At 70.0% G+C, this 227,295-nt stretch carries 209 protein-coding genes, 2 tRNA genes and 1 pseudogene (1 of these 212 only partly in view); 81 read left to right on the forward strand and 131 right to left on the reverse strand.

What is annotated here, in order from left to right; translation table 11 throughout:
• Positions 1-238: pseudogene (locus AB0B45_RS00005) on the forward strand (hypothetical protein); the annotation flags it as partial.
• Positions 239-564: 326 nt separating this feature from the next.
• Positions 565-960, forward strand: coding sequence for a hypothetical protein (locus AB0B45_RS00010; RefSeq protein WP_358123126.1), 396 nt, complete (start codon positions 565-567; stop codon positions 958-960).
• A 294-nt stretch (positions 961-1,254) separates the two neighbouring features.
• On the opposite strand, the gene AB0B45_RS00015 is transcribed toward AB0B45_RS00010, so the two are convergent.
• The 5 genes from AB0B45_RS00015 to AB0B45_RS00035 all read right to left on the reverse strand — a co-directional run bounded on the left by AB0B45_RS00015 (position 1,255) and on the right by AB0B45_RS00035 (position 6,606).
• On the reverse strand, positions 1,255-2,055 hold the full coding sequence (locus AB0B45_RS00015) for a chitosanase (RefSeq protein ID WP_358123128.1): 801 nt from the start codon (positions 2,053-2,055) through the stop codon (positions 1,255-1,257).
• A 236-nt stretch (positions 2,056-2,291) separates the two neighbouring features.
• A complete protein-coding gene (locus AB0B45_RS00020; RefSeq protein WP_358123130.1) occupies positions 2,292-3,521 on the reverse strand; it encodes an alpha-L-fucosidase in 1,230 nt (409 codons plus the stop codon).
• Between the two features lie 6 nt (positions 3,522-3,527).
• Positions 3,528-4,394 carry a carbohydrate ABC transporter permease gene (locus AB0B45_RS00025; protein WP_358123132.1) on the reverse strand — a complete coding sequence of 289 codons (867 nt, stop codon included), beginning with the start codon at positions 4,392-4,394 and terminating at the stop codon, positions 3,528-3,530.
• Positions 4,391-5,323, reverse strand: a complete 933-nt coding sequence (locus tag AB0B45_RS00030; RefSeq protein ID WP_358123134.1) for a sugar ABC transporter permease — start codon at positions 5,321-5,323, stop codon at positions 4,391-4,393. Before AB0B45_RS00030 ends, AB0B45_RS00025 begins: the two co-directional genes overlap by 4 nt.
• A complete protein-coding gene (locus tag AB0B45_RS00035; protein WP_358123136.1) occupies positions 5,320-6,606 on the reverse strand; it encodes an extracellular solute-binding protein in 1,287 nt (428 codons plus the stop codon). Before AB0B45_RS00035 ends, AB0B45_RS00030 begins: the two co-directional genes overlap by 4 nt.
• 209 nt (positions 6,607-6,815) lie before the next feature.
• Between AB0B45_RS00035 and AB0B45_RS00040 the strand changes: the two genes are divergently transcribed.
• The 4 genes from AB0B45_RS00040 (at position 6,816) to AB0B45_RS00055 (ending at position 10,831) form a co-directional block, all read left to right on the forward strand.
• Positions 6,816-7,808 (forward strand): hydroxyacid dehydrogenase, encoded by a 993-nt coding sequence (locus AB0B45_RS00040; protein ID WP_358123138.1) that lies wholly within the window; start codon positions 6,816-6,818, stop codon positions 7,806-7,808.
• Between the two features lie 4 nt (positions 7,809-7,812).
• Entirely contained in the window at positions 7,813-8,625 is an 813-nt protein-coding gene (locus tag AB0B45_RS00045; RefSeq protein WP_358123140.1) for an AraC family transcriptional regulator, read from the forward strand.
• A gap of 67 nt (positions 8,626-8,692) precedes the next feature.
• Entirely contained in the window at positions 8,693-10,093 is a 1,401-nt protein-coding gene (locus tag AB0B45_RS00050) for a polysaccharide lyase 6 family protein (RefSeq protein ID WP_358123142.1), read from the forward strand.
• Between the two features lie 246 nt (positions 10,094-10,339).
• A complete protein-coding gene (locus AB0B45_RS00055) occupies positions 10,340-10,831 on the forward strand; it encodes a protein kinase (RefSeq protein ID WP_358123144.1) in 492 nt (163 codons plus the stop codon).
• 186 nt (positions 10,832-11,017) lie between these two features.
• On the opposite strand, the gene AB0B45_RS00060 is transcribed toward AB0B45_RS00055, so the two are convergent.
• Entirely contained in the window at positions 11,018-11,770 is a 753-nt protein-coding gene (locus tag AB0B45_RS00060; RefSeq protein ID WP_358123146.1) for an ANTAR domain-containing protein, read from the reverse strand.
• 697 nt (positions 11,771-12,467) lie between these two features.
• On the opposite strand from AB0B45_RS00060, the gene AB0B45_RS00065 reads away from it, so the two are divergent.
• Positions 12,468-12,743, forward strand: a complete 276-nt coding sequence (locus tag AB0B45_RS00065) for a hypothetical protein (RefSeq protein ID WP_358123148.1) — start codon at positions 12,468-12,470, stop codon at positions 12,741-12,743.
• A 177-nt stretch (positions 12,744-12,920) separates the two neighbouring features.
• Here AB0B45_RS00065 and AB0B45_RS00070 read toward each other — a convergent pair whose 3' ends face one another.
• The gene (locus tag AB0B45_RS00070) at positions 12,921-13,151 is read right to left on the reverse strand and encodes a sigma factor (protein WP_358123150.1); all 231 of its coding nucleotides are present in this window, start codon (positions 13,149-13,151) and stop codon (positions 12,921-12,923) included.
• A gap of 340 nt (positions 13,152-13,491) precedes the next feature.
• Between AB0B45_RS00070 and AB0B45_RS00075 the strand changes: the two genes are divergently transcribed.
• On the forward strand, positions 13,492-14,376 hold the full coding sequence (locus tag AB0B45_RS00075; protein WP_358123152.1) for a glycosyltransferase: 885 nt from the start codon (positions 13,492-13,494) through the stop codon (positions 14,374-14,376).
• Positions 14,377-14,578: 202 nt separating this feature from the next.
• On the forward strand, positions 14,579-15,328 hold the full coding sequence (locus tag AB0B45_RS00080) for a carbonic anhydrase (RefSeq protein ID WP_358123154.1): 750 nt from the start codon (positions 14,579-14,581) through the stop codon (positions 15,326-15,328).
• Between the two features lie 279 nt (positions 15,329-15,607).
• Here AB0B45_RS00080 and AB0B45_RS00085 read toward each other — a convergent pair whose 3' ends face one another.
• Positions 15,608-16,375, reverse strand: a complete 768-nt coding sequence (locus tag AB0B45_RS00085) for a hypothetical protein (protein ID WP_358123156.1) — start codon at positions 16,373-16,375, stop codon at positions 15,608-15,610.
• Between the two features lie 138 nt (positions 16,376-16,513).
• Here AB0B45_RS00085 and AB0B45_RS00090 point away from each other — a divergent pair, with 138 nt between their 5' ends.
• Genes AB0B45_RS00090 through AB0B45_RS00100 form a run of 3 tightly spaced genes read left to right on the forward strand, consistent with a single transcriptional unit; the run spans position 16,514 to position 17,806 of the window.
• Positions 16,514-16,789, forward strand: coding sequence for a hypothetical protein (locus AB0B45_RS00090; RefSeq protein WP_358123158.1), 276 nt, complete (start codon positions 16,514-16,516; stop codon positions 16,787-16,789).
• 19 nt (positions 16,790-16,808) lie between these two features.
• Positions 16,809-17,330 (forward strand): sigma-70 family RNA polymerase sigma factor, encoded by a 522-nt coding sequence (locus tag AB0B45_RS00095; protein WP_358123160.1) that lies wholly within the window; start codon positions 16,809-16,811, stop codon positions 17,328-17,330.
• Positions 17,327-17,806, forward strand: a complete 480-nt coding sequence (locus AB0B45_RS00100; RefSeq protein WP_358123162.1) for a hypothetical protein — start codon at positions 17,327-17,329, stop codon at positions 17,804-17,806. Before AB0B45_RS00095 ends, AB0B45_RS00100 begins: the two co-directional genes overlap by 4 nt.
• Before the next feature lie 24 nt (positions 17,807-17,830).
• Here AB0B45_RS00100 and AB0B45_RS00105 read toward each other — a convergent pair whose 3' ends face one another.
• The gene (locus AB0B45_RS00105; RefSeq protein ID WP_358123164.1) at positions 17,831-18,799 is read right to left on the reverse strand and encodes a WYL domain-containing protein; all 969 of its coding nucleotides are present in this window, start codon (positions 18,797-18,799) and stop codon (positions 17,831-17,833) included.
• 44 nt (positions 18,800-18,843) lie between these two features.
• Here AB0B45_RS00105 and AB0B45_RS00110 point away from each other — a divergent pair, with 44 nt between their 5' ends.
• Together AB0B45_RS00110 and AB0B45_RS00115 are read left to right on the forward strand one after the other, a co-directional pair.
• Complete coding sequence (locus AB0B45_RS00110) at positions 18,844-19,317, forward strand: hypothetical protein (protein ID WP_358123166.1); 474 nt, start codon at positions 18,844-18,846, stop codon at positions 19,315-19,317.
• A gap of 93 nt (positions 19,318-19,410) precedes the next feature.
• Entirely contained in the window at positions 19,411-20,088 is a 678-nt protein-coding gene (locus tag AB0B45_RS00115; protein ID WP_358123168.1) for a TetR family transcriptional regulator, read from the forward strand.
• A gap of 72 nt (positions 20,089-20,160) precedes the next feature.
• On the opposite strand, the gene AB0B45_RS00120 is transcribed toward AB0B45_RS00115, so the two are convergent.
• Entirely contained in the window at positions 20,161-20,727 is a 567-nt protein-coding gene (locus AB0B45_RS00120) for a helix-turn-helix domain-containing protein (RefSeq protein WP_358123170.1), read from the reverse strand.
• Positions 20,728-20,791: 64 nt separating this feature from the next.
• Between AB0B45_RS00120 and AB0B45_RS00125 the strand changes: the two genes are divergently transcribed.
• The 3 genes from AB0B45_RS00125 to AB0B45_RS00135 all read left to right on the forward strand — a co-directional run bounded on the left by AB0B45_RS00125 (position 20,792) and on the right by AB0B45_RS00135 (position 23,665).
• Positions 20,792-21,991, forward strand: coding sequence for an MFS transporter (locus AB0B45_RS00125; protein WP_358123172.1), 1,200 nt, complete (start codon positions 20,792-20,794; stop codon positions 21,989-21,991).
• Positions 21,992-21,996: 5 nt separating this feature from the next.
• Complete coding sequence (locus AB0B45_RS00130) at positions 21,997-22,758, forward strand: hypothetical protein (protein WP_358123174.1); 762 nt, start codon at positions 21,997-21,999, stop codon at positions 22,756-22,758.
• A gap of 97 nt (positions 22,759-22,855) precedes the next feature.
• Complete coding sequence (locus AB0B45_RS00135) at positions 22,856-23,665, forward strand: serine/threonine-protein kinase (protein ID WP_358123176.1); 810 nt, start codon at positions 22,856-22,858, stop codon at positions 23,663-23,665.
• 19 nt (positions 23,666-23,684) lie between these two features.
• Here the strand turns inward: AB0B45_RS00135 and AB0B45_RS00140 are convergent, their stop codons facing one another.
• From AB0B45_RS00140 to AB0B45_RS00150, 3 genes are read right to left on the reverse strand one after another with little or no spacing between them, the layout of a single operon-like run.
• Positions 23,685-24,782 carry a DUF5685 family protein gene (locus tag AB0B45_RS00140; protein ID WP_358123178.1) on the reverse strand — a complete coding sequence of 366 codons (1,098 nt, stop codon included), beginning with the start codon at positions 24,780-24,782 and terminating at the stop codon, positions 23,685-23,687.
• A gap of 45 nt (positions 24,783-24,827) precedes the next feature.
• Positions 24,828-25,577, reverse strand: coding sequence for a lysophospholipid acyltransferase family protein (locus tag AB0B45_RS00145; protein ID WP_358123180.1), 750 nt, complete (start codon positions 25,575-25,577; stop codon positions 24,828-24,830).
• Between the two features lie 29 nt (positions 25,578-25,606).
• Positions 25,607-25,771, reverse strand: a complete 165-nt coding sequence (locus tag AB0B45_RS00150; RefSeq protein ID WP_358123182.1) for a VOC family protein — start codon at positions 25,769-25,771, stop codon at positions 25,607-25,609.
• Between the two features lie 190 nt (positions 25,772-25,961).
• Here AB0B45_RS00150 and dhaK point away from each other — a divergent pair, with 190 nt between their 5' ends.
• The 3 genes from dhaK (at position 25,962) to AB0B45_RS00165 (ending at position 28,067) form a co-directional block, all read left to right on the forward strand.
• Entirely contained in the window at positions 25,962-26,954 is a 993-nt protein-coding gene (gene dhaK / locus AB0B45_RS00155; protein ID WP_358123184.1) for a dihydroxyacetone kinase subunit DhaK, read from the forward strand.
• Complete coding sequence (dhaL, locus tag AB0B45_RS00160) at positions 26,954-27,568, forward strand: dihydroxyacetone kinase subunit DhaL (RefSeq protein WP_358123186.1); 615 nt, start codon at positions 26,954-26,956, stop codon at positions 27,566-27,568. Before dhaK ends, dhaL begins: the two co-directional genes overlap by 1 nt.
• Before the next feature lie 115 nt (positions 27,569-27,683).
• Positions 27,684-28,067: a phosphoenolpyruvate--protein phosphotransferase gene (locus AB0B45_RS00165; RefSeq protein WP_358123188.1), complete on the forward strand. Its 384-nt coding sequence runs from the start codon at positions 27,684-27,686 to the stop codon at positions 28,065-28,067.
• A 37-nt stretch (positions 28,068-28,104) separates the two neighbouring features.
• Here AB0B45_RS00165 and AB0B45_RS00170 read toward each other — a convergent pair whose 3' ends face one another.
• Positions 28,105-28,461 carry a thiamine pyrophosphate-dependent enzyme gene (locus AB0B45_RS00170; protein WP_358123190.1) on the reverse strand — a complete coding sequence of 119 codons (357 nt, stop codon included), beginning with the start codon at positions 28,459-28,461 and terminating at the stop codon, positions 28,105-28,107.
• A gap of 62 nt (positions 28,462-28,523) precedes the next feature.
• Between AB0B45_RS00170 and AB0B45_RS00175 the strand changes: the two genes are divergently transcribed.
• Positions 28,524-29,222 (forward strand): VIT1/CCC1 transporter family protein, encoded by a 699-nt coding sequence (locus tag AB0B45_RS00175; RefSeq protein ID WP_358123192.1) that lies wholly within the window; start codon positions 28,524-28,526, stop codon positions 29,220-29,222.
• A 34-nt stretch (positions 29,223-29,256) separates the two neighbouring features.
• On the forward strand, positions 29,257-30,591 hold the full coding sequence (locus AB0B45_RS00180) for a M14 family zinc carboxypeptidase (protein WP_358123194.1): 1,335 nt from the start codon (positions 29,257-29,259) through the stop codon (positions 30,589-30,591).
• Positions 30,592-30,687: 96 nt separating this feature from the next.
• On the opposite strand, the gene AB0B45_RS00185 is transcribed toward AB0B45_RS00180, so the two are convergent.
• The 3 genes from AB0B45_RS00185 to AB0B45_RS00195 are packed head-to-tail and all read right to left on the reverse strand — an operon-like array spanning position 30,688 to position 31,996.
• On the reverse strand, positions 30,688-30,942 hold the full coding sequence (locus tag AB0B45_RS00185) for a Smr/MutS family protein (protein WP_358123196.1): 255 nt from the start codon (positions 30,940-30,942) through the stop codon (positions 30,688-30,690).
• Complete coding sequence (locus AB0B45_RS00190) at positions 30,939-31,535, reverse strand: hypothetical protein (RefSeq protein WP_358123198.1); 597 nt, start codon at positions 31,533-31,535, stop codon at positions 30,939-30,941. The genes AB0B45_RS00185 and AB0B45_RS00190 overlap by 4 nt, the downstream gene beginning before the upstream one ends.
• 32 nt (positions 31,536-31,567) lie before the next feature.
• Positions 31,568-31,996: a CBS domain-containing protein gene (locus tag AB0B45_RS00195; RefSeq protein WP_358123200.1), complete on the reverse strand. Its 429-nt coding sequence runs from the start codon at positions 31,994-31,996 to the stop codon at positions 31,568-31,570.
• 146 nt (positions 31,997-32,142) lie between these two features.
• Here AB0B45_RS00195 and AB0B45_RS00200 point away from each other — a divergent pair, with 146 nt between their 5' ends.
• The 13 genes from AB0B45_RS00200 to AB0B45_RS00260 all read left to right on the forward strand — a co-directional run bounded on the left by AB0B45_RS00200 (position 32,143) and on the right by AB0B45_RS00260 (position 43,889).
• Positions 32,143-33,537, forward strand: a complete 1,395-nt coding sequence (locus tag AB0B45_RS00200) for an aminopeptidase P family protein (RefSeq protein WP_358123202.1) — start codon at positions 32,143-32,145, stop codon at positions 33,535-33,537.
• A 70-nt stretch (positions 33,538-33,607) separates the two neighbouring features.
• Positions 33,608-33,681: transfer RNA gene (locus tag AB0B45_RS00205), tRNA-Met, on the forward strand.
• A gap of 364 nt (positions 33,682-34,045) precedes the next feature.
• The gene (locus tag AB0B45_RS00210; RefSeq protein WP_358123204.1) at positions 34,046-34,837 is read left to right on the forward strand and encodes an ABC transporter permease; all 792 of its coding nucleotides are present in this window, start codon (positions 34,046-34,048) and stop codon (positions 34,835-34,837) included.
• On the forward strand, positions 34,837-35,691 hold the full coding sequence (locus AB0B45_RS00215) for an ABC transporter permease (RefSeq protein ID WP_358123206.1): 855 nt from the start codon (positions 34,837-34,839) through the stop codon (positions 35,689-35,691). Before AB0B45_RS00210 ends, AB0B45_RS00215 begins: the two co-directional genes overlap by 1 nt.
• A gap of 3 nt (positions 35,692-35,694) precedes the next feature.
• Complete coding sequence (locus AB0B45_RS00220) at positions 35,695-36,714, forward strand: MCE family protein (RefSeq protein ID WP_358123208.1); 1,020 nt, start codon at positions 35,695-35,697, stop codon at positions 36,712-36,714.
• A gap of 1 nt (position 36,715) precedes the next feature.
• A complete protein-coding gene (locus AB0B45_RS00225; RefSeq protein WP_358123210.1) occupies positions 36,716-37,774 on the forward strand; it encodes an MlaD family protein in 1,059 nt (352 codons plus the stop codon).
• The gene (locus AB0B45_RS00230) at positions 37,774-38,799 is read left to right on the forward strand and encodes an MlaD family protein (protein ID WP_358123212.1); all 1,026 of its coding nucleotides are present in this window, start codon (positions 37,774-37,776) and stop codon (positions 38,797-38,799) included. The genes AB0B45_RS00225 and AB0B45_RS00230 overlap by 1 nt, the downstream gene beginning before the upstream one ends.
• The gene (locus AB0B45_RS00235; RefSeq protein ID WP_358123214.1) at positions 38,796-39,854 is read left to right on the forward strand and encodes an MCE family protein; all 1,059 of its coding nucleotides are present in this window, start codon (positions 38,796-38,798) and stop codon (positions 39,852-39,854) included. Before AB0B45_RS00230 ends, AB0B45_RS00235 begins: the two co-directional genes overlap by 4 nt.
• Entirely contained in the window at positions 39,851-40,879 is a 1,029-nt protein-coding gene (locus AB0B45_RS00240) for an MlaD family protein (protein WP_358123216.1), read from the forward strand. Before AB0B45_RS00235 ends, AB0B45_RS00240 begins: the two co-directional genes overlap by 4 nt.
• Positions 40,876-42,261 carry an MCE family protein gene (locus tag AB0B45_RS00245; protein WP_358123218.1) on the forward strand — a complete coding sequence of 462 codons (1,386 nt, stop codon included), beginning with the start codon at positions 40,876-40,878 and terminating at the stop codon, positions 42,259-42,261. Before AB0B45_RS00240 ends, AB0B45_RS00245 begins: the two co-directional genes overlap by 4 nt.
• 3 nt (positions 42,262-42,264) lie before the next feature.
• Complete coding sequence (locus AB0B45_RS00250) at positions 42,265-43,023, forward strand: hypothetical protein (protein WP_358123220.1); 759 nt, start codon at positions 42,265-42,267, stop codon at positions 43,021-43,023.
• A 33-nt stretch (positions 43,024-43,056) separates the two neighbouring features.
• Positions 43,057-43,686 (forward strand): 4'-phosphopantetheinyl transferase superfamily protein, encoded by a 630-nt coding sequence (locus AB0B45_RS00255; RefSeq protein ID WP_358123222.1) that lies wholly within the window; start codon positions 43,057-43,059, stop codon positions 43,684-43,686.
• 23 nt (positions 43,687-43,709) lie between these two features.
• Complete coding sequence (locus AB0B45_RS00260) at positions 43,710-43,889, forward strand: hypothetical protein (protein WP_358123224.1); 180 nt, start codon at positions 43,710-43,712, stop codon at positions 43,887-43,889.
• Here AB0B45_RS00260 and AB0B45_RS00265 read toward each other — a convergent pair.
• A complete protein-coding gene (locus AB0B45_RS00265; protein ID WP_358123226.1) occupies positions 43,886-44,026 on the reverse strand; it encodes a hypothetical protein in 141 nt (46 codons plus the stop codon). The genes AB0B45_RS00260 and AB0B45_RS00265 overlap by 4 nt on opposite strands.
• Positions 44,020-44,148, reverse strand: a complete 129-nt coding sequence (locus tag AB0B45_RS00270; RefSeq protein ID WP_358123228.1) for a hypothetical protein — start codon at positions 44,146-44,148, stop codon at positions 44,020-44,022. The genes AB0B45_RS00265 and AB0B45_RS00270 overlap by 7 nt, the downstream gene beginning before the upstream one ends.
• An 82-nt stretch (positions 44,149-44,230) precedes the next feature.
• On the opposite strand from AB0B45_RS00270, the gene AB0B45_RS00275 reads away from it, so the two are divergent.
• Genes AB0B45_RS00275 through AB0B45_RS00290 form a run of 4 tightly spaced genes read left to right on the forward strand, consistent with a single transcriptional unit; the run spans position 44,231 to position 47,447 of the window.
• Positions 44,231-44,821, forward strand: coding sequence for a malonic semialdehyde reductase (locus AB0B45_RS00275; protein WP_358123230.1), 591 nt, complete (start codon positions 44,231-44,233; stop codon positions 44,819-44,821).
• Between the two features lie 16 nt (positions 44,822-44,837).
• Complete coding sequence (locus tag AB0B45_RS00280) at positions 44,838-45,296, forward strand: MarR family winged helix-turn-helix transcriptional regulator (RefSeq protein WP_358123232.1); 459 nt, start codon at positions 44,838-44,840, stop codon at positions 45,294-45,296.
• Between the two features lie 16 nt (positions 45,297-45,312).
• Positions 45,313-45,957 (forward strand): LppX_LprAFG lipoprotein, encoded by a 645-nt coding sequence (locus AB0B45_RS00285; protein ID WP_358123234.1) that lies wholly within the window; start codon positions 45,313-45,315, stop codon positions 45,955-45,957.
• Positions 45,954-47,447, forward strand: a complete 1,494-nt coding sequence (locus tag AB0B45_RS00290) for an MFS transporter (protein ID WP_358123236.1) — start codon at positions 45,954-45,956, stop codon at positions 47,445-47,447. Before AB0B45_RS00285 ends, AB0B45_RS00290 begins: the two co-directional genes overlap by 4 nt.
• Here AB0B45_RS00290 and aspS read toward each other — a convergent pair.
• Positions 47,398-48,651 carry an aspartate--tRNA(Asn) ligase gene (aspS, locus tag AB0B45_RS00295; RefSeq protein WP_358123238.1) on the reverse strand — a complete coding sequence of 418 codons (1,254 nt, stop codon included), beginning with the start codon at positions 48,649-48,651 and terminating at the stop codon, positions 47,398-47,400. The genes AB0B45_RS00290 and aspS overlap by 50 nt on opposite strands.
• Before the next feature lie 352 nt (positions 48,652-49,003).
• Here aspS and AB0B45_RS00300 point away from each other — a divergent pair, with 352 nt between their 5' ends.
• Together AB0B45_RS00300 and AB0B45_RS00305 are read left to right on the forward strand one after the other, a co-directional pair.
• The gene (locus AB0B45_RS00300; RefSeq protein ID WP_358123240.1) at positions 49,004-49,453 is read left to right on the forward strand and encodes a DUF6220 domain-containing protein; all 450 of its coding nucleotides are present in this window, start codon (positions 49,004-49,006) and stop codon (positions 49,451-49,453) included.
• Positions 49,450-51,294, forward strand: coding sequence for a multicopper oxidase family protein (locus AB0B45_RS00305; RefSeq protein ID WP_358123242.1), 1,845 nt, complete (start codon positions 49,450-49,452; stop codon positions 51,292-51,294). The genes AB0B45_RS00300 and AB0B45_RS00305 overlap by 4 nt, the downstream gene beginning before the upstream one ends.
• Before the next feature lie 55 nt (positions 51,295-51,349).
• On the opposite strand, the gene der is transcribed toward AB0B45_RS00305, so the two are convergent.
• The 14 genes from der to AB0B45_RS00375 form a co-directional block, all read right to left on the reverse strand.
• Positions 51,350-52,768: a ribosome biogenesis GTPase Der gene (gene der, locus AB0B45_RS00310; RefSeq protein ID WP_358123244.1), complete on the reverse strand. Its 1,419-nt coding sequence runs from the start codon at positions 52,766-52,768 to the stop codon at positions 51,350-51,352.
• Between the two features lie 32 nt (positions 52,769-52,800).
• Positions 52,801-53,505 (reverse strand): (d)CMP kinase, encoded by a 705-nt coding sequence (cmk, locus tag AB0B45_RS00315; protein ID WP_358124664.1) that lies wholly within the window; start codon positions 53,503-53,505, stop codon positions 52,801-52,803.
• Between the two features lie 113 nt (positions 53,506-53,618).
• Positions 53,619-54,998 carry a carotenoid oxygenase family protein gene (locus tag AB0B45_RS00320; protein WP_358123246.1) on the reverse strand — a complete coding sequence of 460 codons (1,380 nt, stop codon included), beginning with the start codon at positions 54,996-54,998 and terminating at the stop codon, positions 53,619-53,621.
• Entirely contained in the window at positions 54,995-55,624 is a 630-nt protein-coding gene (locus AB0B45_RS00325; RefSeq protein ID WP_358123248.1) for a TetR/AcrR family transcriptional regulator, read from the reverse strand. The genes AB0B45_RS00320 and AB0B45_RS00325 overlap by 4 nt, the downstream gene beginning before the upstream one ends.
• 245 nt (positions 55,625-55,869) lie before the next feature.
• Positions 55,870-57,012: an FAD-dependent oxidoreductase gene (locus AB0B45_RS00330; RefSeq protein ID WP_358123250.1), complete on the reverse strand. Its 1,143-nt coding sequence runs from the start codon at positions 57,010-57,012 to the stop codon at positions 55,870-55,872.
• A 43-nt stretch (positions 57,013-57,055) separates the two neighbouring features.
• Positions 57,056-58,132 (reverse strand): prephenate dehydrogenase, encoded by a 1,077-nt coding sequence (locus AB0B45_RS00335; RefSeq protein WP_358123252.1) that lies wholly within the window; start codon positions 58,130-58,132, stop codon positions 57,056-57,058.
• Positions 58,129-58,488: a chorismate mutase gene (gene aroH, locus AB0B45_RS00340; RefSeq protein WP_358123254.1), complete on the reverse strand. Its 360-nt coding sequence runs from the start codon at positions 58,486-58,488 to the stop codon at positions 58,129-58,131. Before aroH ends, AB0B45_RS00335 begins: the two co-directional genes overlap by 4 nt.
• Before the next feature lie 65 nt (positions 58,489-58,553).
• The gene (locus AB0B45_RS00345) at positions 58,554-60,425 is read right to left on the reverse strand and encodes a pseudouridine synthase (protein WP_358123256.1); all 1,872 of its coding nucleotides are present in this window, start codon (positions 60,423-60,425) and stop codon (positions 58,554-58,556) included.
• Positions 60,422-60,955 carry an SMC-Scp complex subunit ScpB gene (gene scpB / locus AB0B45_RS00350; protein WP_358124666.1) on the reverse strand — a complete coding sequence of 178 codons (534 nt, stop codon included), beginning with the start codon at positions 60,953-60,955 and terminating at the stop codon, positions 60,422-60,424. Before scpB ends, AB0B45_RS00345 begins: the two co-directional genes overlap by 4 nt.
• Positions 60,956-61,526: 571 nt before the next feature.
• The gene (locus AB0B45_RS00355; protein ID WP_358124668.1) at positions 61,527-62,309 is read right to left on the reverse strand and encodes a segregation/condensation protein A; all 783 of its coding nucleotides are present in this window, start codon (positions 62,307-62,309) and stop codon (positions 61,527-61,529) included.
• 104 nt (positions 62,310-62,413) lie between these two features.
• Positions 62,414-63,355, reverse strand: coding sequence for a ParA family protein (locus tag AB0B45_RS00360; protein WP_358123258.1), 942 nt, complete (start codon positions 63,353-63,355; stop codon positions 62,414-62,416).
• A 113-nt stretch (positions 63,356-63,468) separates the two neighbouring features.
• Positions 63,469-64,374 carry a site-specific tyrosine recombinase XerD gene (locus AB0B45_RS00365; RefSeq protein ID WP_358123260.1) on the reverse strand — a complete coding sequence of 302 codons (906 nt, stop codon included), beginning with the start codon at positions 64,372-64,374 and terminating at the stop codon, positions 63,469-63,471.
• Between the two features lie 14 nt (positions 64,375-64,388).
• Entirely contained in the window at positions 64,389-65,009 is a 621-nt protein-coding gene (locus tag AB0B45_RS00370) for an NUDIX hydrolase (protein ID WP_358123262.1), read from the reverse strand.
• On the reverse strand, positions 65,006-66,670 hold the full coding sequence (locus AB0B45_RS00375; RefSeq protein ID WP_358124671.1) for a CTP synthase: 1,665 nt from the start codon (positions 66,668-66,670) through the stop codon (positions 65,006-65,008). Before AB0B45_RS00375 ends, AB0B45_RS00370 begins: the two co-directional genes overlap by 4 nt.
• A gap of 109 nt (positions 66,671-66,779) precedes the next feature.
• Here AB0B45_RS00375 and AB0B45_RS00380 point away from each other — a divergent pair, with 109 nt between their 5' ends.
• The 5 genes from AB0B45_RS00380 to AB0B45_RS00400 all read left to right on the forward strand — a co-directional run bounded on the left by AB0B45_RS00380 (position 66,780) and on the right by AB0B45_RS00400 (position 70,776).
• The gene (locus AB0B45_RS00380; protein ID WP_358123264.1) at positions 66,780-67,433 is read left to right on the forward strand and encodes an acyltransferase; all 654 of its coding nucleotides are present in this window, start codon (positions 66,780-66,782) and stop codon (positions 67,431-67,433) included.
• Positions 67,434-67,523: 90 nt separating this feature from the next.
• Positions 67,524-68,609, forward strand: coding sequence for a nitronate monooxygenase family protein (locus AB0B45_RS00385; RefSeq protein WP_358123266.1), 1,086 nt, complete (start codon positions 67,524-67,526; stop codon positions 68,607-68,609).
• A 164-nt stretch (positions 68,610-68,773) separates the two neighbouring features.
• A complete protein-coding gene (locus AB0B45_RS00390) occupies positions 68,774-69,349 on the forward strand; it encodes a DUF4126 domain-containing protein (protein WP_358123268.1) in 576 nt (191 codons plus the stop codon).
• Between the two features lie 224 nt (positions 69,350-69,573).
• Entirely contained in the window at positions 69,574-70,134 is a 561-nt protein-coding gene (locus AB0B45_RS00395; RefSeq protein WP_358123270.1) for a hypothetical protein, read from the forward strand.
• 57 nt (positions 70,135-70,191) lie between these two features.
• A complete protein-coding gene (locus tag AB0B45_RS00400) occupies positions 70,192-70,776 on the forward strand; it encodes a Uma2 family endonuclease (protein WP_358123272.1) in 585 nt (194 codons plus the stop codon).
• On the opposite strand, the gene AB0B45_RS00405 is transcribed toward AB0B45_RS00400, so the two are convergent.
• Positions 70,766-71,323 carry a hypothetical protein gene (locus AB0B45_RS00405; protein WP_358123274.1) on the reverse strand — a complete coding sequence of 186 codons (558 nt, stop codon included), beginning with the start codon at positions 71,321-71,323 and terminating at the stop codon, positions 70,766-70,768. The genes AB0B45_RS00400 and AB0B45_RS00405 overlap by 11 nt on opposite strands.
• 200 nt (positions 71,324-71,523) lie before the next feature.
• Between AB0B45_RS00405 and AB0B45_RS00410 the strand changes: the two genes are divergently transcribed.
• A complete protein-coding gene (locus AB0B45_RS00410; protein ID WP_358123276.1) occupies positions 71,524-72,369 on the forward strand; it encodes an RIO1 family regulatory kinase/ATPase in 846 nt (281 codons plus the stop codon).
• Positions 72,370-72,413: 44 nt separating this feature from the next.
• Here AB0B45_RS00410 and AB0B45_RS00415 read toward each other — a convergent pair whose 3' ends face one another.
• The 9 genes from AB0B45_RS00415 to AB0B45_RS00455 form a co-directional block, all read right to left on the reverse strand.
• Positions 72,414-73,961, reverse strand: a complete 1,548-nt coding sequence (locus AB0B45_RS00415; RefSeq protein WP_358123278.1) for a glycogen debranching protein — start codon at positions 73,959-73,961, stop codon at positions 72,414-72,416.
• Entirely contained in the window at positions 73,961-74,782 is an 822-nt protein-coding gene (locus AB0B45_RS00420; protein WP_358123280.1) for a carbohydrate ABC transporter permease, read from the reverse strand. The genes AB0B45_RS00415 and AB0B45_RS00420 overlap by 1 nt, the downstream gene beginning before the upstream one ends.
• 10 nt (positions 74,783-74,792) lie before the next feature.
• Positions 74,793-75,719: a sugar ABC transporter permease gene (locus tag AB0B45_RS00425; protein ID WP_358123282.1), complete on the reverse strand. Its 927-nt coding sequence runs from the start codon at positions 75,717-75,719 to the stop codon at positions 74,793-74,795.
• A gap of 2 nt (positions 75,720-75,721) precedes the next feature.
• Positions 75,722-77,008, reverse strand: a complete 1,287-nt coding sequence (locus tag AB0B45_RS00430) for a sugar ABC transporter substrate-binding protein (RefSeq protein WP_358123284.1) — start codon at positions 77,006-77,008, stop codon at positions 75,722-75,724.
• A gap of 89 nt (positions 77,009-77,097) precedes the next feature.
• A complete protein-coding gene (locus AB0B45_RS00435) occupies positions 77,098-77,865 on the reverse strand; it encodes an SDR family NAD(P)-dependent oxidoreductase (RefSeq protein WP_358123286.1) in 768 nt (255 codons plus the stop codon).
• The gene (locus tag AB0B45_RS00440; protein WP_358123288.1) at positions 77,862-79,127 is read right to left on the reverse strand and encodes an NAD(+)/NADH kinase; all 1,266 of its coding nucleotides are present in this window, start codon (positions 79,125-79,127) and stop codon (positions 77,862-77,864) included. Before AB0B45_RS00440 ends, AB0B45_RS00435 begins: the two co-directional genes overlap by 4 nt.
• Positions 79,124-80,665, reverse strand: coding sequence for an aminomethyl-transferring glycine dehydrogenase subunit GcvPB (gcvPB, locus tag AB0B45_RS00445; protein ID WP_358123290.1), 1,542 nt, complete (start codon positions 80,663-80,665; stop codon positions 79,124-79,126). Before gcvPB ends, AB0B45_RS00440 begins: the two co-directional genes overlap by 4 nt.
• The gene (gene gcvPA / locus AB0B45_RS00450) at positions 80,662-81,987 is read right to left on the reverse strand and encodes an aminomethyl-transferring glycine dehydrogenase subunit GcvPA (RefSeq protein ID WP_358123292.1); all 1,326 of its coding nucleotides are present in this window, start codon (positions 81,985-81,987) and stop codon (positions 80,662-80,664) included. Before gcvPA ends, gcvPB begins: the two co-directional genes overlap by 4 nt.
• Entirely contained in the window at positions 81,984-83,951 is a 1,968-nt protein-coding gene (locus tag AB0B45_RS00455; protein WP_358123294.1) for a beta-galactosidase, read from the reverse strand. Before AB0B45_RS00455 ends, gcvPA begins: the two co-directional genes overlap by 4 nt.
• Before the next feature lie 107 nt (positions 83,952-84,058).
• On the opposite strand from AB0B45_RS00455, the gene AB0B45_RS00460 reads away from it, so the two are divergent.
• The gene (locus AB0B45_RS00460) at positions 84,059-84,706 is read left to right on the forward strand and encodes a GntR family transcriptional regulator (RefSeq protein ID WP_358123296.1); all 648 of its coding nucleotides are present in this window, start codon (positions 84,059-84,061) and stop codon (positions 84,704-84,706) included.
• A gap of 70 nt (positions 84,707-84,776) precedes the next feature.
• Here AB0B45_RS00460 and uvrB read toward each other — a convergent pair whose 3' ends face one another.
• Positions 84,777-86,885: an excinuclease ABC subunit UvrB gene (gene uvrB / locus AB0B45_RS00465; protein WP_358123298.1), complete on the reverse strand. Its 2,109-nt coding sequence runs from the start codon at positions 86,883-86,885 to the stop codon at positions 84,777-84,779.
• 223 nt (positions 86,886-87,108) lie between these two features.
• On the opposite strand from uvrB, the gene AB0B45_RS00470 reads away from it, so the two are divergent.
• Genes AB0B45_RS00470 through AB0B45_RS00480 form a run of 3 tightly spaced genes read left to right on the forward strand, consistent with a single transcriptional unit; the run spans position 87,109 to position 90,781 of the window.
• A complete protein-coding gene (locus AB0B45_RS00470; protein WP_358123300.1) occupies positions 87,109-88,761 on the forward strand; it encodes an SPFH domain-containing protein in 1,653 nt (550 codons plus the stop codon).
• Positions 88,758-89,987 (forward strand): SPFH domain-containing protein, encoded by a 1,230-nt coding sequence (locus AB0B45_RS00475; protein ID WP_358123301.1) that lies wholly within the window; start codon positions 88,758-88,760, stop codon positions 89,985-89,987. The genes AB0B45_RS00470 and AB0B45_RS00475 overlap by 4 nt, the downstream gene beginning before the upstream one ends.
• A gap of 20 nt (positions 89,988-90,007) precedes the next feature.
• On the forward strand, positions 90,008-90,781 hold the full coding sequence (locus tag AB0B45_RS00480; RefSeq protein ID WP_358123302.1) for a sporulation protein: 774 nt from the start codon (positions 90,008-90,010) through the stop codon (positions 90,779-90,781).
• A 91-nt stretch (positions 90,782-90,872) separates the two neighbouring features.
• On the opposite strand, the gene AB0B45_RS00485 is transcribed toward AB0B45_RS00480, so the two are convergent.
• Positions 90,873-91,775: a PIG-L family deacetylase gene (locus AB0B45_RS00485; RefSeq protein WP_358123303.1), complete on the reverse strand. Its 903-nt coding sequence runs from the start codon at positions 91,773-91,775 to the stop codon at positions 90,873-90,875.
• A gap of 167 nt (positions 91,776-91,942) precedes the next feature.
• Between AB0B45_RS00485 and AB0B45_RS00490 the strand changes: the two genes are divergently transcribed.
• From AB0B45_RS00490 to AB0B45_RS00500, 3 genes are read left to right on the forward strand one after another with little or no spacing between them, the layout of a single operon-like run.
• A complete protein-coding gene (locus AB0B45_RS00490; protein ID WP_358123305.1) occupies positions 91,943-92,974 on the forward strand; it encodes a hypothetical protein in 1,032 nt (343 codons plus the stop codon).
• Positions 92,971-93,591, forward strand: a complete 621-nt coding sequence (locus AB0B45_RS00495) for a hypothetical protein (RefSeq protein ID WP_358123307.1) — start codon at positions 92,971-92,973, stop codon at positions 93,589-93,591. The genes AB0B45_RS00490 and AB0B45_RS00495 overlap by 4 nt, the downstream gene beginning before the upstream one ends.
• A 10-nt stretch (positions 93,592-93,601) precedes the next feature.
• Complete coding sequence (locus tag AB0B45_RS00500) at positions 93,602-94,402, forward strand: inositol monophosphatase family protein (protein WP_358123309.1); 801 nt, start codon at positions 93,602-93,604, stop codon at positions 94,400-94,402.
• 40 nt (positions 94,403-94,442) lie between these two features.
• Here the strand turns inward: AB0B45_RS00500 and AB0B45_RS00505 are convergent, their stop codons facing one another.
• The gene (locus AB0B45_RS00505; RefSeq protein ID WP_358123311.1) at positions 94,443-95,579 is read right to left on the reverse strand and encodes an SLC13 family permease; all 1,137 of its coding nucleotides are present in this window, start codon (positions 95,577-95,579) and stop codon (positions 94,443-94,445) included.
• 94 nt (positions 95,580-95,673) lie between these two features.
• Here AB0B45_RS00505 and AB0B45_RS00510 point away from each other — a divergent pair, with 94 nt between their 5' ends.
• Positions 95,674-101,229, forward strand: a complete 5,556-nt coding sequence (locus AB0B45_RS00510) for a TIR domain-containing protein (RefSeq protein ID WP_358123313.1) — start codon at positions 95,674-95,676, stop codon at positions 101,227-101,229.
• 273 nt (positions 101,230-101,502) lie between these two features.
• On the opposite strand, the gene coaE is transcribed toward AB0B45_RS00510, so the two are convergent.
• The 3 genes from coaE to AB0B45_RS00525 all read right to left on the reverse strand — a co-directional run bounded on the left by coaE (position 101,503) and on the right by AB0B45_RS00525 (position 103,126).
• A complete protein-coding gene (coaE, locus tag AB0B45_RS00515; RefSeq protein WP_358123315.1) occupies positions 101,503-102,090 on the reverse strand; it encodes a dephospho-CoA kinase in 588 nt (195 codons plus the stop codon).
• A gap of 34 nt (positions 102,091-102,124) precedes the next feature.
• Positions 102,125-102,571, reverse strand: a complete 447-nt coding sequence (locus AB0B45_RS00520) for a GNAT family N-acetyltransferase (RefSeq protein WP_358123317.1) — start codon at positions 102,569-102,571, stop codon at positions 102,125-102,127.
• A gap of 165 nt (positions 102,572-102,736) precedes the next feature.
• Entirely contained in the window at positions 102,737-103,126 is a 390-nt protein-coding gene (locus AB0B45_RS00525; RefSeq protein ID WP_358123319.1) for a PPOX class F420-dependent oxidoreductase, read from the reverse strand.
• A gap of 346 nt (positions 103,127-103,472) precedes the next feature.
• On the opposite strand from AB0B45_RS00525, the gene AB0B45_RS00530 reads away from it, so the two are divergent.
• Positions 103,473-104,657 carry an acyltransferase gene (locus tag AB0B45_RS00530; protein WP_358123321.1) on the forward strand — a complete coding sequence of 395 codons (1,185 nt, stop codon included), beginning with the start codon at positions 103,473-103,475 and terminating at the stop codon, positions 104,655-104,657.
• A gap of 520 nt (positions 104,658-105,177) precedes the next feature.
• Here the strand turns inward: AB0B45_RS00530 and rpsA are convergent.
• The 3 genes from rpsA to polA all read right to left on the reverse strand — a co-directional run bounded on the left by rpsA (position 105,178) and on the right by polA (position 110,914).
• Complete coding sequence (gene rpsA / locus AB0B45_RS00535; RefSeq protein WP_358123323.1) at positions 105,178-106,659, reverse strand: 30S ribosomal protein S1; 1,482 nt, start codon at positions 106,657-106,659, stop codon at positions 105,178-105,180.
• Positions 106,660-106,883: 224 nt separating this feature from the next.
• A complete protein-coding gene (locus AB0B45_RS00540; protein WP_358123324.1) occupies positions 106,884-107,948 on the reverse strand; it encodes a polysaccharide deacetylase family protein in 1,065 nt (354 codons plus the stop codon).
• 275 nt (positions 107,949-108,223) lie between these two features.
• Positions 108,224-110,914 (reverse strand): DNA polymerase I, encoded by a 2,691-nt coding sequence (gene polA, locus AB0B45_RS00545; RefSeq protein ID WP_358123326.1) that lies wholly within the window; start codon positions 110,912-110,914, stop codon positions 108,224-108,226.
• A 119-nt stretch (positions 110,915-111,033) separates the two neighbouring features.
• On the opposite strand from polA, the gene AB0B45_RS00550 reads away from it, so the two are divergent.
• Complete coding sequence (locus AB0B45_RS00550; RefSeq protein WP_358124674.1) at positions 111,034-111,378, forward strand: hotdog fold thioesterase; 345 nt, start codon at positions 111,034-111,036, stop codon at positions 111,376-111,378.
• 154 nt (positions 111,379-111,532) lie between these two features.
• Here the strand turns inward: AB0B45_RS00550 and AB0B45_RS00555 are convergent, their stop codons facing one another.
• Genes AB0B45_RS00555 through AB0B45_RS00565 form a run of 3 tightly spaced genes read right to left on the reverse strand, consistent with a single transcriptional unit; the run spans position 111,533 to position 114,105 of the window.
• Positions 111,533-112,285, reverse strand: a complete 753-nt coding sequence (locus tag AB0B45_RS00555; protein ID WP_358124676.1) for an amino acid ABC transporter ATP-binding protein — start codon at positions 112,283-112,285, stop codon at positions 111,533-111,535.
• Between the two features lie 11 nt (positions 112,286-112,296).
• On the reverse strand, positions 112,297-113,175 hold the full coding sequence (locus AB0B45_RS00560; RefSeq protein WP_358123328.1) for an amino acid ABC transporter permease: 879 nt from the start codon (positions 113,173-113,175) through the stop codon (positions 112,297-112,299).
• Between the two features lie 3 nt (positions 113,176-113,178).
• The gene (locus AB0B45_RS00565; protein ID WP_358123331.1) at positions 113,179-114,105 is read right to left on the reverse strand and encodes an ABC transporter substrate-binding protein; all 927 of its coding nucleotides are present in this window, start codon (positions 114,103-114,105) and stop codon (positions 113,179-113,181) included.
• A gap of 198 nt (positions 114,106-114,303) precedes the next feature.
• On the opposite strand from AB0B45_RS00565, the gene AB0B45_RS00570 reads away from it, so the two are divergent.
• On the forward strand, positions 114,304-114,837 hold the full coding sequence (locus AB0B45_RS00570; RefSeq protein WP_358123333.1) for a DUF4352 domain-containing protein: 534 nt from the start codon (positions 114,304-114,306) through the stop codon (positions 114,835-114,837).
• A gap of 50 nt (positions 114,838-114,887) precedes the next feature.
• Here AB0B45_RS00570 and AB0B45_RS00575 read toward each other — a convergent pair whose 3' ends face one another.
• From AB0B45_RS00575 to AB0B45_RS00600, 6 genes are all read right to left on the reverse strand, one after another.
• Positions 114,888-115,622, reverse strand: a complete 735-nt coding sequence (locus tag AB0B45_RS00575) for an ABC transporter ATP-binding protein (protein WP_358123335.1) — start codon at positions 115,620-115,622, stop codon at positions 114,888-114,890.
• Positions 115,612-116,352, reverse strand: coding sequence for an ABC transporter ATP-binding protein (locus AB0B45_RS00580; protein ID WP_358124680.1), 741 nt, complete (start codon positions 116,350-116,352; stop codon positions 115,612-115,614). Before AB0B45_RS00580 ends, AB0B45_RS00575 begins: the two co-directional genes overlap by 11 nt.
• Before the next feature lie 41 nt (positions 116,353-116,393).
• Positions 116,394-117,545 (reverse strand): branched-chain amino acid ABC transporter permease, encoded by a 1,152-nt coding sequence (locus tag AB0B45_RS00585; protein ID WP_358123337.1) that lies wholly within the window; start codon positions 117,543-117,545, stop codon positions 116,394-116,396.
• Positions 117,542-118,510 carry a branched-chain amino acid ABC transporter permease gene (locus AB0B45_RS00590; protein WP_358123339.1) on the reverse strand — a complete coding sequence of 323 codons (969 nt, stop codon included), beginning with the start codon at positions 118,508-118,510 and terminating at the stop codon, positions 117,542-117,544. Before AB0B45_RS00590 ends, AB0B45_RS00585 begins: the two co-directional genes overlap by 4 nt.
• Before the next feature lie 138 nt (positions 118,511-118,648).
• A complete protein-coding gene (locus tag AB0B45_RS00595) occupies positions 118,649-119,809 on the reverse strand; it encodes a branched-chain amino acid ABC transporter substrate-binding protein (RefSeq protein ID WP_358124683.1) in 1,161 nt (386 codons plus the stop codon).
• A gap of 360 nt (positions 119,810-120,169) precedes the next feature.
• On the reverse strand, positions 120,170-120,754 hold the full coding sequence (locus AB0B45_RS00600) for a response regulator (RefSeq protein WP_358123341.1): 585 nt from the start codon (positions 120,752-120,754) through the stop codon (positions 120,170-120,172).
• Between the two features lie 106 nt (positions 120,755-120,860).
• Between AB0B45_RS00600 and AB0B45_RS00605 the strand changes: the two genes are divergently transcribed.
• The 4 genes from AB0B45_RS00605 (at position 120,861) to dapD (ending at position 123,898) form a co-directional block, all read left to right on the forward strand.
• A tRNA-Leu gene (locus AB0B45_RS00605) sits at positions 120,861-120,936 on the forward strand.
• Between the two features lie 300 nt (positions 120,937-121,236).
• On the forward strand, positions 121,237-122,094 hold the full coding sequence (locus AB0B45_RS00610) for an aminoglycoside phosphotransferase family protein (RefSeq protein WP_358123343.1): 858 nt from the start codon (positions 121,237-121,239) through the stop codon (positions 122,092-122,094).
• A 397-nt stretch (positions 122,095-122,491) separates the two neighbouring features.
• Positions 122,492-122,911 carry a pyridoxamine 5'-phosphate oxidase family protein gene (locus tag AB0B45_RS00615; RefSeq protein WP_358123345.1) on the forward strand — a complete coding sequence of 140 codons (420 nt, stop codon included), beginning with the start codon at positions 122,492-122,494 and terminating at the stop codon, positions 122,909-122,911.
• 21 nt (positions 122,912-122,932) lie between these two features.
• On the forward strand, positions 122,933-123,898 hold the full coding sequence (gene dapD, locus AB0B45_RS00620; protein WP_358123347.1) for a 2,3,4,5-tetrahydropyridine-2,6-dicarboxylate N-succinyltransferase: 966 nt from the start codon (positions 122,933-122,935) through the stop codon (positions 123,896-123,898).
• A 202-nt stretch (positions 123,899-124,100) separates the two neighbouring features.
• Here the strand turns inward: dapD and pyk are convergent, their stop codons facing one another.
• From pyk to gltB, 7 genes are all read right to left on the reverse strand, one after another.
• On the reverse strand, positions 124,101-125,531 hold the full coding sequence (gene pyk / locus AB0B45_RS00625; RefSeq protein WP_358123349.1) for a pyruvate kinase: 1,431 nt from the start codon (positions 125,529-125,531) through the stop codon (positions 124,101-124,103).
• Positions 125,532-125,566: 35 nt separating this feature from the next.
• A complete protein-coding gene (locus tag AB0B45_RS00630; protein WP_358123351.1) occupies positions 125,567-125,959 on the reverse strand; it encodes a DUF2784 domain-containing protein in 393 nt (130 codons plus the stop codon).
• Between the two features lie 184 nt (positions 125,960-126,143).
• A complete protein-coding gene (locus tag AB0B45_RS00635) occupies positions 126,144-127,877 on the reverse strand; it encodes a S8 family serine peptidase (RefSeq protein ID WP_358123353.1) in 1,734 nt (577 codons plus the stop codon).
• 180 nt (positions 127,878-128,057) lie between these two features.
• Complete coding sequence (locus tag AB0B45_RS00640) at positions 128,058-129,515, reverse strand: MDR family MFS transporter (protein WP_358123355.1); 1,458 nt, start codon at positions 129,513-129,515, stop codon at positions 128,058-128,060.
• A gap of 100 nt (positions 129,516-129,615) precedes the next feature.
• Positions 129,616-130,200: a TetR/AcrR family transcriptional regulator gene (locus tag AB0B45_RS00645; protein WP_358123357.1), complete on the reverse strand. Its 585-nt coding sequence runs from the start codon at positions 130,198-130,200 to the stop codon at positions 129,616-129,618.
• 185 nt (positions 130,201-130,385) lie between these two features.
• Positions 130,386-131,837 (reverse strand): glutamate synthase subunit beta, encoded by a 1,452-nt coding sequence (locus AB0B45_RS00650; RefSeq protein WP_358123359.1) that lies wholly within the window; start codon positions 131,835-131,837, stop codon positions 130,386-130,388.
• Positions 131,838-131,848: 11 nt separating this feature from the next.
• Positions 131,849-136,357, reverse strand: a complete 4,509-nt coding sequence (gltB, locus tag AB0B45_RS00655; protein ID WP_358123361.1) for a glutamate synthase large subunit — start codon at positions 136,355-136,357, stop codon at positions 131,849-131,851.
• Between the two features lie 274 nt (positions 136,358-136,631).
• Here gltB and AB0B45_RS00660 point away from each other — a divergent pair, with 274 nt between their 5' ends.
• Positions 136,632-138,170 (forward strand): bis-aminopropyl spermidine synthase family protein, encoded by a 1,539-nt coding sequence (locus AB0B45_RS00660; protein ID WP_358123363.1) that lies wholly within the window; start codon positions 136,632-136,634, stop codon positions 138,168-138,170.
• A gap of 49 nt (positions 138,171-138,219) precedes the next feature.
• Here AB0B45_RS00660 and AB0B45_RS00665 read toward each other — a convergent pair whose 3' ends face one another.
• The 7 genes from AB0B45_RS00665 to AB0B45_RS00695 all read right to left on the reverse strand — a co-directional run bounded on the left by AB0B45_RS00665 (position 138,220) and on the right by AB0B45_RS00695 (position 143,600).
• Positions 138,220-138,831: a hypothetical protein gene (locus AB0B45_RS00665; RefSeq protein WP_358123365.1), complete on the reverse strand. Its 612-nt coding sequence runs from the start codon at positions 138,829-138,831 to the stop codon at positions 138,220-138,222.
• An 11-nt stretch (positions 138,832-138,842) separates the two neighbouring features.
• Positions 138,843-139,631, reverse strand: a complete 789-nt coding sequence (locus tag AB0B45_RS00670) for a hypothetical protein (RefSeq protein ID WP_358123367.1) — start codon at positions 139,629-139,631, stop codon at positions 138,843-138,845.
• A complete protein-coding gene (locus tag AB0B45_RS00675) occupies positions 139,628-140,335 on the reverse strand; it encodes a VIT1/CCC1 transporter family protein (RefSeq protein WP_358123369.1) in 708 nt (235 codons plus the stop codon). The genes AB0B45_RS00670 and AB0B45_RS00675 overlap by 4 nt, the downstream gene beginning before the upstream one ends.
• A complete protein-coding gene (lgt, locus tag AB0B45_RS00680) occupies positions 140,335-141,327 on the reverse strand; it encodes a prolipoprotein diacylglyceryl transferase (protein WP_358123371.1) in 993 nt (330 codons plus the stop codon). Before lgt ends, AB0B45_RS00675 begins: the two co-directional genes overlap by 1 nt.
• A gap of 26 nt (positions 141,328-141,353) precedes the next feature.
• A complete protein-coding gene (locus AB0B45_RS00685) occupies positions 141,354-142,118 on the reverse strand; it encodes a thioredoxin domain-containing protein (RefSeq protein WP_358123373.1) in 765 nt (254 codons plus the stop codon).
• The gene (locus AB0B45_RS00690) at positions 142,111-142,602 is read right to left on the reverse strand and encodes a MauE/DoxX family redox-associated membrane protein (protein ID WP_358123375.1); all 492 of its coding nucleotides are present in this window, start codon (positions 142,600-142,602) and stop codon (positions 142,111-142,113) included. The genes AB0B45_RS00685 and AB0B45_RS00690 overlap by 8 nt, the downstream gene beginning before the upstream one ends.
• Before the next feature lie 122 nt (positions 142,603-142,724).
• Positions 142,725-143,600, reverse strand: a complete 876-nt coding sequence (locus AB0B45_RS00695; protein ID WP_358123377.1) for an AraC family transcriptional regulator — start codon at positions 143,598-143,600, stop codon at positions 142,725-142,727.
• Between the two features lie 85 nt (positions 143,601-143,685).
• On the opposite strand from AB0B45_RS00695, the gene AB0B45_RS00700 reads away from it, so the two are divergent.
• The gene (locus AB0B45_RS00700; RefSeq protein ID WP_358123379.1) at positions 143,686-145,416 is read left to right on the forward strand and encodes a beta-galactosidase family protein; all 1,731 of its coding nucleotides are present in this window, start codon (positions 143,686-143,688) and stop codon (positions 145,414-145,416) included.
• Between the two features lie 82 nt (positions 145,417-145,498).
• Here the strand turns inward: AB0B45_RS00700 and AB0B45_RS00705 are convergent, their stop codons facing one another.
• From AB0B45_RS00705 to AB0B45_RS00775, 15 genes are all read right to left on the reverse strand, one after another.
• Positions 145,499-149,254 (reverse strand): endo-alpha-N-acetylgalactosaminidase family protein, encoded by a 3,756-nt coding sequence (locus tag AB0B45_RS00705; RefSeq protein ID WP_358123381.1) that lies wholly within the window; start codon positions 149,252-149,254, stop codon positions 145,499-145,501.
• A gap of 35 nt (positions 149,255-149,289) precedes the next feature.
• Positions 149,290-150,126, reverse strand: a complete 837-nt coding sequence (locus tag AB0B45_RS00710) for a carbohydrate ABC transporter permease (protein WP_358123383.1) — start codon at positions 150,124-150,126, stop codon at positions 149,290-149,292.
• On the reverse strand, positions 150,123-151,064 hold the full coding sequence (locus AB0B45_RS00715; protein WP_358123385.1) for a sugar ABC transporter permease: 942 nt from the start codon (positions 151,062-151,064) through the stop codon (positions 150,123-150,125). Before AB0B45_RS00715 ends, AB0B45_RS00710 begins: the two co-directional genes overlap by 4 nt.
• Before the next feature lie 366 nt (positions 151,065-151,430).
• A complete protein-coding gene (locus AB0B45_RS00720) occupies positions 151,431-152,768 on the reverse strand; it encodes a sugar ABC transporter substrate-binding protein (protein WP_358123387.1) in 1,338 nt (445 codons plus the stop codon).
• Positions 152,769-153,081: 313 nt separating this feature from the next.
• Complete coding sequence (gene trpA / locus AB0B45_RS00725) at positions 153,082-153,879, reverse strand: tryptophan synthase subunit alpha (protein ID WP_358123389.1); 798 nt, start codon at positions 153,877-153,879, stop codon at positions 153,082-153,084.
• Between the two features lies 1 nt (position 153,880).
• The gene (trpB, locus tag AB0B45_RS00730) at positions 153,881-155,110 is read right to left on the reverse strand and encodes a tryptophan synthase subunit beta (RefSeq protein ID WP_358123391.1); all 1,230 of its coding nucleotides are present in this window, start codon (positions 155,108-155,110) and stop codon (positions 153,881-153,883) included.
• A 1-nt stretch (position 155,111) separates the two neighbouring features.
• A complete protein-coding gene (gene trpC / locus AB0B45_RS00735; protein WP_358123393.1) occupies positions 155,112-155,951 on the reverse strand; it encodes an indole-3-glycerol phosphate synthase TrpC in 840 nt (279 codons plus the stop codon).
• Between the two features lie 123 nt (positions 155,952-156,074).
• A complete protein-coding gene (locus AB0B45_RS00740; RefSeq protein ID WP_358123395.1) occupies positions 156,075-156,488 on the reverse strand; it encodes a DUF2752 domain-containing protein in 414 nt (137 codons plus the stop codon).
• A gap of 14 nt (positions 156,489-156,502) precedes the next feature.
• On the reverse strand, positions 156,503-157,018 hold the full coding sequence (locus tag AB0B45_RS00745) for a DUF4190 domain-containing protein (protein WP_358123397.1): 516 nt from the start codon (positions 157,016-157,018) through the stop codon (positions 156,503-156,505).
• 103 nt (positions 157,019-157,121) lie between these two features.
• Entirely contained in the window at positions 157,122-157,322 is a 201-nt protein-coding gene (locus AB0B45_RS00750) for an HGxxPAAW family protein (RefSeq protein ID WP_358123399.1), read from the reverse strand.
• Positions 157,322-157,876, reverse strand: coding sequence for a Trp biosynthesis-associated membrane protein (locus AB0B45_RS00755; RefSeq protein WP_358123401.1), 555 nt, complete (start codon positions 157,874-157,876; stop codon positions 157,322-157,324). The genes AB0B45_RS00750 and AB0B45_RS00755 overlap by 1 nt, the downstream gene beginning before the upstream one ends.
• The gene (gene hisI / locus AB0B45_RS00760) at positions 157,873-158,214 is read right to left on the reverse strand and encodes a phosphoribosyl-AMP cyclohydrolase (protein ID WP_358123403.1); all 342 of its coding nucleotides are present in this window, start codon (positions 158,212-158,214) and stop codon (positions 157,873-157,875) included. Before hisI ends, AB0B45_RS00755 begins: the two co-directional genes overlap by 4 nt.
• An 8-nt stretch (positions 158,215-158,222) precedes the next feature.
• Positions 158,223-158,561 carry an STAS domain-containing protein gene (locus tag AB0B45_RS00765; protein WP_358124685.1) on the reverse strand — a complete coding sequence of 113 codons (339 nt, stop codon included), beginning with the start codon at positions 158,559-158,561 and terminating at the stop codon, positions 158,223-158,225.
• A 228-nt stretch (positions 158,562-158,789) separates the two neighbouring features.
• Positions 158,790-160,565 carry an ABC transporter ATP-binding protein gene (locus tag AB0B45_RS00770; RefSeq protein WP_358123405.1) on the reverse strand — a complete coding sequence of 592 codons (1,776 nt, stop codon included), beginning with the start codon at positions 160,563-160,565 and terminating at the stop codon, positions 158,790-158,792.
• Positions 160,562-162,370, reverse strand: a complete 1,809-nt coding sequence (locus AB0B45_RS00775) for an ABC transporter ATP-binding protein (RefSeq protein WP_358124688.1) — start codon at positions 162,368-162,370, stop codon at positions 160,562-160,564. The genes AB0B45_RS00770 and AB0B45_RS00775 overlap by 4 nt, the downstream gene beginning before the upstream one ends.
• A 119-nt stretch (positions 162,371-162,489) precedes the next feature.
• Here AB0B45_RS00775 and AB0B45_RS00780 point away from each other — a divergent pair, with 119 nt between their 5' ends.
• The 3 genes from AB0B45_RS00780 to AB0B45_RS00790 all read left to right on the forward strand — a co-directional run bounded on the left by AB0B45_RS00780 (position 162,490) and on the right by AB0B45_RS00790 (position 164,987).
• A complete protein-coding gene (locus tag AB0B45_RS00780; RefSeq protein ID WP_358123407.1) occupies positions 162,490-163,119 on the forward strand; it encodes a TIGR03085 family metal-binding protein in 630 nt (209 codons plus the stop codon).
• Positions 163,120-163,419: 300 nt separating this feature from the next.
• Positions 163,420-163,581, forward strand: coding sequence for a hypothetical protein (locus AB0B45_RS00785; RefSeq protein ID WP_358123409.1), 162 nt, complete (start codon positions 163,420-163,422; stop codon positions 163,579-163,581).
• Between the two features lie 77 nt (positions 163,582-163,658).
• A complete protein-coding gene (locus AB0B45_RS00790; protein WP_358123411.1) occupies positions 163,659-164,987 on the forward strand; it encodes a glutamine synthetase family protein in 1,329 nt (442 codons plus the stop codon).
• Between the two features lie 28 nt (positions 164,988-165,015).
• On the opposite strand, the gene hisF is transcribed toward AB0B45_RS00790, so the two are convergent.
• The 9 genes from hisF to hisD are packed head-to-tail and all read right to left on the reverse strand — an operon-like array spanning position 165,016 to position 171,106.
• Positions 165,016-165,777 carry an imidazole glycerol phosphate synthase subunit HisF gene (hisF, locus tag AB0B45_RS00795; RefSeq protein WP_358123413.1) on the reverse strand — a complete coding sequence of 254 codons (762 nt, stop codon included), beginning with the start codon at positions 165,775-165,777 and terminating at the stop codon, positions 165,016-165,018.
• Entirely contained in the window at positions 165,774-166,178 is a 405-nt protein-coding gene (locus AB0B45_RS00800) for a Rid family hydrolase (RefSeq protein WP_358124691.1), read from the reverse strand. The genes hisF and AB0B45_RS00800 overlap by 4 nt, the downstream gene beginning before the upstream one ends.
• A 21-nt stretch (positions 166,179-166,199) precedes the next feature.
• On the reverse strand, positions 166,200-166,922 hold the full coding sequence (priA, locus tag AB0B45_RS00805) for a bifunctional 1-(5-phosphoribosyl)-5-((5-phosphoribosylamino)methylideneamino)imidazole-4-carboxamide isomerase/phosphoribosylanthranilate isomerase PriA (RefSeq protein WP_358123416.1): 723 nt from the start codon (positions 166,920-166,922) through the stop codon (positions 166,200-166,202).
• Positions 166,923-166,927: 5 nt separating this feature from the next.
• Positions 166,928-167,257 (reverse strand): hypothetical protein, encoded by a 330-nt coding sequence (locus AB0B45_RS00810; RefSeq protein WP_358123418.1) that lies wholly within the window; start codon positions 167,255-167,257, stop codon positions 166,928-166,930.
• A 37-nt stretch (positions 167,258-167,294) separates the two neighbouring features.
• Positions 167,295-167,927, reverse strand: coding sequence for an imidazole glycerol phosphate synthase subunit HisH (gene hisH / locus AB0B45_RS00815; RefSeq protein ID WP_358123420.1), 633 nt, complete (start codon positions 167,925-167,927; stop codon positions 167,295-167,297).
• On the reverse strand, positions 167,924-168,079 hold the full coding sequence (locus AB0B45_RS00820) for a hypothetical protein (protein WP_358123422.1): 156 nt from the start codon (positions 168,077-168,079) through the stop codon (positions 167,924-167,926). Before AB0B45_RS00820 ends, hisH begins: the two co-directional genes overlap by 4 nt.
• Positions 168,076-168,687, reverse strand: coding sequence for an imidazoleglycerol-phosphate dehydratase HisB (hisB, locus tag AB0B45_RS00825; RefSeq protein WP_358123424.1), 612 nt, complete (start codon positions 168,685-168,687; stop codon positions 168,076-168,078). Before hisB ends, AB0B45_RS00820 begins: the two co-directional genes overlap by 4 nt.
• Positions 168,688-168,731: 44 nt before the next feature.
• Positions 168,732-169,802: a histidinol-phosphate transaminase gene (locus AB0B45_RS00830; RefSeq protein ID WP_358123426.1), complete on the reverse strand. Its 1,071-nt coding sequence runs from the start codon at positions 169,800-169,802 to the stop codon at positions 168,732-168,734.
• Positions 169,799-171,106, reverse strand: coding sequence for a histidinol dehydrogenase (hisD, locus tag AB0B45_RS00835; protein WP_358123428.1), 1,308 nt, complete (start codon positions 171,104-171,106; stop codon positions 169,799-169,801). Before hisD ends, AB0B45_RS00830 begins: the two co-directional genes overlap by 4 nt.
• Before the next feature lie 120 nt (positions 171,107-171,226).
• On the opposite strand from hisD, the gene ybaK reads away from it, so the two are divergent.
• Entirely contained in the window at positions 171,227-171,724 is a 498-nt protein-coding gene (ybaK, locus tag AB0B45_RS00840; protein WP_358123430.1) for a Cys-tRNA(Pro) deacylase, read from the forward strand.
• A 64-nt stretch (positions 171,725-171,788) separates the two neighbouring features.
• Positions 171,789-173,159 (forward strand): amidase, encoded by a 1,371-nt coding sequence (locus AB0B45_RS00845; protein ID WP_358123432.1) that lies wholly within the window; start codon positions 171,789-171,791, stop codon positions 173,157-173,159.
• Here AB0B45_RS00845 and AB0B45_RS00850 read toward each other — a convergent pair.
• A complete protein-coding gene (locus tag AB0B45_RS00850) occupies positions 173,154-173,672 on the reverse strand; it encodes a hypothetical protein (RefSeq protein ID WP_358123434.1) in 519 nt (172 codons plus the stop codon). The genes AB0B45_RS00845 and AB0B45_RS00850 overlap by 6 nt on opposite strands.
• Before the next feature lie 66 nt (positions 173,673-173,738).
• On the opposite strand from AB0B45_RS00850, the gene murA reads away from it, so the two are divergent.
• Positions 173,739-175,049 carry a UDP-N-acetylglucosamine 1-carboxyvinyltransferase gene (gene murA / locus AB0B45_RS00855; RefSeq protein ID WP_358123436.1) on the forward strand — a complete coding sequence of 437 codons (1,311 nt, stop codon included), beginning with the start codon at positions 173,739-173,741 and terminating at the stop codon, positions 175,047-175,049.
• A 101-nt stretch (positions 175,050-175,150) separates the two neighbouring features.
• The gene (locus AB0B45_RS00860) at positions 175,151-177,340 is read left to right on the forward strand and encodes a transglycosylase domain-containing protein (protein ID WP_358123438.1); all 2,190 of its coding nucleotides are present in this window, start codon (positions 175,151-175,153) and stop codon (positions 177,338-177,340) included.
• 60 nt (positions 177,341-177,400) lie between these two features.
• Here AB0B45_RS00860 and dnaE read toward each other — a convergent pair whose 3' ends face one another.
• Positions 177,401-180,928: a DNA polymerase III subunit alpha gene (gene dnaE / locus AB0B45_RS00865; protein WP_358123440.1), complete on the reverse strand. Its 3,528-nt coding sequence runs from the start codon at positions 180,926-180,928 to the stop codon at positions 177,401-177,403.
• Between the two features lie 184 nt (positions 180,929-181,112).
• On the opposite strand from dnaE, the gene AB0B45_RS00870 reads away from it, so the two are divergent.
• Positions 181,113-182,480 carry an amino acid permease gene (locus AB0B45_RS00870; RefSeq protein WP_358123442.1) on the forward strand — a complete coding sequence of 456 codons (1,368 nt, stop codon included), beginning with the start codon at positions 181,113-181,115 and terminating at the stop codon, positions 182,478-182,480.
• Here AB0B45_RS00870 and AB0B45_RS00875 read toward each other — a convergent pair.
• Entirely contained in the window at positions 182,443-183,267 is an 825-nt protein-coding gene (locus tag AB0B45_RS00875; RefSeq protein ID WP_358123444.1) for a chorismate mutase, read from the reverse strand. The genes AB0B45_RS00870 and AB0B45_RS00875 overlap by 38 nt on opposite strands.
• A 242-nt stretch (positions 183,268-183,509) precedes the next feature.
• Here AB0B45_RS00875 and AB0B45_RS00880 point away from each other — a divergent pair, with 242 nt between their 5' ends.
• From AB0B45_RS00880 to AB0B45_RS00890, 3 genes are read left to right on the forward strand one after another with little or no spacing between them, the layout of a single operon-like run.
• On the forward strand, positions 183,510-185,378 hold the full coding sequence (locus AB0B45_RS00880) for a serine/threonine-protein kinase (protein WP_358123446.1): 1,869 nt from the start codon (positions 183,510-183,512) through the stop codon (positions 185,376-185,378).
• 9 nt (positions 185,379-185,387) lie between these two features.
• Positions 185,388-186,935 (forward strand): protein kinase, encoded by a 1,548-nt coding sequence (locus AB0B45_RS00885; RefSeq protein ID WP_358123448.1) that lies wholly within the window; start codon positions 185,388-185,390, stop codon positions 186,933-186,935.
• Positions 186,936-186,965: 30 nt separating this feature from the next.
• Positions 186,966-188,384, forward strand: coding sequence for a serine/threonine-protein kinase (locus AB0B45_RS00890; RefSeq protein ID WP_358123450.1), 1,419 nt, complete (start codon positions 186,966-186,968; stop codon positions 188,382-188,384).
• A 21-nt stretch (positions 188,385-188,405) separates the two neighbouring features.
• Here AB0B45_RS00890 and AB0B45_RS00895 read toward each other — a convergent pair whose 3' ends face one another.
• Genes AB0B45_RS00895 through AB0B45_RS00905 form a run of 3 tightly spaced genes read right to left on the reverse strand, consistent with a single transcriptional unit; the run spans position 188,406 to position 190,289 of the window.
• Positions 188,406-189,335, reverse strand: a complete 930-nt coding sequence (locus tag AB0B45_RS00895) for an RluA family pseudouridine synthase (RefSeq protein ID WP_358123452.1) — start codon at positions 189,333-189,335, stop codon at positions 188,406-188,408.
• Positions 189,328-189,915, reverse strand: a complete 588-nt coding sequence (locus AB0B45_RS00900) for a signal peptidase II (protein ID WP_358124694.1) — start codon at positions 189,913-189,915, stop codon at positions 189,328-189,330. The genes AB0B45_RS00895 and AB0B45_RS00900 overlap by 8 nt, the downstream gene beginning before the upstream one ends.
• The gene (locus tag AB0B45_RS00905; protein WP_358124697.1) at positions 189,888-190,289 is read right to left on the reverse strand and encodes a TraR/DksA C4-type zinc finger protein; all 402 of its coding nucleotides are present in this window, start codon (positions 190,287-190,289) and stop codon (positions 189,888-189,890) included. Before AB0B45_RS00905 ends, AB0B45_RS00900 begins: the two co-directional genes overlap by 28 nt.
• A 416-nt stretch (positions 190,290-190,705) precedes the next feature.
• Between AB0B45_RS00905 and ileS the strand changes: the two genes are divergently transcribed.
• Complete coding sequence (ileS, locus tag AB0B45_RS00910; RefSeq protein ID WP_358123454.1) at positions 190,706-193,852, forward strand: isoleucine--tRNA ligase; 3,147 nt, start codon at positions 190,706-190,708, stop codon at positions 193,850-193,852.
• Between the two features lie 155 nt (positions 193,853-194,007).
• Here ileS and AB0B45_RS00915 read toward each other — a convergent pair whose 3' ends face one another.
• From AB0B45_RS00915 to mraZ, 18 genes are all read right to left on the reverse strand, one after another.
• Entirely contained in the window at positions 194,008-195,861 is a 1,854-nt protein-coding gene (locus tag AB0B45_RS00915; protein WP_358123456.1) for a hypothetical protein, read from the reverse strand.
• Between the two features lie 58 nt (positions 195,862-195,919).
• On the reverse strand, positions 195,920-196,792 hold the full coding sequence (locus AB0B45_RS00920; RefSeq protein ID WP_358123458.1) for a DivIVA domain-containing protein: 873 nt from the start codon (positions 196,790-196,792) through the stop codon (positions 195,920-195,922).
• A gap of 55 nt (positions 196,793-196,847) precedes the next feature.
• A complete protein-coding gene (locus AB0B45_RS00925; RefSeq protein WP_183659086.1) occupies positions 196,848-197,132 on the reverse strand; it encodes a YggT family protein in 285 nt (94 codons plus the stop codon).
• Between the two features lie 80 nt (positions 197,133-197,212).
• Positions 197,213-197,716 (reverse strand): cell division protein SepF, encoded by a 504-nt coding sequence (sepF, locus tag AB0B45_RS00930; RefSeq protein ID WP_358123460.1) that lies wholly within the window; start codon positions 197,714-197,716, stop codon positions 197,213-197,215.
• Between the two features lie 157 nt (positions 197,717-197,873).
• The gene (locus AB0B45_RS00935; protein ID WP_358123462.1) at positions 197,874-198,575 is read right to left on the reverse strand and encodes a YggS family pyridoxal phosphate-dependent enzyme; all 702 of its coding nucleotides are present in this window, start codon (positions 198,573-198,575) and stop codon (positions 197,874-197,876) included.
• 160 nt (positions 198,576-198,735) lie between these two features.
• Positions 198,736-200,124 (reverse strand): cell division protein FtsZ, encoded by a 1,389-nt coding sequence (ftsZ, locus tag AB0B45_RS00940; protein ID WP_358123464.1) that lies wholly within the window; start codon positions 200,122-200,124, stop codon positions 198,736-198,738.
• Positions 200,125-200,318: 194 nt separating this feature from the next.
• The gene (locus AB0B45_RS00945) at positions 200,319-200,981 is read right to left on the reverse strand and encodes an FtsQ-type POTRA domain-containing protein (protein WP_358123466.1); all 663 of its coding nucleotides are present in this window, start codon (positions 200,979-200,981) and stop codon (positions 200,319-200,321) included.
• Positions 200,978-202,384, reverse strand: a complete 1,407-nt coding sequence (gene murC / locus AB0B45_RS00950) for a UDP-N-acetylmuramate--L-alanine ligase (protein ID WP_358123468.1) — start codon at positions 202,382-202,384, stop codon at positions 200,978-200,980. The genes AB0B45_RS00945 and murC overlap by 4 nt, the downstream gene beginning before the upstream one ends.
• Positions 202,381-203,466, reverse strand: a complete 1,086-nt coding sequence (murG, locus tag AB0B45_RS00955; protein WP_358123470.1) for an undecaprenyldiphospho-muramoylpentapeptide beta-N-acetylglucosaminyltransferase — start codon at positions 203,464-203,466, stop codon at positions 202,381-202,383. The genes murC and murG overlap by 4 nt, the downstream gene beginning before the upstream one ends.
• Positions 203,467-203,501: 35 nt before the next feature.
• Positions 203,502-204,818: a putative lipid II flippase FtsW gene (gene ftsW, locus AB0B45_RS00960; protein WP_358123472.1), complete on the reverse strand. Its 1,317-nt coding sequence runs from the start codon at positions 204,816-204,818 to the stop codon at positions 203,502-203,504.
• Entirely contained in the window at positions 204,815-206,173 is a 1,359-nt protein-coding gene (murD, locus tag AB0B45_RS00965; RefSeq protein WP_358123474.1) for a UDP-N-acetylmuramoyl-L-alanine--D-glutamate ligase, read from the reverse strand. The genes ftsW and murD overlap by 4 nt, the downstream gene beginning before the upstream one ends.
• Positions 206,173-207,228 carry a phospho-N-acetylmuramoyl-pentapeptide-transferase gene (mraY, locus tag AB0B45_RS00970; RefSeq protein WP_358123476.1) on the reverse strand — a complete coding sequence of 352 codons (1,056 nt, stop codon included), beginning with the start codon at positions 207,226-207,228 and terminating at the stop codon, positions 206,173-206,175. Before mraY ends, murD begins: the two co-directional genes overlap by 1 nt.
• A complete protein-coding gene (murF, locus tag AB0B45_RS00975) occupies positions 207,225-208,637 on the reverse strand; it encodes a UDP-N-acetylmuramoyl-tripeptide--D-alanyl-D-alanine ligase (protein WP_358123479.1) in 1,413 nt (470 codons plus the stop codon). Before murF ends, mraY begins: the two co-directional genes overlap by 4 nt.
• Complete coding sequence (locus tag AB0B45_RS00980) at positions 208,634-210,169, reverse strand: UDP-N-acetylmuramoyl-L-alanyl-D-glutamate--2,6-diaminopimelate ligase (RefSeq protein ID WP_358123481.1); 1,536 nt, start codon at positions 210,167-210,169, stop codon at positions 208,634-208,636. The genes murF and AB0B45_RS00980 overlap by 4 nt, the downstream gene beginning before the upstream one ends.
• A 40-nt stretch (positions 210,170-210,209) precedes the next feature.
• Positions 210,210-212,441, reverse strand: coding sequence for a penicillin-binding transpeptidase domain-containing protein (locus AB0B45_RS00985; RefSeq protein WP_358123483.1), 2,232 nt, complete (start codon positions 212,439-212,441; stop codon positions 210,210-210,212).
• A complete protein-coding gene (locus AB0B45_RS00990) occupies positions 212,438-212,935 on the reverse strand; it encodes a hypothetical protein (protein WP_358123485.1) in 498 nt (165 codons plus the stop codon). The genes AB0B45_RS00985 and AB0B45_RS00990 overlap by 4 nt, the downstream gene beginning before the upstream one ends.
• A complete protein-coding gene (rsmH, locus tag AB0B45_RS00995; RefSeq protein WP_358123487.1) occupies positions 212,922-213,899 on the reverse strand; it encodes a 16S rRNA (cytosine(1402)-N(4))-methyltransferase RsmH in 978 nt (325 codons plus the stop codon). The genes AB0B45_RS00990 and rsmH overlap by 14 nt, the downstream gene beginning before the upstream one ends.
• Before the next feature lie 230 nt (positions 213,900-214,129).
• Positions 214,130-214,561, reverse strand: coding sequence for a division/cell wall cluster transcriptional repressor MraZ (mraZ, locus tag AB0B45_RS01000; protein WP_358123489.1), 432 nt, complete (start codon positions 214,559-214,561; stop codon positions 214,130-214,132).
• 463 nt (positions 214,562-215,024) lie between these two features.
• On the opposite strand from mraZ, the gene AB0B45_RS01005 reads away from it, so the two are divergent.
• The 3 genes from AB0B45_RS01005 to AB0B45_RS01015 are packed head-to-tail and all read left to right on the forward strand — an operon-like array spanning position 215,025 to position 219,651.
• On the forward strand, positions 215,025-216,002 hold the full coding sequence (locus tag AB0B45_RS01005; protein ID WP_358123491.1) for a MoxR family ATPase: 978 nt from the start codon (positions 215,025-215,027) through the stop codon (positions 216,000-216,002).
• Positions 216,002-217,252 (forward strand): DUF58 domain-containing protein, encoded by a 1,251-nt coding sequence (locus AB0B45_RS01010; RefSeq protein WP_358124700.1) that lies wholly within the window; start codon positions 216,002-216,004, stop codon positions 217,250-217,252. The genes AB0B45_RS01005 and AB0B45_RS01010 overlap by 1 nt, the downstream gene beginning before the upstream one ends.
• Entirely contained in the window at positions 217,249-219,651 is a 2,403-nt protein-coding gene (locus AB0B45_RS01015) for a transglutaminaseTgpA domain-containing protein (RefSeq protein ID WP_358123493.1), read from the forward strand. Before AB0B45_RS01010 ends, AB0B45_RS01015 begins: the two co-directional genes overlap by 4 nt.
• Before the next feature lie 55 nt (positions 219,652-219,706).
• Here AB0B45_RS01015 and AB0B45_RS01020 read toward each other — a convergent pair whose 3' ends face one another.
• The 3 genes from AB0B45_RS01020 to AB0B45_RS01030 form a co-directional block, all read right to left on the reverse strand.
• Positions 219,707-220,105 (reverse strand): DUF3040 domain-containing protein, encoded by a 399-nt coding sequence (locus AB0B45_RS01020; protein ID WP_358123495.1) that lies wholly within the window; start codon positions 220,103-220,105, stop codon positions 219,707-219,709.
• Positions 220,106-220,310: 205 nt separating this feature from the next.
• A complete protein-coding gene (gene dinB / locus AB0B45_RS01025; RefSeq protein WP_358123497.1) occupies positions 220,311-221,552 on the reverse strand; it encodes a DNA polymerase IV in 1,242 nt (413 codons plus the stop codon).
• 62 nt (positions 221,553-221,614) lie between these two features.
• Positions 221,615-222,370 (reverse strand): methyltransferase, encoded by a 756-nt coding sequence (locus tag AB0B45_RS01030; RefSeq protein WP_358123499.1) that lies wholly within the window; start codon positions 222,368-222,370, stop codon positions 221,615-221,617.
• 178 nt (positions 222,371-222,548) lie between these two features.
• Here AB0B45_RS01030 and AB0B45_RS01035 point away from each other — a divergent pair, with 178 nt between their 5' ends.
• Positions 222,549-223,460: a cation diffusion facilitator family transporter gene (locus tag AB0B45_RS01035; protein ID WP_358123501.1), complete on the forward strand. Its 912-nt coding sequence runs from the start codon at positions 222,549-222,551 to the stop codon at positions 223,458-223,460.
• On the opposite strand, the gene AB0B45_RS01040 is transcribed toward AB0B45_RS01035, so the two are convergent.
• The 4 genes from AB0B45_RS01040 to AB0B45_RS01055 all read right to left on the reverse strand — a co-directional run bounded on the left by AB0B45_RS01040 (position 223,457) and on the right by AB0B45_RS01055 (position 225,906).
• Positions 223,457-223,795, reverse strand: coding sequence for an MmcQ/YjbR family DNA-binding protein (locus AB0B45_RS01040; RefSeq protein ID WP_358123503.1), 339 nt, complete (start codon positions 223,793-223,795; stop codon positions 223,457-223,459). The genes AB0B45_RS01035 and AB0B45_RS01040 overlap by 4 nt on opposite strands.
• An 83-nt stretch (positions 223,796-223,878) precedes the next feature.
• On the reverse strand, positions 223,879-224,289 hold the full coding sequence (gene nusB / locus AB0B45_RS01045) for a transcription antitermination factor NusB (protein ID WP_358123505.1): 411 nt from the start codon (positions 224,287-224,289) through the stop codon (positions 223,879-223,881).
• Positions 224,290-224,850, reverse strand: coding sequence for an elongation factor P (gene efp, locus AB0B45_RS01050; protein WP_183659040.1), 561 nt, complete (start codon positions 224,848-224,850; stop codon positions 224,290-224,292).
• A 24-nt stretch (positions 224,851-224,874) separates the two neighbouring features.
• On the reverse strand, positions 224,875-225,906 hold the full coding sequence (locus tag AB0B45_RS01055) for an aminopeptidase P family protein (RefSeq protein WP_358123507.1): 1,032 nt from the start codon (positions 225,904-225,906) through the stop codon (positions 224,875-224,877).
• 84 nt (positions 225,907-225,990) lie between these two features.
• On the opposite strand from AB0B45_RS01055, the gene AB0B45_RS01060 reads away from it, so the two are divergent.
• On the forward strand, positions 225,991-227,295 hold the 5' portion of the coding sequence (locus tag AB0B45_RS01060) for a glycoside hydrolase family 9 protein (RefSeq protein ID WP_358123509.1). Its footprint extends 468 nt past the window's final position; 1,305 of the gene's 1,773 nt are visible here — the first part of the coding sequence; the start codon lies at positions 225,991-225,993; the stop codon falls past the right edge of the window.

A 227,295-nucleotide genomic window follows, 5' to 3' on the forward strand; every position in this document is an offset into this window, starting at 1 on the left:
CGTGTGGAACGGCGGTAATGGCACGTGGGTCGTCGCCTGGGATTGCTATCACCAGTTCAACAACCTCAACCAGCTCTGGTACGTCGGACCGAACGACAACCCGACAGGCGCCATCTGGACAGAAGGAGGCCGAGTGCTCGATCCGATGTGGCAGAACATCGGCAGCAACGGCACCCCGATGCAGCTGTGGGACAACTACAACAACACCAGCCAGCAGTGGCGGCTGGACTACTACTAGGACGGACAAACTGCCGTGCAACCTGGCGAAAACGTCCTGCATGACGTCCTCGGCCTGCCCCTGCCCCTGCATCTGTAGTTCGGCGCCGCAGCCGCCGCAGGTCAGCAACCCCGCGAGCTCTCCCGGTCACCGACGAGCAGCACCGCAGGCGTACCAGGGCGAGCCAGTGCTCGCGGTACAGGCCGGCGAGCACCGCCTCGGCGTCGGGCGGCGCGGCAAGGCGCGGGAGGGTCTCACCGTTCATGTCAGGTGAACGCGCGCCGCCGCCGATCTGCTGCATCGGGAGTCTCTATCGCCGAGCCGGGGCAGTGGCTTACGTTCTCGAGATGGCCTACGACATCCTCGAGCTGATCGCGAACCCCGCGCTCGCCCTGACGCCGACCACGACGGTCCACTCCGGTGTCGTCCGGGTGGGCCACAACGCCCGCATCCAGGTGTGGCGATCGAACGAACCGGCCACGGAGTTCGGCTTCTATCCGCCCGACGTGCCGCCGCTGGCCGAGGGTGTGCCGGCGCCGCTGATCTGGGCAGAGGCCCAGGTGATGTGGTTCGTGCCCGGTACGCAGTCGTCCGGGCACTTCCCGATCGGCGTGGAGCGGATCTCCGCCACCTACACGCCCGATCCTCGTGGCGGTCCGGCGCGCTGGCTCCTGGTCAGCGGCGCGGCCCACGCGTCGGCCGGCCTCCGGCTGGCCTACCGGATCACAGTCCAGGGGCAATGAGCGGCCGGGGAGCGCGTCAATGCTCGGTGACCCCATTTATACGACGGCGAGATATTCCGCGACTCGATTATCAGCACGACATATAGGGGAGACATTCCCGCTGACCTGGCGCCGAGAATACGACCACACCCCACCGGAAGCCAGTCCGTCATTGTCCCCGGACCGGATGTCAGTCCCCACCCCCAGCCCCGGGGCTCTGCCGCGAGTCCCAGGGCGTCCGGCTTTCCGGCTCACATCGTCACATCCAGCCCCCTCGAGCGCGGCCAGCACCGCGTCGGCGATCGCCTTCCGTGACTACTTCTTGATCGTGTAGCTGTCGCCGTAGACCTTCCAGGTCAGCGGCGGGTCCAGGTCGAGGTTGCCGTTGCGGAGGAAGACCCGCTGCTCGGTGTCCACCCGGCTGGTGTCCTCGTGCGCCTCCTCGGCCTTCATCGCCTTCTTGCGGGCGTCGAGGAAGGCGTTGAGGTAGGCGACCTCGTCTCCGCCCTGCGCCGGAGGCTTGGCCTTGCGCAGCGCCGACTTCCTGATCCCGCCGAAGCTCAGGCTGTCGTCGCCGGGCCCGTGCATCACGATGGCGTCGTAGTAGATGAACTGCCCCAGCGCCCGAAGTCCGTCCTGCTTGGCCTGCTGGACGGCGGGGTTGAAGTAGACACGGTCGCGCTCGTCGTTCTGCGCCTGCTGGAAGGCCGGGTCCTTGGCGGCGGTCGCCCAGTCCTTGGTGTAGTTCGGGTCGAGGCCCTTGTGCGAGTCCGTGCCGTTGACCTTGCGCAGCGCGGGCAGGTACTTGGCCAGGATGTTTCCGGGCTTGCGCTGGGTGTGGAGCTCGACCAGGTCGAGCATGTCACCGGTGCCCGAGCAGAACCCGATGATCCCGCCGGTATAGCCCCGCTCGTCCTTGATGTCCTCGATGTACTTGTACTGGGCCTTCCAGTCGAGGGAGGAGTTCTCGGCGCTGGACACCAGCTGCATGGCGATGTCCTTCTTGTGCGGGTCGGTGAGATCGACCGCGGTGCGTGCTTGCCCTGTGCCTGTCAGGGCGAGGGCGGGGGCGAGGGCCAGGAGTGAGACGAGGGTGGTGCGTAACCAGTTCCGCACAGTGCCTCCCGAGTATTCATTAGGAAAGATTCCTAACGAACCTTACGCTCAGGAGTAAACGTTTGTGGCTGAAGTTGCGAAAGTTGCGGGCACCACCCCGCTGCAGTGGCTGCTGCGAGCCCGGCGAAACGGTGCGGGGCGGCCGACGTCCGGCTGATCCGCTCCCGAGCCGAAAGGGCGGCGCGACCTGGCTGAACGTGCGCACTGAGGTGGGCGGGCCTGAGTGCCCGCCCACCTCAGGACAGGAAGAGTTCGATGACGGGCACCGGCGTGGCGGGGGGCCGCACCGGCAGTTGAAGGGTGAGGGTGCCGGGCGGCTGCCCGCCCATCCGGGTGTTGTGGGCGGTCTGGCGCGGGTCCGTCGTGACCTGCCTGATCTCCGAGGCGTCGTTGAGCAGTTGGGCGTAGCGGACCTTGCCCGCCAGGCCAGGCAGATGGACGTGGCGCAGCGGCCAGCTGAACAGATGCAGGTAGAGCCGGTCACCGTTCTGGGTGAGGCGGCAGTCGGGCGGGGCGGTGAACTCCGCCGGCCCGCACCCGCGGATCGCGCGCTCGTGCAGGTCCATCCAGGACCCGATCTCCGCCAGCACGGCCGCCGCGTGGGGGTCGATCTCCCCGCGCCCGTTGGGGCCGACGTTGAGCAGCAGGTTGCCGCCCTTGGACACCCCATCGACGAGCATCCTGATCAGCAGGTCAGCGCTCTTGTAGTCGAGGTTGTCCCGGTCGTAACCCCAGCTGCCGTTCAGTGTCTGGCACGCCTCCCAGAGCTCGGCGAGAGGCCCCGACGGCTGGTACTGCTCGGGCGTGACGAAGTCGCCGGGGATGCCCAGCCTGTCGTTCACCAGGATGCCCGGCTGCAACTCGCGCACCATCGCGAGCAGTTCCTTCGAACCCCAGTCCTCGGGGCCCTTACCGCCCCACCACTCGGCGCGCGTGGAGTAGGAGAAGTCGAAGAACAGGTAGTCGATCGTGCCGTAACGGGTGAGCAACTCCCTGACCTGGCCGTGCAGGTAGCGCCGGTATTCGGCGATGTCCCCGGCGGGGACGGACTCGCAGTCGCGCTGCGGATGGGTCCCGTCCACGGGGAAGGCGGGGTGGTGCCAGTCGATCAGCGAGTGGTAGAACCCGACCTTGAGCCCTTCGGCGCGGCAAGCCTCGGCGAAGGGCTCGACCAGGTCGCGCTTGTAGGGGGTGTTCGTCACCTTGTAGTCGGTCAGATCGCTGTCCCACAGGCAGAAGCCGTCGTGGTGCTTGGTCGTCAGCACGACGTAGCGCATGCCCGCGGCCTTGGCGGTCCTGGCCCAGGCGGCAGGGTCGTAACGGTCGGGATCGAAGTGGTCGAAGTACGGCTGGTACTGGTCGTCGGTCATCCGCTCGCGCGTCTTGACCCACTCGTGCCGGGCGGCCAGCGAGTACAGGCCCCAGTGCACGAACATGCCAAAACGATCAGTGGTGAACCAGGTCATGAAGAATCATCCCTTGAGGGCGCCGGACGACAGCCCGTGCACGAAGGAGCGCTGAAAGAACAGAAAGACGATCACCGAGGGCAGCAGCGCGAGCAACGACGCCGCCATCACCACGCCGGGCGTGACGATCGGGTCGATCCGCAGGGTCCGCAGGGCCAAAGGCAGGGTGTAGGTCGAGGAGTCGCTGGCCACCAGCATCGGCAGCAGGTACTGGTCCCAGATCATGGTGAAGCCGAAGACCCCGATGACGCCCAGGGCCGGTCTGCACATCGGCAGGATGATCTGGGCGAAGATCCGGAACTCGCCGGCCCCGTCGATGCGTGCCGCCTCCTCGAGTTCGCGCGGCACGTCCTTCATGAACTCCGTCATGACCAGGATGGAGAACGCCCAGGCGCCCAGCGGCACGATCATGCCGGCCAGGGTGCCGATGAGGTTGATGTGGAGCAGCGGCAGGTCGGACAGGATCAGCGACAGCGGGATCGCCAGGATCTCCTCCGGCAGCATGAGCGTGGCCAGGATGGCGACGAACACCAGCGTCATGAACGGGAACTTCTTGCGCGCCAGCGCGTAGGAGGCCAGCGTCGAGACCACCACCTGCAGCAGCAGTCCGAACCCCACCACGAAGAAGGAGTTCAGCAGGTATTTCAGTACGCCCTGGTCGACGGCGACCGTGAAGTTGTCCAGGGTCGGACTGGAGGGCACGACGCTCAGCTGTGTCGGGTCCGACACGTGGTTGAAGGCGCTGACCAGCAGTGCCAGCAGCGGCCCCGCGAACACCACCAGGACCAGCGCGTAGATCACCAACTTCACCAGCCGCCCTGCGGGTGTCGTGCTCTCCTTGAGGCCGAGGGCGGTCTCGCTGGCGGCGCTCATTCTCTCTCCCTTCGCCTGAGGATGGACACGACCACGGTCAGCAGCAGCGTGGCCAGGAACAGCAGGACCGCTCCTGCCGACGCGACGCCCAGCCGGTTCTGCTCCAGGCCCAGCTTGGTGATCAGGGTCATGACGACCTCTGTGGAACCGTTCGGGCCGCCGTTGGTCAGCAGGAACACCTCGGTGAAGACCCGCAGACCGCGGATCGCGGCCAGGATGAACAGGATGGAGAAGACCGACCTCAGGCCGGGCAGGGTCACGTGCATCAGCCTGCGCGCCCGCGAGGCGCCGTCGACGGTCGCGGCCTCGTACAGGTCCCTGTTCACGCCCGCCAGCCCGGCCAGAAAGATCATCATGTCGTACGGCGCGCCGCGCCAGATGCCGGTCACGATGACCGAGGCCATCGAGGTGTGGGGGTCGTTGATGAACCCGGACGGGCCGAGCCCCACCAGGCCGATGAGGGAGTTCAGCATGCCGTCGCCGGTCGGGTGGTACATGATCCGCCACAGCTCGGCGACGACCGCCATCGGCACGACGACCGGCAGGAAGGCGGCGGAGCGGATGAAGCTCAGCCGGTGGCTCTGTCCCTCCATCAGCAGCGCCAGGATCAGGCCGAGCAGCATCGAACCGGCCGTCTGGCACAGCGCCAGCAGCACGGTGTGCCAGGCGGCCTGCTGGAAGCCGTCAGAGGCGACGACCTTGGCGTAGTTGTCCCCGCCCACCCACTGGTTGCCCAGGAACGGCTGCACGTTCTGGAAGGACATCACCAGGGCGTTGCCCATCGGGACGAACTTGAAGTACAGGAACAGGATGAGCGCGGGCGCCAGGAACAACCACGGCACCCACCAGCGCCCGCCCCGCCCGGAGAACCTGGACGGGGTCGGATCAGGAGAGCCGGTGTCGACCGGCTTCAGCTGCGTGACAGTCACGACGCGGCAACGCCCTGCTCCGCCAGGATCTCGGCGAGCCTGGTGTCGAGCTTCCGCAGCTCCGCCTTCAGATCCAGGCTGCAGTCCGCGACCAGGGCGTTGACGGTCTCCGCCGTGGTCTGCCGCACCGGCGTCCAGTTGGGGATCGACGGGGCGTAGTGGCCGGAGGCCTGGTAGATCTCGGCGAAGGTCTTCCAGCGGGGATCGGGGCGCACCTGGCTGATGTCGACGGACTTGTTGACGGGCAGCTGGACGATGTAGGCGGTGTCGCCCTCCATGCCGACCTTCTGTCCGTCCGCCGAGGTCGCGAAGGCGGCGAAGGCGTCCTGAGCGGCGTTGTTCGGTGAGCCGGCCATCAGGTAGATCGCGCCGCCCTCGGCGAGCACGTCGGCGTTCTTGGCGCCCTTGGGCATGGCCACGACCTCGTACTTGTCCTTGCCGAGCGACTTGTCGTAACGGGGAAGCAGGTAGGGACCGACGACGTACATGCCGGTCTTGCCCGCTTCGAACGTCTCGTTGGTCGGCGGGGTGTCCATGGTGACGGCGCCCGGCTGGATGACCTTGTCCTTGCAGGCGAGGTCGCGGAACCACTGCATGGCCGCGGTGGACTCGGCGGTGGACATCGCCGGCTTGAACCTGCCGCCACCCGCGTCGGCGACGAAGTCCCCGCCGGCGGCCCAGAGGAAGTTGGAGAAGTACCACGACGCGTAGCCGCGCTTGGTCGAAAGCGGCGCCGCCAGCCCGTAGGTGTCGTCCTTGCCGTTGCCGTCGGGGTCCTTCTCGGTGAACGCCTTGGCCATCGCCGTGAGGTCGGCCCAGCTCTGCGGCGCCTGCAGGCCCAGCTTCTCACGCCAGTCCTTGCGGATGAGCAGGGCGGTGGCCTGGGCGGAGTACGGCACGCTGTACTGCTTGCCGTCGATGGCCTTGCCCGAAGCGAGCCCGCGCTCGGTGAGGTCCTTGGCGCTGGCGAGCTTGCCGAGGTCGATCTCCCTGAGCAGACCCTGGCTCTGCATGGTGCCCAGCTGGGTGACGTCGTTCATGACGATGTCGGGCAGGTCCTTCTGGGCGGCCCGCTGCTGCATCTTCGTCTCGAAGTCGTCGAAGATCGCCGTCACCTTGACCTTGTATCCCGTCGCCTTCTCGAACGCGGCCGCCAGCCTGACCGTGCCCTGTTCACCGGGCCCGCCGGGCGTGGTCCTGGTCCAGAGCTCGAGCGGAGCCTTGGCGTCCTGCTCGACGTTCGTTCCCGCTGCGCCTGACGAACATCCGGACAGCACCATCATGGAAGCCAGAATCCATCGCGTTCTGTGTGTGGAAACTGTTCGCATATGTGGACGACTCCCTCTTCTTGGACGGCGTTTTCCGGACGGTAACGGTGCGTGCGTTCACAGGTCAATGCTCCGATGACTAGAAGCTCACTATTGATACCGATCGATTGTGCGACAGGATGTCTGCCCATACATCCGATGAAAATGTGATCAAGGAGTGAGAGATGACCACAGCCTTGCTGGTCATGGAGGAACGCCGCCGGGCGGATGTGTACCCGGAAGAGGTGCTCCGAGGGCTGGGTGACCTGGTCCGATGGCAGCGGCCAGCGCTGACGCGGGAGCAACTGGCGGCCGAGCCCGGCGTGCTGAACGAGGTGGAACTTCTGCTCACGGGGTGGGGGGCGCCGGTCCTCGACGCCGGCCTGCTGCGCCACGCGCCACGGCTGCGCGCGGTGCTGGTGGCCGCGGGCTCCGTGCGCCCGCTGACCACGCCGGAGTTCTGGGCACGACAGATCCCGATCGTCTCCGCCGCGTCGGCCAACGCGATCCCGGTGGCGGAGTTCACGCTGGCCCAGATCCTGCTGGCGCTCAAGCAGTTCCACCGGATCTCCCGCGAGATCAAGGAGCGGGGGCGCTATCCGGACGAGTTGCAGGTCGCCGGGGCGTACGGGTCGAGGGTGGGGTTGCTCGGCCTCGGCGAGATCGGCCGCTTGGTGGCCTCCCACCTGCGCCGCTTCGACCTCGACGTGGTCGCCACCGACCCGGTGGCCGATCCCGCGGTCGCGGCGGGACTCGGTGTGCGCCTGGTTCCGCTCGCCGAACTCTTCGACAGCTGCGAGGTCGTCAGCCTCCACGCACCGCTCGTCGAGCAGACCGAGGGGCTGGTCGACGGCGAGCTCCTGGCCAGGCTCCGCTCCGGGGCGACGCTCATCAACACCGCCAGGGGCGCTGTGGTCGACGAGCCGTCCGTCATCGGAGTCCTGCGGCGGCGACCCGACCTCACCGCGGTGCTCGACGTCACCTGGCCGGAGCCGCCGCCATCGGGATCCCCGCTGTACGGCCTGCCCAACGTGGTGCTGACGCCGCATCTGGCAGGGGCGACGGGCGCCGAACGCGCCCGGATGGGCGAACTGGTTCTGGAGGAGGTCCGCCGCCTGCTCGCGGGAGCGCCGCTCCGCCACGCCGTGGACCCCGACCTGGCGAGCCTGCGGGCGTGACGGCATGGACCCGGCGCTCAGAGAGCATCTCCGGCGGCTGGACCTCGACCTGCTCATGGCAGGGCACGCCGACCCCGTCCCCTCCGACTGGGGGCGGTCGGCACGAAGTGACGGCTACAACCGCTTCTACCTCATCCTCGACGGCGTGGGGTCGATCACTTCTGACGGGGTCGAGTACCAGCCGAGGCCCGGCCAGCTCTACTTCCTCCCGGCCGGGTCCGCCCTGGGCTTCTCCAGCTCGCGGGAGCGTCCGCTGCGCAAGTACTGGGCGCACTTCACGGCCACCGTGGGGGAACACGATCTGGCCACGCTCGTCACGCTGCCCCGCGTCGTGGAGGTGGCCGAGCTGCCTGCCGTACAGGAGATGTTCGTGAGGTTGCTGGCAGCGGGCAGAGGGCCCGCGCAGGCGACCGGACCCCTGCGGCAACGCGCGATCCTCATGGAACTGACCGCCTACCTCGTGGAGCACGCCCCCCTGGGTTCGCTGCGGCCCCTGCGCGAGGGGCCGGGGCGGATTCTTGAATACATCGACGCGCATCTGGACGAAGTGCTCACCGTCGGGCGGCTGGCGGAGGTCTTTCACTACAACCCGACGTACTTCATCGCCTACTTCGCCCAGCTCTTCGGGGTCTCCCCCAACCAGTACATCCGGCAGCTGCGGGTCGAGCGGGTCAAGCAGGCGCTGATCCACTCGGAGCTGCGGATCGAGGAGATCGCCGGGACGGTCGGCTGGGAGGCCTCCTACCTTTCGCGCGTTTTCCGGCAGGTGACGTCGCTGACGCCGACTCAGTACCGGGCCTTGCACCGAGCCTCCTGAGGATCGTCCTAGGAGTGCCCGAGTTTTGGCCATGCCCAACGGAATGCGCTTTCCATACCTTGCCGGTATGAACCGATTAGCAGCTCTTGTCACCGCGGCCGTCCTGCTGCTTCCCGCCGTCCCCGCTTTCGCGGATCGGGAAGTGCTCGTCTCGAACCTGGCCGAGCTGAACCGGGCGCTCGGCGCGGCCGTTTCCGGCGACACCATCGTGATGGCCGACGGCACCTGGCAGGACGCCGTCATCGGCCTCACCGCCCCCGGCCCCCTCACCCTCAGGGCGCAGACCCCCGGCAAGGTCCTGCTCACCGGCAGGTCCTCGCTGTCGCTGAACAGCCCCCACCTGACGGTGAGCGGCCTGACCTTCACCGGCGGCCAGGCTCCCGACGGCACCCAGTCGGTGATCACGTTCAACAGCGACCACGGCAGGGTCACCGACACCGCCGTCGTCGACTTCAACCCCGCCGAGCCGCAGACCGCCTACTACTGGATCTACTTCAAGGGCGGGCACAACCGGCTCGACCACAGCCTGCTGCGGGGCAAGAACCATCAGGAGCCGGTGGTCGGCAACGACAGAGGCCTGGCGGCCAAGTACAACGCGGTAGACCACACCCGGTTCGTCGATGTCCCCAACGTCGGCCGCAACGGCATGGAAGCGCTGCGGATCTGGGGCTACGGGCAGTGGGGTGAGCTCGGTACGCAGGAGGGCGCCTACTTCACCATCGAGCACAACCTCTTCGAGCACGTCGACGGCGACGACGAGATCATCTCGCTGAAGTCCAACCACAACACCGTCCGCTTCAACACGATCAAGCAGTCGAGCGGTGGCCTCGTGCTGCGCTACGGAAACCACAACACGGTGGAGAACAACGTCATCCTGGGTGAGCGCTACCCGGCCAGCGAGGGCATCCGGGTCAGCGGGAACAACCACACCGTGCGCGGCAACTACGTGGCCGGGGTGTCCGGCTACGGGCTCAAGGTCACCAGCGGCGAGCACATGTTCGACGAGAACAACCAGCTCGACTACCTGACGCCCGGCTTCGTGCCGCAGACGAACCCGCTCGCGCCGTACGGCTATCTCTTCCACTACGGCCAGGTGACCGACAGCGAGTTCACCGGCAACGTGTTCGTCGACAACGCCAAGAGCGACATGCACCTCGGCTGGTTCTACAAGAACCACTGGCCCGCCTACCAGATGGTGCTCCTGCCCGAGCGCAACACCTTCACCGGCAACCTCGTCCACAGGCCGAAGGGCGGGGTGGCCGTCATCACCTCCCCGCAGGAGACCGCGCCGCCGCTGGAGAAGTTCACCTTCGAGCCCAACACCTTCCGGGGCAACGTCGTCCACGGCGGCACCGTCGACGTCCACGCCCCCAACAGCTCCAAGGGCATCGTCGTCCTCCCCCGCAGCCGCCAGGCCCCTCCCCCGCCGCCCCAGACCGCCGAGTCCGGCCCCACCTGGTCACGCTGAGCCGCGAATGCCGACTCGCCATCCGGCCACCCAGCGGCCAGGACAAGGAGGAGGACTGACCGCACCCCCGGACGGCACCGGAGCGGCCAGTGGCGGCAGGGCGACGATCGCCGCGTTGCCGCCGAACCGGGGCATGGACCCCTGGGCGGGAGAATGAGACGTCGGTACTCCTGTTGTCCGTACTCCTGTGTACGTGGCCGGAACCTCGGCTCGCGTTGACATCCCGTCGGAGACCCCGTCTGGGCGGTGCAGATCCTCGATGCCCTCTCTGTGACCCACCGGCACGGGGTGGTGCACCGCGACATCAAACCGGCCAACCTCTTCCTGATCAACGACGGGCGGGTGAAGGTCTGTGACTTCGGGATCTCCCGCCTCGCCGACGCCACTAAGATCACCGCTACCGGGTCGTCCGCGGGGACTCCGCTCTACATGGCGCCCGAGCAGATCGAGGGCCATACCGTCGATGAGCGCACCGACCTGTACGCCTTCGGCTGCGCGGTCGTGCTCGCCACGGGCGCGCTGCTGCTGCTGTTTCTGCGGAAGACGGCCGGACGCTGGCTGATCGCAGCAGGTGGCGCCGGGATGACTCTGCAAGCGGTGATCGCCATCGTGTCGTACAGCGATGTGATCTCGCATATCGCGCTGGGCTTCCTCACCCTGACTGTCGTCGCGGCGGCAGCCGCCATGCTCGTGGCCGTGCTCCCGTCCACCGGCCGCTGGTGCCTTCGCCGAAGCTAGACCGCCGTCCGCTGCACACGGGTCATAGTTCGCTCGCGCGCGGAAGAACAGGGGCCTCGGACTGGACCTGGGATGCCTGTCACTTGCCCCAGCGGCGTCATCCCTCGCTCGGGCTGGGGTGATGCTACGCATGTAGGACGAGGCCGCCGGGCGGACAGGAGCGCCGACCCCGCCTGCACTCGGCGTTTAAGGTTCGCTATCCACCTCGATGCTGGCCACCGCGGTCGCCAACCCAGCCAGCGCCATGCGTGGGTTGGCCTGGATCTCGGGAAAGCGCTCCAGGGCGCGAATCTCCAGCTGGGAGAGATTGCGCGTCACCAGTGCGGGCCCGTTCACCGTCGGGTGCTTGATCAGCAGGATCGATCCGACCCGCAGGCACGCCTCCGGCACATCGGCCAGGCTGGCGACCAGCGTGGAGACAGCTTCGGCCAGCTTGCCGTCCACCTCCGCCTGCCGGACGTCCAGAGTGATCAGCTCCAGGGCCCGCTCCGCCTTGACCAGGCGCTGCACGACGTCGCGGTTCTGGATCCCTCGCCCTAACGCCGCTTTGGCCCGCCGCCAGATCGAGCCGCGCTCGATCTGGGTCACTTGGGGCGGGTCGTAGCCGAGTTCCTCCGCGAGCCGGTCGAGCGCCGCGAACACGCGGGCGGCGACCTCCTCATCGTTGGTGTCCAGATACGCCTCGACCTCCAGAGTCGCCGGCACGGACCACTCACCAACGATCAGCGGCAGGCCGCCAGCTCCTTCCACCACGTCCCCGGCAAGGACGACCGCAGCCACCGCGGCCGTGTCGAACCTCAATTCGGCCGCCCGGTCCTGGATCCATCGCAGAGCCTGGGACTCCGACAGTCCAAACCGGCCCATGAGATAGCCCTGAGCACGCTGGGCTCCGGCCCCTTCTTCGGTGGCCTGCCGCTCGGCGTAGCGTGCCAGGCCCATCTCGATTGCAGGGCGCAGGTCGGCCCTGTCGAACGGCTTGACCCACCGGCCTTATCACCGCCATCCCCGCCAACCTGGACGCCCTGTGCGGGGTTCTCGGGTACCTGGAGGAGTAGCGGTTCCTGTTCGAGGTGCGCGGGCGGCGATGTGGTCGTCCGGTCATGCCAGCAATAGCGCGGCAGGTTGCGTACCGCGCTGGCGGTCAGCTTGAGCGTCTATAGGAGCGCCCACCGGTCCGACGGGATGATGGGCACGAGCGGCTCCTGCTCCCACCCGGCGACGGGCGGGTTGGCGTCGCCGCCGGTGATGGCGCATGAGTGCCCAGCCTTCGAGGTGGCGTTGTAGATGGTGACGTATTCGCCGTTCAGGAGGTGTTGGAGCGTCGGTCGGTGCCGGGCGAGTCGTGGTGGACCTTCGTGATCTGCACCGCCGGCGCCGCGTGGGCCGGCAGCGAAGGAGCGAGTACGGCCGAAGCGGGGAGGGCGGCACTGGTCAGGGGGGTCGAACCGTCGAGATCCTTGCGTGTCAGGGATGGGAACGCTCCATGAGACGGCGGGGGGGGTGGCGCCTGGCTGGCGGCGAATCAGGCTTCTGCTACTGGTCTGATCTTTGCCTCTTGGAGTGATAGGGCAGGTGTTGTCCGGGCTTGGGGTGGTCCTAGGATCGGGCGCGAAACACCGCGCCACCTGGGGGGATCATGGCCGAGCTGGACCTGCCGACTGATGTGATCGAAGCGCGGAGGGCGTACGACGCCGCTGATGCCCGGGTGCAAGAGCTCGCCGACGCGCTGCCGTCGTCGGTCGAGGTAGTCGAGGGGCGGGCGACGTGGAACGAGCAGGCGATGGCCGACCTGTTGGAGGCGCGGGCCGAGCGGCTACGCCTGCTGGGTGTGCTCCGCGACATGCCGTGGTGGGGGACTGTCCCGTCCAAGCTGGAGGCGGAGAAGCAGCTGCGGATTGCAGCACGCGCTTGAGGCGCCGGGTAAGGGCAGGCGACCGCGGCGCGGACCATTTCGGACGGTTTTTACGATTTCGGCATGTCGTCGATGCGCGGCCCCCATGGCGCGGCCAGCTCTTCCCGGAGACCCTGTTCCTCGTCGGGAGGGAAGACTTCGTGGTGAACCCGCTCCGGCGGCTCTCCGGTGAGGTGTTCACGCCTGTGCCGCCGCCAGACGCTGATGTGCAACCGTGCCATCGTGGTCCGGGCGTAGCTGTGCGGGCTGTCCTTGCGTCTCGCCCTCGGCCAGGCGCCGCAGCCGTACCAGAGCTTCCTGGACCAGGTCGGCGGCGTCATGAGGGTTTCCGGTCAGGACGTATCCGTAGCGGAGCAGCGCGTCCGCCTGCTCGGCCACGAGTTCGTCGAAGCCGGGTTCGTCATCCACTTGTCGTGCCTTCGGTCGTCATGTCCCAGACGGCCGAAGGCACGAAGGTGTTGCATCGCTCGGCGAAATGTTTTCTCGTGATCTTCGGATGCCTCGGATGGAAGGGGCGTCGTTTCGACCTTCTCCTCAGCCCGCACGCTGTATCTCGCGGCAGGCGACGAGTGGCCTCACATCCGCAAGGCGCTCCTGCACCTCCTGAACTCCTGATGATCCCGGAAGATCCCGCCGCTGCGGCGCTAGGGTGAGCCGGTCAATGCGAGAAGAACATCGCATGACAAGATCACCTCGCCACTCCCCTCAACGGGTGGCACCGCTCCGCTCCACCCGTCAGGGGGACATGATGACCAGCCCGAAGGCCACTGTCGACGTGGTGGTCCTCACCATGAACGATCGGCCGGCGGCGTTCCAGGAGGCGATGGCTTCCCTCCTCGTCCAGCAGGACGTCGAATTGCGGGTGGTCATCGTGGGCAATGGGGTCGAGCCCGACCATGTGCCCGCCGGCGTGCGCACCGCCGTCCTGCTCGTCAACGAGGGCATCCCCCAGGGACGCAACGTCGGCGCCGCCGCCCTGGCGGGGCCGGACAGCGGCGAGTTCATCTTCTTCTTCGACAACGACGCCATCCTGCCCGCCCCCGACACCCTCGCCCGGCTCGTCGACGAAGCCCGCCGCCACCCCGAAGCCGCCTACATCCAACCCCGCATCGCCGATCCCGACACCGGCCTCACCATGCGCCGCTGGGTCCCTCGCCTGCGAGCCGGAGAGGCCACCCGGCCCGGCACCGTCACTGTCATGGCCGAAGGCGTGGTCCTCATCCGCCGGGCCGACTACGAGCAGGCCGGCGGCTGGCCCGGCCACTTCTTCCTCTTTCACGAAGGCATCGACTTGAGCTGGAGGCTTTGGGACCTCGGACACACCGGCTGGTACGCGCCCGGCATCGTCATCCACCACCCCGCCACCGATCCCGCCCGGCACGCCGACTTCTACCGCCTCGTCGCCCGCAACCGCGTCTGGCTGGCCTACCGCCGCCTGCCCGCTGCCCTGATCCCGATCTACCTGGCGACCTGGGCGGTGCTCAGCATCGTCCGGATCCGGTCCCGCGACAACCTCGCCGTCTGGTTGTTCGGACTCCGGGAAGGCATCAAGGGTGGACACGGGCAGCGCCGGCCGATGTCCTGGGCCACCGTACTGCGGCTGGCCCGCGCCGGCCGCCCTCCCATCGTTTGAACGCATCCTCCGACGTCTGACGTTGATCGACCTGGGCAACGCCCCTGCTGGTCTCCGTCGAGCCCGGCCTGTTGCCCCTCGTGAAGGCGCGTCTGGGGTGACCACGTCCACTGCCTGTTCACGAAGACCCAATGTCGTGGGCGCACAGTCCTTCGGTGTTCTCATTGCCGGGGCCTTGCCCAGCGAGGGAAGAACTCAGGTCATGAGCGTTCCAGCTGACGGTCCGGGGCGGCGAACGCTGCTGGCAGGCACCGTGTCCCTTGCCGCGGCGTCCCTTGCCGGTTGCTCGTCGGCCGAGGTGGTGAACGTGGTGAACAAGGCGGCGACCGCCTCCCCCACAGGACCGCCTCCGGGCTCGCCGAAGGCTGCTTACGAGCGGCTGATGGAGGGCAACAGGCGCTGGGTGTCCGGCGCGCTCCAGCATCCTGATCGCGATCCCACTCGCCGGGAGCTGCTGGCCACCGAGCAGCAGCCGTATGGAGTGGTGTTGTCATGTATCGATTCCCGGGTCCCGCCCGAGCTCGTCTTCGACACCGGGCTGGGTGATCTGTTCGTGATGCGTACCGGTGGCCTGGCCGTGGGGCCGATCGTCACAGGATCTGTCGAGTACGGGCCGATGACCAGCGGGACCCCGCTGATCGTCGTGCTCGGGCACCAGCGGTGCGGCGCGGTCTCCGCCGCGTACAAGGCCCTGCGGGAAGGCAAGCCGCTGCCGGGCAACCTGCAGGCGATCGAGCGGGCTCTGCGCCCGGCATACGAGCAGTCCGTACGGCAGAGCGGCGGCGACCCCGTCGAGACGATGGCCAAAGCTCAGGTGAAGCTGACAGCGGATGCGCTGCGCGGCAATCGAGACCTCGCGCCGATGGTGAGCAAGGGGAACCTGGCGGTGGTCAGCGCGTACTACTCCCTCGACACGGGCCAGGTCGAAATCCTGAACGGCGCCCCCGCCTGAGCCCTCGTTCATGAGCGCCTCGTGCGAGCGCCGCCGGTGTTCGCCGCCCACCTGCGGGTCGAGCCGGCCGGCCGCGTCGCCGTTCTGGGGTCCTCGGACGAAGCCGCCGACGCTGCCCCGCCCCGCTTCGCAGGAGCCGATCGTGACCGGCCCACCCGTGTCCGCAGGTCGGACCGACCCTCACGCCAGAGGCCGTCGTGGCGGCACGACCCCCGCGTCGCCGTGACGGTCGGCGACGCGGTACGGACCGCGGACGTCCTGCCTACACCGGGTGCTCGTCTAGTTGTACTTGTACAGCCTGGTCGCCACCTGGTGGTTGTTGTCGAACACCGAGGCGCGGTACATGCTCACGGCAAGGTCACCATGGACAGCCTTGCCGCACGTGTTCATCCCCGCCAGCTGATGGATCTCGAACCGCGCCGTAGGATCGCCGTCCAGGAAGTACTCCGCCCGTGCCTGATGACGGTCAGCGCCCGTGTCGCACGCGAAGACGACCGTCTTCTTCCCACCGAAGCACAAGCTGGCGGCGCCCTTCGTCGAGGTGCAGATCTCGGATCGGGCCCGCGCACTGGCCGGGGTCAGACGAGTGTCGGGTTTGACGGGGTGTTTGGTGACGTCGCGAACCGTCTTCCATTCGCTGACCTTGACCTGACGATCGCCTCTGTATACGGCGGCCCTGAACGTGATGGTGTTGCCGATGCGGCGGTTTCCCTTGATCTCTCCCTCGCGTGCGAGGTTGTGGATGACGTACTTCGTGCCCAGGTAGCCGTTCTGGTAGTACTCGACCGCGGGATGGAGCTTGTCCTTCCTCGTGTCCTCGATCGTGATTCCCGGCAGGGCGCTCTGGTCCAGCCCCACGCATGCCCTCGCGCCTTTGACGCGGACGCACTCGGCCTTCCCAGCGCTGCCGGTGGTGGGCACCGCGGCGGGAGCGACCACGCCGATGGGGGCGCCGACCGTGGTGGTGGGCGCCTTCGCGGCAGGGCGGGTTTCGACTTCCGCCGCGGCCCCTTCGATACTGAACGCCGCGGTCACCGTCATGACCACGGCTATGATTCTGCGATCTAACGCCACTCGTTCTCTCCAAGCTCAGCAGTCACAGGTTTCAGGGTGTGACGCACTGAATGCCGCAAAGGTTCTCAATAGAGAAATCTTGGTTGTCGCCGCCGTGGCCGGGCTTCTCACGTGAACCCTCTCCAGGTCCCCGTGTTGACCGCGGTGCGGCGGGCGATCGCCACCGCGCTGACCAAGGTCCACGGTTGGAGTGACGGGTTCGCGGTGACCGTCCGCGCGGGCGGGGTCCTGCCGTCCTTCGGCGGACGGGGACAGGGCCGCGCCGCCGTGCTCGTCGCCCACCTGCCGACCATGTGGGTCCCATCCCCTTCCTGGCCGAGCGGCTTCACTGAGAATCTCGGGACGACCATGAACCAGGAGGCCCTGTTCTCCGACTGCTCTGGGTGACGGGTGACGGGAGAACGAGATGACCGACGAGCTGTTGGTGCTTCGTTGCCAGCTCGGCGAACGAGAGGCGTTCGCCGAGCTGGTGCGGGCCTGGCATGTGCCGGTGTGGACGTATGTGCGGCGCATGCTCGACGCGGAAAGGGCCGACGACGTGACCCAGGAGGTGTGGCTGGCCGTCTTCAGGGGCCTTCCCAGGCTGAAGGAGCCCGCCAGGTTCACCCCCTGGCTGTTCACGATCGCCAGGCGGGCCGTGACCGACCGGCTGAGGGAGGAGTACGGCAGGGCGGAGACGCCCTCGGATGAGGAACCGCCCGCCGAGGACGTCGTCACCGCCGTCGTGGACCGCGCCGAGCTGGTCGCGGGGTTGTCGGCGCTGCCGGTGCTGGAGCGGGAGATCCTCGTCCTGTACTACCTGGAGGACCTTTCGCTGCGTGAGTGCGCGGAGATCTGCGCGGTCCCCTCCGGCACGGTGAAGTCCAGGCTCAGCAGGGCCCGTCGGCTGTTACGTGACCACCTCGTGGAGAAGGGATTCCAGCCATGAACGAGGAGCCTCGGATGTCGGCGGACGAACTGATGGGACGGCTCTCGCCCTCGCTGTCGCCGTGGCGGCGCGTGCTCGGCGCGGTGCCTTTGGTGTCGGGACTGGTGGGGGCGGCCTTCGTGGGGCTGCTCTGGGCGACGGAGCCCGGGCCGTTGCCCGGACGTACGCAGGCGGCCTTCGCAGTCTTCCTGGCGTTCTGCCTCGCCTGGGCCTGTTACGGCGGGTGGGCGGTCACGCGGCGGGCGCCGTTGTTCGCGCTCGACAGGGTGATCGCAGGCTGGCTCGCGCTGGCCGCCTCCACGGTGATGACCGTCGTCACGGTGACGGCGGCCGTCCAGCGGGGCACGGGTCTGCTCCTGGCCGCGGGGATCGGGGCCGCCTTCGTCGCGGTGTCGGCCGTGGTGACGGTACGCGCTCATGTCAGGCGGGCGGCGCTGCTGCGCCGCAGGCGCGAGCTGACGCGCGAGGAGGAGTGAGCCACCCGTCCTCGGGAGGCTGAGCTACGACAGGTACAGCGCGGCCAAGCCGCGGGCCGTCGCGATCAGCTTGTCCCTGAGGGCGGCGGGCTCCAGCACCTCCGCCTCCGCGCCCAGCTTCAGGAACTCGGTCTGCGCGTGGGTCAGCGACTCGATCGGGACGGTGGCGGTGACCCAGCCGTCCTCGCCCTTCACGCCGTGGGCGATCGCGTCGACGACCGCCGAGCTCATCACCTCGCCTGCCCGCCCGATGCCGGCGGGCGACAGCCGTACGACGGCGTGGCCCTGGACGAGCCGGGCGCGGAAGTCCTTCAGGTGCCCGCGCCAGTGGGCGGCCAGGTCGAACCCCTCGGGCCGGTCGAAAGTCCGCTCGGTCACCTCCATGGCGAGGATCTGGTTGACGCGGTAGGTCCGCAGATCCTCGCCGCTGCGCGCGACGAGGTACCACTTCCCCGCCTTCAGTACCAGCCCGTACGGCTCCAGCGTGCGCTCCACCTCGTACGGCTCCCGCCAGCGCCGGTAGCGGACGGCGATGACGAGCTGGTTCCATACGGCGCCGGCCAGGGCGGGCAGGTGCGGCACCTGGTCGCCGTCGTGGTACCAGCCTGGCGCGTCGAGGTGGAAGTGGTCGCGCACGTGCCGCGACCCCTCGCGCAGGTCGGGAGGCAGCGCCGCCTCGATTTTGAGCTCGGCCGCCGCGGCCAGCGCGCCGAGGCCGAGATCGGAGGCCGGTCCCGGCAGTCCCGCCAGGAACAGCGCCTGCGCCTCCTTCTCCGTCAGCCCGGTCAGCCGCGTGCGGTAGCCGTCGACGAGCCGGTAGCCGCCCTCGTGGCCCGCCTCGCCGTACAGGGGGACGCCTGCGGCGTGCAGTGCCTCGACATCGCGGTAGACGGTGCGGACGCTGACGCCGAGCTCGTCGGCGAGCTGCCGCGCGGTCATCCTGCCGCGCGTCTGGAGCAGGAGGAGGACCGAGAGGAGGCGGGAGGCTCGCATCCACTGACAATAGATGTCAGTGGGCTGTCCTTATCGTCCGGGTCATGGCTTTCATCGAGAAGAACCTGCGCTCGCTGGCCCCGATCACGCTCGGCGGCAGGCCGTACAAGCGCTATCACGTCGACCGTGAGGGGCACGAGATCGAGCCCGAGGTGGAGAAGGCCGCCTACGCGTACGCTCCGCGGCTGGCTCCCGCGCCTGCCGCCGACTCGCTCGCGGGCTGGACCGTGCCGCACAGGGGCGGCGACAGCGGCGCGTACCTGCTGGTCTACACGTGGGTGTGGGACAACGTGATCGAGATCCACACCGCGGCCGCCGGCCAGCCCGTGATCGGCTGCCCTGACGAGAACCCGGCGAACTTCGTGACCCTGGAGCGGCCGTGGATCGGCTGCGTGTGGGAGTTGCCGCCGTTGGAGCACGAGCGCAGCGCCTTCGCCCGCCACATGCTGGCGCCCGACGTCCCGGACCTCGACGCCTACCTGGCCGACGTCAGGCCGGCCGGGCTCGTGGGGCTCTGACAGGCCGGGGCCCCTTGACTCGCCTCGGCGACCTGCTGGAAGGGGAGCGTCGACCGGAGTGAACCGCTCCGCGAATCGTACTACGCTGGCGCCATGACCGACAGCAGACCCCGCGGCAGGCGGCAGGCCGAGGCGGAACGCAACGACCGGGCGCTGCTCCAGGCGGCCAGGGAGGTCCTGGCCGCCGACGGCGCCCACGCCTCCGTCGCGGCGATCGCGGCCCGCGCGGGGGTCGGGATCGGCAGCCTCTACCGGCGCTACCGCACCAAGGACGAGCTGTTCCAGCGGCTGTCCGCGCTCTCCCTCGACCATTGGAACGCGGCCGCGGAGCGGGGCCTCGCCGCCGACGACCCGTGGGAGGGGCTGGCGGCCTTCATCACCGCGTGCGTCGAGTTCGGTCAGGGGTCGCTGAGCCCGATCGCCGGCGCCATCGAGGTGACGGAAAAGATGCGGGCCAAGAGCGACAGGGGCGACGAGCTGCTCGACGCGCTCGTCGCCAGGGCCCGCGAGGCGGGCGCGCTGCGGCCAGGCGTCACCGCCGTGGACGTCTCGCTGCTCGTCGAGCAGCTCGGCACCTCACCCCTGCTCGACCAGCTTCGCAGGCAGGGCCGCGACGACCTGCTCGACGAGGCCGCCGGGGCCCGCGCGCGGCTGGTCGCCATCGCCGTGGACGGGCTGCGTGCCGTACACGCCGAGCCGCCGCCCGGCCATGCGCCGACCCGCCGGCTCTACACCGAGCGGTGGCGTCGGCGTCCCGAGCCGGCCGGCTGACCCATCAAGCGGCGTCGGCGTCCCGAGCCGACCGGCTGACCAGTGGGCCGGGACGCGAGTGGCGCGACCCGGCTAGCCTTCCTCCCGGCCCGCCGGCGGGCCCAGCGGGAAGGCGTCGAAGTGGACGACGACGCGCTCACCCTCCTCCTCGCTCTCGTAGGAGTCGAGCAGCTCGCTGACCCGCCTGCCGAGCTCGGCCAGGCTTTCCCTGCTCAGCCGCAGGTTGCGCCTGGTATGCGTGGTCGCGTCGATCCACTCGCGCGAGGCGGTCCTCGACTCCTCGACCCAGCGGGCCAGTTCGCCGTGCCGCTGGCGGACCAGGCCCGCCATGAGCACCTCGGCGGCCTCGGCCGTCTCGGGATCCTTGCGGAACCTGTCGGTGTCGGTGCTGAACCCGGCCGCGCGCCACCACCGCTCCTTGCCCCTGGCCTTCTCCGGCACCTCCACGATGAGCCCGTGCCTGGCCAGCTGTCGCAGGTGGTAGCTGGTCACGCCGGTGTTCTCCTCGATGCGCTCGGCCAGCATGGTGGCGGTCGCGGCGCCGTACTCCTCGAGCAGTTCGTACAGCCGCATCCTGACCGGATGCGTGAACGCCTTGAGCGCTTGGGCGTCCAGCTCTCTGACGGTCTTGCGTTCCACAGTGTGCAGCCTTATCTTTGCAAAGAAACCTGTGCACAACTTCCTACGCATAAAAGGATAGACCGTGGGACGCTCCTTCAGATACCTGCTCGCCTCCACCACCTCGTCGAACCTGGCCGACGGTGTGCTGCTGACCGGCGCCCCGCTGCTGGCGATCACGTTGACCCGCGACCCCACCCTGGTGTCGATGGCCGGGGTCGCCACCACGCTGCCGTGGCTGCTGCTGGCGCTGCACGCCGGTGCCATCGCCGACAGGGGCGACCGCCGCAGGATCATGGTGATCACCGCCCTCGTCCGCGCCCTCGCCCTGGCCGGTACGGCCGCCGCCGTGGCCATGGACGCGCTGAGCCTGCCGCTCCTGCTGGCCATCCTGCTGGTGGCAGGGGCGTGCGAGGTCTTCAACGACACCTCCGCGCAGAGCGTGCTGCCGATGACCGTGGACAAGGAGTCGCTCGGCAGGGCCAACGGCCGCATCGTCGCGGCGCAGACGATCGGCAACAACTTCGTGGGCGCGCCCGTGGCCGGATTCCTCGTCGCACTCGCGCCGATGGCCCTGTTCGGCGCGCCCGCGCTGCTCTACGCCGCCGCGGGGCTGTTCCTGCTCGGCATGCGCGGCGGCTACCGGCCCGCCACCGTCTCCACCGCGCCCCTGCGCAGGGACATCGCCACGGGCCTGCGCTACCTGGTGCGCAACCGCACGGTCCGCGACCTGGCCGTCGCGGCGGGCGTGATGAACATGTGCAGCTCCGCCTACCTGTCGGTCTTCGTCCTGTGGGCGGTCGGCGAAGGGTCGGCGATCGGCATGAGCGCGAGCCAGTACGGCATGGTCATGACGGTCCTGGCGGTCGGCGCCATCGCGGGCTCGCTGCTCGCCGACCGGCTCGCCCGCAGGTTCGGCGAGAGCAGGACGCTGGTCACCTTCTGGACCGTCAACAGCCTCACCCTGCTGCTGCCCGTGCTCTTCCCCACCGCCCCCTCCGTCTACGTCACCGGCGTCCTGCTCGGCGCCACCAGCGCGGCGGGCAACGTCCTGGTCGTCTCCTACCGCCAGCGGATCATCCCCGAGGAGCTGCTCGGCAGGGTCAACTCCGCCTACCGGCTCATCGGGATGGGCGGCAACCCGCTCGGCGCGGCGCTCGGCGGGCTCGTCGGCGGCGTCGCGGGCCTGCCCGTCGTCTTCGTGGGCGCGGTCGCCCTCTGCCTCATGGCCATGCCCGTCGCCGCCCGAGCCCTTGCCCGCCAGGCCGAACCTGTGGCTGTCTGAGTGGTATGGCCGAGCGCACCCGCGTACTCAAGTCAGGCGAGTCGATGAATCCCGGTGACCGGATCCTGTCGCGCACGACCGCGCAGGGCTGGAGGGAGTTCAAGCTGGAGTATCAGACCGACGGCAACCTCGTCCTCTACGACCAGGGCACGCTGCCGAGCGACAAGAACGGCAAGCCGCTGTGGGCCACCGACCACTGGATTCCCGGCGGGAAGCTCACCATGGACCGCGACCGCTCACTCGGCGTCAGGAACGCGGCGGGCGCCGTGTGGCCCGAGCCCGCCTTCCGCCACCCCGCAGGCTCCTCCCTCGTCCTGCACGACGACGGCAACCTCGTGATCTACGGTCCCGACGGCAGGCCGGTATGGTCGCCGTGCACCGGCACCGAGATCAGGCAGGCCTCCTACAACAGGATCAGAAGCTTCGAGTCCATCGAGCAGGGCTTCCCCATCCGCTCCCCCAACGGCCGGCACTCGCTTGAGGTCACCGACAAGGGCGTGCTGACCCTCTTCTCCGACGGCGCGCCCCGCCGCCGCGCCAGGATGTCCTCCCCCCAGCGCGGCAGCGTCTGCCTCCTCCAGCCGGAGGGCACGCTGGTGGTCTACCGCGCGGCCCGCGACCGCAGACGCCACCTGATCTCCTTCCGATCCGGTACGGCAGGCGTGCCGGGCGCCGAACTGGTGCTGCGCGACGACGGCGAGGCGGTCCTGCTCGACCCGTCGGGGAAAGTGATCTGGGACTCGGAGTCAATGTTCTTACCGCTCTGACCTGCGCCCCTATAAACACGCATATATCTAGATCAGCCGAGGCGGCATATCCTTCGCGATCATTTGACATCATTACCCCTAGCGACGAGGGGATGACATGCGGGAGATCGGCGGGCGATACCGGCTTGGCCAGCAGGCGGGCCGTGGCGGGATGGGCGTGGTATGGCGCGCGTTCGACCAGCTTCTGCACCGTGAGGTGGCGCTGAAGGAGCTGACGTTGGTCGGCGAGGCCGAGGCGGTGCGCAGGCGCGTGCTGCGCGAGGCCAGGCTGGCGGCGCGGCTGACCCATCCGAGTATCGTCACCGTCCACGACCTCGTCGAGGAGCAGGGGCGGCTCTGGATCGTCATGGAGTACCTGGAGGGCCTGTCCCTCCACGATCTGCTCTCCCAGGTCGGCACCCTGCCGGACACGTCCGTCGCGGGCCTCGGCCGCCATCTGCTGGGTGCGCTGCGCCACGCCCACAAGTCGGGCGTGCTGCATCGCGACGTCAAACCCGCCAACGTCATGCTGACCGGCGACAGGGTCGTCCTGACCGACTTCGGCATCGCCACCGCCGAGGCCGACCTGAACTCCACCCGCTCGGGCGGCCTGCGTGGCACGCCCGCCTTCATGGCGCCCGAACGGCTCTCCGGCGGCATGGCCACCAAGCAGGGCGACATGTGGTCGTTCGGCGCGACCCTCTACAGCGCCGTCGAGGGGCGGCCGCCGTACCCGGGCAAGGACGCCGCCAGCGTGCTCGACCTGCTCCGCCAGGGCGGCTTCCCCCGGCCGCGCAGGGCGGGGATGCTGCGCCCGCTCATCGAGGGCCTGCTCCACCACGACCCCGACCGCCGTCCCTCCCCTGAACGCGCGGCGGGCATGCTCGCCGGCGTCCGCGCGCCCGGCAGCTTCCAGGAAGCCATGTGACGACCCGGCCGCGCCGGTTTCAGCAGTCGCAGGAGCAGCCGTCGCAGCAGCACCCGTCACCGCAACAGCCGCCGCAGCAGGAGCAGTCGCAGTTGCCGCAGGCTTCGCAGCCGCTGCAGTCGAGCCGCGAGCAGCAACTCTTGTGGTGTTCCTCGTCCCATTCGGGCCGGTACAGGCCGCAGGTGCAGCAGCTCAGCGTCGTGCACGCCAGCGACAGCAGCCCTCCGGGATCGGGCGGCCGCTGCGTGGTGCGTTCGGGGCTGTCCGGTTCGGCCTCGGAGAAGGCGCGGGTGACCGAGTGACCGAGCTCCTTGACGAGCAGGGCCCGCACCAGGCCGCGACGTTCCAGGTCGAGCTCGTCGACGGCGAGACTGAGGCCTAACAGGGCGTCGTCGCAGTGGCGCCTGGCGCTCGCCAGGTCCGTTCCCGTGGCGATGAGCGGGTTGTAGACGCCGCGGGCGCGGTCGCGGGACAGGTCCTCCACCGCGTCGATCAGGTGGGCCAGGCGGCCGAAGAAGCGGCCCGCCTCCTCCAGCGCCTGCGTGTTGCGGGGCTTGCCGGCCAGCACCGCCGTGTGCGCGAACGCGGCGGCCACGGCGGCCTCGGTCGGCGCCGTCAGCTCCAGCAGCGTGAGGCCAGGGACGCGCTCCAGCCTGGTCTGCTCCTCCACCGCCAGTGTGAGCGGCTCAGGATCGAAGCCGAGCGCGTCCGCCGTACGGGATCCTGCCGATGACCATCGGGCGGCGACGCGCCCGGCGGCCGCGGCGACCAGCCGCCGACGGTAGACGCCGTCACCGTCGGCGACGTGGTCGCGCACCTTGCCCGCCGCCAGGACCAGCGAGACCGACGCCGCCAGCCGTACCCCCTGGGCCTCGACGACGTCCGCGCCCTTGAACCCGCGTAGCGCGCACGCCCCCGCGCGCCTGCGCGGGGCGGCGGCGGTGGTCTGCGCCTCGGTCAGGACCGAGACCAGCAGCCCGTCGTAGTTCGTCACCAGCCTGGAGGCGTGGCCGTGCTCGTCGCGCAGGGCCAGGCACAGCCCGCACAGGTGCGCCAGCCACTGTTTGAACAGCCCACCGCACAACACATGGCGGCAAGGACGGACGATCCCAAACATTCGACCCCTTTTGGTACGGCTGGCAGACAGCCTCCCAGAAGATCGTCAGCCCTCGTCCTTGCCGCGGCGCTCGGCCTCGGCGGCGTCCATGGCCGCGGCCTCCTCGGGCGTGGGGGCGGTGCCGCCGAGATGGGCGGGCTGCCACCACACGCCGGCCGGTATCTCGGGATAGGTCCGTTGCGCCCTGTCGACCAGCTCCGACAGGTTGCCGTGCAGTCGCGTGGTCAGCTCGCCCATGTCGTCGCCGCGCTTGGGGTACATCGGCTCGCCCACCAGGATCGTGAGCGGCACGTGGCGCTGGGTGAGCTGCTTGGGCCTGCCCTTGGTCCACAGCCGCTGGCTGCCCCACAGCGCCACCGGGATCATCGGCACCTTGGTGGCCTGCGCCATGCGGATGGCGCCGTTCTTGATGTCCTTCACGGTGAAGGAGCGGCTGATCGTCGCCTCGGCGAACACGCCGACGATCTCGCCCCCCTTCAGCATACGCAGCGCGGTGGCGTAGGAGCCCGCGCCCGCGCCGCGGTCGACGGGGATGTGGTGCATGCCGCGCATGAGGGGACCCGAGATGCGGTGCTTGAAGACGTCGTCCTTCGCCATGAAGCGCACCAGCCGCTTGGACGGCAGCGCGGCCAGGCCGGCGAAGATGAAGTCGAGATAGCTGATGTGGTTGCTGACCAGCACCGCCCCGCCGGTGCGCGGAATGTGCTCGGTCCCCTCCATGTGGAAGCGGTAGTCCATGATCCGAAAGAGGGTACGCGCGGTGGCGATCACCGGCGGATACACGATCTCAGCCATGTGCAGAAGGTAACGCACTCACCGAGCGCTCAGCACAGGAGGAACGCGTCGCCCTCGGGATCGGCCATGACCACGTGGTGGCCGGCGAACACCTCCACCCGCCTGCCGCCCGCGGCTGTCAGCCGCCCGGCCGCCGCGGTGACCACGCCCGCGCCACCGGCAGCTCGCTCGGTCCGGTGTCCGCATCCGGTCATCACTCGACACCCACCGACCCTCTCGGACGTCCGACCAGGTCAGAACCATGATCTGGGGAGCGAGCCCAAGTCAGACACTCCTGGACAGACATCTGAACTCCACGTCAAGATTACGGTTAAGAGGCGCTTCGGCCCGTATCCAGGCGTAAACAGGAAAAGGGGTCAGCGTGGAACGGGCAGGAGGGTGCGCGTGAAGAAGCTCATCAACAACGCCGAGTCCGTGGTGGCCGACGCGCTGGAGGGGCTGGCCGCGGCCCACCCCGCGCTGCGGGTCGACGTGGAGGGGCGGGTCGTCTGGCGGGCGGACGCCCCCCGCGCGGGCAAGGTGGCGCTGGTCTCCGGCGGCGGCTCGGGGCACGAGCCGCTGCACGCGGGCTTCGTCGGCCACGGCATGCTCGACGCCGCGTGCCCCGGCGAGATCTTCACCTCGCCGGTGCCCGATCAGGTCATCGAGGCGACCAGGCGCGTCGACGGCGGGGCCGGCGTGCTCCACGTCATCAAGAACTACACCGGCGACGTCATGAACTTCGAGATGGCCGCCGAGCTCTGCGCGGATGAGGGCGTGACGGTGTCCAGCGTCGTCGTCGACGACGACGTGGCCGTCCAGGACTCCCTCTACACCGCGGGACGCAGGGGCACCGGCGCCACACTGTTTGTGGAGAAGATCGCGGGGGCGCTGGCGGAGAGCGGCGCCCCGCTGGCGGAGACGACCAGGGTCGCGGGGGCGGTCGTGGCACGCAGCAGATCGTTCGGCATCGCGCTCACCTCCTGCACCGTGCCCGCCGCCGGCAAGCCCACGTTCGACCTGCCCGAGACGCAGGTCGAGCTGGGCATCGGCATCCACGGCGAGCCTGGACGCTCCCGCGCCGACCTGGCCCCCGCGCGCGAACTGGCCGCCGTCGCCATGGACGCGATCCACGGCGACCTGCCGCTGGCGGGCGACCTGCTCGTCATGGTGAACGGCATGGGCGGCACCCCGCTGATCGAGCTGTACGTCGCCTTCGCCGAGATCGAGCGCTATGTCAGGGCGAAAGGCGCGCGCGTGGCCCGCTCGCTCGTCGGCAACTACGTCACGAGCCTCGACATGCAGGGCTTCTCGGTCACCGTGTGCAGGCTCGACGCCGAGCTCACGCGGCTGTGGGACGCGCCCGTGCAGACGCCCGCGCTGCGCTGGGGGCGCTGATGGACGTCGCGTTCTTCACCGCGTGGATCCAGGAGATCGTCCGCGTGCTCGCGGTCAACCGCGACGTGCTGACCAGACTCGACGCCGCCATCGGCGACGCCGACCACGGCACGAACCTCGACCGCGGCTTCACCTCGGTACGGCAGGCGATGACCGAGACCCCGCAGGAGACCCCCGGCCAGCTCCTCACCCTGGTGGGCACCACGCTGATCCGCAGGGTCGGCGGCGCGTCCGGCCCCCTGTACGGCACGCTGTTCCGCCAGCTCGGCAAGTCGTTCGGCGACGCGAGGGAGGTGTCGCTCGACGACCTGGCCGCGGCCTTCGCGGCGGGGGTCGAAGCGGTCAAGCGGCTCGGCAAGGCGGCGGAGGGCGACAAGACGATGGTCGACGCGCTGGCGCCCGCGTCCCGCGCGCTGTCGGCGGCGGCTCAGGAGCGCGTGAAGCCCGAGGACGCGCTCGAGCGGGCGGCGACGGCGGCGGCCGAGGGAGCGAAGGCGACGATTCCCCTGCAGGCCCGCAAGGGCAGGGCGAGCTATCTCGGCCCGCGCAGCATCGGCCACGAGGACCCTGGCGCCGCCTCCGCCGCCCTCCTCCTCTCCGCCCTCCGCCCTTGACCACCACCCGGGTTCGGCGGTCCGGTGGGGTCGGTGGTCCGGCGGGACGGACTTGCGGCTCGGCCGGTGCGGGAATGAGAGGCTGCGGGTGGTCTCGCGATATCCGGAGGCGGGCATGAGCGGCATGGTGGGAATCGTCCTGGTCTCGCACAGCGCCGCCCTGGCGGCCGAGGCGGCGGCGCTGGCCAGGCGGATCGCCGGGCCCGAGGCCGTGGTGGCGGGGGCGGGAGGTACCGAGGACGGCGAGCTCGGCACCAGCCTCGACCTCATCGAGCAGGCCGTGGTCGAGGTGGACGGCGGCGCGGGCGTGCTCCTCGTTCCCGACCTGGGCAGCTCCGTGCTGACCGCGAAGCTCGTGGAGGAGCCGGGCCAGGTGGTGCTGGCCGACGTGCCGTTCGTCGAGGGCGCGATCGCCGCGGCCGTGTGCGCGGCGACCGGGGCGCCCCTCTCCCAGGTGCTGGCCGCCGCCGAGGACGCCTGGATCTACCGCAAGCTCTGACCTCGCAACCGCCCCAAGCCGGCCGGCGCCCCGAACGTCAGTGTCCCCTGAACGCCTCCTCCAGCCACCACGACCCGCGCCGCCGGCTGACCTTGGCGTGGACGAGCAGCGGACGGTCTCTCGGCCCTTCCAGCCACGTGGTCACCGCGGCCAGGTCGCCCCGCTCCCTCACGGTCACCGCCGCGCAGCCGTACCCTCTGGCGATCTCCGCCAGGTCGGCGGCCGGGAAGGGGACGGTGTCGAGCGGATGCCCCGAGGGCCCGAAGTGGTGCACCTCGGCCCCGTAGGCCTCGTCGTCGTAGACCACGACCACCATCGGCAGCCCGAGCCGCACCACGGTCTCCAGCTCGATGCTCGCATCATTCCCCCCTCCCCGGTTCCTGCCCATTGACATGTGCCGAGCATGTCCAGAAGCATCTGCTACTTCGCAACAAATGTTACAAATGGGGGTATGTGGTGACTGCGGAACTGCACCGGCACCACCGCGACGTCACGGGCGGCTGGCTCAGGCCCGCGGTCTTCGGCGTAATGGACGGGCTGGTATCCAACTCCGCACTTCTGGCCGGCGTGGTCGGGGGCGGCGCCTCGACGACGGCCGTCGCGATCGCCGGGCTGGCGGGGCTGGCCGCGGGCGCGTTCTCGATGGCGACCGGCGAGTACACCTCCGTCGCCTCCCAGCGGGAGCTGACCATGGCCGAGATCGCCGTCGAGCGTATGGAGATCGCCCGCAACCCCGAGGCCGAGGAGCGGGAGCTGGCACTGGTCTTCGAGTCGCGCGGGCTGACGCCCGAACTGGCCAGGCAGGTGGCGGGACAGCTCCACCAGGACGGCGAGGTGGCGTGGCGGGTGCACGCGCGCGAGGAGCTCGGTGTCGACCCCGACGACCTGCCCTCGCCGTGGGTGGCGGCGGGATCGTCGTTCCTGGCCTTCGCGATCGGCGCGCTGATCCCGGTGCTGCCGTTCCTGTTCGGCCTGTCCTCGGTGCTGGTGGCGATCGCGCTCACCGGGCTCGCGCTGTTCGCCACCGGCGCGCTGGTCGCCCGCCTCACGACCAGGTCGCCACTGTTCGGAGGGGCGCGCCAGCTCGTCCTCGGCACGGCCGCGGCCGCCGTGACATACGGCATCGGCGCCCTCGTGGGAGCCGCGATCTCCTAGGGTGCATTTCGCCCATTTATCGGCATACTGGGGTGTGCTCGACGAACTCCACTCCGTGCCGGAATACGACCGATTCGCCACCGTGGACGAGGTTCACGAGTGCCTGACCAGACTGGCCGCCGACCACCCCGGCGTCGCCGGGCTGCGCCGCGTCGGCACCTCGCGCCTGGGCGATCCGCTGCTCTGCCTGACCGTGGGCGAAGGACCGCGCCACGCCGTCGTCGCCGCGGGACCGCACCCGAACGAGCCCATCGGCGGCCTCACCGTGACGCACCTGGCCGCGCGCCTCTGCGCCGATCGGGGCTTCCGCGAGTCGACGGGCTTCACCTGGCACCTGATCGGCTGCCTCGACCCCGACGGCACCAGGCTCAACGAGGGCTGGTTCGCGGGCCCCTTCACCAAGGCCCACTACGGCAGGCACTTCTACCGTCCCGCCGCCGACGAGCAGGTGGAGTGGACCTTCCCCTTCTCCTACAAGCGCGCCTACTTCGACAGGGTGCTGCCGGAGACGCTGGCGCTCATGCGGCTCATCGACGACACCAGGCCCGCCTTCTTCACCACCCTGCACAACGCCGAGGCCGGCGGCGCCTTCTACTACCTCACCAGGCCCCTCCCCTCGCTCCAGGCGGCGCTGAAGGAGCTGCCCGGCAGGTACGGCGTGCCCCTGCACGCGGGCGAGCCCGAGCACCCCTCGGTCCGCGAGCTGGAACAGGCCGTCTACCTGGCGCCCGCCATGGAGGACTACTACGACTACCTGGAGGGCCTGGGCCAGGACCCCACCGAGCACCTGACCGGCGCGGCCAGCGACTCCTACATCAAGAAGTACGGCACGCTCGGCCTCATCGCCGAGGTCCCCTACTGGACCGACGCCACGGCGGCCGACACCACGCCGACCGACACCCTCTATCGCGACCTGGTGCTGCGCAGGGGCGCGGACGTGCGCGACACCTTCGCCGCGCTCGACGAGATCATGGCCGCGGTCTCGGCCGACCTGGTCACCCGCTCGCCGTTCCTGTCGGCCAGCAGGTCCTTCATCCCCATGCTCGCCGGCATCGCCGCCACCGACGAGCAGCGCGCGGGCGCGCCGGAGAACGACAGGCCCGCGACGGTGGCCGAGGTGGCCTCCTGCCGCGACCTGCTCAACAGCGTCAGGCTGCGGTTCGGCGGCATGCTGCTGCGAGCGCTGGACGGCGAGCTGGCCGTGGGCAACGCCACCCCGACCATCCGCTCGCGCACCGCCGCCCTGGCCGCCACCTACGCCAAGTGGTGCGCGGAGGCCGAGGCGGCGGGCTCGGAGAAGACGATCCCGATCCACGACCTGGTGGCCATCCAGTACGGCGCGATCCTGCTGGGCGCCGCCCACGCCTGAGACGCCTCCCGGCAGGTCGTCCGGCGCGCGGGCCCTGCCTGGACGGCCTCGCGCTCACGGGTTGCGAGGCCGGTATCCGGAGTGAAGGCTGGGCTGTCACTTGTGCTTGAAGTACACGAACAGCCTTCCGTGGTTCTTGGCGTCCTTGTCGATGCGGTGGTAGAGCGCCTTGATCTCCTTCTGGTCGAGGAAGCGCAGCACCTTCTTCTTGAGCTGCCCGCTCCCCTTGCCGGGAATGATCTCCACCTCGGTGGCCCGCTTGCGGATGGCCTCGTCGATGATCCCGCGCAGCGCCCTGTCGATCTGGTCGCCCTTGTTGAAGATGTCGTGCAGGTCGAGCTTGAGTTTCACAGCCTCACCCATGGTCCACAGCCCCCGCTTTGGAAGGCCTTGTCGGTTGCCTCGATCGTGACGGTCGCCGGTCCGGTGGGCAGCCCGCTGGTGATCACGTCTCCGGGGTCGCCTCCCGTTCCCTTCAGCCGCGCCCAGTAGCACATCGGCTGGCCGGGCGCCGGGCCCTCGGTCTTGTACGTACCGGGCTGGATGTCGGTGCCGACCACCTGGAGCCCGCTGCCTTGCGGAGAGCCACCCGAGGTGGGCTGCTGGCCGGCGGTCGGGGTGGCGGCGGGCGGCTGGCTCGCCGCGGGAGGCCGGCTCACCTGCGTCGTGGAGCCGCCGTCTGCCGGAGGGGTGGCCCTGAAACCGCCGTCGGTCACCCCGGCGGAGGCGCCCGTCGAGGGGCCCGTGGGCGTCGGCGTCTCCGTCGGGCTCTCCATGGTCACGGTCATCTCCGGCGCGGAGTACGGCGCCGCCGCGGGCTCGGACGATCCGATCCCGGCGAAGAAGCCGATGAGGAAGCCCAGGATCCCGGTCAGCCCCGAGGCGAGCAGGATCAGCGTCGGGCTGTTCGACGCGCGCGGTGGCGGGGGGTGGCCGTACGTCACGGGGACAAGCGTGCCATGTCCCCCGCCTCCGGTCAGCGGTGCAGGTAGTCGACGAGTGACGCCTTCTCCGTTTCGAGCTGGTCGATGGTGCTCTTCACCACGTCTCCGATGCTCACGATCCCGACCAGACGGCCCGCGTCGATCACGGGCACGTGCCTGATCCGGTGGGTGGTCATCGTCCTGCGCAACTCGTCGACATTGGCGTCGATCTGGCAGGTGCGCACCTCGGCGGTCATGATCTGCGAGACCGGCGCATCCAGGATCGCGGGGCCCGTGTCGTTGAGCCTGCGCACGACGTCACGTTCGGACACGATCCCGGCGATCACCGAGTCGTCTTCACAGACCACGACCGCGCCGATGTTGTGCTCGGCCAGTCTGGCCAGCAGTTCTCGCACCGTGGCGTCCGGCCGTACCGTCGCCACATCCGATCCCTTGCTTCGCAAGATCGTTCCGATCAGCATGGATCACCACCTCGGCTGTAGGTATCCATGACTCTCCCCTCGGCGCACGCGGGCCAATCACGAGCCTGGTTGATTTTCCCGTAGGGTGCTGGAGGGCCGACAGCCATACCATGTGAAATACCACCTCCTAGCCCCAGGGATCCGCCATGTCCGAGAAGCTCAACACCGGCAGCCACGATCTGCCCATCACCGACGAACTGGCCGCCTTCATGGAGACGGGCTGGGCCGACACCCGCCACACCGGCCTGGAACCGCTTCCCGTCGCGCCGTGGGCGGCCAAACGGCGGGCCGCGCTCGCCGCCCGGTTCCCCGGCGAGCGGCTCGTCATCCCCTCGGGCTCGCTGAAGGTGCGCAGCAACGACAGCGACTACCGGTTCAGGACGCACAGCGCCTTCGCCTACCTGACGGGTGACGCCGAGCCCGACGACGTGCTGGTGATCGAGCCGACCGGCGAGGCGGTGCTCTACCTGCGCCCGCGCTCACCGCGGGCGGGCAGCCAGGAGTTCTACCGCGACAGGCGCTACGGCGAGTTCTGGGTCGGCCGCCGCCCCGATCTGGCGGAGGCGCAGAACCTCTACCAGGTGGAGTGCGCGCACATCGGGCAGCTGTCGCTCGACGGGCCCGCGAGGGTGCTGCGCGGGGTGGACGCCTCCGTGGACGCGAGGGTCGCGCCGGGCGAGGGCGACGCGGAGCTGGAGCGGTTCCTGTCGGAGATGCGGCTGGTCAAGGACGAGTGGGAGGTCGCCGAGCTGCAGTTCGCCGTGGACGCGACCACCCGAGGGTTCGAGGACGTGGTGCGGGCCGTACCGGCCGCCCTCGGCGAGACGCGCGGCGAGCGGTACCTGGAGGGGATCTTCGGCCTGCGCTCGCGTCTGGAGGGCAACGCGGTCGGCTACGACAGCATCGTCGCCTCGGGCGCGCACGCCAACGTGCTGCACTGGATCCGCAACGACGGCAGGCTGGACGAGCGCGACCTGCTGCTGCTGGACGCGGGCATCGAGACCGACTCGCTCTACACCGCCGACATCACCAGGACGCTGCCGCTGTCTGGTCGCTTCTCGCCGGTCCAGCGGCAGGTCTACGAGCTGGTCTACGAGGCGCAGAGCGCGGCCATCGACACGCTGCGCCCTGGCGCGCGCTTCCGCGACTTCCACCTGGCGGCGATGCGGGTCATCTGCGAGGGGCTGCACGCGTGGGGCGTCCTGAAGGACTCGCCGGACAGCCTGATGGAAAGCGGCCTCTACCGCCGCTACACGGTCTGCAGCAGCGGCCACATGCTCGGCCTCGACGTCCACGACTGCGCGAAGGCCAGGGCCGAGGCCTACCTGGACGGCGTGCTGGAGGAGGGCCAGGTCCTGACCGTCGAGCCGGGCCTCTACCTGCAGGCCGACGACCTGACGCTGCCGGAGGAGTTCCGCGGCATCGGCGTGCGCATCGAGGACGACCTGGTCGTCACCGCCGACGGCGCCAGGCTGATGTCGGCCGCGCTCCCCCGCCACCCCGACGAGGTCGAGGGCTGGATGGCCACACTGCTCGGCTGACCTCCCGCACGCCCCCTGTGACCGAGCGGGCGTGAGCACCTCGCGGAGCTGCTAGTCTTATGCATGTCGACGCGGGGTAGAGCAGCTCGGTAGCTCGTTGGGCTCATAACCCAAAGGTCGCAGGTTCAAATCCTGTCCCCGCTACTCGCGAGAAGGCCCGGCCGTTTCACACGGCCGGGCCTTCTGCTTTCCCGCGGGCCTCCCGGCACGGCCCGCATCCCCGGCGAGGCGTTGACCAGCACCACATTGCCGCGCGACCGCCGCAGCGCGGGAAGGGCCGGCCGGATCAGCTCGGCCGACGAGGCCACGTTCACGGCGAACGTCCGCTCCCGCACCGACTGATCATGATTTTCCACCCGAAGGTCACGGAGCAGTCACATTTCGTGGTGGGCTGACAACCTGTGAGCTGCGTCTCATACCTTTTCCTCAAATTCCGATGGAAGCATCGACTTACTGGACTACCCGTCAGTAAGGTGACTGATCCATAGTCGAGCCTCCCGAGGTGGTCATGGCGCTGACCGGGTACGTGGGCCGTAAGGCCGGAAGCGTGCTGGGCCAGGTGGGCGAGCTGTTCGTGATCGTCCTCGAGGGCCTGCGCCGTACCTGGGACGTCAAGACGTGGTGGTGGGAGTTCATCGCCCAGTGCTGGTTCCTGGCCAGGGTGACCAGCGTCCCCGTGCTGCTGGTCTCGCTCCCCCTCGGCGCCACCGTCGCGCTGCAGGTGGGTGAGCTGGCCTGGCAGCTGGGCGCCTCCTCCGCCACCGGCAGCGCGGTCTTCGTCGGCCTGGTGCGCGAGGTGGCGCCGATGGCCAGCGCCCTGCTCATCGCGGGCGCCGGAGGCAGCGCCATGACCTCCGACATCGGCGCCCGCCACATCCGCGACGAGCTCGCCGCGATGGAGGTCATGGCGGTCAACCCGATCCACCGCCTGGTCACGCCGCGCATGTGGGCCGCCAGCACGGTCGCGGTCTGCCTGGCCCCGCTGGTGATCGTGGCGGGCGCGGCGGGCGGCTACTTCTTCAACGTGATCGTCCAGGGCGTCACCCCAGGGGCGTACTTCGACGGCGCCCTGTCGCTGGTGGTGACGACCGACCTGATCGTGACGCTGTTCAAGGCGTGGGTGTTCGGCTTCATCGCCGCCGCGGTGTCCTGCTACATGGGCATGACCTGCGCCACCAGCCCCGTCGGCGTGGGGCGGGCGGTCAACAAGGCCACCGTCGTCACGTTCATGCTGGTCTTCGCGATGAACTACGTGATCACCGCGATCTACTTCCTCGCCTTCCCCCCGAAGGTGCTGTGATGGTCACCCGTACGGCGGGCCTGCGCCTGGCCGGGGCAGGCAGGGAGGTGGGCGAGCGCTTCGCGCGCCTGGCCGACTGGCCGCTGTTCATCTGGAAGGTGCTCTTCTACTCCGTCCGCGACGTGATCCTGCGCCTGAAGTACTTCAAGGTCGTCCTGCGCCAGGTCAGCGACGTGGTCGTGGGCGTCGGCGCGACCGTCATCGGCGGCGGCATGATCTTCGTGGTGTTCACGATGGCCTTCGTCGTCGGCGCCACCGTCGGCCTGCAGGGCTACCAGGGCCTGCAGGCGATCGGCGCCGAGTCGTTCATGGGCCTGGTCGGCAGCTTCGCCAACGTCCGCGAGATCACCCCGATCATCGCGGCGGTCGCCCTGGCGGCGCAGGTGGGCTCGTCGTTCACCGCGGAGCTCGGCGCGATGCGGATCTCGGAGGAGATCGACGCCCTGGAGGTGATGGGCATCAACGCCTTCACCTACCTCATCTGCACCCGCGTGGTGGCCGCCCTGATCGCGTTGCTGCCGATCTACCTGATCGCGCTGTTCGCCAGTTTCTTCGCCACCCGGCTGATGTGCACGGTGCTGTTCGGGATGGCGCCGGGCGTCTACGACTACTACTTCTACATCGGCCTGCCGGTGAGCGACATCGTCTACAGCGTGATCAAGGTCGCGGTCTTCGCCTTCGTGGTCATCGTCATCCACTGCTACTACGGCTTCTACGCCACGGGCGGCCCGGTCGGCGTGGGTGTGGCCGCCGGGCGCGCGATCCGCCAGTCGATCGTCACGATCGTCCTGCTCAACCTGTTGCTGTCGTTCCTGTTCTGGGGGGACGGCAGCGGCGTGAAGCTGACGGGGTGAGCCATGGGCCGAAACGAGCTGTCCCTGCCGGCCCGCATGGCCGTGGCGACCGTCCTGGTCCTGGTCCTGGTCGCGGCGGGGTTCTTCCTCGTGCGCGGCGTCACCGAGGTCAGCGGCACCAGGATCCAGGCGGTGTTCGGCCGCGCGGGACAGGGCATGGACACCAACTCCCCCGTCAAGATCCGCGGCATCACCGTGGGCGACGTGACCGCGGTCGATCTGAACGGCAGGGGCCAGGCCGTCGTCACCATGCACATCCAGCCGGGGGTGCGGCTGCCGCAGACCACGGTCGCCTCCATCGAGCCGACCTCGGTGTTCGGTCCCAAGTTCGTCGACCTGCGGCTCGGCTCGGGCGAGGCGCGCGGCCCCTATCTCGGGGCGGACGCGGTGATCACCGACACGGAGGAGCCGCTGGACCTGTCCGACTCGCTCGGCGCCGCCTACAGGGGCCTGGACGCGGTGGATCCCCGCGAGGTCACGGTCATCGTGCACACGATCGCCAAGGGCCTGGAGGGCAAGGGCGAAACGATGCGCGAGCTCATCGACGACGCGGGCACCGTCGTCGGTCTCGCGCACAAGCATCGCGAGCGGGCCAGGACGTTCCTGCGCGACGCGGCCGCGCTGTCGGGCAGCCTCGCCGACAAGGGCGACGAGATCGTCTCGATCGGCTCCGACGTCAACACCATCACTCCCGGACTGCTGGAGCGGGCCGAGAAGGTACGCGTCCTGCTCGACCAGATCTCCGACGTCTCCGAGCTCAGCGCCCACGGCCTGCGCAAGCACCGGCAGGACCTGCGCGAGGGCGTGCACTCGGCCGAGCGCGTGGCCGCCCTCATCTACGCCCAGCTCGGGCTGGCCGGCGACGGCGTGCGCGGCGTGACCAGGCTGGTCGACCTGCTCAACAAGCTGATCGAGGCCCCTGGTCCCGACGGCAACCGCCAGCTCCAGGTGGAGGCGTTCGTCGCGACCGACATCTGCGAGCTGATCGTGGGCTCCTGCGGTCCGACCGACGGGAGGCGCTGAGATGGCCGTCTCCAGGGAACGCGTCGTCCGCCGCTGGACCCTCCTGCGCTTCGGCCTGTTCTTCGCGGTCACCGCCTCGCTGATCGTCCTGCTCGCCGTACAGATCGCCAGGATCAGCACGGGGGCGGGCTACCCGCTGGTCGCCACCTTCGACGATGTCTCCGGGCTGCAGGAGGGCGACCAGGTCAAGATCGCGGGTGCTCCCGTCGGCCAGGTGCGGACCATCAAGGTCGTGAACGGCAGGGCGGAGGTGACGCTGGAGGTCCAGGAGGCGGTGCGGATCCCCTCCGACAGCGAGGCCGCCATCAGGTGGCGCAACGCCGTCGGGCAGCGCGTGGTCTATCTCCTGCCCGGCACCGCCCCCGACAAGCTCGCGCCCGGCGCCCGCATCGCCCGCACCGCCTCCGTCGTCGACATCGGCGAGCTGGTCGGCGACCTCGGCCCGCTCACCAGAAGCCTGGACCCCGAGCAGATCAACCAGTTGCTCACCGCCGCGGGCAAGGCGCTGAAGGGCAACGACAAGAACATTCCCCGCCTGCTCGACAACGTCAACGACATCACCGGCACGGTCAACCAGCGCAAGGAGCTCATCCGCCAGTTGCTCAAGGACTACGCGACCGTCACCGGCGTGGTGGCCAAGCGCGACAAGCAGATCGCCACGCTGGTCGACAACCTGGTCACGCTGTCGGAGTCGTTCGCCGACAACCGCGAGCTGATCGACGCGTCGCTGGTGGAGTTGTCGACGACCTTCCACGTCTCCAACGAGGTGCTCGGCAAGAACGCGGAGGAGCTCGGCGCGGTCACCGACAGCCTGGCCAGGCTCACCGCCGGAATCCGCCGCAACGTGGGCAAGGTCGACAGGACGGTGAACACCATCCAGCCGCTGTTCACCCGGGCCTACTCCAGCGTCAACCGCGGCCACTACTTCATCTCCGCGGTGCCGTGCCTGGCGCTCGGCCCCTCGCCCTGCCCCTACCCCATGGACTCGCCGCCGCCGCTGCGGGAGAGCCTGAAGATCCAGAGCTCCAAGGACCTGCGCAGGCTCATGGTGGGTGACTGATGGCGCTGAAGTCGTTCCGCGACAGGAACAAGATCGTCGTCGGGCTCGTCTCCCTGGCCGTCCTCGGCTCGCTGTTCGTCGGCACGTTCCTGGTCGGCACGCTCGGCCTCTTCGAGGGCGGCTACTACATGTCGGGGATCTTCGTCGACTCCGGCGGCCTGAAGACGGGCAACGACGTGCGGGTGGCGGGAGTGCGCGTGGGCGAGGTGACCGAGGTGCGGCCCGACTACTCCCAGGGCCACGTGGTGGTCACCTGGAAGGTGGACGACGACGTACGGCTCGGCAGGAACACCAGGGCCGACATCACGCTGTCCAACCTGCTCGGCGGGCGCTACGTGAAGCTGACGGGCCCGGTGGCGGAGCCGTACATCGACGAGCTGCCCGAGGCGCAGCGGACGGTCCCCGTCGAGCGCACGGGCACCCCCGTCCTGATCAACGACGCGCTCAAGGACGCGACCAGGCTGGTGGACAAGCTCGACACCGAGGCGGTCGACAACCTGCTCACCGAGCTGGGCAAGGTCGACCTGGCCAAGCGGGGGCGGGTGACGCGACTGCTGAAGAACATCGGCGACCTGTCGGACACCATCAGCAAGAGCCAGCCCGACCTGCGGAAGCTGCTCGACAACGGCACCAAGATCATGGACGTCCTCGAGAAGAAGGACAAGCAGATCGGGCGGCTCATCGACGCCATCGAGATCATGCTCGACGAGCTGCGCGCGCGAAGGGCCGAGCTGCGCACGCTGCTGGGTGACGGCAGCGCCCTGGTCTCCAGCACCACCAAGCTGATCGTGGAGCACGAGAAGAGCCTGGTGGACACCCTCGAGAACACCAGCGCGATCACCACGAAGCTGACGGGGAGCAGGGAGAAGTTCAACTCGGTGCTGGGGTGGGCGGGGCCGACGTTCGCGGGACTGGCGACGATGGGCGGCCAGGGGCCGTGGATCGAGGCCATCGCCACCGGCCTCGGGCCGATCAACCCCGAGGTGCTGGCCGCGATCGCCAAGGACAGGAAGAACGACCGATGACCCCCGGCACCGCGGAGAACAGGACCCTCGCGCGACGCGGGATCGCGGCGCTCGTGATCGTCGTCATGCTCGCCGCCACCGGCGGCTGCTCGCTCTTCGGCCCCTCCCCCTACCATCTCACCGCGATCTTCTCCAAGGCCCCCAGCCTCTACGAGCAGGCCAGGGTCAAGGTGATGGGCCTCGACGCGGGCACCGTCGAGAAGATCACCATCGAGGGCGACAAGGTCCGCGTGGAGATGTCGGTCTACCCAGAGATCCCGCTCCCCCGCGACGTCAAGGCCGTCGTCGCCCCGCAGAACACCCTCGGCGAGCGCAACGTCGTCCTCTACCCCCCGTGGAAGCCCGGGCAGCCGAAGCTCGCCTCGGGCGCGGTCATCCCCCTCGAGCGCACCGACCTGCCCGTGGAGATCGACGACGCCCTCGACGCCTTCACCAAGCTCACCGACGCCCTCGACTCCGACAAACTCGGCGACGTGGCGGGCGACCTGGCCGACGGGGTGAGGGGCCGCGGCAAGACGATCAACAACGCGCTCGCCGACACCGCCGAGCTCACCGACACGCTCGCCGCCCAGGACGAGCAGCTCATCGACCTGGCCAAGGGCCTCAACAGGCTCGCCACCAGCCTCAACAAGCGCGAGGGCCAGGTCACCAAGACGATCGACGCCTTCGCGGAGGCCAGCGCCACGCTGGCGGAGGAGCGCCAGAGGCTGCGCGGGTTCATCTCCGGCATGGCCGAGTTCGTACGGCGGGGCGACGTGCTCATCGAGGCCTACCAGGAGCGCCTGCCCCAGGGCATCGCCACCCTGTCGGAGATGGTCCTCACCGTGCGGGCCAACAGCGAGCAGATGGCCCAGACGATCAAGGGCGCCGCCGACTTCGCCGACGTGATCATCGACGCCTGGGACAGGGACCAGCACGTCCTCAAGATCCGCGTCGTGCTCAACGCCATGACCAGGGCCTGGCTGGCGCCCCTGTTCGACTCGCTCAACCTGCCCAAGCTGAACTGCCTGCCGGGCGGCCTGAGCAACTGCCCCTACGAGCGGGGGAAACGATGAGAGTCGGACACGCCGCGCTCGCCCTGGCCCTGACCACCTCGGGGTGCACATTGCAGACGGTCGGCGCGACGCAGGGCGAGCTGACGCTGTCGGCGACGTTCTCCGACGTGCAGAGCCTGGTGGTGGGCCACAGCGTGCAGATCTCCGACGTCAGGGTCGGCACCGTCACCGACGTACGGCTCGACGGCTACCGGGCCAAGGTGACGATGGCGATCCAGCAGGACAAGCGGGTGCCCGTCGGCACCAGCGCGACGGTGGCCAAGACCTCGATCCTGGGCGAGAACTACGTGCTGCTCAACCTGCCCAAGGGCAAGGACCTGACCACGGGCCCCTTCCTGCCCGGCGGCGCCACGATCACCGACACCAGCGTCGAGCCCGACATCGAGCAGGTCACCGCCAAGGCCGGCCCCCTGATCGAGGCGCTCGGCGCGCAGGACGTCAACGCCATCCTCGACGCCGCCTCCACCGCCTTCGAGGGCAAGGGCGACGACGTCAACAAGCTGATCAGGCAGACCGCGCAGGTCACCGACAGCTACGCGGCCGCGAGGGCCGACATCGCGGCCACCATCGAGGGCCTGGCCAAGCTCGGCGACCAGCTCGCCAAGGGCAGCAAGGAGCTCGACAGGCTCCCCGGCACGCTCGCCGCCGCCACCGAGAGGGTCAAGCACGGCCGCAAGCACATCAAGAAGGCGATCGTCGCGCTGACGAAGCTGGCGAAGGAGGCGAATGTCACCGTCTATCCGCGCCACGCGGCCAGGCTGCGTACGCTGCTGCGCGAGGTGGACGCCATCAGCGCCTCGATGCTGCGCGGCAAGGAGGACCTCAAGACGCTGATCACCAGGATGCAGGCCTACATCGACCTCCCGCCGATCACGGTCAACGGCCAGGTGCTCATCTACATCTGGCTGAAGGGCCTGCTGCTGCCGAAGAACAAGGGCGTCGTCCCGAACAGGCCGAACGTCGACCCCGGCCCGCAGCCCAACCGCAAGGACGACTTCCGCCTGCTGTGGGAGCCGCCGCGATGAGACCCCGCATCTACCTCAACCTGGTCTTCTTCGCGCTGCTCGGCGTCGCGATGACGATCTGGGCGTTCAGCACGATCATCAAACTCGACGCGATCACCCAGCCCTACAGGGTCTCGGCCGAGTTCGTCTCCTCCCCTGGCCTGGTGCGCGGCTTCGACGTCGCCTACCTGGGCGTCCGCGTCGGCAAGATCGGCGACGTACGGCTCGCGCCCGGCAAGATCGTCGTCGGGCTCGACATCGACAGGGAGATCAGGCTGCCCAAGGCCAGCACGGCCGAGGTGCGGCGCAAGTCGGCCATCGGCGAGCCGTACGTGGAGCTGTCGCCGCCCGAGACCGGCGTGGGCGGCCCTTCGCTCGCGCCTGGCGATGTGATCCCGCTGGCCAAGACGACCGTGCCGCTCGACTACAAGAAGCTGTTCGAGGGCGTGGGCAAGCTGCTCAACGCGGTCCCCGCCAAGGACGCCAAGACGATCACCCACGAGCTGGCGGTGGCGTTGGACGGCCGCGCCCCGGCGATCAGGAGCATCATCGACGACGCCCACAACCTGACCGACACCCTCGCCGACAACTCCAAGACGCTCGACGAGCTGGCGGTGCAGCTGACCCAGCTCACCGGCACGCTGGCCGGCCGCAGGGACAAGCTGGCGGCGGGCATCACCGACCTGGCCACGGTGACCGGCTCGCTGCGCGAGTCGCGCAAGGACCTGTACGCCTTCCTCGACAACGGGCCAGGCGTGTTCGGGCAGATCGACACCCTGCTCAGGACGGCGAGACCCGGCTTCTCCTGCGCGCTGACCGCCGCGGGCCTGCCACACCGGCCGATCTTCTCCGCCGCGACGGAACGCGACGTCCACCACCTGCTCAGCGTCGTGCCGACCGCGCTCAGCCTGACCGACGACATCAGCGACAAGCGCCCTGACGGCACCGTCTACGGCAGGTCGACATTCATCTTCAGCGTTCCCGGCGGTCCGCAGCCCGCCGAGGAGTACGAGAACCCGATCGGGCCGCCGAAGATGGCACCGCTGCTGGAGTGCCCGAAGCACGCGCCGGTCGCCGGCGTGGACTTCACCACGGACAGGGGCCCGCACGAGGGGACCGACGGCTCGACCGGCCCCGAAGACGACCGCCGCGCCGATACCGACGCCGATACCGCCGACACCGACTCGGGCGACGCCGCGGACCCGGCCGCCGACGCCGAGTCCGACGAGGCCCTGCCCACCGATCCCTCGGCTTCCCCCCTCCAGGGCGAGGCCGCCAGGGCCGTCCCCTCCCAGAACCTCGCACCGCTCGTCATCGCGATCCTGCTGGCCCTCGTCGTCTGCGGCGGCGTGCTGGGCTGGGTCGCGGTGGGACGGTCCTCTCGCCGCCGCGGAACGGAGTGACGTATGAGCACCAAGCAGGACCTCACCGAGAAGACCACCCGGGAGGAGGAGCCCGTACCCCCCGCCGCCGCGGAGGCCGAGGCGCCCGAGAGCGCCGAGCCGAACCCCGCGTCCTCACCGAACGAGGAGCCGAAGCCCGAGGTTCCCGAGGCCGAGAAGGTCAAGGTAGGGGAGGCGGGTGAGGGGGACCCCGGCCGTACGGACGGAGGAGGCGGCGCGCGGTGGCGCGGGGTGGCGATCGGCGCGGTGCTGGCGCTGGTGCTGGCCACGGCCGGGGTGACCGCCGTCGTGCAGTGGATCGGCGCGGACCGGCTCCAGGACCGGCTGGCCCCGTTGGAGCACGACCGCCTCCTGCGCCTGGAGGTGTCGGGCGCGGCCACCGCGTTCGCCACCACCCTGCTCAGCTACGACTACAAGGACCTGCAGTCCACCCGGGGCAAGGTCATCGCGATGACCTCGGGCGACTTCCTCGCCACCTACGACGAGGCGTTCGGCGGCCCGATGGAGCAGGTGATCGTCAAGCTGGAGGCCGTGTCCAAGGCGACGGTCCGCGAGGTGTACCTCTCGGAACTCGACGACGCGGGCGCCAAGGCCCTGGTATCGGTGGACCAGCAGGTCACCAGCAAGGAGGCGGTGCGCAACGTCCTCGGCACACACCTGAAGCTGGTCATGGTCAAGCAGAAGGGCGGGTGGAAGGTCAGCGACGTCACTGTCCTGGGCGCGGCCAAGGAGACCGAGACGAAGCTCGGCAAGAAGGGCTAGGGTTACCCGCGTCCCTGCCTCTAGTCTGGGCGGATGCGTGATCCAGTGGCGATGGGCGGCCCCGTCGAGGATGTCACCGGTTCGGCCGGTTGGCTGACCGAGGTGGAGAGGGAGCGGGCCGCCAGGTTCGTCCGCGACGCCGACCGTCGTTCGTTCGTCGCCGCCCACCTGCTCGTACGGCACTGCGCCGCCGCGTACCTCGACCTGCCGCCCGAAAAGGTCACGCTGCTGCAGCACTGCGAGATCCACGGCGCGGGGCACGGCAAGCCGTACCTGGAACACGCTCCTGAGCTGGGCGTCAGCCTGAGCCACACGCGCGGCTACGTGTGCGCGGCGGTCGGCCACGGCAGGGTCGGCGTCGACGCCGAGCAGGTGAGCCCGGGGCCCGCGGACGAGGGGTTGGCGGGGCAGGCGCTGACCGACGGGGAGCGGGCGCTCGTCACCGGCAACGCCGACCTCATCAGGATCTGGGCGCGCAAGGAGGCGCTGATCAAGCGGGGCGAGCTGACTCTGGACCGGCTGCGCGAGGTGGACCTGTCGGGTCTGTCCGCGCGGGAGCGGCAGGAGTGGCAGGGCCGCCATCTCCTGGAGTGGACGGCTCCCGGGCCGGTGCTTGTGACGGTTATCACCGACCGCCCCGCGACCAGGGTTTCGATAAAATAGCAGGTAGACGATAGTATACGGGTGTGTTCTACAAGAAGCCCATCGAGGAGCGCATCGCGGACCGGATGGCCAAGCGCAAGCCGCTGGAAGAGGGCAAGCACTTCGAGCACGGTCCCGCCAAGTTCGTCTTCATCTCTCTGATCACCGCTGTCGTGCTCATGCACTTCGTCGGCCTCGCGGTCGTCATGCACTTCTACGCCTAGGCGTCGGTCACGCGCTTCTCCGCGTTGGCGTCGGATCGAGGAAGACCTGGACGATCCCTGGAAAGCCCGATCGGCAGCGAGGCGTTGGCCGCGATCAGGCGGAGCGCGATCGCCAGCAGCAGGAGGCCGATCAGCACCGACGCGGCCCCGTGATGGAGAAACCCGCCCCGCCGACCCGGCGACCGGCTTCCTTCGCCGCCGCGATGGCCAGGTTGGCAAGGCCCGCGACGATGACCGTCCCCGTTGACTCCTCCGCCATGAGAGATCACTCTACGTGGGCGGAATAGTTGAAAGTTCTATCATGTTGGGAGGCTGTAAGACAGAACCCGCGAGGAGTTGACATGCTGCTGTCAGACCACGCCCAGGACCTGCTGTTCCGCGAGGCGCACACCACCTATGGCTTCACCGGCGAGCCGGTCGCCGACGACGAGGTTCGCGCCGTCTACGACCTGGTGAAGTACGGCCCGACGGCGATGAACAGCCAGCCGCTGAGGGTCGTGCTGATCCGCTCGGACGAGGCTCGCGAGCGCCTGACCGCCCACATGGCGCCCGGCAACAAGCCGAAGATCGGCAAGGCGCCGCTGGTCGCGGTCCTCGCCGCCGACCTCGACTTCCACCACGAGCTGCCGAAGGTCTTCCCCGCCAACCCGACCGCCAAGGACGGCTTCGAGCGCGACGAGGCCGCGCGTGTCGCGACGGCCAAGTTCAACGCCGGGCTCCAGACCGCCTACTTCATCGTGGGACTGCGCGCCGCCGGGCTGGCCGCGGGACCGATGGGCGGGTTCGACGCGGATGGCCTGAGCAAGGAGTTCTTTCCTGAGGGCGACCACCACGCCGTCGCCGTCGTCAACATCGGCAGGCGCGCCGAGAACGACTCCCATCACCCGCGTCAGCATCGACTCGACTACGACGAGGTCGTCACCGTCGTCTGAGAGGTAAATTGGGATCATGAGCACGCCTCGCTGGCTTACCACGACAGAACAGCGCGCTTGGCGTGCCCACCTGGCCGTGCACAAGCTCCTCATGCACCGCCTCGGCATCGATCTGCAGGAGTTCGGCCTGTCGGTGAACGACTACGAGATCCTCGTCAACCTGTCGGAGTGTCCTGGCAAGCGCATGCGGATGAGCGACCTGGCCGACGCCACGATCCAGTCCCGCAGCCGCCTGTCGCACCAGATCTCCAGGATGGAGGCGGCAGGCCTGGTCACCAGGGAGGACTGTCCCGACGACAGGCGCGGAACGTTCGCTGTTCTGACCGAAGAGGGGTGGGCCACCATGCAGCGCGTCGCGCCCTACCATGTCGCAAGCGTGCGCGACCATTTCGTCGACCTGCTGACCGACGACCAACTCGAGGCGCTCGAGCAGGCGTACAACCCGATTCTCGAGCACCTCAAGAGTCTGCGTTGAGCGCTACGATCCGGGCATGCTGCGAAAGCTCCTCCTCCTCGCCCTCGCGCTGGCACTGACGGCCTGCTCCAGTCAGGAGGCCCTGCCCCAGGGCTCCGAGCTGGTGAAGAAGTCCGCCGAGGCGATGAAGGCGGTCAAGAGCGCGTCGTTCTCGATCACGACGGACGGCGCGCCCAAGATCCAGCTCAAGAAGGCCGACGGCAGGCTGACCTCCACCGGCGACGCCGACGGCACGCTGCAGATGTCGCTCGGGAACAACCTGCAGGAGTTCAGCTTCGTGATGATCGGCGATACCGTCCACTTCAAGGCCACGACGGGCCGCTACCAGAAGGTGTCGAAGGGGCTGCTGATGGCCGGTATGGGCTACGACCCCTCGACGCTCCTCGATCCGGACAAGGGCATCTCGGCGCTGATCGGCGGGCTCGGCGAGCCGACCACCGAGGCGCAGGAGGACGGCGCCTACCGCGTCGCCGCCACCTTCCCCGGTCAGACGATCGGCGCGCTGATCCCCGGCGTCAGCGCCGACATCAACGGCAAGCTCTGGATCGACGCGGCGTCCAGCAGACTCACCAAGATCGACCTGCCGCTCGACGGCGGATCCGTCACCGTGACGCTGTCGGACTACGACGCCCGGTTCACCATCACCCCGCCCGCCGGATGAGCCTGCGCCGCAACGTCGCCCTCGGGGTGGGCGGCACCGCCGTCCTCCTGGCGGCCCTCGACGCCTACGTGGTCGTCACCGTCCTGATCGCCATCGCTCAGGACGTCGGCGTCCCCATCAACAGGCTGGAGCGGGCCACCCCCGTCGTCACCGGGTTCCTGCTCGGCTACGTGGCCGCGATGCCGCTGCTCGGCCAGCTCTCCGACCGGTACGGCAGGCGCCCCCTGATCCACGCGTGCCTGGCCTGCTTCGCCCTCGGCTCGGTCCTCACGGCGCTGGCCGCCTCCCTGCCCATGGTCGTGGCGGGCCGTACCGTGCAGGGCATCGCGGGCGGCGCGCTGCTGCCGATCACGATGGCACTGGTGGGCGACCTGTGGAAGGACGACGAGCGGCCCGTCGCGCTCGGCGCCGTCGGAGCGGCGCAGGAGCTCGGCAGCGCGCTCGGCCCGCTCTACGGCGCGGTCGTGGCCCTGCTGCCCGCCTTCTCCCCGCTCGGCGTGCAGCTGGGCGGCTGGCACGCGATCTTCTGGCTGAACGTGCCGCTGGCGGCGCTGGCCGCCGTGGCGGTCCAGCGGACCGTTCCCCCGTCAGCGGCGCGCACCGGCAGGGTCGACGTCACCGGCGGCGCGCTGCTCGCCGTGGCGCTCGGCCTGCTCGTGGCCGGGCTGTACAACCCCGATCCCGCCAAGGCCGTCCTGCCCGCGTGGGGTCCGCCGCTGATCGGCGCGGGCCTGCTCGTGGCCGCGGTGTTCGTCTGGTGGGAGATCCGCTCCCCCGTCCGCCTGCTCGATCTCACCGGCGTTCCCAAAGGGCCGCTGCTGGCCACGCTCGGCGTCAGCTTCCTGTCGGGCGCGGCGCTGCTGGTCACGATGGTGTTCGTGCAGCTGGCCTCCCAGACGCTGTTCGGAGCCGACGCGCTGGGCGGGGCACTCACGCTGGCCTGGTTCCTCGGCGCGCTGGTGGCAGGCGCGCTCGCCGGCGGCCTGCTCACCAGGAGATACGGCGAGCCGCTCGTCATGGTCGCCGGGCTGGTCGTGGCGGCGGCGGGCTACTGGCTGATGTCGGGCTCGCTCACCGGCCCGCTCGACCTGGTGATCGCGGGCGCCGGGCTCGGCGTGGTGATCGCGCCCGTCTCCTCGGCCGCGCTGCGCGTCATGCCCGCCGCACAGCACGGCGTCGCCTCCGCCGCGGTCGTGGTGGCACGGATGATGGGCATGCTGATCGGCATCGCCGCGGTGTCGGCGTGGGGGTTCTACCGCTTCCAGTCGCTCACCGCCGACCTCGACACCCCGCTGCCTTTCGGCGTCGATCCGGCCGCCTACGCCCGGCAGCTGGCCGTCTACACCGCGAAGGTGCAGGCGGCGCTGCGCGTGGAGTACACCGAGATGTTCGTGGCGACCGCCGCGCTGTGCGTGGTCGGCGCGGCGGTCGCGCTGCTGATCAGGGTGCCAGCCGGTGCAGGTCGCGAGGAAAGAGCGTCGCGGACCTGACGTTGGCGGCCCCCGTCAGCCTGGCGGTCCACCGCTCCAGGCCGATCGCGAACCCGCCGTGCGGCGGCATGCCGTGCGCGAACGCCGACAGGTAACCCTCGTACGGCCCGACGTCCTCGCCCAGCACGGCGAGGTAGTCGGCGTGCCTGTGCAGCCGCTGCCCGCCCGTGACCAGCTCCAGCCCCTTGAACAGCAGGTCGAAGCCGTTGGAGTAGCCGGGCCTCTCCGGGTCGGGATGGGTGTAGAACGGCCGCTTGACCATCGGGTAGCCGGTGACGAACAGGTACTCCGAGCCGTGTTCCCTCAGCGCCCACTCCGACAGCCACCGCTCCTGCGCGGGCGACAGATCGGGCTCGTCCTCGCCGGTCATCGCCTGCGCCTCGGTGAAGTGGATCGAGGGGATCTCCTCCGGCACCTCGGGCAACGTGACGCCCAGCGTCTCGACGGCCTGGCCCGCGCGCCGCCGTACCTCCTCGGTCATCCCCGCGATCGCCTCCCTCAGCACGGCCATCACGTCGCGGTGGTCGCGCACGAAGCCGAGCTCGGCGTCGAGCGAGGTGTACTGCGCCAGGTGGCGGGCGGTGTCGTGAGGCTCGGCGCGGAAGACGGGACCGACCTCGTAGACCCGCTCGAAGACCCCGACCATCGCCTGCTTGAAGAACTGCGGCGACTGGGCGAGGTAGGCGGGCCCGCCGAAGTAGTCGATGCCGAAGACGTTGGCGCCCGACTCGGTGGCCGAGGCGACGATCTTCGGCGTCTGGATCTCGGTGAACCCGAGGGCGTCGAGCGCCGCCCTGAACCCGGCGACGCCGGCCGCGGCGATCTGGAACGGCGCGCGCAGCGCCGGATGCCGCAGCGCGACGGGCGCGTGGTCGAGGATCGTGGGCAGCGCGGCGGGCACGCCGGGACGGTAGAGGTCGAACGGCGGCGCCACGGCGGGCTCGGCCAGCACGGTGATCTCCGGCGTGGTGAGCTCGACGCCCCCGGGCGCCTGCGGGTTGACCGTGACGGTGCCCGTCACCTCGACCACGCTCTCCTCGACCGGCAGGTCACCGGAGACGACCGCCTGCGCGAGACCCGTACGGTCGCGCACGATGAGGAACGAAACGGACTTCAGCTGCCGCCTGCGGTGGACCCACCCGGCGACCTTCACTCGTTGTCCGGCGTGCTCCGCGAGCTCCGCCGACAGGACACGAGAGATCATCACAACTCCTTGAGCCGCATGATCCCTTGGGGACGCGGGGGAGAAGGGAACTCCCGGTGCCACCGCGCCTTCGCCGCCCTCGCGAGCGGCCTCACACGACCCTGTGACGGAGGTCAGACCGGCGGGGCATTTCCTCCCCGCACTCAGGAGTGTCTTCGCCCGGGGTCCTGGGGCCGCCTTCCCAGCTTCCGGCGGCTCTCTCGGCCCTGGATGGCCCGGGTTACTCGTCTCCCTCGACGTGTTGCGCAGGATGCTAGCACGCGTTACAGATCGGCTGAGTATGGGGCTACTCATGCGCGACCGGGCATCTCGCGCTCAGCATGGGTGGACCGACCCCCCTGAGGAGCACGACATGCGCAAGGTCCTGGTCGTCTTCACCGTGATCCAGCTCGCCCTCGTGGTTCTGCAGTTCTATCTGGCCACCTACGGCGCCTTCGAGACGCCGAAGCCGTCCAATCCGGAGGCCGCGGCGATCGGCTGGCACGTCATGAACGGCTTCTTCGTCATCCCCGCCGTGTCCCTGATCACCACGATCATCGCGGCCATCGCCCGCGCGCCCGGCAAGCTGATCGGCGCTTGCGTCGCGCCGATCGTACTGGTGGCCATCCAGATGTTCGTCCTGTTCCCGCTGGCCGAGCTGGCCGGCGCGACGATGGAGAAGACCTCGCCCGCGAGCCTCTACGTGCTGGGCTTCCACGCCATCATCGGCGTCCTGCTGCTGGGCGCGGCCATCTCCGCCTGGCGGGGCGCGCAGGCGCACGCCAAGGCCGCCACCGGCCACAGGGCCACCGAAACGGTGTGAGCACGGCCGCGCTGACCGCGCTCGACCGGATCCTGGTCATTCTGGTCGCCGTTTCGTGGGGCTTGGCGGGAGGCCATGCCGTGGTCTCCCGCCAAGCCGGGCCGTCGGCGCTGCTGGTGGTCGCCGCCCTGCTGACGACGGCCTGCAGGGTCGCGGTGACCGCCGCGCTGGCGAGTGCGGGGTGGTGGTTCGCGGGCGAGAAGGTGCTGCTGGCGCTCCCGCTGCTGCTGCCGCCCGCGCTGGCCGCCGCGGTGGTGTCGCTGCCCAGGATGCTGCGCGGGTCCTTCACCCCGCTGACCTTCGTCTTCCCGCTGGCCGCGGCCTACGCGGGGGTGGCGGGGGCGGCCATCTCGGTGGGCATGGGGTATCCGCTGGCGCCGTACCCGTCGGTGGTGCTGGTCCTGGCCGTCCTCGGCGCGACGGCCGCCACCTGGTCGATGCTCACGCGCAGGGGGCCGCGGGGGCGAGCATGGCGGGTGGCGGGGGCCGTGGTGGCGGCGCTGGCGGTGGCGTGGACGGGCCTGTCGATGTGGAACGCCCGCCCCGCCGCGGCGCTGCGCCTGTCGCCCACAGGCTCCGTCGACGTCACCGAGCTGCGCGGCCCTGCCGGGGACGCCGTCCGGCGCTTCGAGCTGACCGCGAAACCCGCCACGATCACGCTCTCCTCAGGGCGCAGAGTGGAGGCGCTGACCTTCAACGGCCTGTCCCCCGGCCCCGCCCTCCGCGTACGGCAGGGCGAGACGGTCGAGGTCCGGCTGCGCAGCGAACTGGCCGACAGGGGCGTCACCCTGCACTGGCACGGCTACCACGTGCCCAACGGCGAGGACGGCGTGCCGGGGCTCACCCAGGACGCGGTGCGCGAAGGCGGCGCCTTCGTCTACCGCTTCCGCGCCGACCAGCCGGGCAGCTACTGGTACCACACGCACGAGACGCCGAACCTGGCGCTGCAGGAGGGGCTGTTCGGGACGCTCACCGTCGACGCCGCCGCGCCCGAGGGGTTCGACGAGCCCGTGGCGCTGCACACGTTCGGCGGGGCGCTGACGGTGTCGGTGGCGGGCGGGCCTCCGGCCGACGGCACGGCCGTCCGGACCGTCGCGGCGGGCACACCCGTGCGGCTGCGGGTGGTCAACACCGACAACCTGCCGCGCACGCTGGGCGTCAGCGGCGTGCCGTACCGGATCGCGGCGGTGGACGGCGTGCCGGTGGCGGGGCGCGTCCTGACGGACGAGCAGGCGCGGCTGGCCGCCGGAGGCCGCTACGACCTGGTCTTCACCATGCCGTCGCGGCCCGTGCTGCTGGCGGCGGAGCGCGCGGGGCTGCTCCTCACGCCGGGCTCCGGCGCCGCTCCCGCTCCCGCCGCAGGGCCGTCCCTCGACATCACCCGGTACGGCACCAGCGGCACGCGGGCGCCCGAGCGGTTCGACAGGTCGTACACGTGGGTGCTGGACCGGCTCGTCGCGTTGCGTGGCGGGATCCCGAGGCTGTCGCACACGGTCAACGGTCAGGTGTGGCCCAGGGTGCCGCCCGCGCTGGTGCGGCGGGGCGAGTGGGTGCGGTTCACGGTGGTCAACAGGAGCGGGGAGCTGCATCCGATGCACCCGCACGGCCACCACGTGCTGGTGCTGTCGCGCAACGGGGTGCGGGCGGCGCCGGTCTGGATGGACAGTTTCGACGTGGCGCCAGGCGAGGTGTGGGAGGTGGCGCTCAAGGCCGACAACCCAGGGGTGTGGCTGTCCCACTGCCACGAGCTCAGCCACGCGGCGGAGGGGATGACGCTGCACCTGGTCTACGAGGGCGTGCGCAGCCCCTTCACCCTTGACGCCCACAACCATCCGGAATGACCCCGGCGGGCGCCCCTCTCCGGCGGAGAGGGGCGCGGGCCGCCGGTGGCGGGGCCTACTTCTTCGCCGGGGCGCCCTTCTTCTTCTCGCGGATCTTCATCGTCACCTCGATCGGCGACCCGGCGAAGCCGAACTCCTCCCGGATCCGCCGCTCGATGAAGCGCCGGTAGGTGTCCTCGAGCCACCCCGAGGTGAACAGCACGAACTTCGGCGGCTCGGTCGAGGCCTGCGTCGCGAAGAGGATCTTCGGCTGCTTGCCGCCGCGCACCGGGGGCGGCGTCTGCTGCACCAGCTCGGTGAGGAAGGCGTTGAGCCGCGCCGTCGGCACGCGGGTGGACCAGGAGTCGAGCGCCTTCTCGATCGCCGGGACCAGGCGGTCCATGTGGCGTCCCGTCCTGGCGGAGATGTTGACCCGCAGCGCCCACGGGGTGCGGACGAGCTGCCTGTCGATCTCCTTCTCCAGGTAGTAGCGCCGGTCCTCGTCGACCAGGTCCCACTTGTTGAAGGCCACGACCATCGCCCTGCCCGACTCGATGACCAGGCCGATGATGCGCAGGTCCTGCTCGGTCAGCGGCTCGGAGGCGTCGATCAGCACGATCGCCACCTCCGCCTTCTCCAGCGCGGCGCGGGTGCGCATCGCGGCGTAGAAGTCGGCGCCCTGCAGCTCGCGGTCGCGCCTGCGGATGCCGGCGGTGTCGACGAAGCGCCAGGTGGTGCCGCCGAGGTCGATCAGCTCGTCGACGGGGTCGCGGGTGGTGCCTGCCATCGGGTCGACCAGCACCCGCTCCTCGCCCGCCAGTTTGTTCAGCAGGGAGGACTTGCCGACGTTGGGCTTGCCGAGCAGCGCCACCCTGTGCGGGCCCTTCGCCTCGCCGAAGGTCTGCTTGGGCGTCTGCGGCAGCGCGTCGAGCACCACGTCGAGCAGGTCGCCCGAGGAGCGGCCGTGCAGCGCCGAGACCGGGTACGGCTCGCCGAGCCCGAGCGACCACAGCGAGGTCGCCTCCAGCTCCATCTGCTGGTTGTCGACCTTGTTGGCGGCCAGGATGACCGGCTTGCCCGAGGAGCGCAGCACGCCGCCGACGATCTCGTCGGCGTCGGTGGCGCCCACGACGGCGTCGACCACGAAGAGGATCACGTCGGCCAGCTCGACCGCGATCTGGGCCTGTTCGGCGATGCGCAGGTTCATGCCGGTCGCGTCGGGATCCCAGCCGCCGGTGTCGACGACGGTGAAGCGCCTGCCGCGCCAGGTGGCGTCGTAGGTGACGCGGTCGCGGGTCACGCCCGGCACATCCTCGACGACCGCCTCACGGCGGCCGATGATGCGGTTGACCAGCGTCGACTTGCCGACGTTCGGCCGCCCGACGACGGCCAGAACAGGCAGCGCCACCTGCTCTTCCTCGCCATGGACAGGGATCTCCATGTCGGCGAGCTCGGCCTCGATCCAGCCGGAGTCGTCGTACTCCCCCGTAGTCACGTATCTCGTTCCTTTGAGTACCGCGCCTGACGTCAGGCGCGCTCGTGTGTATGGGCGCGACCGAGCTCGGACTCCTCCTGGCCCCATCGCTCCCTGATCAACCTCAGCACCTCCGCGATGACCTCTTCGAGGTCGAGCGCGGTGGTATCGACCTCGACGGCGCCATCCGCCATCGAGAGAGGGTCGGTCTTCCGTGTCGAGTCGAGGGTGTCACGCCTGGCCATCGCGGCCTGCTGCGCCTCCACCGTGGTGCCGCCAGGTCCGCTCGCCTCGACGTTGAGCTCCACCGTACGGCGGAGCGCCCTGGCCTCGGCGCTGGCGGTCAGGTAGACCTTCAGCGTCGCGTCGGGGGCCACCACGGTGCCGATGTCGCGGCCTTCGACCACGATGTCGCCCTTGCCGATGATCTCCCGCTGCATCTCGACGAGCCTGGTCCGCACCTCGGGCACGGCGGCGACCAGCGACACCGCGCCGGTCACCTCCTGGGTCCTGATCGGCCCCGCCACGTCCACGCCGTCGACGTGGATGGTGGGGTCGTCGGGGTCGGTGCCCGAGACGAGCGAGGGCTCGCCCGCGCGGGCCGCGACGGCCGCAGGGTCGGTCAGGTCGACGCCCCGCTGGAGCATCCACCAGGTGATCGCGCGGTACATCGCCCCCGTGTCCAGGTAGCGCAGCCCCATCGCACGGGCCACCCCGCGCGACGCGCTCGACTTACCCGACCCCGAAGGCCCGTCCATGGCGACGACCAGAGCGGTCACGGCCTCTCCCTCTTCACGTTTTCCCAACCTAAAGAGGCTACCGCCTCACGCCATGCGATCCGACGGGAGAGACCGCGAGCGCCCTCTCTCACTCATGACACGCCTGTGTCGGCCACCCAGCTCCCGTGGAATCCGAGGGGGACGCGCGCGGGCAGGTGCACGGTGGCCACAGGCTCGCCCGTGAAGTCCTGGGCGGAGAGGATCACCAGGTCGGTGGCGCCCCTGTCGGGGTCGTTGACGAAGGCCATGACGTAGCCGTCGTCCTCGGCCACGCCGCCCTCGGCGGGCACGAACACGGGCTCGCCCACCGACGCCCCCTTGCGGAAGTGCCGCGCCCGCTGGGTGCCGGCCTCGAGGTCGTGTTTGATGAGCGCGTTGCCGAACGCCGCGTCGGGCAGGTCCTCCAGGTCGGCGTCGCCCGGGTAGACGACGTCCACGAAGTCGTCGGCCGTCGCCGCGTAGCCGTACCGGTAGGGCAGGGAGGTGAGCCGCTCGTTCGCGCGCGGGAACTCCTGCGCCCTGTCGTCGAGCCTGGTCTCGCTCACCTTGCCCGAGGTGAGGTCGAGGGTGAACCTGTCGAGCGTCGGCGGGCCGCCGAGGTCGAGCCGCGCGTCGACGAACCTCTTGGGGTAGCGCACCGCGTCGATGACCACCTGGTCGCCGTCGTCGTAGGCGTTGAGCGTGTGGAAGATCCAGCAGGGCTCCACCTCCAGCCAGCGCACCTGGCCGCCGCCGTCCTTCGGCAGCAGCCCGATGCGCGCGGGGTGGTCGTCGTTCCAGCTGTAGGGCAGCGGCGCCCCCTTGGCCGCGTGGTCCATGCTGAACGTCACGGGCAGGTCGTAGATCACCACGTAGCGCTGGCTCAACGCCAGGTCGTGGACCATCGGGGCGTCGGCGATCGGGATGTCGACGGTCCTGCTGACCCTGCCCTGCGGGTCGATCACGACGTGCTGGTGGTGGTCCCAGCCGAAGTAGTAGGCGATGGCGTGCAGCTCGCCGGTGTGCGGGTCGAGCTTGGAGTGGGCGGCGTAGCCTCCCGGCAGCGTCCCGCCGAAGTCGCACGGCCCGACCGTGTCGAGCTCGTAGGTCAGCTCGTACGGCCGCGCGCCCGCCTCCACCGTCGCGAACGTCCGCCCCGCGTGGCCGATGACGTGGGTGTTGGCGGCGAAGTCCATGCCCGCGTGGACGGGTCCCTGCCTCGGCTCCTCGCCCAGGCGCCCGGCGACCTCGGCGCTGCGGACCCAGCGGTTGCGGTACCACTCGGCCCTGCCGTCGCGCAGCCGTACCCCGTGGACCATGCCCTCGCCGAGGAACAGGTGCGCGGCGCCGGGATCGTCGAGGCCGAAGGGGTTGGGGCCGTTGCGCAGGTAACGTCCCGACAGCTCGGCGGGGATCCGCCCGGTGACCGGCAGGTCGAAGGCGGTGACCTCCTCGGAGACGGGGGCGAACCCGTTCCTGTAGGGAGTGGTCATGGTGGTGGTGTCCTCTCGTCGCGTGGGTCGGACAGGAACGAGTGCAGCACCGAGGCGCACAGCATCAGGTAGCGCGGTTCGGCCTCGTCGGCGCCGATGTGGCCGGAGAGTTCGAGGCTGGTCGCGCCGTGCGCGGCCATCCACAGCAGGTCGGCGATCTCCTGGGCGGTGGCACCGCGCAGCCGTCCCGCCTCCAGGCAGGCCGCCACGTCGGTGTAGAGGATGTCGAAGGCCCTGCGCGCCGCCGCCATCGCGCCGGGGCTGGGCACGAAGCCGGGCAGCGCGCTCTGGAACATGACCCGGTAGTAGTCGGGCTCGGCGAGCGCGTAGGCGCGGTAGGCGGCCCCGCACTCGTTCAGCCTGATCAGCGGGTCGGTGGCGCTGCGCCCTGCCAGCAGGGCGCGCTCGAACCTGGCGAATCCCTCCAGCCAGAGCGCCTCGGCCAGCCCCTCCTTGGCGCCGAACAGCGTGTAGATCACCTTGGTCGAGCAGCCCACCTCGCCCGCGATCCTGCGCACGGTCAGCGCACGGGGCCCTTCGGTGACCAGCAGGTGGGTGGCGGCGTCGAGGATCGCGGACCTGACGGCCTCCTGCCCGACCTGCTGCGCCTCGCTGTATGCCGTCATATGTGGGTAACGCCGTTTCTGTGCGGTAACGCTGTTACCGCCTTTTGTACGCCTGTCCAGTGGCGCCGGTCAAGAGACTGATCGCTTCCCACCGGGATAGGAGTCCGGGCATGGCAAGCGATCGGGTGAGCGTGGTCGTGGCGACGAGGAAGCAGGCGCGAGCAACGCCGTCCTGACCGCGGTGCTGCGCCGCCCCTGGCCCGTCGTCACGTGTCCTGCTGGACAACCTCTCCTGACGCCTCACGTCAGCCGGCGGTGAGCCTGAACAGGGCGACGGGCACCAGACCTCGCTTGAGCAGCCGGTAGGTGGGCATCGGGCTGCCGCTGACGGTCTCCTTGTAGGCGACGGCCCAGCGGCCCTTCAGACAGCCCCTGCGGGGGGTGTCGTCCGGCCTGACGAACTGGATGACCGCGTCCTTCCTGCCCAGGCTCAGCGGCTGGTGGAAGTAGCCGAACCTGAACTGCTCGGGCTCGCGCCCGCGCAGCTCGTCGGCGAGCGCCGTACCCGCGTGCAGCCCGGTGGGGATCCCGCTCTGGCAGGTGCCGTGGACCAGGCCGAACGGCTGGCGCACCGCCGCCGCGTCGCCGACCGCGTAGACGTCGGGGTGCGAGACCGAGCGCAGCACCCCGTCCACCACGATCCTGTCGCGCTCGTCGACCGTGAACCCGGCCTCGCGGGCCAGCCGCAGCCCTCTGGTCCCCGTCGTCCAGAGCGTCGCGTCGGAGGGGATCAGCTCGCCGACCGCCGGCTCGACCGCGTCGGGGAGCACCTTGACGATGTCGACGCCCTCGCGGACCTCGATGCCGAGGCGGTCCATCGCCCGCCTGACGTAGGCGCGGGCGCGCTCGCCCATCATCGAGCCTGCACGGCCCCTGGTGAGCAGGACCACCCGCAGCCTCGGGTACGCCTCCGCGAGCTCAGTCGCCGACTCGATCCCGGTCAGGCCGCCGCCCGCCACGACGATCGTGCCCTCCTTCAGCGAGCGCAGGCGCTCGGCAAGCCGTACGGCGCCCGCGTGGTCGTCGAAACGGCAGGCGTGCTCGGCGACGCCGGGCACCGACACGTCAGTGACGGTGCCGAGCGCGTAGATGAGCTTGTCGTAGGCCGGCTCGCGCCCGCCGCCGAGCCGTACCCGCTTGGCCTCGAGGTCGAGGCCGGCGACCGTGTCCTGGACGAAGTCGATGCCCGTGCCGGCGAGCATCTCCTCTATGGAGTGGTCGGCCAGCCGCTCGCCGGCCGCCGTCTGGTGCAGCCGCAGCCGCTCGGTGAACCTCGGCGACGGGTTGACCAACGTCACCCTGCCGCCGATGCGCCGCGACCTCGTCGCCACCCTGATCGCCGCCGCCATGCCCGTGTAACCGGCTCCTAGAACCACGATTCTCGTCATGCCGAGCAGACGTACCGAGCGGCCGCGCTCGTGACATGGCGCCTTACGGCATCTGCCAGCCCCGTTCCTGCAGGGCCTGGTTCAGCACGGCGACCGCGCCCGGCTGCACCGACAGCTCGGCCAGGCCGAGCGGCAGTCCCGGCGCGTGTTCGAGGCGCACGTCCTCGACGTTGACGCCGACCTCGTCGCAGATCTGGAACAACCTGGCCAGCTGGCCTGGACGGTCGCCGATGACGACCTGGACGACGGCGTAGGCCGCCGCTGGCCCGCCGTGCTTGCCGGGAATCCTGCCGTGGCCGACGACCCCGCGCTTGAGCAGTTGGGTCACCTCGAGGCCCGCACCGGCGTCGCCTTCGGCCAGCGACCGCAGCGCGGTCGCGGCCTCGGCCAGGTCGTGGGAGACCGCCTCCAGCACCTCGGCCACCGGGGCGGCGTTGCCCGACAGGATGCCGAGCCACAGGCCTGGGTCGCCGCCGGCGATCCTGGTCACGTCGCGCACGCCCTGCCCCGCCAGCCCGAGCGCCACGTCGGAGGCCTCCGCCAGGCGCGCGGCCACCGCGGAGGCGGCCACGTGGGGAGCGTGGGAGACGACGGCCACGGCCCTGTCGTGGTCCTCGGCCGCCACCTCGACCGGATTGGCGCCGCACAGCTCGATGAGCTCCATGACCGCCTCCTTGGCCTCCTGGGAGGCCTCCGCGGTCGGGCACACCGCCCACGGCCTGCCCAGGAACAGGTCGGCCCTGGCCGCGCCAGGACCCGCCTTCTCCCTGCCCGCCATCGGGTGGGAGGCGACGTACGTGCTCAGGTCGCAGCCCAGCCCGGCCGCGTCGGCGATCGGCTTGGCCTTGACGCTGGCGACGTCGGTGTAGAAGCGGGCCACGTCACGCTGCTGCAGGCCGCGCAGCTCGCTGGCCACGTGGCCGGGGGGAACGGCGACGATGGCCAGGTCGACCGGGTCGCCCAGGCTCCATTCCTGACCGGCCCCCATCTCCCTGGCCAGCCGTACGGCGCCCAGATCGCGGTCGGCCAGCAGCACGGTCACGCCGCGCTGGCGCAGCGCCAACCCGATCGACGTGCCGACCAGGCCGGTGCCGAGGACGAGGACGGTCTCGAGTTTCATTGCGCGATGTCCTGGCGAAGCACGGTCGCGCCGCGCAGGTAGACGTGCTGGATCTCGCCGCGCGGCCGGTCGATCTCCACGTGCGCCATCAGCCGCACCACGCGGGGCAGCGCGCCCGGCACGTCGATCTCGGTGCAGCAGATCAGCGGCACCTCGTGGAAGCCCAGCTTGCGCGCGGCCAGAGCGGGGAACTCCGCCGTCAGGTCGGGCGTCGCGGTGAACAGCACGCTGATCACGTCGTCGGTGGTCAGCTGATTGCGCTCCATGACCGCCGCGACCAGCTCGGTGGTCCCGCTGATGATCGCGTCGCGATCGTTGGCCTCCACCTGGATCGCCCCGCGAATCGCCCGCACCATGCCCATTCCCTCCATATGGCTCGGAGCCCGCGCAGCACCTGCGCGGGCTCCCTCGTCTGGCCAGATTACAGCTTGACCGCCGCGTACAGGTCGCCGACCTCCTTGAGGCTCAGCGACCTGATCGTGCCGGGCTTGGTACGGCCCAGCTTCACGGGACCGAACTCGATCCTGGCCAGGTCGATCACGCGGTGACCCGACTCCTCGAGCATGCGCCTGACGATGTGCTTGCGGCCCTCGTGCAGGACGACCTCCACCAGCGCCTGCTGGCCGTGCTCCTGCACGATCTCGAAGTGGTCGGCCTTGGCCAGGCCGTCCTCGAGCTCGATGCCCTTCTTCAGCCTGCGGCCGAGGTCACGCGGAATCGGTCCCGGCACCTTCGCCCAGTACTTCTTCTGCACGCCGTAGCTCGGGTGGGTCAGCCTGTTGGCCAGCTCGCCGTCGTTGGTGAGCAGCAGCAGGCCCTCGGTCTCGGTGTCGAGCCTGCCCACGTGGAACAGGCGGGGGGCCAGCTCCTGCACGTAGTCGGCCAGGCACGGGCGGCCCTGCGGGTCCTCCATGGTGGAGACGACGCCGATGGGCTTGTTCAGCGCGTAGTAGACCAGGTCGGGAGCGGTCGGGATGCGCTTGCCGTCGACGTGGATGACCTGCGTCGCGGGGTCGACCTTCGCGCCGAACCTCCTGACGACCTGGCCGTTCACGGTGACGCGGCCGTCGCCGATCATCTCCTCGCACGCGCGCCTGCTGGCCACGCCCGCCTGGGCGAGCACCTTCTGCAGCCGCACGCCGTCCGGCACCTCGGTGGTGTCGCGCTCGTCGACGTAGCCGTCGGGGTAGAAGTCGCGGTCGCGGATGGGCTGGCGAGCGGTCTTGAACACGTCGCGCTTCTTCGCGCCGCCGCCGATCGTCTGCACCTTGCCGGTACGGCCGGCGGCGTCGTTACGCTTGGGAGCCGGACGGCTGGGGGCGCGGCCGATCGTCTGGGGCTCGTCGCGCTTGCCGTAGCGGGCTCGCGCACCGCCTTCCTCACGCTTGCCGCCCCTGTCGGCCCTCACACCCGTGCGGTCGTCCCTGCCCGCGAATCCGCCGCGCTCCTGACGGTCACCGCCGCCCTGGAAGCCCCGGCTGTCGCGCTCGCCGCGGAACCCACGGTCCCGGTCGCCGCCGCCGAATCCACGGTCGCCACCGAATCCACGCTCGCCCGAGCCACGACCCTCACGGCCGCCACCGAACCCGCGCTCACCGGAGCCACGACCCTCACGGTCGCCGCCCCGGAACCCGCGCTCGTCGCGCTGACCCCTGAACCCGCGATCGCCGCCGAACCCACGGTCGCCGCCGCGGAACCCGCGGTCGTCACGAGCGGCGCCCCGGTCGCCGCGGTCCTGGCGGTCGCCGCCGAAGCCGCGGTCCTCGCGGGGTCCGCGCTCGTCTCCTCCTCGGAAGCCTCCGCGGTCCCGACGGTCGCCCCTGAAGCCGCGGTCGTCGCGGTCGCCCCCGCGGAAGCCGCGGTCCTCGCGCGGGCCTCCGTCGCGGAAGCCGCCGCCGCGCTCGTCGCGGGCTTGGGGCTTGCCGTACCTGCTGCGAGCGCCCGCGCGGTCGGCGCGGACGGAGTCGCGGGAGCCGCCGAAGCCGCCCCTGCTGTCGTTCCGGCCGGATCCACCACGGGAGTCGTCACGGCGCGAACCGCCGAACCCCTCACCGCGGGAGGCTCCGCCGAAGTCTTCACGACGGGAACCGCCGGAGTCGTCACGGCGGGCTCCACCGCCGAAGTCGTCGCGACGGGGGCCGCCGCGCTGGTCGTCGCGACGCGAGTCGCGCCTGTCGTCCGAGCGGAAGGCGGGACGCCCGCTGCCGCCGCTCCTGGAGCTCGTGCCCCGGGAACCGCCGGTGCGTCCTCGACCGCGTCCATCACCGGACGGGGTGCTGCGCCTGTTGTTCACTTCGTTGTCTCCTCAAGGTTTTCCACGTCGTCGGGCAGGAAGGGCGCGAGCTCGGGGAGCTCGTCGAGGCTCTTCAAGCCCAGTCGCTCCAAGAAGTAGGAGCTGGTCCGGTAGAGCACTGCCTGGCTCTCCGGATCGGTGCCGGCCTCTTCGACCAGCCCCCTGGCGACCAGCGTCCGCATGACGCCGTCGCTGTTGACGCCGCGCACGGCGGCGACTCGGGCGCGGCTCACCGGCTGCCGGTAGGCCACGACCGCGAGGGTCTCCAGCGCGGCCTGGGTCAGCCGCGCCTGCTGGCCGTCGCGGACGAACCGCTCGACCAGCGGGGCGCAGTCGGCACGCGTGTAGAACCGCCAGCCGCCCGCGACCTCTCTCAAATCGAAACCCCGCCCGTGGCCGGAGTATTCCGCCGCCAGCTCGTTCAGCGCGGTCTCGACTTCGTGGGTGGGACGTTCGAGCACCTGGGCGAGGGTCATCGCGTTGACCGGCTCGTCGACGACGATCAGGATCGCCTCCAGCGCGGTATTCAACTCGACCTGCCCGGCAGCTTCTTGATCCGGCTCGTCACCATCGAGGAGGAAGGCCTCCTCCCCGACGGCGGTCTCGACGGAGTCACCGTGGGGCGCGCCGTCCACGAAAGGCACGGTCTCGGCGCCAGGAGCCCCATGGACCTCCGCCGAAGCCTCACCCTCGACAACCGAAGCGGCGTCGACCTCCACCTCGGGCTCGCGCCCGGCCTTCGGAGCGGCGTCGATCTCGGCCTCACGCTCGACTACCGGCGTCGGGTCAACGCCCTCGACAACCAAAGCGACGTCGGCCTCGGGCTCGGGCTCGGCTACCGGAGTCGCGTCAACCGCCGGCTCGGCGTCGATCTCGGGCTCGCGCTCCGGGGTTGACTCGGGCTCGGGTTCGGGCGTGGTCGGACGGGTCGCATCGGGCTCTCGTGCGGGCGCGGCCGGAGGGGTGGGCTTGCCGTCGGCGCCGAAGGCGGCCGATCCCGGCAGGGTCGCCCAGGCGGCCCCACGCGCACGCTCTCGCCGAGCGGCCGAGGCGTCGCCGGCAAGTTGCTCGGACGGCGAAGGGTCCCTCGGAGCCGGGAACTCACTCATCAGCAGCCTTCTCCGCGCTCTCTTCGTAGTCGTCGCCCACCGACACGTCTCCGTCGTCGGCGCCCGTCCATGTCACGTGCAGATCGCCGAGCGGCTCCACCTGCTCGAAGCTGACGACCGACTCCCTGAACAGCTCCAGCACGGCCAGAAAGCGGGCGATCACCTCGAAGGTGCCCTCGCAGTCGGCGACGAGGGTCCTGAATGTGGCCGTCCGCAGGCGCCGCAACCGCCGGACAAGGATAGCGGCTTGTTCCCTGACGCTGGCCAGCGGTTGGTAGATGTGCCCGACGCCGACGGTCGGCGGCAGCTTGGGCGTGAACGCCTTGGCCGCGATGCGCGCCAGCTGGTCGGGCCCGATGCCGAGGACCAGCTCGGGCAGCAGGTTGGCGAACTGCGGCTCCATGGGTACGGCCCGCGGGAACCGCAGCGACTCCTCCGCCATCAGCCCGGAGAAGACCTTGGCGACCTCCTTGTACGCCTTGTACTGCAGCAGCCTGGCGAACAGCAGGTCGCGCGCCTCCAGGAGCGCGAGGTCCTCTTCGTCCTCGACCTCGCCGCTCGGCAGCAGCCTGGCCGCCTTCAGGTCGAGCAGCGTGGCGGCGACCAGCAGGAAGTGGCTGGTCTGGTCGAGGTCCCACTCGGGGCCCTTCGACCTGATGTAGGCGATGAACTCGTCGGTCACCTTGGACAGCGAGACCTCGGTGATGTCGAGCTTGTGCTTGGAGATCAGCCCGAGCAGCAGGTCGAAGGGGCCCTCGAAGACGTCGAGGTGCACCTGGAAGCCCTGCGGCTCCGGAGCGGCGCCTTTGTCGGCTGATGGGTCGGCTTGCCGGGGTCGAGCCTCGCGCTCCTTCCCCGAGGTCGTTCGCGAGGTCGCGGTCACCTGGCCATTGTCGCAGGCTGCTGCCAGCGCGAGAGCACCTCTCTGGCGAGTTCGCGGTAGGCGTTGGCGCCGAGCGAGGACGGGTCGAAGGTGGTGATCGGCTCGCCCGCGACGGTCGCGTCGGGGAAGCGGACGGTCCTGTTGATGACCGTGTGGAACACCTTGTCGCCGAAGGCCTCCACGACGCGCGCGAGCACCTCGCGGCCGTGCAGGGTACGGGCGTCGTACATGGTGGCCAGCAGGCCCTCGATCTCCAGCTCGTCGTTGAGCCGTTCCTGCACCTTGCCGATGGTGTCCATGAGCAGCGCGACGCCGCGCAGCGCGAAGAACTCGCACTCCAGCGGCACCATGACGCCGTGGGCGCAGGTGAGCGCGTTGACGGTGAGCAGGCCGAGCGACGGCTGGCAGTCGATCAGGCACACGTCGTAGAAGGGCAGCAGCGGCTTGAGCACGCGCCCGAGCACCTGCTCGCGGGCCACCTCGGTGACGAGCTGGACTTCGGCCGCCGACAGGTCGATGTTGCACGGCAGCAGGTCGAGCCCCTCGACCCCGGTCTGGAGCAGCACGTCCTCGGCGGCGACGTCGCGCTCCATGAGCATGTTGTAAACCGTCAGGTCGAGCTGGAGCGGGTTGATGCCCAGGCCGATCGACAGGGCGCCCTGCGGGTCGAAGTCGACGAGCAGGACCTTCAGTCCGCACTCGACGAGCGCGGCGCCCAGGTTGATCGTGGTGGTGGTCTTGCCGACCCCACCCTTCTGGTTGACCATCGCGACCACTCGCGCGGGCCCGTGGATCTCGCGCGGCATCGGCTCGGGGAACACCGGGCGTGGACGCCCGGTGGGGCCGAGATTCACGCCCTTGGCCGGCGTGTTGGTCTTCGTGTCGCCCCAGGGGTTCTCAGGGGTCCCCGGGGTCGAACCGTTGGCGGTCACAGTCACCAGCTCGAACCTCCCTGACGGTCCCGAACCGGACCGTCCGGACGGACACTATGGCGTCAGCACTTAGGCGGCAAGAAGGCACGCCGACTACCGCACGACGCAAAGACTATAGATCACTGCCGGGCGCGGGGATGCGCCGCGGCGTAGACCTCGCGGAGCTTGTCGACCGTCACCAGTGTGTAGACCTGGGTGGTCGTCACCGAGGCGTGGCCGAGGAGTTCCTGGACCACCCTAACGTCAGCGCCACCGTCGAGGAGGTGAGTTGCGAACGAATGCCGCAAGACGTGCGGAGAGATCCCCTCCAGGCGGGCCCGCTCGGCGGCGGCCTGGAGCACCTCCCACGCGCCCTGCCTGGTGAGGCGGCCGCCGCGGGCGTTGAGGAAGACGGCGGGCGTGCCCCTGCCGTGACCCAGCAGGGACGGCCTGGCCCGCACCAGGTAGGCGTCGAGCGCCTGCCTGGCGAAGCGGCCGACGGGCACGACGCGGGTGCGTCCGCCCTTGCCGCGCAGCCGTACCTGGTCCTCCTCGAGGTCGTCGAGGGCCAGGCCGACGGCTTCGGAGATGCGGGCGCCGGTGCCGTACAGGAGTTCGAGCAGGGCGCGGTTGCGGAGGGTCAGCGGCGCGCCGTCGGGGCCGGAGGCGGCGATGAGCCGCTCGACGTCGGCGACGCCGATCGCCTTGGGCAGGCGGCGCAGCTGGCGGGGCGGGCGCACCTCGTGGGCGGGGTCGTGACCCGCGACGCCCTCGCGAAGGGCGAACCTGTGCAGGCCGCGGACGGCGGAGACCGCGCGCGCCGCCGAGCTGGCGACGAGGGCGGGATGCTCGCCGTCGCCCTCGCGCAGCGCGGCGAGGAAGGCGAGGACGTCGGCCTCGCCCACCTCGCCGAAGGAGACCCTGCCGCGCGCCTTGAGGTGCTCGACGTATCGGCGCAGGTCCCTGCGGTAGGAGGCCAGCGTGTTGGCAGCCAGGCCCCGCTCCACCGCCAGATGGGCGAGGTAGCTGGAGAGCACTGCCTCCACGAACGGTCCTCCTGTCACGCCTCCGGAGCGTCGGCGGGCCGCAACAGGGCGAATCCCTCTACCGATGCCGCATATGCGGCGAGGATACCGGCCACAGCCGGGGAATTGTGGATCATTCCCATGAGCGCCTTCTCGACCGCGTCCGCCAGGGGAACCCACTCCACCGGCATGTCGAACTCCTCGTGCCTGCGCTCGAAGTCGATCTCCGTCTCGGACAGGTCCCTGGCGAGGAAGACGCGGATGCGCTCGTCGGACATGCCGGGCGAGGTGTAGAGGTCGACGAGGGTGTGCCAGGTGTCGGCCTTGTAGCCCGCCTCCTCCGCCAGCTCGCGCGCGGCGGTGGCGACCAGCGGCTCGCCCTCCACGTCTCGCAGGCCCGCGGGCAGCTCCCACAGCAGGTGGCGCGTCGGGTGGCGGTACTGCCTGATCAGCAGCACGCGCTCGTCTGCGTCGAGCGCGAGGACCGCCACCGAGCCGGGGTGGACGACGTAGTCGCGCTGGGCGATCTCGTCCTGCGGCATGCGCACGGTGTCGGTGCGCACGCCGATCACGTGGCCCTTGAACTGCTCCTGGGAGTCGACGACCTCCCACTGCTCGGGGGAGTCGGCCACGGGACCGCCGCCGATGACGCTCACTTGCTGGCCGCCTTGGTCGAGCGGCCCTCCGCGTAGGCGAGCGAGGCGCCGATGAGGCCCTTGAACAGCGGATGGGCGCGGGTCGGCCGCGAGCGGAACTCGGGGTGGGCCTGCGTGCCGATGAAGAACGGGTGCGTCTCGACTGGCAGCTCGGTGTACTCCACCAGGCGGCCGTCGGGCGAGAGCCCCGAGAAGACCAGGCCGACCTTCTCCAGCTGCTCGCGGTAGGCGTTGTTGACCTCGTACCTGTGGCGGTGGCGCTCGTCGGCCTTGGCCTTGCCGCCGTAGAGCTGGCGGGCCAGCGTGCCCTCGCCGAGCTTGGCGGTGTAGCTGCCCAGGCGCATGGTGCCGCCCATGTCGCGCTCGCCCGAGACGACGTCCTCCTGGTCGGCCATGGTGGAGATGACCGGGTGCTTGCTGTCGGGGTCGAACTCGGCGCTGTTGGCCTCGGAGACGCCTGCCAGGTTGCGGGCCGCCTCGATGACCATGCCCTGCATGCCGAGGCAGATGCCGAGCAGCGGGATCTTGTTCTCGCGGGCGTGGCGGATGGCGCCGATCTTGCCCTCGATGCCGCGCACGCCGAACCCGCCGGGGATCAGCACGCCGTCGACGCCGTCGAGCTCGCGGGCCGCGCCCTCCTCGCTCTCGCAGTCGTCGGACTTGACCCAGCGGATGTTGACGCGGGCGTCGTTGGCGAAGCCGCCCGCGCGCAGCGCCTCGGTGACGCTCAGGTAGGCGTCGGGCAGGTCGATGTACTTGCCGACGAGCGCGACCGTGACCTCCTTGGCGGGCCGGTGGACGCGGCGCAGGAGCTGCTCCCACTCCTTCCAGTCGACGTCGCGGAACGGCAGGCCGAGGCGGCGCACGACGTAGGCGTCGAGGCCCTCGGAGTGGAGCACCTTGGGGATGTCGTAGATGGAGGCGGCGTCGACGGCGCTGACCACCGCGTCCTCGTCGACGTCGCACATCAGGCTGATCTTGCGCTTGATGGAGGTGTGGACCGGACGGTCCGAGCGCAGCACGATCGCGTCGGGCTGGATGCCGATGCTGCGCAGCGCGGCCACGCTGTGCTGGGTCGGCTTGGTCTTCAGCTCACCGCTCGGCCCGATGTACGGCAGCAGCGAGACGTGCAGGAAGAAGACGTTGTCGCGGCCGACCTCGTGCCTGATCTGGCGCACCGACTCGAGGAACGGCAGCGACTCGATGTCGCCCACCGTGCCGCCCACCTCGGTGATGACCACGTCCACGCCGGGACCGGCCATGCCGCGGATGCGCTCCTTGATCTCGTTGGTGATGTGCGGGATGACCTGGACGGTGTCGCCGAGGTACTCACCGCGGCGCTCCTTGGCGATGACGTTGGAGTAGACCTGGCCCGTCGTGACGTTGGCCGAGCCGTGCAGGTCGGTGTCGAGGAAGCGCTCGTAGTGGCCGACGTCGAGGTCGGTCTCGGAGCCGTCGTCGGTGACGAAGACCTCTCCGTGCTGGAAGGGGTTCATCGTGCCAGGGTCGACGTTGAGGTAGGGGTCGAGCTTCTGCATGGTGACCCGCAGCCCGCGGGCCTTCAGCAGGCGGCCCAGGCTGGAGGCCGTGAGCCCCTTGCCGAGACTGGAGGCGACACCGCCGGTGACGAACAGATGCTTGGTTTGCGATGCGCTGCGCAAGAAGTCTCCCGTGGCTCGAGGTGTGGCGTTGACGTCCACGGGCTCTCAGGATATCAAACGCCGCCCTCGACATGCCCGAACGGCGTACCAGAGAGTAACTTTGGGCTCTATGTCACTTGTACGGCGGGCGGCCGGCTCCCTCGTCCACCGCTTCTACGCAGCCATCCGCGCCGCCGGGGCGATCACCCCCGCCAGTCCCGCGGGGTACCGGTTCAGGCGGCTCGGCGAGGGCGTCAGCATCGCCTTCCCCGTCGGCGCGATCTTCGGCGAGCGGTGGATCGAGATCGGCGACCACACGCTCATCGGGGAGCGGGTCTCGCTGTCGTGCGGCATGGGCCCAGGCGTCGACCTCGGGCCCGACTCCATCCTGCGGATCGGCGGGAGCTGCTCGATCGGCAGGGGCAGCCACATCGTCGCCCACCAGTCGATCGACATCGGCGAGCACGTCTTCACCGGCCCTTACGTCTACATCACCGACCAGAACCACGTCTACGACGACCCGGAGACGCCGATCGGCAGGCAGTGGCCACGCAACAATCCGGTCTCGATCGGGGCGGGGTCGTGGCTGGGCGCGGGCGCGATCATCCTGCCGGGCACCAGGATCGGGCGGCAGTGCGTGGTGGCGGGCGGCGCGGTGGTGCGCGGCGAGTTTCCCGACCACAGCGTGATCGCGGGGGTGCCCGCCAAGCTCGTCAGGAGCTACTCGCCCGAGCTCGGCTGGCACGCGCCAGGCGTCGCCTCTCTGGACCGCCAGACCGCCTGATCCCTCTCCGCGCCGCCTGGTCTCTCGCCGCACCGGACGACGTCATGGGGGCCCATGGCGGGCACGGGTCCCAGGGGTTAGCGTCACGTCATGCGGACCGCGATCTGTGAACGCCTCGGCGTCGAGTTCCCCCTGTTCGCCTTCAGCCACTGCCGCGACGTGGTCGCCGCGGTCACCAACGCCGGCGGCTTCGGCGTCCTGGGCGCCGTCGCCTACAGCGCCGAACAGCTCGACACCGAGCTGAGCTGGATCGACGCCCAGGTGGCCGGCCGGCCGTACGGGGTGGACGTGCTCGTCCCCGGCAAGACGGAGGGGCCGCGCTCGACCATCCCCTCCGACCACCTGGCCTTCACCACCGGCCTTCTCCAGCGGTACGGCGTGCCGTACGCGGGGACGCTGGGCGAGTTCGGCGAGCGCGTCACCCCGAGGGGGGCGACCGAGCTGATCGAGGTGGCGCTCAAGCACAGGGTCGGCCTGATCGCCAGCGCGCTCGGGCCGCCTCCGCCGCAGATGGTGACGATGGCGAGGGATGCGGGGGTGCCCGTGGCCGCGCTGGTGGGCACGGTGGAGCACGCGTGCAGGCAGGTGGCCGCGGGCGCCGACCTCATCGTCGCGCAGGGCACGGAGGCCGGAGGGCACACCGGCGAGATCGCCACGATGGTGCTGGTGCCGCAGGTCGTGGACGCCGTTCAGCCCACCCCCGTGCTGGCGGCGGGCGGCATCGCGTCGGGACGGCAGATGGCGGCGGCCATGGCGCTGGGGGCGCAGGGGGTGTGGTGCGGGTCGGTATGGCTGACGACGGAGGAGGCGGAGACGCCGCAGTCGGTGAAGCGGAAGATGCTGGCCGCCACGTCGCTCGACACCGTCAGGTCCCGTTCCCGCACGGGCAAGCCCGCCCGTCAGCTCGCCTCCGCGTGGACCTCGGCCTGGGACTCGGGTGAGGACAGCCCGGGGCCGCTGGGGATGCCGTCGCAGATGCTGCTGGCCGAGTCGGCGATGACGTACGTCGTGCGGGCGGCCGAGCGGGGGGAGCCGGGGGCGGTGGAGCTGGCGAACTACTTCGTCGGGCAGGTGGTCGGCCAGCTGGACCAGGTGAAACCGGCGCGCAGGGTGGTGCACGAGATGATGGAGGAGTTCGCGGAGACGATCGAGCGCCTCTCCCGCATCACCGGGTGACGCCCCTGAGCCGAGCCTGAGCATCACGGTCCGGGGAAGATCCGGCGTCGGGTCCGACGTCACGGCGAGCACCGAAGTCCTGCCGGCGTTAGCGTGAAGGACGGACGGTCACCCGGTGACCGCGGCGGGCTGCAGGGGGCTTGCCGTACAGGATGGGAACAACGATGCTCGCAGCACTGACCGGTCTCGGCCTCAGCACCGCGGCCGGACTGAACGCCTACATCCCGCTGCTCGTCGTCGGGGTGCTGGCCAACTTCACCGACGCGGTCAAGCTCCCCGACGGCTACGCGTGGCTGTCCGAATGGTGGGTGCTGGCGATCATCGCGGTGCTCCTGCTCGCCGAGTTCGTGCTGGACAAGGTGCCCGTCGTCGACAGCGTCAACGACGTCATCCAGACCGCCGTACGGCCCGCGTCCGGCGGCGTGGTCTTCAGCGCCACCGCGGCCGCCGCCGAGTTCGACCGCTCCACCTGGATGGCGGAGCACCCGTGGGCCGGATGGCTGATCGGCATCGCGACCGCGCTGCTCGTGCACGTGCTGAAGTCCACGGCCAGGCCGGTCGTGAACGCCACCACCGGAGGGCTCGGCGCTCCCGTGGCCAGCGCGGTGGAGGACGCCGGCTCGCTGGGCGTGAGCCTGATCGCGATCTTCCTGCCGGTGCTGGTGCTGATCCTGCTGGCCGGGCTGGCCGTGCTCGGATGGTGGCTGATCAGGAAGGTTCGCAGTCCGTCGAGGGAGTGATGTGTCCTCACTCCGGAGACTGACTCCGCGAGGCGGCCCGCTCCTCTAGCCTTCGAAGAGACGCGTGCGGGCGCCCTGTGGCCCCCGCCCCGGCGCCCGCACGTCCGTCAACGGTTCAGGACGAAACGCGTCCGGTCGCGAGGGATCAACTATCCTCTCAGGTAAAGGCCGGACGGGAGGTCCCTCCAATCAGCACATTCCTTCTGATCCTGCTCGCGATCTTCGTGATCTTCCTCGTGCTCGCGGGCGTGGTCGTCTACGCCCTGGTCAAAGTGGGCAAACGGGCCAGCCGGTCGGCCCGCCAGGCCACCGCGCGCCTGGCCACCCACGTCAACGCCATGGGCACGGGCGACGCCGCCGAGGTCGAGCGGCTCCGCCTCGACCTGCGCCGCGAGGTCTCCATGACCAGGCAGGCGATGGACGCCGCCATGCAGCAGGGCTGGGGGCTCGGCGACCTGCCGCAGCTGATGGGCGAGCTTTCCCGCCAGGCCGACGTGCACGACACCCAGCTCGGGATGTACGCCCAGCAGCGCCGGGTGTCCCCCTACGTCGACCACGTCACGCTCGACCGGCTCCGCGAGCACCAGGCCAAGCTGACCGCCATGTGCGCCAGGATCAGGGCCGACCTGCTCGACAGCCAGGTCCACCACGCCGCCACCGGCATCGACGAGCTGCACGCCCGCACCGAGCTGGAGATCGAGTCGCGCCGCCGCACCGTCGACCCGCTGGACGAGATCGACGAGCTCTACAACAAGACCATGCAGGAGCGCCGCGACCAGACCTGACGGTCACCGTCCGTGTCATAATGGATCCGTCGCGTGATCCCCCTGAGGAGGTACCCGATGACCACCGCACTTCCCGAGTGGTTCTGGCCGGGCCCCCCTGGTGGATGGACCGCCGACATGCTCGATCGCCTCCCCCCCGACGCGCCCAAGCACGTTGAGCTGATCGATGGGTCCCTCGTCATGATGTCGCCGCAGACCTACTACCACATGCTGGTCATCGACCTACTTAGAGACCGACAGCTGGGTATCAGGCCACCCGCTCATCTCGCGGTCGCACGAGAGATGACAGTCACCCTCGGCATGCGTCAACGCCCAGAACCGGACGTCCTCGTTGTGAACAGGTCGGCTGTCCTTTCCAACGTCACGTCATTCAAGCCGGAAGACGTCCACTTGGTCGTCGAGGTGGTCTCGGATGAATCCAGAGATCGTGACCGGCAAACCAAGCCCATCAAATACTCCAACGCGGGCATCAAGTACTTCTGGCGCATCGAGTTGGAAGACGATCGTCCCGTCGTCTACACCTTCGAGCTCGAACCGGCCGTCAAGGCCTACGTCCCCACCGGCATTCACCGCGACAAGCTCCACACCAACATCGGATTCGACGTCGACATCGACCTGGACCTCGACCAAGTCAGGGGATGAGGGTCCAACCCGTGTAGTCGGGGGCGTCGGTGGCAAGGTCCTCGTAGGTGGCGCCCTTGTTGATGCGGGCGCGCATCGCCTGGGCCTGCGGCGTCGTGGGCAGCTGACCACCCAGCACCAGGGGCAGGCCGACCTGCCAGCTCAGCAGCGCCATCGGTGAGTGCCGGTGTCCGTTGCGCAGGACGGCGATGCCGACCCTGATCGCGTGCTCGTTACCCGGCATCACGCCCGGTCTGTCGACCTCGCGGGCGGCGTAGCGGAAGCCCTCGTCGAGGTCACAAGGCCCGCAGCCGCTCGGGCCCCTGCCCCGCCTGTTGCCGCATTCCGCGCACGTCAGGCGTTCGTAGGCGGCGTCGACCACCCGCCAGTCGTAGCCCTTGATCTCGTCGACGACCATCTCGGCGAGGGCCGGATCGTCGTCGAACCCGTGCTCTGCCAGGAACGCCCGGTAGCCCTCCTCCACGACGCGGTCGGCCAGCGCCAGGCAGCGACCACAGCCGGGCGCTCCGCCGTACGGCCAGCGCCCGCACTCCGCACATCGCTCCATGCCCGCGATCGTAGGCGACCGTAAATCCGTTGTGCCGCCGGTTATCTCTCCGGCATACTCGTCGAGGCTTCGATCGAAGGGAGGGTGAGACCGTGACGACGACTGTTCGTGTGCCGTTTTCCACGTCCTCTTTCCTTCCCGCCGGGCAGCAGCCGACCTGATCGCGCGCCGGTGGGCATCCTCATCAGGAGATCACCACCGTGCCGAAGAAGCACCGCCTCGACGCCGACGACCTCGAGTGGCTCGAGAGCAACCCCGTAGACCTCGACGGCCCGCCCGCCGGTGACCGCTGGTCCACCTGGGACCTCAGCACCCCGACCGAGCGCGGCCCGCAGCCGCATCCGGACTGGCTGGTCACCGAGCTGGCCGCCGTCGACACCGAGCTCGGCATCCTCAAGACCGGCAAGGAAGCCGACGTCCATCTCATCTCGCGCGGCGTGCCCGACACCGGCAGAGTGTGCCTGCTGGCCGCCAAGCGCTACCGTTCCACCGACCATCGGCTCTTCCATCGCGACGCCGGATACCTGGAGGGCCGCCGCATGCGCGACTCGCGTGCGAGCAGGGCCATGGCCTCCAGGACCGCGTTCGGCAAGCAGGTGATCGCGGGGCAGTGGGCTCAGGCGGAGTTCACGGCGCTGGTGCGGCTGTGGAAGCTGGGGCTGCCGGTGCCCTATCCGGTGCAGATCCTCGGCACCGAGATCCTGCAGGAGTTCGTGGGGACGGCCGACGGCTACGCCGCTCCCCGGCTGGCGACCGTCGACGAGGGGCTGGACGAGCTGTGGGAGCAGCTGGTGGAGGCGATGGTGACGCTCGCCCGCGCTGGGCTCGCGCACGGGGACCTCTCGCCGTACAACCTGCTCGTCCATGAGGGGAGGATGGTGATCATCGACCTGCCGCAGATCGTGGACGTGATCGCGCATCCTTCGGGGCCCGACTTCCTCGACAGGGACGCCCGCAACGTGGCCACCTGGTTCGCGCACAAAGGCCTGCTCGTCTCGGGCGACGGCCTTTCGGCCCTCCTCCGCGCCGAAGCAGGCCTCGCCTGACCTGTCCGGGGCGCGTCCCCCTCGGATCGCGCCCCGGATGGCGGTCACGTCGCCCGGCCGTCCTGGTCCTCATGGGCCAGGTCCAGGAAGAGCGCGGCCGACCAGCCGAAACCGCTGGTCGCCCGGCCCGCCCTGCGGCCCGTCAGCGGGTTCCAGTACTCGTAGAGACCGCCGCCGTCGCGCACCATCGCCAGCGTGCGTTCCCGCAGCTCACGAGCCGTCTCCGGATGGCCGGACCGGCGCAGGCCGTCGATCAGCAGGTAGTTGACGTTCAGCCAGACCGGGCCGCGCCACATGGCGTCGGGGTCGAACCTGGGGTCGTCGAACGCGACGGTGGGCACCGGACGCTCCCCCCAGAAGCTCGGCGAGCGCAGGTCCTCGACGAGCCGGGCGGTGATCGCGGCGGGGAGCCGCCCGGTCACGAGCGGCATGAGGTCCAGCGGGGTGCGCACGGCCGCCTCTTGTCCCGCGACCCTGGTGACGAAGCGGGTGCCGGTCCATCGGCGCGCCACCATGAGGTCGACGAGCGCCTGGGCCTTGGCCCGCCACCCGGAGGGGTCGCGGCCGAGCGCGGCGGCGATGTCGCCGAGCCGGTCGTACTGCAACGCGAGGTAGGCGTTGAGGTCGGGAGGCTCGGCGCGCGGCCCGTGGTCCCAGATGGGGCTGTCGTCCAGGCCCGACGAGTACGGGTGGAGGTATTCGGCCAGGCCGTCGCCGTCGGGGTCCGAGCGGGCGAACCACCACTCCTGCGAGCGAGCCAGCGGCTCGTAGACCTCGGCCAGGAAGTCCAGGTCGGGATCCACCTCGTGGATCTTCCACACGGCCCAGGCGGTGAGCGGCGGCTTGGTGACCGGCACCACCTCCCTGACGGGCTCCCCTCCCACGTGCTGGGCCAGGCGGGCCAGGTCCGAGCGGGGCAGGTCGGTGGTCTCGGTGAGCACCCCGTGGTCATGCACCACGTCGGGGATCAGGCCGTCCGGCCGCTGATGGTCGATCAGGATGCGGATCTGCTCCCTGGCCAGCGCCGGGTCGGCGTGCCTGAGCGCGATGGCGTGGAAGTAGGAGTCCCAGTTCCACAGTCCGACATAGCCGTACTTGGAGGGGATCAGCGACTCCCTGCCCCGGATCGGCACCAGGTTCACCGCGAGCGTCCACCACGCCTGCTCCGCGCGTTCGCGCAGCGCCTCGGGCACGGCCGGCATGGCGGCGAACCAGTCACGCCAGCGCGCGGCGGCCGCCGCGAGCAGCGCCTGGCCGTCGCCGACCGGAGGGCCGACCAGCGTGAGACAGCCGTCGATGTCGGCCTCTCCGCCGTCCCACACCGCCCGGGCGTCCCTGCCGGTCAGCACGATCGTGTCGGGATCGGCGAAGGCCATCGCCACGCCGCCCTCGAAATCCACCCGGTCGGGCAGCGCCTGCCGTACCGGCAGCTCCCTGTCCCCCGCGAGTACCCGCAGTCCCGTCAGGACGGTCGTGTCGCGCAGCGGGGTCTCGTAGAGGGCCCTGGCGATCCAGAGGGAGCCGTCGTCCGCCGCCATCACCAGCAGCCGGGAGCCCCGGTCGGTGAACGGCCGTTCTCTCAGATCCAGCATCAGCGCCCGCCCAGTCCGGAAGCAGCCATCGAGTTGATGATCTTCCTCTGGCCGATCAGGAACGCGATCAGCGTGGGCACGACCGCGATCGCCGAGGCCGCCAGGATGAGCCCGTAGTCGATCGCCGTGCGCTGCCCCGAGAACTGGCTCAGCAGCAGCGGCACCGTGGCCAGCTCGGGCGAGTTCAGGAAGATCAGCGGGAAGAAGAACGAGTTCCACGAGGCGAGGAAGGCGATGATGCCGAGCGCGCCCAGGCCAGGGCGGATGTTCGGCAGCACGACGTTCCAGAAGCACCGCCAGCGGCCCGCCCCGTCGATCCTGGCTGCCTCCTCCAGCTCCACGGGGACGGCCCTGATGAACTGGCGCAGCAGGAACACCGCGAACGGGTTCGCGATGGTCGGCACGATCAGCGACAGGTGCGAGTCGATCCACCCGAACTGCGCCAGCATCAGGTACAGCGGCACGATCGTCACCTGCGTCGGCACCATCTGGGTGGCCAGGAACAGCACGAACAGCACTCCCGAGCCCCTGAACCTGATGCGCGCGAAGGCGTAGGCGGCCATGGCCGAGGTCAGCAGGGTGAGAGTGACGTTGATCGCGGCGATGTAGAAGCTGTTCCAGTACGCGGTGCCGAACGGCATCGCGGCGAGCGCGTCGGGATAGTTCTCCCAGCGCCACGGGGCGGGCAACCAGTCGAGCGGGTTGTTCAGCATCTGCCGTACGCCCTTGAACGACGTCAGCAGCATCCAGACGAACGGGAACAGCATCGCCAGCCCGCCGATGGTGAGCACGGCGTGCAGGGCTACCTGCCGGGATCGCATCCGGGCCCCCTCACGTGTCGTAGTGGACGAGGCGCTTCTGCGCGGCGAACTGGACGAGGGTCACGAGCAGCGTCAGGACCAGCAGGATCAGCGCGGCGGCGCTGCTCATGCCGAACTCGAAGTCCTTGAAGCCGAGCTCGTAGACCTGGTAGACGATCGTGCGCGCGCCCTCGTTGTGCTCCGGGTTCACCAGCACGTAGATCTGGTCGAACGCCTGGAACGAGCTGATCACCGCGACCACCGTCGAGAAGAAGATCGTGGGCGAGAGCAGGGGCAGCGTGACCGAGCGGAAGATGCGCAGGGCGCCCGCGCCGTCCATCCTGGCGGCCTCGACGATCTGCGGCGGGATGGTCTGCAGCCCGGCCAGGAAGATCACCACGTTGAGGCCGAGCGACGACCAGATCGTCACGATGGCGATGGCCACGATCACCCAGCCGGGATCGCCGAGCCAGTCGGGCGCGGTGATGCCGAACCACCGCTCCAGCGAGGTGTTGAGCACGCCGTACTCGTCGCCGGCCAGGATGATCTGCCACATCAGCGCGACGGCGACCGAACTGGTGACCACCGGCATGAAGTACAGCACGCGGTAGAAGCCGCTGCCCTTGACGCTGTTCAGCGCGACCGCGATGAGCAGCGACAGGCCGAGCCCGAACGGCACGGTCAGCAGCGCGAGCTTGACCGTGTTCCACACGGCCAGCCCGAACATCGGATCGGAGAGCTGGGCGGCGAAGTTGTCCAGGCCCGCCCACTCCTTCTGGCCGAGCCCGTCCCACCGCATGAAGGCCAGCACGACGGCGAACCCGAGCGGGAAGACCAGGAACACGGCCAGCAAGGCGAGCTGTGGCCCGAGGAAGAACGCGGCCCACCAGCCGTCCCTGTTCCTGATGGTCTTCGCCCGGCGGGCCGCCCGCGGGCGAGCCTCGGTGAGGATGGCCACGGCTAGCCCAGCTTGCTCTCGACGAGCTTCTGCAGCTCGGTCATGCCCTGGTCGAAACCGACCTTGCCGGTCCACACCTTCATCAGGTGCTCGTTGATGTCGGCCGTCAGGCCGGGCACGGAGACCTCCTCGGGGTAGTTCGCGAAGCCGGTGTCGCGCACGTCGAGGAAGGTCTGGGCGTGGGCGGGGTACTTGTCCTCCAGGACGATCTGCTCGGCGCCCTTGACGGACGGCACGGCGCCGCCGCCCTTGAGCCGGAGGAGCTGGCCGTCCTTGCCGACGAACTCGGTCAGGAACGTGAACGCCTCCTTGGGCAGCTTGGTGTCCTTGTTGATGGCCAGGTAGGAGGCGGCGACGGCGCCCGGCATGGGTTCGCCGGTCTGCGAGGGGAACGGCACGATGTCGTAGTCATCCAGCTCGCCGCCCTTCTTCAGGGAGTCGATCACCCAGCGGCCCCCTGCGTAGAAGCCGACCTTGTGCTTGAGGAACTGGGTGCTGGGGCCGTTGCTGTCGGGCAGCGTGTCGGCGCTGAGGAACGTCTTGTCCTGGTAGCCCTTGGCCAGGGTCTGCAGCGCCTCGCGGGACTTGGGGTCGGTGGTGGCGACGAACTTGCCGCCGTCCCACACCTTGCCGCCGAAGCCGTTGATCACCGAGTACGTGGAGCCGTACCAGTTCCAGAAGATCGAACCGGCCTTGCCCGCCGCCTTGAGCTTGGCGTTCATGTCCAGATATTTCGCCATGGTCCACTGCTTGGCCTCGTGGAGGGCGGCCGGGTCCTCGGTGATCCCTGCGTCCTTCAGCGCCTTCTTGTCGAACCAGAGGACCTCGGGGTTGGTGTCGTTGGGGACCCCGTAGATCTTGTTGTCGCGCTTGGCGCCGCCGTAGATGCCGTCGAAGAAGTCCTCCGGCTTGCTCTTGGAATCCGACCCGGACAGCTTGTCGTCGAGCGGGGTGAGCACTCCGGCGGAGACGAACTTGCCGATGTTGTCGTCGCCCACGAAGAACACGTCGGGCGCCGTCTTGCTGGTGAGCTGGGCGAGCAGCTTGGGGTGGTAGTCCTCGTAGCGCGCGACCGACTCCAGCTTGAGCCGGATACCGGGATTCCGCTTGTGGAAGTCGTCGGTGAACTTCTGGTAGAGCTTCAGGTCCTCGGCCGATCCCCAGGTCGACCAGCGGACGGTGACCTGGCCTTGGCCGCTGCTCGTGCCGGGAACGTTCCCTCCGCCGCTGCCGCTGCACGCGGTGGTGGCGAGGGCGAGGACGCCCAGGATGGCTAGCGCACGCTTCATGGTGGCTCCTTCAGGCTTGTTCATGGGGGGTGTCGAGGCGAGTGGGGTCAGGCACAGCGGTGTCAGGCCGGGGCCGGGGCCCCGGAGGGTCAGGCGAGGCCGCCGCCGTCGACGACGAGGGCGGATCCGGTGATGTAGCTGGCGGCGTCGCTCGCCAGGAAGAGCACGGCCTGGGCGATCTCGTCAGGGGTGCCTGACCTGCCCATCGGCCGGTCGGCCGCGTCGGACTCGAAGGCGGCCCAGTCCTCTCCGAGTTGGCGGGCCTCGTCGCGCAGCATCGGCGTGTCGGTGTCGCCCGGGTTCACGGAATTGACCCGGATGCCGGCCCTGGCGTGGTCGATGGCGAGGGCGCGGGTCATGTTGACCACCGCGGCCTTGGAGGCGCAGTAGGAGATGGCGTTCCCGCCGCCCTTGAGGCCCCAGCCCGAGCCGGTGTTGACGATGGAGCCGCCCTCGGTCATGGCGGGGATGGCGTGCTTGCACATGAGGAAGACGGACCGGACGTTGACCGCCATGACGCGGTCCCACTCCTCGACGTCGAGATCAAGGGCCGTGGTGCGGCGGATGATGCCCGCGTTGTTGAACAGCACGTGCAGCCCGCCGAAGGTGTCGACGGCGGTCTGGACGATCCGCGCGCAGTCGTCGGGATCCGACACGTCGGCCCGCACTGCCACCGCGGCCGTGCCACCGGCCTCGGTCTGGGCGGCGATCTGCGCGACCGTCGCCTCGGCTCCTGGGGCGTCGATGTCGGCGACCACCACCCTGGCGCCTTCGCGGGCGAAGGCCAGCGCGGTGGCCCGCCCGATGCCCGAGGCACCGCCCGTGACGATCGCGACCTTGCCCTCGAGCGTGTTCATCCGTGGAACTCCTCACTTGCCGTACAGATCTGATAAATCGTGCTTTCGCGGTACCCGGTGATCACCTGGACGTGCCCGCCGAGCTTCCTGTCGAGGTCCTCGTCGCCGCTGTCGGCCAGCAGCGGCCGCCCCCGCAACGCGGCCAACTTCTGCGCGGTGGCCAGCACGAGCAGCGGCCGGCCCGTGGCGCCCCCGTACCCGATGACCGCGTCGAGCACTCTGGGGGACACCTGCTGGTTCCCCCGGCCGAGGACGAACCCCTGCCCGCCGATCACCGACAGCACGACGACCGCCTCCCTTTCCGCGACCAGAGAGAACAGCTCCGCCTCCGAGACGTCCCCCGCGACCAGCACGCCCCGGTCGCCGGCCTCGACCACGTCCACCCCGAGCAGCGTGGTCGTGAGCCCGAGCGCGCGGCCGACCGCCTGCGTGGTGGCGCCGGGGCCCAGGACGTAGCGGACGCCGGGCCGCATGCGGGCCACGATTTCCCGCGCGATGCCCTCGACGGTGGCGGGGGCGACTGTGGAAGACCCGGCCTTCCGCCCCGACAGGGCGGCCCTGGCGGCGGGGACGCGCAGGCTCCCGTAGAGACGCGGGCTCACCAGCCCCTGCCGGTAGCGCTCCTCGTCGAGATCCACCACCTCGGCCTCCACCGTGCCGGCGCCCGCCGTCCCCGACCCGTTCCGCAGGCCGGAGGCGTAGCCCGCGGCGAGGAACCCCGCCGCGGCCGGGCTGACGGCGAAGCACCCCGAGTAGACCTTCACCCCTGCCGGGATCCCCAGCACGGGCGGCGCCTGGTCACCGAGCGCTCGGACCGCGTCGAGGACGTCCCGCGCGGTCCCGTCACCCCCCGCGAACAGCAGCAGATCGACATCGGCGAGCGCGAGGACCGCCAGCCTCGTATCCCGTGCCGTGGTGGCGCCGGCCGATCCGGGATCGGCCGCGGGCGGGGGTGACGGTCGTACCAGCGCGCAGGGCGCTCCGGCGTCGAGGGCGCTGTGCTCGCCCATCGAGCCCGGCACCGTGACCACGCGGGTGCCGGGGCGGCGGGCCAGGAGCGCGCGGACGGCGCGTGCCGCCCGCTCCCCCGCCCGGGGCGTCGCGCCCCGGGCCAGGGCCTCGCGCTGCACCTGCGCGCCGTCGCTGCCCTTGAGGCCCGCCGCCCCGCCCAGCCCGGCCACCGGGTTGACGACCAGCCCGACCACCACTTCGCGGTCGGGGAACGGGGCGGGAGTCCGCGGGGCGGCGACGTCGGAGGTCATGACAGGTGCTTACGGACGTAGGCGCGCCAGGTAGGCGCCCACTCCTTGGGGTCGTCGAGCGATGACGTGTCGATCTTGTGCACGCTCTGGTTGTAGGGCGCGCCCTTGACGAACTCGGGATCCGTGCGCGCCTCGGAGGCCACGTGGGCCAGGATGGCGGCGTACTCGTCCAGATCCTCCTTCGAGTACGACTCCGTCGGCTCCAGCGTGAAAGGCTCAGGCACCACGTACGGGTGGTGGCTGGTCCAGTAGTGCACGCCGAAGTCGGCCGCCCGGACGCCGATCTCCTCCGAGTGGACGCCGGTCTCCTCCGAGAGCTCCTCCCAGGAGTAGCGCACCTGTTCGACGCGGCGCTTGTCCCACGGCGCCGACGCGCCGGGGATCTGCAGGATCTTGTGCATCAGATAGTTGTTGTTGAGCACGGCCGTCTCGGCCACCTGCCGCAGTCCCTCGGCGCCCATGGCCATGATCCAGGCGTAGGCGCGCACGATGTTGGGGGTCACACCGAGGAACGGGCGCACCTTGCCGATCGAGCGGGGCGGGGTCTCCATCCCATAGGCGGTGCCGTCGAAGCTGACGACCGGGCCCGGCAGGAACGGCTCCAGCTCCGCCGAGACGCCGCACGCGCCCGCCGCGGGGCCGCCGCAGGCGTGCGGGGTGGAGAACGTCTTGTGCAGGTTGAAGTGGCACAGGTCGAATCCGGCGTCGCGGGCCCTGGTGATGCCGAGGATGCCGTTGGCGTTGGCCTGGTCGTAGCAGGCCAGGCCGCCCACCGAGTGCACCAGCTCGACGAACTCCCTGATCCGGGGGTTGAAGATGCCGGTGTCCTCCGGATTGGTGATCATCAGGGCGGCGGTGCGGGGGCCGATGGCCGCGCGCAGCGCCTCGATGTCCGGGTAGCCGTCGGCGTCCGGCATCAGCGTGATCACTTCGTAGCCGGCGGTCTTGGCGCAGGCGGCGTTCGACGGGTGGGAGAACATCGTGGTGATGACCTGGTCGCGGTGGCCTTCGCCGTTGGCGGCGTGGTAGGCGCGGATCATGGCGATGTTCGCGTAGATGGCGGCCGACCCGGATCCGGGCTGGAGGGAGACCCTGGACATGCCGGAGATCTCCGCCAGCATCCGTTCGAGCCGCCAGTAGATCTCCAGTACGCCCTGCACGGTCTCCTCGTGCTGGAGCGGGTGCAACTCGGCGATCGCGGCGGCGAACCGGTCGTTGACCTTGGGGCTGTACTTCATCGTGCAGGTGCCCTGACCGACGTCGATGTTGAGGTCGACGCCGAGGTTCTCCTGCGACAGGCGCAGGTAGTGCCTCAGCACGTGCAGCTGCGACATCTCGGGCAGTTTCGGGGCTTCGGCGCGGCGGACGGACTCGGGGAGCTCGACGAGCGGGGCGCCAGGCTCCGGCACGGCGAGGCCGCGGCGGCCGGGGGCGGACAGCTCGAAGATGATCGGCTCGTCCCAGCGCGCCTGGTGGAAGCGGCGCAGCGGCGGCTTCGGCGCGACTGGGAGCTCGGCGAAGGATTCCGCGGTGTTCACAGCACCTCCTGGACGGCTGCGGCGAGACGGTCGATGTCGGCGATGGAGTGGCGTTCGGTCACGCAGACCAGCACCGTGCGGTCGTCGAGGGGGACGCCGCCGTAGATGCCGCGGGCGCGCAACCCGTCGAGCAGGGCCGCGCTCGAGGGCACCTCGATGGCGAACTCGCGGAAGTGGATCGCGTCCCGGTGCAGCACCGTGACGGACCCGGCGAGGGCGTCCATGGCGTAGCGGGTTCGGGCCAGGATGGTCTCGCCCAGGTCCCGCATGCCCTGCGGCCCCATGAGCGCCAGGTAGACGCCGGCCGTGATGCCCCAGAGGGCCGCGGCGGTTCCCACCCATTCCTTGCCCTCCTCGCGCAGGGCGAAGGAGGTGCGGTCGTAGAAGACGTCGCCGAAGCCGTACTCACCGGGCACCTTGGTGGGCGCGATGCCGAACAGCCGGGAGGGGAACTCGGCGACCAGCGGCTCGTGGTCCTGCGTGGCGATGTATCCGGCGTGGCCGCCGCCGTAGCTCTGGTGCATGCCGAGCGACTGGATGTCTCCGCAGGCGATGTCGGCGCCGTAGGAGGAAGGCGGGGCGAGGACGCCCAGCGAGATGGGGTCGGCGCTGACCACGAGCAGCGCGCCGTGCGCGTGGGCGAGGTCGGCGAGCTCACGCCCGCGCATCTCGACGACACCGTAGACGTTGGGAGTCTCCAGGTAGATCGCCGCGTAGGAGTCGTCGAACCCGGCCACGGAGATCTCGCCGCTCTCCCCCACAGGGGCGAGGGCGATCTCGATGTCCGGGCTGAGGAAGTCGCGCAGCTTGCTCAGCTTGTCGGCGCTGACGGCACCGCTGACGAGCACCTTCGAGCGCCGGGTGTAGCGGCACGCCATGCGCAGGGCCGTGCCCGCCGCCTGGAAGCCGTCGTAGGTGGGGACGTTGACCACGTCCATCTCGAGCAGCTCGCCCATCATGCTGACGTACTCGAACAGGGCCTGGAACCGTCCGTGGTCCTCGTACGGCTCCCCTGCGTAGGCGGTCAGGAACTCGCTCCGGGAGTTCACCTCGTCGCAGACGGCCGGCACGTAATGGGGGTAGCAGCCGTGCCCGAGGAAGCTCAGCGCCTCCTCCGTGTCGGTGACGCGGTCGAACAGGCCCTTCATGTGGCGCACGAGGTCGTGCTCGGCCGTGAAGGGCTCCGGGAGGTCGAGTGGCCGGGCCAGGCGCAGGTCCGCCGGGATGTCGGCGTAGAACTCCTCGACGCTCGACGCGCCGATGGCGGCGAGCATCTCGGCCCGCACGCCTGGCTCGGCGTTCGGAATGTACGGGTGCGTCACGTGTCTCCTTCGATCCTGAGCACGACGGCGTCGCGCGGGGCGAGGGTGATGACCCCTCGCAGGTCGGTCTCGCCGAGCAGGTCCCTGCCTGGCTGCGGGAGGGTGACCTGCTGCGGGGTACTGGTGTGGTTGAGCAGGAAGAGGTGGTTGTCCCGCCGGGCGGCCTCGACGCCCCGGGGGACGTCGATCGCCGGGACGTCGTGGAGCACGCGGTCGAGGACCGGCGTGACGTCGTCGAGGAGGCAGCTGACGTAGGTGACGTTGCCGTTGCGGGTGATGGCGGGCAGGCCGTCCAGGTCTCCGCCCTCGTAGCGGGCGAGCACCTCCACGGCGTCGCCGACCACGCGCGGCCACTCCGCCCACGTCCTGGCGAGGCCGACGTCGCCACCGGCGTGCCGTACCCGCTGGGTGACTCCGTCGGGGAGCGGCCAGAACTCGTCGATCGCGAGGCCCAGCAGCTCGCGGAGCGGGCCGGGGGCGCCGCCGTCGTGGACCTGGTCCGACTCGTCGACCACGCCGCTGAACGGGCCGACGACCAGCTCTCCGGTGACCGACGCCAGCGCCTTGGCCTGCTCGGCCGTACACAGGTAGAGGTTGGGCACGATCACCACGCGGTAGGCCGACAGATCGCGGTCAGGGGGCGCCAGGTCGACGGAGATCCCGCGGACGTGCAGCGGCGCGTACCAGGCGAACAGCAGGTCCTTGAGCTTGAGGCGGTTCGACGGCATCGACTCCGGCGCCTCCAGCCCCCACCAGCTGTCCCAGCCGAGGACGAGCGCCACCTCGGCGCGCGTGCCGGTGCCCGCGACCTCGGCCAGCCGCTGGAGGTCCGCGCCGAGCCGCAGCGTGTCCTGCCAGCCGCGCGTCGTGGTGCCGCCGTGCGGGAGCAGGGCCGAGTGGAACTTCTCCGGACCGTACTTCGCCTGACGCCACTGGAAGAACATCACCCCGTCGGCGCCGTGGGCCACCGCCTGGAGACTGTGCAGGCGCATCATGCCGGGCGGCTTGGGCGCGTTGACCTCGCGCCACGACACCGCCGACGGCGCCGACTCCAGCAGCAGCCAGGGGCGTCGCTTGAGCGAGCGCATGAGGTCGTAGCTCAGGGCGACCGCCACGTGCGACTCGGGGTCGGCCGGGTCGGGGTAGGCGTCGTCGCTCACCAGGTCCTCGGCCGCCGCCCACGCCCAGTAGTCGAGGCCGTGCAGGATGCTCATGAAGTTCGTGGTGACCGGTACGGCCGGCGTGATCTCGCGGAGCGCGTCCCGCTCGGCGGCGAACAGCTCCAGCAGGGCGTCGCTGCAGAAGCGGCGCCAGTCGAGGAGCTGGGCGGGATTGACGGGCCCTGGCGCCTTGCGGGGCGGCTCGATCTGCTCGAAACCCGTGTAGTGCTGACCCCAGCAGGAGGTGCCCCAGGCGGCGTTCAGCGCGCCGACCGTGCCGTAACGGGCCTGGAGCCAGGCGCGGAAGTGCCGGGCGGACTCGGGGCAGAAGCATTCGAGCGTGTGGTCGGCGTACTCGTTGCCGACGTGCCACATCGCCAGCGCCGGATGCTCGGCGTACCGCGTGGCGATCGCCGTCGCGAGGCGCACGGCGTGCTCTCGGAAGATCGGCGAGCTGGGGCAGTATCCCTGCCGAGACCCGAACTCCAGCCGCACTCCCTGGGCGTCGACCGGCATGACCTCCGGGTGCCGGCGAACCAGCCAGGGCGGCGGGGTGGCGGTCGCGGTGGCGAGGTCGGCGGACACCCCGTGTTCGTGGAGCAGATCGAGGACGCGATCCAGCCACCCGAACTCGTACACGCCGGGCGCGGGCTCCAGCCGGGACCAGGAGAAGACCGCGACGGTGGCCATGGTGACGCCGGCCTCGGCCATGAGCCGGACGTCCTCGGCCCAGACCTCCTCCGGCCATTGCTCGGGGTTGTAGTCACCGCCGAACAGCAGTCCCGGCACTCGGGTCAGGCGCACGAATCACTCCTTTCAGGATGTCCCAAATCTGTATTCAGAATTCATAGTGTAGTATTTTGCACTACGTCAAGCGCTGAGCAGATCAGGGCCAAGACTGAAGGAGCCTCATGCCGATCGAGCGGCGACCGCTACGCGAGCAGATCAGGGAAGAGCTGCTGAGCAGGCTCGATCGGGGTGACTTCGCCGCGGGGACGGACATCAACGAGGTCGCGCTGGCGACCGAGCTCGGCGTCAGCCGCACTCCCCTGCGCGAGGCCTTGATCACCTTGGCGGGCGAGGGCGTGCTGGAGAGCAACCAGGGCAGGGGATTCCGGTTCGCGCCGGTGAGCCGGAAGGAGTTCACGGAGCTCTGCGAGATCGTCGCCGCGCTGGAGTCGCTGGCGCTCGACCGCTCCGACCCCGCCTACCTCCGTGAGATCGCGCCCAAACTACTCAGGCTGGCCCGCGACTTTCCCGACAGGATCGCCGAGCAGCAGGTGATAGAACGCCACGACGACGAGTGGCACGACCTGCTGCTGAGCGGCTGCCGCAACGAGCGCCTGCTGGATCTCATCACCAGCGTCAAGGCCGGGATGCGCCGCTACGCCCACCTGCTCACGGGCGACGAGACGCCCCTGGAGCGCGAGCAGGCCGAGCACTGCCGCGTGGCCGAGCTCCTCATGGCCGGAGACCTGCCCCAGGCCGCCGAGGCCCTGCGCGACAACTGGGTCAACGGCATGGAGCGGATGATGTCGCGCATCCCCGCCTCCTCCTGAGGGAGTACGCGTGACGGACCGGCGGCCACCGGTCCCCCGGTGGCCGTGAGCCCGCCTGCCGTACGAAGGGCTACTTCACCCCTGCCTCGCGCATGTCACGCAGCTCGCGCTTCAGCTCCTTGATCTCGTCGCGCAGGCGCGCCGCCACCTCGAACTGCAGGTCGGCCGCCGACTGGTGCATCTGCTCGGTGAGCGACTCGATGAGCGTCTCCATCTGCGCCCGCGGCATCTCCCCCGCGATCGCCTTGGCGTGCTGCCCTGCCGCCTTCGCCGCGAAGCCGGGCACCGGCGCCTTGCCGCGGGACTGCTGCCTGCCGCTGCCCATCAGCTGCTCGGTGTCGGCGTCCTCGCGCTGCAGCGAGTCGAGGATGTCGGCGATCTTCTTGCGCAGCGGCTGCGGGTCGATGCCGTTGGCCTCGTTGTAGGCGATCTGCTTGGCCCTGCGCCGCGAGGTCTCCTCGATCGCCCGCTCCATCGACGGAGTGATCTTGTCGGCGTACATGTGGACCTGGCCCGACACGTTTCGCGCGGCGCGGCCGATCGTCTGGATCAGCGAGGTCTCCGAGCGCAGGAAGCCCTCCTTGTCGGCGTCGAGGATGGCCACCAGCGACACCTCGGGCAGGTCGAGGCCCTCACGCAGCAGGTTGATGCCGACGAGCACGTCGTACTCGCCCATCCGCAGCTCGCGCAGCAGCTCGATGCGGCGCAGCGTGTCGACCTCGCTGTGCAGGTAGCGGACCCTGATGCCGAGCTCGAGGAGGTAGTCGGTGAGGTCTTCGGACATCTTCTTGGTCAGCGTGGTGACCAGGACCCGCTCGTCCTTGTCGGCGCGCTCGCGGATCTCGTGGACCAGGTCGTCGATCTGGCCCTTGGTCGGCTTGACGACCACCTCGGGGTCGACGAGGCCGGTGGGACGGATGACCTGCTCGACGACCTCGCCCTTGACCCTGCCCAGCTCGTAGGAGCCGGGGGTGGCCGACAGGTAGACGGTCTGGCCGATCCGCTCCAGGAACTCCTCCCACTTCAACGGCCTGTTGTCCATCGCGGACGGCAGGCGGAAGCCGTGGTCGACGAGGGTGCGCTTGCGGGAGGCGTCGCCTTCGTACATCGCGCCGATCTGCGGCACCGTCTGGTGGGACTCGTCGAGGACGAGCAGGAAGTCTTCGGGGAAGTAGTCGAGCAACGTGTTGGGCGCGCTGCCCGCCTCGCGGCCGTCCATGTGCCGCGAGTAATTCTCGATGCCGGCGCAGGTGCCGACCTGGCGCATCATCTCGATGTCGTAGGTGGTGCGCATCCGCAGCCGCTGCGCCTCCAGCAGCTTGCCCTGCCGCTCGAGCTCGGACAGCCGCTCGGCCAGCTCGGCCTCGATGCCGTCGACGGCCTTGGCCATCCGCTCCTCGCCCGCCACGTAGTGGGAGGCGGGGAAGATGTAGAGCTCCTGGTCCTCGGTGATGACGTCGCCGGTCAGCGGGTGCATCGTGGACAGCTTCTCGACCTCGTCGCCGAACATCTCGATGCGGACGGCCAGCTCTTCGTACTTCGGGATGATCTCGATCGTGTCGCCGCGCACCCTGAACGTGCCGCGGGTGAAGGCCAGGTCGTTGCGGGTGTACTGCATGTCGACCAGGCGGCGCAGCAACTGGTCGCGGTCGACCTCCATGCCGACGCGCAGCCTGGTCATGCGGTCGACGTACTCCTGCGGCGTGCCCAGGCCGTAGATGCAGGAGACCGAGGCGACCACGATCGTGTCGCGCCTGGTCAGCAGCGAGTTGGTCGCCGAGTGGCGCAGCCGCTCGACCTCGTCGTTGATCGAGGAGTCCTTCTCGATATAGGTGTCGCTCTGCGGCACGTAGGCCTCAGGCTGGTAGTAGTCGTAGTAGGAGACGAAGTACTCGACCGCGTTGTTGGGCAGCATCTCGCGCAGCTCGTTGGCGAACTGCGCGGCGAGCGTCTTGTTGGGCTGCATGACGAGCGCGGGCCGCTGCAGCCGCTCGATCAGCCAGGCGACCGAGGCCGTCTTGCCCGTGCCGGTGGCGCCGAGCAGGACGCTGTCCCTCTCCCCCGCCTTCACCCTGCGCTCCAGCTCGGCGATCGCCGTCGGCTGGTCGCCGGAGGGGGTCATCTCGGTGACGACCTCGAAGGGCGCCACCCTGCGCTGCAAATCTGTTACCGGCCGCATGCCATTCACTGTAGGTGGTGGCACTGACATTTCTGACGGCAAGCCCGCCCACCCCACCGCGGTCACCGGCTGGGGAAGGTCCTCACCGTCCCGGCACGCCGCCACCTCGGGCCTCGCCTCGGGACCCCTTCACCGTCACGGGATGTTGACATCCTTTTGCAAGCGATCATCAAGGGATGCCCGATACGGTACGGATTCCCCCCGGTTCGACGAGAGAGGTGCGATGTCTCGACCAAGAGAGGCCCTGATCCAAGCAGGTCAGGGCGTAGCTCAGGCCGTGGCCCAAGGCGGAAACGTTCGTCAGGCCATGGGCCAGGCCGTCGAACAGGCGGTGGGCCAGGTCGGTCAGCTGGCGGGGCAGGCACCCGGCTTCCAGCTCAACCCGCACGACTTCCTCGCCGCCCGCGACGGCGGCGTCTCCGTCGGCACGGTCATCGAGGCGCGCTCGGCGTCGCTGAACGAGGCCGGTGAGATCGTCAGCCGCAGCTTCAGCGAGCGCGGCCAGAACGGCGAGCCGCTGCACGTCATCTCCCCCGTCGTGATCCCCAAGGGCAGCACGGCCAAGGTGGTCATCCCGCTGGCCATCCTGGTCGTGTTGGGGCTCGTCGGCGCGCTCGGCAACGTGCTCCCCGGCATCGACGTGCTGTTCGGCCCGCACTACTGGCTGGTGCTCGTCGTGGCCGCGGCGTTCCTGTGGTGGCGGCGCAGCGTCGTCATGGTGCCCGAGGGCTGCAAGGCGCTGATCACCAAGTTCGGCAAGCTGGTGCACATCGCCGATCCGGGCAGGGTGACACTGTTCAACCCGTGGAAGCGGGTCAGCTACATCGTCAACACCACGCGCGAGTACCCGTTCAACGCGCCCATCCGCGAGGCGCCGACCCAGCAGGGCGTCAAGGCGAGCGTCGACCTGTTCCTGCAGTTCAGGATCGAGAACCCGGCGGAGTTCATCTTCGTGCTCGGCTCGGTCAGCGGCTTCCAGTCCAAGCTGCAGAACGCCATCAGCGAGGTCACCCGCTCGCTCATCTACGCGCAGCGGGCCGAGGACATCTACGACCTGGTGGGCGAGAGCACGCTGGGCATGCTCGACAACCTCAACCAGCAGTTCCTGCCTGCCGTACGGCTGACGGACGTGAACATCACCCACGCCGAGCCGTCCAGTCAGGAGTACCGGATGGACCTGGCGGCCCCCGAGATGGTGCGGGTGGCCAAGGAGGCCTACACCTACGAGTACGAGCTGCAACTGCGCAAGGAGCAGAACGAGGGCGACCTGATCAAGGAGCTGGCCGGGCTGCAGGAGACGCTGAGCGCCATCCAGGCCGAGATCGCCGCCTACCAGGCGCGCATGGACACCGCGCTCGAGCGGGCCTCGCACCAGGCCAAGGCACAGGCCAGGCAGCGGCTCGTCGAGGCCGAGTCGACGGCGAACGCCAACTCGGCGCTGCTGGAGGCCCAGGCGCTGGACATCAGGGCGCTGTCGGCGGCCGAGGCTCCCGAGATCCTCGACTACCGCTTCCAGCAGGACCTGCTGGACAAGCTGGAGTCGGTCGCCGGTCGGCTGCCGCAGGTGGTGCAGGTGGGCGAGGAGAGCGACATCGACTTCCTCGCGCTGGCCCAGCAGCTGGTCGGCGGCAAGGGCGCGGCGCTGTTCTCCTCGGAGGACATGGCGGCCATCAGATCCAGGCTGGGCGCGATCGGGCAGCGCGTCGAGGAGCGGGAGAACGAGATCTCGGCGCTGCTCAAGCGCGCCGCCGACGAGGTGGCCGGCGCGGCCGACCCCACCCCCGCGGTCATCCCCGACCCGGTGGTGCCGGCCGTACCCGCCGCAGTACCGTCCGCGCAGCAGCCCCAGGGCAACGAGGAGGACGACAACCGATGAGCCGCGAGTTCTCGAAGATCAAGGAGTCGCTGGCCGCCTGGTCCGACATCCGCCAGCTGCTGCGCGGCGGTGAGCAGGGCCAGCTCGTCCCGGTGGTCATCCCCAAGGACAGGCGCGGCTTCGCGTGGATGACGCTGGTGTTCCTCGCCCTGTACTTCGCGGGGATGGCCGTCTTCGCCGGCGAGCTGCTGGCGGCCCTCGCCGCCGTCGCCGTCCTGCTGGTCGCCATGGTCTGGATGTGGCGGCGCGCCATCATCGAGATCGAGGAGGGCACCACCGGCGTGCGCAGCAGGTGGGGCGCCATCACGGGAACCCTGCCTCCCGGTCGCCACTACCTGTGGCTGCCGTGGGACAGGGTGGACGCGGTCGTCGACACCTCCACCGAGATCCCCTACTCGGCCCCCATCGGCGCCTGCCCGACGGCCGAGAACGTGCCGCTGAAGTCGATCGAGTTCTTCCTCAAGTTCCGCATCGTCGACCCGGTCGCCTTCGTCCGCACGATCGGCGCGGGCAACTTCGACCTGGTGCTGTCGAGCGCCGTGCAGGACGCGATCAGGCAGCGCAGCCGCAGGGTCAACACCGAGCGCGCCTACGACCTGCGCGGCTCCGACGTCGGCGACATGCAGGAGGCCCTCAACAGGCAGCTCGGCAGGTACGGCGTGCGCATCACCGGCGCCAACATCCCCGACGTGCAGCTGCCCGACCAGTACCAGCAGCACCTGGCCACCCGTGAGAAGGTCGCCAAGGAGCTGTCGGCATACGAGCGCGAGTGGGAGCTGACCCGCAAGCGCCGCATCGACACCCTGCTGATGGAGATCGAGCGGTCGAAGAAGACCCGCGACGCCCGCGTCGTCGAGGTCAAGGCCGCCCACAACACCGCCCGCAAGGATGTCGCCCGCATGCTGGAGGAGCAGGAGACCGAGGCCCAGCGGGTGCGCTGGGAGATCGAGGCGCGGGGCAGGGCCGAGCTCACCTCCGCCGAGAACGAGGCGAAGGCGCTGCGCAGGCTCGCCGACTCCTACCGCGACAACCGCGCGGTCCTGCAGTACGAGCTGGCTCGCCGCCGCCTCGACGTGGGCGCCAAGCTGGCCGAGAACGCCCCGCAGCCGCTCGTCGTCCGTACGGCGGCCGGTCAGGGCGACTCGGCGCTCTCCACTCTGCTCCTGGCCCAGCTGCTGCCCAGGATCGCGGGGAACGGCCAGGCCAACCCGCCCGTTGGCCAGTAAAAACCTCAAGGAGAACCCCCATGGTGTTCCGCAAGCTGATGGCCGCCTTCGGCGCGGGCGTCGAGGTCGACACGGTCCTGCACAACGCCACCGTCAGGCCAGGCGAGGCCCTGCGCGGCGTGGTCAACTTCAAGAGCGGCAGCTCCGACTACAAGGTCGACGGGATCACCATCGACCTCACCGCGGTGGTCGAGGTCGAGAGCGGCGACAACGAGTACAAGACGACCTACAGCTTCCTTCGCCAGCAGGTGGCGGGCCCCTTCCAGCTGGCCGCGGGCGCCTCCCACTCCCAGCCGTTCCAGATCATGGTGCCGTGGGAGACGCCGATCAGCGCGATCGGCAACCACCCGCTGCACGGGATGCGTCTGGGCGTGCAGACGGAGCTGGCCCTGGCGGGCGCGATGGACAAGGGCGACCTCGACCCGCTGTACGTCACGCCGCTGCCCGCGCAGGAGGGCGTGCTGGCCGCGCTCGACAGGATGGGCTTCCGCTTCAAGAAGGCCGACCTGGAGCGGGGCACTCTGTACGGCTCGACGATGCCGTTCTTCCAGGAGATCGAGTACTACGCCGGCGGTCAGTGGCGTGGGCACTTCAACGAGCTGGAGCTGACGTTCATCGCGGGGCCCGCCCACATGGACGTCATTCTGGAGGCCGACAAGCGCGGCGGCTTCCTCACCTCCAGCCACGACTCCTACAACCGCTTCACCGTCCGCTACGGCGACCACCCCGGTGCGGCCGAGCAGGCGCTGCACTCGGGCCTGGAGCAGATGGCCCGCCGCCGGGGCTGGTTCTAGTCCGCCGGGTACGGCACGGCGCGAGGGTCCGCGTGGTCCCTCGCGCCGTTGCCGACGCGCGGCGGCGACGTCCACGGTGGGTCCTGCCGCCCTACCGCTCCGGCGGCGCGACGGTGTACATCCGGCGGATCCACCTGCCGTAGCGTGGCCCGCTGAGCGCCCGGTAGTCGTGAAGCCGGTAGACGTGGAAGACCGCTCGTTTCACCCACTCGGGCCCCGCGAGCAGGTTCGACGGCAGCGCGGTGATCGGGTACCCGCGATAGGAGCGCACGCGCACCCGCAGCCGCGCCGCCGTCGCCGCCTCCTTGGCGAACCTGGCGGAGGCGGTGTGGTCGAGGTGGTCGGCCGGCGTTCCCGACGGATCGGGGTCGAGCGTGCGCAGTTCGGTCGGCCTGAACCGGGTCAGCAGCGCCGCGAGCATGCCGATCACGTCCGCCTTCGACAGGCACCTGCCCGGCGAGGTGAACGCCCGCACGCAGGCCGTCGTACCGGACAGCAGCCGCGACAGCGCGTAGCCGCCGCCGTCGGCGCGCGGGTCGCCGCCGTCGGGCAGCCCCGCGAAGACCAGCCGCACCCTCGGGCTGCCGACCAGCCACTCGGTCCTGACGGGCACCCCGCCGGCCAGCACCGTACGGCCCCGCCACAGGTCGGGCACGCCCGCCAGCCACGCGTAGGCGGCGCGGATGCCCTCCTGGCGCTGCCTGGCGTAGGCGTGCGGATCGTGCCGGTCCTCCAGGCCCGCCGTCCCCTCCCCCGCGGTGAGGAACAGCGTCATGGTGGGCCACCCCGCCGCCACGGCGCCGAGCAGGTCGGGGCTCATGAACAGCAGGTCGTCGTCGGGGTGCGCCACCACCTGGAAGAACCGCTCGCCCACCGCCGGCAGGCCGAGCAGGCGCCTGATCGGGCGGGCCGCGCAAGGCACGACCGTGAACACGATGAGCGCGACGGCGAAGAGCAGGCTGAGCGCGCGCATGCCGTATCGACCGAAGAACAATTCCCACCCCCGTGAGCCCCGTCCGTCGACCGTAATGGCGGGCGTAATGCGATGTCTTCAGCCAAAAGTCGGGTCTGTCCTCCTCCTCTGGTATTACCGTGCGCTGGTGATCGCCTGACACGCTCGTTACCATTGCCTGGGGGTCACGAGGAGGTGCGGGGCACACCATGAAGCGGCTCGTCATGGGGATGAAGCGGGTCGCGCCATGGGCGGCGCAGAACGCCGACGGCGCCATCGCGCTGTCTCTGGCGATCGTGGTGGGCGTGCTCGGCATCATGCCGGAGACGGTCGTCCCCGACGCCGTCCAGGCCCAGCTCATCAGCGCCGCGACGCTGGTCATCCTCGCCCTCGTCGCCACCGCCCTGCTCAGAGACCGGGTACGGCAGGCCCCTGTCGAGCGCACCATCACCTCGGGCGCGCTCACCCAGCTCCCCGAACGCCTGCAGCGCCTGGACCACCTCGAGTCGCTGGTCGTCAGCACCCGCAAGGCGCTGGACGAGCTGCAACTGGTCAGGGTGCTCGGCAGCAGGCAGGAGATCGGCGAGGCGCTGGCCGCCGCCCGCAAGGACACCACGAGGTGGAGCTTCAAGGGCGGCACGGGCACCTACCTGCGCGCGGTCACGCTGCCGGAGTGCGTCGCCGCCTCCCGCAAGGTCAGGCGGCACCTCACGATCACAGTCGAGATCATCGACCCCACGAACGAGGACGTCTGCGAGGCCTACGCGCACTACCGGCGCTCACTGTCGGACCTGCCCGACGGCACGGGCGAGCGCTGGTCGACCGACAGGGCGAGGAAGGAGTCCTACGCGACGATCCTGGCCGCCTTCTGGCACCGCCAGCGCTACGGACTGCTCGACATCAGCGTCGGCCTGTCCCACACGATGACGACCTTCCGCTGGGATTTGTCGGCCACGCGGCTGGTCATGACCGTCGAGGACCCGAACAGGGCGATGAGCGCCCTGGCCGGCACCTTCTACTACGAGAACTGCGACTCGGAGCTGCGGCTCAGCCTGGAGCAGGCCCGAAGGGTCCCCATCGAGCGCTACAAGGCGGCGCCGCTGAGCGACGAGCCCACGGTCGAGGAGGTCGAGGAGCTGTTCAGGCGGATCGAGCTGCCGCTGCCGAAGGCCTATACCGAGCACGACGTCGTGGACGTCGCCAGGAAGGCGCTGCGGGCGAAGGACCCCTACGGATCATGAGTCACCGGGCGGTGCACGAGGAGATCCTGCGCGGCGGGGGCAGGCGGTGGGCGCTGGAGGCGCTGGCCGACCTGGGCGACCTGCGGGCCGTACGGCATCCGCTGGGCTTCATCTGCCTGCCGCTCGAACGCGACGGCGGCGAGGGCGTGTGCCTGCACCTGTGGTCGAAGGCGTTCACGCACGCCGACGCCACCACCTCGCAGATCCACTGCCACAGCTGGGACCTGGTCAGCCACGTCCTCTACGGCCAGGTGCGCAACGTGCACGTGGTCGTCGAGGACGCGGGGGCCGACGCCACCCACAGGGTGTTCGAGGTGGTCAGCGATACCGGCGGCGACCGCATCGAGCCGACAGGACGGACGGTGCGGCACCGCACGGACCTGGAGGAGGTGTTCGGTGAGGGCGACACCTACACGCTGCCCGCCGACCGCTTCCACTCCAGCGTCGTCCCCGAGGACGGCGAGGCGGCCACGATCGCCCTGGGCAGGGGCCGCCCGGGCAGCCACGACCTGTCGCTCGGCCCGCTCGGCACGCCCGCCCACCACATCACCCGCGAGCACCTCGACGCCGCCGAGACCGCGCGAGCGGCGAGACTGATAGCCGAGCACCTCATCTAGGGAGGACCCCGTGGACCTCGAGCACGCTCGGCACGTGGCGGTGCAGGCCGCCGAAGCCGCAGGGAGACTTCTTCGCGAGGGCGGGCGGGGCGCGCTCGGCACACGGCCGAAGGGCGCGAACGGCGACGTGGTCACCGACCTCGACCTGGCCTCGGAGAAGCTGCTGCTCGAGCGGATCCTGACCGCCTTCCCCGGCCACTCGGTGATCGCGGAGGAGTCGGGCCTGGTGGGCGCGGCGAGCGGGGAGTGGATGTGGCTGATCGACCCGCTCGACGGCACCAACAACGTGGCCATCGGCCTGCCCGCCTACGTCGTCGGCCTCGCGCTGTGCCATCACGGCCTGCCCGTGCTCGGCGTGGTGCACGAGCCCGTCCCCGCGCACACCTGGTCGGCCGTCCGCGGGAGCGGAAGCCTCGGCCCTTCGGGGGTACGGCTGGCGCCGCCGTACCGGCCGTGGCGCCACGGACCCGTGGTGGCCTGGACGCAGGGCCACGGCGTCTCGCGCGCGGCGGCGCACCCGCTGAAGATGCGCCTGGACCTGGGGGCGCGGCGGGTGCTGCAGCTGTGGGCGCCGCTGCTGTCGTGGGTGATGCTGGCCAGGGGCGACATCGACGGCTTCGTGGGCTACTGCGCCGAGGCCGTGGACCTGCCCGCCGGTGCGCTGCTGGCCCACGAGGCGGGCATCGAGATCAGAGCGCTCGACGGCGGCCCCTTCCCTTGGGGCGTCGACGGCCCGCCCGAGGACCGTAGCTTCGTCGCGGGCCATCCTGAGGCGATCCCCGCCCTGATGGAGCTGGTCCGCTCGGCCTGAGGCGATCCCGGCGCCACGGAGCCGGCGGCTCAGCCCGAGGTCACCTGAGGGTGGCGACCGCGGCCACGATCGCCGCGACGGCCAGCCCCGCGCCCGTGAGCAGGAAGCGGACCATCGGCACCTTCACCCCGTGCCTGGCGCACGACTCGAACCACAGCAGCGTGGCCAGCGAGGCCCACGGCGTGACGACGGGGCCGACGTTGACGCCGATGAGCAGGACGAGCGGGTCGGCGACGACGCTCTCCAGTGCCTTGTAGGCGGGCAGGTTGTTGATCGCGTTGGCCAGGCCCGCCCCCACGAAGGCGGTCCTGTACGGGTCCTGCGCCTCGCCCAGCAGCCAGGACATGACCGCGGACAGCCCGTGGGCGCTCAGCGTGGGCACGACGAGGAAAAGCCCGGTGACGAAGATCAGCAGCTGCCACGGGACCAGGCTCCAGGTGAGCTTCTCCCTGTCCCGCACGAAGAAGGCGACCACCACGACGGCCGCCGCCACCGGCGCCGCGACCGAGACCGGCACCTCCAGCAGCAGCGCGCAGATGAACAGCGCGCACGCCGCGGACGCCGACCAGAACAGCACCCCGTCGGCGGCGGGCTCCAGCCGGGGAGGGGTGTAGCGCTGGTGACCCCGCCAGTAGAACACCCACAGGAACACCATCGTCACTGCGATCGCGGCGAGCTGGGCCACCCACATGTGTCCCGCGAAGTCCCTGGTGGACAGGTTGATCTTCCCCATGCCCAGCAGGTTGGTCAGGTTGGAGACCGGCAGCAGCAGGCTGGCGGTGTTGGCCAGCCAGATCGTCGACATCGCCAGGGGGAGCGCGGCGATGCCCGCGCGCGGGGCCAGGGCGAGCATGACGGGCGTCAGCAGGACCGCGGTGGTGTCGAGGTTCAGGAAGATCGTCACCAACGAGGCGAAGACCACGCACAGCAGGAAGAGCGCGACGTTGCTGCCCCGCGCCGCCACCGCCATCCTGGCCGCGATGACGTCGAAGACCTGGGCCTCCTTGGTCAGCTCCGCGAGCACGATGACCCCCACCAGGAAGATCATCAACGGCCAGATGCCGTCGAGCTCCTCCACCGCCCTTTCGAGCGGAAGCAACCCTGTCGCCACGAACGCCAGCCCGAGGGCGAGCAACCCGATCCTGATCCAGTCCAGGACCCCCAGTCGGCTCAGCACGGGTCGATCTTCGCACATGGGCCGGAACAGCGGGCTGATCGTTTTGCGTGCCGTTCCTCTCCACATCCTCGGCTCCACCGGGGATACTGGCGCAATGGCGCGTGACGGCAGGCCCACCGACATCTTCGTCAGCTATTCCCCCGCCGACACGGCCTGGGCCACCTGGATCGCATGGGAACTCGAAGCGGCCGGCTACCGGACGATGATCCAGGCCTGGGACTTCGTGCCGGGCACCAACTTCATCGACTTCATGGACCGAGGCGTCAGCGAGGCGCAGGTGGTCGTGGCCGTGCTGTCGCGCAACTACCTCACCTCCCGCTACGGCCGCATGGAGTGGCAGGCCGCGCTGCGGGCCGCGCCCGACAACCCCTCCAGCAGGCTGATCACCGTCCGCCTCGAGGACGTGCCGCTCGAAGGGCTGCTGTCCACGATCACCTGGGTGGACCTGGTCGGCGTCATCGATCCGGCCAAGGCCCGTGGCCTGCTGCTCAACCGCATCGCCGAGGCGGTCGCGGGGCGCGCCAAGCCGCACCGGCCGCCCGCCTTCCCGCACGACGAAACCGAGCCCGCCATGGAGGAGGAGCCACCGCCTTCGCGTGAGCACATCGGCAGGGCCAGGCGCACGCCGAGGTCGGCCCCCTCCTTCCCGCTCGGCCGGGCGGAGGAGCGCACGCGCGACACGCTCAGCGTGTTGCACCTGGGCGGCACCAGGTTCGGGCGGGCCTTGCCCGACCCGGGCGAGCCGTTCACGCCCGAAGAGCTGCAGGCCCGCATCTGGGCGGACCTGACCGGGATGCAGGACAAGGGGATGCCCAAGCCCGACCTGATGCTGGTCACGGGTGATCTGACGGAGTCGGGCACGCTCACCCAGTTCGGCCACGCCACGCAGTTCCTGACCAGCCTGCGCGTGCTGCTCGGCCTCGAACCGCGCCGCCTGGTCGTGGTCCCCGGTCCGCGCGACGTGACCAAGGCCGCCGCCAAGGCGTACTTCGCCACCTGCGAGGCCGACGACGTACGGCCGCAGCCGCCGTACTGGCCGAAGTGGCGCCACTACGCCGGCATGTTCGGCGAACTGCACCATGAGGGACCGGTGTTCGACGGCGGGCAGCCGTGGACCCTGTTCGAGGTGCCCGAGCTGCGGCTGGCGGTGGCCGGGCTCAACTCCACGATGGCGATGAGCCACCTGGAGAAGGACGCCTACGGGCTGGTCGGCGAGGCTCAGGCTGCCTGGTTCGCCGAGCGGCTGCGCGAGTACGAGGAGCGCGCGTGGCTGCGCCTGGGCGTGATCGGCCACGCCCCGAGCGGGCTGCGCGACATCACCACGATGGAGCGCCTGATCGGGCACCGGCTGAACCTGCTCTTCCACGGGCCTGGATCGGCCGCCGAGGGCACCGTGGGCGCGCCGCGGCGGCACCAGGTCGTCGAGCTCACTCCCACCGGCATCCGCGTCTGGACTCCCGACGGGGAGCCCGAGCGCACGCCGTACCGGTGGAAGGCCGCGCAGTCGACGTTCACCGGTGAGGCGGCGCCCGCCCCCGCCAAGGCGCCCGAGGTGATCGAGCGCGACCCGAGCCCCACCGCGCTGCTGCTCGACCGCATCACCGAGGTCTGCGAGGCCAGGCACGAGCGCATCAAGATCCGCAGGTTCGACACCCATCTGGTGATGACCTACCCGGAGGATGGCTTCGTCCGCCAGCTGATGATCGCCGCCCACGTCGGCGAGCTGACCGCCGAACACACAGGCTCCCTCGTACGGCAGGCGCACGCCACCACCCTCGGCCTCGAACTCGTCTACCAGGGTCCGCCGCCGGCCAGGCCGCTGCGCGAGGAGCTGATGCGCAGGGGCGTCAGGGTGCGCAGCTTCACCGAGTTCCAGGGCCTGCTCGACCTGTCGGAGTACGTCGCCGAGCAGTCCATGAGGTTGCGCGCCGACCGCCGCTACCCTCCGGAGCTGTACGTCCCGCAGCGCTACCGCGAGCTCGACCGGCCGGCTCCCGAGACCAAGGACGGGCTCACCGACGAGCTGATGCGGCTGCTGTCGGCCGACCACGGCAGGTTCCTGCTGCTGCTCGGCGACTTCGGCCACGGCAAGACGTTCGCGCTGCGAGAGCTGGCCAGGCGCATCCCCACCGAGCTGCCGCACCTGACGCCGATCCTCATCGAGCTGCGCGCCCTTGACAAGGCGCACTCCGTCGATGGGCTGGTCGCCGCGCACCTGGCCAACCACGGCGAAGAGCTCATCGATCTCAAGGCCTTCCACTACCTGCTGCGGCAGGGCAGGATCGTGCTGCTGTTCGACGGGTTCGACGAGCTGGTCACCCGCGTCACCTACGACAGGGCAGCCGATCACCTGACCACGCTGCTGGCCGCGGCCGAGGACAAGGCGAAGATTGTCGTGGCCAGCCGTACCCAGCACTTCAAGTCCCACGGGCAGGTGCTGACCACGCTCGGCGAGATGGTCGGGGTGCTGCCGCAGCGGCGGGTCTTCACCGTGGAGGACTTCACCCACGGGCAGATCCGCTCCTATCTGGCCAATCGCTTCACCGACGGCGACGAGGCCGAGGCCCGCATGTCGCTGCTCGAAGGCATCAAGGACCTGCTCGACCTCGGCCGCAACCCCAGGATGTTGAGCTTCATCGCCGATCTCGACGCCGAGCGGCTGCGCACGGTCGCCACCGCCCGGCACACGATCAGCCCTGCCCTGCTGTACGAGGAGATCCTCAGCTCGTGGCTGGCCTTCGAGGAGCGTCGCACCCGCGTGCCGGGGGCGCCCGCGACGCTCACCACCGAGGAGCTGTGGCGGGCGGTGACGGCGCTGGCGCTGCGGCTCTGGGACACCGGCGAGTCCTTCCTCGGCCTGGCCGAGCTGACCGAGATCGCCGAGACGCTCACCGATCTGGCCGACGGGCAGCTGACCGGCCTGCAGGCCGCCCACGCGGTCGGCACGGGCAGCCTGATGGTCCGCACCGACGAGGGCATGTTCGGCTTCATCCACGCCTCGGTGATGGAATGGCTGATCGCCAGGCAGATCGCGGCCGCACTGCCCGACTCGGCGCTGCTGGCCAGGCGGTCGCTGTCGGCGCTGATGGTGGAGTTCCTGTGCGACCTGGCCGACACCAGGGCCACGCAGGGCTGGGTGGCCACGGTGCTGTCCGACCCCGAGACCGACGACATGGTCAGGGCCAACGCGGTCAAGATCCTGGCGAGGCTGCGCACACCCGCCAAGGCCGACCTGCGCGGCGCGAACCTGCAGGGCGAGGACCTGTCGGGGCGCGACCTGCACGAGGTCGACCTCACGGGCGCGCGACTTGACGGGGCGACGCTCGCCGGCACCGACCTGTCCAGGGCGATCCTGCGCGACGCGCGGCTGCAGGGGGCGCGGCTCGACGGCGCCACCCTGGCCGGCGCCGACCTGCGGGGGGCGGACCTATCGGGAGCGCGGCTGTTCGGCGCTGACCTGAGCGACGCGGCCGTCGAGGGCAGCCGGTGGCACCGGGCCGCCCTCATCAACACCAAGGGGACACTGCCCGTCCTGCGCGGCGCGGCGATCGTCCCGCGCGACCCCGTCGAGGTGGAGCTGGCGCCCGCGGCGATCGGTGTGCCGTACGGATACCACTTCCAGACCAGCCGCCTGCCCGAGCCGATCGCCTACAGCCCCTCGGGCGCGCTGCTGGCGGTCGGCAACGAGGACGGCGGCGTGCTGCTGCTCTCGGGCGGCCTGCCGGTGCGCACGCTGCAGGGGCACAGCGGGCGTGTCTACGCGGTGGCCTTCAGCGACGACCTGCTCGCCTCGGGCGCCAGCGACGGCACGGTGGTGCTGTGGGACCCGCTCACCGGCGAGCGGCTGCACACGCTGCGCGGCCACGCCGACGGGGTGTGGCCGGTACGTTTCAGCCCCGCCGGCGACCTGGTCGTGGCCGGCGGCGGCGACGGCGTCGTGCGCATCTGGTCCACCGCGAGCGGCGAGCTCCTGCACCGCATGACCGGGCACACGGCGCCCATCTTCACCGCCGTCTTCACCCCCTGGGGGCTGGTCACGGGCGACTCGGCGGGCACCGTACGCGTGTGGGACCCCGTCTCCGGCAGCCTCATCCGCACGCTCTTCTCCGGGCAGGGCGCCGTCTACCGCGCCGCCTTCTCCGGAGACCTGCTCGCCACCGGCCACGAGGACGGCACGGTGCGCGTCTGGAAGGACGGCGAGCTCCTGCGCACCCTGTCCGGACATACGGGGCGGGTCTACTGCGTCGCCTTCTCACCCGCCGGCCACCTGCTGGCCACCGGCGACATCGAGGGCGCGGTCCTGCTGTGGGAGCCGCGCTCCGGCGAGTCGCGCGGCCTGCACACCACCCACAGAGCCGCCGTCTACCAGGTGACGTTCTCCCCCTCGGGCGAGCTGCTGGCCACCGGCGACTCCGACGGCACCGTCCGGGTGAAGGAGGTCGGCGGGCCAGGGAAGACCGAGTTGTCGGGACACCGCAGCTCGGTGTGGCCCTTCTCCTTCCGCCCCGACGGCGCGCAACTGGCCACCAGCAGCAACGACGGCACCACCCGCCTGTGGGACCCGATCACCGGGCAGTGCACGCGCGTCCTGCGCGGCCACGGCCGCCGCATCTCCTCGGTCGCCTTCAGCGCCGACGGCTCGATGCTGGCCACCAGCGGCAACGACGGCGTGGCCAGGATCTGGGAGCCGCGCACAGGACGCCGGCTGCGGGAGTTCACCGGCGCCTCCGACCGCCTCATCTCCGCCGTCTTCTCCCCCGCGGGGCCCGTCCTGGCCACCGCCAGCAACGACGGCGGCGTCCACTTCTGGAACGCGCTCACCGGTGAGCACGAGCGGGAACTGCACGTCGAGACCGACCACGTGTGGGCCGAGGCGTTCAGCCCTGACGGCTGGCACCTCGCCACCGCCAACGACGACGACAGCGTCCGGATCTGGTACCGGCCGACCGCCCGCCTGGTCAGCGACCTGGCCGACCACAAGGGCAGGGTACGCTCGATCGGCTTCAGCCCCGACGGGGTCTTCGTGGCCACCGGGTGCGACGACAAGCTGATCCGCGTCTGGCACGCCGAGTCCGGCGGCAGGGTGGCGACGCTGGAGGGGCACACCGACCGCGTCTACTCCGTCTCCTTCGACCCCTCAGGCCGGTTGCTGGCCAGCGCGAGCAACGACGGCAGGGCGATGCTCTGGGAGCTGCGCCCTGGCAAGCCATGGAACCCCAGGCGTCTCCACACGCTCAGCGGGCACTCCGGACGGCTGTGGAGCGCGGCCTTCTCCTCCGCCGGCGACCTGCTGGCCACCGGCGGCGACGATCTGACCGTCCGGGTGTGGGAGGTGGCCACCGGACGGCTCCTGCACACGCTGCGCGGCCACTCCCGCAGGGTGCTGTCCGTGGCGTTCTCCCCCGACGGGCTGCTGGCCAGCGCGGGCGACGACGGGGTGGTCATCCTCTGGCGGGACGGCGTACGGCAGGCCACTCTCCTCGGCCTGCCCGAGGGCTGGGCGGCGCTGGCGCCCGACGGGCGCTACAAGTTCCAGGGCGAGGTGGCGGGACAGTTCTGGCACGTGATCGGAACGGCCAGGTTCGAACTGGGCGAACTCGACCCGCACCTGCCGGCCGTCAGATCGGTCGCGCTGGACGCGGAGTTCTGATCGTGGTACATCGCGTCATATGAGAGTCTCCGAGCGGCTGCGTGACATCGCGCGACGCCGCTCAGCGAGCAGCCGACCCCCGAGGAGGCCCAGCGGCTGTTCTCGGCCCTCGGGCTGGTCACGGACCTGGAGCCGGCCGACCTGGTGGAGGTCACGCGGATCGCGCTCGACCACCTCGGCCCCTACCGCGACCACGTCCCGACACTCAGCTCCTGGGTTCCACGCCCGCTCGACCCAGGCAGCGCGCCCGACCACCGCGCCACGTACCGACGCTCAGCCCTTGAGCCGCTCCCACACCTGCTCGACCCTGGCCTCGAGGTCGTCGAGCGAGCCCTCGTTCGGGATCACGATGTCGGCGACGGCCAGCCGCTCCTCCCGGGTGGCCTGGGCGGCGATGCGGGCCCGCGCGTCGGGCTCGGACATGCCCCTGACCTTGGTGAGCCGCTCGACGCGGATCTCGTCGGAGGCGTCGACCACGATCACGACCTCGTACATCGGGGCCAGCTTGTTCTCCGCCAGCAGCGGCACGTCATAGACCACCACGGCGCCGTCGGGCGCGCTCTTCTGCAGCTCCGCGACCCGCTCGCCCACCAGCGGGTGGACGATCGCGTTGAGCGTGGCCAGCTTGTCAGGGTCGGCGAACACGATCGAGCCGAGCCGTTCCCTGTTGAGCGAGCCGTCCTCACGCAGGATCTCGTCGCCGAACGCGGCCACCACCCTGGCCAGCCCCTCGGTGCCGGGCTCGACCACCTCCCTGGCGATCTTGTCGGCGTCGATCACGACGGCGCCGCGCTCCGCCAACCGCCTGGAGACCTCGCTCTTGCCCGACCCGATCCCGCCGGTGAGACCCACTCTCAGCACACGCAGAGCCTATCCGCCCAGGAGATCCCTGACGTCAACCTCGCCGCATGTGCACCAATGTGAGGTGATCGTCCATTCGCTCCCGATGCGTCTCCTTGTAGCCCATGCGACGGTAGAGGCGCAGATTGCCGTCCGACAGGTGCCCGGTGAACAGGTCGAACGCCGTCGCCTCGGCCACCTGCTCGTGCAGGGCCTCCAGCAGCGCGGTGCCGATGCCCCGCCCCTGCGCGTCGGGCGCGACCACCAGCCGCCCGACCCGGCAGGTGGTGCCGGCCAGCTGCCCCCTGACCGCGCCGACGATCCGCTCGCCGTCGGTGGCCTTGAGCACGACGGCCGACTCGATCACCTTGCGCACCTGCTCCACGGACTCCACCAGCGGCGGGATGAACGGGTCACCGTACAGCTGGGCCTCGGTGACGTAGGCCGCCCGCTGCACCGTCAGGATCTCTCCCGCGTCCCGTGCCACCGCCCGCGCGATCATCCCCACACCCTACCGGCCCCGCCTCCCCCGGGTACGGCAAGCGCGTCACGCGCCCCGGCACGCAGTCGCGCTGCGCGGCGTCCCCGACGCCGACACCATGACGATCGCACCCGGAACGTTCGTGGCCCCTTACGAGACGATCCTCTCGTAAGGGGCCACGCGCTTTCACACCTTGCGGCTCGCCCTGGGCCCGCCCAACCCCCAAGAAATGATCTGGTTGGGCGTGATCGTGATGATCTGCCGAGACAAGCCCGGCACCGGCGGCTCGTGATCCGTCAAAGCCACCGCCGAACCCCGGATCTCGATCCCGCGCGGCGCCCACGGGTCCACCGAGGCAAGGTCGTCCACGACGAGCGACACGGTGCTGCCCTCCTGGACGTTCCTGAACTTCTTGGAGGCTCCCAGCGCGCCCCCGCCGATCGTGATCGTGCCGGCGGCGGCGTCCACAAAGAAATTCACGGGGTTGTTCTGCACCTGACCAACCGGAGAGACAGTGGCCAGGCGACCGAGGTGCTGGCTGGTCAGATAGTCAAGTTCAGGCTGGGTGAAGAGCATGCGAGCCAGCATGCAACCTTGACACCAACGCGGTCAAACGCACCGGCACAGCTCACCGACCCGGTGCCTTGCATCCGGAACCGCTCGCCATCCGGCCCGGTGAACGTTCGTGTCACCCACTAGAACTCGAGCGCGAACCGCGCACGCGGCTTCTTGCGAAACACCGCAGTGAGGTGCGGAACCAGTACCCCGCCCCGCCAACCGGCGCGCTGAGTCCCAGACGCGCATCGTGTCCGGCACTCTGGGCGAACGTCGGTGATCGACACCCGCAGGCTGACCACGCCGGCGCCGTTGGCCGCATCGGGTGTTCGGGCACGGTGAGGGCAAGGTTCGATAAATTGGCCAGATGTCCTTTGCCCGCACACTGGCCCGGCCGAGCGAAGCTCCCGCTTTATCGCGACTGGCGTGGCTGGACGCGCTGCGCGGCATCGGCGCGGTCGCCGTGCTGGCCGAGCACATGCTGCCGTGGGTGATCCCGTCCCTGCGGCCGTACTGGTTCAACCTCGGCATGTACGGCGTGCTGGTGTTCTTCCTCGTCAGCGGCTACATCATCCCGACCTCGCTGGAACGCCGCGCCGACGTCGGCGGCTTCTGGGTCGGCAGGCTCTTCCGCCTCTACCCCCTCTACCTCACCGTGATCGCCCTGGTCCTGGCCACGTCGTGGTGGATCCCGATCCGTGAGGCCGTCCCGAGGGAGGCGTCATCGGTCGCCGCCCACGCCACGATGCTCCAGGACGTCCTGGGCACCGGCGCCGCGGTCGACACCATGTGGACCCTCGCCTACGAGATGGTGTTCTACCTGCTCGTCACCACCCTGTTCGTCGCGGGCGCGCACCGCCGCAGCGGCCCGATCGCGACCGTGTTCGGGTCGGCGGCCGTCGTCAGCGGTCTGTTCATGGCCGCCGCGCCGATCCCGCCGGGTCCTTGGCCTTCGTGGCTGGCGTTCACGGTCTTCTTCGGCGGCATCGCCTGCCTGATCAGCGGCAGGTTCGTGCAGGCCGCCACCTACGTCATGGGCGCGGGAGCCCTGGCCCTCCTGGTCCTGACCAGCAGGGTGCCGTGGTTCGGGCTCGCCATCCTCGCCGTCATGTTCGTCGGCACGGCCATCCAGCGCTGGGAGCGAGGTGAGGGCGGGCTCTGGCCCGTCGCCGTCACCGCCGTGCTGGTCGCGGTGGCCCCCGCCTGGGCGATCCAGGCAGGCTGGTGGTGGGTACGGCCCGGCGTGTGGATCACCACCATCGCGCTGGCCGCCGCGACCTTCGCGGGCGCGATGGTGCTACGGCGACGCGGGACGTTCCGTTTCCTGGCGTGGCTCGGGATGATCAGTTACTCGCTCTACCTGCTGCATCACCCGCTGCTGAAGGCCTTCATCACGGTGACGGGGGATCTGCGCTGGGTCCCGCTTCCGATGCAGGTGTCGATGGCGGCGCTGTTCCTGGTTCTGGTGGTGGGGGCCAGTTGGCTGACGTACCGCTTCGTCGAAATCCCCATGCAGCGCTTCGGCCGCCACCTCACCACCCGCCGCCCCTGACCGAGGGAACGCATCCCCCACGCCCGAGACCCGCCCCCTGACCGCAAGACACGTCCCCCATGCTCCTGGCCACTCCCGTCTGGCCCTCAGGCGAGCCGCTGAACGTCAGTCTCTGGCTGCCCGGCTGGACTGCCGTGTCGGGCCGGTCGGGTCGACATCCCTGCCTCGGCCCGTCGGTTCCGATTGCGAGCGCGATCTGTCGAGTCCAACCCACAACGCCGGATCCGTTGGGGTGGCCAGCCACGGGCGCTCGGTGAAGCGTGTCCCTGGCCAGACCCCGGCCACGTGCCAGGGGTGGCGCGTGACCCGGCGTGCCGTACCGCACGGAAGTCGGCCGCGTGACCCCGCGCTCCTGCAGCACGAAGGCGCGGGTGCCGTAACGGACGAAAGCCTGCCATATGACTCACGGGGGTGCCGCGCTGTGGGAAAGCTCGTCGGGGGGAGGCGGGGAGAAGACGCGAAACAGCCCCGCACGGTGTCCGTGCGGAGCTGTTTCGACTAGCTCAGCTCGAGAGGAGCGTCAGCTCTGACCGCCCGCGAGCTTCTCGCGCAGGGCCGCGAGGGCCTCGTCCGAAGCGAGCGCGCCGGCGGCCGGAGCCGAGGACGAGCTGCTGCTGGACGGAGCCTGGGTCTCGCCGGTGTAGGACGAGGGGACCTCGCCCGCCTCAGCCTCGGCCTTGCGGGCCTCCTCGATCTGCTTCTTGTGAGCCTCGAAGCGGGTCTGCGCCTCGGCGTACTGGCGCTCCCACTCCTCACGCTGCCTGTCGAAGCCCTCGAGCCACTCCCCGGTCTCCGGGTCGAAGCCCTCGGGGTAGATGTAGTTGCCCTGGTCGTCGTAGGTGGCCGCCATGCCGTACAGCGTCGGGTCGAACTCGACCTCGGCGCCGGCGCCCTCGTTGGCCTGCTTCAGCGAGAGGCTGATCCTGCGACGGTCGAGGTCGATGTCGATGATCTTCACGAAGATCTCGTCGCCGACCTGGACGACCTGCTCGGGGATCTCCACGTGGCGCTCGGCCAGCTCGGAGATGTGGACCAGGCCCTCGATGCCCTCCTCGACCCGGACGAACGCACCGAACGGCACCAGCTTGGTGACGCGGCCCGGCACGACCTGGCCGATCTGGTGGGTGCGGGCGAACTGCTGCCACGGGTCTTCCTGCGTCGCCTTGAGCGAGAGGGAGACGCGCTCGCGCTCCATGTCGACGTCGAGAACCTCGACGGTGACCTCCTGGCCGACCTCGACAACCTCGGAGGGGTGGTCGATGTGCTTCCAGGACAGCTCGGAGACGTGAACCAGACCGTCGACGCCGCCGAGGTCCACGAACGCACCGAAGTTAACGATCGAGGACACGACGCCCTTGCGGACCTGGCCCTTCTGCAGGGTGTTGAGGAAGGTCTGGCGGACCTCGGACTGCGTCTGCTCGAGCCAGGCACGGCGGGACAGGACCACGTTGTTGCGGTTCTTGTCCAGCTCGATGATCTTGGCTTCGAGCTCGCGGCCGACGTAGGGCTGCAGGTCGCGAACACGGCGCATCTCGACCAGGGACGCCGGCAGGAAGCCACGGAGGCCGATGTCGAGGATGAGACCACCCTTGACGACCTCGATGACGGTGCCGGTGACGATGCCGTCCTCGTCCTTGATCTTCTCGATCGTGCCCCAGGCGCGCTCGTACTGGGCGCGCTTCTTGGACAGGATCAGGCGACCCTCCTTGTCCTCCTTCTGGAGAACCAGGGCCTCGACGTGCTCGCCGACCTCGACAACATCAGCCGGGTCGACATCGTGCTTGATCGAGAGCTCACGCGAGGGAATGACACCCTCGGTCTTGTAACCGATGTCGAGCAAGACCTCGTCTCGATCGACCTTGACGACGGTGCCCTCGACAATGTCGCCGTCGTTGAAGTACTTGATGGTCTCGTCGATCGCGGCGAGGAAGGCCTCTTCGGAACCGATGTCGTTGACCGCTACCTGCGGGGTGCTCGAGGTGGCCTCGGTGCTGCTCGTCATGTGTGGAATTGCTCCGAACGCGGACAGATGTCGATGTGGCGGATGCGCAGCAGGCTCTCTTCCGCATCAAGCCGAGGATGACGTCATCGACGAGACCGAGCGCGAGCCCGCTCCGTCTGAGGCGCGCGCGAGCCCACAGCGCAGCGATCAGCATATGAGACCTGGCGGGCGGGGTCAATCCGAGGACACGGGAGAGCAACGCGCGCAAAGCCGCGTGAGGCCGCCTAGTAGGCGTTGAGCTGGGCTCTCCGCTTGGCTGCGATATTACCCTCAGATTCCCGTGGGATGGAGATGCGCTGGGGGTCCCCGTCGGAGACAAAGCGCTCGCCAGGGTGCTTGTTCAGCCATTCCAGCCAGTACTGTGAGCACCACTTTCGGCACTCGCCCCGCTTGCCGTTGCTCTGGATCCGCTGGATCGCGCCCGCGTCGAAATTTTTCGCGTATGGCGAAAACGAGGGCTCGGCGCCCGCGAGGAAGACGCCCTCGAAGTCGTAGTCGGTGCCGTCCCACGACCCGCTCTTGGCGATCTTCTTGGGGTGCGGCATCGAGCCGAACGGCAGTGCGAGCGTGTCGCCGACCGGCGCGCCGAGCTTCTTCAGCAGCCGTTCCAGCCTGACGATCTGCTCCTTGACCTTCTTCTTCGGCAGCACGGCCAGGTTGGGGTGGGACCAGGTGTGGTTGGCCACCTCGAAGCCGCGCTCCGTCAGCCATCGCACGGCCTTGGCCTGGTCCTCCTGACGCTGCAGGCCGAAGGGGTAGTGGTTGATCCAGAAGGTGGCCACGGGCCTGAAGCCCGGGTACTTCTTCGCCACGTCGTAGATGATCGCGACGGCGGTGTCCTTCTTGGGCATGCCGCCGCCGTCGAGGGCGAAGTGGCTCGCGTGGCCGTCGTCGAAGGTGAGGACCACGGGGAACCTGCCGGCGGGCACCCTGATGTCGCCGGTCACGAACTCCTTGGCCGTGATCGGGACGTAGCCCTGTCTGGCCAGCTTCTCCAGCTCCTGGCGGACCTGCGACGGCGTGCGGTCGATCGAGGCGAACCGCTTCTTCATGATCCGGTGATACATGATCACCGGGACCATGCCGAGCTCGTTCGCCTTCACCTGCTTGGCGAACTCGGGCGTGGCGGTGACCCCGGGCGGCAGGTCGGCGCTCGGCAGCTCCGGTTTCGCTTCTGGCGTAATCGGAGTGTTCTGCGACGGCTTGGCCGTGCCGACCGCCGCGGTGCGCCCCGCGGTGGTTTCGCCCGCGGTCGGCAGCAGCAGAAGGGTCGCGATCGCGATCGTCACGACCACGATGTTGGCTACCCCAAGGATTCGCGTGAGCAACGCTGAATTCCGCACTGAACTCCCGTGCCGATCGGGGGCAGACCAATCACCTCAGCCTAGACCAGAACGGCACAGAGGCTCTCAGGGTCGACCCGGTGAAACGTGCGCTCCGTCCTTCCAAAATCACGTCACCCGCCCCGGCCCCGTGAGACCGGAGCGGCGTGATGGACGGACCCCGGCCACGTGCCCACGGTGGCCTCTCCCATGCGTGCCGTACGGAAGGAAGGCGGCGGCGGTCAGTGACCCGCGTCCTCCCAGGTACGGCCGACGCCCACGGAGACCTCCAGGGGCACGCGCAGGCTGTAGGCGGAGTTCATCTGGTCGGTGACGACCTGCCGGAGCGTCTCCAACTCGCCGGGGGCCACCTCGAACACCAGCTCGTCGTGCACCTGCAGCAGCATGCGCGAGGCGAGCCCCTCCTCGCGCAGCGCCTGGCCCACGTGGAGCATCGCGACCTTGATGATGTCGGCGGCCGAGCCCTGGATCGGCGCGTTGAGCGCCATGCGCTCGGCCATCTCGCGCCGCTGCCTGTTGTCGCTGGTCAGGTCGGGCAGGTAGCGGCGGCGGCCCATGATGGTCTCGGTGTAGCCGTCCTTGCGGGCCTGGGTGACGATCTCGTGCAGGAAGTCGCGGACGCCGCCGAACTCCTCGAAGTACTCCTCCTTGAGCGCCCTGGCCTCGGCGACGGGGATGTTGAGCTGCCCCGACAGGCCGAAGTCGGACAGCCCGTAGGCCAGGCCGTAGTTCATCGCCTTGATCCGGGCCCGCAGCTCGCCGTCGACCTGCTCGGGCGGCAGGTCGAAGACGCGGGCGGCGGTCGCCTGGTGGAAGTCGTGGCCGGACTCGAAGGCGGCGATCAGCGACTCGTCGCCCGACAGGTGGGCCATGATGCGCAGCTCGATCTGGCTGTAGTCGGCCGTCAGCAGCGTCTCGTAGCCCGCCCCGACGACGAAGCCCTGCCTGATGCGGCGGCCCTCGGAGGTGCGGATCGGGATGTTCTGCAGGTTGGGCTTCTCGCTCGACAGGCGCCCCGTGGCCGCGACGATCTGGTTGAACGTCGTGTGGATGCGCCCGTCGTCGGTGACCTCCTTGATCAGGCCCTCGACCGTGGTGCGCAGCTTCTGCTGGTCGCGGTGGCGCAGCATGATGATCGGCAGCTCGTGGTCGGTCTGCGTGGCCAGCCACGTGAGCGCGTCGGCGTCGGTGGTGTAGCCGGTCTTGGTCTTCTTGGTCTTTGGCAGGTTGAGCCTGACGAAGAAGATCTCCTGCAGCTGCTTGGGCGAGCCCAGGTTGAACGGCTCGCCGACCACGCGGTGAGCCTCCTCGACGGCCTGCTTGACCGCGGCGCCGAACTCCGACTCCAGTCCTGCGAGGTATTGGCGGTCGGCGCCGATGCCGGCCCGCTCCATCTCGGCCAGCACGCTCAGCAGCGGCAGCTCGACCTCTTCCAGCAGCTGGGTGCCGCCGCGTCCGGCCAGGAACGCCTCCAGCGAGTCGGCCAGCTCGCGCACCGCGTGGGCGCGCAACGCCAGGTCCTTGGCCGGGGCGTCGTCGTCATCGCCGAACAGCGCCGCCTGGCCGCCCGAGTCCTCTTCGACCTTCAGGTCGCGGTTGAGATAGCGGCGGGCGAGGTCTTCGAGGGCGAAGGTCCGCTGGCCCGGCATCGCCAGGTAGGCGGCCAGCGCGGTGTCGCACGCGAGCCCCTTCAGCTCCATCCCCTGGGCCCACAGGGCCAGAATGGGGCCCTTGGCGTCATGGACGGCCTTGGGCTTCGCCTCGTCGCCCAGCCACGCCCTGAGGGCGCTCTCGTCGGCCTCCGTGAGCCTTGTAGGGTCGATGTGGGCGGCGGTGCCGTCCGGCGAGGCGATCGCGATGCCGTCGATGCGGCCCGTGCCGCTGCCGTAGGCACCCTTGAAGGCCAGCCCCGCACGCCCCTCGGGCATCGCCGACAGCCACCCGGGGACCCGGTCGGGGCCGAGGATCACGGTCTCGACCTCGAAGCCCTGCTCGGGCTCCGCCTCGCCGGTGCCCAGCACCTTGAAGACGCGCTCGCGCAGCTCGCCGCGGATCTGCAGCGAGTCGAACAGCTTGTTGATCTCCTCGCGGTCCCACACGCCCTGCTTGAGCTCGGCCAGCTCGGCCTCGACGGGCACGTCACGCAGCAGCTCGGTCAGCCTGCGGTTCATCAGGACCTGGGCGACGTGCTCGCGCAGCTTGTCGCCGACCTTGCCCTTGACCTCGTCGACCCGGTCGACCAGCGCGGTCAGCGAGCCGAACTCGCGCACCCACTTGGCCGCGGTCTTCTCGCCCACCCCTGGGATGCTCAGCAGGTTGTCGCTGGGGTCGCCGCGCAACGCGGCGAAGTCGGGGTACTGCTGCGGGGTCAGGTCGTACTTCTCGACGACCGCCTCAGGGGTGAAGCGCGTCATGTCGCTGATGCCGCGCCTGGTCATCAGCACCGTGATCTCGGAACTGACCAGCTGGAGCGCGTCGCGGTCGCCGGTGACGATGAGCACGCTCATATCCTCGGCGGCGGCGCGGGTGGCCAGCGTGGCGATCAGGTCGTCGGCCTCGTAGCCCGCCAGCGACAGGCGCGGAATGCGCATCGTGTCGAGCAGCTCGTAGATCAGCTGCATCTGGCCGCGGAAGTCTTCGGGCGTCTCGCTCCTGTTGGCCTTGTACTCGGCGTACTCGACATGCCTGAAGGTCGGCTCCGACCTGTCGAAGCACACCGCCACGTGGGTCGGCTGCTCATCGCGCAGGATGTTCGTCAGCATCGAGGTGAACCCGTAGACCGCCTCGGTGTGCTGACCATCGGTGGTCATCAGGTTGGCGTCCTTCAAGGCGTAGAACGCCCGATAGGCAAGGGAATGCCCATCCAGGAGCAACAGGCAAGGACGGGTGGGGGTCACTTCACTCTTCGGCACACTCGCAGCCTAGTCTCCATGTGCGACAGAAAACGTGAGCTCTAGGTACAGGAGGCCTCCCCTTGACGTTCGACGTAGCCGTGGTGAACGAGCTGAACAAGGGCACGCTCGGCGAGCGCATGGGCATCGAGTTCGTCGAGGCCGCTGCCGACCGCGTGGTGGCGAGGATGCCGGTGAAGGGCAACACCCAGCCGTACGGCCTGCTGCACGGCGGCGCCTCTGTCGTGCTCGCCGAGTCGATCGGCTCGATCGGCGCGGCCATCCACGCGGGACCCGAGCGCATCGCGGTGGGGATCGAGATCAACGCCACCCACCACAGGTCCGCGACCGAGGGCTACGTGACCGGCGTGGGGACCATGCTGCACGGCGGCAGGTCGCTGGCCAGCTACGAAGTCGTGATCACCGACGAGCAGGGGCGCAGGGTGTGCACCTCGCGCATCACCTGCATGCTGAGAGACGCCTGAGTATCACGCGCGACTTCTGCGCACCCTTTGCGCGGCCGCCTCAGTGGTCGCTACGGTTGTGCCGACAGAGCCCGTGGGGAGGCCGAGTAGAAAACGTGTAGGGCCGGGGAAGCCCTACACGGCCCCAAAGGCCCCCCCGGGTTCCTCTGTACGGCTAGAGCACCTTCGACAGGAAGAGCTTCGTACGCTCGTGCTGCGGGTTGCCCAGCACCTCGCGCGGCTGCCCCTTCTCGACGACGAGGCCGTCGTCCATGAAGACCAGCGAGTCGCCGACCTCACGGGCGAACCCCATCTCGTGCGTGACCACGATCATGGTCATGCCGTCCCTCGCCAGGCCCTTCATGACGTCGAGGACCTCCCCGACCAGCTCGGGGTCCAGCGCCGAGGTCGGCTCGTCGAAGAGCATCAGCTTCGGCTGCATGGCCAGCGCCCGCGCGATCGCGACCCGCTGCTGCTGCCCTCCTGACAGCTGCCCGGGATAGCTGCGCATCTTCTCGCCGAGCCCCACCCGCTCCAGCAGCTCCGCGGCCCTGGTCCTGACCACGGCCGCCGACTCGCGCTTGACCCGTTGCGGAGCCTCCATGACGTTCTCGAGCGCGGTCATGTGGGGGAAGAGGTTGAAGCGCTGGAACACCATGCCGATGTCCTTGCGCTGCGCGGCGACTTCCCGCTCCTTGAGCTCGTGCAGCTTGCCGCCGTGCTCGCGGTAGCCGATCAGCTTGCCGTCGACGTACAGACGGCCGGCGTTGATCTTCTCCAGGTGGTTGATGCAGCGCAGGAACGTCGACTTGCCCGACCCGGAAGGGCCGATGACGCACATCACCTCGCCGTTGCGCACCTCGAGGTCGATGCCCTTGAGCACCTCCACGTGGCCGAAGTTCTTGCAGACCTGCTCGGCCTTGACCATCAAGTCGTTCACTACGCGCCGCCTCCCCCGCGGGTCTTGACAGGGACCGAACCCTTGGCGAAGTGGCGCTCCAGGTAGTATTGCCCCACCATCATGATCGACGACAGGATCAGGTACCAGATGCACGCCATGATCAGCATCGGGATGACCTGGTACGTCGAGGCGTAGATCGTCTGCGCGGTGAAGGTCAGCTCCAGGTAGGGGATGGCCACCACCAGCGAGGTGTTCTTCAGCATCGAGATCGCCTCGTTGCCCGTCGGCGGCACGATGACCCTCATCGCCTGCGGCAGCACGACCCGCCGCATCGTCTGCATGCGGGTCATGCCCAGCGCCTGGGAGGCCTCCTGCTGGCCTGGGTCGACCGACAGGATGCCCGCCCTGATGATCTCGGCCATGTAGGCCGCCTCGTTGAGGATCAGGCCGAGCGCCGCCATCACCGCCGCGCTGTAGAGCGCGTTGGTCGGCCACGTGGCGAACTCGGGGCCGAACGGGATGCCGATCCCGACCTGCGGGAAGAGCGCTCCGATGTTGCCCCAGATCAGCAGCTGCGTGTAGAGCGGGGTGCCGCGGAAGACCCACAGGTACAGCCAGGCCGCGCCGCGCATCAGCGGGTTGGCCGACAGGCGCATGAGCGCGAGCACGATGCCCAGGCCGACGCCACCGATCATGGCGGCGATCGTGAGCCAGATCGTGTTGCGCACGCCGTTCAGCACGGGCTCGGACAGGAAGTACTTCCACTGCTCGGCCCAGTTGAAGTTGGGATTGGTGACCACGTTGCTCACCAGCATCGCGAACAGCACCACGATGACGGCCGCCGCGACCCACCGGCCTGGATGCCGGACGGGCACGGCCCTGATCAGTTCAGGCCGTGCCCTCTCCGTGTCGGTCATGGGTTACCCCTGCGCTCCGTTGATCACCGGGTCGGTGATGGCGCCGTCGCCGACGCCCCACTTGTCCAGGATCGACTTGTAGGTGCCGTCCGCGATGACCTCCTTCAGCGCACCGAGCCACGCGTCCTTGAAGGTCCCCGAGTTCTTGCCGATCGCGAAGCCGTAGGGCGCGGTGTCGTAGGCCTGGCCGATGATCTCCATCTTGTCGCCGGTCTGCTTGACCGCGTAGCCGACGATGGGCGAGTCGGCGAGCATGCCGTCGATCTTGCCGGTGACCAGGTCGGCGTTGACCTCGGTCTGCTGCTTGCGCACGACCTGGTCGATGGCGGGCTTGCCCGCCTTGACGCAGGCCTCGGTCTTGGCCTTGATGTCGTCGATCTGGACGGTGCCCTGCTGGACGCCGATCTTCTTGCCGCAGGCGTCGTCGGGGTTGACCCCCTTCGGGTTGCCCTTCAGCGCCGCCCACGCGGTGCCGGCGGAGTAGTAGGTGACGAAGTCGACGACCTTCTCCCGGTCCTTGTTGTCGGTGAAGGAGGAGGAGCCCAGCTCGTACTTGCCCGAGCCAAGCCCGGGGATGATCGTCTCGAAGCCGGCGTTCTGGAACTCGGCGGTCAGGCCGAGCTTGCCCGCGACGGCCTCGACCAGCTCGACGTCCCAGCCCACGATCTTCTGCGAGGCGGGATCGACCGACTCGTTCGGCGGGTAGGAGGCGTCGACGCCGACGATCAGCTTGCCGTCCGACTTGATCGCGTCGGGCACCATCGCCGCCAGTGTGTTCTGCGCGCTGGGCGCGGCCGAGGAGGCACCGGTCGCCGCCGTGGCCGCAGGGCTGGCGCCGGTCGTGCCGCCACCACCACAGGCCGTGAGCGTCAGCGCGCCCGCGACGACGAACGTGCCTGCCGCGAGCGCGCGGCGGGAAAGAGTACCCATACTCACAACGGTCCCCTTCGGTTCCTGGTCTTGTCGCAGAGATGCTCCCGCAAGCTTGTCACCAGGCAGATCACCGCTCAGACACAATCGGACAACTTCCTACAAGCGTAAGTCTTTCGACATAGGCCGAATATCGGGTCAACATCTCTTGTGACGGCCCTCTGTCACAAGGCACCATCCTCCTCGTACGGTGGCGACGTGCGCCGACCCATCCTCATCGCCTGCGCCGTCGTGGCGCTGGCCTCCTGCAGCCCGGCAGCCACGCCGGCGAAACCACAGGCGAGGCCGACCTACGACCTGCCCGCCCGATCGGTTCGCGTCAACGAGGTCCCGATCCACGCGGCGCCCGTCGAGGACGGAGACGCGCGCTTCCAGGTGATCGGCCTTCAGACCGGTCAGGCCAGCCTCTCAGGCAGTCACGCCGAGTGGCCGGCCAAGGGACAGTTCATCACCGTCCGTGTCGTGGTGGAAAATCCGGGAAGATCCACATCTCGGTTCGACGCACGCAAGCAGCGGCTGGTCACGGCCGACGGGCGCACCTTCCCGATCAGCGACACCGCGCAGATCACCAAGCGCCAGCCCATCGAGATCCCCGTCGGCGCGGGCGTGCGGCTCGAGCTGGACCTCTGGTTCGACATCCCCAAGGACGCCGTGCCCACCGCCGTCAAGCTGTACGGCGACCCGCCCATCGGCTACCCCAGCACCGACGGCGCCCAGGTGGCGTTGAAATGACAGCGGGCGGAGCCTTCGCGAAGGCCCCGCCCGCTCGACTTCTCAGTTTCTCAGTGCTGGCCGTTGGCGCTCGGCTCACCGAGGTCCCCGCCCAGGTAGGCGGCCCGCACGGCGGGGTCGTTCAGCAGATCGTGCGCCAGAGCGCTCTTGACGATCTTCCCGGTCTCCAGAACGTACGCCCGGTGCGCCAGTTGCAGCGCCTGCTGGGCGTTCTGCTCCACCAGCAGGACCGTCGTGCCCCTGCGGTTGATCTCCTCGATGATGTCGAAGATCTGCTTGACCAGCAGCGGCGCCAGACCCATCGAGGGCTCGTCGAGCAGCAGCACCTTCGGCTTGGCCATCAGGGCCCTGCCGATCGCCAGCATCTGCTGCTCGCCGCCCGACATCGTGCCGGCGAACTGGTCGCGCCGCTCGGCCAGACGAGGGAACAGCTCGTAGGCCTCCTTCAGCTCAGGGGCGATGTCGCCGCTGCGCGCGTAGGCGCCCATCAGCAGGTTGTCGTGGACCGACATGCCGGGGAAGATGCCGCGGCCCTCGGGCGCCTGGCCCAGGCCCGCCTCGACCCGCTTGTGGCCGGGCATCTTGCTGATGTCCTTGCCGTCGAAGACCACCGAACCCGACGACAGCGGACGCAGGCCGGAGATGGTCTTCAGCGTCGTCGTCTTGCCCGCGCCGTTGGCGCCGATCAGCGTGACGATCTCGCCTTCGTTGACCTCGACCGAGATGCCCTTGATGGCCTCGATCTTGCCGTAGTGGACGTGGATGTCCTTGATCTCAAGAAGCATCTGCGGGTGCCCCCAAGTACGCCTCGATGACCCGCGGGTCGTTCCGCACCTCGTCCGGCAGACCGTCCGCGATCTTCTCACCGAAGTCGAGGACGCCGATGCGGTCGCTGATGCCCATGACGAGGCTCATGTCGTGCTCGATCAGCAGGACGGTGCGCCCCGAGTCTCTGATCTTCCTGATGAGCTGCTGGAGCGCCTCCTTCTCCGCGGGGTTCATGCCCGCCGCGGGCTCGTCGAGCAGCAGCAGCTTGGGGTTGGTCGCCAGCGCCCTCGCGATCTCCAGCCGGCGCTGGTCGCCGTAGGGCAGGTTCTTGGCGTAGTCGTCGGCACGCCGCGAGACGCCGCAGAACTCCAGCAACTCCATCGCCAGCGCCCGGCCCTCGCGCTCGGCCTTGCGGTGCCACGGCAGGCCGAAGGCCACGCTGACTATGCCCGACTTGTGATGCGCGTCCGCGCCCACCATGACGTTCTCCAGCGCCGACATGTTGTGGAACAGCCGGATGTTCTGGAACGTACGGGCGACGCCGCGCTTGGTGATCTTGAAGCGCTTGAGGCCACTGATCTTCTCGTCCTGGAAGCGCACCTCGCCCTCGGTCGGCTGGTAGACGCCGGTGATCACGTTGAACACCGTGGTCTTGCCGGCGCCGTTCGGGCCGATCAGCGCGAAGATCTCACCCTCGTTCACGGTGAGGTCGACCCCGCGCAGCGCCGTCACGCCGCCGAAGCGCATCACGAGCCCGCGCAGCTCGAGCAGGGCCTTCTTCTCCTGGTTCACTTGCTCGCCCCCTCGACCGTCTCGGGCTTCGTCTCGGGACCCGGGACCTCGGCGCCCAGACTGCCCATGCCGCCCGATCCCTCCTTCAGTTCAGCCTTGCGCTGTCTGGAGGGCAACAGTCCCTCGGGCCTGAAGATCATCAGAGCGACCAGCACCGCACCGAAGATCAGCATGCGGTACTCCTGCAGGCCACGGAAGCGCTCAGGCAGCCACGCGACGATGAACGCTCCCAGCATCACACCCGGCAGGTTGCCGGCGCCACCCATGACCACCGCGGCCAGGATCGTCGCCGACAGCAGGAACAGGAAGTCGTTCGGGTTCAGCGAGATGACCTTGGCCGCCCAGACCACGCCCATCGCGCCACCGATGGAGGCGCCGATGGCGAAGGCGAGCATCTTGAACCTGAACGTCGGCACGCCCATGACCTCGGCGGCGTCCTCGTCCTCGCGGATGGCCGCCCACGCCCTGCCGACGCGGCTCTTCTCCCAGCGCTTCACCAGGATGATCACGATGACGGCCAGCGCGACCAGCATGTAGTAGTACGGCCTCGGGTCCAGCACGCCGTACTTGAAGATCTGCACGCCGAAGAGCTCTACACCCTCGATGCTCGGCGGGTGCGGGATGCCGCGGATGCCGTTCGGGCCGCCGATCGCGTCGGTGTTGCGGGCCGTGATGCGGATGATCTCACCGAAGCCCAGCGTGACGATCGCCAGATAGTCGCCGCGGAGCCGCAGCGTCGGCGCGCCCAGCACGACGCCCGAAAGGGCGCAGATGAGGATGCCGACGACCAGGATCTCCCAGAAGTTCCAGCCGAGCTTGGTGCCCAGCAGGCCCATCGTGTAGCCGCCCACCGCGTAGAAGGCGACGTACCCGAGGTCGAGCAGACCGGCCTGGCCGACCACCACGTTGAGGCCGATGGCCAGCACCACGAAGGTTCCGATCGGGAAGAACAGCACGCTCGCCCAGTCGGAGTACGGCGACATGATCGGCGCCAGCGAGTCCGAGGGGAGCAGCAGAGCGCCGACGATGAGCAGCACGTAGACGGCCCAGCGCTGCCACCCGGGGGCCACGGCCCACGCGTGGTGCATGCGGTCGGAGAACCCGCCCCACGCGGCGCGGATGCTTGACAGTGGACTGTTCTGGTTCATGCGCGCGCCTGCTGAAGTGATTCACCGAGAAGCCCGGTGGGCCGGAACATCAGGACCAAGACGAGGACCGTGAACGAAATCACGTGTTTCCAGTCGGAGCCGAAGATGATGGCGCCGTAGTTTTCCACCAGCCCCAGCGCGATTCCGCCGACCAAGGCCCCGCGAAGGTTTCCGATACCGCCGAGAACCGCCGCGGTGAAGGCTTTGATGCCGAAGAGAAAACCGATGTAGTAGTTGGTGTTCTCATATGCCAACAGATACAGCGCGCCGGCCACACCGGCCATCGCGCCGCCGATCAAGAACGTCATCTGGACGATCTTGTTGATGTCGACACCCATCAGGACCGCGGCCTCGGGGTTCTGCGCTGTCGCGCGGATACCCCGGCCGATCTTGGTCCGGTTGACCAGCCGCTCCAGCAGGATCATCATCACGAGCGCCGCCACGACCACGAACACCTGGTGGGTCATCACCTTGTGGCCGAAGATCGAGAACAGCTCCGTACGCTCCATGATGCGCGGCAGGCCCATCTGAATGCGGCCGCGCTCAGGCCTGTCGAAGACGGTGGGGATGACCAGGAGCGCGAACAGCTCCTGGAGGAAGATGGAGGCGCCGATGGCCGAGATGAGCGCGGCCAGGCGGGAGGCGCCCCGTTTGCGCAGCGGACGGTAGGCGATCCGCTCGAGCGCCACGGCGGTGCCCGCCGAGGCCAGCGCACCGGCGGCGATCATGGCCAGGATCAGCCCGACCAGAGCGATGCCGGTCAACGGAGTGTTGATGCCGAACACGAAAGGCACGAACATCGCGCCGAACGTGCCGATCATGAACACTTCCGAGTGCGCGAAGTTGATCAGCCGCAGCACGCCGTACACCATGGTGTATCCGAGCGCGATCAGCGCGTAGATGGATCCGAACGCGAGGCCGTCGATTGTTTGCGGCCAAAACTGAGCAAAGAAGTCATTGAACACGAGACGATAACCACTTCTAGGCGAGGGTTCTCCTGCACTGCCGATAGCAGATGCGCGAAAGGAGCGAGACCGCTCGCGGCGATCCCGCTCCCCGCGCGTCAACTACCCGATCTCACCTGAGAGACAGGCGGGAGACCGTTACCCGAGCTTGGCCTCGGAGGCCTTGCCGAGCAGGGTGATGTTGCCGCCCTTGACCTGGTACATGTAGATGTCCTTGGCCACAACCTCACCATTGGACTCGAACTTCACCTGCTTGGAAACGCCGGGGAAGTCGACCGTCTGGATGAAGGTGTTGATGTCCTCGGGCGTCACCTTACCGGCCTTGATCGCCTCGATGTAGACCGACGCGGCGTCGAAGCCCTCCGTGGCGTAGATGGCCGGCTCGGCCTTGTAGGCGGTCTTGTAGTCGGCCGCGAACTTCTTGACCTTCTCGTCGGTCACGTCAGGCGTGGCGATGTAGCAGGGGCAGCCCACGAGCGCACCCTCCGCGTTGGCCGCGCCGGCGCCCTCGATGAGGCCCTTGTCCAGCGTGCCGTCACCGCTGAAGAACTTCGCGTCCTTCACGCCCTTGTCGCGCAGCTGCTTGAGCAGCGGGCCGGCCGCCGCGTAGTAGCCGCCGAAGAAGATGGCGTCGGGCTTGCCCGCGGCCACCTTGTTGACGACCGAGGAGAAGTCGCTCTCCGCCGGGTCGAGCGAGTCGTCGGTGACGGTCGCGCCCTTGGCCTTCAGCTGCGCGCGGACAGCGTCGGCCAGCGGCTTGCCGTACTCGGACTTGTCGTCGATGACGAAGACGTTCTTGGCCGCGGCGGCGCCGGCGATGAAGTCGGCGATGCCGGGACCCTGCACACCGTCGTTCGGAAGCACACGGTGCCAGAACTTCCAGCCGTTCTGCGCGAGCGCGGCGTTGGTCGCCGAAGCCGAGACGCTGGGAATCTTCGCCTCTTCGAGCACCGGCGCCACCTGGGCGGACTCACCGGAGAACGCAGGGCCGATCAGCGCGACGATCTTATCGGTCTTGATGGCCTGCTGGGCGAGACCGACGGCCTTGGTGGCGTCAGCCTGGCTGTCGTACTCCACCATCTCGATCTTGACCTTGGGGTTCGTCGCGTTGTACTGGTCAATGGCCAGCTTCGCGCCGTTCCTGGGCGGAATGACAATACCGGCGTTGGAACCAGTCAGGTCGCCCATGAAGCCAATCTTGACAGTGGTGGGCGCCGCTTCACCGCCACCGGGCGCCGCCGATCCGGCGGGAGCTTCAGAGCCACCGCCGCACGCGGCGAGACCGAGCGTGAGAGCCATACCAACGGCAAGCGCGCCGCCGAAGCGAGCAATCTTTGGCCGCAAGGCTGCCTTCCTTTCGCCTGATCCTTTGTCAGGACCGGATTCGCAGAGTCATGCCCATGCGGGGATGACCCAGGGGGTTGTGACGGTTAGTACAGCCAGGAGATGTCACGGGTTGGTACAGCGGACACCCTCGTTACCGCTTCGTTATTACACCGATCCTTTACGGCTACCGCAGCGAATTGAAAGGGCAAAGAACCTCAAAGGAACGTTCCACGGTACGAAACGACCGGTGGACGCTTCCGCACATCAGAGGACACGCTGAGGTGAAATCGGTCAGCCGACGCGACCCCGGGTGCTCGGAATGCCGCCGATTTCTCAGCTCTGCTTCGCCGCGTCCTCCACGACGATCTGTGCCACCTCGCGCATGCTCAGCCGGCGGTCCATCGACGCCTTCTGGATCCATCTGAACGCCTGCGGCTCGCTCCAGCCGTGCTGGGCCATCAGCAGGCCCTTGGCGCGCTCGACGAGCTTGCGGGTCTCCAGCCGGCCCGACAGCGAGGACACCTCGGCCGCCAGCGCGACCATCTCCTCGTGCCTGCTGACCGCCATCTCGATCGCCGGGACGAGGTCCGCCTTCGTGAACGGCTTGACCAGGTACGCCATGGCGCCCGCGTCACGCGCCCGCTCCACCAGGTCACGCTGGGAGAAGGCGGTGAGGATGAGGCAGGGGGCGATCCTGTCCGCGACGATCCGCTCGGCGGCGGAGATGCCGTCGAGGATGGGCATCTTCACGTCGAGGATCACCAGGTCGGGGCGGAGCTCGGTGGCCAGCTTGATCGCATGCTCACCGTCACCGGCTTCGCCCACGACGATGTAGCCGTCCTCCTGGAGCATCTCCTTGAGGTCGAGGCGGATCAGTGCCTCGTCTTCCGCGATCACCACTCGCCGCTGCGTACTCACGAGCAGAAGACTACCGACGTCCGCTAGATTAGATCCACGCTGGCGTCCGGAGTGATCCACCACGGTGGGTAGACTCGGGGCCCAGAACCGGACAAGTCCGAAAAATGCCCCGATATCCCAATGGCAGAGGAAATGGTCTCAAACACCATCGAGTGTGGGTTCGAATCCCACTCGGGGCACCATCACCTCCCGGCAGGCCTCGTCCGCGGAGCGACGGCCCCGATCCTGCCGGTGACGCTCGCGAACCGTTGACCGGGCGCGTTCCCACCGCCCGAAATCCGGTGGCTTCGCGATCTCTCGATCACGGACGATGTCCCGAGGCGCCAGGAAGGGCTGCTCGTCGGCGGCCGGCCTGGGTAGGCACGCAGGCGTGGCGCGCTGCCTCTCCAGGGGCGACGCGCTGGACCACGTCCACCCCTCGCCGGCCGAGGATCCCGATCGCGGCCTGGTCACCTGGGCACGCGCGGGACTGGGTGTTCAGGGTGGCGACCGACGGGCGCGCTGCGGCGGAGATCGCGCGGGAGGTGGCCGGACTGACAGGCTGGATCGAGGAACCGCTGGCGGGCGGCGGGATCAACCAGGTGAGCAGGGTGGGCGCGACGGTCCGCAGGCCGGTCGGTCCGTGGACGCCGACGGTTCACCGCCTGCTCGAGCACGTGGCGGCGGCCGGGTTCGGCGGCGCGCCCCGCGCCCACGGGTTCGACCCGGAAGGGCGCGAGATCCTCGACTTCGTCCCCGGTGAGGTCGCCCACTACCCGGCGCCCGATCACACGTGGAGCGAGGCGACGCTGCGGCGGATCGGCGTGATGCTGCGCGACTACCACGACGCGACCGAGGGGTTCGCCTCGGACGGGCCCTGGTACCTGCCGCCGCGCGAGCCCGCCGAGGTGATCTGTCATGGCGACGTCGCGCCGTACAACACGGTGTTCCGCGACGGGCTGCCTGTGGCCTTCATCGACTTCGACACCGTCCATCCTGGGCCGCGGCTGTGGGACGTGGCGTATGCGGCCTACCGGTTCGTCCCACTGAGCGCCGGTGGCGACGTGGGCGACGTGGGCGAGCAGGCGCGGCGGCTGCGGATCTTCTGCGACGCCTACGGCCTCTCTGCGGCCGACAGGCCCGGCCTGCCGCTCATGGTCCGCGAACGGTTGCACACGCTGGTCGCCCTCATGCACGCGAGGGCGTCCGCGGGCGAGGCCGCCTTCGCCAGGCATCTGGCCGACGGGCACCACACGCTCTACCTCGCCGACGCCGAGCATGTCGTCCGCCACGCCGCCGCGCTGGTCGAGGCCCTTTCTGCCGGGCGTCCAGAACGGTTTGGTGACGACGTCTCTGCGTGACCAGCCGCGGTCGTCGCTCTGCCTCCACCGCGCCGAAGACCGCCTCGTCGTCCGGTACAGCGCGCAGCATCGGCCCGAACGCCACGGCGGCCGTCTCCTCCCCCGCGAACAAGTGGTACGGCGCGCCCTGCAGGAGCGTGAGCTTGCCCTCCGGTTTGGTGAAGGAGACCTCCTGGCCGCGGCGGGCGGTCCTGACCCAGGTCATGCCGGGCGAGACGTGGTCGTAGCCGACGAGGTCGAGGCACTCCCATGCGGGGCGTGCCGCCAGACGGAGTACGTGCGCAGGGTCAGGGGGCCGTGGACGAGCACGCGGACCCGCCGGTCCCCGGTGCGGCTCGGTTGGGATCGCGCTGGATGGGGATGTTCACCAGCGACATGATCCGTAAAGGGGGCGGGGATGGCGCTGACCGTGTTGGACCGTGAGTCGTTCCTGGCAGAGCCGCACATCGGGGTACTGGCCGTACAGGATGAGCAGGGGCGCGGACCGCTGGCCGTGCCGGTCTGGTACCACTACGCGCCCGGTGGCGAGGTGGCCTTCCTGACCGACGGCGACTCACGCAAAGCCGAGTTGATCACCAAGGCGGGGCGGTTCGCCATGCTCGCCCAGAGGACGATCCCCACCTATCGTTATGTCTCGGTCGAAGGTCCAGTCATCGCCTCCAATCCGACCACCGTCGACGAGATGACCAAGATCGCCGGACGCTACCTCCACGAGGACGCCATCGAGGGCTACCTCGCCCAGTCGAACCTCTCGGTGCTCGTGACCTTCCACATGCGTCCCGAGCGCTGGCTGTCGGCCGACCTGGGCACCGTCTGACCCTCCGGTATTTTGTGGCGTGTGACTGCAATCGATCCCACCAGCACCGGCGCTCACGGCGTCGGGCTTGCCACCATCGCCGCCGACGGCACGGTCCTCGACACCTGGTTCCCCGCACCAGAGCTGGGCGAGCCGCCCTCCGTGGGCACCCAGCGCCTGTCCGCCGAGGAGGCCGGTGACCTCGCCGCGCTGATCGGCAAGGACGACGCCCGCGGGGTCGAGGTGGTCGCCGTGCGCACCGGCATCGCCAAGCTGTCGGAGGCGCCCGCCGACGCCCACGACGCCTACCTGCGCCTGCACCTGCTGTCCGCCCGCCTCGTGCGCCCCCACGGCCTGAACCTGGACGGGCTGTTCGGCAAGCTCGCCAACGTCGTGTGGACCAACCACGGCCCGTGCGCGGTCGACGGGTTCGAGCAGACGAGGGTACGGCTGCGCGCCAGGGGCACGGTGACCGTCTACGGCGTGGACAAGTTCCCGCGGATGGTCGACTACGTGGTGCCCTCAGGCGTGCGCGTCGCCGACGCCGACAGGGTACGGCTCGGCGCCCACCTGGCCAGTGGCACCACGGTCATGCACGAGGGCTTCGTGAACTTCAACGCGGGAACGCTCGGCACGTCCATGGTGGAGGGGCGGATCTCGGCGGGCGTCGTGGTCGGCGACGGCTCCGACGTGGGCGGCGGCGCCTCGATCATGGGCACGCTGTCCGGCGGCGGCAAGGAGGTCATCTCGATCGGCGAGCGCTGCCTGCTGGGCGCGAACGCGGGCGTCGGCATCTCGCTGGGGGATGACTGCGTGGTGGAGGCCGGACTGTACGTGACGGCCGGCACCAAGCTGGCGCTTCCTGACGGCCGCGTGGTCAAGGGCAAGGAACTGTCCGGCGCGAACGGGCTGCTGCTGCGCAGGAACTCGCAGACGGGGGCGGTGGAGGCGGTTCCGCGCACCGGAACGGGGGTCGAGCTGAACGCGGCCCTGCACGCCAACGACTGACCGGAACACCCGGCATCGCCGACCGGGCCGGCCCGGTCGGCGACAGTCAGCCGAACAGCTCCTCGGGCGCTCGAGATCTCGAGTGCCCGAGCGAGCCACGTGCGCACCGGTTCGGGGTCGCGGCAGGCGAGGATGCGCGGCAGGTCCCCTGCCGGGGTTTCAGGGCGTACGAGCTTCGCGCAGTGACGCGAGGACCGTGCCGTCAGTGGGCGTGGGAGACCGCGGAGCCGATCGTGTGGACGCGGAGGGCGTTCGTCGAGCCCGGCGTGCCGGGAGGGGAGCCCGCCACGATGACGACCTTGTCGCCCTTCTCCAGCCGTCCCAGGGACAGCAGCGAGGCCTCCACCTGCCTGACCATGTCGTCGGTGTGGTGCACGAACGGCACATGGAACGTCTCCACCCCCCACGTCAGCGACAGCTGACCGCGCACGTGCGGCGCCGAGGTGAACGCCAGCAGCGGGATCGGCGAGCGGTAGCGGGCCAGGCGGCGGGCCGTCTCGCCCGACATCGTGAACGCGACCAGCGCCTTCGCTCCGACGATGGCGCCGACCTCGGCCGCGGCGCGGGCGATGGCGCCGCCGGTGGTCTCCGGGAGGCGGTCGAGGCTGTGGGTGGCGCGCAGGGAGGACTTCTCCGCGGCGCAGGCGATGCGATCCATCGTGGCGACGGACTCGATGGGGAAGTCGCCGACCGAGGTCTCGCCGGACAGCATGACCGCGTCGGCGCCGTCCATGACGGCGTAGGCGACGTCGGAGGCCTCGGCGCGGGTGGGGCGCGGGGCGTTCATCATCGAGTCGAGCATCTGGGTGGCCACGATGACCGGGCGGGCCTTCTCACGGCACAGCTCGATGATGCGCCGCTGGACGATCGGCACCTCTTCGAGGGGCAGCTCGACGCCGAGGTCGCCGCGGGCGACCATGATGCCGTCGAACGCCTCGACGATCTCGGGGAGCCGCTCCACGGCCTGGGGCTTCTCGATCTTGGCGAGCAGCGGGAGCCGTACGGCCTCCTGCTCCATGATGTTGCGGACCACGTCGGCGTCGGAGGGGCGGCGCACGAACGACAGGGCGATCATGTCGAACCCGGTGCGCAGGGCCCAGCGCAGGTCGGCCTCGTCCTTGTCGGTGAGGGCGGGGGCGCTGACGTTGACGCCCGGCAGGTTGAGGCCCTTGTTGTTGGAGATCATGCCGCCGATGACGACGCGGGTGGTGACGCGCTGGCCGTCGACGCGGGTGACCTCGAGCACGACGCGGCCGTCGTCGATGAGGATGGTGTCGCCCGCGCGCACGTCGCCGGGCAGGCCTTTGTAGGTGGTGGAGACCTGCTCGCGGTCGCCGGGGACCTCTTCGGTGGTGATGGTGAAGACGTCACCGAACCCGAGACGGACGGGGCCTTCCTCGAACGTGCCGATGCGGATCTTGGGACCCTGCAGGTCGGCGAGCACGCCTACACCCCGGCCGAGGTCGGCCGCCACCTCCCGCACCCGGTCGAAGACCTCTTTGTGCAGCTCATGAGTGCCATGGCTGAGGTTGAAGCGGGCAACGTCCATGCCTGCGCCGATCAGCTCTCGGAGCCGGTCGGCTGAGGAAGTGGCAGGACCGAGGGTACAGACGATTTTCGCGCGACGAGTCACGTGTCCTACCTTAATTGGTACAGACCACTTGGCAGTCACGCGCGGGAGAAATCCCGGTGACGACGTCTCCACAGGTACCCGACCCAGGAGGTAACTACAAGGACGGCCACGCCGAGCCGTACGAGGTTGGTGTATTCCTCCGGATAGACGACGCCCTCGATGTAGTGGTCGATGAATCCGGAGGGCGTCAGCCCCGCCATCCCGGCCTGACGCCGTCCCCAGTCCTCGGCGAGGGTCAGTGGGCACTCGATGCCGGTGACGATGGAGAGCACGCCCCAGCCGGCGACCGCGAGGTGCGCGCGGATGGTGCGCGGCCACCGCCAGGCGAGGAAGCCGCCGACCGCCATGTAGGCGAGGAACAGGAAGTGCGCGGCCATCGCGGCGTCCGCGACCAGCCGGTACACCATTCCATCCGGTACGGCGAGCACGAGACAGCTCCTCTGTGGTCACCGGCCGGCGACTGCCTGGTCGACGCCACTCGGGCGCGACGGCGGGCCGCCGTCACATCGCCCCTGAAGACGCCGTCCCGAAGACGCCGAGCCGGAAACCGAACCCTCACCTCATGTCTACCTCGCCGAGCCCGTCATCCGGCGAACTCATGCGGGAACGGAGTCAGGGCGCGATGGTCGCCGCCTTGTAGGCGTTGACCACTCCCCTGCCGTAGAACCCGTTCTTGGCCGTGTCGCCCTCGCAGAGGTGCGTCTCCTCCTGGCCGAAGTACCGGTACTTGTAGGCCCGCGGCATCGGGCACGCCTTCGGTGTCGCGCTCGAGTACAGCAGCCGCTCCAGCGACGCGGGAGCCAGCGCGACCCCGCCGGGGCCCGGCCTGCCGAAGCGGCTGATCAGGATCGCGGCGACACCCGTGGCGTGGGGCGCGGCCATGGAGGTGCCGTCGAGGTACTGGTAGTAGGAGCACTCGCCGCCCTGGCAGTCGCGGACGACCTCCGACGTCTTCGGCGCCCCCGTCGCGTCGATCTTGTTCGTCGCGCGCAGCACGGCCGTGGGCACCGCGGCCAGGATGGACCTGGTCGCCGAGACGCCGCCGCCGTCGAGCGCGTCGCCGCCCGGCGCGGACAGGTCCGTCTGCTCGACGCCGTAGTCGGAGTAGACCGCCTTGCGCCCGGAAGGGCCGAGCGCGGAGATCGAGATGACGCCGTTCGATTCCGCGGGGACGTTCAGGCAGGAGTTGTCGATCGTGCGGTCCCGCTGACCGTTCTTGGGGTAATTGGGGCTCTCGTCGTCCTTGGTCGGGTTTCCCAGGTCGGTGGAGCCGTTGCCGAGCGCGGTGATGAGCGTGACGCCCTTGCCGCGGGCGTAGTCGATCGCGCGCTGCATGCCGGTGATGATGCCGCGCTGCTCCAGCCGTTCGCGCGCGCTGTCGGCCTTGTTGTTCGTGCAGTTGAACAGCCAGGGGTCGATGTAGTAGCTCATGTTCACCACGTCGATGCCGTTGTCGGCGGCGTAGGTGAGGGCGTCGAGGGTGGGCTTGAGGAAGAACATGCCCGAGTCCTGGCCCGTTCTGAGGTTGACCAGCTGGACGTTGGGGGCGACGCCCGCGATGCCCTTGCCGTTGATCGGGGAACCGATCGTGCTGGCGACGTGGGTGCCGTGGCCGTCGTCGTCGACGTCGACGGGGTCCTTGCAGCTCGTGACCTCGCAGGCCCCGTCGAGCGGCTGACCGTTGGGGTCCTTCGGCCGGTCGGTGACGAAGTTGCGGCTGAGCTGGCGGTTGAAGTTGGGGGCGATGTCGGGGTGCTTGCCGTCGATGCCGGTGTCGAGGACGCCGACGAGCACCTTCTTGTCACCTGGCGCGATCGCGTGGGCGCGGTCGGCTCCGATCATCTTCATGTCCCACTGCCTGGAGGCCAGCGGTTCGAGCGCCTTCTTGCCGGGTGCCACCTTCTTGCCGGGTGCCACCTTCAGGCCGGGGGCCACGTCCGGCCCCGCCGCTCGCGCCGGCGCGAAAGGCCCTTCGGCGACCGATGGCCGCCCCGTGTCCGTCCGGCCTGCGGCCCACTCGGAATGGAGGGAGGACCATCCCCTGCTGGTCGCGGCCGAGGTGAACCCGATCGGGCGGTCGGTGGAGATCCCCACGATCGCCTCGTCATTGCCGAGTGTGTCGAGGAACGACGCCACCACTCCATGTGCCACCACGTAGCCGAGCCTCGGTTCGGTCGACAACGTCCGGCCGCCGCTCGTCTCGATCGCCTTCAGCGCCTTGCCCTGGCCGCCCGTCGCATAGAAGACCAGATAGTCGGTGCCAGGAGAAGTGTCCAGTCGTGGTGGGGCGACGGCCGCGCAGGCGGCGAGCGGCATCGCCATCGCCGCCGCCACAATTCCGTACATGATCCGCTGCATTGAAACCCCCCGTTTTCGCTCACCGCACGCACACGAGGGGAGCATCCTCTCGACACCATTCCCCGTCTGCAACTTATTCACCCTTTTGCGTGATTTATCGCATCCTTTGCTGAAAATTGGCGGCGAGCGATGCTTAGCTGCACCGCTCGCCGTACAGAAATAAGGGCCTCAGTTCGCGCTGAGGCGTGTGTCGGGGAGGACGGCCAGCAGGACGGCGCTGAGGGCCAGGATCGGGACGAGCCAGACGAAGACCCCGGTGATGGCGTCGGAGAAGGCCAGCTGGGTCGCGTGCCGGGCCGCCTCGGGCAGGCGCTGGACGAGGTCGGAGGTGACCGACGAGCCGACGTCGCCCAGGCCGAGCCTGGAGGTGAAGACCGCGCCCAGCACCGACACGCCCACCGCGCCGCCGATGCCCCTGGCGAAGGTGACCGCCGAGGTCGCCGCTCCCCTGTCACGCTCGGGGCTGTTCGTCTGCACGGCGAGCAGGAGGTTCTGCATGCTCATCCCGAGCCCCGCGCCGAACAGGACCATGTAGGCCCCCGACACGAAGCCGCTGGTGCCCAGGTCCATGGTCGCGAACAGCGCCGCGGCGATCGCCGTCAGCGTCAGGCCCGTCACGACGAACGGCTTGTAGCGGCTGAGGCGCGTCACCAGCTGCCCCGAAACGGTCGACGAGACGATCATGCCCACCATCATCGGGATCAGCAGCAGCCCCGAGTCGGCGGCGCCGGCCCCGGTCGCCAGCTGCAGGAACATCGGCAGGAACGTCGCCGCGCCGAGCATGCCCGTGGCGACGAGCACGACGCCGCCCACGATGAGCGCGAACGTCCTGTCGCGGAACAGGTGCAGCGGCAGGACGGGCTCGGCCGCCGACCGTTCGACGACCACGAACAGCGCCAGCAGCGCCGCCGCTCCCACGCCCAATCCGATGATCACCGGCGAGGTCCACGCGTGGACGGTCCCTCCCCACGCGGCGAACAGCGTCAGGCAGGTCAGCACGCCCCCGATCAGCGTGAACCCGAGCCAGTCGATGCGGTGCGGCGACGTACGGCGGGGCAGGCGCAGCACGGTGGCCGCCACGGCCAGCGCGACGACGCCGATCGGCAGGTTGATGTAGAAGATCCACCGCCAGTCGAACCGCTCGGTGAGGTAGCCGCCGAGGACGGGCCCCGCGATCGAGGCCAGGGCCATGACGCCGCCGAAGATGCCCTGATACCTGGCGCGCTCCCGTGGCGTGGCGATGTCGGCGGCGATGGTCATGGTGAGCACCATGAGGCCGCCGGCGCCGACGCCCTGGAAGGCGCGGAAGGCGATCAGCTGGGCCATCGACTGGGCGAGACCGCACAGCGCGGAGCCGGCGAGGAACAGGACGATGGCCGAGAGGTACAGGCGCTTGCGCCCGTACATGTCGCTGAGCTTGCCGTAGAGGGGCGTGGCGATGCCGGAGGTGAGGGCGAACGCGGTGACCAGCCATGACATGTGCTCGAGGCCGTGGAGCTCGCCGACGATGGTGGGCAGGGCGGTCGCCACGACGGTCTGGTCGAGGGCGGCCAGGAACATGGTCAGCATCAGGGCTGCCATGTTGACCAGCAGCCCGCGCTGGGGCGGGGCTGTTGTCGCTACCATAGGTGTCTCTCCTTGCTTCTTTTCCGAGGGCAGGAGGAATCGGCGGCGATCGGGGGTGCCACCCCGGTCGCCGCTTTACTGGGTCAGAGGCCGTGCCGGTTCAGAGGCCCTGTTCGATCAGGTCGAAGGCGCGGTCGACGAGCGCCTCCAGCGGAGGCCCTTCCCTTTCGGCCATCGACTCCTGGACGGCGGAGAACACCGCGCCGAACGACGCGACCACGATCAGCCGCGCGCGCAGGCCGTCGTGGCCCGCGCGCTCCTTCACGGTGTCGAGAACCATCTCCAGCAGGCGCCGCTGGTCGGCGACTCCGGCCTTGAGCGCGAGCTCGGGGTGTCGCCTGTGCAGCTCCTGCATCGGCCCCATCCCCTCGAACATCAGCCGGAAGCCGGTGGCCAGGTCTTTCATGATCGCGCGGAACGACGTCATGATCGGCTCGTCCCGCGGGCGGGCGGTCAGCGCTTCGACCAGGTCCTCCGGGGTGAACGCCGGCTCCATCACGAGCGCTTCGTCCTTGGAGGCGAAATAGTTGAAGAAGGTCCGGGGGGAGATGTCGGCCGCCTCGCTGATGGCCTCGACGGTCGCGGCGTCGAGCCCGTTGTCGAGCGCGATCCGCACCGCGGCCATCCGGATGGCCTGACGCTTCTCGGCTCGGCGCCGCTCTCTTCGAGCTTGCGGGCTCTCCATGACGTGCACTCTACGCATTCTTTGCAGACCCTGCAACAGATGCAGGGTATGCAAAACTGGGGGCATCTCTTGGGGAGGCCCGGGGGTTGAGGTTGGCGGGGTGATCTGGTGGGGCCCCGCCTGCCGTACGAAATGAGGAACGCCCGCCCGAGGAGACCTCGGGCGGGCGTTTTACGAAAGGATCGTCACACCAGCGGGCGTGCCGTCGGCAGGATCGGGTACGGCAACGCCGTCTCGCCGGTCAGGAACCGGTCCACGCCCGACGCGGCCGCCCGCCCCTCGGCGATGGCCCAGACGATGAGCGACTGTCCCCGGCCCATGTCCCCCGCGACGAACACCCCGTCGACGTTGGTCATGTAGGTCTTGTCGCGCGCCACGTTCCCCCTGGCGTCGTACTCCACGCCGAGGTCCTGCAGCAGCGCCCCCTTCTCAGGTCCGAGGAAGCCCATCGACAGCGTGACCAGCTCGGCCGGGATCTCCCGCTCGGTGCCGGGGATCGGCTTGAAGCCCGTCTGCGGCCCCTCGACCTCGACCAGGCGCAGCGCCCGCACGTTGCCCTCGGCGTCGCCCGTGAACTCCGTCGTGGAGACCGCGTAGACCCTGTCGCCGTCGCCGTCGGACAGCTCCTCGTGGGCGCTCTCCATCTTGAACAGGATGGGGAACGTCGGCCACGGCTGCGAGCCGGGCCGCCCGGCCGGCGGCTGCGGCATGATCTCCAGCTGGGTCACCGAGGCGGCCCCCTGGCGGATCGCGGTGCCGATGCAGTCGGCTCCCGTGTCACCGCCGCCGATCACCACGACGTGCTTGCCGCGGGCGTTGATCGGGGAGTCCTCGAAGTCCTTGTTGGCGGGCGGCAGGTACTCCATCGCCTGGTAGACGCCCTTGAGGTCGCGTCCTGCGACCGGCAGGTCACGCCAGGCGGTGGCGCCGCCCGACAGCACGACCGCGTCGAACTCCTCGCGCAGCTGGGCGGCGGTGATGTCGACGCCGACGTTCACCGAGGTCCTGAACTCGGTGCCCTCGGCCCGCATCTGGTCGAGGCGCCTGTCGATGTGGCGCTTCTCCATCTTGAACTCGGGGATGCCGTAGCGGAGCAACCCGCCGATGGCGTCGGCCCGCTCGAAGACCACGACGTCGTGGCCCGCGCGGGTGAGCTGCTGGGCGGCGGCCAGGCCCGCGGGGCCCGAGCCGACGACCGCGACCTTCTTGCCGGTCCTGTTGGTGGGCGGCTGCGGCGTCACCCATCCCTCGGTGAAGGCGTGGTCGATGATCTCGACCTCGACCCGCTTGATAGCCACGGGGTCGGAGTTGATGCCGAGCACGCACGCCGCCTCGCACGGGGCGGGGCAGAGCCTGCCGGTGAACTCGGGGAAGTTGTTCGTGGCGTGCAGCCGCTCGATCGCCTCGCGCCAGTCGTGGCGGTAGACGAGGTCGTTCCACTCGGGGATGAGGTTCCCGAGCGGGCAGCCGTTGTGGCAGAACGGGATGCCGCAGTCCATGCAGCGGGCGGCCTGCTTGGTCAGCTTCGGCGCGGGGAAGTCCTCGTAGACCTCCCGCCAGTCGCGGATGCGGACGTCGACGGGGCGGCGCGCGGGCAGCTCCCGGTCGTGCGTGAGGAAACCCTTGGGGTCGGCCATGGTGCGCCTCCTTAACCCTGAACCGCGGCGGTCATGACCGCCTCGTCGATGTCCCTGCCTTCGATGCGGGCGGCCTCGGCGGCCTGCAGCACCCGCTTGTAGTCGGTCGGCATGATCTTGCCGAACCTCGTGAGCGCGTCGTCCCAGTCGGCCAGCAGCTCCTTGGCGACGGGCGAGCCCGTCTCCTCGAAGTGCCTGCCGACGATCTCGTGCAGGAACTGCGCGTCGTTGTCGGTCAGTGGCTCGATGGCGACCATCTCGCGGTTGACTCGCTCGGCCCGCAGGTCGAGCAGGTAGGCGATGCCTCCCGACATGCCGGCGGCGAAGTTGCGTCCGGTCTGGCCGAGCACGACGACCTTGCCGCCCGTCATGTACTCGCAGCCGTGGTCGCCCACGCCCTCGACGACCGCGGTGGCGCCGGAGTTGCGGACGCAGAAGCGCTCGCCCACCACGCCGCGGATGAACACCTCTCCCGACGTCGCACCGTAAAGGGTGACATTTCCGGAAATGATCTGACCGTCCAGCGGGGCGGTGTCGTGCGGGCGCACCGAGATCCTGCCGCCCGACAGGCCCTTGCCGAGATAGTCGTTGGCGTCGCCGGTCAGCCGCAGCGTGACCCCTCGCGGCACGAACGCGCCGAAGGAGTTGCCCGCCGAGCCGGTGAAGCTGATGTCGATCGTGTCGTCAGGCAGTCCCTCGCCGCCGTACCGCTTGGTCACCTCGTAGCCGAGCATGGTGCCGACGGTGCGGTTGACGTTGCGGATCGGCAGGTCGAGCGTGACGGGGGTGCCGTGCTCCAGCGCACCCTCCGCCAGGGCGATGAGCGTGTTGTCGAGCGCGTGCTCCAGGCCGTGGTCCTGAGCGACCGTACGGCGCAGCGCCGTCCCCTCGGGCAGCTCGGGCAGGTGCAGGATCGGCGACAGGTCGAGGCCGTTGGCCTTCCAGTGGTCCTCGGCCGCGCTCATGTCGAGCAGCTCGACATGCCCGATCGCCTCGTCGAGCGAGCGGAAGCCCAGCTCGGCGAGGTACTCGCGGATCTCCTCCGCGATGAACTCGAAGAAGTTCACCACGAACTCGGGCTTGCCGCTGAAGCGGCTGCGCAGCTCGGGGTTCTGGGTGGCGACGCCGACGGGGCAGGTGTCGAGGTGGCAGACGCGCATCATGACGCAGCCGGAGACGACCAGAGGGGCGGTGGCGAAGCCGTACTCCTCGGCGCCGAGCAGGGCGGCGATGACCACGTCGCGGCCGGTCTTGAGCTGGCCGTCGACCTGGACGACGATGCGGTCGCGCAGGCCGTTCAGCAGCAGCGTCTGCTGGGTCTCGGCCAGGCCGAGCTCCCACGGGGCGCCCGCGTGCTTGAGCGAGGTCAGCGGGGAGGCCCCCGTGCCGCCGTCGTGGCCGGAGATCAGCACGACGTCGGCGTGCGCCTTGGAGACGCCCGCGGCGACCGTGCCGACGCCGACCTCGGCGACCAGCTTCACGTGGACCCTGGAGACCGGGTTGGCGTTCTTCAGGTCGTGGATGAGCTGGGCCAGGTCCTCGATGGAGTAGATGTCGTGGTGCGGCGGCGGCGAGATCAGGCCGACGCCCGGGGTGGAGTGCCTGGTCTTGGCGATCCACGGGTAGACCTTGTGGCCGGGGAGCTGGCCACCCTCGCCGGGCTTGGCGCCCTGGGCCATCTTGATCTGCAGGTCGTCGGCGTTGACCAGGTACTCGCTCGTCACGCCGAAGCGGCCGCTGGCCACCTGCTTGATGGCGCTGCGCCTGGTGAGGTCGTACAGGCGCCCTGGCTCCTCGCCGCCTTCGCCGGTGTTGGACTTGCCGCCGAGCCTGTTCATCGCGATGGCGAGCGTCTCGTGCGCCTCCATCGAGATGGAGCCGTAGGACATGGCGCCGGTGGAGAACCGCTTGACGATCTCGGAGACGGGCTCGACCTCGTCCAGCGGCACCGGCGTCCTGCCGGAGGCGAACCTGAACAGCCCGCGCAGCGTCATCAGCCGCTCGGCCTGCGAGTCGACCAGGCTCGTGTACTCCTTGAAGATCTCGTAGCGGCGGCTGCGCGTGGCGTGCTGCAGCTTGAAGACCGTCTCGGGGTTGAACAGGTGCGGCTCGCCCTCACGCCGCCACTGGTACTCGCCGCCCACGTTGAGCCGCCGGTGGGCGTTCTCCGCGCGGGGGTAGGCGTGGCGGTGACGCGCGGCGGCCTCCCTGGCGAGCACGTCGAAGCCGACGCCGCCCAGGCGCGAGGTGGTGCCGACGAAGCAGGTGTCGATGACCTCCTCGCCCAGGCCGAGCGCCTCGAAGATCTGCGCGCCGGTGTAGCTGGCGACCGTGGACACGCCCATCTTGGACATGACCTTGATGACGCCCTTGCCGTACGCCTTGATGAGGTTGCGCACAGCCTTGTGCTTGTCGACCTGGAGCATGCCGGTGTCGACCATGTCCTCGACGGTCTCGATCGCGAGGTAGGGGTTGACGGCGCCGGCGCCGTACCCGATGAGCAGCGCCATGTGGTGGCACTCGCGCGCCTCGCCGGTCTCGATGACCAGGCCGATCTTGGTGCGGGTCTTCTCTGCGATGAGGTGGTGGTGGACCGCGCCGGTCAGCAGCAGCGACGGGATCGGCGCGAGCCGCTCGGAGAAGCCGCGGTCGGACAGCACGATGATGCGCGCGCCGCCCGCGATCGCCTCGGAGACCTCGGCGCAGATGGCGGCGAGCCTGTCGCGCAACGCCTGTCCGCCGCCCGCCACCTCGTAAAGGCCGCTCACGACATAGGGGTGGAAACCGGGCAGGTGGCCCTCGTCGTTGATGTGGATGATCTTGGCGAGCTCGTCGTTGTCGATCACCGGGTACGGCAGGACGAGCTGCCTGCACGAGGAGGGGCCCGGGTTGAGCAGGTTGCCCTCGGGGCCGAGCGTGCTGGCCAGCGAGGTGACGAGCTCCTCGCGGATGGCGTCCAGCGGCGGGTTGGTGACCTGGGCGAACAGCTGGCTGAAGTAGTCGAACAGCAGCCTCGGCTTCTCGCTGAGCACGGCGACGGGCGTGTCGGTGCCCATCGACCCGATCGGCTCCTGGCCGTTGGTGGCCATCGGCGACAGGATGATCCGCAGCTCTTCCTCGGTGTAGCCGAACGTCTGCTGCCGCTTGACCAGCGCCTCGTGCGTGGGGATCTCGTGGGCGCGGGCGGGCAGCTCCTCGAAGCGCACCAGGCCGGCGTGCAGCCAGTCCTCGTACGGCAGCGCGGCGGCCAGCTCGGCCTTGATCTCGTCGTCCTCGATGATCTTGCCGCGGGCGGTGTCGATGAGGAACATGCGGCCCGGCTGCAGGCGGCCCTTGCGGACGACGTCCTCGGGCGCGAAGTCGAGCACACCGGCCTCGGAGGCCAGCACGACCAGGCCGTCGGCGGTCACCCAGAACCGGCCCGGACGCAGTCCGTTGCGGTCGAGGACCGCTCCGGCCAGCGTGCCGTCGGTGAAGGTGATCGAGGCGGGGCCGTCCCACGCCTCCATCATCGAGGAGTGGAACTCGTAGAAGGCCCGGCGATCCGGGTCCATCTCGGTGTGGTTCTCCCACGCCTCGGGGATCATCATCAGCACCGCGTGCGGCAGCGAGCGACCGCCCAGGTGCAGCAGCTCCAGCGTCTCGTCGAAGGAGGCGGTGTCGGAGCCGTCGGGGTCGCAGATCGGGAAGAGCCGCTCGAGGTCGCCGGGGATGAGGTCGGAGGCCAGCATGGCCTCGCGGGCGCGCATCCAGTTGCGGTTGCCCTTGACCGTGTTGATCTCGCCGTTGTGGGCGATGTAACGGTAGGGGTGCGCCAGGGGCCAGCTCGGGAAGGTGTTGGTCGAGAAGCGCGAGTGCACCAGCGCGATGGCGGTGTCGTAGCGCTCGTCGGACAGGTCGGGGAAGAAGGGCTCGACCTGCAGCGGGGTGAGCATGCCCTTGTAGACCAGCGTGCGGCTGGACAGCGAGGGGAAGTAGACGTCCGCCTCGTGCTCGGCCCGCTTGCGCAGGCAGAAGGCGAGCCTGTCCAGCTCCAGGCCGCTCTCGCCCTTCGGGCTCGACACGAACAGCTGGCCGAAGTACGGCATGACCGCGCGGGCGCTCGGGCCCGCGTTCGAGGTGTCCACGGGGACCTCGCGCCAGCCGAGAACCGTCAGGCCCTCCTCCGCCGCGATCTCCTCGATGAGGCGCACGGCCACCTGCCGCGCCTCGCCGTCGAAGGGCAGGAAAGCCATGCCCACGGCGTAGTGGCCCTGCTCGGGCAGGGGGAAGTCGGTGGCGGACCTGAGGAAGAGGTCCGGGATCTGCGTCAGGATCCCGGCGCCGTCGCCGGTGTCCGGCTCGCTACCCTTCGCTCCCCGGTGGTCGAGATTGCACAGGGCCGTCAGAGCCTTCACGACGATTCCGTGGCCACGTCGCCCGTTCACGTCCGCGACCATCGCGACGCCGCAGGCGTCGTGCTCGTTGGCGGGGTGGTAGAGGCCCTGGGGCTCGGGGAACCCGAGGTGGGCAGCAGGCATTGAATCCCTCCCGTCGTCATCGTCTGCTTTGGTGTTGCAGGCGGGGACGACGTTGGCCCTGCTGCTGATTCAGTGGATAGAGGGTATCGCACCCTGTCGGAATAGTGCCCACCAGGTCCACATCGCGAACATTCACAAGATTCCGGTATACGGACCCTCTTGTCCCAACAACCGATATCTTTCCCCCATTCCCCGCCGCTGTCCGCCATCCCAGCGACACCTCGCGACGATCGCGGGACCGGCTCGCCCCGGCGGCCACGGCTAAGGTTGCCCCATGGAACGCGACGGCCTGGAGGCCCTGCTGGCGAGCGCGGGAATCGACGGCAGGCGGCTGCGCCACGCCCTCACGCTCGTCTGCGACACCCAGTGGTGGACGCTGGGCGACCTGGTCAGGGAGAGCGCCACGTCCAGGCGCTCGATCGAGGCCCTCCTTCGCGAGGTCAGACTCGAACGGCAGGGTGAGCGCTTCCGGGTTCCCCTCCTGCACACCCCCGACTACCAGGACCTGTTCGCGGTCAGCGAGCCGCCCGCCGACCCCGTCGGCCACCTGCTCCCCCACTACGAGCACGTGGTCAAGCGCATGAAGGACCTCATCAGGCAGGCCCCCGCCGCCAGGCAGGCGCTCGACCACGTCTCCGCCACCGCCGAGACCGTCGTCCGCCGCGCCCTCCTGCTCGGCGCCAGGTTCTGGCTGCCAGGGGCGCGCGTGCTGTGCGTCGGCGACCACGACCTGACCTCCCTGGCCGTCCGGCTGGTGCATCCCGAGTGCGAGGTGACGGTCGTCGACATCGACGAGCGCATCCTGGCCTACATCGACGCCCAGGACCTCGGCGTCTCGACGCGGTGGGCCGATCTGCGGCTCGGGCTGCCCGCGTCGGCGCGCGAGCACGACCTGGCCGTCACCGACCCGCCGTACACGCCGGAGGGGATCGGCCTGTTCGTCGCCCGCGCCGTCGAGGGGCTGAAGGACGAGGGCAGGGTCCTGCTGGCGTACGGGGCGAGCGAGCGCACGCCCATGCTGGCCCTCAAGGTGCAGCAGACGCTGTCCGCGCTCAACCTCACGTACGAGGCCGTCTATCCCGACTTCAACCGCTATTTCGGCGCGGAGGCGATCGGCTCGGCCGCCGACCTGTACATCCTGCGGCCCACCACCAAGACCCGCCCCGCCGTCGCGGCCCGCGTCGACAAGCTCGCCACCGCGATCTACACGCACGGCCCGCAGTCCATCGAATCCGCGCCCGCCGCGGGCACGCGGCCCGAGTCGGGGCCTGACTTCACGCCTGACCTGCTCGTCGGCGACTGGCCGAAGGACCTGCCCCAGCCACGCGCCAGGCTGGCCACCTGGCTGGCCAAGCCGCACGCGTCCGCGCCGTCGAAGGTGGCGATCGCGGTGCCCGCGGGGCTCGAGACGGCGCTTGCCCGCCTGCTGCTGGCCACCCGCGCCGCGCACGTCCGCGTCCACCTCGCCGAGCCGCCGGCGCGCGAGCTGCCCGCCGTCCCGGCCGTCTACGCGGTCACGGTCGACGGCTCCGTGCTCGACGCGGTACGGTTGCCGCCGCCCTCCGACGAGGCGGGCCTGGTGGTGCGCCGCATCCTCGACAACGCGCACGGGAAGCTGGCCAACACCTGGCGGGAGGGGCTCATCGCGGCCGCGGCGGCTCGCGGGCTCACGCTGACCAAGAACGACGCCCGCGCGCTCATCCGGATGTCCGCCCCGTGGGCGGAGTCGGTCACGGTGCTGGAAGCGCCGCTCCACCGCCTGGAGTCGCTGCCCACCGCCGTCGCCGCGACGCTGGCCTCGCTCCCCGACTGACCCCCTGGGCAGGCGCCGAGGCGAGATGGTCGGGTTCTGGTGGTCGGGGTCAGGTGGCGGCGATGACGCGGGCGGAGACGACAGTGCGGCCGAGGCCGTCCAGGGCGATCTGCGGGTGGGCCAGGTCGTGCCGTCCCGCGCCGACGGGACCGACCCAGCTCACCGTGACGAAGTGCCCGAGGGCCCGTGCCTGCGCCCTGCTGCGGGAGACGTCGAACTCGGCCGCCTGCCGTACGAAACCGCCGGTGCGCAGCGCGGACGTCAGCGCGTCGGCCGCGCGTCCGTCCGCGAGGTTGAAGATGAGGAACTGCCCCGCGACCGTGCCGTCGGAGCTGGTGTAGGAGGCGCGCAGCACCTGTGTGCAGCCCGGCGCTTCCACCCCCCAGAGCGCCTCCCCGCAGTCGGTCAGCAAGGCTGAGGACTGGCGCACCATGCTGACCCCGCCGGAGGTGAGCGTCGCTGTCGAAGGGCCGAGCACCTCGCCCTCGGTGAGCGGCGCGGGATCGAGCGCGGCGGTGTCGATGACCGCGTACTGCGCCGAGGTCGGCTCCCCCGCGAAGACCGCGGCCCGCGGCCCGCCACCGCGCAGGAACAGGAAGGCCGTGGCGGCGGCGAGCGCCACGAGGGCGACCAGGACGGGGATGAGAACGCGGCGAGGCATGGTGAACAAGCCTAGGAGGTGCCGGTCAGCGCCACGACCCGCTTGAAGAGCGGCTTCTCGGCGGCCCGCACGGTGAGGGCGAGGTTGGCGAAGTCGTCCTTGGGCGAGGGCTCGGCGCCGTCGGCGCGCGACAGCCACACCAGCGCGACGTAGTGGCCGAGCGCGTAGGCGCCGCCCTCGGTGTAGGCGTCGGCGGGGAAGGGAGTGAGCGGGCGCACCCAGCCGCCCCTGTACAGCGACTTCAGCGACTCGACCAGCCCGCCCGCCACCTTGGCGTCGTTGAGATTGAGCAGCGTGAACTGGGCGAGGTAGCGGCCGTCGGCGCTGGTGTAGGCGGCTCGCGCGGCCTGGGAGCAGCCCGCCTCGCCGACCTGGGCGACGAGCTGCTCACCCCAGAGCGCGGCCGCGCAGTCGGTGTCGACGATCTTCTGCCCCAGCTTGAGCGTGACCTTGTGCTCGCCGGTGAGCGTCTTGCTGGCGAAGAGCTCCTTGGCGGTGATGGGCTGGGCGTCCTTGGCGCGTTCGGCGATGGGCGCGAACACCTTGGGCGAGGCCCACCCCTCGAACTTCTCCGGCGGCAGCCCCTCGACGCTCAGCCCGGCGGCCTGCTGGGTGCCGGACCTGGCGTCGGAGCCCAGCGCGGCGATCACGGTGGTGAGCGTGACAGCCGCGATGAGCACGCCGGCGACGGAGGCGATGATCACCAGCAGGCGCTGCTGCTGCGGCTTCAGCCCCCAGTCGGTGAGGATGGGCAGGTTCCAGTCCGGCGGCGGCGTCCTTCGGCGTTTCCTGGTGCTCACAGCCCGCCTGTTCCTCCGATCAGGTTGCCGAGTCCGAAGGTCAGCCCCGCGGCCACGACGCCGACGCCGAGCTGGCGCAGGCCCGAGTACCACCAGCTGCGCGCGGTGACGGTGGAGACCAGCGCCCCCGCGCCGAACAGCGCCAGACAGGACAGCACCGCCGACAGCCACAGGCTCGTGACGCCGAGCAGATACGGCAGCAGCGGCAGGACCGCGCCCACGCTGAAGGACAGGAACGAGGACACCGCCGCGATCTTCGGCGAGGGCAGGTCCGCGGGAGTGACTCCCAGCTCGGCCCGCGCGTGCACCTCCAGCGCCCGGCTCGGGTCGCGGGAGATCTGCCTGGCGACCTCCGCGGCCAGCGCGGGGTCGACGCCCTTGTCGATGTAGCCCTGGGCGAGCTCTTCCTGCTCGGCCTCGGGATGCCGCGCGATCTCCCGCCGCTCGACGTCGATCTCGGCGAGGGCCAGCTCGCGCTGACTGGCCACGGAGACGTACTCGCCTCCGGCCATGGAGAACGCGCCCGCGGCAAGCCCCGCGATGCCGGCGAGCGCGATCACCTTGGTGTCGTCGGTGCCGCCCGCGACACCGGCGATGAGCGCGAAGTTGGACACCAGCCCGTCCATCGCGCCGAAGACCGATGGCCGCAGCCACCCGCCGTTGACGTCGCGATGTTCGTGATGGATCTCCGCGCGCCCGCTCATCAGGACTTCTTTTCCTCCGGTACGGCCTGCGTCTCGCCGTCCCCTTCCCCGTCAGGGGCGTGGTCATCCTTGTCGCCCTCGGCGGCCTCCTCGTCGTCCGCGGAGTCCGCCGGCGACTCGGCGGCGGGAGGTTCGCCGCCGGTTTCGGCCGAGGGCGCGACGACGATCTCCTCGCTGTCCTTGTTCCTGGTCACCCAGAAGTAGACCAGCGCCCCGATGAACAACACGATCGCGGTCCACTGGTTGATCCGCAGGCCGAGGAAGTGGACGGCGTGGTCGACGCCGCCGACGGGGTCGACGCGCAGCCCCTCGATCCAGAACCTGCCGAGGGTGTAGCCGGCCACGTAGAGCGCGAACAGCCTGCCATGGTGCAGCGCGAACCGCTTGCCCACCCAGATCAGCACGAAGCCGAGCACGAGGTTCCACAGCGACTCGTACAGGAAGGTCGGGTGGTACAGCCCCGTGTAGCCGTCGATCGTGCCCGCCTTGCCAGGCTCGATCTCCAGGCCCCACGGCAGCGTCGTGGGGCTGCCGAACAGCTCCTGGTTGAAGTAGTTGCCCCACCTGCCGATGGCCTGGGCGAAGGCGATGCCGGGCGCGACGGTGTCGGCCACCGCGCTCAGCGACAGGCCCCTCTTACGGCAGGCCAGCCACACGCCGACGCCGCCGAGCGCGATCGCCCCCCAGATGCCGAGGCCACCGTTCCAGATGAACAGCGCCTCGTACGGCTCGTTGGGCGCCCGGTCACCGAAGTAGAGCTGCCAGTCGGTGATGACGTGGTAGAGACGGCCACCGATCAGGCCGAAGATCACCGCGGGAACGGCGATGTCGACGATCGTGCCGGGCGTCCCGCCACGAGCCCGCCAGCGGCGCTCGCTGATCCAGACCGCGACGATGACACCCAGGACGATGCACAGCGCGTAGGCCCTGATCGGGATCGGGCCGAGGTACCAGACCCCCTGGGAGGGACTGGGAATCGAGGCAAGGGGCATGTCAGTGGAGAGTAGCGGACCCGCGGCTACTTGGCGGCATCGAGAACGGCCTTGCGCAGCTCGGTCGGCACGAAGGCGGTGTTCTGGTCCATGTCCTTGCCGTTGAGCTTGACCGTCGGCGTGCCCTGCAGACTGATGGCGGCGATGGTCTTGTCACTGGCGGCGACGTAGGCCTGGGCGTGCTTCTGCGAGGTCACGCAGGTGGCGAAGTCGGGGGCGGTGACCCCGGCCTCCTCACCCAGCTCGACCAGCTGCTCGGTGCTGAAGCCCTCGGCGGTCTCCTCGGGCTGGTTCGCGAAGAGCTTGTCGTGGTAGGCCACCCACTGCTTCCCGTCGGTGACGCAGCGGGCCGCAGCGCCCGCGCGCACGGAGTTGCCCCTGGTGATGCCCTTGTTCATCTGCGCAGGGAAGATCGTGAGCGGGTGGTAGACGACCTTGGCCTTGCCCTCGGCGGCGAGGTTCTTGAACGTCGTGCCGCTGGTCTCCTCCAGTTGCTTGCAGGCGGGGCACTGGAAGTCCTCGTAGATGTCGATGACGGGGGCGGTGACGCCCGCGTTGGCCATCGCCACCGTGCCGTCGCTCTGGATCGTGACGGGGGCCAGGCTCGCGCCCGCGGACTCCGACGTGCTCTGGTTGGCCGCGAACAGCCAGCCCGCGGCGATCGCCCCGACGGCGACCACCCCGACGGTGACGTAGGTGGCGACGCGCTTGCGCTGCTCCTGCTTCTTCTCGGACTCGCGCTGGGCCTTGATCCTGTCCCGCACGGACTGTTGCCGCTGGGCCTTACTCATCCTCGTCCCCTTCGAAATCATCGGTGTCGCCGCCACGCCTCCCCGCCAGCCCCAGGGCGGCGTCCAGGGCGAGGCGCCCCGGCGGGAAGCGGACGGTCCATACGGCCAGCAGCACCAGGCCGAAGTCGCGGACGATGTCGAGCAGATAGCTCGGCTCCTCCCACGACTTGAGCTCGCCGCCGCCGCCGAAGCAGCCGCAGTCGATCCGCAGCCCGTTGGCCCACGCCCATGCGATGCCGAGGACGAAGGCCAGCATGAGCAGCCCGCCCGCGACCGCGGCCGCCCGGGTGAGCAGGCCGACCACCAGCAGCACGCCGACGACGATCTCCACGATGGGCAGGCCGTAACCCACGGTCTCGGCGAGCGCGTCAGGCAGCAACCGGTAGGCCTTGACCGCCAGGACGGAGTTGTGAATGCTGCCGATCTTCAACCCTCCGGCGACGATCAGCACTCCGCCCAGTACCAGCCGGGCCAAGGTCGTCACCCAGGGTACCGTCACGTTAGCGGTGCGTAGCCGTTGCGACGCGGTCACATGCCTCTCCTATGTAGTCGCATCTGAAATGCGCACAGTACCTGGATGCCATCTGATCACGTGCTGGATAAGACTCAACTAAGGTCGGCGGCCACCAGGCCGCCGTGTTGTTGTGCGCGGAACTCGCTCGGCGGCAGGCCCGCCCTGCGGGTGAAGATCCGGGTGAAGTAGGCGGGATCGTCGTATCCGACCCGCCTGGCGATCGCGGCGATCGGCAGCTCCGAACCGGCCAGCAGGTCCTTGGCCCTGGTGAGCCTGATCGACAGCAGGTAGTCCTTGGGGCTGCAGCCCGCCAGGCGGCGCACGACCACGCGCAGGTCGCCGACCGTCATCCCGAGCCGTTTGGCGTGCTCGGCGACGGAGATGGGCAGGCAGGCGTCTCTGGCCAGGCCCTCCAGCACGGGGTCGCCCGCCGCGTCCTCGTCGGCCCTGGCGTGTCGCAGCGCGACGAGGACCTCGTGGACCAGCGCGGAGGTCTCGACCTCCAGGTAGGGGCTGCCCCTGCGGATGGCCTGCGCGATGCGGCCGATGGCGTGCGCGGCGGGATCGGCGGTGGTCAGCGGGGTGACGGGCGTGGCGGCGTCGACGAAGCCGAGGTCCTGGTAGGCGGTGGCCGCGGGTCCTGTGAAGTCGACGAACCACTCGACCCAGCCGGTGTCGTGCGGGGCATAGTGGTGCTTGACGCCCGGCAGCAGCCAGAGGACCGAGGGGGCGATGACCTCGACGGGCAGGCCGCCGGCGTGTGAGAACCAGCCCTTGCCCTGGGTGACGACGACGGCGACGTGGTGGTCGAGCGCGCGGGGGCCGACGGTGGGCAGCCGGCCCTCGAGATGGCCGACGCCGAGACAGACGAGGCCCAGCCTGCGGTGAGCGGGGCCTGGGGTGAGGTAGTGCATCCACCGCCGGAAGTCTTCGGCCATCCGCTCGCCCCTTCCGTCCAACAACTTCACCAGCTTTGTCCATGGCCCCTGAGCTGGGGATTCGGCAAGCTGCTACGCGCGGAATCCTATCTCAAGGGGCAACATGCGACATTTCATGATAAACGGGGGCGCTTTCCTGCTGGACGGTGAGGAGTTCAGGGTGCTGTCAGGGGCCCTGCACTACTTCCGGGTCCTCCCCGAGCAGTGGAGCCACCGGCTGAGGATGCTGAGGGCCATGGGTCTCAACACGGTGGAGACCTATGTGCCGTGGGATCTCCACGAGCCCCGCAAGGGAGAGTTCCGCAGGCTGGAGGAGCTGGCCGCCTTCCTCGACGCCGCGGCGGACGAGGGCCTGCTGGCCATCGTCAGGCCCGGCCCCTACATCTGCGCGGAGTGGGACAACGGCGGCCTGCCGTCGTGGCTGACCGCCGAGCTCGGCCCGAGGGTGCGCACCCGCGACGCCGAATACCTGTCCCACGTCGAGCGCTACTTCGACGAGGTCGTCCCGCTGATCGCCGACCGGCAGGTCACCAGAGGCGGAAACGTGATCATGGTGCAGGTCGAGAACGAGTACGGCTCCTACGGCAGCGACGCGGTCTACCTGCGCCACCTGGCCGACGACCTGATCGCGCACGGCGTCGACGTGCCCCTGTTCACCTCCGACGGCGCCGACGACTTCTACCTCACCGGCGGCACCGTCCCCGGCGTGCTGGCGACCGTGAACTTCGGCTCGGGACCCGAGGCGGCCTTCGCCAAGCTGCGCGAGCACCGCCCCGACGATCCGCTGATGTGCATGGAGTTCTGGTGCGGGTGGTTCGACCACTGGGGACACGGGCACGTGACCCGCGACGCCGCCGACGCGGCCGACTGCCTGGAGCGGATCCTGGCCGCGGGCGCGTCCGTGAACCTGTACATGGCGCACGGCGGCACCAACTTCGGCACCACCGCGGGCGCCAACAGGGTCGGCGAGCTGGCCGACGGCGAGTACCGGCCCACGACCACCTCCTACGACTACGACGCCCCGATCGACGAGCGCGGCGCGCCGACGGAGAAGTTCTGGCGCTTCCGCGAGATCCTTTCCCGCTACAACCCCTCGCCGCCCGACGTCCCCGCGGTCCCCCCTTCGCTCCCGCCCGCGGTGGTGCCGCTGGTGAAGTCCGTACCGCTGCGCGACGTCCTCGACCAGGTGGCGGGGCCCTCGGTGACCTCTCCCCTGCCGCCGTCGTTCGAGGATCTCGGCCTGGTCCACGGCCTGGCGCTGTACCAGGTGGAGGTGCCGGGGCCGCGCAGGCCGTACCGGCTGCGGGTAGGCGGCGTGCACGACAGGGCCCACCTGTACGTGGACGGCGAGCTGGCGGCGGTGCTGGAGCGCGGGGGCGAGGAGCCGGTGCTGGAGGTGCCGGGACCCGCCAGCCTGGAGCTGCTGGTCGAGTCGATGGGCAGGACCAACTACGGGCCCGCGCTCGGCGAGCGGAAGGGGCTGATGGCGCCGCTCATGCACGACAGGCAGTACCTGCACGGCGTGACGGCCAGGCCGATCCCGCTGCGGGAGTTGCCCGCGCTGCCGTACGAGGAGGGGCTGGGCGCGCGGGTGCCCGCGTTCTTCCGCGGCAGCCTGGAGGTGGCCGCGCCCGCCGACGGCTTCCTCGCGCTGCCAGGGTGGGGCAAGGGGTACGTGTGGGTGAACGGCTTCCTGCTCGGCCGCTACTGGGACAGGGGCCCGCAGCGCACGCTGTACGTGCCGTGGCCGCTGCTGAGGGCGGGCGCGAACGAGGTGGTGATCCTGGAGCTCGACCACGCGGGCTCGGCCGCACTCGACCTCCTCTCCGAGCCCGACCTGGGCTGACCGCGGCGACCGTCCGGCCGCGCGGAGACGGCGAACGGCCCCGGAGGCGCGCCTCCGGGGCCGTTCGTGTCACAGGAGAGGGTCAGCGGCAGGAGAGCCTGGCGTCGCCCCAGTCGGCGTGGTCGTTGCCGTTGCCGTCGCCGCCGTCGGCGACGCGGAGCTGGACGTTCTTGGCGCCGGCGAGGTCGGCCGTCAGCTCGTAGGCGGCGTCGGCGGCCTTGAGCACCGGGCTCTGCGCCACCACCCTGCCGTCGGCCACGACGGAGAACTGCACCGAGCCGCGCGTGGCCTGCACGTCGTCGACGCCGACCGAGGCGGTCAGGGCAGTACACCGCGCGCCGAGGAAGTAGGTGATCGAGGCGGGGGCGTGCGTGCCCAGGCCCTTGGCGAAGGACTTGCCGCCGATCGTGATCGGCCTGCCGTCGCCCTGACCCTGCTCGCCGTTGGACTGGTCGCGCTCGACGGGCCCCCAGCCGTTGGCGGCCGAGGTCCAGTCGATGTCGCTGACGAACACGTCGCTGGTGGGCGGCGGCGGCATCGTCCGTACGGCCGCGCCCGCCTCCAGCGTCTTGGTCACCCCGCCCACCTCATAGGTGAGCGTGGCCTTCAGCTGGTAGGGCTGGTAGGGCGCGTCGACGGGCGGCGTCACCTTCCACGCGGTGGACAGCTGCTGCCCCGGCTCGACAGAGGCGGCGGCGCCCTGGCCCGTGACCGTCCAACCCTGCGGGGCGGTCAGCCGTACCGAGACGTTGCGCGCGGCCGCGTCCTCCAGGTTGGCGAACACGGTCGTCACGTCGTTGGGCAGTCCCGGCTCCAGCGTCTCGGCCGCGGGCCGCACCGCCAGCGAGGCGCAGGCGAGCTGGTCCTGGGCGGGTCCGAGGTCGGTGACGGAGAAGTCGTCGAGGACGAAGTCGGCGCCGTCCCTTTCGGCCTGCAGCGAGCGCAGGCCCACCCAGACGTCGCCGCAGCCCGCGACGACCCGCTCGGTGAACGTGGCCGTGGTCAACTTCTGCTCCAGCGGGGTCTGGCGCAGCTCGACCGTCTGGCCCGCCTTGTCGTAGCCGCTCACCCAGGCGAAGGTGTTCGGCAGCGCGTTCTGGTAGCGGAAGGACACCTCGTAGGCGTGTCCAGGCTCGAACCTGGTGGTCCACGGCACGGTCCTGTAGACCAGGCCCCTGCGCTCCTCGTGCGCCTTCAGCGACTCCTCGCCGCCGATGACGTCGTCGACGGCCTTGCCGTTCCATCCGGCCTGGGTGTAGGGGGCGTGCTTCTGGGCGATGTGGGTGCGCGGGTCGGTGCTGCCGCCCGCGTCGCCCTTCACGAACGGGCCCCAGCCCTGGTCGACGTGCTCGAAGTCCTCGACCTGGCCGGTGGGCTCGGTCCGCACCAGCCGTACGTCGTCGACGCGCACGGCGGCCTCGCCCGCCTCGGCGGTGACGCGCACGGTCGCCTTGTCCTTGGGCGCGGTGAAGACCACCTTGACCCGCTGGAAGTGGGTGTCGTGCTTCTCGTCCGCCGCGACCTGGTTCTTCACCGTCGAGCGGTCGAGGAAGGCCGAGACGTTCAGCTTGCGGGCACCGTCCACGGTCAGCGTGGTGCGCCGCGACCTGCCCGGCTCGACCTCGATCCAGGCCGAGAGGCTGTAGGTGGCGCCGGGGGTCAGGCCCTTGAGCCGCTGCCCCAGCTCGGCCCGCTGACCGGCGCCGAGCAGCGCGACCCGCTGTCCCGTGGCGGTGGTCTCGACGCTGACCGTGCCGCTGGTCTCCCACGCGTCCGTCGCCTCGCCGTTGAAGCCGGGGTCGGCGACGCCGCCGCCCTCACCCCACTGCGGCCTGCCCTGCTTGGGCGCCTTGCCGGGGTAGAGCACGTACGGCACGCCCGCCTCCGCCTGCAGCGTGATCTTCCCGTCGACCGGGACGACGGTGCCGGCCTCCACCCTGCCCTGGGTGGTGAGCTTGTAGACGCGCATCTTCGTGGCGGCGTCCCACGTGGTCGCCCCGCCTGCCGGGTTGTAGTGGTAGTACCTGCCCTCCCATGGGATCAGGTACGTGCCGCCGTCGATCACCTTGGCGTCGCCCGCGTAGACCTCGCGCTTGCCGTTGACGACCGTGCCGCGCACGCCGTCGCCGAAGACGATGCCGTCGGCGTTCCAGTCCATGATCGGGAAGTGCTGGAGGTACTTGGCGGGGAGGTTGTTCTCCCAGATGTTGCGGTAGAAGGTGGCCCAGTCGATCTCGCCGGTCCAGCCCTCGAACTCCTCGATGCGGGCGTTGCCGAGGATGGGGTGACTGTTCCAGACGTCCTTCTCCTGGTTGCGGATGAAGCGGATGATCTGGGAGTTGAGCCCCTTGTTGGTGGCGCCGCCGTAGCCGAGGTCACTGGCCCAGTGCGACCACAGCGAGGCGCGCTCCAGCTTGTCGGCCCACTCGCTGGCGACCTGCCAGCCCTGCTCGCGCAGCTCGGCGAGCGTGCGGTCGGCGACCCAGCCGTGGGTGTAGTAGACGTCGAGGTAGAGCAGCGCGAGGTTGCGGTCGGTCTCCTCGCGCAGCTGCTTGAACCGCTTGGCCAGGTTGCCGGTGGCCAGGTCGGTGCGCTGGTCTATGTAGTACGACTGGCCGAGCCAGTCCCAGCCCCTGGCGTTCTTGTTGACGAGGGTCTCGTCGAACGCCTTCGCCTCGGCGTAGGCCTCGGTGGCGTTGACGTGGACGCCGAAGGCGGCGTTCCAGTCCTTGCCCGCGCGCAGCAGCGTGTTGAGGTCCTTCAGCCCGCCCGCGCGCTTGTTGTAGTTGCCGCCGTAGTCGGGGTGGGCCGAGTCGTGGCCCTCCGACTGGTAGCCCTTGAGGATGGCCAGCTGGCCGAGCCCGTCGGTGGCCAGCGAGATGCGCTTGACGTCGTCGAGCGTGCGCAGGAACGGATGGGTGGCCTGGCTGGCGAAGTTGAAGGGGATGTGGATCGCCACGCGGTCGCGGGTCTGGTCGGCGCCGATCGGCTTGAGGCCGATTCGCCGGAAGGCGATCGCGCCGTCCTGCCAGTCCACGCCGCCGTCGCCGTTGGCGTCGGGCGTGACGACGACCTTGGCCCACGGCAGCTCCTCGGTGTACGGCGCGCCGGAGGCCCGGTAGGTCCACTGGCCGCTCCACACCCCGACCGCGACCCTGCCCGCCGCGTCCTTGCGGGCCTGGTGCCAGAACCTGGCCGCGTCCGTGTTGGTGGCGCCCGAGGGCTGGTCGAAGCTGGAGTTCGACTCGATCGCCGCCGCGAGCTCGCCGGTGTTGACGATCGCGTAGGTCGCTCCCACTGGTGCCGCCTCCGCCGGGGTGGCGGCGGTGACCTGGGCGAACCTGTCGGCGGTGCGGGTGGAGTCGGGGTCCAGCCTGGTGAAGGCGGTGGCGGCGCCCGCCTGGTCGCTGGCCACCGACACCAGGTCGTGGCCTGGAATGTCGATCGTGCCGACCCTGAAGGCCTCGGTGTCCTTGACCGCGTCGATCCTGAACGTGGTGGTCGTGCCGTCCAGCGCGATGCTGGCCTCCAGCTCCACGCCGGGCAGCGCGTCGAAGGTCAGCCGGTATCCGGCCTTGGCCGCGTCGCTTCCCGTGGAGACGCCCTTGACCGGGTACGGCTTGCCGTTCAGCACCACGGCGGTGACCGGAGCGCCGGACCCGCCGAGCCTGGCCCCGCCAGGCGCGGTGTAGCTCAGCACGCGGGGGAAGTCGGCCGCCACGGCCACGGTGAGCTCGGACGAGGTGAGAGTGATCGCCTCCTCGGCGGCGGCCGAGGGGGAGAGAGCTAATCCTGACAGCGTGAGGCCGCCTGCGAGGGCAGCCGAAAGCAGACGCATGGGCATCGCTCCTGCGTTGAAGGGGGGTTGAGGGGTCAGAGCTTGACGCCACCTGCGGCGAGGTCGGCCTTCCAGAACCGCTGCAGGCCGATGAAGGCGAGGATGACGGGGATGACGGACACGAACGCGCCGGTGACGACCATGTCGCGGTAGAAGCCGTAGCGCAGGCTGTTCCACTTGACCAGGCCGAGCGTGATCGGCCAGAGCGACTCGTCGTTCAGCACGATCATCGGGAGGAAGAAGTTGTTCCAGATCGCGACGAACTGGAACAGGAAGAGCGTGACCAGGGCGGGCGCCATCAGCCGGACGGCGACGGTGAAGAAGATGCGCAGCTCGCCCGCGCCGTCCAGCCGCCCCGCCTCCAGCAGCTCGCCGGGTACCGCCGCGTCGGCGTAGACCCTGGCGAGGTAGACGCCGAACGGGCTGACCATGCTCGGCAGCAGCACGCCCCACATGGTGTTGAGCAGCCCGATCTGGGTGAGCAGGAGGTAGAGCGGCAGGCCGAGCAGCGGGATCGGGACCAGCACCGCGAACATGATCGTGGCGAAGACGGCGCCGCGCCCCCTGAAGGGGTACTTCGACAGCGCGTAGCCCGCCATCGCCGAGACCGCGGTCGCGCCGAGCGCGCCGCCGACGGAGTAGACGACCGTGTTCAGCAGCCAGCGCGGATAGACGCCGCCGTCCTGCTCCATCAGCCTGCCCAGGTTGGTCCCGAGGTTGATGTCGCCGAACCACAGCGCGGGCGTGTCGAACAGGTCGCCGCCCGACTTGGTGGCCGAGACCAGCAGCCACCAGATCGGCAGCAGGATGTAGACCGCGACCAGGAACATGAACGCGGTGGTCAGCGTGCGGGAGCGCACGGTGGGCTTCATCGGTTCACTCCTCGGGCGGTCAGCCAGGCCGAAAGGCGGATGAACAGGTAGGACAGACCGGCCGCGATCACCGCGAGCGTGAGCGCGATGGCCGTGCCCTGGCCGTAGTCGTTGTTGTCGAGGGCGACCTGCAGCGACCTCATCAGCGGCGTGTAGTCCTTGCCGACCGAGGGGGTGATCCTGCTGATCACCATCGGCTCGTTGAACAGCTGGAGGGTGCCGATGATCGAGAAGACGCCGGTGAGGACCAGCGAAGGACGCACCAGCGGCACCTTGACGTACCAGGCGGTCTTCCAGCCGCCCGCGCCGTCGAGCTCGGCCGCCTCGTACAGCGAGCTGGGGATCGACTGCAGCGCCGCGTAGATGACCAGCATGTTGAAGCCGACCCACGTCCAGGTGACGATGTTGGCCATCGACCACAGCACCAGGTCGTCCGACAGCAGGTCGAAGGGCAGCAGGTCGGCCAGCGGGGAGATGTCGGGGGTGTACAGGAACGACCAGACGATGGCGGCGATCACGCCGGGCACCGCGTAGGGCAGGAAGTAGGTCAGGCGGAACAGGCGCTTGAACCTGGCGCTCGCGCTGTCGAGCAGGAGGGCGAGTACCAGGGCGAGGCCCAGCATGATCGGCACCTGGACGACGCCGAACAGCAGCAGCCTGCCGACGCCCTTGACGAAGCCGCCGTCGGCGAAGACGGCGGTGAAGTTGTCCAGCCCCGAGAAGACCCGCTCGGGCGTGCCGAACCCGAGCCCCGAGCGCTTCACCCGGTAGAAGCTCTCGTTGATCGCGTAGCCGATCGGGACCAGGAAGAAGACGACGAACAGCACCGCGAACGGCAGGAGGAAGACGAACGCCGCCCTGTTGCTGGTCGGCCTGCCCCTCCTCTGGCGCGGTGGGGCGGCGCGGGTCTCTTCGGCTTCGAGCTGGATTGTTGCCATCGGTCCTCCACGTCACCGTCCGGCGGGGACGGCGACGTTCACACGGTCGGAGATGCGGAGTTCGTGCACATTCGAGGTCCCGGGGTCCCGGGCTTACCGGGTCCGGCGTCCGGAGGTCCTCAGGGTCCGGCCGGGCTCCGGATGTCGCCCGTTCCGAGAGCCTCAAGGCGTCCGGGGGTGCCGCGACTCCCGAGGTTCTTGAGGGTTCCGGGCGTAGGGGTTACTGCGCTACCGGGGTCCTCGTGGCCCGGGATCCTGAGGTACCGGTTCCGAAGGTCCTGAGGTTTTCCGGGGGTCCCAAGAGACTCGAAGTTCCGCGGGTCCCAAGGGGCTCGGGTCCGGGGATTCTGGGGTGAGGGTGGAGGGTCAGGGGGTGACGGTGAGGCCCTTCGCCTTCAGGGAGGCGACCGCCTTCTCCTGGATGGTCGTGAGCGCCGAGCCCAGCGTGCCGCCCTTCCCGTTGGCCGCCTTCGCGAACTCCTCGCCGAAGACCGCGTTCACCGCCGGCATCGTCGGCCCCCACCCGAAGTCCGGGTTGACGTTCTTGCCGGCCTCGGCGAACGTCTGGAAGACCTTCTGGCCGCCGTAGAAGGGCCGGCCCGCGTTCATGTTCGGCAGCGAGCCGCCGTCCACGGTCACGGGGAACAGGCCGCCCTTGGCGATCAGGTCGTTGAAGGCGGTGGCGTCGGTCGACATCCAGGCGGCGAAGTCGACCGCCTCCTTGACGTGCGCGCACCCCTTCAGCACCGCGTTCGGCGAGCCGCCCGAGTTGCCGACGGCGGGGCTGGCCGCGTCCCACACCGGCATCGGCGCGACCGCCCACTTGCCCGTGGTCTTGGGAACGGAGTCCTCGAGCACCTTGGACATCCAGACCGCGCTGACGACCGTGGCGCTCTTGCCGTCGGTGTAGTTCTTCCACATCGCGTCCGACCAGCCGGGCAGCACATCGACGACCTTCTTGTCGATCAGGCCCTGCCAGTAGTCGGCGACCTTGACCGTGGCGGGGTCGTTCATCCTGACCTGCCAGGCGTCGCCCTCGATGCCGAACCACTTGGCGCCGGCCTGCTGGGCGTAGCCGGCGAACAGGTACATGTCGTCGGGGGTGAAGGTGGTGATGGACACCTCGGGGTCGGCCTTGCGCAGCTTCTCGCCCGCGGCGGCGAACTCGTCCCAGGTCTTCGGCACCTCGATGCCGTGCTTGTCGAAGATGTCCTTGCGGTAGAACAGGCCCATCGGTCCCGAGTCGACGGGGACGCCGAACTGCTTGCCGCCGAAGGTGACCGTCTTCAGCGTCCACGGCTGGAATTTGGCGTTGTACGGCTGCGCCTGGGCGGTGATGTCCTCGAGCGCGCCCTCGACCAGGAAGCTGGGCAGCGTTTCCGCGCCGACCTGCGCCAGGCACGGCGCGTTGCCCGCCTTCACGGCGGCGAGCATGCGCTGGTAGCCGCCCTGCGAGCCCGGCTGCGTCTGGGTGAACGTCACCTGGACGTCGGGGTGGGCGGCGTTCCACGCCTTGGTGGCATCCTCGTAGCCCGGCGCCCAGCCCCAGAACTCCAGCGTCACGGGCCCGCTCGCGGCGGCCGTCGACGCGGCGGCGGAGGGCGCCGCCGAGCTCGTGGGTCCCGCCTGCCCGCCGCATGCGGCCACCAGCGACACACAGACCAGCGCTCCGGTGGCGCCCAGGATCGTCCTTGACTTGCCCATCGTCTTTCCCTCCAGGCCACGCGGGTGCAGAGCCCGCGTCCGATGCCCGTAACCTTGGCCCGCGTGCCGAGCAGGGGCCATGGACAAACGATGAGCAGCCCTTGCACTTACGTGCTCACAGGGCGGCGATACCGCACAGAAACAGAATCGCGGCTGTCCTGTTACGACAGCCGCGTTGATTCTGTGACGTGTGCCGGAGGTACGGCGGTCGCCTTCACGTCGGGACGCCCAGCCGGAGTCGGCTGGAGTGGCGTGATGGACGGGCGCTCGCCGGTGACCTGGGTTGCCTCGGCGGGCGCTTGCCGTACGGGAGCTAGCGGGAGGAGACGCCGGCGCGCAGCTCGCCCGCCAGCAGGCGCACCTCGGCCAGGCCCGCGGCCAGGTCGGGCGCGTCCAGCAGGCGGCGGATGAACGCCGACCCCACGATGACGCCGTCGGCGTAGCCGGCGACCTCGGCCGCCTGGCCCCCCGTGCCCACGCCCAGACCCACGCAGACCGGCAGCGAGGTGTGCGCCCTCGTGCGGGCCACCAGGTCCTCGGCGGCCACGTTCACGGTCTCCCTGGCGCCCGTGACGCCCATCAGCGAGGCCGCGTACACGAACCCCGTGCAGCACTCGACGACGGCCCGGATGCGCTCCTCCGTCGAGCTGGGAGCCACCAGGAACACCGTGTCGATGCCCGCCTCGGCCGACGCGGCCCGCCATGGGCCCGCCTCCTCCGGGGTCAGGTCGGGCGTGATCGTGCCCACGCCGCCCGCGTTGGCCAGGTCGCGGGCGAAGCGCTCGGCGCCGTAGCGGTCGATCGGGTTCCAGTAGGTCATGACCAGCGTCGCCGCGCCGGTCTTCGCCACGCCCTCGACCGTGCGCAGCACGTCGGCGATGCGGGTGCCGTTGACCAGCGACCGGTGGACGGCGTCCTGGATGGTCGGCCCATCCATGAGCGGGTCGGAGTACGGCAGGCCGATCTCGATGACGTCACAGCCCGACTCGACCATGGCGGTGGCGGCCTCGATCGCGCCTTCCTTGGTCGGGAACCCGGCGGGCAGGTAGCCGACGAGCGCCGCCCTGTTGTCGGCCTTGGCCTTGGCGAACACCGTCTGAAGAGTCGTCATCTCACAGCCCAAAGTACTTCATGGCGGTGCCCATGTCCTTGTCACCGCGGCCGGACAGGTTGACCAGGATCGTAGCGACGGGGCCGAGCTCGCGCCCGAGCTTCAGCGCGCCTGCCAGGGCGTGGGAGGACTCGATGGCGGGGATGATGCCCTCCGTCCTGGACAGCAGGGCGAAGGCGTCCATGGCCTCGGCGTCGGTGATGCCGTGGTAGCTGGCCCTGCCGCTGTCCTTGAGCCACGCGTGCTCGGGGCCGACGCCCGGGTAGTCGAGCCCCGCCGAGATGGAGTGCGACTCGATGGTCTGGCCCTCGTCGTCCTGCAGCACGTAGGTGCGCGAGCCGTGGAGCACGCCGACCGAGCCCGCGGTGAGCGTGAGCGCGTGCTCGCCGGTCTCCAGGCCCCTGCCCGCGGCCTCGTAGCCGTGCAGGGCGACGTCCTGGTCCTCGAGGAAGGCGTGGAAGATGCCGATGGCGTTGCTTCCGCCGCCGACCGCGGCGCAGATCGCGTCGGGCAGCTTGCCGGTCAGCTCCATCATCTGGCGGCGGGCCTCGACGCCGATGATGCGGGCGAAGTCGCGGACGATCTCGGGGAACGGGTGCGGGCCGGCGATCGTGCCGAACAGGTAGTGGGTGGTGTCGACGTTGGTCACCCAGTCGCGGAAGGCCTCGTTGATGGCGTCCTTCAGCGTCTGGCTCCCGTTGGTGACGGGCACGACCGTGGCGCCGAGCAGCTTCATCCTGGCGACGTTGAGCGCCTGGCGCTCGCAGTCGACGGCGCCCATGTAGATCACGCACTCCAGGCCCATGAGCGCGGCGGCGGTGGCCGTGGCCACGCCGTGCTGGCCCGCACCGGTCTCGGCGATCACGCGGCGCTTGCCGAGGCGCTTGGTGAGCAGCGCCTGGCCCAGCACATTGTTGATCTTGTGGGCGCCGGTGTGGGTGAGGTCCTCACGCTTGAGCACCATCCTGGCGCCGCCCGCGTGCTCGGCGAAGCGCGGCACCTCGGTCAGCGTCGTGGGACGGCCCGCGTAGGTGCGCAGCAGGTGGTCGAACTCGGCGACGAACGCCGGGTCGGCCTTGGCCTCGGCGTAGACGGAGGCGACCTGGTCGAGGGCGGGGATCAGCGCCTCGGGGACGAACCTGCCGCCGAAGATGCCGAACTTGCCGCTGCTGTCGGGGTCGTCGCCGCGGGCTCCGTTGCCAGCCAGGTCGGCGGCGGTGAGGACAGTCATCTCATCCCTCTGATCCGTGGTCGGGTCGAGTCGCGGGGTGGGCTCCAGCCGTGACCAGGGCCTCCACCGCCTTGCGTGGGTCCTTGCCGGTCACCAGGCTCTCGCCGACCAGGACGGCGTCAGCCCCCGCCCGCGCGTACGCTAGCAGGTCGTGCGGGCCGCGAACCCCCGACTCGGCGATCTTGATGATGCCGTCGGGAATCTTGGGTGCGAGCTTGGTGAAGACGTCGCGGTCCACTTCCAGGGTCTTGAGGTTGCGCGCGTTCACCCCGATGATCCTGGCGCCGGCCGCGACCGCCCGCTCGACCTCCTCCTCGGTGTGGACCTCGACGAGAGGGGTCAGCCCGATCGACTCGGCCCGCTCGATCAGCGAGACGAGCGCCGGCTGCTCCAGCGAGACCACCATGAGCAGGGCCAGGTCGGCGCCGTGGGCACGCGCCTCCCACAGCTGGTAGGAGGTGACGATGAAGTCCTTGCGCAGGATCGGGATGTCGACCCTCGATCGAACCGCGGCTAGGTCCTCCAGGCTGCCGCCGAAGCGGCGCCGCTCGGTCAGGACGCTGATGACGTGGGCGCCGCCCTCTTCGTAGTCGGCGGCGAGCGCCGCGGGGTCGGCGATGGCGGCCAGCGCGCCCTTGGACGGGCTCGACCGCTTGACCTCTGCGATGACCGAGACCTTGTCGCCGCCGAGCGCCGCGTAGGCGTCTCTCGGCGCGGGGGCACGCCTGGCGCGCTCCTTCAGCTCATCGAGCGACACCGCCGCCTGCCGTTCGGCCAGATCTGCTCGCACGCCGGCCAGGATGTCGTCGAGAACGGTCCCGCTCAGGCTCCGCTCGTTCACGCGATCAAGGTCCCTCCGGTCGACAGTGGTGGGGGCGACGAGGAGTTCGCGTCGGCGTCCGCTCCCCATCTTGTCCTGCGATGGTATCGGCCGCTCCGGGCTCGCCTCGCCACAGCCCCCCTGCTACGGGGCGAGAAAAGCACCGAAAGGCAGGTTGCGGACGACCCAGAAGACCAGGACGAGCGCCAGGAGCGCCCAGATAAGGGCGGGCCGCGGAGCGCTCGGCCGCCATGGCCGCCCGCGCCACTCGCCCGCCAGCCACCTGATCCAGAGATAGGCGACGACCGGCACGGCGAGGACCAGCAGCGGGTTGAGCTTCAGCGCGGCCACCGGGTCGAGGTGGGCCAGGGCGTGGGTGGCCCTCAGCGCGCCGCAACCCGGGCAGTACCATCCGGTGAGCGCTAAGAACGGACAGGTCGGATAGTGGCCCGACTCGTTGGGATCGACCACCCCCACATAGGCGAAAGCCGCCCCCGCCGCGAGGGCGACGCCCAGCGGTGCGAGAACGGCTTTCCTGCCGCGCGTGTCGGTGACCACGCTGCCAACGATACCTAGTAGGACGAGCTCACACTGGCCGCGTAGCCGAGGAAGCCGATCCAGATGACCAGGAAGATCACCCAGCCCGCGAGGCCGACGTAGGACAGGATCAGGCCCGCCAGGGCCATGCCCCTGCCCTCCTCGCCGGTCTTCTTGATCTGACCGAGGGAGATGTGGCCGAGGATCGCGCCGACGATGGAGGCCACACCGCAGGTCACCAGGCCCACGATGCCGCTGATGAGGGCGGCGATCGCCATGCCGTTGGTCTTGTTCGGCTGCGGAGCGCCGTAGCCGCCATAGGGGTCGTAGCCACCACCGGGAGGAGGCGGGTAGCCGCCGGGAGGCTGCGAGCCGTAGCCACCCGATCCATAACCACCCGAACCCTGGCCGGCGCCGTAACCGCCCGAACCCTGACCGCCTGGCGGCGGACCGTAACCGCCGGAGCCCTGACCACCAGCCGGAGGGCCGTAACCACCCCCGGGCGGCTGTTCGCCGTAGCCCCCGCTACCGCCCTGGTTTCCGTAGCTCATACCGACGACTCCTCATGAATAGCGAATTGCCCGCAGAGCTTAGCGAGAAGCTGTCTTCCACGTGGGGAAGCGGCCGCATTGTGGGCCATTTGTAACCCTGTGGTCAGGCGTGCTGCTTGCCGAGCCCCACCATCTGCATGACCTTGCCGATCGCGGCACCCCCTGCCATCAGGCCGAGCCCTCCATAGAAGCCTAGTCCCGAGCCCAGTACCAGGCCGAGCCCTCCCGCGAACGATCCGATCAGGATGATCGTCACCGCGGTCCACGCGGCGGGGGTGTTGCCGTGGTCGTGCCTGGCGGTCATCAGCGCTCCTCGGTCGGGTCGTCTCCCCTGTCGATCGCTTCCCACAGCGACTTGTCGTCGCGTGGGCCCGCGGCCGATCCCGGGCGATCGTAGCGGCCCGACATGCCCGCCCACCCGGTGGCGCGCAGTACGGCGAGCACGCCGCCCGCGATCAGCAGCGCCCCGCCCGCCGCCGCCAGGTACGGCCAGACGGTGTGCGCGATCGCCGTGACGCTCTGGGTCGCCGCCCCGACGGGGTTGCGCCGGGCGGCCAGCTCCCGCGCGGCCGAGTCCGCGACGCCCTGCCACGACAGCAGCGCGATGCCGGCCCCGCACAGCGCCAGCACGCCGCCGACGATCCTGCGCCACACGCCCCTGGTCGCGAACAACGCCACCACCGCCGCCAGCGCGGCCAGGGCAAGCGGCTGTACGGCCGGCGCCAGCTCGCCGCCCGCCAGCTCGACGGGCGCGGCGGCGCCGTACCTGACAGAGGTCCAGACGCGGCCCGCGGCCAGCGACGACAGGCCCACGCCCAGCGCGCACAGCAGCAGCCAGCCGCCCAGCTCGCGTTTCACGACAGGGGCAGCTGGTCGGCGTCGAAGCAGGTGCGGTCGCCGGTGTGGCAGGCGGCGCCCACCTGGTCGACCTTGAGCAGGACGGTGTCGCCGTCGCAGTCGAGCGCCACGGACTTGACGTGCTGGACGTGGCCCGAGGTGTCGCCCTTGACCCAGTAGGCGGAGCGGCTGCGCGACCAGTAGGTGGCCCTGCCCGTGGTCAGCGTGCGATGCAGCGCCTCGTCGTCCATCCAGGCGAGCATGAGGACCTCGCCGGTGTCGTACTGCTGGACGATGGCGGGCACCAGCCCGTCAGGAGTGCGCTTGAGTCGCGAGGCGACCTTCGGGTCGAGGGACATGCGGCCATTCAACCAGTCAGGGGAAGCGATGCCGCTGCTGGGACCGAGTCGAAGACCCTGAACAGATCCGTGAGGTTCATCCTGCCGAGCTTGCGCAGCGCCGGGCACCCCGCCGAGGCGACGAGGGCCAGGTCACCCCCTTCGTCGTAGAGCTCGGCCACCAGCCTGACCAGCAGCCCGAGGCCCGTGGTGTCGGTGAAGGCCACGCCGGTGACGTCGACGACCAGCCGGGGCCCGTAGGCGGTCACCGCGGCCCGCAGGAAGGCGGCCACCTGGGCCACGTTGTCGAAGTCGATCTCTCCGTGGAGGCGGACGACCAGGTGAGTGCCGTGTCGCCGCTGAGTCATCTCGAGCACACCAGCCATATGCACCCTCCCGCGCCAAGGCGACGCTACCGCGCCTTGGTTACTATCGGTGATTTTTCCGCGACAGAGTGCGTCAATGGGCGGGAAGGAAGCCCGTTGTGGGCTTTAAGGTCGGGCCGTTTCCACGGCCTCATGCCTGCCGTCCCGATCACGACCCCGCGAACCCCACCGTCCGGGTGATCGGAGGCGGGGTCACGCGGTCGGACCGATTCAGGAGTGGGCGGCGGAGACCCACGAGGCGTGGAGCTCGGCGTAGACGCCTGGCTCCTCGACCAGGTCGGCGTGCGCGCCGCGCTGGACGAGCCGTCCTGCGTCGAAGACGAAGACCTCGTCGGCGTTCTCCGCCGTCGACAGCCGATGGGCGATCGAGATCGCGGTCCTTCCCCTCGTGACCCCCTCCAGCGCCCGCGCGAGCCGTACCTCGGTGGCGGGGTCGACGGCGGAGGTGGCCTCGTCGAGCAGCAGCAGGTCGGGGTCGGCCAGGTAGGCGCGGGCGAGGGCGACGAGCTGGCGCTCACCGGCCGACAGCGACTCCCCTCGCTGGCCCACCGGCGTGGCCAGGCCCTTGGGCAGGCCCTCGAGCCAGTCGGCGAGGCCCAGCTCGGTCATCGCCAGCGAGATCTCCTCGTCGGTGGCGTGCGGCCTGCCGAAGCGGATGTTCTCGGCGAGCGTGCCGTCGAACAGGAAGCCGTCCTGCGGCACCATGACGATCCGCTCGCGCAGCGAGGAGAAGCGCACGTCGCGCAGGTCGTGGCCGTCGACGGTGACGCGCCCGTCGACCGGGTCCATCAGCCGGGTGAGCAGCTTGGCGAAGGTGGTCTTGCCCGAACCCGTCTCGCCGACGACCGCGATGCGGGTGCGCGGGGGGATGGAGACCGACAGCTCGTGCAGGACGGGCGCGCCGCCGGGGTAGGCGAAGTGCACGTCCTCGAAGGTGACGGAGATGGGCCCGCGGGGCAGGGTGACGCCCTCGGCGCCGGGGTCGGCGACGTCAGGCGGGGTGTCGAGCACTCCGAGGACGCGCCGCCAGCCCGCGACCGCGTTCTGCGCCTCGTTCAGCACCTCGGTGGCGATCTGCAGCGGCGAGACGAACAGCGTGACGAGGAACAGGAAGGCGACCAGCTTGCCCGCGCTGATGTCGCCCGAGATGCCGAGCCTGACGCCGAGCAGGACGATCCCCGCGATGGCCGCGGCCGCGACGATCTCGGTGAGCGGGAAGACGAGGCCGACGATCTTCTGGGCGCGGACCTGCGCGCTCCTGTTGGCGTTGATCGCGGTGTCGATGCGGTCGGAGGTGCGGCGCTCGGAGCCGTAGGCGCGGATGACGGCCGCGCCGACGACCGACTCGCTGACGGCGGCCAGCATGTCGCCGGTGCGCTCGCGGACGGTGGTGTAGGCGGTCGACAGCCAACGCTGGAAGCGCGGAAGGGCGATCATCAGCGGGATGAAGCAGACCCACACCAGCAAGGTGAGCTGCCACGAGTAGACGAACATCAACGCCGTGGCGACCAGCAGCTGGCCGAACGCCACGATGATCATCAGCCCGCCCCACTGCATGAAGTTGCTGATCTGGTCGATGTCGTTGGTGACGCGGGAGACCAGCGCGCCGCGGCGCTCGGAGTTCTGGGTGAGCACGGACAGGTCGTGGACGTGCCTGAAGCCGCGGACCCTGAGCGTGGCGAGGGAAGCCTCGGTGGCCTTGTAGAGGCGGACGTTCATCACGTAGCCGCACAGGGCGGTGATGACGACCGCCGCCGCGCACAGCAGCACCGCCATGGAGATGTAGGAGATGTCGGGCTTGCCGCTCTTGAGCCCCGTGTCGATGGTCTGCTGGACGGCGATCGGCACGATGATCTTGCCGATCGTGGCGACCACGGCGAGGGCGAGCGTGCCTGCCAGTCCCTTGCGGAACTCGGGCGTGAGCGAGAGCCCGTGCCGCACGGTGGCGAGCGCCGACCGCCCCGAGTCCTGGAAAGCGACGCTCATGCCACGACCTCTTCCTCTTCCTCGTCCGCGACGATCGCGGCCCTCTCGGCCTCTTCGCGCTCGTAGGCGGTGACCAGGTTCCGGTAGCCCAGGCAGCGATCGAGCAGTTCCTCGTGGGTGCCGCGGTCGACGACGCTGCCGTGGTCGAGGTAGACCACCTCGTCGGCCAGGGCGATCGTGGCCATCCGGTAGGCGACGACCACGACGGTCGCGGCTTCGCTCTGCTCGCCTGCCGCGGCCGCGTTCAGGTCGCGCAGGCCGTAAAGGATCTTGGCCTCGACCTGCGGGTCCACGCTGGATGTCGCGTCGTCGAGGATCAGCAGGCGCGGGCGGCGGACGACCGCGCGGGCCAGCGCGATGCGCTGCCGCTGGCCGCCCGACAGGGTGGTGCCGCGCTCGCCGACCTTGGTGTCGAGCGCCGAGGGCAGCTTGGCGACGAAGCCGTCGGCCTGGGCCAGGCGCAGCGCGGCCCAGACGTCCTCGTCGGGGAAGTCGAGGCCGAGCGCGATGTTGCCGCGCACGCTGTCGTCGAACAGGAACGTCTGCTGCGGCACCAGCGCGACAGCGTCGGCGATGCCGCCGTAAGCGATTTCACGAAGGTCGACGCCGTCCAGTCGCACCTCGCCCTTGTCGGGGTCGACCAGGCGCACGAGCGTCTGCACCAGCGTGGACTTGCCCGAGCCCGTGGGCCCGACCAGCGCGACGGTACGGCCGGCCGGAACGTCGAAGGTGACATCGTGCAGGACCTCGGCCGTGCCGTAGGCGTACGACAGGCCCGAGACCTGGAGCCCCGCGGGCGCCGAGCCCGGCACCCGGGTCTGGCCGTAGTCCATGGAGCCTGTCGCGTCGAGCACCGCCTGCACCCGCTGCCAGCCGACGACGCTGCGGGGCAGCTCGGCCAGCACCCAGCCGAGCGCGCGGATGGGGAAGGAGAGCAACGTGAACAGGTAGGCGACCTGGACCAGCTCGCCCGAGTTGATGGACCCGCCCGACAGCCGCACCGCGCCGACCATCAGCACGATCAGCACGCCGAGCGTCGGCAGCGCCTCCAGCATCGGGTCGAACAGGCCGCGGACCCTGCCAACGGCGATGTTGGCGTCGCGCAGCTCGTGGGCGCGGCGTTCGAACCGCTCGGTCTCCAGGTCCTCGCGGCCGAGGGTCTTGACGACCAGCGCGCCGTCGAAGCTCTCGTGGGCGATCTCGCTGACCTCGGCCCGCAGTTGCTGGGCGTGGGTGGCCAGCGGGCTGAGCCTGCGCTGGTAGACCAGGTTCAGCACGGCGATGGCCGGGAAGATCAGGAAGCCGACGAGGGCGAGCACGGGATCGGTGAGCACCATCGCGACCGCCGCCGTGACCAGCATGACGATCACACCGACCGCCATGGGCAGCGGCGCGAGCGGAGCCCACGCGGCCTCGGCGTCGGCGCTGGCGTTGGACAGCAGCTGCCCCGTGGGGTGCTGGTGGTGCCAGGCCAGCGGCAGGCGCAGGTACTGCTTGGTGACGTCCCTGCGCGACCTGGCCTGCATGCGGTACTGCAGGACGCCGGCCAGGATGCGCCTGCCGGCCACGCCGATCGCCTTGAGCAGCGCGGTGCCCATGAGGAGAAGGACCGAGATCCACAGCGCGCCCGCGCCGATCTCGCCCTTGGCGAAGGCCGGCAGCACGGCGTTCTCCGTCGCCCAGCCCAGTGCCCAGGCCGAGGCGACGGTCATGCCGCCGTACAGGCCGCTGCTGATGACGGCGGCCGCGAACACCGTCTTCTCCGTGCGGATGGCCACCCCGAGAACACGGAGCCCTTGACGCATCACGGCTGAGGTGACCTTGGTCGCCACTCGCGGAAAGTCCTTTCAACGGGGAAATTTGTACTTAAGTCACTATCATGGTCGATCATCTGGTTATTCCCATGCCCCAGTAGAATCGTCTGGTGACTCACGCCCGCGGCGAACGCTCCGCTCTGTGCGACCTGTTCGACACCCTCGGCCCCGACGCGCCGACGCTGTGCACGGGCTGGAACACCTACGACCTGGCCGCCCACCTCGTGCTGCGCGAGCGCAGGATCGACGCCAGTCCGGGCATCGCGCTCAAGCCGCTGGCCGGCTACACAGCCTCCGTCCAGGAGGGGCTCAAGGCCAAGCATCCCTTCCCCGAGCTGGTCGCCCTCGCGCGCAGGCCGGGCGGCGTGTACGGCCTGCTGCCCCCGCTCGACGAGGCGGTCAACACGCTGGAGTACTTCGTCCACCACGAGGACGTGCGCCGCGCCCAGCCGTCATGGGAGCCGCGCGAGCTGCCCGACGACCTGGAGCGGCTGCTGTGGCGGCGGCTCGACATGGGGGCCACGCTCATGCTGCGCAGGTCGCCGGTCGGCGTCATCCTGCACCGGCTCGGCGGCGGGGTGGCCATCGGCGGGGCGAAGGACGGCGTCAAGGTGGAGGTCACGGGGAAGGCTAGCGAGCTGCTGCTGTTCTGCTTCGGACGGCAGGAGCACGCGAGGGTCGACCTGACCGGCGACCCCGACGCCATTGCCCGCCTCACCCACGCCCCGCTGGGCATGTGACGGCTCGCCGGGAGGCTCCGCGACGCAGGCGGGACTCGATCACGGTGATTCAACCCACACAGCAGAGCGGGGAGCCTCGGCGACCAGGGCCGCGAGTCCGGCGAGGCCGATCCCGTCCGCGAGGCCACCGGTGGATTTCCCGATCCGATCGCGAGTCCCCGCGCCAACTCGGGCCGATGGCCGTACGATGGCCAGGTAAAGACGCCCCCCGGTTATGATCAAGAACATCTTCATAGAAGATGCCAGTGATCGCCCAGATCCGGGTATATACGGCTGGGAATGGACTGCAGGAGGCCCCCCATGCAGGTCAAGAAGGTCGTCACGTATCTCGCCGTGGCCTTCGTCGTCTTCTACCTGTTCACCCAGCCGCGAAACGCGGCGGCGGCGGTCAACAGTGTTTTCGACGGCATCGTGAACGGAGCCAACCAACTGGCCGTTTTCTTTACCAACGTCGTGACCTGACAGACTCAACGATCCGCCCTGGTAGCGGGTCGTGCGTGTTGCCACCGACCTGACATCGAAGAGCGTAGAGTCGATCAATGAGAGATCGCCGAAGCGTCATCGAGCGGGCCGAGATCGAGGGCATCGAGCTCGTCCGGTTCCTCTATGCCGACCACGGTGGGGTGATCCGCGGCAAGGCGGCGTCCCGCACCCGGCTGGGTGAGCGGCTCGCCTCCGGCATCGGGCATACGGTGGCCATGATGGCGATGAACATGCTCGACCAGTTGCAGGAGGTCGAGCAGTTCGGGCCCGTCGGCGAAGTCCGGATCATGCCGGACCCGTCGACATTCGTTCCCCTCCCCTACTCTCCCGGCGCCGCCGCCATGGTCTCCGACCTGGTGCAGTTGGACGGCACGCCGTGGGGGGCCTGCCCGCGCACCTTCCTCAAGGAGGCGGTCGCCGAGCTGGACAGCGAGGGCTACGCGCTCGTGGCGGCCTTCGAGCCCGAGTTCACCCTCGGCCGCCGGCTGCCGGACCCCGCGGGCGGTCCCGACCGGCTGGTGCCGCTCGACGACAGCCTCTGCTATGCCACCACGGGCTTCGATCTGGCCCACGACTACGCGATCACGCTGGTCCGCGCCCTGGAGGCCCAGGGGCTGCGGGTCGAGCACTACCACCCCGAGCTCGGCCACGGCCAGCAGGAGCTGTCGATACGGCACGCGCCCGCGCTCAGGGCCGCCGACAACCACATCCTCTACCGCGAGACGGTCCGCGGCGTGGCGATGCGCATGGCCATGTGGGCCTCCCTGGCCCCCAAGCCCATCGCCGACCAGGCAGGAAACGGCGCCCACCTGCACCTGTCGCTGTGGGACTCCTCGCTGCACGCCAACCTGTTCGACGGCCGGCCCGAGCTGATGTCCCGCTTCATCGGCGGGTTGCTCGCCCACCTGCCCGCCCTCACGGCGTTGACCTGCGGCAGCGTCAACAGCTTCCGGCGACTGGCGCCCCGCATGTGGTCGAGCGCCTACGCCGTCTACGGGCCCGACAACAGGGAGGCGGCGGTGCGCGTCTGCTCCCCCGTCGGCGAGCAGGGCTCGGCCAACCTGGAGCTCAAGCCCTCGGACTCCTCGGCCAACCCCTACCTGTCGCTGGGCGCGGTGATCCACGCGGGCCTCGACGGGATCAGGAGGGAGCTCGATCCCGGAGATCCCGTGCTCGTCGACCCCGACACCCGGCCAGGGACCTATCCGCGCCTGCCCGCCTCCCTCGACGAGGCGCTCGACGCCCTGGAGGCCGACCCGCTGCTCATGGCGGCGCTCGGACCGCTGCGCGCCGGCGCCTACCTGGCGGTGAAGCGCTCGGAGGCGACCGCGTTCAAGGAGCGTGACGCCGGCTTCGAGGTGTCCCACCACATGCGCGTCTTCTGAGGCGGGCCTCTCAGGAACGTCGGCGCCGCTACCTGACCGGGTGGCCCGCGGTGCGAAGAGCGTCCTTGACCTCGGAGATCTTCAGCGTGCCGAAGTGGAACACCGACGCGGCGAGAACCGCGTCGGCGCCGGCGGCGACGGCGGGAGGGAAGTCCTCCAGGCGCCCGGCGCCGCCGCTGGCGATCACCGGCACCCTGACCGCGGCCCGCACCGCGCGCAGCATCTCCAGGTCGTAGCCGTCGAGGGTGCCGTCACCGTCCATGGAGTTGAGCAGGATCTCGCCCACGCCCAGCTCCTCGCCGCGAGCCGCCCACTCGACGGCGTCGATGCCGGTGCCGCGCCGCCCGCCGTGCGTGGTGACCTCGAAGCCCGATGGCGTGCCGGGCGCCCTGCGGGCGTCGAGCGACAGCACCACGCACTGGGCGCCGAACCGCCTGGAGGCCTCGGTCAGCAGCTCGGGCCGGGCGATGGCCGCGGTGTTGAGCGACACCTTGTCCGCCCCCGCGCGCAGCAGCCTGTTCACGTCGTCGACCGAACGGACGCCGCCGCCCACGGTGAGCGGGATGAAGACCTGCTCGGCGGTCCTGCGGACCACGTCGAACATCGTCTCTCGCTCCCCCGAGGAGGCGGTGATGTCGAGGAAGGTCAGCTCGTCGGCGCCCTCCTCGTCGTAGCGGCGGGCCAGCTCCACCGGATCCCCCGCGTCGCGGAGGTTCTCGAAGTTGACGCCCTTGACCACGCGTCCCGCGTCCACGTCCAGACACGGGATGACTCGAACCGCGACTGTCATGCCCGAAACGCCTCGATCTCGATCTCTACCAGCATCCGCTTGTCGATCAGGCCCGCCACCCGAACGCCCGTGCACGCGGGCCTGACGTGCCCGAGCACCTCCGACAGCGCCGTGCCGACCGCGTCGTAGTGGCGGTCGTCCACCACGTAGTAGCGCACCATGACCACGTCCTCCCTGGTCAGGCCAGCCGCCTGGACCGCGTCGAGGGCGATGTCGAAGGCCGTCATGGCCTGCAGGTAGGCGTCGCCCTCGTGCTGCACCTGGCCGTCGACCGTGGCCGTGCATCCGGAGACCACGACCCTCGGCCCCGCGACGACGGCTCTGGCGTAGCCGTACTTGTCCTCCCAGACGCCGCCCGAGAAGATCCTCGTCCCCTCGCGCACGCAGCTTGCCTGGCCCATCACGCGTTCCTCCCTCTGGCCCTAGCCGCGCACCGCGGCCAAGGCGTCTTCCAGCGTGAAAGCCTGCGCGTAGAGTGCCTTGCCCACGATCGCGCCCTCCACGCCGTGAGGCGTGAGAGAGGTGAGGGCGATGAGATCGTCGAGAGAGGAGACGCCTCCGCTCGCGACGACAGGCTTGTCGGTTCGATCGCAGACCTGGCGCAGCAGGTCCAGGTTCGGGCCGCGCAGTGTTCCGTCCTTGGTCACGTCCGTTACCACGTAGCGCGGGCAGCCGTCGGCTTCGAGCCGGTCGAGCACCTCCCAGAGATCGCCACCCGCCTCGGTCCAGCCGCGCGCGGCGAGCGTGGTGCCCCGCACGTCAAGACCAACTGCGATCTTGTCACCATACTCGGCGATAATCCTCCGGCACCAGGCCGGATTCTCCAGGGCCGCGGTGCCGATGTTCACCCTGCGGCAGCCGGTGGACAGCGCCGCCTCCAGCGAGGCGTCGTCGCGGATCCCGCCGGTCAGCTCGACGTGGATGTCCAGCTTGCCGACCACGTCGGCGAGCAGTTCCCTGTTGGAGCCGCGGCCGAAGGCCGCGTCCAGGTCGACCAGGTGGATCCACTCGGCACCCGCCTCCTGCCAGGCCAGCGCCGCGGTCAGCGGGTCGCCGTAGCCGGTCTCTGTGCCGGCCTCTCCCTGTACGAGGCGTACGGCCTGGCCGTCGACGACGTCCACGGCGGGCAGCAGTACGAACGACATGGTCTTCAGGTCCTCCGGTCAAAGGCGAGCGTGACGATCACAGGGACGAACAGCAGGGAGAGCACGAACACGGCCAGGCTGACCTGCCACGACGACCACAGCAGCCAGGCCAGCAGCTGGACGACGAGGAAGAGCAGGGCGATGACGCCGTTCTGCGCCCGCTGGCGGCGGGCGATCAGCCCGCCCTGCCTGGCGAAGCGGACGGGGCGAGGGACGAGCCTGCCGGCCAGCGCTCTCCTGCGCGACCTGCGGGCCATCCGTACGGCGTTCAGCTGGGCCGCGCGCTCCCGCTCGGCCTCTCGGGCCGCCCGGCGCCGCGCCCGTTCCTTGCTCACGGGGCTTCCTCGGGCCGTCCGGTGGGCGGCGGCCCGTTCACAGCGTGCCGACCCAGTTCGTCAGCAGGGCCGCTCCCGCGTCACCCGACTTCTCCGGGTGGAACTGGGTGGCCATCAGCGAGCCGTTCTCCACCGCGGCCACGAACGGCACGCCGTGCTCGGCCCACGTGACCAGCGGCGGGGTGAAGCCGGGGCCCGGCTGCAGCTCCCACTCGCGCACGCCGTAGGAGTGGACGAAGTAGAAGCGGGTGTCGGCGTCGAGACCGGCGAACAGCACGCTGTCGGTGGGGGCCTTGACGGTGTTCCAGCCCATGTGCGGCAGCACAGGGGCCTCCAGGCGCTCGACCGTGCCGGGCCACTCGCCGCAGCCCTCGGTCTCCACGCCGTGCTCCACGCCGCGCTCGAACAGGATCTGCATGCCGACGCAGATGCCCAGCACGGGCCGGCCGGCCGACAGGCGGCGGCCGATGATCCTTTCGCCGATGACGCTCTTGAGCCCGGACATGCAGGCCGCGAAGGCGCCCACGCCCGGCACGACGAGACCGTCGGCGTCCATGGCTGCGTCGTAGTCGGCCGTGACCGTCACCTGGGCGCCGGTCCTGGCCAGCGCCCTCTCGGCCGAACGCAGGTTGCCCGAACCGTAGTCGAGGATGACGACGTTCTTGTTCACCACCACAACACCCCCGCGAGCAGCGCCATGGCGGCGCCGACTCCGCACACGACCGCGCCGATCTTCAAACCCTGCTTGATCAGCGACACCACGCCGCCGACCAGGAACAGGCCGATGAAGACCATCACGATCGCCGTCCAGTTGTCGCTCACAGCACGCCCTTGGTGCTCGGGACCCCTGTCGCGCGGGGGTCGAGCTCGCTGGCCTCCCGCAGCGCCCTGGCCAGCGCCTTGAACTGGGCCTCGACGATGTGGTGGGCGTTGCGTCCGTACGGCACGCGCACGTGCAGGCAGATCGCCGCCTGCGCCACGAACGACTCGAGGATGTGCCTGGTCATCGTCGTGTCGTACTCGGGGCCGATCATCGGCGCCATGCCGTCGGGCTCGGCGTGCACCAGGTAGGGCCGCCCCGACAGGTCGACGGTCACCTCGGCGAGCGCCTCGTCCAGGGGGCACGACGCGTTGCCGTACCGCCTGATGCCGGACTTGTCGCCCAGCGCCTCGCGAAAGGCGGCGCCCAGCGCCAGCGCGGTGTCCTCGATGGTGTGGTGGGAGTCGATGTGCAGGTCGCCCTCGGTCTTGACGGTCAGGTCGAACAGACCGTGCTTGCCCAGCTGGGCCAGCATGTGGTCGTAGAACCCGACCCCGGTGGCGACGTCGACGACGCCGGTGCCGTCGAGGTTCACCTCGACCAGGACCGACGTCTCCTTCGTGGTGCGCTCGACGCGACCGCTTCGAGTGTGGCCTCCTTCGTCGGCCACCCTCGTAGACGAACTGTGTCCATTGGTTCGCTCACTGCGCTCGCTCACAGGACCCCCTCCAGGGCAGCACGGAATGCCGTCATTTCCTCGCCGGTGCCGATCGACACCCGCAGCCACTCGGGCGGCCCGACCTCACGGATCAGGACGCCCCGCTGGAGCAGCCCCTCCCAGACCTTGCGCCGGTCGCCGAACCGGCCGAACAACACGAAGTTGGCGTCCGAATCGGCCACCGTCAACCCCTGCTCGCGCAGCCACGTCACGGTGTCGTCGCGCTCCTTCCTGAGCGCGTCGACCGTGCCGAGCAGTTCGGCGCGGTGCCGCAGCGCGACCCTGGCCGTCGCCTGCGTCACCGTCGACAGGTGGTACGGCAGGCGCACCAGCAGCATCGCCTCGACCACGGCGGGGTGCGCGGCCAGGTAGCCAAGCCGGGTGCCCGCCATCGCGAACGCCTTGGACATGGTCCGCGTCACGATCAGACGCGGGTGCTCGGGCAGCAGTGTCAGCGCCGAGGGCGTGCCGGTGCGGGCGAACTCGGCGTAGGCTTCGTCCACCACGACCATGCCCGGCGCCGCCCGCGCGACCCTGGCGATGGTCTCCAGCGGGAGCGAGGTGCCGGTCGGGTTGTTCGGCGAGGTCAGGAACACGATGTCGGGGCGGTGCTCCTCGACGGCGGCTACCGCCTTGTCGGGGTCGAGCGAGAAGTCCTCCTCGCGCGCGCCGGAGATCCACTCGGTGCTGGTGCCCGTGGTGATGATCGGGTGCATGGAGTAGGAGGGCTCGAAGCCGATCGCGGTGCGGTCGTGGCCGCCGAAGGCCTGCAGGATCTGCTGGAGCACCTCGTTGGAGCCGTTGGCCGCCCAGACCATGTCGCGGGTGAGCCCGTGGCCGAGGTAGTCGGCCAGATCCTGGCGCAGGGCGAGCGCGTCCCTGTCGGGATAGCGGTTGAGTGCCGCCGCGCCGCGCCTGATCTCCTCGGCGAGGTCGTCGACCAGCGCCTGGGAGGGCGGGTAGGGGTTCTCGTTGGTGTTGAGCTGCACGGGCACGTCGAGCTGGGGCGCGCCGTACGGCTTCTTGCCTCTCAGGTCGTCGCGGATCGGCAGGTCGTCGAGCCTCATGAGGGGATCTCCCAGTCGAACCTGGCGCGGATGGCGGCCCCGTGGGCGGGCAGGTCCTCGGCGTCGGCGAGCACGCAGGTGTGCCCGGCCGCGTCCGCGAGCGCCTCACGGGTGTAGTCGATCACGTGGATGCCCCGCAGGAACGACTGCACCGACAGCCCGCTGGAGTGGCAGGCGCACCCGCCGGTGGGCAGCACGTGGTTGGAGCCGGCGAGGTAGTCGCCCAGGCTCACCGGGCTGTAGGGCCCGACGAAGATCGCGCCCGCGTTGCGGACCTTCGCCGCCACCTCGGCGGCGTCGGCCGTCTGGATCTCCAGGTGCTCGGCCGCGTAGGCGTCGACGACCCTGAGCCCGTCGGCCAGGTCGTCGACCAGCACGATGCCCGACTGCCTGCCGGACAGCGCCTCGGCGATCCGCGCGGAGTGGCGGGTCGCGGCGACCTGGCCCGGCAGCTCCTTCTCGACCGCCTCGGCCAGCTCCACGCTGTCGGTGACCAGCACGGCCGCCGCGATGACGTCGTGCTCGGCCTGGCTGATCAGGTCGGCGGCCACGTGCCTGGGGTCGGCGGTGGAGTCGGCGAGGATCGCGATCTCGGTGGGCCCCGCCTCGGAGTCGATGCCGATGACGCCCTTGAGCAGCCGCTTGGCCGCGGCCACCCAGATGTTGCCAGGGCCCGTCACCATGGTCGCGGAGGGGCATTCCTCGGTGCCGTAGGCGAACATCGCCACGGCCTGCGCCCCGCCGACGGAGTAGACCTCGTCCACGCCGAGCAGCGCGCAGGCGGCCAGGATCGTGGGGTGCGGCAGCCCGCCGAACTCCTTCTGCGCGGGGCTGGTGACGGCCAGCGACTCCACGCCCGCCTCCTGGGCCGGCACCACGTTCATGACCACGCTGGAGGGGTAGACCGCGCGCCCGCCCGGCACGTAGAGGCCGACCCGCTCGACGGGCACCCACCGCTCGGTGACCGTGCCACCGCGGACGACCTGGGTCGTGGTGTCGGTGCGCCGCTGGTCGCGGTGGACCTTCCTGGTCCGCGTGATCGCCTCTTCGAGCGCCGCCCTGACCTTGGGGTCGAGCTCGTCCAGCGCGCGCTGGATCGCCTCGGCGGGGACCCGGGTGGACTGGATCTCGACACCGTCGAACCTGGCGGTCAGCTCGCGCACGGCTGCCGCCCCGCGATGGCGCACGTCCTCGCAGATGGGCCGCACCTTCTCCAGGGCGGCCTCGACGTCGAGTTCGGCGCGGGGCAGCACGTCGCGCAGGTTCTCGGGCAGAGAGCCGCGCAGGTCGATACGGGAAATCACCCATACAGTCTACGGAGTGTCTCCACGTCATCCGGTTCTGTCCACAATGCGGGACAGCCAGGGTATTGGGTGACATTTCACCAGGGATGGATGGCCTGCCGATCCTCTACGATCGGGACCGTGAGCAAGGCGAAGAAGGGCGGGCAGGGCACTCCCGCGACGGTCGCGCTGGCCAAGGCACAGGTCGACTTCACGCTGCACCCCTACGAGCACGACGCGAACGCTCAGGCCTACGGGGAGGAAGCCGCCGACGCGCTGGGCCTGCCGTACGAACGGATCTTCAAGACGCTCGTGGCGGAGGTGGAGAGCGGGCTCGCGGTGGCGGTGGTGCCGGTGGCGGGAAAGCTCGATCTCAAGGCGTTCGCCGCGGCGCTGGGCGGCAAGCGGGCCACGATGGCCGACGCGGCGAAGGTCGAGCGGGTCACCGGCTACGTCGTCGGCGGGATCAGCCCCCTCGGGCAGCGCAAGCGGCTGCCCACCGTGGTCGACGCCTCCGCCCTGGACTTCGAGACGATCTACTTCTCGGCGGGCAAGCGGGGCCTGCAGATCGAGACCGCGCCGAAGAATCTGGTCGAGCTCACCGGGGCGGCGACCGCGCCCATCGCCAAAACCGGTTAGAAGCCGCTCGCCTGGGCAAACCTTGCCATCGCCGTCCGCGAGCGCATGCGGCAGGATCGCAAGAGTGACCGAACTGCACTACCTCACCGCCACCGAGATGGTCCGCCTGCTGAGGGCCCGCGAGGTGAGCGCCGTCGAGCTGCTCGAAGCCCACCTGGCACGCGTCGAGCAGGTCAATCCCGCCGTCAACGCCATCGTGACCCTGGTCGCCGAGCGGGCGCTCGACGAGGCGAAGGCGGCCGACGCCGGCGAGCCGAAGGGCCCGCTGCACGGCGTGCCCGTGGCGCACAAGGATCTGGTCGACACCGCGAACATCAGGACCACGTACGGCTCGCCGCTGTTCGCCGACAACGTCCCCGACAAGGACGACCTGCTGGTCGAACGGCTCAGGAAGGCCGGGGCCATCACGGTGGGCAAGACCAACACGCCCGAGTTCGGCACCGGCTCCCACACCGTCAACGAGGTGTTCGGCGCCACCCGCAACCCCTACGACCTGTCGAGGTCGGCAGGCGGCAGCAGCGGGGGCGCGGCGGCGGCGCTGGCCACAGGGATGGTCCCGCTTGCCGACGGCTCGGACATGGGCGGCTCGCTGCGCAATCCCGCGAGCTTCTGCAACGTGGTCGGCCTGCGCCCGACGCCGGGCCGCGTCCCCGACGTCTCGGACACCGCGGCCTGGTACACGCTGGCCGTCTCGGGGCCGATGGCCAGGACCGTCGAGGACCTGGAGCTGATGCTGTCGGTGATGTCCGGCTTCGATCCCCGCTCGCCGTACGCGATCAAGGAGCCGTTCGCTCCCGATCCCGAGACCTCGGTGAAGGATTTGCGGGTGGCCTTCAGTCCCGATCTCGGCGGGCTGCCCGTCGACCCCGAGACCGCGGCGGTGACCGCGTCGGCCGCCGGGGTGTTCGAACGGCTCGGCGCGCGCGTGGAGCAGGTGGACCTCGACCTGTCCGACGCCGACGACGCCTTCAGGATCTACCGCGCCTGGTACTACGCGCTGAGCTTCGGCGAACTCGAGAGGCTCGGCGCCAACACCGCGTGGAACGTCGAGCAGGGCCGCCTGGTCACCGGCGCCGACCTGGCTCGCGCCGAGAAGCTGCGCAGCGGCCTCTACCAGCGCATGGCCGCCTTCTTCGACACCTACGACGTGCTGATCGCGCCGGTCAGTCAGGTCCCGCCGTTCCCCGTCGAACGGCCCTACGTCGACGAGATCAACGGCGTGAAGCTGCCGGACTACCTCGCCTGGATGCGCTCGGCCTACTGGATCAGCGTCCTGCACGCCCCCGCGGCCTCGGTGCCCGCGGGCTTCACCACGACAGGACTGCCCGTGGGGGTGCAGATCGTCGGCCGTCCGTTCGCCGACGCGCGCGTGCTGCGCGTGGCGCGCGCCTTCGAGCAGGCCACCGGGTACGGCACCCGCCGCCCCGGCCTATAGCCGGTCGATCTCCCCGTACGGCCGGCGCAGCTGCGACTCGCGGTAGGCCACCGTGGCCTCCATCGTCCCGTACAGCCCGACCGCGACCAGGGGCCAGGTCACCAGCACGCCCTTGGCCGTCAGTGCGAGCGCGCCCGCGATCACCTTCACACCTGGCCCCGCGGCGGCGGCCTCCACCGTGACCGCGCCGAGTGTGAAGGTGGTGCCGACCCACTGCGTGACGAAGGCCGCGATCCCGCCGCCCACGGCCAGCCCGAGCAGCACCTCCAGGCGCTTGTCCCGGGCCAGATTCCACGCCACGGCCGCGCAGACGAGCGCGACGCCGCCGGTGACCACCGCGTACCACCCGTCGGCGGCGATGAGGGCCTGGGTCGAGGGGTCGGCCAGGACCACCTCTCCCCCGGAGAGCGCGTAAGGCGCGCGCGGCGCGAGCAGGGACCACGCCAGGCCCGCGGGGACGCCGAGGGCGGTCAGCGCGAGAACGGTCACCGCGAAAGCCCGCACATGCCCCACCAGGCCACTCCCCCTCACAAGTGTGTCCGAACCAGCTCGATGGTATCCCCCGGCTAGGCTCGTGCCGTGATTGAAGACAAGGTCTGGCTGATCGAACCCTCCGGTCCGCTACGTGGAGATGTGGAGGTCCGCGGATCCAAGAACGGCGTGTCGAAGCACATGGTGGCGGCCATGCTCGGCACCGGCGAGAGCTCCATCCACAACGCCCCCGAGGTCGGCGAGGTAGGCATCACCGCGGCGATGCTCGAAGCGCTCGGCATCCACGTGGAGATCACGCGCAAGGAGATCAGGATCGCGAAGGGGCAGGAGATCAGGCCCCGCGTGCCCCACGCCTTCAGCGGCCTGAACCGCATCCCCATCCTCATGCTGGGCCCGCTCCTGCACCTGGCGGGCGAGGCGTTCGTGCCACTGGTAGGCGGCGACCCCATCGGACGCAGGCCCGTCAACTTCCACGTCGAGGCGCTGCGCTCCATGGGCGCCGAGGTCGAGGTGGGCGAGGACGGCATCCACGCCAAGGCCACCAGGCTGCGCGGCGCCAGGATCGAACTCCCCTACCCCAGCGTCGGCGCGACAGAGACGATCCTGATGTCGGCGGTGCTCGCCGAGGGCAAGACGGTGATCAAGAACGCGGCCATGGAGCCCGAGGTCGTCGAGCTGGCGCTGTTCCTGCAGCGGATGGGCGGCAGGATCGAGCTGTCCCCCGACCGGCGCATCGTCATCGAGGGCGTGCCCGAGCTGCACGGCGCGCAGACCTGGCTGGTCGGCGACCGCATCGAGGCCTTCTCCTACCTCGCGGCGGGCCTCATCACCAGGGGCGAGGTGCGCGTGCACGGCTGCCCGCAGGACCGCCTGGTCACCGCGATCACCACGCTCGCCAGGATGGGCGCCCAGTTCGACATCAACGACGACTACATCTGCGCCACCGCGCCCCCCGAGGGGCTGCGCTCGGCGGCGGTGCAGACCGACACCCATCCGGGATTCATGACCGACTGGCAGACGCCGCTGATGGTGCTGTTCACCCAGAGCCAGGGCATGTCGGTGCTGCACGAGACGGTCTTCGAGAACCGCCTGGTCTACGTTCCCGCGCTGCAGCAGATGGGCTGCGAGATAGAGGTCTTCGACCAGTGCCTCGGCGGGCCCGCCTGCCGCTACCACGACAGCAACGCCAAGCATTCGGCCGTGGTGCGCGGGGTGTCCAAGTTGAACGGCGCCGACGTGATGCTGCCCGACATCAGGGCCGGGTTCTCCGCGGTGCTGGCCGCCGCGGTGGCCGACGGGACCTCAAGGCTGCGCGGCGTCCAGCACATCGAGCGGGGCTACCACCGCCCGTTCGAGCAGTTCGGCTCGCTCGGCCTGAATGTCCAAAGGGAGGGCTGACAGGGGGCGGCGATCATCCCATGGTCCCGTTTGCAGTTCGCAAAGGCTGTTGAAGCAGGCGTTTGGCCGCCTTCTTCTCGTCGCAGATCATCTGAGTGACTGTGCTCAAATCCCTCGCCGGGCTCGGCGTGGCGGGGGCGATCGGCGGCGTGCTGGCCGCGGCGGTGGCAGTCCCGACCGTCGGCGGGGCCGGACTCGTGGTGCGCGACGCCGCCACCACCTTCACCGACCTGCCGCCCGCGCCGCGTGAGGAGCCGCTGTCCCAGCTCACCACGCTGCAGGACAGGAACGGCAAGGTGTTCGCCCAGTTCTACGAGGCCAACAGGACGCCGGTGACGCTGGCCCAGGTGGCCCCTGTCATGCGCAAGGCCATCGTGGCCATCGAGGACGCCCGCTTCTACGAGCACGCGGGCCTGGACATCGTGGGCACCCTGCGCGCGGTCATCACCAACACCCAGGCGGGCGGCATCAGGCAGGGCGGCTCGTCGCTGACCCAGCAGCTGGTCAAGAACATCCTGGTCGAGAACGCCGAGTCGGAGAGGGACAGGGAGGCCGCCCGCGCGCCCAACCTCTCCCGCAAGATCAGCGAGCTGCGTTACGCGTTGGCCATGGAGGACAAGTACCGCAAGGACGAGATCCTCGAGCGGTACCTCAACATCGCCTACTTCGGGGCGGGCGCCTACGGCGTCGAGGCGGCGGCCAGGCGCTTCTTCTCGACCACGGCCGCCGAACTCACGCTGGCTCAGGCCGCGACGCTGGCGGGGGCGGTGCGCCTGCCGTACACGACCGATCCTTCGCTGGGCGCGGAACGGCAGGCGCGGCTGCTGGAGCGCCGCGACACCGTGCTGGACCGCATGGCGGGCCTGAACATGATCTCCGAGGAGACGGCGAAGGCGACCAAGCGGCTGCCGCTGAACATCAAGCTGCGGCCCGAGCCCGGCGGGTGCGCCGAGAGCGAGTTCCCCTTCTTCTGCCTCTACGTGCAGCGCGAACTGCTCACCAACCCCGTCTTCGGCGACACCCCCATCGAACGGCAGCGCCGCCTGGCCAGGGGCGGGCTCGTGCTGCGCACCACCCTCGACCCGGTCGCGCAGCGGGCGGCCGAGCAGGCCATCAGGGAGCGGGTCCATCCGGCCGACACCGAGGTCGCGGCCGAGGCGATGGTCGAGCCGGGCACGGGCAGGATCAGGGCCCTGGCGGCCAGCAAACGGTTCGGCCGCAACCCGGACAACAAAAACAACGGCCCCAGGACCACCTTCAACCTGCCCGCCGACGTACGGCACGGCGGCGGAATGGGACTGCAGGCGGGCTCGACCTTCAAGGTGTTCACCCTGGCCACCGCGCTCAAGCAGGGCTGGCGCTTCGGCCAGGGCTTCATGACGCCCGGCGAGCTCGTCCCCTCCGAGGGCTACAGGAACTGCGCGGGCAAACCGGTCAACGCGCCGAAGGCGACGATCTACAACGCCAGCGGGGAGGGCAAGGGCGGCCCGCAGAGCATCGAGACCGGCACGTGGAACTCGGTGAACATCTTCTACATGATGCTGGAGCGCAAGGTCGGCCTGTGCTCCGTGGTCCAGACGGCCAAGTCGCTCGGTGTCGTCAGGGCCGACGGGACGCCGTTGCGGGAGGTGCCGACCTTCACCCTCGGCGTCAACGAGATGGACCCGCTCACCGTCGCCGCCGCCTTCGCCGCCTTCGGCGCCCGCGGCCGCTACTGCCGTCCCATGGCGATCGTGGACATCACCGACAAGCAGGGGCTGCGCACCGCCGTACGGCCTGCCTGCGCGCAGGCGGTGGACCAGGGCGTGGCCGACGCCGTCAACCACGTGCTGTCAGGGGTGTTCACCAAGGGCACGATGAAGGGGCAGGGCATCGGCAGGCCCGCCGCGGGCAAGACCGGCACCAACAACGGCTACACCTCGGCCTGGTTCGCCGGGTACACCCCCGACCTGGCGGCGGCGGTGAGCGTCGGCGACATCCGCGGCTCCTACCGCTACCCGCTGCGCGGCGTGACGATCGGCGACGAGTCGTACGGCCAGGTGCAGGGCGCCTCGCTGCCGGGCCCGATCTGGGTGGCGTCGATGGAGTCGGCCCTGCGCGACACCGACGAGACATCGTTCGACTCCCCCGACATGTCCCGTTTCGGCGGCGGCCACACCCCAGGCCTGGCCACGGCGGAGGCCGCGGCCCGCCGCGCCGAGATCCACCGCTTCGTCAAGAAGTACCGCGAGCGCTACCGCCGGTTCTACAAGTGGATGACGAGGCACTCCGGCCAGTACCCCCGCCGCTGAGGGACCGCTCGCCAGGGCGGCGGGGAGCGCATGGCGCCCGCCGCCCTGACAGGCACAGCGCTAGCCGCCCAGGCAGGCGGGGCCGAGCAGTTGCTTGAGGTCGCCCATCAGGGCCGGGGACTGGGTGACCCGCAGGCGGTCCTCCACCCGCATGACCGTGGTCTTGGGGCCGTTGTGCACCTGGAGGTGCACCTCCGAGGTGCCGGGGTGGGTGGTGAGGATCTCCTTCAGCCTGCTCACCACCGGCGGCGTGCACCGGCTGAGCGGCAGGCTGACCAGGAGCGGGCCGCCCGCCTCCTGCGTGAGGTCGGGCGCCGTCACCTCCATCGAGATGATCTTGGCGACGTCCTCGCGCTTGTCGATGCGGCCCTTGACGAAGACGATCGCGTCCTCGGCCAGGATCGTCGAGCACAGTTGGTACGACGAGGGGAAGATCATCACCTCGATCGCACCTTCGAGGTCCTCCAACTGGGTCAGCACCCAGGTGTCGCCCTTCTTGGTGACCTTGCGCTGCACGCCAGACAGGATGCCGCCGACCGTCACGACCTGGCCGTCGGCACGGCTCTCGTCCTGCAGGGCCGCGATCGAGCAGTCGGCGCCCGAGGCCAGGATGTGCTCCACGCCGAACAGCGGGTGGTCGGAGACGTACAGGCCGAGCATCTCCCGCTCGAACTGCAGCAGCGTGTTCTTGTCCCACTCCCCGACGGGGATCTGCACGTCGAAGGTCTGGTCCTCGCCGCCGTCGACGGCGCCGAACAGGGAGTCCTGGCCGATGGCCTCGTTCTTCTTGATGTCGATGATCGCGTCGACGGCCTGCTCGTGCACCATGACCAGGCCCTTGCGGACGTGGCCGAGGGAGTCGAAGGCGCCCGCCTTGATCAGCGACTCGATCACCCGCTTGTTGCAGACGATCGCCGGGACCTTGCGCAGGAAGTCCTTGAAGTCGCCGTAGCGACCCTTCTCCTTGCGCGCGGACAGGATGCCGTCGACGACGTTGCCGCCGACGTTGCGGATGGCCGACAGGCCGAAGCGGATGTCGGTGCCGCGCGGGGTGAAGTCGAAGTCGGAGTCGTTGACGTCGGGCGGGAAGACCTTGATGCCCATGCGCCGGCACTCGTTGAGGTAGAGGGCCGACTTGTCCTTGTCGTCCTTGACGCTCGACAGCAGGGCCGCCATGTAGGCGGCGGGGTAGTTGGCCTTGAGGTAACCGGTCCAGTAAGCGATCAGGCCGTAGGCGGCCGAGTGGGCCTTGTTGAAGGCGTAGTCGGAGAACGGCAGCAGGATGTCCCACAGCGTCTTGATCGCCGCGGCGGAGTAGCCGTTGTCCTGCATGCCCTTTTCGAAGGACTCGAACTGCTTGTCCAGCTCGGACTTCTTCTTCTTGCCCATCGCACGGCGCAGCAGGTCGGCTTGGCCGAGCGAGAAGCCCGCGACCTTCTGCGCGATGGCCATGACCTGCTCCTGATAGATGATCAGGCCGTAGGTCGTGTCGAGGATCTCGGCCAGAGACTCCCTGAACTCCTCGTGGATCGGGGTGATCTCCTGCTGGCCGTTCTTGCGCAGCGCGTAGTTGTTGTGGGAGTCGGCGCCCATCGGCCCCGGCCGGTAGAGGGCGATGAGGGCCGAGCAGTCCTCGAAGTTGTCGGGCTTCATCAGCCGCAGCAGCGAGCGCATGCCGCCGCCGTCGAGCTGGAACACGCCCAGGGTGTCGCCCCGGCCGAGCAGCTCGTAGGTCTTGCGGTCGTCGAGGGGCAGCTTCAGCAGGTCGATCTGCTCACCGGAGGTGGCCTCGATCATCTTGAGGCAGTCGTCCATGATGGTGAGGTTGCGCAGGCCCAGGAAGTCCATCTTCAGCAGGCCGAGCGTCTCGCAGGTCGGGTAGTCGAACTGCGTGATGATCGCGCCGTCGGAGTCGCGGCGCATGATCGGGATGTGGTCGGTCAGCACCTCCGCCGACATGATCACGCCGGCGGCGTGCACGCCGGTCTGCCTGATCAGGCCCTCCAGCCCCTTGCCGAGGTCCATCGTCGCCTTGACGTCGACGTCCTCGTCGTAGAGCCTGCGCAGCTCGCCCGCCTCGTTGTAGCGGGGGTGGTCCTTGTCGAAGATGCCCGCCAGCGGGATGTCCTTGCCCATCACGGCGGGCGGGAAGGCCTTGGAGACCCTGTCGCCGAGCGCGTAGGGGTAGCCGAGGACGCGACCGGCGTCCTTGATGGCGGCCTTCGCCTTGATGGTGCCGAAGGTGGCGATCATGGCGACCTTGTCGGCGCCCCACTTCTCGGTCACGTAGCGGATCACGTCGGCGCGCCTGCGGTCGTCGAAGTCGATGTCGACGTCGGGCATGGAGACGCGGTCGGGGTTGAGGAACCGCTCGAAGATCAGGCCGTGGGGCAGCGGGTCGAGGTCGGTGATGCCCATCGCGTAGGCGACCAGCGAACCGGCGGCCGATCCACGGCCCGGCCCGACCCGGACGCCGTTCTCCTTGGCCCACATGATGAAGTCGGCGACCACGAGGAAGTAGCTCGGGAAGCCCATCTGCTCGATGATGCCGATCTCGTACTCGGCCTGCTTGCGATGGGCGTCGTCGTAACCCTCCGGCCAGCGCCGGTCCATGCCCTCCCAGACGCTCTGCCGGAAGAACTCGCTTTCCGTCATGCCCTCGGGGATCGGGTAGGTCGGCATGAGGTTCTTGAAGGTGAAGAACCCCGTGGGGTCGACCTTCTCGGCCACCAGCAGCGTGTTGCGGCAGCCCTCGGCCCACAGGTCGGAGGAGTCGACGGCGCGCATCTCGTCGGCCGACTTGATGTAATAGCCGGAGCCGTCGAAGCGGAAGCGGTCGGGGTCGGACAGCTGCTTGCCGGTCTGGATGCACAGCAACGCGTCGTGGGAGGCGGCGTCGGGCTCGTAGGTGTAGTGCGAGTCGTTGGTGACCAGCGGCGGGATGTCCAGCTCCCTGCTGATCCTGGTCAGCCCGTCGCGGACCCTGCGCTCGATGTCGAGCCCGTGGTCCATGATCTCCAGGAAGTAGTTGTCCTTGCCGAAGATCTCCTGGAACTTCGCCGCCGCCTTGACGGCCTCGTCGTACTGCCCGAGGCGCAGCCTGGTCTGCACCTCGCCCGAGGGGCAGCCGGTGGTGGCCATGAGGCCGTCGGCGTGCTCGGCGAGGATGTCGGCGTCCATGCGCGCCCACTTGCGCACGAAGCCCTCGGTGTAGGCGCGCGACGACAGGCGCATCAGGTTGTGCAGGCCCGTCTTGTTGCGCGCCCAGATCGTCATGTGGGTGTAGTAGCCACCCGCCGAGACGTCGTCCTTCTTCTGGTGCGGCTCGCCCCACAGCACGGGCTTCTTGTTCTGCCGCAGCTCGGGGGCGACGTAGGCCTCGATGCCGATGATCGGCTTGATGTCGGCGGCGCTCGCCTGCTTGAAGAAGTCGTAGGCGCCGTGCATGTTGCCGTGGTCGGTGATGGCGATGGCGGGCATGCCGAGCTCGCCGACCTGTTTGAACATCTGCTTGAGGCGGGCGGCCCCGTCCAGCATGGAGTACTCGGTATGCACGTGCAGGTGTACAAACGAGTCGCTGGACGACATGGAGCGGCGCCTCCTCGATCGAGACCGGATGTGCAGGCTTCGAGCCTAGTGGTCCGCGCCGACTTTTCCGGCCGTCGCCACCACCGGTTGACGAGGTGTACGGCCTCGGCTACACACTGCGCGGCGCGCCCCCGAACCCCCTGCCGGCCTGCGCATATATCGTTCTCGTGACGGAGGAGACACGGTGTGCGCGCAGCTTGAGGAGGGCTACTCCCACGCCCTCGGCAACCGCCAGGTGCAGATGATCGCGATCGGCGGCGCCATCGGCGTGGGACTGTTCCTCGGCGCGGGCGGGCGCCTGGCCGCGGCGGGCCCCGCACTGGTGCTGTCGTACGCGCTCGCGGGCCTGGCCGCCTTCTTCGTCATGCGCGCGCTCGGCGAGCTCGTCCTCTACCGGCCGACCTCCGGCTCCTTCGTGGAGTACGCCGGCGAGTTCGTCGGCCCGTGGGCCGCGTTCGCCAGCGGCTGGATGTACTGGATCAACTGGGCCTTCACCGGCATCGCCGAGCTGACCGCGATCGCCACCTACGTCAACTACTGGGCGCCCGGCTTCCCCCAGTGGCTCACCGCGCTGGTCGCGCTGGTCTTCGTGCTGGTGGTCAACCTGGTGTCGGTGAGGGTGTTCGGCGAGCTGGAGTTCTGGTTCGCGCTGCTGAAGGTGCTGGCCATCTGCGCCTTCCTGGTCATCGGCCTGTTCCTGGTGGTCACCGGCGCGAACGTGGGCGGCGTCCAGGCGGGTGTGGTCAACCTCACCGCCCACGGAGGGTTCTTCCCCCAGGGCTTCCCCGTCGTGCTGCTGAGCCTGCAGGCGGTGGTCTTCGCCTACGCCTCGATCGAGCTGGTCGGCATCGCCGCGGGCGAGACCAAGAACCCTGAGCGGGTGATGCCAAAGGCGATCAACGGCGTCGTGTGGCGCATCGCGGTCTTCTACGTCGGCTCGATCGCGCTGCTGGCGATGGTGCTGCCGTGGACGCACTACAGGGCCGACGAGTCGCCGTTCGTCACGGTCTTCGCCGGCCTGGGCGCGCCGTGGGCGGCCGACGTGATGAACCTCATCGTCATCACCGCGGCCACGTCCTCCTGCAACTCGGGCCTGTATTCCACGGGGCGCATCCTGCGGGCCATGGCGCTCAAGGGCGAGGCGCCGTACTTCACCGGCAACCTCAGCTCCCGCCACGTGCCCTACGGCGGGATCCTGATGACCGCGGCGGTCTTCCTCGCGGGCGTGGGGTTGTTCTACTTCGTGCCGCAGCGGGCCTTCGACATCGCCACCGCCGTCGCCTCGCTCGGCGTGATCACCACGTGGGGCACGCTGGTCTACTGCCAGCTGCTGCTGCGGCGCACGGGGCACCGCTCGAACTTCGCGATGCCAGGCACGCCGTACAGCAACTGGTTCACGCTGGGCTTCCTCGCGCTGGTGGTCGTCCTGATGGCCTTCGCCGACGAGGACCAGCGGGTGGCCTTCTTCCTCATCCCCGTGCTCGCGGCGGCCATCGCCCTCGGGTGGAAGGTGGTCAGCTCTCCTCGGAGAGGTGAAGGCCGGCTTCGATGACCGCGTTCATGATCGGCGCGAGGCGCTTCACTCCGAGCCTGGGCGCGCGCTCGGCCATCCTGGCCACCAGCTGACGCTCCCGCTCCATGTCGCGCCCCGCGAAGCCGCCGACGGGCTTGAGCGACTGGACGACGCCCGCCAGCTCCGCCCGCCGTTCGAGGAGGGTGGCGAGGGCGGCGTCCACCCTGTCGATCGCGGCTCTGGCTTCGGGCAGGCTCGCGGGGATGTCGTCGCTGGACAGGGCGCTGAAGAGCGTGACCGCCTCGCGGGCCTGCGCGATCTCCTCCTCGCCCGCCGACGGCGACAGCAGCAGGCCGTCGGCGCCCGCCACGATGGCGGCGCCCGCCAAGGAGAGGTCGGCGGAGACGTCGGCCAGCACGGGCCGTCCCGAGCGCGCCTTCGCCGCGCGCAGCAGCGACAGGTCGAGTGCGAGGTGCCCCGTGTGGGTGCGGGTACCGCTCTCGCACAGCACCACCTGGTCGTTGCCCTCGGCCACGCAGTAGTCGGCGATGGCGAGCCACTCCTCGAGGGTCGCGGAATGACCGCGCTGCACGAGCACCGGCAGGCCGAGCCTTGCCACCGCCCGCACCAGCTGGAAGTCCTGCATCCACGCCGCCCCCACCACCACGCCCGCCGCCCGCTCGGCTATGGCGGGCAGGTCGTCGGTCGAGAAGGGCTCGACGAAGAGGGGGCCGTCGAGCACGTCTTCGGCCCGCACCCGCCCGTGGTGCGGACGCAGGCTGACCCATCTGGTGATGACGGGACGCGTTTCGAGGGTGGAAGGCATCTCGATCCCAACGCTCAAGCCGGTCCGAGCGGAGCCGGCGGTCTCCAGGAAAGAAAAAGGGCAGAGACCTCGAGATCTCTGCCTGTCGCCGGCTCCAGGTGGTCGCTACCGCATGACCGGCCCTCCGGGAGCCGGCTCGATAAACGTGTAGCGAGGAGTCATGGATCTAAGACTACACGGGTCGCTGCTACCCGATCCCTATGGGAGTATTTCTAGGCTTAGAAGGGGGTTTGAGGCCGTTGATGTCGGATGGACAGCAGCACGCCGGGCGCCGCGTCGCCGGTCGGTACCACCTGAAGGAGCCAATCGGACGAGGCGGCATGGGCATCGTCTGGCGTGCCCATGACGAGCTGCTCGACCGCGAGGTCGCGGTCAAGGAGGTCCGCTACGCGGCCGTGCTGGGCGACGAGGTGCAGCTGCTCAACCGCCGCACCATGCGCGAGGCGCGCGCGGCGGCCAGGTTCACCCATCCGAACGTGATCGTCGTCCACGACGTGATCGAGGAGGACGACCGGCCGTGGATCGTCATGCAGCTGGTCCCCTCCCGCTCTCTGGGCCAGGTGATCAAGAGCGAGGGACCGCTGCAGCCCAGGAAGGTGGCCGAGATCGGCCTGGCCGTCCTGGAGGCGCTCAAGGGCGCGCACGACGCGGGCGTGCTGCACCGCGACGTCAAGCCGGAGAACGTGCTGCTGGCCGAGGACGGCAGGGTCGTGCTGACCGACTTCGGCATCGCCACGCTGGAGACCGAGACCGCGCTGACCATGACCGGCCTGGCGGGCACGCCTGCCTTCATCGCGCCCGAGCGGCTCAAGGGCCTGCCCGCGCGGCGCGAGTCTGACCTGTGGTCGCTGGGCGCCACGCTCTACACCGCCGTCGAGGGCAAGGCCCCGCACGAGCGCGGCATGGCGATGGCGACCATGATGGCCGTGCTCAACGACGACGCCGCACCCGCGACCAAGGCCGGGCCGCTGAAGCCCGTCCTGGACGGCCTGCTGGCCAAGGAGCCCGTCCAGCGGCTGACCGTCGACGAGACCGCCAGGATGCTGCGCAGGATCATCGGGCAGGCCCAGAACGAGACGGTCAGGGTCGAGCGTCCGCCCGCCGTCCCCGACGTGGACGTGGACGACACCCCCACCGATCCCAGCCTGCCCGTGATCGTGCCGCCCGTCGCGGCCAAGCCTCCCCTCAGGAAGCCCCTCAAGCCCAAGCCCGGTGCGACGAAGCCGGACACCGGCAAGTCCGCCGCGTCCAAGCCCCCGGTGCCTGAGCCTGAGCCCGAGCCCGAGCCCGAGGTCGCCAAGCCCGCGGCGCCCGCGCCCACCACGGCCATGCCCGCGGCGGCCGAGGCGCCCTCCGAGCTCTTCGAGACGGGCATGCGCCTGCCCGAAACGCCCACCGCCGCCTCGGTCGGCAGGCCTGGCGTACGGCGCGCGCTCCCGTTCGTCGCCGTCGCCATCGCCATCCTCGTGGTGGGCGGCGTGGCGGGCCTGCTCGGGCTGCGCTCGGCAGGCAACGAGGCCCCCCAGAGCTCGAAGGAGCCCACTGAGAAGGTGACCACCACGGTCACCGCCACGGCGACCGCGACGACCCCCGCCGCCCAGCCCTCGACCACGGCGACCCCCTCGACCGGCCCCTCGCCCTCCCCTTCGGACACCGCGCCCGCGCTGCCCGAGGGCTGGCGGATGTACAAGGACAAGGAGATGGGCTTCTCCGTCGCCCTGCCCCCGGACTGGGAGACGTACCAGCGCAAGGGCAGCCAGGTCTACTTCCGTGGGCCCGGCGCCTCGTCCAACTCCTACCTGATGATCGAAGAGTCCCCCGACCCCGGCGACGACCCCTACGGCGACTGGAAGAAGCAGGAGCCGGGCGCCAGGAGCGGCTTCGGCGGCTACAAGCTGCTCGACATCAAGAAGGTCGACTACATGAAGGCCGCCGCCGACTGGGAGTTCATCTGGAACACCAACACGGGCGAGACGAGAGTGCGTAACCGCGGTTTCGTCACCGACAACGGCCGCGGCTACGCGCTCTACTGGCACACGCTGAACAAGAACTGGAAGCGTGACCTGCGTTTCTTCGACACGTTCGCGGCGACGTTCAAACCAGCCAAGTAGGCTTCGCTGGTGCGCGTCGGTAACAGGTATCGCCTCATCGAGCCCATCGGCGAGGGCGGCATGGGCATCGTCTGGCGCGCCCACGACGACCTGCTCGACCGGACGGTGGCGATCAAGGAGGTTCGCTACACCGGCATCGGCGAGCAGAAGCGCGCCCAGCTCAACCAGCGCACCATCAGGGAGGCGCGGGCGGCGGGCAGGCTCGACCATCCGAACGTGATCGTCATCCACGACGTCATCGAGGAGGACGGCCGCCCGTGGATCGTCATGCAGCTGGTGCGCTCGTGGTCGCTGGCGGAGGCTATCGGGCAGCGAGGTCCGCTGCCGGTGCCGGAGGTGGCCAGGATCGGCGGCGCCGTGCTGGGCGCGTTGCGGGCCGCGCACGCGGCGGGCGTGCTGCATCGCGACGTGAAACCGGAGAACGTGCTGCTGGCCGAGGACGGCAGGGTGGTGCTGACCGACTTCGGCATCGCCGCCGTGGACGCGGAGGCGGGCCTGACAGGGACGGGCAACCTGGTCGGCACGCCCGCCTACATGCCGCCCGAGCGGCTCAACGGGCTGCCCGCGACGCCCGCCTCCGACCTGTGGTCGCTGGGCGCGACGCTGCACACGGCCGTGGAGGGCGGCGCGCCGTACCGGAGGGACTCGTGGGCGGCGACGGTCGCGGCGGTGCTGCGTGACCCGCCCGAGCCGCCGCGTCTGGCGGGGCCGCTGGCCCCGGTGATCACGGGGCTGCTCCAGCGGGACCCCGCGGCGCGGATGGGCGTGCAGGAGGTCGCCGCCAGGCTGGCGGCTCTGGAGCCCGCAGCCAGGCAGCCCGTGTACGAGCCAGAGACCCGCCCGCAGGGGCGAGCCGCCGCCACACTCGAGCGACCCGTGAAGCGGCGCTCTCCGCTGGTCTGGGCCGTGCCCAGCGTCCTGCTGGCCGCCGCGCTGGCCGGGGGCGGCGTCTGGCTGGCGATGCGGGCCGCTCCTTCCGGTACGGCACAGCCCACGCCCGCCTCCACCACTCCCGGTACGGCGGCGCCGAGCGAGACCGTGTCGCCCACCAAGAGCGCGGCGCCCACCAAGAGCGCGGCGCCCAGCAGGACCGCGACGGCGGGCACGGACGACTGGCGGCCGCTCACCAGCAGGCTGGGCCGCTTCTCCGTCTCCGTGCCCACGGGATGGAGCGCGACGAAGAAACCCGACCGCGACAGCATCAGCGTGACGGGGCCCGGCGCGCCCGGCACGCTGATCATCGAGTGGACCGAGTCGGAGGACCCGGTCAAGGATCCCGTCGAGGCGTGGCAGCGCCTGGAGAAGGAGATCCAGGCCAAGGGCGAGTTCGTGGGCTACAAGCGGGTGGGCATCCGCCCGCTCACCTACCTCGGGATGCCGGCCGCCGACTGGGAGTTCACCAGGAAAAGGGGCGGCGAGACCATCCACGTGATCAACCGCGGCTTCCGGCTGGCCGACGGCAGGCCGTATGCCATCTACTGGGAGGCGCCCGAAGCCTCGTGGCGGAAGGGCCTGCCGTACTTCGACAGGTTCGTGGAGACCTTCCAGCCCACGTGAGCTCCGGCGATTCCGGGGTAGCCGTCCTTCATGTCCGAATCTTCGGAGGTCATCGGCGGGCGCTACCGGCTGCTCAAAACCATCGGACGCGGTGGGATGGGAACGGTCTGGCAGGCGCATGACGAGGTACTCGGCCGTGACGTCGCGGTCAAAGAGGTGGTGCCGCCGCCCGACCTGACGGGGCCTGAGCGCGAGGTCTTCACCGTGCGCACCCTCCGCGAGGCCAGGGCCGCGGGCAGGGTCGCCCACCCCGGCGTGGCCACCGTCTACGACGTGGTCGAGGATTCGGGCCATCCGTGGATCGTGATGGAGCTGGTCCGTTCCCGGACGCTGGGCGCCATGGTGCGCGACCTCGGGCCGCTCGAACCCGCCAGGGTGGCCGCCATCGGGGTGGAGCTCCTGGCGGCGCTGCGGGCCGCGCACGCGGCGGGCGTGCTGCACCGCGACGTCAAGCCGGACAACGTGCTGCTGGCAGAGGACGGCAGAGCCGTGCTGACCGACTTCGGCATCGCCACCACGGACGACGACGCCTCCTTGACCAGGACGGGAGTCCTGGTGGGCACCCCTGCCTTCATCTCGCCCGAGCGGGCCGCGGGCGGAGTCGCCGAGCCCGCCTCCGACCTGTGGTCGCTGGGGGTCACGCTCTACACGGCCGTGGAGGGGCACTCGCCCTTCCAGCGTGGTCATCCGCTGGCCACGATGGCGGCCGTCATGCACGAGGAGCCGCTGCCGATGTCGTCAGCGGGTCCGCTCGCTCCCGTCATCTCCGGGCTGCTGCGCAAGGATCCCGCCGAGCGGATGAGCCTGGACGAGGCCGAGCAGCGGATGCGTCTGGTCGTGCTGGGCATCGCGCCCGAGCCGACGGCGCCGGTCGCGGTGGGCGCGGCGCCGCCCGGGCCCGCCGTACGGACGGCAGGGAGGCGGTGGGGCGCGCCCGCGGGGCGACGCCCGAGGCTGGCCGCGCTCGCCGCGGCGGCGATCGCGGTGGCGCTGGTCACCGGCGGGATGGCGTGGATGTCGGGCCGCGATCCCGGCCCCGGACAGCAGCAGCCGCAGCCGGCCTCGGTGCCGGTCGTGGTCAGCACCCCGTCGGCCACCTCCGCGCCGCCGCCCTCGCCCCTCCGGACGCACTCGCCTGCCGATGAGAGCAGGAGCACGGGCACCTACGAAGGGCAGGATCCGCTCGCCACGAAGGACTCGATCAAGACTCGGCCTTCCCCGACAGCGACCAAGCAGAAGACCGAGGAGAAGACCGAGAACAAGACCTCGCCGGCCGCCACCCCCACCGAGGAGTCGTCCGGCGACGACGAGCCGGGCCAGGTGGACCCGGGGGACGAGGACGATCAGGGGCAGAGGCAGCAGGGCGAGCAGAGCGAGCAGGGCCTACCGGCTGCCGAGCAGGCGCTACCCGCCGAGCGGGGCACGCCGGCAACGGAGGCCGGGCAGTGACCGCGGGGCGGGGGGCCGGGGTCAGGACTCCGCGCGCACGGTGTCGAGCGCCTTCTGCAGGTCGTCGGGGTAGTCGCTGCTGAAGGACATCCAGTCGCCGCTCGACGGGTGCTCGAAGCCTAGCGAGACCGCGTGCAGCCACTGCCTGCTCATCCCGAGCCTGGCCGCCAGCGTGGGGTCGGCGCCGTACATCAGGTCGCCGACGCACGGGTGGCGCAGCGCCGCCATGTGGACGCGGATCTGGTGCGTGCGGCCCGTCTCCAGCTTGATGTCGAGCAGCGACGCCGCCCTGAAAGCCTCGACGGTGTCGTAGTGGGTCACCGAGGGCTTGCCGCCCGCCACCACCGCGAACCTGCCGTCACCCGACGGGTGGCGGTCGATGGGCGCGTCGACGGTGCCCCTGAACGGGTCGGGGTGGCCCTGGACCAGCGCGTGGTAGCGCTTGTCGACCGTGCGCTCCTTGAAGGCGCGCTTGAGCACGGAGTAGGCGTGCTCGCTCTTGGCCACGACCATCGCGCCCGTGGTGTTGGCGTCGAGGCGGTGCACGATGCCCTGACGCTCGGCCGCGCCGCTGGTGGCCACCGTGTGGCCGGTGCCGAGCAGGCCGCCGATCACCGTCGGGCCCGTCCATCCCACGGTGGGATGGGCCGCGACGCCGATCGGCTTGTTGACCACGACGATGTCGTCGTCCTCGTAGATGATCGCCATGCCGGGGACGGGCTCGGCCACGGGCATGGGCGTGGTGGGCGGCGGCGGAAGCGTGACGTCGAGCCACGCGCCGGCGTGCACCCTGTCGGACTTGGCGGCCTCTGAGCCGTCGACCAGGACGTCGCCCGAGCCGATCAGCTCGGCCGCGCGGGTGCGGGAGAAACCGAACAGCCTCGACAGGGCCGCGTCGAGCCGTTCTCCCTCGAGCCCGTCGGGGACGGGCAGACTGCGCTGTTCAGCCATTCTTCGCGGACACCTCCCTGGTGCCGTCGATCTGGTAGCCGCGCCAGGCCAGGAAGACCGCCACGATGCCGCCGCACACGATCATCGAGTCGGCGACGTTCCAGACGGGGAAGTGCCCGGGAAAGGTCTCGATGAAGTCGACCACGTGACCCTGGAGCTGACCCGAAGCGGGACGGCCGAGGCCCGCGGGGTAGCGCAGCAGCCGGTCGGTGAGGTTGCCGAGCGCGCCGCCGAGCAGCATGCCCAGCGTGATCGCCCACGGCAGGCTGCGCAGCTTGCGCGCCGTGCGCAGGATCGCGACCACCACGCTGGCGGCGACCAGGGTGAAGACGAAGGTCATCCCGGTGCCGATGCTGAAGGCGGCGCCCGAGTTGAAGATCACCCGGAACTGCAGCAGGCCGGGGATCACCTCCAGCGCCGGCTCGCCCTCCAGCGTCCGCAGCACCAGCGTCTTGGTGAGCAGATCGAGCCCGTAGATCACGACCGCGATCAGCGCGAGAAGGCCGATCAGGCGTCGCCCGACCGGCCTCGCGCTTGGTTCGCCGTCAGCGCTCAGCGGCGCTCCTCCCGCTGCTTGCATGTCACGCACAGCGTCGCCCTCGGGAACGCCTGCAGCCGCTCCTTGCCGATCGGCTTGTGGCACGATTCGCACACTCCATAGGTACCTGCGTCGATCCTGGCGATCGCACGTTCGTTCTGCGCGACCAGGTCGCGTGTGTTCAGGGTAAGGGCGATCTCGCGTTCGCGCTCATAGGTCTTGGCCCCCGCGTCGGCTTGGTCGTCGCCGGCGCCCTGAGTGACATCTCCAGACGCGATCTCGGACTCGTGCCGCAGAATGTCCGCCTCAAGTTCGGCGATCTCCTGCGTGAGCGCGTCGCGCACCTCGGCCAGCTCCTCTGCCGACCACATCGAAGGGGTCGCGGTCTGCGTGACTGCCGCCATGGCTGCCTCCATGCTGATCAAGGCTCAAACGGTGCGGGCAGCTTAGGCCGTGGATAACGACTCGGCAAACGACCCGCCGTACGGATTACCCCTCCCGTACTATCCCGCCCCGACCAATCAACTCCTCACCATAAGCATCCATTCCCGGTTCTTTGTCGCCATTTGCTGCGCTGGATAACGGGAAGCAGGCAGCCTCCACTCTGCGTTATGGTTTTAGCCTGCAAGGCGTCGACGGAGCTCTGTGATGGACATCACAGGGATATCACTCCCGAGCCGCCGGAAGAACGGCTCGCCAGAGCTCACTAGACCCGGCCGCAGACCAAATGAAGTGGGTCCCTCCGGGGGTCAAGAGGGGTGGTACCGCGGAGCCGTACGGCTTCGTCCCTTCACACCGTCACTCAGTCTGACACGTGGAGGTCCCGCCCGAGATGTCCCACTATTTCCGCTCTCTACCCGCGCAGGTCGACCTGCCCGCGCTCGAGCGTGAGGTCCTCGACCGATGGCGGGACGGGAAGATCTTCGAGCGCTCCGTCGAGCAGAACGAAGGCGCCCCCTCCTGGGTCTTCTACGAGGGCCCGCCCACCGCCAACGGCCTGCCGGGCGTCCACCACGTCGAGGCCCGGGTCTTCAAGGACCTGTTCCCCCGCTACAAGACCATGCGCGGCTTCAGCGTGCCGCGCAAGGCCGGATGGGACTGCCACGGCCTGCCTGTCGAGGTCGGCATCGAGAAAGAGCTCGGCCTGACGGGCAAGAAGGACATCGAGGCGTACGGCATCGCCGAGTTCAACGCCAAGTGCCGCGAGTCGGTGCTGCGCCACGTCGACGCCTTCGAAGAGCTGACCGAGCGGATGGGCTACTGGATCGACCTGTCCACGGCCTACCGCACGATGGACCCCGACTACATCGAGTCCGTCTGGTGGTCGCTCAAGGTCATCTTCGACAAGGGCCTGCTGTTCCGCGACTTCCGCATCACGCCGTACTGCCCGCGCTGCGGCACCGGCCTGTCCGACCACGAGCTGGGCCAGCCGGGCGGCTACGAGACCGTGTCCTCGCCTTCGGTCTACGTCCGGATGCCCGTCACCTCGGGCCCGCTGGCCGAGCTGAACGCCTCGCTGCTGATCTGGACGACCACGCCGTGGACGCTGGTGTCCAACACGGCCGTGGCCGTACACCCCGAGGTGACCTACGTCGCCGCCCGCACCGCGGACGGCGAGGTGCTGGTCGTCGCCGAGCCGCTGCTGGCCCAGGTGCTCGGCGAGGGCTTCACCGAGGTCGCCCACCTCACCGGTCGCGAGCTGGAGCGTACCTCCTACTCCAGGCCGTTCGACCTGGTCGACATCCCCGGCGCGCACTACGTGGTGCTGGGCGACTACGTGACCGTCGAGGACGGCACGGGCCTGGTCCACCAGGCCCCCGCCTTCGGCGCGGACGACATGACCGTCTGCAAGTCGTACGGCATGCCGATCGTCAACCCGATCGGCCCCGACGGCCGCTTCCTTCCCGACGTCCCCATGGTGGGCGGCACGTTCTTCAAGGACGCCGACGAGGGGCTCACCGAGGACCTGCGCGCCCGCGGCCTGCTGTTCCGCGACGGCCATTTCGACCACAGCTACCCGCACTGCTGGCGCTGCCACACCCCGCTGCTCTACTACGCGCTCCCCGCCTGGTACATCCGCACCACCGCGGTCAAGGACCGCATGCTGGCGGAGAACGAGAAGACCAACTGGTACCCCGAGACCATCAAGTGGGGCCGCTTCGGCGAGTGGCTGCGCAACAACGTCGACTGGTCGCTGTCGCGCTCGCGCTACTGGGGCACGCCGCTCCCCCTCTGGGTGTGCTCGGCGGACGAGTCGCACGTCACGTGCGTGGGCTCGCTCAAGGAGCTCGGGTCCTACGCGGGCCAGGAGCTGTCGGCGCTCGACCCGCACCGCCCCTTCGTTGACGACATCGCCTTCCCCTGTCCCTCCTGCGGCGCCGAGGCCCGCAGGGTCCCCGACGTCATCGACGCGTGGTACGACTCGGGCTCGATGCCGTTCGCCCAGTGGGGCGCCAAGGGCAGACCCGAGGGCGTCTACCCCGCGCAGTTCATCTGCGAGGCGACCGACCAGACGCGTGGCTGGTTCTACTCGCTGATGGCGGTCGGCACGCTGGTCTTCGACGAGTCCTCCTACGAGAACGTGCTCTGCCTCGGCCTGATCCTGGCCGAGGACGGCCGCAAGATGAGCAAGCACCTGGGCAACGTGCTGGAGCCCATCTCGCTGATGGACGAGCACGGCGCCGACGCCCTGCGCTGGTTCATGGCCGCCTCGGGCTCGCCGTGGGCGGCGCGCAGGGTCGGCCACAACGCGCTGGAGGAGATCGTCAGGAAGGTCCTGCTGACCTACTGGAACACCGCCTCCTTCTTCACGCTGTACGCCAACGCCGAGTCGTGGTCGCCCTCGCTTGCCGGCGAGGCGCCGCCCGCCGCCGAACGCCCGCTCATCGACAGGTGGGCGCTGGCCGAGCTGCACAGGACCGTCGCCGAGGTGTCGAGCGCGCTCGACGCCTTCGACACCGTGCGGGCGGGCCGCAGGCTGGCCGAGTTCCTCGACGACCTGTCCAACTGGTACGTCAGGCGTTCGCGCCGCAGGTTCTGGCAGGGCTCGCGTGAGGCGTTCGCGACGCTGTACGAGTGCCTGGAGACCGTCACCAGGCTCATGGCGCCGATCACGCCCTTCGTCACCGACTACCTGTGGGACGTGCTGCGCGGCGTCGACGCGCCGTCGTCGGTCCACCTGACCACCTGGCCCGCGGTGAAGGAGGAACTGCTCGACCCCGAGCTGTCGGCGCAGATGGCGCTGGTGCGGCGGCTGGTGGAGCTGGGCCGCTCGGCCCGCGCCGCCTCGGGCGTCAAGACGCGGCAGCCGCTCGGCAGGGCCCTCGTGGGCGCGCCGGGCTGGGCGGGGCTCACCTCGGAGCTGCGCGACCTGATCGCCGACGAGCTGAACGTGCAGGCGCTGGAAGACATGTCCGGCTTCAGCACGGACCTGGTGTCCTTCACCGTCAAGCCCAACTTCAGGGCGCTCGGCAAGCGGTTCGGCTCGCAGACCAAGCTGGTCGCCGCGGCCGTCTCCGCCGCCGACGCCGCGACGCTGGCGGCGACGCTGCGCGCGGGATCGCCCGTCTCGGTCGAGGCGGGCGAACTCGGCACGGTGTCGCTCACGGCGGACGAGGTGATCGTCACCGAGCAGCCCAAGTCGGGGTGGGCGGTGGAGACCGGCGCGGTCGACACCGGCACGGGCGAGACGGTCGCGCTCGACCTGGCCATCACCGACGAGCTGCGCAGGGCGGGGTTGATCCGCGAGGTCATCCGCCTGGTGCAGGACGCCCGCAAGTCCACGGGGCTGTCGATCACCGACAGGATCGACCTGTGGTGGTCGGCCTCGTCTCCCGAGCTGGCCGAGGCGCTGCGCTCGGGCGGTTCGCTGGTCGGCGAGGAGGTCCTCGCCGCGAGCCTCACCGAGGGTCAGGCCGACGGCCTGCCCGTCCTGTCGGACGCCGACCTGGGGCTGACCTTCCAGCTGCGGCGCGCCTGACGACGAAAGAGCGCGGCCCCTCTCCCGAGGGACCGCGCTTTTTCATGCCCGCGCTCTTCATGCCCGGGTACGGTCCGCCCGGCGCCGGTTCGAGAACGGCGCCGCCGCCCGCGGAAGCTCCACGGGCGGCGGTCTCGGACGTCTCGGACTGCGGGTCAGCCGACGGTCTGGTGCTCGTGCATGCACACCGAGCAGGGGGTCAGGCCCTTCGCCTCGGCCTCGGCCTGCGGCATGGACCGCACACCGCTCGCCTCGGCCGCCCTCACCAGCGGGCAGGAGGAGTTGTGGAAGCGCCTGGTGCCGCCGATCACCTTGACGATGCCGGGACGGTCGAGCCTGACGGTCTCGTTGGCCGGCTCGCCCTTCCTGGCGGCGGGTTCGCCGGCCTTGCCGGAGGAGGGCGTGGTGGGACCGGAGGCGACCGGAGGCCCGGCGCGCCCGGGTGCGGTCGCCTCCGGCTCCACCGGCTTCTCGGCCGGTGACTCGGGGCGGTCGAACCACCCTCGGCCGGATTCCGCCGGCCTTGCGCCGCCGCTGGGGCGCTCGGCCTCTGGCTCCTGGCCGGAGGTGGAAGCCTTGGAGTCCGACACGGGGGTCACGTCCACGGGCGGGCGCAGCCGCTGGGTCTCCTGGGTGGCGGCGTTCTCTTCGGGTGCCGCGCCCTTCGCCTGCTTCTTGGCCGGCGCGTCCCCGCCCTTGGAGGTGGGAGGGGTGGGCCTGTCCAGATTGGGAACGGTGGAACCGCCTGGAGTCCCCGCCACGAGCCTGCCGGGCGTGCTGGGTGGCAGGGGAAGCCCTCCCGGCGCGGTGTCGCCCTCGTCGACCTCAGCGGCCGCGGGGGCACTCTCCGGGCGCTCGCCCTTGGCCTGCGGCACTTCCTCGGCGGCAGCGGTCTTGGCGGTGGCCGTCTTCGCGGCGGCGCTCGCCTCGGGACGCCCGGCCGCCTGAGCGGGCTCAGGCCGCTTGGGAGCGGAGCTCGCCTCCGGCTTGCCGCCAGGCTGAACCGGCTTTCCACCCGTCCTGGCGTCCGCAGCCTTGGCGTCCTCGGGCTTCTCACCACTCTTGGCGCCATCGGGCCGGGCACCGGCAGTGGTGGCGGGCTTGGTGCCTTCGGGCCGGGCGCCGGGCTTGGCACCCTCGGGATGAGCACCGGGCTTGCCGCCGTCGGTCTTGGTGGCGGGCTTGCCGCCGTCGGTCTTGGTGGCTTCGGTCTTGGCGCCCTCATCCGCCGGCGTGGCAGGGGGCTTGCCCGACACGCCCGCTGGGGGGCGCGGGTCGGTCTTGGACGCCGCCTCGGCGCCGTGCGCGGCCTGAGGGCCTGCGGACGCAGCGGGAGGGGCGGAGACAGGGGGACGCCCTGCGGGGGGTGTGTCCCTGGGGGACGGGGCGGCGTAGGGGGCGCGGCCCGCGGGCTGAGCCTGCCGCGGCTCGGCGGCAGAAGGAACCTGCCGCCCTCCGAGCGCGGCGTCGGGCAGGCACGTCGTGCAGGGCGTGAAGCCCTCCTCGCGCGCCTCCTCGAAGGTGAGCTCCTCGTGGTCCCTGCCACTCAGCTGGCGGCAACCCGCCACGTGGTAGCGCTTGCGCCCCGGAATCACCAGGACGAGCGCTTCAGGCGAGATCCCCCTCGGCATGCCCGCCACGGCGGGCGCGGGTCGAGGCGGCGCTCCGTGGACGACCCCCTGCTGCGGCCGCATCCCCGAGGGGACGGGCTGGGCAGGGGCCAGCGGTCTGGGCTGCTGCTGCGGCATCGTCGGCGCCGTGGCCGCCCCCGCGGGCGTGACCGCCGTGGGGGTGACCGTCGGAGCGTTCGCCTGCGGAGTCCGCGCCCCGGCACCACCGCCGCCGGGGAAGAGCTCATGACGCCGCAGGAACGCCCCGATCACGAGGAAGAGCGCGGACAGCACGCTGACCACGATCGACCACATGATCAAGAACGGTTCAGCCATGACGAAGCCCGCGATCAGCAACACAACCGCCGCGAGCACCAGACCGGCGCTGATGAGGATCACAGGGGGGCTCTTTCGAGTGACGGATCAGAAACCAACCTGACCCGTTACCTTACAGAAGTTAGCGACGATCGTTGTGCGGGCCGTCGGCACCCTGGAAGGCACCCTGGTGCTGCGACTGGTCGCCACCGAACGGGTTGGCAGGACCGGGCAGGGGCTGCTGTCCCGTCTGCGGGACCGCGTGGGTCATGGCGGGGGCGCCACCCATCGGACCGCTGGGGATGACGGGGAAGCCACCGCTGCCGCCCTCCGCGGAGACGTTCAGCTCGGCGAGCTGGTTCTCCAGGTAGAGCTTGAGCCTGCTGCGGTACTCGCGCTCGAAGCTGCGCAGCTCCTCGACCTTGCGCTCGAGCTCGTCACGGGTCTGGACGAGGGAGCCCATCGCCTGACGGTGACGCTCCTGCGCGTCGCGCTCCAGCGTCTCGGCCCTGGCGCGCGCGTCGCCGATGACCTGCTCGGCCTGGCGGCGAGCCTTGGTGAGGATGTCGTCGGCCTCGCGGCGGGCACGGGTGACGGTCTCGTCGGCCTCGCGACGGGCGTCGGCGATCGCCTGGTCGGCGGTCTGCTGCGCCAGGGCGAGCACGCGAGCCGCGGTGTCCATGTTGTCCTCGGCCGGAGGCATGCTCATGGCGACGGGGACCGGCTGCGGCGGCGGGGGTGCCTGCATCGGCTCGGGCTGCGGCGGCGCCATCATCTCCGGCTTGGGCTGCTCCTGAACGGGCGCGGAGGCCATCGGCATGCTCATGCCGCCGGGCACCTTGCCACGCAGGCACTCGGCCAGCTTGGCGCGGAGCTCCTCGTTCTCTTGGATCAGGCGGTCAAGCTCAGCCTCGACCTCGTCGAGGAAGGCATCCACCTCTTCCTCGTCGTAGCCCGGTCGCAACCGGGTGGTACTGAATTGCTTGTTCCGCACATCAGCGGGCGTCAGCGGCATCTTTTTGGTCTCCTTGGCGCGCTTGGAGTCTGTCCGGAGGGACGGTACCCGATCACTACAGCGCGGACACGAGTTGGATCATGACCAAGACCACAATGAAGAGCACTGTGAAGCTTAGGTCAAAGGCCACCGTACCCAACCTGAGGGGAGGAATGAAACGGCGGAGAAACTTGAGAGGTGGGTCGGTTGCGGTGTATGTGGCCTCTGCTAGCACGAGAACGAATCCCGAAGGCCGCCATTGCCGGGCGAACGCCTGCACCGTCTCAAAGATCATTCTGCCGATGAGCAACACCAGATAGAGAGACAGGACAACGACCAAGATCTCGCCTACGATCCCCACGGTCCGGCCGCGCCTCCACTTCTAGGTGCCCCTCCCGGTCTCGGCGAGACCTGGGTCGGGTCGATAGACATACAGAGACTCTAACTCTGGTTGAAGAATCCGCGTTCCGCGATTCGGGCCTTGTCCTCGGCGGTCACCTCGACATTGGCTGGGGACAACAGGAACACCTTGTTGGTAACACGTTCGATGCTGCCGTGTAGGCCAAAGACCAGACCTGCCGCGAAATCGACAAGCCGCTTGGCGTCGCTGTCAACCATCTCAGTCAGGTTCATGATGACGGGAGTGCCGTCGCGGAAGTGCTCGCCTATCGTCCGCGCCTCGTTGTAGGTGCGAGGGTGGAGCGTCGTTATCCGCGCCAGGTCGGTCGTGCGGCGCTCCAGCACGGTCGTGGCCGGCCTGGGCGCGGGCACACTCGGGTCGGTGTCGTCGTCACGGTCGTGTGCCGCCGCGGGACGCTCCTGCTCCGCCCGACGAGACTCCTCCTCGTACTCGTAGTCGTCGTCGGTGTAGGCCTCGTACCTCTCGTAGCGGTCGTCCTCCACGAGACCGAGGTAGACCGCCATCTTGCGCATCGCGCCGGCCATCGCTACGTCGTCCTCCTGCTCATGGTCGCACTCGCTCGGGCCTTCCGCCTGGCTGCGCGTCGGCGGGAAGTCCGAGGCGGTAGCCGTACCCCCTTGGAGCTCACCGCTGATCGACCTCTACTTCTTTCGCGGACCTCACGGTCCGCTGGAGGGGACATTACCTGACGAAGGGCTTGCGACGACCGAGCAACGCCGTACCGACGCGCACGTGTGTCGCGCCGTGCGCGATGGCTTGGGCCAGATCGCCGCTCATCCCCGCCGAGATTATGGTCGCACCAGGATGCCCGGCCTGTACGGCCAGCGCCAGATCCCGCAGCCTGGCGAACGCCTTGCCCGGTTCCTCCCCCAGGGGGGCGACGGCCATGACCCCACCGAGCCGCACGCCCTCGGTCGCGGCGATCTCGTCGGCCAGCTCAGGCACGTCGGCGGCCCTGGCCCCGCCCCTTTCGGGATCGTCGTCCAGCGCGACCTGCACCAGACAGGTGACCTCCCTGCCCGCCCTGACGGCCTCGCGCCCGATCGCGGCGACCAGCCTCGACCGGTCGACGGAGTGGACCACGTCGGCGTACCCGGCGACCGAGCGCGCCTTGTTGGTCTGCAACTGGCCGACGAAGTGCCAGATCAACGGCAGGTCCGCGCATTCGCGGGCCTTGACCGACGCCTCCTGGTCGCGGTTCTCGCCGACCTCCCGCACGCCGAGCTCGGCCAGGATCCTGACGTCGGCGGCGGGATAGGTCTTGGTGACCGCCACAAGTGTGACCTCGTGACGGGCGCGCCCCGCGGCCGCGCAGGCCTCGGCGATACGGGCCTCGACCTCCGCCAGACCGGCCGCTATCTGCGTTTTGCGTGTTACGTCCACAAGGCATCCATCGTGCACCGTTCCCGCCACTCCCGCGAACCAGAGTCAAGGGCGGCGAGCCGTCACAGGGGTCCGAACGCACCGAACCCCCACCGCGACGACCCATGAGTCTCGCAGCGGGGGCGTGATCCCCTCCCCCGGCCCGGCCGGGTGAGGAATCTCACTTCAGGAAGTCGGGCACGTCCAGCTCTTCCTCCTGCTCCTCGAAGACCACACGCGGCCGCCTGGGAGGCTCCGACATGCGGGAGGAGATGGGGGTCGGCGGGTTGGCCACCTCGGGCGCTGGGCGCGGGATCGACACCGGCGGGGGCGGCTCCTCCGCAGGGGCCGGAGGCGGGGTCTCCACCGCGCGCACCGGCTCGGGACGCGGCTCCGGCCTCGGCTCCGGCCGGGGCTCGACGCGCGGCTCGGGGCGCGGTTCCGGACGAAGCTCGGGACGCTGCGGCTCGGGCCTCACCTCGGGGCGGGGCTCGACGCGCGGCGGCTCGGCCTTCACGCTCGGGGCCGGCGCGGGGGCCGGCCGTACGGGAGCCGAGGGCGCCGCGCCCGCGGCGGGCCTGGACTGCTGGCGCGGCTGCTGCAGCACCGGCTTCTCGGCGGGGACGATCTCGTCGAAGCCCGCGGCGATGACGGTGACCCGCACCTCGTCGCCGAGCGCGTCGTCGATGACCGTTCCGAAGATGATGTTCGCGTCGGGCGCCGCGGCGCTCGAGACGAGCTGGGCCGCCTCGTTGATCTCGAACAGGCCCAGGTCGGACCCGCCCGCGATCGACAAGAGCACGCCGTGGGCGCCGTCGATCGAGGCCTCCAGCAGCGGGCTGGAGACGGCCATCTCGGCGGCCGCGACCGACCGGTCGTCGCCCCGCGCGTGGCCGATGCCCATCAGCGCCGAGCCCGCACCCGACATGACCGACTTCACGTCGGCGAAGTCGAGGTTGATCAGGCCGGGGGTGGTGATCAGGTCGGTGATGCCCTGGACACCCGACAGCAGCACCTGGTCGGCCGCCTTGAAGGCGTCGAGCACGCTGACCTGCCGGTCGGAGATCGACAGCAACCTGTCGTTGGGGATCACGATGAGGGTGTCGACCTCGTCGCGAAGGGTCTCGATGCCCGCCTCGGCCTGCATGGCGCGGCGGCGGCCCTCGAAGCTGAAGGGCCTGGTGACCACACCTATGGTCAGCGCGCCGAGAGATCGGGCGATGTTGGCCACGACAGGGGCGCCGCCCGTGCCCGTTCCGCCACCCTCGCCCGCGGTGACGAAGACCATGTCGGCCCCCTTGAGGACCTCCTCGATCTCCTCACGGTGATCCTCGGCCGCCTTGCGGCCCACATCGGGATTGGCGCCGGCCCCGAGGCCGCGCGTGAGCTCCCTGCCCACGTCGAGTTTGACGTCGGCGTCACTCATCAGCAGCGCCTGGGCGTCGGTGTTTATCGCGATGAACTCGACGCCCTTGAGTCCCTCCTCGATCATCCGGTTGACGGCGTTCACTCCGCCGCCGCCAATGCCGACGACCTTGATGACCGCGAGGTAGTTCTGCGGTGCTGCCACGACGAGGGGCCTTTCCGCTCGTTGACTTGCCATTTCAATGCTGTTCGAAAAACTCTCAACCTCAAGTTGAGATTCAGATTTATGTCAACCTGAGGATTGATACGGACAGTAGGAGTCGCCTACCGGGCGGGTCAACTAACCGCGCCGCAAGCCCGTCCGGCGTGTCGCGCGCTGTCCCATTCGCGACCACCTTCTCATTTCATCGACACGATGTCGGGCGAGCTGACGTCGTAGACCGTCGCCGTGCGCGGGAGCAGCGCCTGGAGCACGCGGATCTTGTCCGCGCCCCTGTCGGTTCCCCCCCAGACGACCGTGCGGCCGTTGGTGAGCCTGAAGGAGATGCCCTCGGGCGAAGTGGCCCGCACCTCGTCGATGCGCGCCAGCAGGCTGTCGGGCAACTCCCCGATGACCTTGATGGCCGCCACGGTGGCGGGGTCGGCGGGGCCTGGCCTGTCGACCCGCAGGACGGGCAGCTGAGGCGGCGCGACGTCGCGCACCTCCGTCACGAAGCCCTTGCGGTCGATCAGCGCCGCCCTGCCCCCGTACGGCACGACGGCGACGGGCTTGCGCTCGACCACCTCGATCTTGAGCGTGCTCGGCCACGCCCGCTCGACCTTCGCCGAGGCGAGCTGCCTGATCTCGAGCACCCTGCTCTGGACCTCGCCGAGGTCGACGGTGGCCAACGGGTGCAGGTCGGCGACCGCGGCCCGCTTCTTGATCTGGTCGGCGGGAACTGTGAAATTTCCCACGATCTCCACCGACCGCACACCGAGGACAGGCGAGAAGAACACCAGCCACACCGTGGTGCTCACCACGCACACGGTGAGCAGCGCCACGAACGCCTGCCGCGCCTTCACCTCGAGGACAGCTCCGCCACGATCTTCGGCCCCAGCTCGGTCACGTCGCCCGCGCCCATGGTGAGCACCACGTCGCCGGGTTTGGCCAGCCTGGCCACCAGAGCGGGCACGGCCGCCTTGTCGGGGGCGTAGGCCACACTGGTCTCGGGCAGCGGCACCCGCGAGGCCACCATGGCCCCTGAGACGCCCGGCTCGGGGTCTTCGCGCGCGCCGTAGACGTCGAGCACCACGGCCTCGTCGGCGAGCCCGAGCGCCGCGCCGAACTCGTCGGCGAAGAACCTGGTACGCGAGTAGAGGTGGGGCTGGAAGACCGCGATCACCCTGCCGTCGCCCGAGTAGGAGGCGACCACGTCGCGCGCGGCGCGCAGGTCGGCGGCCAGCTCGGTCGGGTGGTGGGCGTAGCTGTCGAAGACGGCCACACCGCCCGCCTCGCCCTTGGCCTCGAAGCGCCGCTTGGCCCCCGTGAAGGCCGACAGGCCCTCTCTGATCTCCTCGAACGGCAGGCCGAGCTCATCGGCCACGGCGATGACCGAGGTGGCGTTGAGCGCGTTGTGAGCGCCGGGAACCGACAGCCTGACCTCGCCCCTGCCGACGACCTCGAAGACGACGCCGAAGCCGTCGGGCCGCACGCCGGCGATCTGGTAGTCGGCGCCCTCGGCCTCGCCGTAGGTGACCACCTTCAGCCCGAGCCCGCGCGCGGGCTCGGCCAGCGCGGCGGCGCCCGGATCGTCGGCGCACAGCACCAGCGTGCGGCGCACGCGCTCGACGAAGCGGGCGAAGCTGTCGTAGACGGCCCTGGGGTCGCCGTAGTTGTCGAGGTGGTCGGCCTCGACGTTGGTGACGACCGCGATGTCGGGGGCGAGCATGAGGAAGGAGCCGTCGCTCTCGTCGGCCTCCGCCACGAACACCTTGCCGGAGCCCTCGTCGGCGCCCAGGCCCGTGGTGACGAGCTGGCCGCCCACGCAGTAGGACGGGTCGGTGCCGCACTTCTGCAGCGCCACCGTGAGCATCGAGGTGGTCGTGGTCTTGCCGTGGGTGCCCGCGATGGCCACGCCGACGCGCCCCGCCATCACGGAGGCGAGCGCCGCGGCCCTCGGGATGATCCGCAGCCCCTGCTTGATCGCCTCGCCCAGCTCGGGGTTGGAGTCGCGGATGGCGGTCGAGACGACCACGGTGTCGATGTTCTTGATGTGGGAGGCGGCGTGGCCGATGTGGACGCTCGCGCCCAGCTCGCGCAGCTCCGTCACCATGTCGGAACTGCGGGCGTCGCTGCCGGAGACGGTGACGCCGCGTTTGAGCAGGATGCGGGCGATGCCCGACATGCCGGCGCCGCCGATGCCGATGAAGTGGACCCTGCCGAGGTCCTCGGCGGCCACGGGATCGACCAGCCGTACCAGACTCATGAGCGGCCTCCCGCGATCTCGAGCACCTTGCGGGCGAGGGCGACGTCGGCGTCACGGCGCCCCATCGAGGCGGCGGCCTCCGACATGGTGGCGACCCGCTCGGGGTCGCGGAGGATGGGCAGCACGTTCTGGATGATCCAATCAGGTGATAGGTCGGAGTCGTCGATCATGAGGCCGCCGCCGCTCTGCGCGATCGGGGTGGCGTTGAGCCGCTGCTCCCCGTTGCCGTGCGGCAGCGGCACGTAGGCGGCCGGCAGGCCGACGGCGGTCAGTTCGGCGCAGGTCAGCGCCCCGCTCCTGCACAGCGCGAAGTCGGCGGCCGCGTAGGCGAGGTCCATGCGGTCGACGTAGGGCAGCACGACGTACTGCGGGTCGCCTGGAGGGGGCTCCTGCTCCAGGGTGTTCTTCGGGCCGAGCACATGGAGCACCTGCACGCCCGCCCTGCGCAGGGTGGGCCCCGCGGCCAGCGCCGCCTGGTTGAGCGAGCGGGCGCCCTGCGAGCCGCCGAAGACCAGCAGCGTCGGCAGGTCGGTGCGCAGCCCGAACCACGAGCGGGCCTTGTCGCCCGTCGAGAGCCTGTCGAGCTCGACGATCTGCCTGCGCAGCGGGATGCCGATGTACTCGGCCTTGGCCATGGCGCTCTGCGGGTGCCCCGTGTAGACGTGGTCGGTCAGCCGCGCGCCCAGCCTGTTGGCCAGGCCTGGGCGGGCGTTGGCCTCGTGGACGACGATGGGAAGCCCCCGCCGCCTGGCCGCCAGGTAGGCGGGAGTGGCGACGTAGCCGCCGAAGCCCACCAGGATGTCGGCCTGGGTCCTGTCCATGACGGTGGCGGCGGCGTTGATCGCGCCTGCCAGCCGTCCAGGGACGGTCAGCAACTGCGGCGTCAGCGCCCTCGGGAGCGGTACGGCGGGCACCAGCTGCAGGTCGTAGCCCCTGGCGGGCACCAGCGTGGTCTCCAGGCCCCGCTCGGTGCCGAGGCAGGTGACGCCGACTCCGGGCACGAGCCTGCGCAGCGCGTCACCCAGGGCAAGAGCCGGCTCGATGTGACCGGCCGTCCCCCCACCGGCGAGGACCACCCTCATGTCGGTTACTCCCTACTAATGAGAAACGTGCCGCCTTAACGTTCCGCCTCTGGCCCGACTCGTCCAGTAGGCACGTTCCTTGTTAGTCGTCTCGGTCGGCCCCGTTGCGCACCCCCCAGGCCCAGCCAGCTTAGAGCCCTCGCGGCCGGTCCGGGGCCACGCGCGGCCAGAGCCTCCCTTGCGCCTGGTTCGCGTTTGGCGAATGACAACAACATGCCAAGCGCGGCGAGCGTCGGCAACAGGGCCGAGCCTCCGTAGGAGACCAGCGGGAGCGGGATGCCGGTGATGGGCAGCACGCCGATCACCGCGCCGATGTTGACGATGGCCTGCCCGGCGATCCACGCGACCACGGCCGCGGACGCCAGCCTGATGAAGGGATCGTTGACTCGCATCGCCACCCGCAGGCCCGCGTAGCCGAGCAGGCCGAACAGCGCGATGACCGACAGCGTGCCCATCAGCCCCAGTTCCTCGCCGAGGATGGAGAAGATGAAGTCGCTCTCCGCGTGAGGGATCCAGCTCCACTTGCCCCTGCTGCTGCCGAGCCCGAGGCCGAACCAGCCGCCCGACCCCATCGCGATCTGCCCCTGCACGGCCTGGTAGCCCGCGCCCTGCGCGTGGCCCCACGGGTCGAGCCAGCCGGTGATGCGGTCGGACCTGTAGCCCTCTGTCGTGATCATGAAGATCGTGGCGACCGTCATCATCCCGATGATGCCGCCGAACAGCTTCAGCGGCGCGCCAACCACCCACAGCAGCGCCAGGAAGATCAGCATCAGCACGAGCGTGGTGCCGAGGTCGCGGCCCAGCATGACCATGACCGCCAGGATCGCGGTGCCCGGCAACAGGGGGATCAGCAGGTGCCGCCACTCGATGCGGCCGCCGCGCGCCTTGCGGGCCAGCAGGTCGGCGCCCCACAGCGCGAGCCCCAGCTTGGCGGGCTCTGACGGCTGCAGGTAGATCGGGCCGATGTCGATCCAGCGCTGCGCGCCCAGCTGCGACTCGCCCGCGAAGATCACGATGCCGAGGCCGATGATCGACAGTGCCACGAGCGGATAGCCGGCCCACCTGAAGAACCTGTGCGGCAGCCGCGAGCAGACCCACATCACCGGCACGCCCAGCGCCGCCGACATCGACTGCTTGACGAACCAGTAGAACGGGTCGCCCGTCTTCTGCAGCGCCTCGATGCTGGAGGCCGACAGCACCATCATCAGCCCGAGCGCCAGCAGCAGCGCGCTGCACCCGATGATCAGGTAGTAGGTCGTCAGCGGCTTGTCCAGCAACTCCTTCAGCGCGGCGGCCTGCTCCTTCGTCCAGCCGGTCGGGCGCTCGACAGGACTGTCCGCCGTGGCGCTCACGAACGCCCCTCCAGCTTCCCTACGGCGCGCGCGAAGGCCTCCCCCCGAGCCGGGTAGTTGACGAACATGTCGAGAGAGGCGGCGGCCGGGGCCAGCAGCACGGTGTCTCCGGGGGCGGCGAGCCTGGCGGCTTCGGTGACGACACGGTCCATCACCCCAGTGTCGCGATCGGCGAGATCGACCACTGGGACATTCGGCGCGTGTCGCGCGAGCGCTTCGGCGATCGCGGCCCGGTCGACGCCGATGAGGATCGCCGCGCGCAGCCTGGGCGCGGCCTGCCTGACCAGGTCGTCGACGTCGGCGCCCTTGAGCCGGCCGCCGGCCACCCACACGATCGAGGGATAGGCGGCCAGCGAGGCGGCGGCCGCGTGGGGGTTGGTGGCCTTGGAGTCGTCGATGTAGTCGACCCCGGCCACCCTGCCGACGTGGGTCATGCGGTGCGGGTCCGGCACGAAGTCGCGCAGGCCCTGCCGTACGGCCTCGGGCGGGACGCCGACGGTGCGGGCCAGGGCGGCGGCGGCCAGGGCGTTGGCGACGTTGTGCGGCGCGAAGGGGCGCACGTCGTCGAGCGTGGCCAGCTCCTCGGCCTGCCGTACGGGATCGGCGACGAAGGCGCGGTCGACCAGCAGGTCCTCCACCACGCCCAGCTGGCCGGGCCGCGGCACCTGGAGGGTGAAGCCGACCGCTCCCGCGTACGGCTCGGCGAGCGCGGAGGCGATGGGGTCGTCGGCGTTGTGGACGACCGTGCCCGCCCGCTCGAAGATGCGGGCCTTGGCCCTGGCGTACTCGTCGAGCGAGCCGTGCCAGTCGAGATGGTCGGGCGCGATGTTGAGGATCGCGGCGGCGTGCGGCGCCAGGCCGCTGGACCAGTGCAGCTGGAAGCTGGACAGCTCGACGGCCAGCACGTCGTACGGCTCGCCGACCGCCTCCACCACCGGCACCCCGACGTTGCCCACCGCCAGCGCCTTGCGCCCGGCGGCCAGCAGCATCGAGGTCAGCATGCGCACCACGGTCGTCTTGCCGTTGGTGCCGGTGAGCGCCAGCCACGGCGCGGCCTGCGCGGGCCGCAGCCGCCACGCCAGCTCCACCTCGCCGACCACCTCGACGCCCGCCTCGAGCGCGGCGGCGATCAGCGGGTGGTGCGGCGCCCATCCGGTCGTGACCAGCTCGGTGGCCTCCGCGGGCAGCTCCATGGAGCCGAAGCGCACCTCGACGCCGAGCCTGGCCAGCTCATCGGCCACGACGCGCTGCCGCTCGCCCTCGACGGCCTCCAGCACCACCACGCGCTCGCCGCGTTCGGCGAGCACCCGCGCCGCGGCGGTGCCCGACACTCCGAGTCCAGCTACGACGATCATTACTTGGGCATCCACTCCACGTAGAACAGTCCGAGTCCCACGGCCGCGCACAGCCCGGCGATCAGCCAGAACCGGATCACGATGGTGGTCTCCGCCCAGCCTTTCAGCTCGAAGTGGTGCTGGAGCGGAGCCATGCGGAAGACCCGTCTACCCGTTATCTTGAAGAAGCCGACCTGGATGATCACCGACAGCGTGATGATGACGCACATCCCGGCCAGGATGACCAGCAGCCACTGGGTGCGGGTGGTGATGGCCAGGCCGGCCAGCACGCCGCCCAGCGCGAGCGAGCCGGTGTCGCCCATGAAGATGCGGGCGGGCGGGGCGTTCCACCACAGGAAGCCGATGAGCCCGCCGAGCACGGCCGCGGCGACGACCGCGAGGTCGAGGGGGTCGCGCACCCAGTAGCAGTTGGGCCCCAGGTTGTCGATGCAGTTGTTGCGCAACTGCCAGTTGCCGATCAGCACGTAGGCGCCCAGCACGGTGGCGGTGGCCCCGGAGGCCAGGCCGTCGAGACCGTCGGTCAGGTTCACCGCGTTGGAGAACCCGACGATCATGATGAGGACCCACGCGGTGAACAGGGCGATGCCGATCGAGGGACCGAAGTCACGCAGGAAGGACATCTTGGTCTGTGCCGGCGTGATGCCGTAGACGTTGGGAAAACGCACGACCAGGACCGCGAAGACGGCTCCGACGACGAGCTGGCCGAGCGCCTTGGCGCCGCTGCGCAGGCCCAGGCTGCGCTGCTTGTAGATCTTGATGAAGTCGTCGAGGAAGCCCACCGCCCCCAGGCCCGTCATCAGGAACAGCACCAGCAGGCCCGAGATGGTCGGCGGTTCGAGCATGGCCAGGTGGGAGGCGGCGTAGGCCATCAGCGCGGCCAGCACGAAGACGGTGCCGCCCATGGTGGGCGTGCCCTTCTTGCTGAGGTGCGCCTCGGGGCCGTCCTGGCGGACCTCCTGGCCGTAGCCTCGCCTGGAGAAGAGTCTGATCGCCAGCGGGGTGCCGAGCATCGAAAGGATCAGGCCGACCGCACCGGCGATGATGATGTTGGTCACTTGGTGACCCTCCCGAGGACCAGCTCCGCCGCGCGCTGGAGATCCATCGCGCGCGGCCCCTTCACCAGCACGGCGTCGCCTGGTCGCAACCAGTCGGCCAGCAGCTCCCCTGCGGCCTCGGCGTCGGCCACGTGGACGATCTGCGGCCCGGGGCTCGAGCCCTGCCCCGCCGGCTCCCCCGCCGTGGCGAACGCGCCACGCAGGACGGGCCCGGCGTCGGGCCCTGCCACGATCAGCCCGGTCAGTCCCGCGCCGCCCGCCAGGCGGCCGACGCCCTCGTTCAGCGCCTCGCTCTGCTCGCCCAACTCGCGCAGGGAGGCGATGACGGCGAAGCGGCGCCGGTCCTTGCCCAGCACGGCGAAGGCGTCGAAGGCGGCGCGCATCGAGTCGGGGTTGGCGTTGTAGGCGTCGTTGATCACGGTGACGCCGTCGGCGCGGTCGGTGACCTCCATGCGCCACCTGCTGCGCGGCTCGGCCTGCGACAGCTCGTCCGCGATGGTCGCCAGCGGCAGGCCGAGCTCGTAGGCGGCGGCCGCGGCGGCCAGCGCGTTCTCCACGGCGTGCGCGCCGTACAGCCTGAGCTCCACGTGGGCGCCGCCCGAGGGGGTGCGCAGCGTGAACGACGCGCGCCCCCGCTCGTCGACGGTGACGTTCTCGGCGCGGACCGCGGCGTCCTCAGCACGGCCGAAGAGGGTGACGCGGGCCCTGGTGCGGGAGGCCATCTGACGCACCAGCGGGTCGTCGGCGTTGAGCACCGCCACCCCGTCGGAGGGCAGCGCCTCGACCAGCTCGCCCTTGGCTGCGGCGATGGCCTCCTTGCCGCCGAAGACGCCCAGGTGCGCGGTGCCGACGTTGAGCACCACGCCGATGCGCGGCGGGGCGATGCGGGCCAGGTCGGCGATGTGGCCCGCGTGCCTGGCGCCCATCTCCAAGACCAGGAAGCGGGTGTCGTGCTCGGCCCTCAGCACGGTCAGCGGATGGCCGATCTCGTTGTTGAAGTTGCCCGCGGGGGCGATCGAGGGACCGATGCGGGCGGTCAGCCTGGCCAGCAGGTCCTTGGTGGTGGTCTTGCCCGCCGACCCCGTCAGGCCGATGACCGTGGCGGAGGGCAGCGACTCGGCCACGACGCCCGCCAGGTCGGCCAGCGCCCGCACCGGGTCGGTCACGACGACGGAGGGCACCTCCAGCGGCCTGGTCGCCAGCACCGCCACAGCGCCCGCCTTGATCGCCTGGGCGGCGAAGTCGTGGCCGTCCACGCGAGCGCCCTTGATCGCCACGAACAGGGATCCCGGCTCGACGGCCCGCGAGTCGATCACGACGGGGCCGCGCACCACCGCGCGCGGGTCTGCCATGCCTGACAGGGCGCCAGAGGTGATCTCGGCGATCCTGGCCAGCGGCATCGGGATCATAGGTTCTTCCTGCTTTCCTTACGTCGTGCGTCGATCGCCTCCGCGACCACGGCCCTGTCGTCGAAGGGGATCACCTCACCTGAGATGTACTGGCCCTGCTCGTGGCCCTTGCCCGCCACGACGACCACGTCGCCGCGCTCGGCCGCGCCGACCGCCATGCTGATCGCGGCGGCCCTGTCGGGCTCGACGATCACGTGGGCGCGCCGCTCAGGCGGCACCTGGAGCGCACCGTCCATCATCGCCGCCAGAATGGCCAGCGGGTCTTCCGAGCGCGGATTGTCGCTGGTGAAAATCGCCACATCGGCCAGCCTCGCGGCGGCCTCGCCCATCAGGGGGCGCTTGCCCTTGTCACGGTCGCCGCCGCAGCCGAGCACGACGGTGAGCCTGCCGGAGGCCACCGACCGCAGGGAGGTGAGGACGGACTCGACCGCGCCCGGTTTGTGCGCGTAGTCGACGACGGCCTGGAACTCCTCCTCGGCGGAGGTGACGCGCTGCATCCTGCCGGGCACGCCCGTCATGGTGCCGACGCCGTGGACGGCCGTGCGCAGCGGCACGCCTGCCTCGACCAGCGTCACGATCGCGCCGAGCGCGTTGGCGACGTTGAAGGGGCCGGGCGGCGAGATCGCGACGTCGTCCTCCACTCCGCCGGGCCCGACGACCCTGAAGGCGCTACCGTCGGCGCCGAGCCTGACGTCGAGGGCCCGCCAGTCGGCCTCGGGGTCGCCCGTGGCCGAGAACGTGGTCATCGGGATCTTGGCCAGCTGGAGCAGCTCGCGGCCGTAGCGGTCGTCGAGGTTGGTCACGCCCGTCCTGCTGAACTCCGGCTGGAACAGCTTCACCTTGGTGGCGAAGTAGTCGTCGAAGTCCTTGTGGAAGTCGAGGTGGTCCTGCGAGAGGTTGGTGAAGAGCGCGACGTCGTAGTAGACGCCGTCGACCCTGCCGAGCGCCAGCGCGTGGCTGGAGACCTCCATGGCCGCCGCCGTGACGCCGCGCTCGCGCATGAGGGCGAACAGGCCGTGCAGGTCGGAGGCCTCGGGGGTGGTCAGCTTGGGCTCGATGACCAGGTCGCCGGCGTGGATCTCGACGCCGCCCACCAGGCCCGTGGTGTGGCCGGCCGCGCGCAGCCCCGCCTCCAGCAGGAACGTGGTGGTCGACTTGCCGCTGGTGCCCGTCACGCCGAGGACGGCGATGTCGTGGCAGGGCTGGCCGTACACCCAGGAGGAGATCTGCCCGAGCAGGGCGCGCGGCTCGGAGACGATCAGCACGGGAAGGCCCGTGGCGACCGCGGCCTCGCGGCCCGCGGGATCGGTCAGGACGGCCACCGCGCCCCGCGCCATCGCCTGGGCGGAGTAGTCGGCGCCGTGGGCGGCGCTGCCGGGCAGGGCGACGTAGAGGTCTCCCTGCACGACCTGGCGGGAGTCGATGGTGACGCCGGTCACCGCGGCCAGCGGTGAGCGGGCGCTGCCTGACGGGGCGTCAAGCATGGTCGCCAGCCCGCTCAGCGGTCGGGGCGGGCTGGATTGAGGACGCATAGACGACGGGGGACGCACGGCGGCAGCGTACCCTCCCTGTTCACTGTCCGGCGCCGATCCGCGCGGGCGACGCGGACGGGGCTGTGGGCGGAATCTTCCTGCTCTTGATGGCGAACGTCATCACGTCCTTGAACACCGGGGCCGCGATGTGCCCGCCGTAGATGTCCTTGGCCGGCTTCTGCACCACCGCGAGGACCACGAGCTCGGGCTTGTCCGCGGGGGCGAAACCAACGAAGGAAGCGGTGTAGCCGTTGTAACGGCCCAGCTGCTGATCGTAGCGGTTCGCGGTACCTGTCTTGCCGGCCACCCGGTAGCCGGGTATGGCAGCCAGCGTACCCGTGCCCTCGGCGCTGACGGCCCCCTCCAGCATCGAGGCGATCTCCTGAGCGGTCTGCTCGCTCACCACCCTGGTCCGCTTGCCGGGCTTGGCGGGGACGAACCTGCCGTGCGCGTCGGTCTCGCCCGCGAGGATCTGAGGCTGGACCCTGACCCCGCCGTTGGCGATGGTCTGGTAGACGCTGGCGGTCTGCAGGGCGGTCACCGACACGCCCTGGCCGTAGGCGACCGTGCAGCGCTGGGTGCCCGACCAGCTCTTGTAGTCGGGAAGCAGTCCCGCCTCCTCGCCCGGCAGGCCGAGACCCGGCCTGGCGCCGAAGCCGAAGCCCTTGAGCATGGTGAACAGCCGCTCGTCGCCGACCCTGCGGGCGGCCTGGATGGTACCGACGTTGCTGGAGGTCTCCACGACCTTCTTGAACGTCATCGTCTCGGTCTTGTGCGGGTGGGAGTCCTTCAGGATCTGGTCGGCGCACCTGATGTGGTCGGCCACCTTGAAGGTCGTGTCGGGCCGTACGGCTCCCGCCTCGATCGCGGCCGCCGCGGTGATGACCTTGTTGGTGCTGCCCGGCTCGAAGACCTCGGACACGGCGCGGTTGACGTAGGAGGTGTCCGGCGCCTTCTGCCAGTTTCTCAGGTCGAGTTCGGGCGCGTTGGCCATGGCGATGATCTGGGCGGTCTTGACGTCCATCACGATCACGGTGCCGCTGAGCGCGCCGCTGGAGGCCACCTGCTCGGCGATGGCCTTCTGGGCGGCCCACTGGATGTCCCGGTCGATGGTCAGCCGCACGTCGCGGCCCGCGATGGGCGCCTGGCGCTGGCTGCGGGTCATCGGGATGCGCTGACCGTCACGGCCCTGCTCCACGCTCTGCTTGCCGTCCTGGCCCGCCAGGCGGGAGTTGCGCATCTGCTCGACGCCCTCGAGCCCGGTGCCGTCGTTGCCGACGAACCCGATGAGCGTGCCGGCGAGGTCGCCCGCCGGGTAGGTCCTGCGGTAGGTCTTCTTCGTCGTGACGGTCGGCAGCTCATGGTCGAGCACCCTGTCGGCGACGACGGGGTCGACGTCACGGGCGACGAGCTCGTAACGGGAGGTCACCTTGGCCAGTTTCGCCGCGATGTCGGCCTCGGGCCTGCCCAGCTCGCCGGCCAGGGTCGCGGCCACCTTGGCGCGCTGGTCGGCGGGGATCTTGCTCGGGTCGACCGCGATCTCGCGCGCCTCGAGGGTGACGGCCAGCTCGTGGCCGCCGGCGTCGGTGATGGAGCCGCGCTTGGCCGGGATGACCTCGCTGATCACCCGCTGGTCCGCCGCCTTGGCCTCGTAGATCTTGGAGTCGAGGCCCTGCAGCTGGATGAGCCGACCGGCGAAGATCGACAGGATGAAGGTCATGCCGATCAGGCCGATGTTGATGCGCCTGCGGGGGTTGCCGAGGCGCAGGACCAGCGGAGGGCGCGGCGGCCTCGGGGGCGGCGGCCTGCGGGGCTGCCTGGGCGGCCCCTGCGTCCTGCCCGGTGACTGGCCCTGTGGCGGGCGCGCTTCGCGGCGCTGCCCTCCCCTGGGAGCGGGCACGGTGGCGTCGGCACGGCCGCGCCTGCTCTCCTGGGCCTCGGCCCCCGTCAGCCCGCGCGGGAGATCGAACGGGTCGTTCCCGCGACTCCTGGACCCGCCGGAACGGGTGGAGTCGTCGTCGTCCGGTCGCCGGGGACGGCCTTCCGAAGCGGGCCGCCTGTCGGCGTCGTCACGTCGTGGCCGCTCCTCGTCCCTGCCACGGCGCGGCGGCTCGTCCCGCGGCCCCTCGGACCGTCCGGAGCCCGCGCCGCCCTGCCGTCCTGACCGTCCGGGACCGCCCGGCGTACGACGAACGGCGCCGGGCCCTCCCTGAGAGCCGGCGCCGCCACCACCACGACCGGGGCCCTGGCCCCGGCCGCCTGTCTCCCTCACCTGTCCCGGCCCGCCTTGCTCGGATCGATGGTGTTGGTCGATCCGTCATCCGTCAGGCCCTGCTTCTCGGCGTCGCTCGCCAGCTCACCTGGCTGCTCCCTCTTGTTGATCTCCTGCTGTATGGCGTCCGACTGCAGCTGCATCTCGGCGATCTGCTCCCTCAGCTCACCCGCGGTGAAGGAGTCGCGGGCCAGGACGGTGTTGAGCAGCAGGAGACTGACCAGCCCGCCGCACAGCAGGCCGACCACGAGCAGCACGAAGGGAGCGCGCTGCTTGCGCGGCATCGGCCGCCGCACGCGTGCCCGCGCCTGCCCGCTCTCCTGCGCCGAGGCGGGCCGCTGACCGATCGGCCGGTCAACGGCGGGCCGCCCGGTGGCGGGGCTGGTCTCGCGCGGGGGGCTCTGCCTACGCACGCCGGTCTTCGCCGGAGCGGTCCTGGGCACGCCGCCCCCGACGGGCGCACCCCGCCTGATCTCCTGCTCAGTCCTCGTCAACACGGATCCTCTCTGCCGCCCGGAGCCGGGCCGAGGCCGCCCGCGGATTGCGGGCGAGCTCTTCGTCAGTCGGGAGCTCTGCTCCCCTCGTCAGGAGGCGGAACCGCGGCTGGTGGGCCGGCAGCGGGACGGGCAGCCCCGGGGGGCTGGTGTCCCTGGTTCGCGCCGCGAGAACCTGCTTGGTCAGCCGGTCCTCAAGGGAGTGGTAGGAGAGCACGACGACTCGCCCACCGAGCGTCAGCGCGTCGAGGGAGGCAGGAAGGGCCGCCTCCAGGGCGGCCAGTTCCGCGTTGACCTCGATACGCAACGCCTGAAAAGTCCGTTTAGCGGGGTTGCCCCCGGTACGTCGGGTAGCGGCGGGAATCGCCGCGCGAACGATCTCCGCGAGCCGCTTAGTCGACGTTATGGCTTCCTTGGCCCTTTCCTTGACAATGAGGCCTGCGACACGCGGGGCGAACCTCTCTTCTCCGTAATCGCGAAGGATGCGCGTCAACTCGGCGGCAGAGTAGGTGTTGACCACTTCCTCGGCCGTGAGCGACTGCTCGGTGTCCATCCGCATGTCGAGCGGAGCGTCGTAGGAGTAGGCGAAACCCCGCTCCCCCTCGTCCAGCTGGGGCGAGGAGACGCCCAGGTCGAACAGGACGCCGTCGACCACGGGATGGCCCGCCCTCGCCAATACCGAGGTCATCTCGTCGGACGAGGCGTGGACCAGCGTGACGCGCTCGGCGTAGGGCGCGAGCCTGCGCGTGGAGAAGTCGATCGCGAACGGGTCGCGGTCGATGCCGATCAGGTGAAGGGCCGGATGTGCGGCCAGAAGCGCCTCCGAGTGCCCGCCGAGTCCGAGATTGGCGTCGACGACCACTGGCGACGGCCCCGCCAGCGCGGGGGCGAGGAGCTCCAGAACCCGCTCGAGCATCACGGGAACGTGACCACCCGTGCTCGCAGCGTTGCCTTCCACGTGCATTACTGAAACCCCCCTCCTACAAAGAATGCGTCCATACTCGCGGATGACGCGAAGGCTCGATCCGGGTGCCCCGCTCGTGGGTCCCCACCCGTAGCCGTCCGGCCAGGTCCCCATCCGCACCCGCTTCGTGGACGCCTGCCATCTGACACCGGGGAAGGTGCATCAGCTGGCGGGCGAGTGGTTGCGGGTGGAGACCTCGCCGAACGACATCACCGACGGATCGGCCGTGACTAGAGAATCCCTGGCAGCACCTCCTCCGAGAGATCGGCGAAAGCCTGCTCCTGGTCGGCCAGATAGGTGTCCCAGGCCTGCTGGTCCCAGATCTCCAGACGGGTGTTGGCCCCAATGACCACGCAGTCACGCTCCAGCCCTGCGTAGGCCCGCAGGGCCTGGGGAATCGTGATGCGCCCCTGCTTGTCCGGAGTCTCGTCGGACGCGCTGGCGAAGAAGACGCGGCTGTAGTCCCGGACCGCCTTGGCGGTGACCGGGGCGGTGCTGAGAGCCTCGGTAATGCGCTGGAACTCCCCCACGGGAAAGACGTAGAGGCATCGCTCCTGGCCTTTGGTGATCACAAGACCCTCCGCCAGCTCCTCACGGTACTTAGCCGGCAGGAACAGCCGTCCCTTGTCGTCCAGACGCGGTTGATGGGTGCCGAGGAACACCGGCCCCACCTCCCGTGCCTCGTGAAGCGCTCAGTGCTTGGTGCACCTGCCCTCCACTGCGCACCACCATACTCCACTTCTCCCCACCGTCAACTGATTCGAACCCTCTTCAGCCGCTGTTCCACGCGCGTTTACGCAGGTCAGAGCAGTGGAGCGGAGTGGGGGGCGGTGGCGGGGCCACGGGCGTCGCGGGCGTGTCGAACGGCGCGAAGATCGGCGATTACGCCGTCGGCGCGCATCGCGTGGGGGAAAGTGGAGGGAGCGTGTCACCGGATTCGCACCACTATGCGACAAGAACGGGACGGATCACCTGAACACTGTGGCTGTTCGCTGAATATCCACAAAAGTCGCCCAACCATCCCCGCCGTCGTAGGGTCATACGCACAATGAAAAGGAATGGCAAGGCGGCCCAAAAGCGCCCTCGCGCTGGGGAGAGCCGTTGCACTTCTCTCATGGAGGCCTGGTGGCAGTAACCCATGACGTCCCTCGACAGCTCGACGAGCTGGTCTCCACCGCCCACCGGATCCGGCAGGCGATCGAGTCGGTGATCGAGGGCAAGAGCGACGCCGTCCGGCTGACCGTGACCGTCCTGCTGGCGGAGGGACATCTTCTCATCGAAGACGTCCCGGGCGTGGGCAAGACGATGCTGGCCAAGGCGCTTGCGCGGTCCATCGACTGTCCCGTCCGTCGTGTGCAGTTCACCCCGGACCTGCTGCCGAGCGACATCACCGGGGTGAGCGCCTACAACCAGCAGACCCGCGAGTTCGAGTTCAAGCCAGGTCCCGTCTTCGCCAACATCGTGGTGGGCGACGAGATCAACCGCGCCTCGCCCAAGACCCAGTCGGCGTTGCTGGAGTGCATGGAGGAGCACCAGGTGACCGTGGACGGCGTCACCTACAAGCTGGACGCCCCCTTCATGGTCATCGCCACCCAGAACCCGATCGAGATGGAGGGCACCTATCCCCTCCCCGAGGCCCAGCGCGACCGCTTCACCGCGCGCGTGGCGATGGGCTACCCGGAGCCGGTCGCCGAGCTGGAGATGCTCGACGTGCACGGCGGCACCTCGCCGCTGGACAAGCTGGAGCCGGTCGCCACGACCGCCGAGGTGCGGGCGCTCATCGAGGCCGTGCGCGGCGTCTACGTCTCCCAGCCGGTGAAGAGATACGCCATCGACCTGGTGACGGCCACCCGCCACTCCCCCGACCTGCGGCTCGGCGCCTCGCCCAGGTCCACGCTGCAGCTGGTGCGCGCGGCCAGGGCGCACGCCGCGCTGTCGGGCCGCGACTACGTCATCCCTGACGACCTGCAGGAGCTGGCCGTCCCCGTGCTCGCGCACAGGCTGCTGCCCAGCATCGAGGCGCAGGGCCAGCGCAGGATGCCCGAGCAGGTCGTCACCGAGCTCGTCAGGCGAGTGCCCGTGCCGGAGACTCGAGCGTCGTGATGGCGGGACTGCGGGCGCTCACCTCCAGGGGCAGGTCATTCCTGGCCTCGGGCGTGGCCGCGCTGCTGATGGCGCTGCTCCTGGGCGAGCACGACCTGCTCAGGATCGGCGTGCTGATCGTGGCGCTGCCGCTGCTCGCCGCGCTGGTGGTGGCCAGGACCCGCTACCGGCTGAGCTGCGCCCGCCGCCTCGACCCGCCGAGGATCGAGGTTGGCGGCGAGGCGACGGTCACGCTGCGGCTGGAGAACGTCACCAGGCTGCCGACGGGGTTGCTGCTCATCGAGGACACCGTTCCCTACGCGCTCGGCGCCAGACCCAGGTTCGTGTTGGACAGGGTGGAGTCGAAGGGCGTCAGGGAGATCGACTACCGGGTCAGGTCCGACCTGCGCGGCCGCTACACGATCGGCCCGCTGTCGGTACGGATCACCGACCCGTTCGGCCTGGTCGAGCTGACCCGCGCCTTCACCATCGCCGACACGCTCGTCGTGACGCCCCACGTGGTGGCGCTGCCGCACGTGCGGCTGTCGGGCGAGTGGACGGGCGGGGGCGACAGCCGTACCAGGAGCGTGGCGGCGGCGGGCGACGACGACGTGGCCCCGCGCGAGTACCGGCAGGGCGACGACCTGCGGCGGGTGCACTGGCGTTCCACCGCCCGCCACGGCGAGCTGATGGTGCGGCGCGAGGAGCAGCAGTGGCAGAGCCGCGGCGCGCTCCTGCTCGACACCCGCAGGCACGCCCACAGGGGTGAGGGCCCCCGCTCCTCCTTCGAGGTGGCCGTCTCCGCCGCCGCCTCGATCGGCCTGCATCTGGCCCGCGAGGGCCTGGGCCTGCGGCTGGTCACCGACCAGGGCCCCGAACACCTGAGCGACACGGGAGTGAGCTGGTCGCTGCTCGACACCCTCGCCGTCGTGCGCAACAGCCCCGCCAGGTCGCTGGAGCTGGGCATCACCGCGCTGCGCCAGGGCGGAGGCGACGGCCTCATCGTCGCCGTGCTCGGCGCCATGGACCCCGAAGAGGCCAGGGAGCTGGCCAAGGTCAGGCACGGCAGCGCCACGGGCGTGGCCGTCCTGCTGGACGTGGAGGGCTGGGAGGTCAAGGACTACGGCTCGGGCGAGCGCAGGCAGGCGGTCGAAGCGATCCTCGCGGGGTCGGGATGGCGGATCGTCACCCTGCCCGCGGGCACCTCGCCGGCGACGGTCTGGCAGGCGGCGGGCGTCAAGAACCGCTTCACCGTGGGAGGTGCCGCATGAGGCTCCCCATCTGGTCGGGGGTCGCCGCCCTCGCCGTCTCGCTCACGCTCTACCCGCTGTTCGACGGCGGCGCGTGGTTGTGGGGCTCGCTCGGCGCGGTGCTCACCGTCACCGCCGCGGGCGTGCTCTCCAGCAAGCTGACCCTGCCGGCCTGGGCGGCGCCGCTGCTCGGCCTCGTGTCGCTCGGCGTCTACCTCACCGCCGTCTACACGGGTGAGAAGGCGTGGGCACTGGTCGTGCCGACGAAGGAATCGGCGGTGGCGCTGCTCCACCTGCTGACCACCGGCTTCGCCGACATCCAGCGCTACGCCGCGCCGGTGCCCGACGACCCGCCGATCGCCATGCTCACCACCGCCGGCGTCGGCGTCATCGCTATCGTCGTCGACCTGTTCGTCACGAGGCTGCGGAGGGCGGCCCTCGCGGGCCTGCCGCTCCTGGCCCTGTTCACGGTGCCCGCGGCAGTGCTGCCCGACCCGATCGGCTGGCCCGCGTTCATCCTCGGCGCGCTCGGGTTCACCAGCCTGCTGATCGCCGACGGCCGCGAGCGGGTGGGTCACTGGGGACGGGCGGTCCTGGTACGGCGCAGCCGCGCCGACGACCCGGGCGTCCAGGAGTCGGCCGACACCCGTGGCCTGCGCCTGTCGGGCAAGCGGATCGGGTTCACCGCGATCGCGCTGGCCGTCCTGCTGCCCGCCCTGCTGCCGACGCTCGAGCCCGACCCGCTGTTCGGGTTCGGGGTGGGCGGCTCCGGCAAGGGCAAGGGCAGCGCCATCAGCATCCCCGACCCCGTCGCCGACCTGAAGGGGCGGCTGCAGTTGCCGGAGAACAACACCGTTCTCTCCTACACCAGCAGCGACGACACCCCGCGCTATCTCAGGATCTTCTCCCTCGACGTCTTCGACGGCCAGCGCTGGACGATGAACCAGTCGAAGGGCAGGCCGGAGAACAGGGTGGATCAGGGTCCGCTGCCCCCGCCTCCGGGGCTGGCCTCGTCGATGAAGACCACGCGGGTCGAGACCGACATCCAGATCAGCGAGGACATCAGGCTGCAGTTCCTGCCGCTGCCGTACCCGCCTCAGCTGGTGCGGGCGGAGGGCGACTGGCGCGCGGACGTCGACTCGCTCATGGTCTTCTCCGAAGACCTGGCGGCCGGCCTGCGGTACCAGGTGGTGAGCACCGAGCCCGACCCGACGGCCGACCAGCTCGACGCCGCGCCGAAGACCGCGGACCCCGCGGTCGGCGAGCGCTACCTGAAGCTGCCCGACCTGCCGCCGCGGCTCAGGCAGCTGGCGCAGCGGGTGGTCAAGGACAGCAAGTCGCAGTACGAGGCGGCGGTGAACCTGCAGCGGTTCTTCACCACCACGGGCGGCTTCACCTACAGCCTCACCACGGAGGGCAACGACACCGAGGCGCTGACGAACTTCCTGGAGCAGACCAGGGCCGGCTACTGCGAGCAGTTCGCCTCGGCGATGGCGGTGCTGGCCAGGTCGATCGGGATCCCGGCCAGGGTCGCCATCGGCTACACGGGCGGCACCAAGATCGAGGGCCGCTGGGAGGTCCGCACCCACGACTCCCACGCCTGGCCCGAGCTCTACTTCGAGGGCGTGGGCTGGCTGGCCTTCGAGCCGACCCCCGCCGGCAGCGCGGGACAGGGCACCGCCCGCGTCCCCGACTACTCGCTGCCCAGGCCGGCCGAGACCACCCCGAGCAGCGACCCGACCACGAGCGCCGCGGAGAGCGGCGACACCCCGAGCGGCGCGCCCAACGGCAGGGACAGGCTGAGGGAGCTCGACCCCGAGGGCATCTACAGCGGCCCCGTCACGCCGGTGGAGACCACCCCGCTGTGGGTCACGATCGCGCTGGTGGTGGCTGGGCTGCTGGTGATCCTGCTCATCCCGGCCATGGTCCGGCTGGTGATCAGGAACCGCAGGGTGCGGGCGCTGACCTGGAAGGTCTCCGGACCGTCCGACGAGGTCACGGCCAGGGCGGAGAAGGTGGACGCCTCGGTGGCCGCGGCGTGGGCCGAACTCGACGACGTGCTGTGCGACTACGGGATGGCGCGGGTGCCGAGCGAGACCCCGAGAGCGCTGGCGCGCAGGCTCACCCAGCAGCACGAGTTCGGCGCCGAGCCGGCCGCCGCGATCAGCACGATCGCCTCCGCGGTGGAGCGGCTGCTGTTCGCGCGCGACCCTGGGGAGATCGTCCCGATGAGGAAGGAACTGCGGATCGTACGGCGGGCCCTGGCGGCCACCGTGTCGAGGAGCAGGCGAGTGCGTGCCGCGCTGCTTCCCCCCTCGACCCTGCTGCGGATCAGAGGAGTGGGCGAGAAGGTCCTGGACGGTTTCGACCGGTTGGAGAACATCCGGCTCTGGACCAGGGCAGCCCGCAGAGACATCTGACCGCCGAACTGTGCGGCCGCTCCCTCACAGGAGCGGCCGCACGCTGTCTATCGGCTCAGCGCTCGTCGTGACGACGGCGCCAACGCTCTTCCATGCGCTCCATGAAACTTCCGCGGTTGCCCCGGCGCTGGCCCTTGCCCGGCGTTTTCGCGCCGGACCCGGACGCACCGGAGTCACCGAATCCGTTCATGCGCTTCCAACTGGACAGACCCCACAGACACGCGGCGAGCATGACCACGAAACCGCCGACGCCGAGCGGGATCTGGTTGATCACGACGCCGACCATCAGCAGGACGATGCCCAGCGCAAAGCCGATGGAGGCTTTGACCAGGCGCCGCTTGTAATGGCTGCGCGGATCACTGATCCGAACGGTATTGGCCCACTTCGGGTCCTCGGCGTAGAGGGCCTGCTCGATCTGGTCGAGCAAGCGCTGCTCGTGCTCAGAGAGCGGCACGGCGCCTCCCAAGGACGGCCCCATTTCGGGGAAGACGGCAACGGACGACACGGGGTGTCCGAACCTCGCGGTCGGTTATCCCCAGAATACGAGGCTGTAGACGTAGGCGAAAGAAAACGTCCAACGTAGACCAAACCGGAGGTGACGTCATAGCTCTAGACATGCCTATTCTCCCCCACCCTCCGAGAAGTCGCGACATCGGGCGTCATGCCTCCATTTCATCAAGCCGTCCTCGGACTAGGGAAGCCGGGACCACCGCATCGGGACCGAATCTCCTGACCGCCTTGTCCATCGCACGTTCAGCCTCCCGCCATCCTGCCTCCTTCTCGCCGAGGCTGAGCTGGTGAGCGGCGGAATCGGCCGATTTGAGATTTTCCAGCCTGACGCCGACCAGACGCAGCCTGATCCGCTCGAGCCCGGCGGCGGCGTAGAGCTCGCAAGCCGTCGCGTAGATCTCCTGCGCGACGTCCGTCGGCTCCCGCAGGGTCCGCGAACGAGTGATCGTGGAGAAGTCGGCGCGACGCAGCTTCACACTCACTGTTCTGCCCACGTGGCCGCCCGCACGCACGCGGGCGGCGACTCGTTCGGAAAGGCGCAGGAGTTCGCGCTTGATCACCTCTGGGTCGTCGACGTCCGCCGCGAACGTCTCCTCCGCGCCGATGCTCTTGTCGGGCACGTGGGCGGTCACGGCGCGCTCGTCCCTGCCCCACGCCAGCGCGGCCAGGTGGGTGCCGGCCGCGTGGCCGAGCTCGCGCTGCAACGTGGTCAGCGGGATCCTGGCCAGGTCGCCCACGCTCCTGATGCCGAGGCGCACCAGCGCCTGCTCGGTGCGCTCGCCCACGCCCCACAGGGCGCTGACGGGCAGCGGGTGCAGGAAGTCGACCACGCGGTCGGCGGGGACCACGAGCAGGCCGTCGGGCTTGCACTGCTTGGACGCGAGCTTGGCGACGAACTTGCTGCTGGCAACGCCGACCGAGCAGGTGATGCCGAAGCGTTCCAGGACCTCGGCGCGGATCCTGGCGGCGATGTCGGAGGGCGAGCCGAGCCTGCGCCTGGCGCCGCCCACGTCGAGGAATGCCTCGTCGGACGCGATCGGCTCGACGAGCGGGGTGATCGAGTGGAAGATCTCCATCACGCCCTTGGAGACCTCCGAGTACTTGCCGTGGCTGGGCGGGATGATCGTGGCCTGGGGGCAGACGCGGCGGGCCCTGCTCATCGGCATGGCCGAGTGCACGCCGTACTGCCTGGCCTCGTAGGTGGCGCTGAGGACCACGCCACGGCCGGCGGGCGAGCCGACGATCACCGGGCGGCCCCTGAGCTCGGGTCGCTCGAGGAGCTCGACGCTGGCGAAGAAGGCGTCCATGTCGACGTGGAGGATGGGGCAGGCGCTGTCGTCGGCCCCGATCCTGGTGACGGGGCCGACTCCGGTGATCTGCTTGCGCGACACGACGTGATTCTACCCGAACGAACGTTCGACAATCGTCCCGGCAGGACGGACCGCGCGGGAGGTCACTTGTGGCCCAGGACGTGGAGCTGGGTGGCGATGTCGCGCAGGACGGGATGGGTGGCGGCGGCCTGCTCCAGCGCGACCAGCGCCTCGGCCGCGCCGGGCTCCCCGTCGATCAGGCGGCTGGGCACCAGGTCGGCGAAGACCCGCACCCCGTGGACCTCGCCCACCGCGAACCCGGTCGCCGAGAGGAGCTCAGCCAGCGTCTGCGCGTCGAACCTGCGCGGCGTGGGGTCACGGTCCCCCCACCGCCCCATCGGGTCGTCCATGACCGCCTTGGCCTCGTCGAAGTGCCCCGCGACCGCGCGGTGGATGGCGCTGGCGACGGGGTTGGCCGCCAGCACGCTCACGGCGCCGCCCACGCGCAGCAGCCCCGCGACGGCGGTCAGCGCGGAGATCGGGTCGTCGACGTACTCGAGCACGCTGTGGCACAGCACCAGGTCGGCACTGTCGCGCGGCAGGAGCTCGCCGAGGTCGGCGGCATCGCCCTGCAGCGCCCGCACGCCGACGCCGCGCTCGGCGGCCCTGCGCTCCAGCGCGAACAGCGAGTCGGGGCTCGGGTCGACGACGGTGACCGCGTGGCCGAGCTCGGCCAGCGGGACGGCGAAGCCGCCGGTGCCGCCACCCGCGTCGACGATGTCGAGCCGCTCGCGACCCGTCTCCTTCGCCCGCGCGGCCAGCACCGCCCGCAGCGCGTCCCAGACGACGGCGGTGCGCACCGCCGGGGTCGCCTGCTTGGTGATGCTCTCAGCACGCAACGTCGGCTCGCCTCCTCGATTCGGCCGCGCCCGTGAACGACGGTGTCGCCGAACGCGTTCTGTCCTTGCACGTGGTCCCCACGCGCGGCGTCCATGCACGCCTGCAGATCCGCCGCGACATGGGTCAGCCTACGCCGTCCCGCGCGGGCTGGGCATACTAGATCACGAGGAGGTAACGGTGGGATCCGGACACGAGAACGGCCAGGCGAGCGCGACCGCGCGCCACCGTGGGCGGATGATCGCCGTCATCGCCATCACCTCGCTCGTCTTCGTGACGCAGGTGATCGGCGGCATCGTGGCGGGCAGCCTGGCGCTGATCTCCGACTCGCTCCATGTGGCCACCGACGTCACCGGGGTCCTCATGGCCCTGATGGCCTCCCATTTCGCCGCCAGGCCCGCCTCCGACAGGCGGACCTTCGGGTACTACCGGCTGGAGATCCTGGCCGCGGTGGTCAACGCGGCCGTCCTGTTCGGGATCGCGATCTGGGTGTTCAGCGAGGCCGCCAGGCGCCTGTTCGAGCCGCCCACGGTGTCGGCGGGCCTGGTGCTCGTCATCGCGACCGTCGGCCTGGTGGTGAACGGGATCTCGCTGGCGCTGCTGCACGGCGGGCAGAAGGAGTCGCTGAACGTCAGGGGCGCCTACCTGGAGGTCATGGGCGACCTGATGGGTTCGGTGGCCGTGGTGGCGGCGGCGATCGGCATCCAGCTGACCGGCTGGCAGGTCATCGACCCGATCGCCTCCGTCGTCGTGGCGCTGATGATCCTGCCGAGGGCGTGGCGGCTGATGCACGAAGCGATCGACGTGCTGCTCGAGGCCACGCCCAAGGGGATGGACCTGAGAGAGGTGCGCAGGCTCATGCTGGGCGCGGAGGGGGTGCTCGACGTGCACGACCTGCACGCGTGGACGCTGACCAGCGGGCTGCCCGTGCTGTCGGCGCACGTGGTGGTGGAGGACTCCGACCTCCGGGACGCCGGACGCCTGCTCGACGCGTTGCACGAGATCCTGATGGGCCGGTTCGACGTCGAGCACTCCACGATCCAAGTCGAACCCGTCGGCCACGCGGAGCACGAGGGCGCCAGGCACGCCTAGCCGTCGAAGGCGGCCAGAACGCGTTTGGGGGCGCGCAGCCGCCACGCGTCGGTGAGCAGCTCCGCCAGCTCCCCCGCGTCGACGGCGGCGAGGCGGACCAGCACGGCCGCGTACCCGTCGTAGTGCGGGAGGGTGAAGAAGGCGTCGGGGGCGGCGGCGATCAGCTCGTGCTTGTGCTCCTCCGAGGCCACGGGCAGGACCAGGACGTCGCCTTCCTCCCTGATCCTGGCGAACCACTTGGCCTTGACGTAGAAGGCGGGCGTGCCGTGCATGGGGCGCTCGGTGGTCGCCGGCAGCCCCAGCGCGATCCGCCGCACGTCGTCCTCGGTCACCATGCGCCCCATCCTGTACGGCACGCCACCGCGAAACCACCCCTCGCCGCGCCGGCCGGCTTGCCGTACAGAGGAAGCAGCGAGCGTTACAGGGTGAGGCTGGGCTTGAGCTGCTTGAAGCGGGCGAGCAGGCCGTTGATGAACTGCGGCGACTCGTCGGTGGACAGCTCGGACGCCAGGTGCACCCACTCGCTGATCACCACGCCCTCCGGCACGTCGGGCATCCAGAGCAGCTCGTACGTCCCGCCCCGCAGCAGGTTGCGGTCGACCGCGGGCATGCGCTCCAACGTCCATCCCTCGGCGTAGGTCGTGATCAGCTCGTCGATGCGCTGGGAGTGCCTGGCCACGCCCTCGACGATCGCCGAGGTGTACTCGTTGACCGGCGGCTCCCGCCGGTCGACCCGCTCGGCGAGGATCTTCAGCGGATCCTCACTGCGCAGCTCGGCCTCGAAGAGGATGTCGAGCGCCCGCCTGCGTGCTTTGCCTCGCGCGGACACTCAGGCCCGGCCGAGGTATTCGCCGCTGCGGGTGTCGACCTTGACCTTCTCACCGGTGGTGATGAACAGCGGGACCTTGATCTCGGCCCCGGTCTCCAGCGTGGCGGGCTTGGTGCCGCCGGTGGAGCGGTCGCCCTGCAGGCCGGGCTCGGTGTTGGCGATGAGCAGCTCGACCGCGGCGGGCAGGTCGACGTAGAGCGCGGCGCCCTCGTTGAAGGCGACGGTGGCCAGGGTGTTCTCCAGCATGTAGTTGGCGGCGTCGCCGACGGTCTTGGCGGGCACGTTGACCATGTCGTAGGTCTCGGTGTCCATGAAGACGAAGTCGTCGCCGTCCTTGTAGGAGAACTGCATCTCGCGCTTGTCGACGTTGGCCACGTCGACCTTCACACCGGCGTTGAAGGTCTTGTCGACGACCTTGCCGGAGAGGACGTTCTTGAGCTTGGTGCGCACGAACGCGCCGCCCTTGCCCGGCTTGACGTGCTGGAACTCCACAACGGACCAGAGCTCACCGCCGTCGAGCTTCAGCACGATGCCGTTCTTGAGGTCGTTGGTCGTCGCCACTCGCTTCTCCCGGATGCGGCCGCTCTACAGGACGAGCAGCTCCTTGGTCGTCTTCGTCAGGAGTTCCGCCCCGCCTTCACGCGTGACAAGCGTGTCCTCGATGCGGACCCCGCCCCTGCCCTGAAGGTAGACTCCAGGCTCGACGGTGATCGGAACTCGATCCTCTAGTCTACCGGTCCGTGAAGGGCCCAGGAACGGCTCCTCGTGGATCTCCAGCCCGACCCCGTGACCGAGGCCGTGGCGGAAGTGCTCGGCGTGTCCCGCCCGCTCGATCACCGAGCGCGAGGCCGCGTCTATCTCGGCGGCCTCCGCGCCAGGGCGCAGCGCCTGGCGGCCCGCGCGCTGGGCGGCGCGGACGAGGTCGTAGATCTCCCGCTGCCACTCCGCGATCGTGCCGAGGGCGACGGTACGGGTCATGTCGGCGTGGTAGCCGCGGTAGAGGGCGCCGAAGTCGAGGGTGACCAGGTCGCCCGCGCGCAGCTCGCGGTCGGTCGGCGAGTGGTGGGGGATCGAGCCGTTCTCCCCGCCGGCCACGATCGACTCGAAGGCGGGCTTGTCGGCGCCGAGTTCGACCATGCGGGCCTCGAGGACGCGGGCGATCTCGCGCTCGGTCGCCCCCGGCCTGATGCTCGCGGAGATGTCGGCGAAGGCCTGGTCGGAAATGGCGCACGCGGTCCGCAGCAGCTCGATCTCGTCGTCGTCCTTAACCACCCGCAGGCGCTCGACCAGCGGCTCCAGCGGGACGATGCCCTCTCCGAGCTTGTTGAAGACGGCCACCGTCATGTGCGCGGCCTCGATGCCGACGCCCGGAGCGGCCAGCCGGCCCGCCACGTCGGAGGCCTCCACGGCCTCGATCCCCAGGTCGCGGGTCATCTCGATGTAGCGGGAGTCGGTGGCGAGCTTCGCCGTGCCGTCCGCGCGGACCAGGACGGCGGCGTTGGAGCTGTCCAGCCCCGTGAGGTAGCGGACGTTGACCGGCTTGGTGACGAGGATGGCGTCGACGCCCGCCAGCAGCGCGGCAAGGTTGGCCCGCCGCTGCGCGAAATCGGTGGTCATTTCACCAAGTATTGACCACGTTCACGGCGGCCAGCTACGGTCCAGTCGAAGGTTAGGAAGGTTTACTAACTTGTGGAGCAGCCGATGCGGATCGTCTTAGCGCTCGCCCTCGCCCTGACAGGAGCCCCTGCCATGCAAGCACCCGGGCAACCGGCCGGGCACATCCGCGTCGACCAGGTCGGCTTCGCGCCGGGCGAGGCCAAGCACGCCTATCTGATGACCAGCGGGCGCCGCGCCCCCTTCACCGTGATCGACCACAGGGGCCGTCAGGTGCTGAAGGGTACGGCGGGCCGCGACCTCGGCGCGTGGAACGCCAAGTACGGCCACGTCTACGACCTCGACCTCACGACGCTGAGGAAGCCTGGCAGCTACCGGATCATCTCGGGCGGCCTCACCTCCGCCGAGTTCGCGATCGCGCCCTCCGCCCAGCTGGCGCTGCCCTCCTCCAAGATCGTGACGTTCTTCGGCAGCCAGCGCGACGGCGGCAGGCGGCACGCCTCCGACCGCGCGGCCGACGTCTACGACTGGCCCGCCTTCACGGGGCCCGACACCGACCAGATCAAGGGCGAGCTCACCAAGGTCGGCGGCCCCGTCGACGTCGAGGGCGGCTGGTTCGACGCGGGCGACTACCTCAAGTTCACCCACATCCTGGCCTACGTCGACACGCTGATGTGGGCGGCTCGAAGGGACGGAGGGGCGTTCGTCGATCCGCGCCTGACGTCCGAGTCGCTCCACGGCATCAAGTACCTGGACAAGATGTGGGACGGGGCCACCAAGACCCTCTACATCCAGGTCGGCATCGGCGCGGGCAACGCCGAGGGCACGTTCGTCGGCGACCACGACATCTGGCGCCTGCCCGAGGCCGACGACTCCTCCTCCGAGAAGTACATCCGCAACCGTCCCGTCTTCAGGGCGGCCGCGCCCGGCCAGCCGATCAGCCCCAACCTCGCCGGCCGTACGGCGGCGGCCTTCGCGCTGGCCGCGCAGGTCGAACCGAACAGGCAGCGGGCGCAGGCCTGGCTCGACCAGGCCGCCGAGATCTACGCCATGGCCAAGACCACCGACGTGGGACAGCTGGTGACCTCGCTCCCGCACGCCTTCTACCCCGAGAGCGTCTGGCGCGACGACATGGAGCTGGGCGGCGCCGAGCTGGCGCTGGCGGCCCAGCGGCTCGGCGACTCCAGGGCCGCCCAGTGGCTGGAGCAGGCCCAGCACTGGGCGAGCGAGTACATCGCCCACGACACCGGCGACACCCTGAACCTCTACGACGTCAGCGCCCTCGCGCACGCCGACCTGATCAGGGCGGGCGCGTCGATCAAGGGCACGCTCGTCGCCGACCTCAAGGCGCAGCTGGAGATCGGCGCGGCCAGGGCGGCGAAGGACCCGTTC

This window comes from Nonomuraea sp. NPDC049152, from assembly GCF_040648355.1.
Taxonomy (GTDB): domain Bacteria; phylum Actinomycetota; class Actinomycetes; order Streptosporangiales; family Streptosporangiaceae; genus Nonomuraea.

What these genes read in the sequence shown, in the direction of transcription:
- AB0B45_RS01040 (WP_358123503.1), bottom strand. Translation starts at nt 223,795, where the DNA reads ATGGTGACCGAGGACGACGTGCGGCGGATCGCGCTGGGGCTGCCGGCG.
- AB0B45_RS00705 (WP_358123381.1), bottom strand. Translation starts at nt 149,254, where the DNA reads ATGCGTCTGCTTTCGGCTGCCCTCGCAGGCGGCCTCACGCTGTCAGGA.
- AB0B45_RS00230 (WP_358123212.1), top strand. Translation starts at nt 37,774, where the DNA reads ATGGCGCTGAAGTCGTTCCGCGACAGGAACAAGATCGTCGTCGGGCTC.
- AB0B45_RS00380 (WP_358123264.1), top strand. Translation starts at nt 66,780, where the DNA reads ATGTCACTTGTACGGCGGGCGGCCGGCTCCCTCGTCCACCGCTTCTAC.
- hisF (WP_358123413.1), bottom strand. Translation starts at nt 165,777, where the DNA reads ATGACAGTCGCGGTTCGAGTCATCCCGTGTCTGGACGTGGACGCGGGA.
- AB0B45_RS00920 (WP_358123458.1), bottom strand. Translation starts at nt 196,792, where the DNA reads ATGCCGCTGACGCCCGCTGATGTGCGGAACAAGCAATTCAGTACCACC.
- AB0B45_RS00750 (WP_358123399.1), bottom strand. Translation starts at nt 157,322, where the DNA reads ATGACCGCCAGGCACGACCACGGCAACACCCCCGCCGCGTGGACCGCG.
- AB0B45_RS01055 (WP_358123507.1), bottom strand. Translation starts at nt 225,906, where the DNA reads ATGACCACCGATTTCGCGCAGCGGCGGGCCAACCTTGCCGCGCTGCTG.
- AB0B45_RS00430 (WP_358123284.1), bottom strand. Translation starts at nt 77,008, where the DNA reads ATGAAGCGTGCGCTAGCCATCCTGGGCGTCCTCGCCCTCGCCACCACC.
- AB0B45_RS00650 (WP_358123359.1), bottom strand. Translation starts at nt 131,837, where the DNA reads ATGGCCGACCCCAAGGGTTTCCTCACGCACGACCGGGAGCTGCCCGCG.
- AB0B45_RS00200 (WP_358123202.1), top strand. Translation starts at nt 32,143, where the DNA reads ATGTCCGAGAAGCTCAACACCGGCAGCCACGATCTGCCCATCACCGAC.
- AB0B45_RS00170 (WP_358123190.1), bottom strand. Translation starts at nt 28,461, where the DNA reads ATGTCAATGGGCAGGAACCGGGGAGGGGGGAATGATGCGAGCATCGAG.
- AB0B45_RS00060 (WP_358123146.1), bottom strand. Translation starts at nt 11,770, where the DNA reads ATGGGCCTGGCACGCTACGCCGAGCGGCAGGCCACCGAAGAAGGGGCC.
- AB0B45_RS00130 (WP_358123174.1), top strand. Translation starts at nt 21,997, where the DNA reads ATGGCCGAGCGCACCCGCGTACTCAAGTCAGGCGAGTCGATGAATCCC.
- AB0B45_RS00585 (WP_358123337.1), bottom strand. Translation starts at nt 117,545, where the DNA reads ATGAACCAGAACAGTCCACTGTCAAGCATCCGCGCCGCGTGGGGCGGG.
- AB0B45_RS00235 (WP_358123214.1), top strand. Translation starts at nt 38,796, where the DNA reads ATGACCCCCGGCACCGCGGAGAACAGGACCCTCGCGCGACGCGGGATC.
- AB0B45_RS00895 (WP_358123452.1), bottom strand. Translation starts at nt 189,335, where the DNA reads ATGGCTGAACAGCGCAGTCTGCCCGTCCCCGACGGGCTCGAGGGAGAA.
- AB0B45_RS00275 (WP_358123230.1), top strand. Translation starts at nt 44,231, where the DNA reads ATGCTGCTGTCAGACCACGCCCAGGACCTGCTGTTCCGCGAGGCGCAC.
- AB0B45_RS00165 (WP_358123188.1), top strand. Translation starts at nt 27,684, where the DNA reads ATGAGCGGCATGGTGGGAATCGTCCTGGTCTCGCACAGCGCCGCCCTG.
- AB0B45_RS00145 (WP_358123180.1), bottom strand. Translation starts at nt 25,577, where the DNA reads ATGGCTGAGATCGTGTATCCGCCGGTGATCGCCACCGCGCGTACCCTC.
- aroH (WP_358123254.1), bottom strand. Translation starts at nt 58,488, where the DNA reads ATGGTGCGGGCGATTCGCGGGGCGATCCAGGTGGAGGCCAACGATCGC.
- AB0B45_RS00550 (WP_358124674.1), top strand. Translation starts at nt 111,034, where the DNA reads ATGGGCATCGAGTTCGTCGAGGCCGCTGCCGACCGCGTGGTGGCGAGG.
- AB0B45_RS00415 (WP_358123278.1), bottom strand. Translation starts at nt 73,961, where the DNA reads ATGCTGGATCTGAGAGAACGGCCGTTCACCGACCGGGGCTCCCGGCTG.
- AB0B45_RS00560 (WP_358123328.1), bottom strand. Translation starts at nt 113,175, where the DNA reads ATGACCGACACGGAGAGGGCACGGCCTGAACTGATCAGGGCCGTGCCC.
- AB0B45_RS00565 (WP_358123331.1), bottom strand. Translation starts at nt 114,105, where the DNA reads ATGGGTACTCTTTCCCGCCGCGCGCTCGCGGCAGGCACGTTCGTCGTC.
- murG (WP_358123470.1), bottom strand. Translation starts at nt 203,466, where the DNA reads ATGAGGGTGGTCCTCGCCGGTGGGGGGACGGCCGGTCACATCGAGCCG.
- uvrB (WP_358123298.1), bottom strand. Translation starts at nt 86,885, where the DNA reads ATGCGGCCGGTAACAGATTTGCAGCGCAGGGTGGCGCCCTTCGAGGTC.
- AB0B45_RS00480 (WP_358123302.1), top strand. Translation starts at nt 90,008, where the DNA reads ATGGTGTTCCGCAAGCTGATGGCCGCCTTCGGCGCGGGCGTCGAGGTC.
- ileS (WP_358123454.1), top strand. Translation starts at nt 190,706, where the DNA reads ATGTCCCACTATTTCCGCTCTCTACCCGCGCAGGTCGACCTGCCCGCG.
- AB0B45_RS00980 (WP_358123481.1), bottom strand. Translation starts at nt 210,169, where the DNA reads ATGCGTCCTCAATCCAGCCCGCCCCGACCGCTGAGCGGGCTGGCGACC.
- AB0B45_RS00220 (WP_358123208.1), top strand. Translation starts at nt 35,695, where the DNA reads ATGGGCCGAAACGAGCTGTCCCTGCCGGCCCGCATGGCCGTGGCGACC.
- AB0B45_RS00250 (WP_358123220.1), top strand. Translation starts at nt 42,265, where the DNA reads ATGAGCACCAAGCAGGACCTCACCGAGAAGACCACCCGGGAGGAGGAG.
- AB0B45_RS00330 (WP_358123250.1), bottom strand. Translation starts at nt 57,012, where the DNA reads ATGACGAGAATCGTGGTTCTAGGAGCCGGTTACACGGGCATGGCGGCG.
- AB0B45_RS00110 (WP_358123166.1), top strand. Translation starts at nt 18,844, where the DNA reads ATGGCTTTCATCGAGAAGAACCTGCGCTCGCTGGCCCCGATCACGCTC.
- AB0B45_RS00520 (WP_358123317.1), bottom strand. Translation starts at nt 102,571, where the DNA reads ATGATCGCGCGGGCGGTGGCACGGGACGCGGGAGAGATCCTGACGGTG.
- AB0B45_RS00240 (WP_358123216.1), top strand. Translation starts at nt 39,851, where the DNA reads ATGAGAGTCGGACACGCCGCGCTCGCCCTGGCCCTGACCACCTCGGGG.
- AB0B45_RS00335 (WP_358123252.1), bottom strand. Translation starts at nt 58,132, where the DNA reads ATGAAACTCGAGACCGTCCTCGTCCTCGGCACCGGCCTGGTCGGCACG.
- AB0B45_RS00530 (WP_358123321.1), top strand. Translation starts at nt 103,473, where the DNA reads ATGTCCTTTGCCCGCACACTGGCCCGGCCGAGCGAAGCTCCCGCTTTA.
- AB0B45_RS00710 (WP_358123383.1), bottom strand. Translation starts at nt 150,126, where the DNA reads ATGAAGCCCACCGTGCGCTCCCGCACGCTGACCACCGCGTTCATGTTC.
- AB0B45_RS01015 (WP_358123493.1), top strand. Translation starts at nt 217,249, where the DNA reads ATGAGGCTCCCCATCTGGTCGGGGGTCGCCGCCCTCGCCGTCTCGCTC.
- AB0B45_RS00490 (WP_358123305.1), top strand. Translation starts at nt 91,943, where the DNA reads ATGAAGCGGCTCGTCATGGGGATGAAGCGGGTCGCGCCATGGGCGGCG.
- AB0B45_RS00745 (WP_358123397.1), bottom strand. Translation starts at nt 157,018, where the DNA reads ATGAGCTACGGAAACCAGGGCGGTAGCGGGGGCTACGGCGAACAGCCG.
- AB0B45_RS00325 (WP_358123248.1), bottom strand. Translation starts at nt 55,624, where the DNA reads ATGACGGCATACAGCGAGGCGCAGCAGGTCGGGCAGGAGGCCGTCAGG.
- AB0B45_RS00475 (WP_358123301.1), top strand. Translation starts at nt 88,758, where the DNA reads ATGAGCCGCGAGTTCTCGAAGATCAAGGAGTCGCTGGCCGCCTGGTCC.
- priA (WP_358123416.1), bottom strand. Translation starts at nt 166,922, where the DNA reads ATGTCGTTCGTACTGCTGCCCGCCGTGGACGTCGTCGACGGCCAGGCC.
- gltB (WP_358123361.1), bottom strand. Translation starts at nt 136,357, where the DNA reads ATGCCTGCTGCCCACCTCGGGTTCCCCGAGCCCCAGGGCCTCTACCAC.
- AB0B45_RS00270 (WP_358123228.1), bottom strand. Translation starts at nt 44,148, where the DNA reads ATGGCGGAGGAGTCAACGGGGACGGTCATCGTCGCGGGCCTTGCCAAC.
- AB0B45_RS00095 (WP_358123160.1), top strand. Translation starts at nt 16,809, where the DNA reads ATGACCGACGAGCTGTTGGTGCTTCGTTGCCAGCTCGGCGAACGAGAG.
- AB0B45_RS00255 (WP_358123222.1), top strand. Translation starts at nt 43,057, where the DNA reads ATGCGTGATCCAGTGGCGATGGGCGGCCCCGTCGAGGATGTCACCGGT.
- aspS (WP_358123238.1), bottom strand. Translation starts at nt 48,651, where the DNA reads ATGATCTCTCGTGTCCTGTCGGCGGAGCTCGCGGAGCACGCCGGACAA.
- AB0B45_RS00675 (WP_358123369.1), bottom strand. Translation starts at nt 140,335, where the DNA reads ATGAGCGGGCGCGCGGAGATCCATCACGAACATCGCGACGTCAACGGC.
- AB0B45_RS00555 (WP_358124676.1), bottom strand. Translation starts at nt 112,285, where the DNA reads ATGGTCAAGGCCGAGCAGGTCTGCAAGAACTTCGGCCACGTGGAGGTG.
- AB0B45_RS00700 (WP_358123379.1), top strand. Translation starts at nt 143,686, where the DNA reads ATGATAAACGGGGGCGCTTTCCTGCTGGACGGTGAGGAGTTCAGGGTG.
- dnaE (WP_358123440.1), bottom strand. Translation starts at nt 180,928, where the DNA reads ATGTCGTCCAGCGACTCGTTTGTACACCTGCACGTGCATACCGAGTAC.
- trpB (WP_358123391.1), bottom strand. Translation starts at nt 155,110, where the DNA reads ATGACTGTCCTCACCGCCGCCGACCTGGCTGGCAACGGAGCCCGCGGC.
- AB0B45_RS00115 (WP_358123168.1), top strand. Translation starts at nt 19,411, where the DNA reads ATGACCGACAGCAGACCCCGCGGCAGGCGGCAGGCCGAGGCGGAACGC.
- AB0B45_RS00595 (WP_358124683.1), bottom strand. Translation starts at nt 119,809, where the DNA reads ATGGCTCTCACGCTCGGTCTCGCCGCGTGCGGCGGTGGCTCTGAAGCT.
- AB0B45_RS00025 (WP_358123132.1), bottom strand. Translation starts at nt 4,394, where the DNA reads ATGAGCGCCGCCAGCGAGACCGCCCTCGGCCTCAAGGAGAGCACGACA.
- AB0B45_RS00195 (WP_358123200.1), bottom strand. Translation starts at nt 31,996, where the DNA reads ATGCTGATCGGAACGATCTTGCGAAGCAAGGGATCGGATGTGGCGACG.
- AB0B45_RS00470 (WP_358123300.1), top strand. Translation starts at nt 87,109, where the DNA reads ATGTCTCGACCAAGAGAGGCCCTGATCCAAGCAGGTCAGGGCGTAGCT.
- AB0B45_RS00040 (WP_358123138.1), top strand. Translation starts at nt 6,816, where the DNA reads ATGACCACAGCCTTGCTGGTCATGGAGGAACGCCGCCGGGCGGATGTG.
- AB0B45_RS00645 (WP_358123357.1), bottom strand. Translation starts at nt 130,200, where the DNA reads ATGGAGAGCCCGCAAGCTCGAAGAGAGCGGCGCCGAGCCGAGAAGCGT.
- AB0B45_RS00290 (WP_358123236.1), top strand. Translation starts at nt 45,954, where the DNA reads ATGAGCCTGCGCCGCAACGTCGCCCTCGGGGTGGGCGGCACCGCCGTC.
- AB0B45_RS00400 (WP_358123272.1), top strand. Translation starts at nt 70,192, where the DNA reads ATGACCACCGCACTTCCCGAGTGGTTCTGGCCGGGCCCCCCTGGTGGA.
- AB0B45_RS00525 (WP_358123319.1), bottom strand. Translation starts at nt 103,126, where the DNA reads ATGCTCTTCACCCAGCCTGAACTTGACTATCTGACCAGCCAGCACCTC.
- rsmH (WP_358123487.1), bottom strand. Translation starts at nt 213,899, where the DNA reads ATGCACGTGGAAGGCAACGCTGCGAGCACGGGTGGTCACGTTCCCGTG.
- AB0B45_RS00285 (WP_358123234.1), top strand. Translation starts at nt 45,313, where the DNA reads ATGCTGCGAAAGCTCCTCCTCCTCGCCCTCGCGCTGGCACTGACGGCC.
- murF (WP_358123479.1), bottom strand. Translation starts at nt 208,637, where the DNA reads ATGATCCCGATGCCGCTGGCCAGGATCGCCGAGATCACCTCTGGCGCC.
- AB0B45_RS00580 (WP_358124680.1), bottom strand. Translation starts at nt 116,352, where the DNA reads ATGCGCTTCGGCGGCGTGACGGCGCTGCGCGGGGTCGACCTCACCGTG.
- AB0B45_RS01010 (WP_358124700.1), top strand. Translation starts at nt 216,002, where the DNA reads ATGGCGGGACTGCGGGCGCTCACCTCCAGGGGCAGGTCATTCCTGGCC.
- AB0B45_RS00225 (WP_358123210.1), top strand. Translation starts at nt 36,716, where the DNA reads ATGGCCGTCTCCAGGGAACGCGTCGTCCGCCGCTGGACCCTCCTGCGC.
- AB0B45_RS00660 (WP_358123363.1), top strand. Translation starts at nt 136,632, where the DNA reads ATGGAACGCGACGGCCTGGAGGCCCTGCTGGCGAGCGCGGGAATCGAC.
- AB0B45_RS00510 (WP_358123313.1), top strand. Translation starts at nt 95,674, where the DNA reads ATGGCGCGTGACGGCAGGCCCACCGACATCTTCGTCAGCTATTCCCCC.
- AB0B45_RS00905 (WP_358124697.1), bottom strand. Translation starts at nt 190,289, where the DNA reads ATGGAGGCAGCCATGGCGGCAGTCACGCAGACCGCGACCCCTTCGATG.
- AB0B45_RS00495 (WP_358123307.1), top strand. Translation starts at nt 92,971, where the DNA reads ATGAGTCACCGGGCGGTGCACGAGGAGATCCTGCGCGGCGGGGGCAGG.
- AB0B45_RS00460 (WP_358123296.1), top strand. Translation starts at nt 84,059, where the DNA reads ATGCCGATCGAGCGGCGACCGCTACGCGAGCAGATCAGGGAAGAGCTG.
- AB0B45_RS00150 (WP_358123182.1), bottom strand. Translation starts at nt 25,771, where the DNA reads ATGACCGGATGCGGACACCGGACCGAGCGAGCTGCCGGTGGCGCGGGC.
- AB0B45_RS00300 (WP_358123240.1), top strand. Translation starts at nt 49,004, where the DNA reads ATGCGCAAGGTCCTGGTCGTCTTCACCGTGATCCAGCTCGCCCTCGTG.
- AB0B45_RS00440 (WP_358123288.1), bottom strand. Translation starts at nt 79,127, where the DNA reads ATGACCTCCGACGTCGCCGCCCCGCGGACTCCCGCCCCGTTCCCCGAC.
- AB0B45_RS00875 (WP_358123444.1), bottom strand. Translation starts at nt 183,267, where the DNA reads ATGCCTTCCACCCTCGAAACGCGTCCCGTCATCACCAGATGGGTCAGC.
- AB0B45_RS00615 (WP_358123345.1), top strand. Translation starts at nt 122,492, where the DNA reads ATGGCGCTGACCGTGTTGGACCGTGAGTCGTTCCTGGCAGAGCCGCAC.
- AB0B45_RS00635 (WP_358123353.1), bottom strand. Translation starts at nt 127,877, where the DNA reads ATGTACGGAATTGTGGCGGCGGCGATGGCGATGCCGCTCGCCGCCTGC.
- lgt (WP_358123371.1), bottom strand. Translation starts at nt 141,327, where the DNA reads ATGCCCCTTGCCTCGATTCCCAGTCCCTCCCAGGGGGTCTGGTACCTC.
- AB0B45_RS00830 (WP_358123426.1), bottom strand. Translation starts at nt 169,802, where the DNA reads ATGAGGCTCGACGACCTGCCGATCCGCGACGACCTGAGAGGCAAGAAG.
- AB0B45_RS00900 (WP_358124694.1), bottom strand. Translation starts at nt 189,915, where the DNA reads ATGCAAGCAGCGGGAGGAGCGCCGCTGAGCGCTGACGGCGAACCAAGC.
- trpA (WP_358123389.1), bottom strand. Translation starts at nt 153,879, where the DNA reads ATGACGACTCTTCAGACGGTGTTCGCCAAGGCCAAGGCCGACAACAGG.
- AB0B45_RS00775 (WP_358124688.1), bottom strand. Translation starts at nt 162,370, where the DNA reads ATGCGTCAAGGGCTCCGTGTTCTCGGGGTGGCCATCCGCACGGAGAAG.
- AB0B45_RS00575 (WP_358123335.1), bottom strand. Translation starts at nt 115,622, where the DNA reads ATGCTTCTTGAGATCAAGGACATCCACGTCCACTACGGCAAGATCGAG.
- AB0B45_RS00685 (WP_358123373.1), bottom strand. Translation starts at nt 142,118, where the DNA reads ATGAGTAAGGCCCAGCGGCAACAGTCCGTGCGGGACAGGATCAAGGCC.
- AB0B45_RS00215 (WP_358123206.1), top strand. Translation starts at nt 34,837, where the DNA reads ATGGTCACCCGTACGGCGGGCCTGCGCCTGGCCGGGGCAGGCAGGGAG.
- AB0B45_RS00075 (WP_358123152.1), top strand. Translation starts at nt 13,492, where the DNA reads ATGACCAGCCCGAAGGCCACTGTCGACGTGGTGGTCCTCACCATGAAC.
- rpsA (WP_358123323.1), bottom strand. Translation starts at nt 106,659, where the DNA reads ATGACGAGCAGCACCGAGGCCACCTCGAGCACCCCGCAGGTAGCGGTC.
- AB0B45_RS00435 (WP_358123286.1), bottom strand. Translation starts at nt 77,865, where the DNA reads ATGAACACGCTCGAGGGCAAGGTCGCGATCGTCACGGGCGGTGCCTCG.
- AB0B45_RS00050 (WP_358123142.1), top strand. Translation starts at nt 8,693, where the DNA reads ATGAACCGATTAGCAGCTCTTGTCACCGCGGCCGTCCTGCTGCTTCCC.
- AB0B45_RS00420 (WP_358123280.1), bottom strand. Translation starts at nt 74,782, where the DNA reads ATGCGATCCCGGCAGGTAGCCCTGCACGCCGTGCTCACCATCGGCGGG.
- AB0B45_RS00135 (WP_358123176.1), top strand. Translation starts at nt 22,856, where the DNA reads ATGCGGGAGATCGGCGGGCGATACCGGCTTGGCCAGCAGGCGGGCCGT.
- AB0B45_RS00045 (WP_358123140.1), top strand. Translation starts at nt 7,813, where the DNA reads ATGGACCCGGCGCTCAGAGAGCATCTCCGGCGGCTGGACCTCGACCTG.
- sepF (WP_358123460.1), bottom strand. Translation starts at nt 197,716, where the DNA reads ATGGCCGGCGCGATGCGCAAGATGGCGGTCTACCTCGGTCTCGTGGAG.
- AB0B45_RS00035 (WP_358123136.1), bottom strand. Translation starts at nt 6,606, where the DNA reads ATGATGGTGCTGTCCGGATGTTCGTCAGGCGCAGCGGGAACGAACGTC.
- AB0B45_RS00405 (WP_358123274.1), bottom strand. Translation starts at nt 71,323, where the DNA reads ATGGAGCGATGTGCGGAGTGCGGGCGCTGGCCGTACGGCGGAGCGCCC.
- AB0B45_RS00320 (WP_358123246.1), bottom strand. Translation starts at nt 54,998, where the DNA reads ATGACCACTCCCTACAGGAACGGGTTCGCCCCCGTCTCCGAGGAGGTC.
- murD (WP_358123474.1), bottom strand. Translation starts at nt 206,173, where the DNA reads ATGATCGTCGTAGCTGGACTCGGAGTGTCGGGCACCGCCGCGGCGCGG.
- murC (WP_358123468.1), bottom strand. Translation starts at nt 202,384, where the DNA reads ATGAGTCTGGTACGGCTGGTCGATCCCGTGGCCGCCGAGGACCTCGGC.
- AB0B45_RS00800 (WP_358124691.1), bottom strand. Translation starts at nt 166,178, where the DNA reads ATGGGCCAGGCAAGCTGCGTGCGCGAGGGGACGAGGATCTTCTCGGGC.
- AB0B45_RS00065 (WP_358123148.1), top strand. Translation starts at nt 12,468, where the DNA reads ATGGCCGAGCTGGACCTGCCGACTGATGTGATCGAAGCGCGGAGGGCG.
- AB0B45_RS00100 (WP_358123162.1), top strand. Translation starts at nt 17,327, where the DNA reads ATGAACGAGGAGCCTCGGATGTCGGCGGACGAACTGATGGGACGGCTC.
- AB0B45_RS00715 (WP_358123385.1), bottom strand. Translation starts at nt 151,064, where the DNA reads ATGGCAACAATCCAGCTCGAAGCCGAAGAGACCCGCGCCGCCCCACCG.
- AB0B45_RS00385 (WP_358123266.1), top strand. Translation starts at nt 67,524, where the DNA reads ATGCGGACCGCGATCTGTGAACGCCTCGGCGTCGAGTTCCCCCTGTTC.
- AB0B45_RS00890 (WP_358123450.1), top strand. Translation starts at nt 186,966, where the DNA reads ATGTCCGAATCTTCGGAGGTCATCGGCGGGCGCTACCGGCTGCTCAAA.
- hisI (WP_358123403.1), bottom strand. Translation starts at nt 158,214, where the DNA reads ATGTCCCTCGACCCGAAGGTCGCCTCGCGACTCAAGCGCACTCCTGAC.
- AB0B45_RS00785 (WP_358123409.1), top strand. Translation starts at nt 163,420, where the DNA reads ATGCAGGTCAAGAAGGTCGTCACGTATCTCGCCGTGGCCTTCGTCGTC.
- AB0B45_RS00640 (WP_358123355.1), bottom strand. Translation starts at nt 129,515, where the DNA reads ATGGTAGCGACAACAGCCCCGCCCCAGCGCGGGCTGCTGGTCAACATG.
- AB0B45_RS00790 (WP_358123411.1), top strand. Translation starts at nt 163,659, where the DNA reads ATGAGAGATCGCCGAAGCGTCATCGAGCGGGCCGAGATCGAGGGCATC.
- AB0B45_RS00770 (WP_358123405.1), bottom strand. Translation starts at nt 160,565, where the DNA reads ATGAGCGTCGCTTTCCAGGACTCGGGGCGGTCGGCGCTCGCCACCGTG.
- AB0B45_RS00140 (WP_358123178.1), bottom strand. Translation starts at nt 24,782, where the DNA reads ATGTTTGGGATCGTCCGTCCTTGCCGCCATGTGTTGTGCGGTGGGCTG.
- AB0B45_RS00765 (WP_358124685.1), bottom strand. Translation starts at nt 158,561, where the DNA reads ATGACTCAGCGGCGACACGGCACTCACCTGGTCGTCCGCCTCCACGGA.
- AB0B45_RS00210 (WP_358123204.1), top strand. Translation starts at nt 34,046, where the DNA reads ATGGCGCTGACCGGGTACGTGGGCCGTAAGGCCGGAAGCGTGCTGGGC.
- AB0B45_RS00390 (WP_358123268.1), top strand. Translation starts at nt 68,774, where the DNA reads ATGCTCGCAGCACTGACCGGTCTCGGCCTCAGCACCGCGGCCGGACTG.
- AB0B45_RS00080 (WP_358123154.1), top strand. Translation starts at nt 14,579, where the DNA reads ATGAGCGTTCCAGCTGACGGTCCGGGGCGGCGAACGCTGCTGGCAGGC.
- AB0B45_RS00245 (WP_358123218.1), top strand. Translation starts at nt 40,876, where the DNA reads ATGAGACCCCGCATCTACCTCAACCTGGTCTTCTTCGCGCTGCTCGGC.
- AB0B45_RS00880 (WP_358123446.1), top strand. Translation starts at nt 183,510, where the DNA reads ATGTCGGATGGACAGCAGCACGCCGGGCGCCGCGTCGCCGGTCGGTAC.
- AB0B45_RS00665 (WP_358123365.1), bottom strand. Translation starts at nt 138,831, where the DNA reads ATGCCTCGCCGCGTTCTCATCCCCGTCCTGGTCGCCCTCGTGGCGCTC.
- AB0B45_RS00105 (WP_358123164.1), bottom strand. Translation starts at nt 18,799, where the DNA reads ATGCGAGCCTCCCGCCTCCTCTCGGTCCTCCTCCTGCTCCAGACGCGC.
- AB0B45_RS00010 (WP_358123126.1), top strand. Translation starts at nt 565, where the DNA reads ATGGCCTACGACATCCTCGAGCTGATCGCGAACCCCGCGCTCGCCCTG.
- AB0B45_RS00280 (WP_358123232.1), top strand. Translation starts at nt 44,838, where the DNA reads ATGAGCACGCCTCGCTGGCTTACCACGACAGAACAGCGCGCTTGGCGT.
- dhaL (WP_358123186.1), top strand. Translation starts at nt 26,954, where the DNA reads ATGGACGTCGCGTTCTTCACCGCGTGGATCCAGGAGATCGTCCGCGTG.
- AB0B45_RS00020 (WP_358123130.1), bottom strand. Translation starts at nt 3,521, where the DNA reads ATGACCTGGTTCACCACTGATCGTTTTGGCATGTTCGTGCACTGGGGC.
- cmk (WP_358124664.1), bottom strand. Translation starts at nt 53,505, where the DNA reads ATGGACGGGCCTTCGGGGTCGGGTAAGTCGAGCGCGTCGCGCGGGGTG.
- AB0B45_RS00720 (WP_358123387.1), bottom strand. Translation starts at nt 152,768, where the DNA reads ATGGGCAAGTCAAGGACGATCCTGGGCGCCACCGGAGCGCTGGTCTGT.